At 73.1% G+C, this 230,686-nt stretch carries 188 protein-coding genes, 7 tRNA genes, 3 pseudogenes and 1 riboswitch (1 of these 199 running past the window's edge); of the genes and pseudogenes, 97 read left to right on the forward strand and 101 right to left on the reverse strand.

Annotated elements, in window-relative coordinates; translation table 11 throughout:
- The 7 genes from trxA to OG823_RS16875 form a co-directional block, all read right to left on the reverse strand.
- Positions 1 to 316 carry the 5' portion of a thioredoxin gene (gene trxA / locus OG823_RS16845; protein ID WP_371480386.1) on the reverse strand. It extends 11 nt beyond the left edge of the window, so only the first 316 of its 327 coding nucleotides appear in the window; its start codon is at positions 314 to 316; its stop codon lies off the left edge, out of view.
- A gap of 145 nt (positions 317 to 461) precedes the next feature.
- Positions 462 to 1,427, reverse strand: coding sequence for a thioredoxin-disulfide reductase (gene trxB, locus OG823_RS16850; protein ID WP_371480387.1), 966 nt, complete (start codon positions 1,425 to 1,427; stop codon positions 462 to 464).
- A 296-nt stretch (positions 1,428 to 1,723) separates the two neighbouring features.
- Positions 1,724 to 2,692 (reverse strand): hypothetical protein, encoded by a 969-nt coding sequence (locus OG823_RS16855; RefSeq protein ID WP_371480388.1) that lies wholly within the window; start codon positions 2,690 to 2,692, stop codon positions 1,724 to 1,726.
- The gene (gene sigM / locus OG823_RS16860; protein WP_371480389.1) at positions 2,689 to 3,399 is read right to left on the reverse strand and encodes an RNA polymerase sigma factor SigM; all 711 of its coding nucleotides are present in this window, start codon (positions 3,397 to 3,399) and stop codon (positions 2,689 to 2,691) included. The genes OG823_RS16855 and sigM overlap by 4 nt, the downstream gene beginning before the upstream one ends.
- 73 nt (positions 3,400 to 3,472) lie before the next feature.
- Positions 3,473 to 5,659, reverse strand: coding sequence for a serine/threonine protein kinase (locus OG823_RS16865; protein ID WP_371480391.1), 2,187 nt, complete (start codon positions 5,657 to 5,659; stop codon positions 3,473 to 3,475).
- A gap of 268 nt (positions 5,660 to 5,927) precedes the next feature.
- Positions 5,928 to 8,516, reverse strand: coding sequence for a murein biosynthesis integral membrane protein MurJ (murJ, locus tag OG823_RS16870; RefSeq protein ID WP_371480392.1), 2,589 nt, complete (start codon positions 8,514 to 8,516; stop codon positions 5,928 to 5,930).
- 47 nt (positions 8,517 to 8,563) lie between these two features.
- Positions 8,564 to 11,119: a DUF6049 family protein gene (locus OG823_RS16875; protein WP_371480393.1), complete on the reverse strand. Its 2,556-nt coding sequence runs from the start codon at positions 11,117 to 11,119 to the stop codon at positions 8,564 to 8,566.
- Between the two features lie 334 nt (positions 11,120 to 11,453).
- Here OG823_RS16875 and OG823_RS16880 point away from each other — a divergent pair, with 334 nt between their 5' ends.
- The gene (locus OG823_RS16880; protein ID WP_371484511.1) at positions 11,454 to 12,875 is read left to right on the forward strand and encodes a CCA tRNA nucleotidyltransferase; all 1,422 of its coding nucleotides are present in this window, start codon (positions 11,454 to 11,456) and stop codon (positions 12,873 to 12,875) included.
- A gap of 85 nt (positions 12,876 to 12,960) precedes the next feature.
- On the opposite strand, the gene OG823_RS16885 is transcribed toward OG823_RS16880, so the two are convergent.
- The 4 genes from OG823_RS16885 to OG823_RS16900 all read right to left on the reverse strand — a co-directional run bounded on the left by OG823_RS16885 (position 12,961) and on the right by OG823_RS16900 (position 17,495).
- Positions 12,961 to 13,938 (reverse strand): hypothetical protein, encoded by a 978-nt coding sequence (locus OG823_RS16885; protein ID WP_371480394.1) that lies wholly within the window; start codon positions 13,936 to 13,938, stop codon positions 12,961 to 12,963.
- Positions 13,939 to 14,043: 105 nt separating this feature from the next.
- A complete protein-coding gene (locus OG823_RS16890) occupies positions 14,044 to 15,441 on the reverse strand; it encodes an MFS transporter (protein ID WP_371480395.1) in 1,398 nt (465 codons plus the stop codon).
- Between the two features lie 134 nt (positions 15,442 to 15,575).
- Positions 15,576 to 16,658: an inositol-3-phosphate synthase gene (locus tag OG823_RS16895; RefSeq protein ID WP_371480396.1), complete on the reverse strand. Its 1,083-nt coding sequence runs from the start codon at positions 16,656 to 16,658 to the stop codon at positions 15,576 to 15,578.
- A gap of 144 nt (positions 16,659 to 16,802) precedes the next feature.
- The gene (locus OG823_RS16900) at positions 16,803 to 17,495 is read right to left on the reverse strand and encodes a PadR family transcriptional regulator (RefSeq protein WP_371480397.1); all 693 of its coding nucleotides are present in this window, start codon (positions 17,493 to 17,495) and stop codon (positions 16,803 to 16,805) included.
- Between the two features lie 340 nt (positions 17,496 to 17,835).
- Between OG823_RS16900 and OG823_RS16905 the strand changes: the two genes are divergently transcribed.
- Positions 17,836 to 20,436, forward strand: coding sequence for a transglycosylase domain-containing protein (locus tag OG823_RS16905; RefSeq protein ID WP_371480398.1), 2,601 nt, complete (start codon positions 17,836 to 17,838; stop codon positions 20,434 to 20,436).
- A gap of 210 nt (positions 20,437 to 20,646) precedes the next feature.
- Positions 20,647 to 22,278 carry a glycosyltransferase family 87 protein gene (locus tag OG823_RS16910; protein WP_371480399.1) on the forward strand — a complete coding sequence of 544 codons (1,632 nt, stop codon included), beginning with the start codon at positions 20,647 to 20,649 and terminating at the stop codon, positions 22,276 to 22,278.
- 79 nt (positions 22,279 to 22,357) lie between these two features.
- On the opposite strand, the gene OG823_RS16915 is transcribed toward OG823_RS16910, so the two are convergent.
- The 3 genes from OG823_RS16915 to OG823_RS16925 all read right to left on the reverse strand — a co-directional run bounded on the left by OG823_RS16915 (position 22,358) and on the right by OG823_RS16925 (position 25,041).
- Positions 22,358 to 23,392, reverse strand: coding sequence for an alanine racemase (locus OG823_RS16915; RefSeq protein WP_371480400.1), 1,035 nt, complete (start codon positions 23,390 to 23,392; stop codon positions 22,358 to 22,360).
- Positions 23,393 to 23,435: 43 nt separating this feature from the next.
- Positions 23,436 to 24,554 (reverse strand): lipid II:glycine glycyltransferase FemX, encoded by a 1,119-nt coding sequence (locus OG823_RS16920; RefSeq protein WP_371480401.1) that lies wholly within the window; start codon positions 24,552 to 24,554, stop codon positions 23,436 to 23,438.
- A 190-nt stretch (positions 24,555 to 24,744) separates the two neighbouring features.
- Positions 24,745 to 25,041, reverse strand: a complete 297-nt coding sequence (locus OG823_RS16925; protein ID WP_371480402.1) for a hypothetical protein — start codon at positions 25,039 to 25,041, stop codon at positions 24,745 to 24,747.
- A 310-nt stretch (positions 25,042 to 25,351) separates the two neighbouring features.
- Here OG823_RS16925 and rpsF point away from each other — a divergent pair, with 310 nt between their 5' ends.
- The 4 genes from rpsF (at position 25,352) to rplI (ending at position 27,142) form a co-directional block, all read left to right on the forward strand.
- Positions 25,352 to 25,642, forward strand: a complete 291-nt coding sequence (gene rpsF, locus OG823_RS16930) for a 30S ribosomal protein S6 (protein WP_371480403.1) — start codon at positions 25,352 to 25,354, stop codon at positions 25,640 to 25,642.
- A 104-nt stretch (positions 25,643 to 25,746) separates the two neighbouring features.
- The gene (locus tag OG823_RS16935) at positions 25,747 to 26,364 is read left to right on the forward strand and encodes a single-stranded DNA-binding protein (protein ID WP_371480404.1); all 618 of its coding nucleotides are present in this window, start codon (positions 25,747 to 25,749) and stop codon (positions 26,362 to 26,364) included.
- A 77-nt stretch (positions 26,365 to 26,441) separates the two neighbouring features.
- Positions 26,442 to 26,678 carry a 30S ribosomal protein S18 gene (gene rpsR, locus OG823_RS16940; RefSeq protein WP_030304537.1) on the forward strand — a complete coding sequence of 79 codons (237 nt, stop codon included), beginning with the start codon at positions 26,442 to 26,444 and terminating at the stop codon, positions 26,676 to 26,678.
- A gap of 17 nt (positions 26,679 to 26,695) precedes the next feature.
- Positions 26,696 to 27,142, forward strand: coding sequence for a 50S ribosomal protein L9 (gene rplI / locus OG823_RS16945; RefSeq protein ID WP_371480405.1), 447 nt, complete (start codon positions 26,696 to 26,698; stop codon positions 27,140 to 27,142).
- 79 nt (positions 27,143 to 27,221) lie between these two features.
- Here the strand turns inward: rplI and OG823_RS16950 are convergent, their stop codons facing one another.
- Positions 27,222 to 28,577 (reverse strand): MATE family efflux transporter, encoded by a 1,356-nt coding sequence (locus OG823_RS16950; protein WP_371480406.1) that lies wholly within the window; start codon positions 28,575 to 28,577, stop codon positions 27,222 to 27,224.
- A 456-nt stretch (positions 28,578 to 29,033) separates the two neighbouring features.
- Between OG823_RS16950 and dnaB the strand changes: the two genes are divergently transcribed.
- On the forward strand, positions 29,034 to 30,662 hold the full coding sequence (dnaB, locus tag OG823_RS16955; protein WP_371480407.1) for a replicative DNA helicase: 1,629 nt from the start codon (positions 29,034 to 29,036) through the stop codon (positions 30,660 to 30,662).
- A gap of 179 nt (positions 30,663 to 30,841) precedes the next feature.
- Positions 30,842 to 31,141, forward strand: a complete 300-nt coding sequence (locus OG823_RS16960) for a hypothetical protein (protein ID WP_371484512.1) — start codon at positions 30,842 to 30,844, stop codon at positions 31,139 to 31,141.
- 200 nt (positions 31,142 to 31,341) lie between these two features.
- Here OG823_RS16960 and istB read toward each other — a convergent pair whose 3' ends face one another.
- The 4 genes from istB to istA are packed head-to-tail and all read right to left on the reverse strand — an operon-like array spanning position 31,342 to position 35,209.
- The gene (gene istB / locus OG823_RS16965; RefSeq protein WP_371480408.1) at positions 31,342 to 31,857 is read right to left on the reverse strand and encodes an IS21-like element helper ATPase IstB; all 516 of its coding nucleotides are present in this window, start codon (positions 31,855 to 31,857) and stop codon (positions 31,342 to 31,344) included.
- Positions 31,854 to 33,539, reverse strand: coding sequence for an ISAzo13 family transposase (locus OG823_RS16970; RefSeq protein WP_371480409.1), 1,686 nt, complete (start codon positions 33,537 to 33,539; stop codon positions 31,854 to 31,856). Before OG823_RS16970 ends, istB begins: the two co-directional genes overlap by 4 nt.
- A 6-nt stretch (positions 33,540 to 33,545) precedes the next feature.
- Positions 33,546 to 33,941, reverse strand: coding sequence for an ATP-binding protein (locus OG823_RS16975; RefSeq protein WP_371480410.1), 396 nt, complete (start codon positions 33,939 to 33,941; stop codon positions 33,546 to 33,548).
- Positions 33,941 to 35,209: an IS21 family transposase gene (istA, locus tag OG823_RS16980; protein ID WP_371480411.1), complete on the reverse strand. Its 1,269-nt coding sequence runs from the start codon at positions 35,207 to 35,209 to the stop codon at positions 33,941 to 33,943. The genes OG823_RS16975 and istA overlap by 1 nt, the downstream gene beginning before the upstream one ends.
- A 1,038-nt stretch (positions 35,210 to 36,247) precedes the next feature.
- Between istA and OG823_RS16985 the strand changes: the two genes are divergently transcribed.
- Positions 36,248 to 37,573: an MFS transporter gene (locus OG823_RS16985; protein ID WP_371480412.1), complete on the forward strand. Its 1,326-nt coding sequence runs from the start codon at positions 36,248 to 36,250 to the stop codon at positions 37,571 to 37,573.
- A 1,396-nt stretch (positions 37,574 to 38,969) separates the two neighbouring features.
- On the forward strand, positions 38,970 to 40,598 hold the full coding sequence (locus OG823_RS16990; RefSeq protein WP_371480413.1) for a PKD domain-containing protein: 1,629 nt from the start codon (positions 38,970 to 38,972) through the stop codon (positions 40,596 to 40,598).
- Between the two features lie 116 nt (positions 40,599 to 40,714).
- On the opposite strand, the gene manA is transcribed toward OG823_RS16990, so the two are convergent.
- Positions 40,715 to 41,914, reverse strand: a complete 1,200-nt coding sequence (gene manA / locus OG823_RS16995; RefSeq protein ID WP_371480415.1) for a mannose-6-phosphate isomerase, class I — start codon at positions 41,912 to 41,914, stop codon at positions 40,715 to 40,717.
- Between the two features lie 330 nt (positions 41,915 to 42,244).
- Here manA and OG823_RS17000 point away from each other — a divergent pair, with 330 nt between their 5' ends.
- On the forward strand, positions 42,245 to 43,003 hold the full coding sequence (locus OG823_RS17000; protein ID WP_371480416.1) for a polyprenol monophosphomannose synthase: 759 nt from the start codon (positions 42,245 to 42,247) through the stop codon (positions 43,001 to 43,003).
- A 159-nt stretch (positions 43,004 to 43,162) separates the two neighbouring features.
- Here OG823_RS17000 and OG823_RS17005 read toward each other — a convergent pair whose 3' ends face one another.
- The gene (locus tag OG823_RS17005; protein ID WP_371480417.1) at positions 43,163 to 43,528 is read right to left on the reverse strand and encodes a winged helix-turn-helix transcriptional regulator; all 366 of its coding nucleotides are present in this window, start codon (positions 43,526 to 43,528) and stop codon (positions 43,163 to 43,165) included.
- Positions 43,529 to 43,634: 106 nt separating this feature from the next.
- Here OG823_RS17005 and OG823_RS17010 point away from each other — a divergent pair, with 106 nt between their 5' ends.
- The 4 genes and pseudogenes from OG823_RS17010 (at position 43,635) to OG823_RS17025 (ending at position 47,771) form a co-directional block, all read left to right on the forward strand.
- A complete protein-coding gene (locus tag OG823_RS17010; RefSeq protein ID WP_371480418.1) occupies positions 43,635 to 44,270 on the forward strand; it encodes an FMN-dependent NADH-azoreductase in 636 nt (211 codons plus the stop codon).
- A 187-nt stretch (positions 44,271 to 44,457) separates the two neighbouring features.
- Positions 44,458 to 45,429: an MBL fold metallo-hydrolase gene (locus OG823_RS17015; protein ID WP_371480419.1), complete on the forward strand. Its 972-nt coding sequence runs from the start codon at positions 44,458 to 44,460 to the stop codon at positions 45,427 to 45,429.
- Positions 45,430 to 45,463: 34 nt separating this feature from the next.
- A pseudogene (locus OG823_RS17020) lies at positions 45,464 to 46,497 on the forward strand (NTP transferase domain-containing protein); the annotation flags it as partial.
- Positions 46,498 to 46,613: 116 nt separating this feature from the next.
- The gene (locus tag OG823_RS17025) at positions 46,614 to 47,771 is read left to right on the forward strand and encodes a molybdopterin molybdotransferase MoeA (RefSeq protein ID WP_371484513.1); all 1,158 of its coding nucleotides are present in this window, start codon (positions 46,614 to 46,616) and stop codon (positions 47,769 to 47,771) included.
- Positions 47,772 to 47,777: 6 nt separating this feature from the next.
- Here OG823_RS17025 and OG823_RS17030 read toward each other — a convergent pair whose 3' ends face one another.
- Complete coding sequence (locus OG823_RS17030; RefSeq protein WP_371480420.1) at positions 47,778 to 48,890, reverse strand: TrkA family potassium uptake protein; 1,113 nt, start codon at positions 48,888 to 48,890, stop codon at positions 47,778 to 47,780.
- A gap of 137 nt (positions 48,891 to 49,027) precedes the next feature.
- Between OG823_RS17030 and OG823_RS17035 the strand changes: the two genes are divergently transcribed.
- The 5 genes from OG823_RS17035 to OG823_RS17055 all read left to right on the forward strand — a co-directional run bounded on the left by OG823_RS17035 (position 49,028) and on the right by OG823_RS17055 (position 55,879).
- A complete protein-coding gene (locus tag OG823_RS17035) occupies positions 49,028 to 50,005 on the forward strand; it encodes an NAD(P)H-quinone oxidoreductase (RefSeq protein WP_371480421.1) in 978 nt (325 codons plus the stop codon).
- Positions 50,006 to 50,190: 185 nt separating this feature from the next.
- Positions 50,191 to 51,429: a hypothetical protein gene (locus tag OG823_RS17040; RefSeq protein ID WP_371480422.1), complete on the forward strand. Its 1,239-nt coding sequence runs from the start codon at positions 50,191 to 50,193 to the stop codon at positions 51,427 to 51,429.
- A 284-nt stretch (positions 51,430 to 51,713) separates the two neighbouring features.
- A complete protein-coding gene (locus tag OG823_RS17045) occupies positions 51,714 to 52,319 on the forward strand; it encodes a bacterial proteasome activator family protein (RefSeq protein ID WP_371480423.1) in 606 nt (201 codons plus the stop codon).
- Between the two features lie 218 nt (positions 52,320 to 52,537).
- Positions 52,538 to 54,025, forward strand: a complete 1,488-nt coding sequence (locus tag OG823_RS17050) for a protein kinase (protein ID WP_371480424.1) — start codon at positions 52,538 to 52,540, stop codon at positions 54,023 to 54,025.
- A 114-nt stretch (positions 54,026 to 54,139) separates the two neighbouring features.
- Entirely contained in the window at positions 54,140 to 55,879 is a 1,740-nt protein-coding gene (locus OG823_RS17055; protein WP_371480426.1) for a protein kinase, read from the forward strand.
- 9 nt (positions 55,880 to 55,888) lie between these two features.
- Here the strand turns inward: OG823_RS17055 and OG823_RS17060 are convergent, their stop codons facing one another.
- Both OG823_RS17060 and OG823_RS17065 read right to left on the reverse strand, forming a co-directional pair.
- Positions 55,889 to 56,914 (reverse strand): phosphotransferase enzyme family protein, encoded by a 1,026-nt coding sequence (locus tag OG823_RS17060; RefSeq protein WP_371484514.1) that lies wholly within the window; start codon positions 56,912 to 56,914, stop codon positions 55,889 to 55,891.
- A gap of 225 nt (positions 56,915 to 57,139) precedes the next feature.
- The gene (locus OG823_RS17065; RefSeq protein ID WP_371480427.1) at positions 57,140 to 57,799 is read right to left on the reverse strand and encodes a response regulator; all 660 of its coding nucleotides are present in this window, start codon (positions 57,797 to 57,799) and stop codon (positions 57,140 to 57,142) included.
- 381 nt (positions 57,800 to 58,180) lie between these two features.
- Between OG823_RS17065 and pdhA the strand changes: the two genes are divergently transcribed.
- Genes pdhA through OG823_RS17080 form a run of 3 tightly spaced genes read left to right on the forward strand, consistent with a single transcriptional unit; the run spans position 58,181 to position 61,793 of the window.
- Positions 58,181 to 59,350 (forward strand): pyruvate dehydrogenase (acetyl-transferring) E1 component subunit alpha, encoded by a 1,170-nt coding sequence (gene pdhA, locus OG823_RS17070; protein ID WP_371480428.1) that lies wholly within the window; start codon positions 58,181 to 58,183, stop codon positions 59,348 to 59,350.
- A complete protein-coding gene (locus OG823_RS17075; RefSeq protein WP_371480429.1) occupies positions 59,350 to 60,324 on the forward strand; it encodes an alpha-ketoacid dehydrogenase subunit beta in 975 nt (324 codons plus the stop codon). Before pdhA ends, OG823_RS17075 begins: the two co-directional genes overlap by 1 nt.
- A gap of 11 nt (positions 60,325 to 60,335) precedes the next feature.
- The gene (locus tag OG823_RS17080; RefSeq protein ID WP_371480430.1) at positions 60,336 to 61,793 is read left to right on the forward strand and encodes a dihydrolipoamide acetyltransferase family protein; all 1,458 of its coding nucleotides are present in this window, start codon (positions 60,336 to 60,338) and stop codon (positions 61,791 to 61,793) included.
- An 85-nt stretch (positions 61,794 to 61,878) separates the two neighbouring features.
- Here the strand turns inward: OG823_RS17080 and OG823_RS17085 are convergent, their stop codons facing one another.
- Positions 61,879 to 62,820 (reverse strand): hypothetical protein, encoded by a 942-nt coding sequence (locus tag OG823_RS17085; protein ID WP_371480431.1) that lies wholly within the window; start codon positions 62,818 to 62,820, stop codon positions 61,879 to 61,881.
- Between the two features lie 209 nt (positions 62,821 to 63,029).
- Here OG823_RS17085 and OG823_RS17090 point away from each other — a divergent pair, with 209 nt between their 5' ends.
- The 3 genes from OG823_RS17090 to OG823_RS17100 all read left to right on the forward strand — a co-directional run bounded on the left by OG823_RS17090 (position 63,030) and on the right by OG823_RS17100 (position 67,124).
- Positions 63,030 to 64,268, forward strand: coding sequence for a benzoate/H(+) symporter BenE family transporter (locus tag OG823_RS17090; protein ID WP_371480432.1), 1,239 nt, complete (start codon positions 63,030 to 63,032; stop codon positions 64,266 to 64,268).
- A gap of 188 nt (positions 64,269 to 64,456) precedes the next feature.
- Positions 64,457 to 65,683, forward strand: a complete 1,227-nt coding sequence (locus tag OG823_RS17095) for a M64 family metallopeptidase (protein ID WP_371480433.1) — start codon at positions 64,457 to 64,459, stop codon at positions 65,681 to 65,683.
- Positions 65,684 to 65,780: 97 nt separating this feature from the next.
- Positions 65,781 to 67,124: a nitrate/nitrite transporter gene (locus OG823_RS17100; protein ID WP_371480434.1), complete on the forward strand. Its 1,344-nt coding sequence runs from the start codon at positions 65,781 to 65,783 to the stop codon at positions 67,122 to 67,124.
- A gap of 41 nt (positions 67,125 to 67,165) precedes the next feature.
- Here OG823_RS17100 and OG823_RS17105 read toward each other — a convergent pair whose 3' ends face one another.
- Positions 67,166 to 68,047, reverse strand: coding sequence for a Bro-N domain-containing protein (locus OG823_RS17105; RefSeq protein ID WP_371480435.1), 882 nt, complete (start codon positions 68,045 to 68,047; stop codon positions 67,166 to 67,168).
- A 174-nt stretch (positions 68,048 to 68,221) separates the two neighbouring features.
- Entirely contained in the window at positions 68,222 to 69,043 is an 822-nt protein-coding gene (locus OG823_RS17110) for a maleylpyruvate isomerase family mycothiol-dependent enzyme (RefSeq protein ID WP_371480436.1), read from the reverse strand.
- 170 nt (positions 69,044 to 69,213) lie between these two features.
- Between OG823_RS17110 and OG823_RS17115 the strand changes: the two genes are divergently transcribed.
- From OG823_RS17115 to OG823_RS17125, 3 genes are all read left to right on the forward strand, one after another.
- On the forward strand, positions 69,214 to 70,011 hold the full coding sequence (locus OG823_RS17115; RefSeq protein WP_371480438.1) for a carbon-nitrogen family hydrolase: 798 nt from the start codon (positions 69,214 to 69,216) through the stop codon (positions 70,009 to 70,011).
- A 189-nt stretch (positions 70,012 to 70,200) separates the two neighbouring features.
- Positions 70,201 to 71,118 (forward strand): GntR family transcriptional regulator, encoded by a 918-nt coding sequence (locus tag OG823_RS17120; RefSeq protein WP_371480439.1) that lies wholly within the window; start codon positions 70,201 to 70,203, stop codon positions 71,116 to 71,118.
- Positions 71,119 to 71,202: 84 nt separating this feature from the next.
- The gene (locus OG823_RS17125; protein ID WP_371480440.1) at positions 71,203 to 71,850 is read left to right on the forward strand and encodes a hypothetical protein; all 648 of its coding nucleotides are present in this window, start codon (positions 71,203 to 71,205) and stop codon (positions 71,848 to 71,850) included.
- Positions 71,851 to 71,971: 121 nt separating this feature from the next.
- Here OG823_RS17125 and OG823_RS17130 read toward each other — a convergent pair whose 3' ends face one another.
- Positions 71,972 to 72,766: an SLATT domain-containing protein gene (locus OG823_RS17130; protein WP_371480441.1), complete on the reverse strand. Its 795-nt coding sequence runs from the start codon at positions 72,764 to 72,766 to the stop codon at positions 71,972 to 71,974.
- Between the two features lie 562 nt (positions 72,767 to 73,328).
- Between OG823_RS17130 and purD the strand changes: the two genes are divergently transcribed.
- The 4 genes from purD to OG823_RS17150 all read left to right on the forward strand — a co-directional run bounded on the left by purD (position 73,329) and on the right by OG823_RS17150 (position 79,668).
- Positions 73,329 to 74,576, forward strand: a complete 1,248-nt coding sequence (gene purD / locus OG823_RS17135; protein ID WP_371480443.1) for a phosphoribosylamine--glycine ligase — start codon at positions 73,329 to 73,331, stop codon at positions 74,574 to 74,576.
- Between the two features lie 561 nt (positions 74,577 to 75,137).
- On the forward strand, positions 75,138 to 76,856 hold the full coding sequence (locus OG823_RS17140) for a hypothetical protein (RefSeq protein WP_371480444.1): 1,719 nt from the start codon (positions 75,138 to 75,140) through the stop codon (positions 76,854 to 76,856).
- 263 nt (positions 76,857 to 77,119) lie between these two features.
- Positions 77,120 to 78,655 (forward strand): N,N-dimethylformamidase beta subunit family domain-containing protein, encoded by a 1,536-nt coding sequence (locus OG823_RS17145; RefSeq protein ID WP_371480445.1) that lies wholly within the window; start codon positions 77,120 to 77,122, stop codon positions 78,653 to 78,655.
- 113 nt (positions 78,656 to 78,768) lie between these two features.
- The gene (locus OG823_RS17150; protein ID WP_371480446.1) at positions 78,769 to 79,668 is read left to right on the forward strand and encodes a phosphoribosylaminoimidazolesuccinocarboxamide synthase; all 900 of its coding nucleotides are present in this window, start codon (positions 78,769 to 78,771) and stop codon (positions 79,666 to 79,668) included.
- Positions 79,669 to 79,692: 24 nt separating this feature from the next.
- Here the strand turns inward: OG823_RS17150 and OG823_RS17155 are convergent, their stop codons facing one another.
- The 7 genes from OG823_RS17155 to OG823_RS17185 all read right to left on the reverse strand — a co-directional run bounded on the left by OG823_RS17155 (position 79,693) and on the right by OG823_RS17185 (position 84,443).
- Entirely contained in the window at positions 79,693 to 80,313 is a 621-nt protein-coding gene (locus OG823_RS17155; RefSeq protein WP_371480447.1) for a response regulator, read from the reverse strand.
- Positions 80,310 to 81,623, reverse strand: a complete 1,314-nt coding sequence (locus OG823_RS17160) for a sensor histidine kinase (RefSeq protein ID WP_371480448.1) — start codon at positions 81,621 to 81,623, stop codon at positions 80,310 to 80,312. The genes OG823_RS17155 and OG823_RS17160 overlap by 4 nt, the downstream gene beginning before the upstream one ends.
- A gap of 50 nt (positions 81,624 to 81,673) precedes the next feature.
- A complete protein-coding gene (locus OG823_RS17165) occupies positions 81,674 to 82,513 on the reverse strand; it encodes an ABC transporter permease (protein ID WP_371480450.1) in 840 nt (279 codons plus the stop codon).
- A complete protein-coding gene (locus OG823_RS17170) occupies positions 82,510 to 83,589 on the reverse strand; it encodes an ABC transporter ATP-binding protein (protein ID WP_371480451.1) in 1,080 nt (359 codons plus the stop codon). The genes OG823_RS17165 and OG823_RS17170 overlap by 4 nt, the downstream gene beginning before the upstream one ends.
- Before the next feature lie 193 nt (positions 83,590 to 83,782).
- Positions 83,783 to 83,858, reverse strand: a tRNA-Gly gene (locus OG823_RS17175).
- A 60-nt stretch (positions 83,859 to 83,918) separates the two neighbouring features.
- A tRNA-Gly gene (locus OG823_RS17180) sits at positions 83,919 to 83,991 on the reverse strand.
- Positions 83,992 to 84,125: 134 nt separating this feature from the next.
- Complete coding sequence (locus tag OG823_RS17185; protein ID WP_073929152.1) at positions 84,126 to 84,443, reverse strand: Lsr2 family protein; 318 nt, start codon at positions 84,441 to 84,443, stop codon at positions 84,126 to 84,128.
- 452 nt (positions 84,444 to 84,895) lie between these two features.
- Between OG823_RS17185 and purS the strand changes: the two genes are divergently transcribed.
- From purS to OG823_RS17210, 5 genes are all read left to right on the forward strand, one after another.
- Entirely contained in the window at positions 84,896 to 85,147 is a 252-nt protein-coding gene (purS, locus tag OG823_RS17190; RefSeq protein ID WP_073929151.1) for a phosphoribosylformylglycinamidine synthase subunit PurS, read from the forward strand.
- Positions 85,144 to 85,821 (forward strand): phosphoribosylformylglycinamidine synthase subunit PurQ, encoded by a 678-nt coding sequence (gene purQ / locus OG823_RS17195; RefSeq protein WP_371480452.1) that lies wholly within the window; start codon positions 85,144 to 85,146, stop codon positions 85,819 to 85,821. The genes purS and purQ overlap by 4 nt, the downstream gene beginning before the upstream one ends.
- Complete coding sequence (purL, locus tag OG823_RS17200; RefSeq protein ID WP_371480453.1) at positions 85,821 to 88,076, forward strand: phosphoribosylformylglycinamidine synthase subunit PurL; 2,256 nt, start codon at positions 85,821 to 85,823, stop codon at positions 88,074 to 88,076. The genes purQ and purL overlap by 1 nt, the downstream gene beginning before the upstream one ends.
- Before the next feature lie 111 nt (positions 88,077 to 88,187).
- On the forward strand, positions 88,188 to 89,042 hold the full coding sequence (locus tag OG823_RS17205; RefSeq protein ID WP_371480455.1) for a sterol carrier family protein: 855 nt from the start codon (positions 88,188 to 88,190) through the stop codon (positions 89,040 to 89,042).
- A 488-nt stretch (positions 89,043 to 89,530) separates the two neighbouring features.
- Positions 89,531 to 91,393, forward strand: coding sequence for a hypothetical protein (locus tag OG823_RS17210; protein WP_371480456.1), 1,863 nt, complete (start codon positions 89,531 to 89,533; stop codon positions 91,391 to 91,393).
- Positions 91,394 to 91,409: 16 nt separating this feature from the next.
- Here the strand turns inward: OG823_RS17210 and OG823_RS17215 are convergent, their stop codons facing one another.
- From OG823_RS17215 to fbaA, 3 genes are all read right to left on the reverse strand, one after another.
- The gene (locus OG823_RS17215) at positions 91,410 to 92,354 is read right to left on the reverse strand and encodes a DUF3152 domain-containing protein (RefSeq protein WP_371480457.1); all 945 of its coding nucleotides are present in this window, start codon (positions 92,352 to 92,354) and stop codon (positions 91,410 to 91,412) included.
- A 227-nt stretch (positions 92,355 to 92,581) separates the two neighbouring features.
- Positions 92,582 to 93,013 carry a DUF3151 domain-containing protein gene (locus OG823_RS17220; protein WP_371480458.1) on the reverse strand — a complete coding sequence of 144 codons (432 nt, stop codon included), beginning with the start codon at positions 93,011 to 93,013 and terminating at the stop codon, positions 92,582 to 92,584.
- A 174-nt stretch (positions 93,014 to 93,187) separates the two neighbouring features.
- Positions 93,188 to 94,210 carry a class II fructose-bisphosphate aldolase gene (gene fbaA, locus OG823_RS17225; RefSeq protein ID WP_371480459.1) on the reverse strand — a complete coding sequence of 341 codons (1,023 nt, stop codon included), beginning with the start codon at positions 94,208 to 94,210 and terminating at the stop codon, positions 93,188 to 93,190.
- A gap of 319 nt (positions 94,211 to 94,529) precedes the next feature.
- Between fbaA and OG823_RS17230 the strand changes: the two genes are divergently transcribed.
- Positions 94,530 to 95,255, forward strand: coding sequence for a DedA family protein (locus OG823_RS17230; protein WP_371480460.1), 726 nt, complete (start codon positions 94,530 to 94,532; stop codon positions 95,253 to 95,255).
- Positions 95,256 to 95,417: 162 nt separating this feature from the next.
- Here the strand turns inward: OG823_RS17230 and pyrE are convergent, their stop codons facing one another.
- The 10 genes and pseudogenes from pyrE to OG823_RS17280 all read right to left on the reverse strand — a co-directional run bounded on the left by pyrE (position 95,418) and on the right by OG823_RS17280 (position 107,548).
- Positions 95,418 to 95,969, reverse strand: a complete 552-nt coding sequence (pyrE, locus tag OG823_RS17235) for an orotate phosphoribosyltransferase (protein WP_371480461.1) — start codon at positions 95,967 to 95,969, stop codon at positions 95,418 to 95,420.
- 97 nt (positions 95,970 to 96,066) lie between these two features.
- The gene (locus tag OG823_RS17240; RefSeq protein WP_371480462.1) at positions 96,067 to 97,083 is read right to left on the reverse strand and encodes an SRPBCC domain-containing protein; all 1,017 of its coding nucleotides are present in this window, start codon (positions 97,081 to 97,083) and stop codon (positions 96,067 to 96,069) included.
- Positions 97,084 to 97,242: 159 nt separating this feature from the next.
- Positions 97,243 to 98,943 carry a polyamine aminopropyltransferase gene (locus tag OG823_RS17245; protein WP_371480463.1) on the reverse strand — a complete coding sequence of 567 codons (1,701 nt, stop codon included), beginning with the start codon at positions 98,941 to 98,943 and terminating at the stop codon, positions 97,243 to 97,245.
- 110 nt (positions 98,944 to 99,053) lie between these two features.
- Positions 99,054 to 99,584: a DUF2617 family protein gene (locus OG823_RS17250; RefSeq protein ID WP_371480464.1), complete on the reverse strand. Its 531-nt coding sequence runs from the start codon at positions 99,582 to 99,584 to the stop codon at positions 99,054 to 99,056.
- Between the two features lie 480 nt (positions 99,585 to 100,064).
- A pseudogene (locus OG823_RS17255) lies at positions 100,065 to 100,394 on the reverse strand (aminotransferase class I/II-fold pyridoxal phosphate-dependent enzyme); the annotation flags it as partial.
- 68 nt (positions 100,395 to 100,462) lie between these two features.
- Positions 100,463 to 101,638 carry a Fic family protein gene (locus OG823_RS17260; protein WP_371480465.1) on the reverse strand — a complete coding sequence of 392 codons (1,176 nt, stop codon included), beginning with the start codon at positions 101,636 to 101,638 and terminating at the stop codon, positions 100,463 to 100,465.
- Positions 101,639 to 101,820: 182 nt separating this feature from the next.
- Positions 101,821 to 102,987: a pyridoxal phosphate-dependent aminotransferase gene (locus tag OG823_RS17265; protein WP_371480466.1), complete on the reverse strand. Its 1,167-nt coding sequence runs from the start codon at positions 102,985 to 102,987 to the stop codon at positions 101,821 to 101,823.
- A gap of 131 nt (positions 102,988 to 103,118) precedes the next feature.
- Positions 103,119 to 103,688 carry a YbjN domain-containing protein gene (locus tag OG823_RS17270; RefSeq protein ID WP_371480467.1) on the reverse strand — a complete coding sequence of 190 codons (570 nt, stop codon included), beginning with the start codon at positions 103,686 to 103,688 and terminating at the stop codon, positions 103,119 to 103,121.
- 218 nt (positions 103,689 to 103,906) lie between these two features.
- Positions 103,907 to 106,528, reverse strand: coding sequence for an ATP-dependent chaperone ClpB (gene clpB / locus OG823_RS17275; RefSeq protein ID WP_371480468.1), 2,622 nt, complete (start codon positions 106,526 to 106,528; stop codon positions 103,907 to 103,909).
- A 111-nt stretch (positions 106,529 to 106,639) separates the two neighbouring features.
- Positions 106,640 to 107,548 carry a LysR family transcriptional regulator gene (locus OG823_RS17280; RefSeq protein ID WP_371480469.1) on the reverse strand — a complete coding sequence of 303 codons (909 nt, stop codon included), beginning with the start codon at positions 107,546 to 107,548 and terminating at the stop codon, positions 106,640 to 106,642.
- A gap of 70 nt (positions 107,549 to 107,618) precedes the next feature.
- Between OG823_RS17280 and OG823_RS17285 the strand changes: the two genes are divergently transcribed.
- Positions 107,619 to 108,746 carry a C4-dicarboxylate ABC transporter gene (locus OG823_RS17285; protein ID WP_371480470.1) on the forward strand — a complete coding sequence of 376 codons (1,128 nt, stop codon included), beginning with the start codon at positions 107,619 to 107,621 and terminating at the stop codon, positions 108,744 to 108,746.
- Between the two features lie 53 nt (positions 108,747 to 108,799).
- Here the strand turns inward: OG823_RS17285 and OG823_RS17290 are convergent, their stop codons facing one another.
- From OG823_RS17290 to OG823_RS17305, 4 genes are read right to left on the reverse strand one after another with little or no spacing between them, the layout of a single operon-like run.
- Complete coding sequence (locus OG823_RS17290) at positions 108,800 to 109,663, reverse strand: oxidoreductase (protein ID WP_371480471.1); 864 nt, start codon at positions 109,661 to 109,663, stop codon at positions 108,800 to 108,802.
- Between the two features lie 34 nt (positions 109,664 to 109,697).
- The gene (locus OG823_RS17295; protein WP_371480472.1) at positions 109,698 to 111,107 is read right to left on the reverse strand and encodes a wax ester/triacylglycerol synthase domain-containing protein; all 1,410 of its coding nucleotides are present in this window, start codon (positions 111,105 to 111,107) and stop codon (positions 109,698 to 109,700) included.
- A complete protein-coding gene (locus tag OG823_RS17300) occupies positions 111,104 to 112,315 on the reverse strand; it encodes a beta-ketoacyl synthase (RefSeq protein WP_371480473.1) in 1,212 nt (403 codons plus the stop codon). The genes OG823_RS17295 and OG823_RS17300 overlap by 4 nt, the downstream gene beginning before the upstream one ends.
- The gene (locus tag OG823_RS17305; RefSeq protein WP_371480474.1) at positions 112,312 to 112,545 is read right to left on the reverse strand and encodes an acyl carrier protein; all 234 of its coding nucleotides are present in this window, start codon (positions 112,543 to 112,545) and stop codon (positions 112,312 to 112,314) included. The genes OG823_RS17300 and OG823_RS17305 overlap by 4 nt, the downstream gene beginning before the upstream one ends.
- Before the next feature lie 226 nt (positions 112,546 to 112,771).
- Here OG823_RS17305 and OG823_RS17310 point away from each other — a divergent pair, with 226 nt between their 5' ends.
- The 5 genes from OG823_RS17310 (at position 112,772) to OG823_RS17330 (ending at position 118,994) form a co-directional block, all read left to right on the forward strand.
- Positions 112,772 to 113,290 carry an NUDIX domain-containing protein gene (locus tag OG823_RS17310; RefSeq protein ID WP_371480475.1) on the forward strand — a complete coding sequence of 173 codons (519 nt, stop codon included), beginning with the start codon at positions 112,772 to 112,774 and terminating at the stop codon, positions 113,288 to 113,290.
- 277 nt (positions 113,291 to 113,567) lie between these two features.
- A complete protein-coding gene (locus OG823_RS17315) occupies positions 113,568 to 115,151 on the forward strand; it encodes a prenyltransferase/squalene oxidase repeat-containing protein (RefSeq protein WP_371480476.1) in 1,584 nt (527 codons plus the stop codon).
- A gap of 39 nt (positions 115,152 to 115,190) precedes the next feature.
- A complete protein-coding gene (locus tag OG823_RS17320; protein ID WP_371480477.1) occupies positions 115,191 to 116,663 on the forward strand; it encodes a cytochrome P450 in 1,473 nt (490 codons plus the stop codon).
- Between the two features lie 341 nt (positions 116,664 to 117,004).
- The gene (locus OG823_RS17325) at positions 117,005 to 117,868 is read left to right on the forward strand and encodes a PP2C family protein-serine/threonine phosphatase (RefSeq protein ID WP_371480478.1); all 864 of its coding nucleotides are present in this window, start codon (positions 117,005 to 117,007) and stop codon (positions 117,866 to 117,868) included.
- Positions 117,869 to 117,986: 118 nt separating this feature from the next.
- Complete coding sequence (locus OG823_RS17330; RefSeq protein WP_371480479.1) at positions 117,987 to 118,994, forward strand: MASE1 domain-containing protein; 1,008 nt, start codon at positions 117,987 to 117,989, stop codon at positions 118,992 to 118,994.
- A gap of 45 nt (positions 118,995 to 119,039) precedes the next feature.
- Here OG823_RS17330 and OG823_RS17335 read toward each other — a convergent pair whose 3' ends face one another.
- The gene (locus OG823_RS17335) at positions 119,040 to 120,377 is read right to left on the reverse strand and encodes an MFS transporter (RefSeq protein WP_371480480.1); all 1,338 of its coding nucleotides are present in this window, start codon (positions 120,375 to 120,377) and stop codon (positions 119,040 to 119,042) included.
- Between the two features lie 54 nt (positions 120,378 to 120,431).
- On the opposite strand from OG823_RS17335, the gene OG823_RS17340 reads away from it, so the two are divergent.
- Positions 120,432 to 121,226: a helix-turn-helix transcriptional regulator gene (locus tag OG823_RS17340; RefSeq protein WP_371480482.1), complete on the forward strand. Its 795-nt coding sequence runs from the start codon at positions 120,432 to 120,434 to the stop codon at positions 121,224 to 121,226.
- A 71-nt stretch (positions 121,227 to 121,297) separates the two neighbouring features.
- A complete protein-coding gene (locus OG823_RS17345) occupies positions 121,298 to 121,939 on the forward strand; it encodes a DUF2461 domain-containing protein (RefSeq protein WP_371480483.1) in 642 nt (213 codons plus the stop codon).
- A gap of 78 nt (positions 121,940 to 122,017) precedes the next feature.
- On the opposite strand, the gene OG823_RS17350 is transcribed toward OG823_RS17345, so the two are convergent.
- Both OG823_RS17350 and OG823_RS17355 read right to left on the reverse strand, forming a co-directional pair.
- Positions 122,018 to 123,259 carry an acyl-CoA dehydrogenase family protein gene (locus OG823_RS17350; RefSeq protein ID WP_371480484.1) on the reverse strand — a complete coding sequence of 414 codons (1,242 nt, stop codon included), beginning with the start codon at positions 123,257 to 123,259 and terminating at the stop codon, positions 122,018 to 122,020.
- Entirely contained in the window at positions 123,259 to 124,437 is a 1,179-nt protein-coding gene (locus OG823_RS17355; protein ID WP_371480485.1) for an acyl-CoA dehydrogenase family protein, read from the reverse strand. The genes OG823_RS17350 and OG823_RS17355 overlap by 1 nt, the downstream gene beginning before the upstream one ends.
- A gap of 434 nt (positions 124,438 to 124,871) precedes the next feature.
- Between OG823_RS17355 and OG823_RS17360 the strand changes: the two genes are divergently transcribed.
- The 10 genes from OG823_RS17360 (at position 124,872) to OG823_RS17405 (ending at position 134,929) form a co-directional block, all read left to right on the forward strand.
- Positions 124,872 to 126,026 carry an isopropylmalate synthase gene (locus OG823_RS17360; protein ID WP_371480486.1) on the forward strand — a complete coding sequence of 385 codons (1,155 nt, stop codon included), beginning with the start codon at positions 124,872 to 124,874 and terminating at the stop codon, positions 126,024 to 126,026.
- A gap of 31 nt (positions 126,027 to 126,057) precedes the next feature.
- A complete protein-coding gene (locus OG823_RS17365; RefSeq protein ID WP_371480487.1) occupies positions 126,058 to 126,243 on the forward strand; it encodes a lysine biosynthesis protein LysW in 186 nt (61 codons plus the stop codon).
- Positions 126,244 to 126,264: 21 nt separating this feature from the next.
- Entirely contained in the window at positions 126,265 to 127,116 is an 852-nt protein-coding gene (locus tag OG823_RS17370; protein ID WP_371480488.1) for a RimK family alpha-L-glutamate ligase, read from the forward strand.
- Positions 127,113 to 128,168: an N-acetyl-gamma-glutamyl-phosphate reductase gene (gene argC / locus OG823_RS17375; RefSeq protein WP_371480489.1), complete on the forward strand. Its 1,056-nt coding sequence runs from the start codon at positions 127,113 to 127,115 to the stop codon at positions 128,166 to 128,168. Before OG823_RS17370 ends, argC begins: the two co-directional genes overlap by 4 nt.
- Positions 128,165 to 128,968, forward strand: coding sequence for an acetylglutamate kinase (locus OG823_RS17380; RefSeq protein WP_371480490.1), 804 nt, complete (start codon positions 128,165 to 128,167; stop codon positions 128,966 to 128,968). The genes argC and OG823_RS17380 overlap by 4 nt, the downstream gene beginning before the upstream one ends.
- 11 nt (positions 128,969 to 128,979) lie before the next feature.
- The gene (locus OG823_RS17385; protein ID WP_371480491.1) at positions 128,980 to 129,543 is read left to right on the forward strand and encodes a type 1 glutamine amidotransferase; all 564 of its coding nucleotides are present in this window, start codon (positions 128,980 to 128,982) and stop codon (positions 129,541 to 129,543) included.
- Positions 129,544 to 129,611: 68 nt separating this feature from the next.
- Positions 129,612 to 130,730 carry a Glu/Leu/Phe/Val dehydrogenase dimerization domain-containing protein gene (locus tag OG823_RS17390; protein WP_371480492.1) on the forward strand — a complete coding sequence of 373 codons (1,119 nt, stop codon included), beginning with the start codon at positions 129,612 to 129,614 and terminating at the stop codon, positions 130,728 to 130,730.
- On the forward strand, positions 130,727 to 132,382 hold the full coding sequence (locus OG823_RS17395; RefSeq protein ID WP_371480494.1) for an AMP-binding protein: 1,656 nt from the start codon (positions 130,727 to 130,729) through the stop codon (positions 132,380 to 132,382). The genes OG823_RS17390 and OG823_RS17395 overlap by 4 nt, the downstream gene beginning before the upstream one ends.
- 219 nt (positions 132,383 to 132,601) lie before the next feature.
- Complete coding sequence (locus OG823_RS17400) at positions 132,602 to 133,870, forward strand: pyridoxal phosphate-dependent aminotransferase (protein ID WP_371480495.1); 1,269 nt, start codon at positions 132,602 to 132,604, stop codon at positions 133,868 to 133,870.
- 159 nt (positions 133,871 to 134,029) lie between these two features.
- Entirely contained in the window at positions 134,030 to 134,929 is a 900-nt protein-coding gene (locus tag OG823_RS17405; protein ID WP_371480496.1) for a fumarylacetoacetate (FAA) hydrolase, read from the forward strand.
- Here OG823_RS17405 and OG823_RS17410 read toward each other — a convergent pair.
- On the reverse strand, positions 134,905 to 135,333 hold the full coding sequence (locus OG823_RS17410; RefSeq protein WP_371480497.1) for a MerR family transcriptional regulator: 429 nt from the start codon (positions 135,331 to 135,333) through the stop codon (positions 134,905 to 134,907). The genes OG823_RS17405 and OG823_RS17410 overlap by 25 nt on opposite strands.
- Positions 135,334 to 135,396: 63 nt before the next feature.
- On the opposite strand from OG823_RS17410, the gene OG823_RS17415 reads away from it, so the two are divergent.
- Positions 135,397 to 136,605, forward strand: coding sequence for an MFS transporter (locus OG823_RS17415; RefSeq protein ID WP_371480498.1), 1,209 nt, complete (start codon positions 135,397 to 135,399; stop codon positions 136,603 to 136,605).
- A gap of 313 nt (positions 136,606 to 136,918) precedes the next feature.
- Here the strand turns inward: OG823_RS17415 and OG823_RS17420 are convergent, their stop codons facing one another.
- Complete coding sequence (locus tag OG823_RS17420) at positions 136,919 to 137,572, reverse strand: winged helix-turn-helix domain-containing protein (RefSeq protein ID WP_371480499.1); 654 nt, start codon at positions 137,570 to 137,572, stop codon at positions 136,919 to 136,921.
- 272 nt (positions 137,573 to 137,844) lie between these two features.
- Here OG823_RS17420 and OG823_RS17425 point away from each other — a divergent pair, with 272 nt between their 5' ends.
- Entirely contained in the window at positions 137,845 to 138,444 is a 600-nt protein-coding gene (locus tag OG823_RS17425) for a TetR family transcriptional regulator (RefSeq protein ID WP_371480500.1), read from the forward strand.
- A 79-nt stretch (positions 138,445 to 138,523) separates the two neighbouring features.
- Here the strand turns inward: OG823_RS17425 and OG823_RS17430 are convergent, their stop codons facing one another.
- Together OG823_RS17430 and OG823_RS17435 are read right to left on the reverse strand one after the other, a co-directional pair.
- The gene (locus OG823_RS17430; RefSeq protein ID WP_371480501.1) at positions 138,524 to 139,297 is read right to left on the reverse strand and encodes an SDR family NAD(P)-dependent oxidoreductase; all 774 of its coding nucleotides are present in this window, start codon (positions 139,295 to 139,297) and stop codon (positions 138,524 to 138,526) included.
- A 549-nt stretch (positions 139,298 to 139,846) separates the two neighbouring features.
- Positions 139,847 to 140,476, reverse strand: a complete 630-nt coding sequence (locus OG823_RS17435; RefSeq protein WP_371480502.1) for a ScbR family autoregulator-binding transcription factor — start codon at positions 140,474 to 140,476, stop codon at positions 139,847 to 139,849.
- 116 nt (positions 140,477 to 140,592) lie between these two features.
- Here OG823_RS17435 and OG823_RS17440 point away from each other — a divergent pair, with 116 nt between their 5' ends.
- From OG823_RS17440 to OG823_RS17450, 3 genes are all read left to right on the forward strand, one after another.
- A complete protein-coding gene (locus OG823_RS17440) occupies positions 140,593 to 141,531 on the forward strand; it encodes a ScbA/BarX family gamma-butyrolactone biosynthesis protein (RefSeq protein WP_371480503.1) in 939 nt (312 codons plus the stop codon).
- A gap of 474 nt (positions 141,532 to 142,005) precedes the next feature.
- Positions 142,006 to 143,172 (forward strand): damage-control phosphatase ARMT1 family protein, encoded by a 1,167-nt coding sequence (locus OG823_RS17445; RefSeq protein WP_371480504.1) that lies wholly within the window; start codon positions 142,006 to 142,008, stop codon positions 143,170 to 143,172.
- Between the two features lie 47 nt (positions 143,173 to 143,219).
- On the forward strand, positions 143,220 to 143,780 hold the full coding sequence (locus OG823_RS17450) for a tyrosine-type recombinase/integrase (RefSeq protein WP_371480505.1): 561 nt from the start codon (positions 143,220 to 143,222) through the stop codon (positions 143,778 to 143,780).
- Positions 143,781 to 144,089: 309 nt separating this feature from the next.
- On the opposite strand, the gene OG823_RS17455 is transcribed toward OG823_RS17450, so the two are convergent.
- The gene (locus OG823_RS17455; RefSeq protein WP_371480506.1) at positions 144,090 to 145,202 is read right to left on the reverse strand and encodes an EcsC family protein; all 1,113 of its coding nucleotides are present in this window, start codon (positions 145,200 to 145,202) and stop codon (positions 144,090 to 144,092) included.
- Positions 145,203 to 145,612: 410 nt separating this feature from the next.
- Here OG823_RS17455 and OG823_RS17460 point away from each other — a divergent pair, with 410 nt between their 5' ends.
- Entirely contained in the window at positions 145,613 to 147,439 is a 1,827-nt protein-coding gene (locus OG823_RS17460) for a DUF262 domain-containing protein (protein ID WP_371480507.1), read from the forward strand.
- A gap of 959 nt (positions 147,440 to 148,398) precedes the next feature.
- Here the strand turns inward: OG823_RS17460 and OG823_RS17465 are convergent.
- Positions 148,399 to 148,469, reverse strand: a tRNA-Gly gene (locus OG823_RS17465).
- 380 nt (positions 148,470 to 148,849) lie between these two features.
- Here OG823_RS17465 and OG823_RS17470 point away from each other — a divergent pair.
- Positions 148,850 to 149,071 (forward strand): hypothetical protein, encoded by a 222-nt coding sequence (locus OG823_RS17470; RefSeq protein WP_371480508.1) that lies wholly within the window; start codon positions 148,850 to 148,852, stop codon positions 149,069 to 149,071.
- 71 nt (positions 149,072 to 149,142) lie between these two features.
- Positions 149,143 to 149,718 (forward strand): dCTP deaminase, encoded by a 576-nt coding sequence (dcd, locus tag OG823_RS17475; RefSeq protein WP_371480509.1) that lies wholly within the window; start codon positions 149,143 to 149,145, stop codon positions 149,716 to 149,718.
- A 79-nt stretch (positions 149,719 to 149,797) separates the two neighbouring features.
- On the opposite strand, the gene OG823_RS17480 is transcribed toward dcd, so the two are convergent.
- From OG823_RS17480 to OG823_RS17495, 4 genes and pseudogenes are all read right to left on the reverse strand, one after another.
- Positions 149,798 to 150,688 (reverse strand): metal-dependent hydrolase, encoded by an 891-nt coding sequence (locus OG823_RS17480; RefSeq protein WP_371480510.1) that lies wholly within the window; start codon positions 150,686 to 150,688, stop codon positions 149,798 to 149,800.
- Positions 150,689 to 150,780: 92 nt separating this feature from the next.
- Positions 150,781 to 151,836 (reverse strand): YIP1 family protein, encoded by a 1,056-nt coding sequence (locus tag OG823_RS17485; RefSeq protein ID WP_371480511.1) that lies wholly within the window; start codon positions 151,834 to 151,836, stop codon positions 150,781 to 150,783.
- A 209-nt stretch (positions 151,837 to 152,045) separates the two neighbouring features.
- Positions 152,046 to 153,110: pseudogene (locus tag OG823_RS17490) on the reverse strand (sugar phosphate nucleotidyltransferase); the annotation flags it as partial.
- A 319-nt stretch (positions 153,111 to 153,429) separates the two neighbouring features.
- Entirely contained in the window at positions 153,430 to 155,670 is a 2,241-nt protein-coding gene (locus tag OG823_RS17495; protein WP_371480512.1) for a (Fe-S)-binding protein, read from the reverse strand.
- 628 nt (positions 155,671 to 156,298) lie between these two features.
- On the opposite strand from OG823_RS17495, the gene dnaK reads away from it, so the two are divergent.
- The 5 genes from dnaK to OG823_RS17520 all read left to right on the forward strand — a co-directional run bounded on the left by dnaK (position 156,299) and on the right by OG823_RS17520 (position 161,854).
- Positions 156,299 to 158,146: a molecular chaperone DnaK gene (dnaK, locus tag OG823_RS17500; protein ID WP_371480514.1), complete on the forward strand. Its 1,848-nt coding sequence runs from the start codon at positions 156,299 to 156,301 to the stop codon at positions 158,144 to 158,146.
- Entirely contained in the window at positions 158,143 to 158,763 is a 621-nt protein-coding gene (gene grpE, locus OG823_RS17505) for a nucleotide exchange factor GrpE (RefSeq protein WP_371480515.1), read from the forward strand. Before dnaK ends, grpE begins: the two co-directional genes overlap by 4 nt.
- 138 nt (positions 158,764 to 158,901) lie before the next feature.
- Positions 158,902 to 160,059, forward strand: coding sequence for a molecular chaperone DnaJ (gene dnaJ, locus OG823_RS17510; protein ID WP_371480516.1), 1,158 nt, complete (start codon positions 158,902 to 158,904; stop codon positions 160,057 to 160,059).
- 6 nt (positions 160,060 to 160,065) lie between these two features.
- Positions 160,066 to 160,575, forward strand: a complete 510-nt coding sequence (locus tag OG823_RS17515) for a heat shock protein transcriptional repressor HspR (RefSeq protein WP_371480517.1) — start codon at positions 160,066 to 160,068, stop codon at positions 160,573 to 160,575.
- Positions 160,576 to 160,828: 253 nt separating this feature from the next.
- Positions 160,829 to 161,854: a hypothetical protein gene (locus tag OG823_RS17520; RefSeq protein WP_371480518.1), complete on the forward strand. Its 1,026-nt coding sequence runs from the start codon at positions 160,829 to 160,831 to the stop codon at positions 161,852 to 161,854.
- A gap of 8 nt (positions 161,855 to 161,862) precedes the next feature.
- Here OG823_RS17520 and OG823_RS17525 read toward each other — a convergent pair whose 3' ends face one another.
- Complete coding sequence (locus OG823_RS17525) at positions 161,863 to 162,060, reverse strand: hypothetical protein (RefSeq protein ID WP_371480519.1); 198 nt, start codon at positions 162,058 to 162,060, stop codon at positions 161,863 to 161,865.
- A 407-nt stretch (positions 162,061 to 162,467) separates the two neighbouring features.
- Here OG823_RS17525 and OG823_RS17530 point away from each other — a divergent pair, with 407 nt between their 5' ends.
- On the forward strand, positions 162,468 to 163,094 hold the full coding sequence (locus OG823_RS17530; RefSeq protein WP_371480520.1) for a hypothetical protein: 627 nt from the start codon (positions 162,468 to 162,470) through the stop codon (positions 163,092 to 163,094).
- A gap of 282 nt (positions 163,095 to 163,376) precedes the next feature.
- Here OG823_RS17530 and OG823_RS17535 read toward each other — a convergent pair whose 3' ends face one another.
- Positions 163,377 to 164,354 carry a LuxR family transcriptional regulator gene (locus tag OG823_RS17535; protein WP_371480521.1) on the reverse strand — a complete coding sequence of 326 codons (978 nt, stop codon included), beginning with the start codon at positions 164,352 to 164,354 and terminating at the stop codon, positions 163,377 to 163,379.
- Positions 164,355 to 165,849: 1,495 nt separating this feature from the next.
- Here OG823_RS17535 and OG823_RS17540 point away from each other — a divergent pair.
- Both OG823_RS17540 and OG823_RS17545 read left to right on the forward strand, forming a co-directional pair.
- Positions 165,850 to 166,278: a YciI family protein gene (locus tag OG823_RS17540; RefSeq protein WP_371480522.1), complete on the forward strand. Its 429-nt coding sequence runs from the start codon at positions 165,850 to 165,852 to the stop codon at positions 166,276 to 166,278.
- Between the two features lie 91 nt (positions 166,279 to 166,369).
- Positions 166,370 to 167,899: an RNA polymerase sigma factor gene (locus OG823_RS17545; RefSeq protein ID WP_371480523.1), complete on the forward strand. Its 1,530-nt coding sequence runs from the start codon at positions 166,370 to 166,372 to the stop codon at positions 167,897 to 167,899.
- Positions 167,900 to 168,072: 173 nt separating this feature from the next.
- Here OG823_RS17545 and OG823_RS17550 read toward each other — a convergent pair whose 3' ends face one another.
- Positions 168,073 to 168,726, reverse strand: coding sequence for a response regulator (locus tag OG823_RS17550; RefSeq protein ID WP_371480524.1), 654 nt, complete (start codon positions 168,724 to 168,726; stop codon positions 168,073 to 168,075).
- Positions 168,723 to 169,943, reverse strand: a complete 1,221-nt coding sequence (locus tag OG823_RS17555) for a sensor histidine kinase (protein WP_371480525.1) — start codon at positions 169,941 to 169,943, stop codon at positions 168,723 to 168,725. The genes OG823_RS17550 and OG823_RS17555 overlap by 4 nt, the downstream gene beginning before the upstream one ends.
- A 374-nt stretch (positions 169,944 to 170,317) precedes the next feature.
- On the opposite strand from OG823_RS17555, the gene OG823_RS17560 reads away from it, so the two are divergent.
- From OG823_RS17560 to OG823_RS17580, 5 genes are all read left to right on the forward strand, one after another.
- Entirely contained in the window at positions 170,318 to 170,878 is a 561-nt protein-coding gene (locus tag OG823_RS17560) for a heme-binding protein (protein WP_371480526.1), read from the forward strand.
- A 159-nt stretch (positions 170,879 to 171,037) separates the two neighbouring features.
- Entirely contained in the window at positions 171,038 to 171,448 is a 411-nt protein-coding gene (locus OG823_RS17565; RefSeq protein WP_371480527.1) for a hypothetical protein, read from the forward strand.
- A 67-nt stretch (positions 171,449 to 171,515) separates the two neighbouring features.
- Entirely contained in the window at positions 171,516 to 172,400 is an 885-nt protein-coding gene (locus tag OG823_RS17570; protein WP_371480528.1) for an NAD(P)-dependent oxidoreductase, read from the forward strand.
- A gap of 374 nt (positions 172,401 to 172,774) precedes the next feature.
- A complete protein-coding gene (locus OG823_RS17575) occupies positions 172,775 to 173,926 on the forward strand; it encodes an LPXTG cell wall anchor domain-containing protein (RefSeq protein WP_371480529.1) in 1,152 nt (383 codons plus the stop codon).
- A gap of 229 nt (positions 173,927 to 174,155) precedes the next feature.
- Positions 174,156 to 175,430: a hypothetical protein gene (locus tag OG823_RS17580; protein ID WP_371480530.1), complete on the forward strand. Its 1,275-nt coding sequence runs from the start codon at positions 174,156 to 174,158 to the stop codon at positions 175,428 to 175,430.
- Between the two features lie 37 nt (positions 175,431 to 175,467).
- Here OG823_RS17580 and OG823_RS17585 read toward each other — a convergent pair whose 3' ends face one another.
- Positions 175,468 to 176,202: an aquaporin gene (locus OG823_RS17585; RefSeq protein ID WP_371480531.1), complete on the reverse strand. Its 735-nt coding sequence runs from the start codon at positions 176,200 to 176,202 to the stop codon at positions 175,468 to 175,470.
- 195 nt (positions 176,203 to 176,397) lie between these two features.
- Here OG823_RS17585 and OG823_RS17590 point away from each other — a divergent pair, with 195 nt between their 5' ends.
- Positions 176,398 to 177,177 carry a MerR family transcriptional regulator gene (locus OG823_RS17590; RefSeq protein ID WP_371480532.1) on the forward strand — a complete coding sequence of 260 codons (780 nt, stop codon included), beginning with the start codon at positions 176,398 to 176,400 and terminating at the stop codon, positions 177,175 to 177,177.
- A gap of 99 nt (positions 177,178 to 177,276) precedes the next feature.
- Here OG823_RS17590 and OG823_RS17595 read toward each other — a convergent pair whose 3' ends face one another.
- The gene (locus OG823_RS17595) at positions 177,277 to 178,338 is read right to left on the reverse strand and encodes a helix-turn-helix domain-containing protein (RefSeq protein WP_371480533.1); all 1,062 of its coding nucleotides are present in this window, start codon (positions 178,336 to 178,338) and stop codon (positions 177,277 to 177,279) included.
- Between the two features lie 348 nt (positions 178,339 to 178,686).
- On the opposite strand from OG823_RS17595, the gene OG823_RS17600 reads away from it, so the two are divergent.
- Positions 178,687 to 179,379, forward strand: coding sequence for an RNA polymerase sigma factor (locus OG823_RS17600; RefSeq protein ID WP_371480534.1), 693 nt, complete (start codon positions 178,687 to 178,689; stop codon positions 179,377 to 179,379).
- Positions 179,376 to 180,821 (forward strand): hypothetical protein, encoded by a 1,446-nt coding sequence (locus tag OG823_RS17605; protein WP_371480535.1) that lies wholly within the window; start codon positions 179,376 to 179,378, stop codon positions 180,819 to 180,821. Before OG823_RS17600 ends, OG823_RS17605 begins: the two co-directional genes overlap by 4 nt.
- A gap of 170 nt (positions 180,822 to 180,991) precedes the next feature.
- Here the strand turns inward: OG823_RS17605 and OG823_RS17610 are convergent, their stop codons facing one another.
- Both OG823_RS17610 and OG823_RS17615 read right to left on the reverse strand, forming a co-directional pair.
- A complete protein-coding gene (locus OG823_RS17610; protein ID WP_371484515.1) occupies positions 180,992 to 182,461 on the reverse strand; it encodes an aminopeptidase P family protein in 1,470 nt (489 codons plus the stop codon).
- A gap of 189 nt (positions 182,462 to 182,650) precedes the next feature.
- A complete protein-coding gene (locus OG823_RS17615; protein ID WP_371480536.1) occupies positions 182,651 to 184,189 on the reverse strand; it encodes a PP2C family protein-serine/threonine phosphatase in 1,539 nt (512 codons plus the stop codon).
- A 562-nt stretch (positions 184,190 to 184,751) separates the two neighbouring features.
- On the opposite strand from OG823_RS17615, the gene OG823_RS17620 reads away from it, so the two are divergent.
- Positions 184,752 to 185,387, forward strand: coding sequence for a bifunctional DNA primase/polymerase (locus OG823_RS17620; protein ID WP_371480537.1), 636 nt, complete (start codon positions 184,752 to 184,754; stop codon positions 185,385 to 185,387).
- Positions 185,388 to 185,596: 209 nt separating this feature from the next.
- On the opposite strand, the gene OG823_RS17625 is transcribed toward OG823_RS17620, so the two are convergent.
- From OG823_RS17625 to OG823_RS17640, 4 genes are all read right to left on the reverse strand, one after another.
- Positions 185,597 to 186,592: a DUF5926 family protein gene (locus tag OG823_RS17625; protein ID WP_371480538.1), complete on the reverse strand. Its 996-nt coding sequence runs from the start codon at positions 186,590 to 186,592 to the stop codon at positions 185,597 to 185,599.
- 57 nt (positions 186,593 to 186,649) lie between these two features.
- A complete protein-coding gene (locus OG823_RS17630) occupies positions 186,650 to 187,138 on the reverse strand; it encodes an ATP-binding protein (protein WP_371480539.1) in 489 nt (162 codons plus the stop codon).
- Positions 187,139 to 187,449: 311 nt separating this feature from the next.
- The gene (locus OG823_RS17635) at positions 187,450 to 188,256 is read right to left on the reverse strand and encodes a glycerophosphodiester phosphodiesterase family protein (protein ID WP_371480540.1); all 807 of its coding nucleotides are present in this window, start codon (positions 188,254 to 188,256) and stop codon (positions 187,450 to 187,452) included.
- A gap of 78 nt (positions 188,257 to 188,334) precedes the next feature.
- Complete coding sequence (locus OG823_RS17640) at positions 188,335 to 189,726, reverse strand: cytosine permease (RefSeq protein WP_371480541.1); 1,392 nt, start codon at positions 189,724 to 189,726, stop codon at positions 188,335 to 188,337.
- Between the two features lie 43 nt (positions 189,727 to 189,769).
- A riboswitch (TPP riboswitch) is annotated at positions 189,770 to 189,921 on the reverse strand.
- A 288-nt stretch (positions 189,922 to 190,209) separates the two neighbouring features.
- Here OG823_RS17640 and OG823_RS17645 point away from each other — a divergent pair.
- Both OG823_RS17645 and OG823_RS17650 read left to right on the forward strand, forming a co-directional pair.
- The gene (locus OG823_RS17645) at positions 190,210 to 191,922 is read left to right on the forward strand and encodes a S1C family serine protease (RefSeq protein WP_371480542.1); all 1,713 of its coding nucleotides are present in this window, start codon (positions 190,210 to 190,212) and stop codon (positions 191,920 to 191,922) included.
- A gap of 105 nt (positions 191,923 to 192,027) precedes the next feature.
- Positions 192,028 to 192,115 (forward strand) — tRNA-Ser (locus tag OG823_RS17650).
- Between the two features lie 138 nt (positions 192,116 to 192,253).
- Here OG823_RS17650 and OG823_RS17655 read toward each other — a convergent pair.
- From OG823_RS17655 to OG823_RS17725, 15 genes are all read right to left on the reverse strand, one after another.
- Entirely contained in the window at positions 192,254 to 193,621 is a 1,368-nt protein-coding gene (locus OG823_RS17655) for a tyrosine-type recombinase/integrase (RefSeq protein ID WP_371480543.1), read from the reverse strand.
- Positions 193,622 to 193,680: 59 nt separating this feature from the next.
- Complete coding sequence (locus OG823_RS17660; protein ID WP_371480544.1) at positions 193,681 to 193,869, reverse strand: helix-turn-helix transcriptional regulator; 189 nt, start codon at positions 193,867 to 193,869, stop codon at positions 193,681 to 193,683.
- A 181-nt stretch (positions 193,870 to 194,050) separates the two neighbouring features.
- On the reverse strand, positions 194,051 to 195,313 hold the full coding sequence (locus OG823_RS17665; RefSeq protein WP_371480545.1) for a DUF3631 domain-containing protein: 1,263 nt from the start codon (positions 195,311 to 195,313) through the stop codon (positions 194,051 to 194,053).
- Positions 195,310 to 196,242: a bifunctional DNA primase/polymerase gene (locus OG823_RS17670; RefSeq protein WP_371480546.1), complete on the reverse strand. Its 933-nt coding sequence runs from the start codon at positions 196,240 to 196,242 to the stop codon at positions 195,310 to 195,312. Before OG823_RS17670 ends, OG823_RS17665 begins: the two co-directional genes overlap by 4 nt.
- Positions 196,239 to 196,826, reverse strand: a complete 588-nt coding sequence (locus OG823_RS17675; RefSeq protein ID WP_371480547.1) for a hypothetical protein — start codon at positions 196,824 to 196,826, stop codon at positions 196,239 to 196,241. The genes OG823_RS17670 and OG823_RS17675 overlap by 4 nt, the downstream gene beginning before the upstream one ends.
- A 99-nt stretch (positions 196,827 to 196,925) precedes the next feature.
- On the reverse strand, positions 196,926 to 197,354 hold the full coding sequence (locus tag OG823_RS17680) for a hypothetical protein (protein WP_371480548.1): 429 nt from the start codon (positions 197,352 to 197,354) through the stop codon (positions 196,926 to 196,928).
- Positions 197,355 to 197,388: 34 nt separating this feature from the next.
- Positions 197,389 to 197,580, reverse strand: a complete 192-nt coding sequence (locus OG823_RS17685; RefSeq protein ID WP_371480549.1) for a hypothetical protein — start codon at positions 197,578 to 197,580, stop codon at positions 197,389 to 197,391.
- A gap of 189 nt (positions 197,581 to 197,769) precedes the next feature.
- On the reverse strand, positions 197,770 to 199,851 hold the full coding sequence (gene traB / locus OG823_RS17690) for a plasmid transfer protein TraB (RefSeq protein WP_371480550.1): 2,082 nt from the start codon (positions 199,849 to 199,851) through the stop codon (positions 197,770 to 197,772).
- Positions 199,852 to 199,882: 31 nt separating this feature from the next.
- A complete protein-coding gene (gene traA, locus OG823_RS17695) occupies positions 199,883 to 200,539 on the reverse strand; it encodes a plasmid transfer protein TraA (RefSeq protein ID WP_371480551.1) in 657 nt (218 codons plus the stop codon).
- Positions 200,536 to 201,090 (reverse strand): hypothetical protein, encoded by a 555-nt coding sequence (locus tag OG823_RS17700; RefSeq protein ID WP_371480552.1) that lies wholly within the window; start codon positions 201,088 to 201,090, stop codon positions 200,536 to 200,538. Before OG823_RS17700 ends, traA begins: the two co-directional genes overlap by 4 nt.
- A gap of 46 nt (positions 201,091 to 201,136) precedes the next feature.
- Entirely contained in the window at positions 201,137 to 201,586 is a 450-nt protein-coding gene (locus tag OG823_RS17705; protein WP_371480553.1) for a hypothetical protein, read from the reverse strand.
- A 54-nt stretch (positions 201,587 to 201,640) separates the two neighbouring features.
- Positions 201,641 to 202,015 carry an RRQRL motif-containing zinc-binding protein gene (locus OG823_RS17710; RefSeq protein WP_371480554.1) on the reverse strand — a complete coding sequence of 125 codons (375 nt, stop codon included), beginning with the start codon at positions 202,013 to 202,015 and terminating at the stop codon, positions 201,641 to 201,643.
- The gene (locus OG823_RS17715) at positions 202,012 to 202,827 is read right to left on the reverse strand and encodes a hypothetical protein (RefSeq protein ID WP_371480555.1); all 816 of its coding nucleotides are present in this window, start codon (positions 202,825 to 202,827) and stop codon (positions 202,012 to 202,014) included. Before OG823_RS17715 ends, OG823_RS17710 begins: the two co-directional genes overlap by 4 nt.
- A gap of 8 nt (positions 202,828 to 202,835) precedes the next feature.
- Positions 202,836 to 203,282: a WhiB family transcriptional regulator gene (locus tag OG823_RS17720; protein WP_371480556.1), complete on the reverse strand. Its 447-nt coding sequence runs from the start codon at positions 203,280 to 203,282 to the stop codon at positions 202,836 to 202,838.
- Positions 203,282 to 203,524, reverse strand: coding sequence for a hypothetical protein (locus OG823_RS17725; RefSeq protein ID WP_371480557.1), 243 nt, complete (start codon positions 203,522 to 203,524; stop codon positions 203,282 to 203,284). The genes OG823_RS17720 and OG823_RS17725 overlap by 1 nt, the downstream gene beginning before the upstream one ends.
- 524 nt (positions 203,525 to 204,048) lie before the next feature.
- On the opposite strand from OG823_RS17725, the gene OG823_RS17730 reads away from it, so the two are divergent.
- Positions 204,049 to 204,897, forward strand: coding sequence for a GntR family transcriptional regulator (locus tag OG823_RS17730; protein ID WP_371480558.1), 849 nt, complete (start codon positions 204,049 to 204,051; stop codon positions 204,895 to 204,897).
- Positions 204,894 to 205,580 carry an HAD family hydrolase gene (locus OG823_RS17735; protein WP_371480559.1) on the forward strand — a complete coding sequence of 229 codons (687 nt, stop codon included), beginning with the start codon at positions 204,894 to 204,896 and terminating at the stop codon, positions 205,578 to 205,580. Before OG823_RS17730 ends, OG823_RS17735 begins: the two co-directional genes overlap by 4 nt.
- 1,006 nt (positions 205,581 to 206,586) lie before the next feature.
- Here OG823_RS17735 and OG823_RS17740 read toward each other — a convergent pair.
- The 4 genes from OG823_RS17740 to OG823_RS17755 all read right to left on the reverse strand — a co-directional run bounded on the left by OG823_RS17740 (position 206,587) and on the right by OG823_RS17755 (position 210,777).
- Positions 206,587 to 207,159, reverse strand: coding sequence for a hypothetical protein (locus OG823_RS17740; RefSeq protein ID WP_371480560.1), 573 nt, complete (start codon positions 207,157 to 207,159; stop codon positions 206,587 to 206,589).
- 259 nt (positions 207,160 to 207,418) lie between these two features.
- Positions 207,419 to 208,408, reverse strand: a complete 990-nt coding sequence (locus OG823_RS17745) for an HNH endonuclease (RefSeq protein ID WP_371480561.1) — start codon at positions 208,406 to 208,408, stop codon at positions 207,419 to 207,421.
- Between the two features lie 629 nt (positions 208,409 to 209,037).
- On the reverse strand, positions 209,038 to 209,922 hold the full coding sequence (locus OG823_RS17750) for a prohibitin family protein (RefSeq protein WP_371484516.1): 885 nt from the start codon (positions 209,920 to 209,922) through the stop codon (positions 209,038 to 209,040).
- 195 nt (positions 209,923 to 210,117) lie between these two features.
- On the reverse strand, positions 210,118 to 210,777 hold the full coding sequence (locus OG823_RS17755; protein ID WP_371480562.1) for an HAD family hydrolase: 660 nt from the start codon (positions 210,775 to 210,777) through the stop codon (positions 210,118 to 210,120).
- Positions 210,778 to 211,125: 348 nt separating this feature from the next.
- On the opposite strand from OG823_RS17755, the gene OG823_RS17760 reads away from it, so the two are divergent.
- Positions 211,126 to 212,241, forward strand: a complete 1,116-nt coding sequence (locus OG823_RS17760) for a peptidoglycan-binding protein (protein WP_371480563.1) — start codon at positions 211,126 to 211,128, stop codon at positions 212,239 to 212,241.
- Positions 212,242 to 212,298: 57 nt separating this feature from the next.
- Here the strand turns inward: OG823_RS17760 and OG823_RS17765 are convergent, their stop codons facing one another.
- Positions 212,299 to 213,078, reverse strand: a complete 780-nt coding sequence (locus OG823_RS17765; RefSeq protein ID WP_371480564.1) for a dienelactone hydrolase family protein — start codon at positions 213,076 to 213,078, stop codon at positions 212,299 to 212,301.
- 223 nt (positions 213,079 to 213,301) lie between these two features.
- Here OG823_RS17765 and OG823_RS17770 point away from each other — a divergent pair, with 223 nt between their 5' ends.
- The 3 genes from OG823_RS17770 to OG823_RS17780 all read left to right on the forward strand — a co-directional run bounded on the left by OG823_RS17770 (position 213,302) and on the right by OG823_RS17780 (position 216,604).
- Positions 213,302 to 214,666: an FAD-binding oxidoreductase gene (locus OG823_RS17770; protein ID WP_371480565.1), complete on the forward strand. Its 1,365-nt coding sequence runs from the start codon at positions 213,302 to 213,304 to the stop codon at positions 214,664 to 214,666.
- A gap of 502 nt (positions 214,667 to 215,168) precedes the next feature.
- Positions 215,169 to 215,498, forward strand: coding sequence for a hypothetical protein (locus tag OG823_RS17775; protein WP_371480566.1), 330 nt, complete (start codon positions 215,169 to 215,171; stop codon positions 215,496 to 215,498).
- Positions 215,499 to 215,890: 392 nt separating this feature from the next.
- Positions 215,891 to 216,604, forward strand: a complete 714-nt coding sequence (locus tag OG823_RS17780; RefSeq protein WP_371480567.1) for a pyridoxal 5'-phosphate synthase — start codon at positions 215,891 to 215,893, stop codon at positions 216,602 to 216,604.
- Between the two features lie 117 nt (positions 216,605 to 216,721).
- On the opposite strand, the gene OG823_RS17785 is transcribed toward OG823_RS17780, so the two are convergent.
- Positions 216,722 to 217,933 (reverse strand): DMT family transporter, encoded by a 1,212-nt coding sequence (locus OG823_RS17785; RefSeq protein WP_371480568.1) that lies wholly within the window; start codon positions 217,931 to 217,933, stop codon positions 216,722 to 216,724.
- Between the two features lie 151 nt (positions 217,934 to 218,084).
- Here OG823_RS17785 and OG823_RS17790 point away from each other — a divergent pair, with 151 nt between their 5' ends.
- A complete protein-coding gene (locus tag OG823_RS17790) occupies positions 218,085 to 219,023 on the forward strand; it encodes a DUF1906 domain-containing protein (RefSeq protein ID WP_371480569.1) in 939 nt (312 codons plus the stop codon).
- 177 nt (positions 219,024 to 219,200) lie between these two features.
- Positions 219,201 to 220,862, forward strand: coding sequence for a long-chain fatty acid--CoA ligase (locus OG823_RS17795; RefSeq protein ID WP_371480570.1), 1,662 nt, complete (start codon positions 219,201 to 219,203; stop codon positions 220,860 to 220,862).
- A 104-nt stretch (positions 220,863 to 220,966) separates the two neighbouring features.
- Here OG823_RS17795 and OG823_RS17800 read toward each other — a convergent pair whose 3' ends face one another.
- Positions 220,967 to 224,722 carry a PAS domain-containing protein gene (locus OG823_RS17800; RefSeq protein WP_371480571.1) on the reverse strand — a complete coding sequence of 1,252 codons (3,756 nt, stop codon included), beginning with the start codon at positions 224,720 to 224,722 and terminating at the stop codon, positions 220,967 to 220,969.
- A 179-nt stretch (positions 224,723 to 224,901) separates the two neighbouring features.
- On the opposite strand from OG823_RS17800, the gene OG823_RS17805 reads away from it, so the two are divergent.
- The 3 genes from OG823_RS17805 (at position 224,902) to OG823_RS17815 (ending at position 225,440) form a co-directional block, all read left to right on the forward strand.
- Positions 224,902 to 224,992, forward strand: a tRNA-Ser gene (locus OG823_RS17805).
- Positions 224,993 to 225,157: 165 nt separating this feature from the next.
- A tRNA-Arg gene (locus OG823_RS17810) sits at positions 225,158 to 225,230 on the forward strand.
- A 134-nt stretch (positions 225,231 to 225,364) separates the two neighbouring features.
- A tRNA-Arg gene (locus OG823_RS17815) sits at positions 225,365 to 225,440 on the forward strand.
- Positions 225,441 to 225,501: 61 nt separating this feature from the next.
- Here the strand turns inward: OG823_RS17815 and OG823_RS17820 are convergent.
- Both OG823_RS17820 and OG823_RS17825 read right to left on the reverse strand, forming a co-directional pair.
- The gene (locus OG823_RS17820; RefSeq protein WP_371480572.1) at positions 225,502 to 226,740 is read right to left on the reverse strand and encodes a globin domain-containing protein; all 1,239 of its coding nucleotides are present in this window, start codon (positions 226,738 to 226,740) and stop codon (positions 225,502 to 225,504) included.
- A gap of 10 nt (positions 226,741 to 226,750) precedes the next feature.
- On the reverse strand, positions 226,751 to 227,173 hold the full coding sequence (locus OG823_RS17825; protein WP_371480573.1) for a globin family protein: 423 nt from the start codon (positions 227,171 to 227,173) through the stop codon (positions 226,751 to 226,753).
- A gap of 289 nt (positions 227,174 to 227,462) precedes the next feature.
- On the opposite strand from OG823_RS17825, the gene OG823_RS17830 reads away from it, so the two are divergent.
- Complete coding sequence (locus OG823_RS17830) at positions 227,463 to 230,642, forward strand: Ig-like domain-containing protein (protein WP_371480574.1); 3,180 nt, start codon at positions 227,463 to 227,465, stop codon at positions 230,640 to 230,642.
- Positions 230,643 to 230,686 lie beyond the last annotated feature (44 nt).

The following is a 230,686-nucleotide window of genomic DNA, read 5'->3' on the forward strand; positions in this document are numbered from 1 at the left end:
CGGCCAGCTCGCGCAGCAGCGCGGCCTTCGGACGGGCACCGGTGATGGACTTCACCGGCTCGCCGTTCTGGTAGACGATCATCGTCGGGATCGAGATGACGTTGTAGGCCGCGGTCGTCTGCTGGTTGGCGTCGACGTCCAGCTTGGCGATGGTGAGCTTGTCGCCGTGCTCGCCGGCGATCTCCTCCAGGATCGGGGCGATCTGACGGCACGGGCCGCACCAGGTCGCCCAGAAGTCGACCAGGACGGGCTTGTCACTCTTGAGGACGTCGGCCTCGAAGGACGCGTCGGTCACGATGTTGGTGGCGCCGGCCACGGGAGCTCCTCAGGGTCACGGACGGGGATTACTACCGGGACAACAACGGCGGGTGCCGATATGTTTCTGCCCCGGCCCGGGGAGGGTGTGTTCCACGTCTGTGCCACGTGAAACCCGCCCGCCCGGATCGATCGGTGGGTGGGGGTCAGACCGCGACGGCGGCGGCCTGGTTCTCCAGGTCGTCCAGCGCGGCGAGGTAGCGCTCGGCGTCCAGCGCGGCGGAGCAGCCGGTGCCGGAGGCGGTGATCGCCTGACGGTAGGTGTGGTCGACCACGTCGCCGGCGCCGAAGACGCCGGGGATGTTGGTGCGGGTGGAGGGCGCCTCGACCTTGAGGTAGCCCTCGGCGTCCAGGTCGAGCTGACCGGTGAACAGCTCGGTGCGCGGGTCGTGGCCGATGGCGATGAACAGGCCGGTGACGGCCAGCTCGCGGGTCTCGCCGGTGGTGGTGTCCCGCAGGGTGACGCCGGTCAGCTTGGGGTCGCCGTGGATGGCCTCGACGGCGCTGTCCCAGGCGAAGCCGATCTTCGGGTCGGCGAAGGCGCGCTCCTGCATGGCCTTGGAGGCGCGAAGGCTGTCCCGGCGGTGGATGACGGTGACGCTGCGGGCGAAGCGGGAGAGGAAGGTGGCCTCCTCCAGCGCGGTGTCGCCGCCGCCGACCACGGCGATGTCCTGGTCGCGGAAGAAGAATCCGTCGCAGGTGGCGCACCAGGAGACACCGCGACCGGAGAGCGCGTCCTCGCGGGCGAGGCCGAGCTTGCGGTGCTGGGAGCCGGTGGTGACGATCACGGCGCGGGCCCGGTGGACGGTGCCCTCGGAGTCGGTGACGGTCTTGACGTCACCGGTGAGGTCGACCGCGACGATGTCGTCCGGGACGAGCTCGGCGCCGAAGCGCTCGGCCTGCGCCCGCATGTTGTCCATCAGCTCGGGGCCCATGATCCCGTCCCGGAAGCCGGGGAAGTTCTCCACCTCGGTGGTGTTCATCAGGGCGCCACCGGCGGTGACGGCTCCCTCGAAGACCAGCGGCTTGAGCGAGGCTCGGGCGGTGTACAGCGCGGCCGTGTACCCGGCCGGGCCGGAACCGATGATGATGACATTACGGACGTCGCTCACTGCATCTCCTGGTTCGCATCGCGACCCGCGCTAGTGCGGGGAGGGCGGTCCTGCTCCGCCGCCCGGGACAACGACTGACCAGTCTCCCGCATTCCCCGGCGGATCAGTACCAGCTGCCCGCACTGTGGGCCGGCTCGGGCGCACCCGGGCCCTGAATCGGAGGCCGCCGGAGCCGTGCGCCGGTGGTTCGCCGGGTCGGCCGTCGGTGTGGGCAGCTGCGGGCTGCGGGCAGGGCTGCGGGCAGGGGGCAGAGCTTCAAGACGCCGACCGGTGCCGCGGTCCGCCGTACGCGGAGGTCAGTGGGCCGCGACGGTGCGGTGCAGCAGGACGGGGGAGGGGCTCGCCGGGCAGGCGGAGTCCACCAGGTACACGTCGAGCCGGTCGGTGTCGCCCGGCACGGCGTACACCAGGACGTCGACGGGAGTGCCCTCGAAACTGCCGTGGTCGGTGGCCAGCAGCGCCGCGGCCACCGACGGCGCGCAGGGCGGCGCCGTCGCGGTGGCGCTCACCGAGCCCTGGCCGGGCCGGACCGGTCCGCCGGCGGCCCCGACCAGCTGCTGGATCTGGGCCGGCAGGGTGGCCTCGCGGTAGTCCGGGCCGGCCGCGCCGAGGGCAGGCTGAGCGCCGGCGGCGCTCCGGGGCCGATCGGATTTGGGGGCGGTCGCACCGGGCGTGCCGGCGAACGGCGCGGCGGGGGAGGCGGCCGAGGCACCGGCGGCGGTGCTGTCGGCGGTGCCCGATCCGGGCGTGCGCAGCAGCAGCGCCCCGAAGGTGACGGCGACCAGGGCGGCGGCCGTCCCGAGCAGGATCCGGCGGCTGCGGTGCGACCGGCCGGGCCCCCTGGGCGGTGCCCCGGCGGCGGGACCGGCCGGTGGCGGCCCGGCGGTGCGGGGGCCGGTGGTGTGCGGGCCGCCGGTCGGGGTGCGGCCGGCCGGAGCGCCGCCGGGCCGAGGGGCGGCGCCCGGGGCCGCGACGGGCCCGGGCGCGGGGTCCGGGTGGTCGGCCTCGGTGGTGAGTGCGGCGAGTGCGGCGTCCAGGCGGTCCGCCACGTCCGCCGGCATGGCCGGGGTTTCCAGCTCGCCCAGCAACTGCTGCACCTCGGCGAGGTCGGCCAGGGTGTCGTGGCACGTAGTGCAGTCGGCGAGGTGAGCCCGAAGGGTCCCGGCCGCGGCCGGATCCTCGACCAGGCCCTCGGCGAGGTCGGCCAGTTCGTCGACCGAGGGGTGCGGTCCGGCCGGCTGCGGGGAGGAGGTGGGGAGCGTCATCGCGCGGTCGCATCTCCTTCCAGGATCGGCTGGGTGTCCGTCCCTGTGACGGGCCGGGACCCGGACGGGTTCCCGGTGGGTGCTGTTTCACGTGAAACATCACCCACCGGGGCGGCGGTCGGGGCCCCGGGCGCGGTGCCGCTCTCGCGCAGGTGGCGCACCAGCGGGAGCAGCCGGGCCCGGCCCCGGGCACAGCGGCTCTTGACGGTGCCCACCGGCACACCGAGCAGTTCGGCGGCCTCCGCGACGGGGTAGCCCTGCATGTCGACCAGGACGAGGGCCGCGCGCTGCTCCGCCGGCAGGGCGTCCAGCGCGGTCGTCAGCTCGCGCCGGACCTCGGCCCGGACGACCGGGTGGTCGGCCGCCTCGGAGCTGCCCACGAGCGCGTCCAGCCGTTGCGGGTCGTCGCCGAGCGGACCGGTGCGGCGGGTCGCGGTGCGGCGGGCGCGGTCCAGGCAGGCGTTCACCACGATCCGGTGCAGCCAGGTGGTGACGGCCGACCGGCCCTGGAAGGAGTGGGCGGATCGGAAGGCGGAGACCAGCGCGTCCTGGAGGGCGTCGGCGGCTTCCTCGCGGTCGCCGAGGGTGCGCAGCGCGACGGCCCAGAGCCGGTCGCGGTGACGCTGTACCAGCAGCCCGAAGGCGTCCCGGTCACCGGCCACGTGCCGGGCCAGCAGCTCGGCGTCGCCGACGTCGGGGCCCGCCATCCCCACCTGTTCCTCCCCCTCGTCGGTGACGGCAGCCGGCCGCGGTCCGCCGGTATCGGCAGCGCGGCCGCCGTCAGCTGGTGATCTTGATCTCGGCGACCTGACCCCGGAACTGGCCGTCCGCCCCATCCTTGGGGAGGGCGGTGAGCCAGAGCAAGAGGTAGCGGGTGGTCACCGGGGTGCCGGGTTTGAGCTCGGCCCGGTCGCCGGTGCCCTCCGCGACGGCGGTGTAGTCGCCGGGCCTGGTGGGGGCGGAGCCGGACTGGGCACCGGGGACCCGCAGCTCCACCCGGGTGCTGCCGACGAACTGGACGCTCACCGAGCCGACCTGCTGGGGCGAACCGAGGTCCACCAGCAGCCCGGTGCCCTCCTTGAGCTTGGGGAACTGCTCGTTGTACCCCTGGGTGGTCCAGACCGTGCCGGGGTTGCCGTCATGGGTGTTCGGCAGCTGCGAGACGTGCTCGGGCGAGTCGCCCAGCGGGTTGAAGGACTGGACGTCGGCGATGGCGACCTGGGTGCCGCCGGCGGCGGCCACCGGCCGGGCGGACGGGGAGTGCGTGGAGTCGGGCTGGACGACCGCGGGCCCGTTTGCGCCCTGGCCGCTGTCCCGCAGCTGGCCGACCAGTTGCCAGGAGGAGAAACCGACGGCGGCCAGCGCGACCGTCCAGGCGGTGACCTTGAGCGTGCTGCGCAGCCGGCGGCGACGCGGCCGGGGCGGGTAGGGGAGCTGTGGCGCGGGCCGGTGGAAGGCCGGGCCGGCCGGCCGTGCGCCCACCGTGGTCGGCCCCGGTGCGGGCGGCGTACGGCGGGGCGGGGCGAAGGCCGGCAGCTCGGGCTCGGGCTGCCGGATGCGCGGCATCAGCGCGATCGCCTTGGCGAGCTCCTCGGGCGTGCCGATCGGGGGCGCGTGGTGCGGCGGGTTCGCGCAGAAGGCGCGCGCGGCGAGCTCCGAGAGCCCCTTGTGGACGTTGGCCCTGATCTGGTCGGGCGCCACGCAGCCGAGGTTCCTGGGCAGGCCCTGAAGGTCGTACCGGTCCTCGGGGAAGGGCCAACGGTGGGTCAGCGCGGCGTAGAGCAGGGCGCCGATGGCCCGGGTGTCGGTGAGTTCGGCGTCCGTGCCGTCGGCGTCGTCGGTCAGGCCGCGCAGGGCGGCGTCCACGGCGATGCCGTTGATCCGGTACTGCCCGCCCTCGGTACGCAGCACGCAGCGCGGGGTGAGTCGCAGGTGGGCCTGGCCCCGCCGGTGGGCGGTGGCGATGGCGTCGGTGACCTGGCGGACCATCTGGTACGCGTCGTAGGGCTCCATCGGGCCGGTGGCGAGCAGCTTGGCCAGGTCGGAGGCATCGGGCAGCCACTCCCGGACGACGTACACCAACTCGCCCTCCTGCACCGCGTCCAGGACCTGGACGAAGCGCGGGTCGCCGAGCAGCGCGGCCGACTTGGCGGCGGCCAGCACGGCGCGGGAGCGCTGGTGCCCGGCGGCCAGCAGGTGGACGCCGACGGCGCGGCGCAGCTTCTCGTCGACCGCGCGCCAGCTGCTGAAGGTCTCGGTCTGGGAGATGCACTCCTCCAGCCGGTAGCGGCCGCCGATCATGTCGCCGCTGTGCCGCAGGGGGGCCGGCAGGGTGCGCGGGAGGGTGCCGGTGTCCCGGGCATCGGCGGCGGCGTCGGACGCGCCCTCAGCAGCCGTCCTGGCCGCCCTGGGACGCGGCTGTGCGGTGCCGCCGCGGGGCATCCTCGCGGTGACCGCCGCGGCGGCCGCGGCGGCCGCCGCGAGGGCGGCTCCGGCCGCCAGCTCGACGGCGATCTCGTCGGCCGAGAGCGGGGCGGTGGTCTCGGCGCCCTCCTCCCGCCCGGCGGCGGGTTCGGCCGCCTCGGCGACGGCCGGGGCCTCGGCCGCGGGCTTCTCCACGGGCTTGGCCGCGGGCTTGGTCCCGGGCTGGGCCGGGCTCTTGGCCGGAGCCACGGCCGTGGGCTTCTCCGCAGGTTTCTGCGCAGGCTTCTCCACGGGCTTGGCCGGTGCCTTGGCCACGGGCTTGGCCGGCTTCCTGGGCCCCTTCTCCTCGGGCTCGGCCGGGGCCTGCTCACGGGGTGCCTGCGGGTCCCGCCCGGTGGCGTCGGCCGTGCCGTCGGCCGGGGTCTCGTCCGGGATGCCGCCTGCCAGGCCGTCGATCGCCATGGCCAGTGCAGCCTCGTCCGCCGCCTCGTCCGCCTCCGACGTTTCGACGACCGCCTTGGTGCCATCAGCCACCGTGGTCATGCCTCCCCTTGTGTCGCCCCGGTCCCGAGAAATGCGCCGGCCAGCTCCTGGCCGAGGGCCGGGCGCGTGCCAGGTCAATTGTGCCCACTCTTACTCCTCCGGTACGACCGCTGGGAAGGTCAACAGGTTGTTCGATGTGAAGAGATCCCGTGCAGACAGGCCGCTGGGCCGGGTCCGGCACCCCCGGGGGTCACCCGATCGCCGATCCCGGCCCAGCGGCCGCCGGCCGAGCCGGCGGGGTCTGCCCGTGTGTACGGTTGACGCGTGGTCAGCGGCCGAGCCGGCCGCGGACCATTCCGAGGATCGAGTTCAGCTCCTCGATCTTCAGCCGCTTGGCGACCAGGACGAAGACCGCCAGCTGCGCGGTACCGGCCACGGCCACCGTCAGGACGCTCCCGAACCAGCCGCCGACCAGCGAGCCGATCAGCAGGCTGAGACCGATGCCGACCGCCGCGGCCGGGACGCAGGCGGCGGCCAGCCGGCTGTACGTCCGGCCGATCCGCTTGGTGTCCAGCCCGCCGATCTTGCGCTTGAGCTTCGGGATGGCCACCGCGACCCCGACCGCGTACGCGGCGCCGTACCCGAACGCCATGCCGGTGACGACCCACTGAGGCGGCAGCAGAAGGTAGCAGACGGCCGAGAAGGCGGCCTGGCAGCCGGCCACCCAGACGGTGTTGGAGAACGGCGTGCGGGTGTCCTCGTACGCGTAGAAGCCGCGCAGCATCACGTACTGCATCGAGTACGGGATCAGGCCGAGCGCGAACGCGGAGAGCATCAGGCCGATCGCGGTGCCCGAGTCGAGGGCCTGCTGCTGTCCGCCCACGGAGTAGATCGAGCGGCCGATGGCCGGGCCGAGGGCGAGGAAGAAGAAGGCGCCGGGGATGATCGCGACGGCGGTCGTGCGCAGGCCGTACGAGATGTCGTCGCGGACCGCGCCGGCGTCCTCGTCGGCGGCCGAACGCGACAGTCGGGGGAGCACCGCGCTCATGATCGACACCGCGATCACCGCGTGCGGGAGCTGCCAGATCAGCAGTGCGTTGGAGAACGCGGACAGGCCCGCGCCGTGGTCACCGGCCTTGACGCCGGCGGCCACCGCGAGCTGGGTGATCACCAGGTAGCCGGCCTGGTTGGCGAGGACGAAGAAGAACGTCCACTTGGCGAGGCGGGCGGCCTTGCCCAGGCCGTGGCCGCGCCAGTCGAAGCGCGGCCGGAACCCGAACCCGGCGGCCCGCAGGTAGGGGATCATCGCCAGCGCCTGGACGGTGAGGCCGAGCAGGGTGCCCAGGCCCAGCAGGCGCACGCCCTCGGGCGAGATGGTGGCGGGGTTGACCCCGGTGCTGCCGAAGCCGCCGTAGACCCAGATGTACGCGCTGAAGGTGAAGATCACCACGATGTTGTTGAGGACCGGCGTCCACATCATCGCGCCGAACCGCCCGCGCGCGTTGAGGATCTGGCCCATCACCACGTGGATGCCCATGAAGAAGATGGTCGGCAGGCAGTAGCGCGCCAGCGCCACCGTGGTGTCGGCACTGGCCTGGTCCGTGGTCAGCGCGTGGGCGATCAGCTGGACCAGCACCGGGGCGCCGAGCACGGCCACGAAGGAGACACCGGCCAGACCGACGATCACCAGGGTGAGCAGCCGGTTGGCGTACGCGGCCCCGCCGTCCTCGTCGTGCTTCATGCTGCGGACCAGCTGCGGCACGAAGACGGCGTTCAGGGCGCCGCCGCCGATCAGGATGTAGAGCAGGGTCGGCAGCGTGTTGGCGGCGTTGTAGGAGTCGCCCATCCGGACCGCGCCGATCGCGGCGACGATCACCATGGTGCGGACGAAGCCGGTGCCCCGGGAGACCAGGGTGCCGGCCGCCATGATGGCGCTGGAGTTCAGCAGGTTGGCTACCTTGCCGCCACCACCGCCGCCACCGGTGGCCCGGGCCTCCCGCTCCTCCTCCAGGATCTCCTCGCGCGGCTCCACCGCGGGCGGCAGCTGGACCGCGGCCACCTGCATGGTGGCCTCCGCCTCGGAGAGCGGCGGGTCGAACTCGATCGGCGGGACGAACTCCTGGCCCTGGCCGTAGCCGGGCTCCTGCCCGTGTCCGTGATCCGGTCCCTGCCCGGGGCCGTACGGAGGCGGGCCGGCCGCGTAGGGCTGTGCACCGGGCGGGTAGGCAGCGGGCGGGTAGGGGCCGGGCTGCCCCGGGTACGGGCCGGGCTGGAGCGGCTGCTGAACCTGCTGCTGATACTGCTGCTGCGGCGCCTGCTGCGGTGCCTGCTGCGGTGCCTGCGGTGCCGACTCCGGCTGCGGTGCCCCCCGGGTGCCGCCGAACAGGGCGTCCACGCCGACGTACTCGGTGGTCTCGGAGTTCCACGGGGAGGGCGCCGGAGCGGGCTCCTGCCACTGCGGCCGGCCCCACTGGGCGCCGGGTCCGCCGCCGGGGGCCCCGGTGTCGGGCGCGCCGGGCACGGGCGGCAGCGGGTTGCTCGGGGCGGCGGGGCTCTGCGGGGGCCGACCGGTGTTCGCCGCGGGCTCCTCCCAGGCCGGCCTGGCGGGGGTGTCCCAGCCCGGCTGGACCGGCGGTACGGGCGGTGCCATCGGCGTAGGGCCGGCCGCCACGGGCGTGGGGTAGCCGTTGCCCTGCGGGGGGAGCTGCGGCGGCACGTCGTACGCCGTCGGCTGGGCGCTCTCCCGGGCGGCCTGCACACCGTACGGGTCCTGCTCGGACGGGTACCCGGTGTAGGCGTCGGCCGCGTACGGGTCCTGGGCGTAGGTGTCGGCCACGTACCAGTCGCCCGAAGGCGTCTCGGCCGGCTGCTGTCCGTCGGCCGGGCTCTGTGCTCGCTCCTCGCGGGGCCCGCTCATGCCACCTCTTCGCTGTTCGGGGAGGGCGCCCTGGGGGTCGGGCGGTATCAAGGACCAACCTTCTCATCACCGGTGGCCCGATCCCGGCCATCGGCGCCGGTAGCGCGAGGTGTCTGCGCCGGCGGCCGGGCGCCGCCACCGGACGGAGCACCGGCGCCGCCCCCGGCCCCGGACGTCCCGGTCACCTCACCGGTTTCACCGGCTGAAGCGTCGTCGCCGGTCCCGTCGCCCGTACCGCCGTCGGCGGGGTCGTCGGTCCCGTCGGCATCGGCCACGGGGGCGTCCGGACCGCCGCCGTTCCCGGCGGGAGCGTCGCCGTCGCCGCCGTCCTCCTCCGGATCCAGCGCGCGCTTCTTGCGCTGCAGGTAGATCCGCAGCGCCGCCAGCACGATCAGCACCAGCCCGCCGCCGATGACGTACAGCACGCCGTCGGTCACCGAGGTCACCATGACGTTGAACCGGACCGGCTCGCCGTACTTCTGCGGGTCGGGCCCGGTGGTCCACAGCTGGGCGGTCATGGTGGCCTGGCCGTTGTTGTGGGCCTCCGCCGGGAACTGCAGGGTGGCGCTGCGCGAGGCGCCCAGGACGATGTCCGCCGCCTCGCCCACCTTGAGGCGGTTGGGCTGGCTGGAGGTGAGGACCAGCCGGAGGTTCGTGACGGTCTGGGTGAGGTCGTTGCGCACGCTCACCTGCAGCACACCGGTGTCACCCGCGAACGTGATGACACCCTTCTGCGGGACCCGGACCGCCTTGGACAGCTCCTTCAGGTAGTCCCGGACCCCTTCGCGGTAGGCGTCGCCGGCCGGGCCCTGGGTGCGCCACTCGGTGGAGACCGAGCGCGCCATGGCGGCGCTGAACGGTCCGCGCACCCGCTGCGGCAGGGTGAGGACGCGCATCAGCAGGTCCAGGTCGTGCTGGATGCCCATGGTGTCGGTGAGCGCCTTGGCGGACAGCTCCGAGGCGCGGGCCTCGGCGGGGTAGTCGGTCGCCGGCGGGACCGCGCCGTTCGCCTTCGGGTCGGCGGGGGCCTGCGCGACGGTGTCGAGCTTCACCGGGCCGGTCCACTGGCCGGCCTGGGCGGTCTGCAACGCGCTCGCCAGCGCCTTGGCGCTGTTGACGGTGAGCGAGCGCGGCGGCATCACCAGCAGTCCGCGGGGGTTGTGCGGCTCCTGCCGGGTGATCACGAAGGTCTCGGCCAGGAACCGCTGCACGGCCGCGCTCTGGGCCTGCGGGGTGTTCAGGTCACTCTGGAAGAGCGCCGAGACGGTGGGGTCGGCGACCACCCCGGTCTGGCCGTTGCCGATCGGGCGGGCCGCGCCGGGCGTGTGGTTCAGCGCGTCCGGCTCCGGCAGGCTCGCCCCGTTCACCAGCACCAGGTTGTCCCCGGCGCGCTGCGCGGTACCGGCGATCTGCTGGTCCAGGTAGCCCTCGTACGGCCAGGCCACGTCGCCCCGGACGTCCACCGAGAGCCGGCCCTCGGCCGTCACCTGCCCGGCCGTGCCGGAACGGCGCAGCGCGGTGTCGATGCCGGCCAGGTCCGCGCCGTTGTGGGCGATCGAGGCGATGTCGGGGTCGGCGTAGGGCAGCGAGACGACCTCGTCGTCCTTCTTGGCCACCGCCGCCCGCAGCTTCTCCAGCCAGGCGCTCGCGGCGGCCGTGCCGGCGCCCTGGGTGGTGTTGTCGTCCTTCGCGGCCTTGCCCTCGGTCCCGGGCTTCTGCACCCGGTAGGGCTTGGTCATCGCGTACGCGGTGTCCAGCAGGTCCGGGTCGACCACCCAGGTCAGAGCGGGCAGACCGGCGCCGATCTCGACCAGTTCGTAGAGCCGCCCGCCCGGGGCGAACTCGGTGGCCAGGCTGTCGTCCCGCAGGACGGGGATGCTCTGGTCGTTGTCGGCGACGGTCTGGGCCACCAGCTCCGGGGTGTGGGTGATCGGCCAGAGCGTGGCGACCGGCGTCGGCTGGGCGTCGGTCGGGGTGGGGTTGTACGGGAGGAAGGTCCGGGCGATGCCCAGCGGGCGCTCGCGCTGGTTGTCAGCCGTCGAGCCGCGCACGTCGACCGCGAGCTCGTACGCGCCCTCCTTCTCCAGCCCGAGGTCGGCCACCGCGACCTGGAGGGTGAACGGCTGGCTCTGGCCGGGGCCGAGCTCGTTCAGCGCGGCCTGCGGGCTGGTCAGGTCGACGCCGTCGGTGCCGGACGGGTCGCTGCGGCCGGCCACCGAGGCGAGGTCGCTGCGGAAGGTCAGCGGCTTGCCGCCGAGCGGTGCGCGCACCGCCGCGTGCGGCGACTTCAGGGCGGTCCGGCCACCGTTGGTGACCTTGCCGGTGATCGTCACGGCGCCGTTCGGGGTGGCCACCGTCGGGCTGACCGTGTCCACGGTCACGACCACCGGGTACTCGGCGGACACGGCGGCCATCAGGCCGGGGTGCGCCGGGGCGGCGGCCGCGCCGAGTGCGCCGGCCGGTGTACCGGCGCCCAGTACCAGGGCGCAGCCGGCCCCGAGCGCCGCCAGCCGTCCGGCCAGGCGCCGGGCCCGTCCGGTCCGCCCGTCGCGTCCGGGGTGTCCGTACGCCTCCAGGCCCGAGTGCCGTGCCGGCTCGCCCACGCGCTTCGCCCTCGCCGTTCTCGATCGCTGATCGTCGGATGACCGGATGTCCGGTCGTGCGGTCGGGCCGTCCGCCCCGCCGCACCGTCTTGGTGGCACCGCGGCGCGGCCCACGTACGGCCTTGGCCGGGACTCGCTCCCACCGGCATGGTAACGACGCTGCCGGGCCCGCAGTGTTGGGGGTCTGCGGGTGAGACGGTGCCCGGGTCCGCGGGTGGACGGCAGAAAGGCGCGGGCGTCCCGGAGGCCGGGACCCGTACCCTTGTGAGCCGTGTCCACTGTCAATGACTCCAGCGCCCATCATTCCAGTTCCCATGCCGCCGCGGTTCCAGGCCTGAGCGAGGCGCAGACCCTGGGGCTCCAGGAGCTGCTGAGGGTCTCACCCGTCGCCGACGAGATCGCCCGGCGCTTCCAGGAGGCCGGCTTCCGGCTGGCCCTGGTCGGCGGTTCGGTGCGTGACGCCCTGCTGGGACGGCTCGGCAACGACCTGGACTTCACCACGGACGCCCGCCCCCAGCAGATCCTCGGACTGGTGCGCGGCTGGGCGGACGCCGTCTGGGACGTCGGTATCGCCTTCGGCACGGTCGGTGCGCGCAAGGACACCGCCGAGGGGTCCTTCCTGATCGAGATCACCACCTACCGCTCGGAGGCGTACGACCGCACCTCGCGCAAGCCCGAGGTGACGTACGGCGACACCATCGAGGAGGATCTGGTCCGCCGCGACTTCACCGTCAACGCGATGGCCGTCGACCTGCCCGGGCGCGGCTTCGTCGACCCGCACCGGGGCCTGGACGATCTGGAGGCGCGGCTGCTGCGCACGCCCGCGACGCCCGAGGAGTCCTTCTCGGACGACCCGCTGCGGATGATGAGGGCCGCCCGGTTCGCCGCCCAGCTCGACTTCACCCCCGCGCCCGAGGTGGTCGTGGCGATGACCGCGATGGCGGAGCGGATCACCATCGTCTCCGCCGAGCGGGTGCAGGCCGAGCTGAACAAGCTGCTGCTCTCCGAGCACCCGGTCAAGGGGCTGCGGCTGCTGGTCGACACCGGCCTCGCCGCACACGTGCTGCCCGAGCTGCCGGCCCTGAGCCTGGAGAGCGACGAGCACCACCGGCACAAGGACGTCTACGAGCACTCGCTCACCGTGCTGGAGCAGGCCGTCGCCCTGGAGCAGGACGGCCCGGACCTGGTGCTGCGCCTCGCCGCGCTGCTGCACGACATCGGCAAGCCGCGTACCCGCCGGTTCGAGCCGGACGGCCGGGTGTCCTTCCACCACCACGAGATGGTGGGGTCCAAGATGACCCGCAAGCGGATGCGCGAGCTGAAGTACTCCAAGGAGCTCACCGAGGACGTCTCGCGCCTGGTCGAGCTGCACCTGCGCTTCCACGGCTACGGCGGGGGCGAGTGGACGGACTCCGCGGTGCGCCGCTACGTCGCCGACGCCGGTCCGCTGCTGGAGCGGCTGCACAAGCTGACCCGCTCGGACTGCACCACGCGCAACCGCAAGAAGGCCGCCGCGCTGTCGCGCACCTACGACGGGCTGGAGGAGCGGATCGTCGAGCTGCGGGCGCGCGAGGAGCTGGACGCCGTGCGCCCCGCGCTGGACGGCAACCAGATCATGGAGCTGCTCGACCTGGCGCCCGGTCCGCAGGTGGGCAAGGCGTACAGGCACATGCTGGAGCTGCGGCTGGAGCACGGGCCGATGGAGCACGACGCGGCGGTGGCCGCTCTGCGGGCCTGGTGGGCCGAGCAGGGCTGACGCCCGCGGCCGGCACGGGCCGGTCGTGCGAGGGGGGAGCCCGTGGGTACGGGCTCCCCCCTCGCACGACCGGGGGACGACGGGCCTAGCGGTTCACGTCCGCGAGGCAGAGCACGAAGCTGCTGACGCCGTTGTCCTGGTAGTACGAGCTGTTCGCGTCGGGGTAGCTGGCGCAGGCCGTGTCGCCGTCCGTGGTGCCCGGCACCTTGGCGACCACCTTGTAGGTGGCCCGGGGATCGCTGCAGGGCAGCATGGTGATGTCCGGGGCGGTGTCGTTGGTGGCGTTGGTGCTGGTCTCGTGGTCGTTGCGCAGGCAGTCGCCGGCCTTGGCCCGGTCCACGTCGGTGGGCACCTTCTGGGCCGGCGTCGAGGTCTTGGCGGACGGCTTGGCACTGCTGCCCGGCGAGGCCGAGGAGGTGGCACCCGGCGTGGCGCCGAGCAGCGGGCCGAGGCACAGGACGTACTTCTTCTGGCTGGTACGCCGGCCGCTCTTGCCCCAGACCGTGGCGGTGGTGCCCGGGGTGCCGTCGCAGCGGGAGGTGTCGGTGGTGCCGGTGTACTTGCCGACCACCCGGTACTCGGCCTTGGGATCGCTGCACTTGACGATCGAGACGTCGGAGACGCCGCCCTTGTGCACGCAGTCGCCGATCGAGGCGCTGCTGACGCTCGGGCCCACGATCAGGTAGCCGACGATCAGCACGATGACGCCGACCACCAGGCCCGCGATCCGGAACGCGATCCGGGTGCCTATCCGCTTGGCGGCGGACGGCGGCGGGATCGGGGGCTGCTGACCCCAGCCGCCGGCGGGACCGGTGGGCGGCGGACCGGCCGGCGGGTAGCCGGGGGCTCCGTACCCGGGGGCGGCCGGCTGGCCGTAGGCCGGCGGCGGGGGCGCGGCGGGGTACCCGTATCCGGCGGCGGGCGGCTGGCCGTAGCCGGGCGCGGGCGCGGCGGGCGGGCCGTATCCGGGAGTGGCGGGCGGCCCGTATCCGGGGGCGGGCTGCGGTGCCGGTGGCGGGTAGCCGTACTGGGGCTGACCGTACGGATTGGGCGGTGTGCTCATATGAGTCCCCCGTGACAGAGTGCTGCCGGCGTGGCAGATGCTGACGTACCTTAGCGAGTTGCCGTTCCGTCAGTGACGCCGAGGGGCAGGGGGTGTCACCGGGTGTCACCGGATCAGGGGCCGCCCGGCGCCGTGTCCCGCGGTGCGCCCGGGGGCGCGGTCGCACGCGCGGGCCGCCTTCCGGGCCGCCTCCCGCGCGGTGCGGCGCGCGGCTCGTGCGTACAGGCCCGCCGCCGCCGCGTAGACCAGCGCCACACCGCCGACCACCGCCGCCGAACGGCCGGAGAGCGGCAGCACCAGGGCGGTGGCCGCCGCCGCCACGACGAACGCGACGTTGAACAGCACGTCGTAGATGGCGAAGACCCGGCCGCGGTACTCGTCCTCCACCGACTCCTGCACCACGGTGTCGGCGCAGATCTTGGTGCCCTGGGTGACCACACCGAGCAGCAGTGCCGCGATCAGGCCCGGGACCAGCGAGAAGGCCAGTCCGAGCGCGGGCACGAACACCACCGGGGCGGCCAGGCAGGCCGTCATCCACCCGGCGAGGCCGAGTCGGCGGGTGCACCAGGGGCTGATCACGGCGGCCAGGAAGAACCCGGCGGCCGAGAGTCCGACCGCCTGGCCGAGCGTGGCCAGACCGGCGGCGCTGTCCGCCGGATCGTTGAAGGTGTAGCGGGAGAGCATCACGACGACCACGATCAGCACGCCGTAGCAGAACCGTGCGGCGGTGACGGCGGCCAGCGCGTGAGCGGCCGGCCGGCAGTCGCGCACCAGGTGCCGGACACCGGCCCGGAGCGCTCCGGCGGCCTCGCGCAGCGCCTGCCGCAGGGCGGGACGGTCGGCGTGCTGGGCCGGGCCGAGCAGGTCCGGCGCCATCCGCCGGGCGGCCAGGGCCGCGCAGAGGTAGAGCAGGGCGGCGACGGTGACCAGCGCGGCGTCGGCCCGGGCGCCCGGCGGCAGCACCTGGTGCAGCAGGAACCCGAGACCGCCGCCCACGGCGGCCGCGACGGTGCCGAGCGTGGGGGAGACGGCGTTCGCGGTCACGAGTTGGTCCGGTACGACGACCCGGGGGAGGGCGGCCGAGAGCCCGGCCAGGATGAACCGGTTGAGAGCGGTGACCAGGAGCGCGGCCACGAAGAACAGCCACTCCGGGGCCCGGGCCAGCAGCAGCCCTCCGGTGACCAGGCCCAGACCGAACCGGGCGAGGTTGCCCAGGTAGAGCACCTGTCTGCGGCGCCAGCGGTCCAGCAGCACGCCGGCGAAGGGACCGATCACCGAGAACGGGAGCAGCATCACCGCCAGCACCGAGGCGATGTCGGCGGGGGAGGACTGCTTCTCCGGCGAGAACACCACATAGGCGGCCAACGAGACCTGGAAGACCCCGTCGGAGAGCTGCGACAGCACCCGGGCGGTCAGCAGGCGGCGAAAGTCCCGTTGGCGAAGCAGCCCGGTGAGGGTGGCACGGGTGGGAGCCCTGGTGCTGCCGTTCGCTGTGATGGCCACCCGCCAAGAGTGCCACGAGGCCGGGCGTTGTTTCACGTGAAACAACGCCCGGGGAGAACGGAGGTGGGGGCCCCGGCAGTGCCGGGACCCCCACCGGAGTCCATGAGCCGTCAGTTCGGCCCGTCGGGCTCAGCTCAGCGCTCGACCTCGCCGCGGATGAACTTCTCCACGTTGTCGCGGGCCTCGTCGTCGAAGTACTGCACCGGCGGGGACTTCATGAAGTACGAGGACGCCGACAGGATCGGGCCACCGATGCCGCGGTCCAGGGCGATCTTCGCGGCGCGCACGGCGTCGATGATGACACCGGCCGAGTTCGGGGAGTCCCAGACCTCGAGCTTGTACTCGAGGTTCAGCGGGACGTCGCCGAAGGCACGACCCTCGAGGCGGACGTACGCCCACTTGCGGTCGTCGAGCCACGCCACGTAGTCGGACGGGCCGATGTGGACGTTCTTGGCGCCCAGGTCCCGGTCACGGACCTGGGACGTGACGGCCTGCGTCTTGGAGATCTTCTTCGACTCCAGGCGGTCGCGCTCCAACATGTTCTTGAAGTCCATGTTGCCGCCGACGTTCAGCTGCATGGTGCGCTCCAGCAGGACACCGCGGTCCTCGAAGAGCTTCGCCATCACGCGGTGCGTGATGGTGGCACCGACCTGCGACTTGATGTCGTCGCCGACGATCGGGACGCCGGCCTCGGTGAACTTGTCCGCCCACTCCTTGGTGCCCGCGATGAACACCGGGAGGGCGTTCACGAAGCCGACCTTGGCGTCGATGGCGCACTGGGCGTAGAACTTGGCGGCGGCCTCGGAGCCCACCGGCAGGTAGCAGACCAGAACGTCGACCCGCTGGTCCTTGAGGACCTGGACGACGTCGACCGGCTCCTCGTCGGACTGCTCGATGGTCTCCAGGTAGTACTTGCCGAGGCCGTCGAGCGTGTGACCGCGCTGCACGGTGACGCCGGTCGGCGGCACGTCGCAGATCTTGATGGTGTTGTTCTCGCTGGCGCCGATGGCGTGCGCGAGGTCCTGGCCGACCTTCTTGGCGTCGACGTCGAACGCGGCGACGAACTCCACGTCACCGACGTGGTAGTCGCCGAACGTGACGTGCATCAGCCCGGGGACCTTGCCGGCCGGGTCGGCGTCCTTGTAGTACTCGACACCCTGCACCAGCGACGCGGCGCAGTTGCCGACGCCCACGATGGCTACGCGAACCGAACCCATTCCGGTTGCTCCCTCTGATCTCATTGAGATCCGCCGAAGTCGGCGGGTCTCGTCCTGCTGATTTCTCAATGACTGAATGACTGAATGACTGTCTGACCGGGCGCGAACGCCCGCTCCTGCTGCGCATCCCGGGGGAGCGCGGCTTCAGCGCTCCTGTGCGGAGCGCCCCGGGCGGTCGTACGGTGGCCCGGGCGGGTCCGGGGACCCGTCCTCCTGACCACGGCCGTCCGAAGTCCTGTCGTGCTGCGTCGAGGCGGGTGAGGGCCCGCCCCGGACCGTACGGTTGGCGCGCTCGGTCTCGATCAGCTCGTTGAGCCACCGGACCTCGCGCTCCACCGACTCCAACCCGTGCCGCTGCAGTTCGAGCGTGTAGTCGTCGAACCGCTCGCGGGTGCGGGCGATGGAACTGCGCATCCGCTCCAGCCGTTCCTCCAGCCGGCTGCGGCGGCCTTCCAGGACGCGCATCCGCACGGCCCGGTCGGTCTGGCCGAAGAAGGCGAAGTGGACGCCGAAGTGCTCGTCCTCCCAGGCGTCCGGACCCGAGTCGGCGAGCAGCTCCTCGAAGCGCTCCTTGCCCTCGGGGGAGAGCCGGTAGACGATCTTCGACCGCTTGCCGTTGAGCGCGGTGGCCGGGACGTACTCGACGTCCGGGTTGTCCTCCACGAGGAAGCCCTGGGCCACCAGGCTCTTCAGGCACGGATAGAGCGTGCCGTAGGAGAAGGCACGGAACGATCCGAGCAGGACGTTGAGCCGCTTGCGCAGCTCGTAGCCGTGCATCGGGGCATCGTGGAGCAGGCCGAGTACGGCGAACTCCAGCACTCCCGACCGCCTGCTCACGCCGGCCGCCTCCCTCTCCTGGGCTGTCGTATGTCGCGCCGATGTATCGACTCGATATATCGAGAACAGTAAACCGGGGTCACCGAAGGAGCAAGGGGGGCACGCGTGGTTGTGATCACAGGATGGCGATCGGGCCGCCGCGAGCCCCGATCGCAACGGGCATGTAATGATCTGCCGCCGATATGGGGCGGTTGGTGACTGATGCCCGATTAGCAACGATTCGTAGGTGCGTACGCTGTCGCGTGTGCACGAGGACCGCCTCCGGGGATGGGGGGTCAGCGGCATCGGACGTGAACCCCGCCTGCGGGCCCGACCCGGCCTGACGAGGAGTTGCTGGAAGATGAGCGAACGACGGCGAAGGTCGGCCAACCCGGGCGGCGGTGAGCAGCGCCCCGGCGGCGGCCGCCCGTACGCCCATGGCAGCCCGGCCGAGGGTGTGCCCTCGTACGGCCAAGGGACCGGGGGCGACGAACTGCGCTCCGACGGCATCGGCCGGCGTCGGCCCGGCGGCGCCCGGGACACCGCCCAGCAGCCGCGGATGACCCGTGCCGAGATGCGCAAGGCCGGCCAGAAGGGCGGCGGCGGTGAACCGCCGACCGGGAGGGCCGCCGCGCAGGCGGGCCCCGGCAAGAAGCGCTTCATCGACTACCCGCGGTTCGGCAAGTCGGGCGTGCGTCGCTGGCTGCCGTCCTGGCGGATCTGGCTCTCCGGCTTCCTGCTGGTCTTCGGCGGCGGCGTCGCCGCGGTCGGCATCGCGTACGCCAACACGACGATCCCCCAGGTCCACGACCTGGTGAACGACCAGAACAACATCTACTACTGGGCCGACGGTTCGGAGATGACCCGCACCGGTGACACCAACCGGCAGGTCGTCCCGCTCAGCCAGATCAACACGAACGCCCAGAACGCGGTCATCGCCGCGGAGAACGAGACGTTCAGGACCGACAGCGGCATCGACCCCAAGGGCATACTCCGCGCCCTCTACAACATGGCGAAGGGCGGCGAGACGCAGGGCGCCTCGACCATCACCCAGCAGTACGTCAAGAACGCCTATCTGACGCAGGAACAGACCCTGGACCGGAAGGTCAAGGAGTTCTTCATCACTCTGAAGATCAATCAGAAGCTGGAGAAGAACGACATCCTCGAGGGGTACCTGAACACCAGCTGGTTCGGCCGGGGCTCCACCGGTATCCAGGCCGCCGCGCAGTCGTACTACGGGGTCAACGCCAAGGACCTCGACCTCTGCCAGAGCGCCATGCTGGCCAACCTGCTCAAGGGCGCGGCCGTCCAGGACCCCACCCTCAGCGCCGCCAACCACGCCCGTGCGGAGGGCCGCTGGAAGTGGATCCTGGACCGGATGGTCATCACCAAGGCGATCACCGCCGAGGACCGCGCCAAGTGCACGACCTTCCCCGAGCCGATCGCCAAGAAGCCCGCGGCGAACATGAACGGTGAGGTCAGCTACCTGGTCGACATCGCGTCCAACTACGTGATGAACACCGACAAGACCATCATCCAGGCGAAGCTCGACCGCGGTGGCTACAAGATCTACACCACCTTCCAGAAGGACAAGGTCGACGCGCTCAAGAAGGCCGTGGACGACGTCCAGAGCGAGACGCTGAACCCGGCCAAGCGCCCCGACAAGGACAAGTTCGTCCAGGTCGGCGCGGCCTCGGTGGTCCCGGGTGACGGCGCGATCGTGGCGATCTACGGCGGGCCCGGCGTGGAGAACAACCACTACACCAACAACGCCGACGCCAAGGGCATCCAGGTCGGCTCGACCTTCAAGCCCTTCGTCCTGGCGACCGCCATGCAGAACGGTGTGCTGACCGCCACCGACAAGCAGGGCAAGCCCGAGCGGATCAACGCGGACAGCCGCTACCTCGCCGACGACCTGAGCGAGATCCGCAAGCCGGACGGCTCGCTGGTCATCGGCGACGACGGCAAGCCCTACCGGCAGAAGAACGAGGACTCCGGCAAGCGGGGCTACGTCTCGCTCCGGCAGGCCATGCAGTGGTCGTACAACGTGCCCTTCGTCCAGCTCAACCAGGACGTGGGCGGCCAGAACGTGGCCGACATGGCGGAGAAGCTGGGCCTGCGCAAGGACACCTTCACCGACCCGAAGACGCCCACCTTCGCGATCGGCACCTCCGCGCAGAGCGCGATCCGGATGGCCACCGGCTACGCCACCTTCGCCGCCAGCGGCAAGGAGGCCGACCCGTACTCGGTGACCAAGGTCGAGTTCAGCGGCAAGGAGCAGCCGGGCTTCACCAAGCCGGCGCCCAAGCAGGTGCTGGACGCGGCCGTCGCCGACAACATCACCGACGTCCTGGTGAACGTCGCCAAGAACGGTACGGGTAGCAAGAGCAACGCGCTCGGCCGCCCGGTGGCCGGCAAGACCGGTACCACCGACGAGAACAAGTCGGCCTGGTGGGTCGGCTACACGCCGCAGCTCTCCACCGCCGTCTCGATGTGGCGCGAGGACCCGAGCAACCCGGGTCTGCTCACGCTGAACGGCACCGGCGGCAAGGACTCCAACCACGGTGGTGACACCCCGACGGAGATCTTCACCCGGTACATGAAGGCCGCCCTGGCGGGTCAGGACAAGCTGAGCTTCCCGACCCCGCAGCCGGTCGGCACCCAGCTCGACTCCTCGGGTGCCCCCGTCTCGGCCTCTCCGTCCGCCTCCGCCTCGCCCAGCGAGACGGTGCCGGTGGCCCCCGACCCGGGCATCCCGGCCCCGCAGCCCAGCGCGACGGTGCCGACCTGCGCGCCCGGTCAGGACTGCTCGGGCACCTCGCCGAGCCCGACCGCGACCAGGACCCGCCCCGGCGGCGGCTCGACCTGTCTGCTCGGGCTTCCCTGCGCCTCGCCGAGCGCCAGCTCCACGGACACCACCAAGCCGAGCGGAAAGCCGAGCTCCTCGGGCGCCCCGGGCTGAGGCGCTCCGGACGGCGCCCGGCGGCCGGGTGAGGCGTCCGGTGCCCCGGTGGGGCAGCGGTGAACAGCGGTGGCGGTCCTCTTCGGAGGGCCGCCACCGCTGTTTCGTCCGGTGGCCGTCGCCCGCTCCGCCCGGCCCCGCCGCCGACCCGGGACGCCGGTGACGGGGGCCTCCTCGTCCATCCGGAACAGGTGCGGCAGGATGTCCGCCATGACGTCGAGCGCGCGTGACGAATCCGCCGGGCCGCAGCGGCCCGAAGAGGCCGGTGCGGCCGCCCACGCCCCGGTGGCGCAGGCCGGTGACCCGTCGGGGGCATCCGCCGGCCCGGCCGGCCCGCTGCCGGACACGGTCGTCGTCCCGGCGGACGAGGACCCGGTCGCGGCGGCCGGCAGCGAGGTGATCGGCGGCCCGCCCGGGCGCCGGGCCCTGCTCGGGGTCTCCTGGTGGATCCCGGTGCGGTTCCTGGCACTGGCGGTCATCGTGACCTCGGTGCTCGGCATGCTGCAGAAGGCCTCCTGCTACGAGAGCGGCTGGTTCCAGGCGGGCTCGCCGCAGTACATCCACGCCTGCTACAGCGACATCCCGCACCTGTTCACCGGCCGGGGCTTCGCCGAGGGGCTGCACCCCTACGTCGACAAGATCCCGCAGGGGTCGCCGGACATGCAGTACCTGGAGTACCCGGTGCTGACCGGTCTGTTCATGCAGATCGCGGCCTGGCTCACCCCCGGCGGCGGCAGCGGACAGCAGCAGGAGCAGTGGTTCTGGCTGATCAACGCCGGTCTGCTGATGGCCTGCGCCGTGGTCGCCGTGGTGGCCGTCTCCCGCACCCACCGCCGCCGCCCGTGGGACGCCCTGCTGTTCGCCCTCGCCCCCACCCTGGCGCTCAACTCGACCGTCAACTGGGACCTGCTGGCGGTCGCGCTGGCGGCGGTCGCGATGGCCTGCTGGTCCCGGTCGAAGACCGTCCTGGCCGGCGTCTTCATCGGTCTGGCCACCGCCGCCAAGCTCTACCCGGTGCTGCTGCTGGCCCCGCTGCTGTTCCTCTGCTGGCGGGCCGGCCGATGGCGGGCCTTCTGGCAGGCCGTCGGCGGCGCGCTCGGGGCCTGGCTGCTGGTCAACGTCCCGATCATGGCGGCGAACTGGGACGGCTGGGCGACCTTCTACACCTTCAGCAAGCACCGCAAGGAGGACTACGGATCCTTCTGGGTGATCCTCATGCAGGATCGCGGCGTCGGCCTGGAGAACCTCGACAGCTACATCGCCGGCCTGATGGTCCTCTGCTTCCTCGGCATCGGCTGGCTGGCGCTCACCGCCCCGCGCCGCCCGCGCTTCGCGCAGCTGGCGTTCCTGATCGTGGCCGCGTTCATCCTGACCAACAAGGTGTACTCGCCGCAGTACGTGCTCTGGCTGATCCCGCTCGCGGTGCTGGCCCGGCCGCGCTGGCGCGACTTCCTGATCTGGCAGGCCTGCGAGGTGCTGTACACCCTCGGCATCTGGTCCCACCTGGGCTTCGTCACCAGCCCCAAGCAGCACGGGATCGGCGACTCCTGGTACCACTTCGCGGTGGTGCTGCACCTGCTGGGCACGCTGTACCTCTGCGGCGTGATCATCCGCGACATCCTGCTGCCGGACCGCGACCCGGTCCGCTGGGACGGCAGTGACGACCCCTCCGGCGGTGTGCTCGACCTCGCCCCGGACGTCTTCGTGCTGGGCGCGGCCCGCCGGATCGAGGAGGAGGAGAGTTACGCGCAGTACGCCCCCGCCGGCGCCGAGGGCTGGCTGACCGCCCCCGACCCGGCGCAGCAGGACGACGACGCCCTGGCGTGGCCTGCGGAGCACTGAGCGGGCCGCGCGTACGACGGGCCGGTGGCCGGTACCCCCTGGGTACCGGCCACCGGCCCGTTCGTGGTGTCCGGCCGGGTCAGCGGTCCACCACGCGGTCGAAGTGCGTGGTGGTGTGCCGCACCTGGAGGGTGAGCTCGTCGCCGATCACCGGGGGCCGCGCCTCGGAGGACAGGAACAGCAGCGACACCTGCATGTGCGGGGGCTCGGCGAACCAGAGCTGGCGGCCCTCCCAGTTGTAGGGGGAGCGGGTCTTGTTGACGGTCGCCAGGCCGGCGCGGGCGATGCCCTTGGCGCGGGAGGAGACGCCCTGCACGTACTTCGGCGCCTCCAGCCCGATGCCGTGCGCCGTACCGCCGGTGACCACCACCAGGTGGCCGTCCGAGGGGGCCGGGTGCTGGCGGTAGCCGTACCGGTCGCCCTTGACCACCGGGGTCACGTCGAGGACGGTCGCCCGGACCTCCAGCGCGCCGGCCTCGCCCAGCCAGAGCCGGGTGCCGATCCGGGCCCGGAACACCGTGCCCGGGTAGCGCTCGGAGAGCCTGGCCATGCCGGCCGAGCCGAGGTGGCTGACGAAGACGGTGCGGACCGGCAGGCCGGCCGCGGTGGCCGCGTCCACCCAGTGGGCGACCTCGTCCACCGGGTCGGAGCCGTCCGGGCGGTCCATCGGCAGGTGCAGGGCCAGGCCCTCGAAGGAGATGCTGTCGACCAGTTCGGCCACCGCGGCGAGGTCGCCCGCGCCGATGCCGTGCCGGCGCATGCTGGTCATGCACTCCACGACCACCCGCGCCCCCGGCACGGCGCGCAGCGCCGGCAGGCTCGCCACCGTCCGGATCACCCGGGCGTGCGGCAGCGCCAGTACCTCCTCACCGATCCGGTAGGGGGTCAGCACCAGCAGCTCGCCGCCGTACCAGGTGGCCGCGTCGGCCGCCTCGTACGCGGTGCCGACCGCCAGGATGCCCGTCCCCAGCTGGGTCGCCTCTTCGGCGAGCCGCTGGTTGCCCAGCCCGTAGCCGTTGCCCTTGGCCACGGGCACCAGACCGGGGAACTCGGCCAGCACGGAGCGCTGGTGAGTACGCCAGCGGTCGGTGTCGAGGTAGAGCGACAGCGTCATCGGGTCATCTCCCGGAGGAATGGGGGCAGGGGGCGGTGGGGGCTCAGCGCCGCGACATGTAGATGTCGAGGGCCTTGTGCAGCAGCTTGTTGAGCGGGAAGTCCCACTCGCCGAGGTACTCGGCGGCCTGGCCGCCGGTGCCGACCTTGAACTGGATCAGGCCGAACAGGTGGTCGTTCTCGTCCAGGGTGTCACTGATGCCCCGCAGGTCGTAGACGCCCCCGCCGAGCGCGTACGAGTCGCGCATCATCCGCCACTGGATGGCGTTGGACGGCTTCACCTCGCGCTTGTGGTTGGCCGAGGCGCCGTAGGAGTACCAGACGTGCTCGCCGACCACCAGCATGGTGGTCGCGGCCAGCGGCTCGCCCTCGTGGTAGGCGATGTAGAGCCGCATCCGGTTCGGGTCCTCGGCCGTCAGCGCGTTCCACATCCGCTGGAAGTACGAGAGCGGACGCGGCGTGAAGCGGTCGCGCTCGGCCGTCACCAGGTACAGCTGGTGGAAGACCGCCAGCTCCTCGTAGCCGCCCTGGACGACCTCGACGCCGCTCTTCTCGGCCTTCTTGATGTTGCGCCGCCAGAGCTGGTTGAAGCCCTTCTGGATGTCGTCCAGCGAGCGGTTGGCCAGCGGCACCTGGAAGACGTACCGAGGCTGGACGTCGCCGAAGCCGGCGCCGCCGTCGTCGCCCTGCAGCCAGCCCGACTTGCGCAGCCGGTCGGCGACCTCGAAGGCGCGGGCCTCGTACCAGTCGGCCTCGACGTCGCGCAGGCGCTTGGCCTGCTTGGCGGCGATCGCCTCCTTGATGGTCGGCGCGTCCCAGCGCCGGATCACCACCGGCGGGCCCATCTTCACCGAGAACGCGCCCTGCGCCTTCAGGTGCGCCAGCATCGGCTCCAGCCAGCGGTCCAGGTCGCGGTCGAACCAGTCGATCACCGGGCCCTCGGGCAGGTAGGCCAGGTAGCGCTTGATCTTGGGCAGCTGGCGGTACAGCACCAGACCGGCGCCGACGATCGCGCCCGACTCGTCGATCCAGCCGATCGACTCGGTGCGCCACTCCGCCTTCACGTCGCCCCAGGAGGGCACCTGCATGTGGCTCGCCGAGGCGCGGGTGCGGATGAAGGCGAGGTGCTCCTCGCGGGTGATCGTCCTCAGGCGCAGACTCATGCTCGGTGCTCCTTGTTGGTCGGGCTGGCTGCCCAGGGTCTGGCTGTGACCCTATCGTCCGGATGCCGGACCGCCACGGGGGCGGGCAGTGCGACGCCCCCGTCCCGGTGGCCTGTGCTCGGACAGTACGGGGCGGGGGCGCCGAGGGGTCCGCCGTCGGCGGCCGCGGTGGCGCGTCAGCGCGCGGGGCTCACCAGAGTCCGCCGTGGGCGATGCCCAGGTAGAAGCCCCATGCGGACATGCCCGTCGCGATGACCAGCACGAACCGCTCGGCCGTGGTGACCGAGATGAACTGGCCCCACATCCCGGCGATCACGCCGAAGAGGCCGGCCAACGCGGTCAGCAGATGGAGGTCGTAGAAGAACGAGGTCGTGAAGGCCAGGACCCCGAGCAGGGCGGTGACGCCCACCAGGGTGTTCTCGCGGGGGTGCCGGTGACCGTCGGTGTTGAGGGTGAGCGCGGGGAACCGGTTCGTGGACAGTGCCATGGATCCCACCTCCTGAGGAGGAACGAGCAGGCGGTCGCGTCCATCGCGGCCGTTCCGTCCAGATTGCGGCGGTTGGGGCATGGATCACAACCCCTATGCGTTTTGTTCGTCCGACCGGGTGCGGGTAGGCTGTGCGGTCTGCACTGGTGTAGTTGTGCCCCTTCGTGCCCACTTCCGGGTTCGGGCGGGCCGAGTGTCGGAGCCGGCCGCTACGGTGAGCCGGTGTCGTCACTACTCCGGTGCCGACGCTGCACAACCCTCCTGCCACGGAGAGACCGTGGCCGTTGAGTCCAAAGGAGGTGGGTTACCCATGCGTCACTACGAGCTGATGGTCATCCTCGACCCGTCGGTCGAGGAGCGCGCTGTCTCCCCCCTGATCGAGAACTTCCTCAACGTCGTCCGCACCGGTGGCGGCAACGTGGAGAAGGTCGACACCTGGGGCCGTCGCCGTCTGGCCTACGAGATCAACAAGCAGTCCGAGGGCATCTACTCGGTCATCGACCTCAAGGCCACGCCTGAGATCGTCAAGGAGCTCGACCGCCAGCTCAGCCTGAGCGAGTCGGTCCTCCGGACCAAGGTCCTGCGCCCGGACACCCACTGAGTCACCTCTGACGCCTCCGGGCGTCGGGTGACTCGCGTCGTGTGTTTCACGTGAAACACACGGCGAGCATTGAACGCGGACTCCACCGAGAGGTCACCACCACCATGGCAGGCGAGACCGTCATCACCCTCGTCGGCAATCTCGTCGACGATCCCGAGCTGCGCTTCACCCCGTCGGGTGCGGCGGTCGCGAAGTTCCGCATCGCGTCCACCCCCCGCACCTTCGACCGCCAGACGAACGAGTGGAAGGACGGCGAGAGCCTCTTCCTCACGTGCAACGTCTGGCGGCAGCCGGCGGAGAACGTGGCCGAGTCGCTGCAGCGCGGCATGCGCGTCATCGTGCAGGGCCGACTGCGCCAGCGGTCTTACGAGACCAAGGAAGGCGAGAAGCGGACGGTCTTCGAGGTCGAGGTCGACGAGGTCGGCCCGAGCCTGCGCTCGGCGACCGCCAAGGTCACCCGGGCCAACCGGTCCGGTGCGCCGGGCGGTTCCGGCGGCCCCGGTGGTGGCAGCGGCTTCGGCGGCGGCCAGCAGGGCGGCGGCGGGTACGGCGGCGGGCAGCAGGGCGGCGGTGGCTGGGGTGGAAACTCCGGCGGCGGCCAGTCCGGCCCGTCCGACGACCCGTGGGCGTCCAGTGCCCCTTCCACTGGTGGAAACCAGGGCGGCGGCGGCAGCTGGGGCGCCCCGGCCGGTGGCGGCTTCTCGGAAGAGCCCCCGTTCTAGAGCTGACAGATTTCGTGCGGTCCGGTCACCCGCGTTGACCCGCGGGCCCGGTCCGTGAAACCCAAATGGAGCACACGATGGCGAAGCCGCCTGCTCGCAAGCCTAAGAAGAAGGTTTGCGTCTTCTGCAAGGACAAGGTCAACTACGTTGACTACAAGGACACGAACTTGCTCCGCAAGTTCATCTCCGACCGCGGGAAGATCCGCGCCCGCCGGGTCACCGGCAACTGCACCCAGCACCAGCGCGACGTCGCCACGGCCGTGAAGAACAGCCGTGAGATGGCGCTGCTGCCCTACACCAGCACCGCGCGCTAAGAGAGGGTGACCGAATAATGAAGATCATCCTCACTCACGAGGTGCCGGGTCTCGGTGGCGCCGGCGAGGTCGTCGAGGTCAAGGACGGCTACGCCCGCAACTACCTGGTCCCGCGTGGCTACGCCATCCGCTGGACCAAGGGCGGCCAGAAGGACGTCGACGCCATCCGTCGCGCCCGCAAGGTTCACGCCATCCAGACGCTCGAGGCCGCCAACGAGGTCAAGGGCAAGCTGGAGGGCCTCCAGGTCAAGCTGGCCGTTCGCTCCGGCGAGGCCGGCCGCCTGTTCGGCTCGGTGACCCAGGCCGACGTCGTGGAGGCCGTCAAGGCCGCCGGCGGCCCGGTCGTGGACAAGCGCGCCGTCGCGATCGCCTCGCCGATCAAGACCGTGGGCACCCACAAGGTCTCGGTCAAGCTGCACTCCGACGTCCAGGCCAACCTCGACGTCGCCGTCGTCGCTGCCTGATCTCCGTCCGAAGTGGCATGAGGGCCGGGCTCCGTTCACGGAGCCCGGCCCTCGGTCGTTCCTCGCCCGCCGGGCCCGCTCAGGCCCGGACGGCGCCGGTCACCAGCCAGTCGCCGCCGCGCGCCCGTCCGTACAGGAACGCGCCGCGGACCAGCATGAACAGGTTCATCGCCCACCACAGGCCGCTCAGCCCGAGGCCCAGGGACGGTACCGCGAGGGCCGCCGGGACGAACGCGACCAACGTGCCGAGCATCGCCAGGGCGAGATAGCCGCCGTCTCCGGCGCCCATCAGCACACCGTCCAGGACGAACACCGGCCCGGCCACCGGCTGGGTCAGCGCGACCAGCAGCATCACCTGGCCGAGCTGTTCCTGGACGGCCGGATCCGGGGTGAACAGCGGGATGTACAGCGGCCGGGCGACCACCAGCAGCACCCCGAAGAGCACGCCCGCGCCGACGCCCCACTCGACCATCCGCCGGGTGGCCGCCCTCGTGCCCGGCACGTCCCCGGCGCCGAGGTGGCGTCCGACGATGGCCTGGCCGGCGATCGCGATGGCGTCCAGGGCGAAGGCCAGGAAGCTCCAGAGCGTCATGGCGATCTGGTGGGCCGCGATCTGGTCGTTGCCGAGCCGGGCCGCGACCGCGGTCGCGATCATGAGGACGGCCCGCAGGCTCAGGGTGCGGACCATCAAGGGGCCGCCGGCCCGCGCGCAGGCGCGGATGCCGGGCAGGTCGGGCCGTAGGCCCGCGCCCTCCCGGCGGGCGCCGCGCACCACCACGACCAGGTACGCGACGGCCATCGCGCTCTGGGCGAGCACGGTGCCCCAGGCCGAACCGGCCACGCCGAGGCCGGCGCCGTACACCAGGGCGAGGTTCAGCCCCAGGTTGGCGGTGAAGCCGGCGACGGCGACCACCAGGGGCGTACGGGTGTCCTGGAATCCACGCAGCACGCCGGTGGCGGCCATCACCACCAGCATCGCGGGCAGACCCAGCGAGCTGATCCGCAGGTACGTGACGGCGTACGGCGCCGCCGTCGGGGAGGCGCCCAGCGCGGACACCGCCCAGGGTGCCAGCAGCAGGGCCAGCGCGACCACGCCGAGCGACAGCAGCAGGGCCAGCCAGATGCCGTCGATGCCCTGTTGGACGGCGGCCCGCCGGTCGCCCGCGCCGATCCGGCGGGCGACCGCGGCCGTCGTGGCGTAGGCGAGGAAGACGAACAGGCCGGCTGCCGTGGCGAGCACGGCGGAGGCGACGCCGACGCCCGCCAGCTGGGCGGTGCCCAGGTGGCCGACGATCGCGGAGTCGGCCAGCAGGAAGAGCGGCTCGGCGACGAGCGCGCCGAAGGCGGGGACCGCGAGCGCGAGGATCTCGCGGTCGTGCCGCCGCCGGTCGTGCCGCCGCCGGTCCGGGCGGAGGCGGTCTGGGGTGGGCGTCATGGGGATCAGGCTACTCATCCACAGGTAATGGTCACAAGGTGATCCTGGTCATTACTGGCCCAGGGGATCCGGGCGGGATGCGGAGTAGCGCAGCGGGGACCTCGGCACGCGTGTGAAGTATTTCTCATGCACAGCCATTGGAGGGAGTAGATGCAGGTCAGCAGGTTGACGGTGGACAGATGGTGTGGTTATCCACAGCCCTGTCCACAGGGGTGTCCACAGGTTTGGCGCAGTTCTCCACAGGAGTGGGGCCTTCATCCACACGGCCTGTGGATAACCGCCTTGGCCCCAGGGCGTCCGGAGCCTTAGCGTGGGTCGCTCACCCGACACTCCCGCCACCACCCGCCGTCCGGTTCGACCGGCCCGGTGGCGTAGAAAGAGGAGCGCACGACCGCTCCACCGAGCCCACCGGCAAGCCCGCTCCAACTCGCACCAATCGCTGATCGGGGAACACGCGTGACCGGCCCCCAGTACGACGACCACGACGCTCCGCCACCGCCGGAGGACGACTGGCAGCCGTCCGACGACGCCTTCGCGGCGGGTCCGTTCACCGACGGCGCCTTCCCCGAGGGGCCGGGGGACCGGCTGCCGGTCTCGCGCACCCGTACGGGCGGGAGCCAGGGTGGCAGCGGGGGTGGCAGCGGTGGCGCAGGCGGTGGCGGTGGCGGCGGCGGGAAGGGACGCGAGGGCGGCTTCCAGCGCGGCGGAGGCAAGGGCAGGCGGGACGAGGACGAGCCCGAGCGCTCTTCGCCCGCGGAGGGCTTCGAGCGGGTGCCCCCGCAGGACCTCGCGGCCGAGCAGTCCGTCCTCGGCGGCATGCTGCTCTCCAAGGACGCCATCGCCGACGTGGTGGAGGTCCTCAAGCCGCAGGACTACTACCGCCCGGCCCACGAGCTGGTCCACAGCGCGATCCTGGATCTCTACGCGCGCGGCGAGCCGGCCGACCCGATCACCGTGGCCAGCGAGCTCACCAAGCGCGGCGAGCTGGTCAGGGTCGGTGGCCCCGGCTACCTGCACACCCTGGTCAACTCCGTCCCGACGGCCGCCAACGCCGAGTACTACGCGGAGATCGTCCACGAGCGGGCGGTGCTGCGGCGCCTGGTGGAGGCCGGCACCCGGATCGCCGGCATGGGCTACGCGGCCGAGGGAGACGTCGACGAGATCGTCAACGCCGCCCAGGCGGAGATCTACGCGGTCACCGAGCAGCGCACCAGCGAGGACTACGCCCCGCTCGCCGACATCATGGAGGGCGCCCTCGACGAGATCGAGGCGATCGGCTCCCGGCAGGGCCAGATGTCCGGCGTCCCGACCGGCTTCGCGGACCTGGACGCCCTCACCAACGGCCTGCACCCCGGGCAGATGATCGTGATCGCGGCCCGTCCCGCGATGGGAAAGTCGACCCTCGCCCTGGACTTCTCCCGGGCGTGCTCGATCACCAACGGCCTGCCGAGCGTGATCTTCTCGCTCGAAATGGGCCGCAACGAGATCGCCATGCGCCTGCTCTCCGCGGAGGCCCGGGTCGCCCTGCACCACATGCGCTCCGGCAACATGACCGACGACGACTGGACGCGGGTCGCCCGCCGGATGCCCGACGTCACCAGCGCCCCGCTCTACATCGACGACTCGCCGAACCTGTCGATGATGGAGATCCGCGCCAAGTGCCGTCGCCTGAAGCAGCGCCAGGATCTCAAGCTGGTCGTCATCGACTACCTCCAGCTGATGCAGTCCGGCGGCTCCCGGCGGGCGGAGAGCCGCCAGCAGGAGGTCTCCGACATGTCGCGAAACCTGAAGCTGCTGGCCAAGGAGCTCGAAGTCCCGGTCATCGCGCTCTCCCAGCTGAACCGTGGCCCCGAGCAGCGAACCGACAAGAAGCCGATGGTCTCCGACCTCCGTGAGTCGGGCTCGATCGAGCAGGACGCCGACATGGTCATCCTGCTGCACCGCGAGGACGCCTACGAGAAGGAGTCCCCCCGCGCCGGCGAGGCCGACCTGATCGTCGCCAAGCACCGTAACGGCCCCACCGCCACCATCACCGTGGCCTTCCAGGGCCACTACTCGCGCTTCGTCGACATGACGCGGGAGTAGTGGCGGCCGCTGTAGGGTCTCGGATTTGACGTCGGAATCTCAGGACGGACGTCGGGTCAGAGTCGGATGCGACACCGGTCTTGAGACTCGCATGATCGGCCGGGTTCATCGCCCCGCCACGACACAAGCGCAGGAGGGCGGTGCGTCTGGCTCGGCATCATGGTCTGGTGACGACATGGATGCGCTGCTATTGGGACGAGGAAGACACCTGGTTCTACTTCGAGGTGGACGGCGAAGGCTGGGTGATTCGGCAGGTCGAACTCGAAGGGCCTGAGCTGATTCCGGGCGTAGCTGCCTCCCTTGCCGAGTGGCAGCTGGCCTTCGACGCTGGTCGCCTCGATGAGATCAGCAGGTTCGGGATCACTGCCGAGCTGCCCGTCTCGGAATGGGCAGGCCACGTACCCGAACAACTCGCCTTCGAGGAGTTCGAGGAAGTCTGGGGGACTGCCCGTCGGCAGATCGCATCCCGGCCCAGCTGACTTCTCGGCCCCGGGGACTTCTTGGCATCATCGCGACATGACCCCGAGCCTTCCCCGCACTGTCCGAGCCGTCGACACCGCTCAGCTCCTGGACCTGGCCCAGGAAGCCGCCATGTACAGCTTCAGCCAGCGGCTTGTCGGCAACGGCTGAAAACGGGCCGTTCTGATCGGTTCAATCGGGAGCCGTTGTGCGGTCGTGTTCAGTCGTTGTTGGTGGTCGGGGTGCGGCCGAGTTCGCGGCCGCGCATGCGGTAGGACTCGCCTTTGAGGGAGTGGACCTCGGCGTGGTGGACGAGTCGGTCGATCATGGCGGCTGCGACGGTCTCGTCGCCGAAGGTCTCGCCCCAGCGTCCGAAGGGCTTGTTCGAGGTGACGATCACGCTGGCCCTCTCGTATCGGTTCGAGATCAGCTGGAAGAACAGGTTCGCTGCCTCGGCCTCGAAGGGGATGTAGCCGACCTCGTCGATCACGATCAGCGAATAGCGGCTGAGCTTGACGAGTTCGTCCTGAAGGCGGCCGGTGTGGTGGGCGGCGGCGAGGCGGTCGACCCACTGGGTGGCGGTGGCGAAGGCGACGCGGTGCCCGGCCTGGCAGGCCCGGACGGCGAGGCCGGTGGCCAGGTGCGTCTTGCCGGTGCCCGGGGGACCCAGAAAGACGGCGTTCTCCTTGGCCGCTATGAAGTCCAATGTTCCCAGATGGGACGCGCAGATAATCAACTCGCCATCTTGATCTCCTGATTGGCGGCGTTATCGCTGCGCGCTACGAGTGCGCGGAGGTCGGCGACGGTGGTCAGCCGGGCGGGGGCGGGTTGTGGCTGTTTGCCGAGGAGTTCGAGGAGTTCACGGGCCTGACGGATGCGTAATCCGATGGTCTCGTACCGGACGTGGAAGAGCTCGGCGAGCGTGGTCAGGGTCATCCCGAGCCGGTCGCGCAGGAGCACCGCCAGGACCCGGTCGACCAGGGTGAGCGTGGGAGGGCGGCCTGAACCAGGCAACTTCTTGCGCTCGTGCCCCCGACGTCGCTGCAGTCGCGCCTCGCGTTGGTCCTCGTGCAGGGCGCCCAGCGCCCGGACCAACGCAGCCCACTCGACGGGCCGCATCCCGGTGACCGATGGGTGGCACAGCCAGGCATGCTCCTGGCTGGCCTGGTCGAAGGGCTTCGCCGCAGGCGCCGTGACCTGCTCGAACGCCTGCGGCAGCAGGGTGTAGTTCCAGTTGCCGTGCCAGTCGTGGCTACGAAGAGGCAGGGCGTCCAGTTGGGCGTCGCTGACCTGCACGCCGATGGGGTAGGAGCCGCTGTCCAGCTCGGCCCGGACCTTCAGCCCGGTGCGCGTGGTGGTGGCGGCGATGGTGTTCACCACGACCTCGTGGCTGGTCAGCGGGCGGCCGCGCCAGGTCATGGTGATGTGCGAGAACAGGCGGTGCTCGATCCGGTTCCACTTCGATGTTCCCGGCGGGAAGTGACACACCGTGATCTCCAGACCGGTGTCGCTGGCCAGTCGCGCGAGCTCGACCTTCCATGCGCGGGTGCGGTAGCCGTTGGAGCCGCCCGCGTCCGCCGTGATCAACAGGCGGCGCGCGTGCGGGTACGTGTCCTGGCCGACGGCTTGCCACCAGCGGCGAATCGAGGCGACCGCGAACTGCGCGGTGCTGTGGTCGGTGCCGACGCTGACCCATCCGGTGTTCATGGCCAGGTCGTAGACCCCGTAGGGGATGACCTGGCCGGCACCGCCGTACTCGAGGAAGTCGTGCGACCGGACTTTGACGGGCTCGCCCCTGCGCTGCCACTCCCGGCCCGCCTGGTGGTACTGGCCGACCTGCTCCTTCTTCTTCGCGTCCACCGACACCACCGGGTCCCCGCTCGCCTGGTGAGCCTTGACCTGGTCGTTGATGTAGCGGAACTGCGCGTCGCGGTCCGGGTGGTCAGTTCCTTCCAGGACCCGGGAGTTGCCCTGCAGACTGAAGCCCTCTTCCCGCAGCAAGTCACCGACTGTGTCCGCGCCCACGCGGTGGCCCTGCAAGGTCAGCTCCGCGGCCAGATGCCGGGTCGACTTGGTCGTCCAGCGCAGCGGCGACGTCGGATCGCCCCGCAGGTCCGGCTCGACCAGCGCGAGCAGCGCCGGACGAAGGCCGGGATCCATATCGGCGACACGCTTGCGTCCGCCGCCCGGACGGCGCGCGCGTCCCAACGGCGGCTCGCCGCCTTCCAGTTCGGACACGCCCCGCGAGACCGTGCCTTCGCGAACCCCGGCAGCCCGGGCCACCGCCCGGATCCCGCCGTGGCCGAGCGACCGCGCCTCCGCGGCCATCACCAACCGGCGTTGGCGCTCGTCCAGGTGAGGAAGCACCGCCTGGAACTTCGCCGTCAGCAACTCATGTGTGCCCTCGGGTATGCCCATAGCACATCAACGAGACAGGATCACGGAAGCAACGGATTGTTCCTCTGCGCGTCCATGGGAGAGTTGTTGGCGCGTCATGCCCCGCAGGTGGGCGACATCGAGTTCCTCGATGGTCTTGACCGCGGGGAAGCGGGCGGCGCGGATGCGGCCCTCGCCGCCGTGGCTGTCGCGGGCGGAGACCTCGCGCTGCAGGCAGGCGACCAGGTACTCGGTGTGGGTCCACGACTCGGTGCGGGCGCGCTCCGCCAGGCGTTCGGCGGCGTCCAGCAGGGCTGGGGCCTTCATGGCGCGGGCGAGGAAGGCCAGGTCGGCGGCGGTCTGCCGGCCGGTTCGGGATGTCTGTCCGTCCGGCTTCGCGGTGCCGGTCGTGGGGCGTGAAGCCTGGGATGCGGTGCGGGCCATCAGGTGTCCTCCTTGCCGGCGCCGCCCTCGATGAGGGTGAACATGCGGTCGTAGGTGCCCAGTTCGCGTTGCTCGACCTCGATGCCGAGGCTGTCCGGGGCCAGCAGGGCGGCCCGGGCGGCGTGGGCGCGGGCGGCGTGCTGGTGGATGACCTCGCCGCGCATGATGTCGGCCGCGGCGGCGTGCTCGGGGTCGGTGAGGGTCTGGTGTCTGGCCCAGCAGCGGGTGTGCCGGGCCACGATGTCGTTGCCGCAGGTCACGGTGATCTCCTCGGTGTCCGTGCGGACCATGACCGTCCTGCCGATGGCGCGGGGGTGGACGGAGTAGTCGTTCGTGTCGACGCGGATGTAGTGGTCGCGGCCGATGCGGGTGTGGAAGCGCCACCAGTTGGGCGGGCCGACGGGCGGGACGGTGAGCATCGCGGCCCGGTCGGCCTCCCAGCGGTCGACGGGCCGGGCATCGATGGAGCGGTGCTGTCTGCGGTTGGCGATCTGCAGCCAGGCGCCCAGCTGGTTGTTGAAGTCGTCGGGGCCGGTGAAGGTGCGGCCGGGCAGGAAGCTGGTCTCCAGGTAACCGTTGGCGCGCTCGACCAGGCCCTTCGCCTCCGGGTCGCGGGGCCGGCAGAGGTGGACCCTGACCGCCAGCAGTCCGGCGAACGCGGCGAACTCGCTGGTCAGCCTGCCTTTGCCGACGCCCGCCTCGTTGTCCCAGACCAGCATCTTCGGGACCGCCTGCCAGCCGTCGGCGAGCAGGCGCCAGTGGCCGTCGATCAGGTCGCCGCTCTGCCGGGAGGGCAGCATCCGGGCCGTGATGACCCGCGAGTAGCCGGAGACAATGACCAGCACCGGTGGGCGTCCGGCCTGGCCGTAGCCGAGCGGGATGTCCACCGGCGGGAACCACAGGTCGCACTGCGCGAGCTCGCCGGGCCGGTAGACGGTTCGCGAGACCGGGTCGACGGGCAGGTAGGCCGGCCGCAGCTCACGGACCCGCTCGCGCAGGATCGTCAGCCCGCGCTCCCAGCCGATGCGCTCCGCGATCACCGTGACCGGCATCGTCGGCGTCTGCTTCAGCAGCTCCCGGATCGCCGGCTCCACCACGTCGACTGCCGAGCCCTTCAGAGGCCGCTGGTACTTCGGTGGCCGGTCCGAGGCCAGCGCCCGCAACACGGTGCCACGGGAGATCCCCAGCTGCCGGGCCACGGCCCGGGCGGACAGTCCCTCCGCCCGGTGCAACCGACGAATCTCGGCCCAGTCCTCCACGCGAATCACCCTCTCTTCCTCCTGACCTCAGATCATTGAAGTCAGGATGATCAAGAGATCGCAGAGCGGCCCGCTTTTGATCCGCCGTTCGTGGTCCTCGTTTCACCCGTTGCCGACACGGCTCCCGGTTGACTGGCTCCGGGAGCATCTCGCCGCAGAGGCGACGCAGATCATTTCCTCTTCACGCTCCCGTTCCATCCACGCATGTTCCGGCTGATCAGGCTTCGGACCCGTGACGAGCGCGCTGCCATGCAGCCTCGAAGTCATCATGGACGATCTCCATGGACACATAGTGCGGAGCACGAAGATCGAAAGGCGCGTTGAACGGCCAATCCTCGGCACTTGTCCTGACCGCACCACCGTCGGAGCCGATCACAACCTGCCGCAACCGCCTTCCGTCCGGCCCAAGCGCCATCAAGTAGACGTTTCCTCCGCCACTGTGGTGAGACAGACCTGAGAGCCGCAGGTCACAGCGGTGGTCTCCGACACGAGCCGCGAGACCCTACAGCCGCCCAGGGTCTCAGACCGGTGCACGGCTGACACCGACCCGGAGCAGTCGGGGCCCGGGGCCTCGGCGGACGCCACGAGATGCACCTGATACCGGTTGACATCGGTTGCAGAACTGAGAGGCCTGCTGCGAGCCCGGTCGGAAGGACACCGTCACCGGCCGCTGCGCGAGGGCCCGTCGAGCGGGGTTCCCCGCGCCGGGGACGGGCGTGCCGGGTGGTCCGCGCCGGACGGCACTGCATCGGAATGCACTGCGTCGGACGGCACTGCGTCGGACGGGCCGACGCACGGGGGGCCTTCTCCTCGCCCGCCGTCGCCGCTAAAGTCTTTGTCCGCCGGGTCCGCTCGTCGATCCGGTTGCCTCGACAACAGCACTAGACGTTTCTGCCGGCGCTGGAGCCGACGCCGACGCGGACCTCGATCCGGTCCCGTCCGCGTCACCTGGACGACTCCTGGCGGCGGGGGCGGCGCCCACGAAGGGCGTCGTGCTCCCGGACCGTCCCACCGCGCAGCGGAAGGTTCGCCGTGACACCACGGCACTTGCTCCGTCGTACCGCGCGGGATCCCGGCCGGGCCGCACGGCTGGCTCGCCGTCGCGTAGCGGCCCGGCCGGGCACCGCCTCCTACCGTTCGGCCCTGCTGACTCCCGGGGCCGCCGCCTTCTTCCTGGCCGCGGCTCCCGCTCGGCTCGGGGTCGCCATGGCTGGTCTCGGCATCGTCCGGCTGGTCCATGCCGAGACCGGGTCCTTCGGGGCCGCCGGCCTGGTCACCGGCGCGTTCGCCGTGGCGGAGACCCTGGCGGGCCCGCGGACGGCCCGTCTGATGGACCGGCTCGGACAATCGCGCGTCCTGGTCCCCCTCCTGTACGCCCACGCCGGAGCGATCGCCGCGCTGGTGGCGCTGGCCCTGACGGGGGCGCCCGTCACGGCGTTGACGGCGGCCGGCGCCGCCGCCGGGGCGACCGTCCCGCAGTTCGGTGCGCTCTGCGCTGCGCGCTGGTCGGCTCTGCTGCGCGGCAGGGCCGAGCTCACCGCGGCTTTCGCACTCGAAACGATCAGCAACGACATGGCCTTCCTCCTCGGACCCGCCCTCGCGGTGCCGGCGGCGACCCAGGTGCATCCGGCCGCCGGCACGGTGCTGGCGGGGGTGCTCGTCGTCGGTGCCGGACTCGCCTTCGCCGCCCTGCGTGGTACGGCCCCGGGGCCCACCGCGACCTCCACTCCGGACCGTCCGGCCACCCGGCGCCGGGGGACGCTGCTGACCCGGAACTTCGCCACCCTGCTGGCGGTCGGTCTGGCGCTGGGCGTCTTCTTCGGCTCGATGCAGGTCTCGGTGAGCGCCTTCGCCGAGGTTCACCACGCCGCCGCGGCAGCCGGGTTGCTCTACGGACTGATGAGCGCGGCGAGCCTGCCGGCCGGTCTGGCCTACGGGCGACTGCGCCGGCACACCCAGGCCGCGGCCCAACTGCCCCGCATTCTGACCTTTCTGGCCTGCGCGTCGCTGCTGCCGCTGCTGGCCGACGCCCCCTGGCAGCTCGGTCTCGCCCTGTTGCTTCCCGGTGCGGGCGTCGCTCCCTGCATCGTCGTCTGCTCGACGCTCGTCGAGTCGGTCGTGGACCGGTCCGTCCTGACCGAGGCCTTCACCTGGACGAACTCCGCGAGCGCGGCGGGCATCGCCGTCTCCGCCGCCGCGGTCGGCCGCCTCGTCGACGGCCCGGGCGGCGTGCGGGCCGGGTTCACCGTCCCCCTGCTCGCCCTGAGCGCGGCGGCGGTCCTGGCCTGGTCCGGCCGGCACTCTCTCACCGCGGACGGCGCGGCAGCCGAGCGGCCACTGCCGGAGGCCGGTTCGGCGGGCGCCGCCCCCTGACCGGCGGAGGCGCCCGCCGGTGCGGAGGGCGGCCGTCGCGCCCGCCGGGACTCCGCCGGACGCCGCGGCCCGAGCACCGGACCGTGCTCGGGCCGACCGGCGACGGTGCCGGTGAAGCCCAGGAGGGGGAGTGCGTCGGAGCCGTCGCGGAGCTGCCCGCCGAGGAGGGCGGTCGGCTGCCCGGCTCCCCCGAGCGGGTGAGTGCGAGCTGTTCCTGTCCCTGCTCCCGTTCGCTCCGAGCCCCGGCTCGCCCGCGAATCCGCGCGATCATCCTCCCCGGCTTCACTTCTGTCACTTCGGATATCTCCGCCCCAAACGGGCAATGCGGCCGGTAAGGGCGGGGGAATCGCCCCGTCTTCCTCCGGTCGAATGGGATCGGAGCATTGCCGGGGCCGGTGTTCCGTTCCGGGCGGGGAAGGCGGCGGGTCTTCGGATCCCGAGCGTTCGCACGCGCGGCCAGGAGCAGCCCTGGTTTTTCGGAGGCAACGTCATACTCCCTGCAGTCAGCTCCTGTTCGCCCGCGACAGGGGTCGGAGTCGACGGGGGACGATCCGGTTCACGGCCGGTTTTCACAGGCGGCGTTCGAGGTGGCTGTTCAGGGTGGCTGTTCAGGGTGGCTGTTCAGGGTGGCTGTTCACGGCGGGTGTTCACGGCGGGTGTTCACGGCGGGTGTTCGTGGACGGGGGATGGGGGTGTGCGGATTCCGGTCCAAATCGTCGGACGAGCGGATGCTCCGCGCCGGTGGACACCGTCTGCGCCGCGTAGTTCCCGGTCGGCGCCGGGCCGTCGGGCCTCCTCCCGGCCGATGGGTGTCACCAGGCACCTTGCCGTCGGCCATGGATGCGGACGCGGTGCCTGGCCGGGTGTGTGGCCGGGTGCGGACCCGGGTGCGTGGCAGGGTGCGCGGGCGTGCGTCCCGCGATCCGGCAATGTCGATATACCGATCGGACCAGGGTGTTCCACCGACCGAAGCCGAGGGTTCCGGGTCGATACCGAGGCCATTGGGCCGATGCCGAGGGGCATTTCCGGCTTTTCGTCGGCCGTACGGTCGACTAAGGGACCGTCCGATCTCCGAGGGTGAATTTCCGACTACCCGCAGTCGTCCCTGAGACGTCGCCACTTCGTCCACGGAGTCGCGACGTTCACCGGCATGTCCGATGCGTCGGAAATGCCGTGCGGGAAGGAAGGCGGCCGGTCCTCGGTGGTCCGGACGGCGAGCGTCGCGCCGCTTGCCGAACCATGACGAAGGCGTGACGAATTGACGTTGTTGAGTTCGTCCTGGATCTGTACTGTGTGCCTTCTGCCTGTCTGATCATTATTCAATAGAACTGGGGGGCCGGTGCTCAACCGCCGTCTCGTTGCCACGGCTGCCGTCATCGCAGCCGGCATTACCCTCATGCCGACGCTGGCCTTCGCCGCCGACGCGCCTTCCGCCGCCGCCACCAAGCGTGTCGATGCCGGCCTGGACCCGGTCACCTCCGGGTCGTCGAACTTCACCACCTTCAGCAGCCCGGCCAAGAAGTCGGTCCAGTCCCGGGTCGCGGCCGCGCCCGCCGCGGCCGCGCCCGCCGCGGGCGCGGCCGCCGCGCCCGCCGCGCAGAGCGCCAACCCGACTCTCGCGGTGGCGCTCAACGGCCAGTACACCAGCGCCTACGGCCTCTCGCTCGACACCATCGTGACCAGCGACGCCGTCGCGCTCACCACGGTCATCAGCTGGGGCGACGGCACGACCAGCACGGTGAACTCCTTCGGCGCCGGGACGAGCACCACCGCTCACACCTACGCCCAGCTGGGTCCGTACCAGATCTCGGTCACCGTCTCGGACGCCTCGGGCAACAAGGCGGCCAACACCGCCTCGGTGACGACCGCTGGTTCGGACTACACGGCGTTCGGGCCGACCCGTCTGCTCGACACCCGTGACGGCACCGGCGCGGCCAAGGCGCCGGTCCAGCCCTACACGGGGACCCGCCTCAAGGTCGGCGGCAGCAACGGCATCCCGTCCGGCGTGACCGCGGTCGCCATCAACGTCACCGTCACCAACGCCGCCGCCGGCGGCCACATCACGGTGTACGGCGAGGGTGACACCAAGCCGACCACCTCGAACGTCAACTTCTCGGCCGGTCAGACCGTGCCGAACATGGTCATCGTGCCGGTCGGCTCCAACGGCTACATCGACCTGTACAACGACGGCTGGGGCACGGTCGACCTGATCGGCGACGTCGCCGGCTACTTCACCCGGAGCGCGTCCAGCGGGTACACCTCGCTGGCCTCGACCCGCCTGGTCGACACCCGCAACGGCACCGGCACGACTCAGGGCCAGGTCGCCCCGGGCACGTCGTTCCCCGTGCAGATCGCCGGCGCCGCGGGCGGCCAGCTGCCCGCCGGCGTCACCGCCGTCGCGCTGAACGTCACGGTCACCAACCCGCGGAGCGCCGGTTACCTCACGGTCTACCCCTCGGGCCAGAACGCCCCGTCGGCGTCCAACGTGAACTTCAGCGAGGGTCAGACCATCGCCAACTCGGTGATCGCGCCGGTCGGTTCCGACGGCAAGATCCGGGTCAAGAACGGCGCCTGGACGGCCGCCGACGTCATCGTCGACGTGGTGGGCTACTACAGCACCGCCAGCCACAGCGCCTACCTGCCGGTCGTTCCGGAGCGAGTGATCGACTCCCGGACCGCGGCCGACGGTCCGTCGATCCCGGGCGGGTACTACTACCCCGTGGTGATGTTCCCGGACGCCGCGGACGTCACGGGCTACGTGTTCAACGCCACCGTGACCAACACGGCGGGTACCGGCTTCCTGGCCACCACCCCGGACCCGAACACCCTGGACACGTACAAGAACGGCACGCCCGTGTGGCCGACCCGGGCTCCCGGCTCGACGCTGAACTGGCTTCGCGGGCAGACCGTCCCGAACCTGGTGCAGGCGACCGGCGGCTCCACCGGCATCGTCGACTTCTGGAACATCAGCGACGGCGACGCCGACCTGGTGGTCGACTGGTTCGGCTTCTACCAGAACGACTGAGTCATCCGTAGGTGACCCGACGGACCCGGGGCCCCGGGCGCGACGATCCACGTCGCGTCCGGGGCCCCGGGCTTTTCACGTCCGGGCCGTTCGGCCGGGGGCCCTGATGTCCGGTCTCAGAGCGAGACGGTGGCGCGGAACACGGTGGCTCCGGGGCCGGCGAGCGCGGTGTCCGTACCGGTCGCCGGGAGGAACGCGGACTCGCCCCTGGCCAGGGTGAGCACCTCTCCGTCGGCGCCGGTGAGCTCGGCGGCGCCGGCGGTGCAGAGCAGGATCTGCGGGGCCGCTCCGTCGATCAGCCGGGGCTCGGCGCCCAGGACGAACCGGGAGAGCCGGAACTCGTCGATCGGTACGGGGTACAGCTCCTCGCCGGGCGTGCCGGGCACCGGGACGGGGCGCAGCACGTCGGGGTCGGCGGCGGTGAAGACGACGACCTCGAGCAGCTCGGGGACGTCGATGTGCTTGGGCGTCAGGCCGGCCCGCAGCACGTTGTCCGAGTTCGCCATCAACTCCACGGCGGTGCCGTGCAGGTAGCCGTGCGGGACACCGGCGCCGAGGTACAGCGCCTCACCGGGCTGCAGCCTGACGTGGTTGAGCAGCAGGCCGGCGAGCAGCCCGATGTCACCGGGGAAGGTCCGGCTGATCAGCGCGTACGGGGCGTAGGGCCCCTGCGGGTCGGCGGCGGCGGCCAGTTCGACGGCCCGCGCGGTCTCCCGCACCAGGCCGGCGGCGGCGTCCGGTGCCATCGACAGGACGTCGCCGAGCACCTCGCGCAGCGCCTCGGACTCGGGCTTGCGGTGCAGGACGTCGATGAGCGGGGTGAGCGCGGGCACCTTCAGCGCGGTCATCAGGGCAGCCGCGTCGGCGGGTCGCCGGAAGCCGCAGAGCCCGTCGAACTCGTCCAGTGCGCAGATCAGTTCGGGCTTGTGGTTGGGGTCGCGGTAGTTGCGCTCCGGGGCGTCCGGCGGGATGCCCCGGGCCTGCTCGTCGGCGAAGCCGGCCCGGGCCTGGTCGAGCGTCGGGTGGGCCTGGATCGACAGCGGGATGCCGGCGGCCAGCACCTTGAAGAGGAAGGGCAGTCCGGTGCCGAACCTGGCCACCGCGGCGGCGCCGAGTTCGCCCTGCGGGTCGGCGGCGATCAACTCGTCGAGGGGGACGGGACCGCCGCCGCGGTCGGTACGGGAGGGGGCGCCGGGGTGGGCGCCCATCCAGAGTTCGGCCTGCGGGCTGCCGGTCGGCTGCTGCCCGAGCAGTTCGGGGATCGCGGTGACCGAACCCCAGGCGTACGGGCGTACGGTGTTGACGAGCCTGTCCATGCGCGCGGTCCTACTCCTCTGCTGCACTGGCGTGGTCGCCGGATCGCCGGGACGGGAGGGTTCCTGCGGGCGCGGGCAATCCTGGCAAAGGCTGGGAGTCGACCCTAGCCGACTGACCGTACGGCTGGGTAAACAGCGGGTGCCCGGATCAGCGGGCGGGCGGGCCACCGCCGCGGGCCGTTCGTGAACGGGGCCCACCGGACGCGGTATAGGATGCCGGTTCTCAGGATCTTCTGTCTCCTGCGGGCCGCCCGGCACAGTTCCGCATCGTCGATGCGGATGCGGGTGGTGCAGTCCCGCCCCCATCGTTCGAGAGGCTTGCACGTGACCGTGAACCAGCAGAGTTTTGCTGATCTCGGCAAGGTGCTGGTGATCATCCCGACGTTCAACGAGGCCGAGAACGTAGAGCTGATCGTCGGTCGAGTGCGGGCCGCCGTGCCCGAGGTCCACGTACTGGTGGCCGACGACAACAGCCCGGACGGCACCGGTGACATCGCCGACAAGCTCGCCGCCGAGGACCCGAACGTGCAGGTACTGCACCGCAAGGGCAAGGAAGGGCTGGGCGCGGCGTACCTCGCGGGGTTCCGCTGGGGCATCGACAACGGCTACGACGTGCTGGTGGAGATGGACGCCGACGGCTCCCACCGGCCCGAGGAGCTGGACCGGCTGCTGACCGCGCTGCGCGGCGCCGACCTGGTGCTCGGATCGCGCTGGGTGCCGGGCGGCCGGGTGGTCAACTGGCCGAAGTCGCGTCTGGTGCTCTCCCGGGCGGGCTCCCTGCACTCGCGGCTGATGCTGGGTGTGCCGATCCGCGACGTCACCGGCGGTTACCGGGCGTTCCGCAAGGAGACGCTGCTGGGGCTGGGCATGGACGAGGTGGCCTCGGCCGGGTACTGCTTCCAGATCGACCTGGCCTGGCGCACGGTGAAGGCCGGCTTCAAGGTCGCGGAGGTGCCGATCACCTTCGTCGAGCGTGAGCTCGGCGCTTCCAAGATGAGCCGCAGCATCGTCCTGGAGGCGATGTGGCGCGTCACGTCCTGGGGCATCGCCGACCGCGTCGGCCGGCTCACCGGCAAGAACCGGAAGTAGCCCGGGCGGAGCCGGTCCGCCCGACCGCAGCCGTCCGGAGCACCGCAGCACCCCCGCCGTCAGGCGCGGGTGCTGTTTTCCGTTTCCGCTGCCACCGCCGATGTGTGTCCGTCCGCGCTGCTCCTGCCGGGGCAGCGGTCCGGCGGGCAGGTCGGCAGGTCAGCAGGTCGGCGGGCCGGGCGGCAGGTGGTTCTCGGCCCACCGGGCGAGTTCGCCGAGGGCCGGGCCGAGGGCGGCGCCCGCCTCGGTGAGGCGGTAGCTGACCCGCAGCGGCGGCCCCTCGTCCACCTGCCGCACCACCAGTCCGGCGTCCGCGAGTTCGGTGAGGCGGTCGGAGACCATCCGCTCGCTGATCCCGGGGACGGCGCGGCGCAGTTCGGAGAAGTACACCGGGCCGTGCTGGCTCAGCACGGCCATGATCAGCCCGGTCCAGCGCTTGCCGAGTACGTCGAACGCCCGGGTGATGGCGAGACCCACGCCGGCACACGGCTCGGTGATGCCCGTCGGAACCTCTTGCTGCGCCATGCCTACAGCGTACCGGCCCTCCGCCAGTGACTGAAGAAAAGTAAGCTGCTACGGTAATTGAAGCTGCCTGCGAAAAGGTCAGCACCTTACCTATTGGAGGCACGCCATGCCCACCCTGCTGCACATCGACTCGTCCGCCTTCGTGGACGGATCCGTCTCCCGTGAGGTCTCCGCCGCGTTCCGTGACGCCTGGCTCGAGCAGCACCCGGAGGGCACCGTGATCTACCGCGACGTGGCCGTGAACCCCGTGCCGCACCTCGGCGCCGACGGCATCGGCGGCGGTTTCGTCCCCGAGGACCAGCGCACGCCGGAGCAGATCGCGGCGCTCGCGCTGCGCGAGGAGCTGGCCGCCGAACTGGAGCTGGCCGACGCCGTCGTCATCGGCACGCCGATGTACAACTTCTCCATCCCGTCCAGCCTCAAGGCCTGGCTCGACCAGGTGATCATCGTCGGTCGCACCGGCGGGGAGAGCCCCTCGGCCGCCGGTACGCCGGTCACCGTGGTCTCGGCGCGCGGCGGCTCCTACGGTCCGGGCAGCCCGCGTGAGAGCTTCGAGTTCGTCACCACCTACCTGGAGAAGGTGCTCACCGGGATGCTCGGCCTCCAGGTCGACTTCATCGTCCCGGAGTTCACGCTGGCGCCGGTCAACCCGGCGCTGGCCGAGTTCATCGAGCACGCCCGGACCTCCAAGGCGCAGGCCCTGGAGGCGGCCGTGACCAAGGCCAAGGCGCTCACCGTCTGAGGCCGGCCGGGGCCCGGACGGGCGGGCCGGGGCCCTTCGGCGCGCGGGGGCGCCCGGGCGCCGGGCTCCGCCCCGTCCGGGCGCGCCTACCCGGCAAACCCCGGCGACTGCTCCCATGCTGGGGTCCAGACACGGCGGAGCGGGCGTCCAGGCCCGGCCCGGCAGCGGACCGCACCAGGGAGCAGAAGTGACGTCGTCCCCGCCCGAGGAGAGTGCCGGACCGGACGACCCGACGGCCCGCCGCGCCGGGGCACCGGACGTCCGTCCGCTGGAGACCGCGGTCTTCACCGGGCCCGAGTCGGCCTTCTTCGCGACCTCCACGCTGATCCTCGGCGAGCGGACCGCGATCCTGGTGGACGCCCAGCTCACCCGCAGCGCCGGACGGGAGCTCGCCGAGTGGGTGGCCGGCAAGGGGCGCCGCCTGCTGGCGATCGTCATCACCCACGAGCACCCCGACCACTACTTCGGCGCCGAGGAGGTGCTGCGGCTCTTCCCCGAGGCGCAGCTGCTGGCCGCGCCGCCGGTGGTGGAGGGCATCCTGCGCACGGCCGCCGCCAAGGTGGCCCAGTGGAAGCCGGTCTACGGGGACGACATCCCCGACCACCCGCTGGTGCCCGCGCAGCTGCTCCCGCAGCCCCTGATGATCGACCGGCAGCTGATCCCCGTGCTGCTGCTCGGCCAGGCCGACTGCGGCGGATCGACCGTGGTGCACGTCCCCAGCGTCGGCACCGTGGTCGCCGGGGACTTCGCGTACAACGGCACCCACGTCTGGACCGCCGACACCACGCCGGAGCAGCGCGCGCAGTGGGCGCACAACCTCGACCGGATCGCGGGCCTGGGCGCCGAGCACGTCATCGCCGGTCACCGGGCCCCCGACCGGGGCGACGACGCGGCCGGGGTGCTCGGGTTCACGGCGCAGTACCTGCGGGACTTCGACGCCCGGCTGCGTGAACACCCCTCGGACGCGGAGGCACTGGTCACCGCCATGAACGAGCGGTACGCCGAGCTGACGCTGCCCGCCTTCCTGGAGCTCGGCGCGGCCGCGAACGTGGCCCGGCGGCAGGTGGCCGACGTCGCACTGCGGCCGCGCGAGGCGGTGGAGGAGGACGAGATCGTCGAAGGCGAGATCGTCGAGGACGAGGACCCCGGCGGCCGCTGACCGGGGCGCCGGCGCCCCGGGCGGATACTGAGGCATGACACCGTACGACGTGATCGTGCCGGCGGGCGGCGCCGCCCGCCGCCTCGGCGGCGCGGACAAGCCGGGCCTGCGGGTCGGCGCCGACACCCTGCTCGACCGGGTCCTGGCCGCCTGCGCCGGGGCCGGCGCGACCGTGGTGGTCGGGCCGCGGCGGCCGACCGGCCGGGGCACGGTGAGCTGGACCAGGGAGGAGCCGCCCGGCGGTGGCCCGGTCGCGGCCGTCGCCGCGGGTCTGCCCCTGGTGACCCGGGACGTGGTGCTGCTGCTCGCCGCCGACCTGCCGTTCCTCGACGAGCGGACGGTCCACCGCCTGGTGGCCGCACTGGGCGACGAGCGGGGCGCACCCGAGGCGGCCCTGCTGGTGGACGCCACGGGCCGGGACCAGCCGCTCGCCGCCGCCTACCGGACCGGCGCGCTGCGCGCCGCGCTCGCGTCCCTCGGCGATCCGGCCGGGCTCCCGCTGCGCCGGCTCACCGCCGGGCTTCGCACGGTGCGCCTGGCGGACGACGAGGACGTCGCGTACGACTGCGACACCTGGGAGGAGCTGGCCGACGCCCGGGAGCGGGATCGGGCCGCCTCGCGGGACCGGGCCGCCTCACCGGGCCGCGGTTCGGCGGGACCGGCCGACGGCTGAACGGCCGTCGCCCGGCGGCTCACGGCGGCCACGGGCCGGTTGTGAGCGAAACGACGCGCGCTGCTCACGGCCGCAACGTCCCGGGTGGACGTTCGATCGGGCAGCATGGGGCCATGGATCGCACGCTGGACGACTGGATCGCCGAGGTCGGCGCCGAGCTGGGCATCGACCTCGATGTCGACGTACCCGGGCTGCTCGACCTGGCCAGGGTGGTCGCGCACGGGGTGGCGCGCCCGGCCGCCCCGCTGACCGCCTTCCTGATCGGGTACGCGGCCGCCCAGCAGGGCGGCGGGGCGCAGGCCGTGGCGCGGGCCCGGCTGCGCACGGCGGCGCTCGCCGAGCGCTGGGCGGCCGCCGAGTCCGAGCAGGGCCCGGAGGAAGGCGCGGAGCAGGGCCCGGAGGAAAGCGCTGAGCAGGGCGCGGAGCGGGAACCGGGGCGCGGGTGAGCGCCCCGGTCGCCGCCCCCGTGACCGCGTCCGCGAACCCGGGCGGCTCCGGCGCCGTCCGCGAGCTGTCCTGGCCGCGGGCCCGCGACGCGGCCCGCCGCGCCGGCCACCGGAGCCCGGCGCCCGCTGCGCTGCACCTGGAGCTCGCCGAGGCGTACGGTCACGTCCTGGCCGAGCCGCTCACCGCGCTCACCGACCTGCCCGCCTTCGACACCGCCGCGATGGACGGCTGGGCCGTCGCCGGCCCCGGTCCCTGGCGCCCGACGGGCCGGCTGCTCGCCGGGGAGCCGGCCGCGCCGCTCGCCGACGGCGCCGCCGTGGAGATCGCCACCGGCGCCCAGCTGCCGCCCGGTGCCACCGCCGTCCTGCGGCGCGAGCACGGCCGCGGCGACGGAGTCCTGTTGCATGAGCGCACTCCCGGCGCGCTGACCCCCGGACAGGACGTCCGCCCGCGCGGCCAGGAGTGCCACCGGGGCGACCAGCTGCTCGCCGTCGGCACCCCGGTCGGGCCGTCCGTGCTCGGCCTGGCCGCCGCCAGCGGCCACGACCGGCTGGCGGTCCACCGGCGACCCACCGTCGAACTTCTGGTGCTCGGCGACGAACTGCTCGACCAGGGCCTGCCGCAGCCCGGCAGGGTCCGCGACGCGCTCGGTCCGCTGCTGCTGCCCTGGCTGCGCGCGGCCGGCGCCGAGGTGCTCGGCCGGCGTCCGGTGCGGGACGACTTCGGACTGCTGCGGGACGCCGTGCGGCACTCGCCCGCCGACGTGGTGGTCACCACGGGGGGCACCGCGGCCGGGCCGGTCGACTTCCTGCACCAGGCCCTGACGGCGGCCGGCGCCCGCCTCCTGGTGGACGGCGTGGCGGTCCGGCCGGGGCACCCGATGGTGCTCGCCGAACTGCCCGACGGCCGGCACCTGGTGGGTCTGCCCGGCAATCCGCTGGCCGCCGTGGCCGGCGCCGTCACGCTCGCCCTGCCGTTGCTGCACCGGCTGGGCGGCCGGGCCGCCGGCGCTCCCCGGACCCTGCCGGCCGCCACCGACCTGCCCGGCCACCCGCACGACACCCGCCTCGTGCCCGTCCGCCGGACCGAGCACGGCGTGCTGCCGCTGGCCTTCGACGGTCCCGCGATGCTGCGTGGTCTGGTGCTGGCCGATGCCCTCGCCGTGGTGGCGCCGGGCGGTGTCCGGGCCGGGGCCGTGGTCGAGCTGCTCCCCGTGCCGTGAGGCCGGTCAGTCGGCCAGGGGGGACGCCTGCCGGATGGTGATCACCCGGTCGGTCAGCTGGAGGGTGCCGGCCTCCGGGTCGGTGTAGTTCAACAGCCGCCGCCCCCGCAGTACGGCGACCACCAGGTCGGCGCACTCGCGCGGACTGCGGCCCGCCTCGGCCCGGGTGACCGGCCGCTCGACCACGTCGAGCCCGGTGCCGTAGGTGAGCAGGTCCTCCATCACGGCGCCCGCGCGGGGGCTGAGCATCGACATGCCGAGCAGCCGCCCGGCCGAGCTGGAGCTGGTGACCACCACGTCGGCGCCGCTCTGTCGCAGCAGCGGCGCGTTCTCGTCCTCCCGCACCGCCGCGACCACGGTGGCGGCCTTGTTGAGCTGGCGGGCGGTCAGGGTGACCAGGACGGCGGTGTCGTCCCGCTGCGGGGCGATCACGACCTGGGCGGCGCGCGGCAGTTCGGCCCGCAGCAGGGTGTCCGTCCGGGTGGCGTCGCCGACCACGCCGACCAGACCGTCCCGGGCGGCCTGGTCGACCACCTTCTGCTGGGGGTCCACCACGACGATGGAGTCCTTGGGCACGCCCTGGCCGAGCAGGGTGTGCACGGCGCTGCGGCCCTTGGTGCCGTAGCCGATCACGACGGTGTGCTCGCGCACGGTGGACCTCCATCGTCCGATGCGCCATTGCTGGCGGGTGCGTTCGGTGAGCACCTCCAGGGTGGTGCCGACCAGGATGATCAGGAAGACCACGCGAAGCGGCGTGATCACCAGGATGTTGACGAGCCTGGCGCTGTCGCTGACCGGGGTGATGTCGCCGTACCCGGTGGTCGAGAGGGTGACGGTGGCGTAGTAGGCGGCGTCCAGCAGGTCGACGGAGCCGTCGGCGTTGTCGTTGTAGCCTGCGCTGTCGGCCCAGACGATCAGCGTGGTGAGGGCCAGCACGCCGAACGCGAGCAGCAGACGCTTCATCACCTGCCGCAGCGGCGGCGTCGCGGTCCGGGTGGGCAGCGTGATCCGACGGTCGGCCTCCGAGCCGCCGCGCGCGACGTTCCTGGCTCCGCGGCCGGCGAGCCACAGCCGCGACGGCCTGGCACCGGAGCGCGGTGGGGGGTTCTCGTGGGTCATACGAGGAATCATGCGGTGCACGGCCACCCGGGGCGGCCCCGCCGCGCGGCGGGGCGCGGCCGCGGACGACGGGCCCGCTCCGGCAGGTCGCCGCCGGAAACGACGCGTCCCGTCGCCGCTCGCAGTAGCTTCGGGGCATGCGAGCCATCACGATTCCCAAGCCCGGCGGCCCCGACGCGCTGACCTGGGCCGAAGTTCCCGATCCGGTGCCCGGGCCGGGCGAGGTGCTGGTCGAGGTCGCGGCGACCGCCGTCAACCGGGCCGACCTGCTGCAGCGTCAGGGCTTCTACGACCCGCCGCCGGGTGCCTCGCCCTACCCGGGACTGGAGTGCTCCGGCCGGATCGCCGGGCTCGGTCCGGGCGTGGCCGGCTGGGGCATCGGCGACGAGGTGTGCGCCCTGCTGGCCGGCGGCGGCTACGCGCAACGGGTGGCGGTGCCGGTCGGGCAGCTGCTGCCGGTGCCCGAGGGGCTGAGCCCGGAGGAGGCCGCCGCGCTGCCGGAGGTGGCCTCGACGGTCTGGTCGAACCTGTTCATGGTGGCGCATCTGCGCCCCGCCGAGACGGTGCTGCTGCACGGTGGGGCGAGCGGCATCGGCACCATGGCGATCCAGCTCGCCAAGGCGGTCGGCGCCCGGGTGCTGGTGACCGCCGGCAGCGCGCGGAAGCTGGAGCGCTGCGCCGAGCTCGGCGCGGACGTGGGCATCGACTACCGCGAGCAGGACTTCGTGCAGGCCGTCCGGGAGGCCACCGGCGGCGCCGGTGCGGACGTGGTGCTGGACATCATGGGCGCCAAGTACCTGCAGCGGAACGTGGACGCCCTGGCCCTGAACGGGCGGCTGGTGATCATCGGGCTCCAGGGCGGGGCGAGCGCCGAGCTCGACCTCGGCACGCTGCTCGCCAAGCGGGCCGCCGTGGTCGCGACCTCGCTGCGGGGCCGTCCGCTGGCGGAGAAGGCGGCGATCGTGGCGGGCGTGCGGGAGCACGTGTGGCCGCTGATCGAGTCGGGCGTGGTGAAACCGGTGGTCGACCGGGTGCTGCCGCTGGCCGAGGCGGCCCGGGCGCACCGGGTGCTGGAGGAGGGGGAGCAGGTGGGCAAGGTGGTCCTGCGGGTGTGACGGGGGCGGCCGGGCACGGGCTCCGGGCGGTGCGGTACGGGCTCCGGCCGGTGCGGTACGGGCTCCGGCCGGTGCGGTACGGCTGTTCGAAATGCCCCGATTGTCCGACTGTGTGAGGCTGGTTCGGAGCTGTCCCGCCGCCGGCCGCGCCGAAGCGCGGTCGGCCGTCGGAAGGACCTCCGTCCGTGGCCGCACTTCCGTACGTGATCTCCGAGCTCCTTCCCACCGCCCCGCGCCGTGTCCGCACCGGTGCCACCGGCGGCGCGCCCGCCGCGTCCGGGGCCGGCCGCCGTCGGCCGGTGGCCGGCTGGGCCGGTGTCACGGCCGCCGGGCTGGCCCTGCCGCTGCTGCTGGCCGGCCCCGTCGCCGCTCTCACGGTGCACGGCGACGGCGGGGCGGTGGTCCAGCGCGCCGCTGACCCACCGCCGGCCGCGGACCCGGCGCCGGAGGTGGCCCCGGGCGTGGGCGCGGCGGACGACGCCCTCCAGGCGGCCGCCGGGGCCGCCGGGGCCGCCGCGCAGGCGGTCCAGCAGGCACTGGAGCAGGCCCAGGCCGTGGCCGCCCTCGTCGGGGCGCCGGCCGAGCTGCCGGGGCTGTTCCCGGCGACCGCCGCCGCTCTCGCCCCCTCCGCTCTCGCCCCCGTCGCGACGGACGCGCCGATCCCGGACGCAGCCGACACGCCGTCCGCCGGGGGGCCCGCGGCCTCCCCGGCCGCGGACGCGCCGTCGGCCCCGCCCGCGCCTTCGCCGCCCGCCACGCCCCGGCCCAGCTCGACCCGCTCGGTGACGCCGACCGCCGGGCCGAGCCCGGAGCCGTCCGCCGGGGCGGGGAGTTCCGCGGCGCCGGAGCCGTCCGGGTCCCCGTCGGCCGCGCCCTCGGCCGGACCGGCGGCCGGACCGGCGGTCCCGTCCGCAGCCCCGTCCGGCGCCCCGTCCGCGGTGCCGTCCGCAGCGCCGTCCGACGCCGCCGAGTGGGCGGGCGCCGCTCCCGGGTGGACGGGCGAGGGCCCGCCGTCCGCGTCCCCCGAGCCCGGCGCGGACCCGGCGCCCTCGGCCTCCCCGCTCCACCGGCGCCGTCCCGCCTCGGGCCAGGACTGGGGGGACGGTCGTCTCCCGGCCCCCGTGCAGGCCCCAGCGGCGGGCCGTGGCCAGGGGCAGGAACAGGGGCAGCAACAGGCCCCGGACGCCGGTCGGGGCCGGATCCGGCAGAGCCCGGCTCCGGCGGCCCCGGACGCGCAGTCCCCCGCCGCGCAGGCCCCGGACGCGGACGCCGTGCCGGCCGAGGAGGGCGTCACCGTGGCCGGCCCGGTCGCCGCCGCCCCGCGCTGGAGCGATCCGTCCACGCTCCAGCTGCCGCTCGGGGCGGGGCTGGCCCTGATCGGCAGCGGCCTGGCCCTGGTGGGCCTGCGGATGCGCCGGGGATGATCCCGGCGCGGCCCGGCGGCCGCGCCGGATACGCCCCCCCGCGCGCCGTCACACTTGACCGCGTCTGACGGCCCAGCAGATCATCGTCCCGATGGGGGCCACCACGGGGACGGCCGCACCGCCGGCGAACGCGCGGGGGCGCGCCCGGACGCCGTCCGGAGCCCGGCCGCAGCGTCCCGGGAGCGCGGCGAACCGCAGCCGACCGCGACGAACCGCATCGAACCGCGTCCGGCACGTGCCGGGGCCTTCCGCCCCCCGAAGCCCGGTGAGAGAGAATGGGATTCATGACGAAGCCGATGAACGAGCGCTCGCAGCAGGAGTCGTACCAGGCGTCCGGCGGCCAGTCGCAGGACGGCCCGAAGGTGCTGATCGTCGGGCCGGACGGGCTGCCCGTGGGCCAGGGATTCGCCCGGTTCGGCGATGACGAGGGGTTCGAGCCGCGCGAACTCCCGGTGACGGAGATGGTCGAACAGCCGGCGAAGGTCATGCGGATCGGCAGCATGATCAAGCAGCTGCTGGAGGAGGTCAGGGCGGCGCCTCTGGACGAGGCCAGCCGGGTGCGGCTGAAGGACATCCACGCCAGTTCGATCAAGGAGCTGGAGCTCGGCCTGGCGCCCGAGCTGGTCGCCGAGCTGGAGCGGCTGTCGCTGCCGTTCACCGAGGACACCATCCCCACCGAGGCCGAGCTGCGGATCGCGCAGGCCCAGCTGGTGGGCTGGCTGGAGGGCCTCTTCCACGGCATCCAGACCGCGCTGTTCGCCCAGCAGATGGCCGCCAGGGCCCAGTTGGAGCAGATGCGCCGGGCGCTGCCGCCCGGACTGCACGGCGCCGAGCCCGAGCCGGAGGAGTTCGGCGAGGGCCGGGGAATGCGTTCCGGTCCCTACCTCTAGCCACATCGCCCCGGCCGTCCGCACCGGGGTGTCGCAGCCGGGTCACAGTGTCGGCCCTGCACAGAGCGCTGACGCCCCCAGCCGGTACCCTGACCCCTGTCGCAGGCCCCCCGAGGCCGCGGCGGGGGTCGGGCAGGCCGGTGACGGCGCCCGGTCCGCACGGGACGACAACGAAGTCACGGCCGCGGTGGCACCGGGCCGAGGGGGAGCAGAGGACCATGAGCGAGGACGGCAGTACGGCCGGGGGCCACTCCCTGGGCAACGGCAGGTACCAGCTGCAGCACCTGCTCGGTGAGGGCGGCATGGCCTCCGTCCACCTCGCGTACGACAACGTGCTGGACCGCCAGGTCGCGGTGAAGACGCTGCACACCGAACTGGGCCGTGAGCAGTCCTTCCGGGAGCGGTTCCGCCGCGAGGCGCAGGCCGTCGCCCGGCTCGAACACACCAACATCGTCACGGTCTACGACTCCGGCGAGGACGTCGCCGCCGACGGCGCCACCACGCCGTACATCGTGATGCAGCTGGTCGAGGGCCAGCCGCTGCGCGACGCGCTCAACGAGGCCATCGCCCAGCACGGCGCCATGCCCACCGAGCGGGCGCTGAAGATCACCGCCGGTGTGCTGTCCGCGCTGGAGGCCTCGCACGACGCGGGCCTGGTGCACCGCGACATCAAGCCCGGCAACGTGATGTTCGACCGCAAGGGCGTCGTCAAGGTGATGGACTTCGGCATCGCCCGCGCGCTGCAGTCCGGTGTCACCTCGATGACCCAGACCGGCATGGTCGTCGGCACCCCGCAGTACCTCTCCCCCGAGCAGGCGCTCGGCAAGAGCGTGGACGCCCGCTCCGACCTCTACTCGGTCGGCTGCATGCTGTTCGAGCTGCTCACCGGCCGGTTGCCGTTCGACGGCGACTCCCCCTTCTCGATCGCCTACAAGCACGTCCAGGAGGAGCCGCCGGTGCCCTCCTCGCTGAACCGGGCGCTCCCCCCGGCGGTGGACGCGCTGGTGGCCCGCGCGCTGCGCAAGGACCCGGCGCACCGGTTCCCGACCGCCGAGGCCATGCGCGAGGAGGTCGAGCGGGTGCTCGGCGGCGCCGGCACCGGCAGCCCGCTCCGGGCCGGCACCCCGCTGGTGATCGGCGAGGGCCCCCGGTCCGCGCACGCCTCGACCTCGCTCACCAACATGCCGCAGGTGCCGGGCGACCTGCGCACGCCCGCGCCGCAGGTGCAGCAGCCGTACCAGCCGCAGCACACCGCCCCGCAGTACGGCCCGCAGACGCCCCCGCCGCCGTACCGGACGCCGGCGCCGCAGGCCCCGCACACGCCGCAGCCCTTCGCGCAGTCACAGCCCTTCGCGCAGTCGCAGCCGTACGGGACGCCGCCGCCGCACGGGTTCCAGCAGACGCCGGCGCCCTTCCCGCAGCAGGCGCACACCCCCGTGCCGATGCCGATGCCCCAGCCCGTCCAGCAGCCGGTGTTCGCGCCGCGGCCGGCGAACAGCAACAACGGCTGCGCCACCGCGCTGGTGGTGGTCGGCATCATCGTCGGTGTGATCGTCCTGGTGCTCATCATCATCGGGATCGTGGCGACCAAGGCCGACTCCACGGCCGCCCCGGCCGGTCGGACCGTGCACAGCCTCGCGCTCGCCCCGCAGTCGGTGACTCCGCACCCGAAGGACCTCGCCGCCACCGGCGTCGGCCCTCGGTGAGCTCGTCCCGCCCGGTCGGCCGTGCCACGGCGGGCGGTCCGAGGCGGTAGCGTTCTAGGGATTACGTAGCGACAGGGCGACCGCGATCCGAGCGAAGGCCCGGGGCGAGGAGCGATGGCAAAGACGCAGCAGCCGGGCGACGGCGAGGGTGACCGGACCGTCGGCCGGGAGAACGCCGAGCGGCCCGCCCCCGGCGGGTCCGAGCGCGCGGGCGAGGCCACCGCTCCGACCGCGGCCCTCCCGGCGTCCGCCGCCGTGCCCGGTCCGCAGACCCCGGGTCGCGGCAGCGCGGCCCCGCTCGGCACCGTGGGCGACGGCCGCTACCGCCTGACCCACCGGCTCGGCCGGGGCGGCATGGCGGAGGTGCTCGCCGCCCAGGACGTCCGGCTCGGGCGGACGGTCGCCGTCAAGCTGCTGCGCCCCGAACTGGCCCAGGACGACATCGCGCGGCTGCGCTTCGGCCGCGAGGCGCAGTCGGTGGCCGGCCTCAACCACCACTCGATCGTCGCGGTGTACGACACCGGCGAGGAGCACCACGGCGAGGAGTCCACGCCGTACATCGTGATGGAGCTGGTCGAGGGCCGCACCGTCCGCGAGCTGCTGGTGGACGAGGAGGCGCCGCCGGTCGACCAGGCGCTGATCATCATCGCCGGGGTCCTGGAGGCGCTCGCCTACAGTCACCGGCACGGCATCGTGCACCGGGACATCAAGCCCGCCAACGTGATCATCACGACCGGCGGCGCGGTCAAGGTGATGGACTTCGGCATCGCCCGGGCGCTGACCGGGGCCGCCAGCACGATGACCCAGACCGGCATGGTCATGGGCACCCCGCAGTACCTCTCGCCCGAGCAGGCGCTCGGCAAGCCGGTCGACCACCGCTCCGACCTGTACGCGGCCGGCTGCATGCTGTACGAACTGCTGACGCTGCGCCCGCCGTTCACCGGTGACACGCCGCTGTCGGTGGTCTACCAGCACGTCCAGGACGCGCCCGTACCGCCGTCGCAGGCCAACCCGCGGGTGCCGGCCGGGCTGGACGCCCTGGTGCTCCGCTCGCTGGCGAAGAACCCCGACGACCGCTTCCAGGACGCGGACGAGTTCCGCGCCCACCTCCAGCACGCGCTGCGCATGCTGCACGGCGGCGAGGGGGCCGGCTACCCGGGCGGGGCGGCCGCGGCCGCCGCCGCGGGCCTGGCCGCCGCCGGGCAGGGCCTGGGCGGCGGGTACCCGGGCCAGGGCGCGGGCGGCGCCACCGGCGGCTACGGCTCGCAGGGCGGCACCGCCGTCACCGAGGCGTTCGGCGCGTCCCGCCCGAGCGATCCGACGGCACTGCTCCCGTACCAGAACTCGGCGCCCGCGCACACGCCCCCGACCCCCTACCCGGTGGTCGGCGGGCCGCACGGCGGCGGCCACGGCGGCGGCGACGACGGCGATCAGGGCCGCGGGCGCGGGCCGTGGGGGTGGGTGGCCGGTGTGCTGGCGGTGCTGCTCGCGGCCGGTGTCGGCATCGGGCTCGCGGTGAGCGGCGCCTTCGACCAGAAGAGCCGGGATCCGATCACCACGCCGCCGGCGAGCGTCAGTTCCCAGCCCTCGCCGACGGATCAGGAGTCGTCCTCGCTGCCCTCCCCGACCTCCGCCAAGCCGACCCAGCAGCAGAGCGACGCCCAGACCTTCGTGCCCACGACGTCCCCGAGCAAGCACTTCACCCCGTCGGCGTCGCCGTCGGCGAGCGCGAGTGCCTCGAAGTCGCCGACCGCCTCGGCCTCGCCGACCAGCACGGGCAGCGCGAGCGCGAGCGCCAAGCCGTCCACCGCCAACCCGTCACCCTCGCAGCCGGCCGAGAGCGCCTCGCCCTGACCCGGTGGGTCAGTTGGTGAAGGCGTCCAGGATCTGTTCGTACTCCTGGCACCACCACGCCAACTGGCCCGCCGTGGCGGCGAACAGCGGGTCGGCCCGGTGGTCGCCGCGCTGGTAGTGCCACTGCAGGATCCAGAAGTCGTTCAGCCGCTCCCACCAGACCCGGTGCACGGCCGCCGCGAGCTCGTCCGACCCGGCCGCGCCGACGGCCCGGTAGGCCTGCGAGTAGTGGCGGACCCGGACCAGGTCGAGCACGCCGGTCAGCCGGTCGTTGAAGAGCAGGGTGGCGCCGCGGACGGCCTCCTCGGCGCGCGGCTGCGGCCCGAGCTTGTCCCAGTCGAGGACGGCGCGGATCTCGCCGCCCCCGTACAGCAGGTTGAGGCCGTGGAAGTCCCCGTGGGTCCAGCCGGTGGGCGGGGCCGCGTCCGGGGCGGGCCGCCGGTGGGCGAGGGCGGTCAGCAGTTCCAGCCGTTCGCCCAGCCGCTGCTCGGCCAGCGCGTCGAACGACCCGTAGGGCTGGTGCTCGCGGGCCCGGCGGCGCAGCCGGGCGGCCAGCAGGGTGCTGTCCCGGGGGTCGGCGCTGCGGTATCCGGCGGGTTGCGGGACGGGAGCGCAGACCTCGTCGAGTGCGCCGTGCAGCCGGCCGAGCAGCGCGCCCAGGGCGTCGCACTGCGACAGGTCCAGCTCCGTGCCGTGCCGGTGACCGCCCTCGGTCCAGGGGAACAGCGCGAACAGCCGGCCGCCGAGGGCGGTCACGGTGCGGCCGTCGGCGGCCGCCAGCGGTGGGGGGACGGGCAGGCCCCGCGCCCGCAGGCCGGCGGTGGCCCGGTGCTGGGCGGTGATCGTCGGGCGGCTCGCGGTGGCCGCGTCGACGTAGCACTTGAGGAAGTAGGGGCCGGCCTCGGTGGTGACCCGGTAGCCCCGGTTGAGCAGTCCCTCGGTGACGGGCACGGCGGTCAGCAGGCGGCCCACCCGGTGGCCCCGCAGGACGGCGGCCAGCGCGGCGTGCGGGACGGGCGGGCTGAGCGTCCCCATCGGCGGTGCCTGGAGGTCGGGCCGGGCGGGTGCGCGGGCGAGGGCCCCGGCGGGCGGGCGGGCGGCGGTGGCCGGGGGAGCGGCGGGACGGGGAACGGTGGCGCGGGGAGCGGCGGGCCGGTGCGCGGTGATGGTGCCCGGCGGCGGGTGTGGTGTCACGGCCAGAGCGTAGGGCCCCCGGCCGGGGGCCCTTGACAAAGTGTCAGTGCTGTGCCTGTTGTGCCGTCAGTGCTGCTGGTCGGCCTGATGGCGGGCCACGAAGGCGGCGGCCTGGGTGCGGCGCTCCATGCCCATCTTGGCGAGCAGGCTGGAGACGTAGTTCTTCACCGTCTTCTCGGCCAGGTGCAGCTCGTTGCCGATCTGCCGGTTGGTCATCCCCTCGCCGATCAGGTCGAGGATGCGGCGCTCCTGCTTGGTCAGCTGGGCGAGCCGCTCGTCCTGCTTCTCGCCGCCGTCGCGCAGCCGCTCCAGCACCCGGCTGGTCGCGACCGGGTCGAGCAGCGACTTGCCGGCCGCGACGTCCCGGACGGCGCTGATCAGGTCGCTGCCGCGGATCGCCTTCAGCACGTACCCGGAGGCCCCGGCCATGATCGAGTCGAAGAGCGCCTCGTCGTCGGAGAACGAGGTGAGCATCAGGCACCGGATGTCCGGCAGCCGGGAGCGGACCTCGCGGCAGACCTCCACGCCGTTGCCGTCCGGCAGCCGGACGTCCAGGACGGCGACGTCGGGGTGCACGGCGGGGATCCGGGCCAGCGCCTCGGCGGCGGTGCCGGCCTCGCCGACCACCTCGATGTCGCCCTCGACGGACAGCAGATCGTGGACGCCCCGCCGGACCACCTCGTGATCGTCGAGAAGAAATACTCTGATATGTCCGTTTGTCGTCACGTCCAAAGAATCCCATATCACGCGGGGAATCGGCCATCGCCCGCCTCGGCGCGCTGCTCCGGCGCCGCCGGGGCGGACAAAACCGATCCCCATTACCCCCTTACGCGGAGCCCGCTGCCCGGATAGCGTGCGCAGGTGTCCTGACGGCCACCGTCGTGAGAGCTGCACCACAGCCGCCGCTCTCGGGTGCGGGAACAACTAGGACGTCCTAGCGCAAGCGCGCCAAGGGCTGTCGCTGGGTAACGTTCTCGTGAGGTACGTCGTCGGAAGAGGATCACCACCTGCCCCGCAGCCGGCGCGCACACCCACGCGCGCCACGCGAGGCGGTGACCGGACCGGTCACCGGCGACCCCGGGCGGCCGGACAGACCGAGGAGTGAACGTGACCGTCAAAAGCACGACGAGGGCGCGCAAGAAGGCAGCCCCCGCCGTACCTGACACCCTCCCCACGGGCTCGGGAGCCCCGCTCGACGAGGGAGGCCGGCCGGATCTCGTCCAGCTGCTGACCCCGGAGGGCGAGCGGGTCGAGCACCCGGACTACCCGCTGAGCACCACCCCCGAGGAGCTCCGCGACCTCTACCGCGACCTGGTCCTCGTCCGCCGTTTCGACGCCGAGGCCACCTCCCTGCAGCGCCAGGGCGAGCTCGGCCTCTGGGCCTCGCTGCTCGGCCAGGAGGCCGCCCAGGTCGGCTCCGGCCGCGCCATGCGCCCCGGTGACTACGCCTTCCCCACCTACCGCGAGCACGGCGTCGCCTGGTGCCGGGACGTGGACCCGCTGAACCTGCTCGGCATGTTCCGCGGCGTGAACCACGGCGGCTGGGACCCGAACGAGAAGAACTTCCACCTCTACACCATCGTGATCGGCTCGCAGACCCTGCACGCCACCGGGTACGCGATGGGCATCACCAAGGACGGCACGGACGACGCGGTGATCGCGTACTTCGGTGACGGCGCCTCCAGCCAGGGCGACGTCAGTGAGGCCTTCACCTTCGCCTCGGTCTACAACGCGCCGGTGGTCTTCTTCTGCCAGAACAACCAGTGGGCGATCTCCGAGCCGACCACCAACCAGACCAAGATCCCGCTCTACCGCCGTGCCTCCGGCTTCGGCTTCCCGGGCGTGCGGGTCGACGGCAACGACGTGCTGGCCTGTCTGGCGGTGACCCGCTGGGCGCTCGACCACGCCCGCAGCGGCAACGGTCCGGTGCTGATCGAGGCCTTCACCTACCGGATGGGCGCGCACACCACCTCCGACGACCCGACCCGCTACCGGCTCGCCGAGGAGACCGAGGCCTGGCGTGCCAAGGACCCGATCTCCCGGCTGAAGGCCCACCTGGAGCGCGAGGGCCTGGCCGACGAGGAGTTCTTCGCCTCGGTCGAGGCGAAGAGCGAGGAGCTGGGCCTGCGGGTGCGCGAGGGCGTACGGTCCATGCCCGACCCGGATCCGACGCTGATCTTCGACCACGTCTATGCGGAGCCGCACACGCTGGTCGACGAGGAACGGGCCGAGTACATCGCGTACGCGGCCTCCTTCGAGGGCGGGGAGAACCTCTGATGGCCGGTCAGCTCAGCATCGCCAAGGCGCTCAACGAGGCCCTGCGCAAGTCGCTGGAGGAGGACCCCAAGACGCTGCTGATGGGCGAGGACATCGGCAAGCTCGGGGGCGTCTTCCGGATCACCGACGGGCTGCAGAAGGACTTCGGCGACAACCGGGTGATCGACACCCCGCTCGCCGAGTCCGGCATCGTCGGCACCGCGATCGGGCTCGCGCTGCGCGGTTACCGGCCGGTGGTGGAGATCCAGTTCGACGGCTTCGTCTACCCGGCGTTCGACCAGATCGTCTCCCAGCTCGCCAAGATGCACGCCCGCGCGCTGGGGCACGTCAAGCTCCCCGTCACCATCCGCATCCCCTACGCGGGCGGCATCGGTGCGGTCGAGCACCACAGCGAGTCGCACGAGGCGTACTTCGCGCACACCGCCGGCCTGCGGGTGGTGACCCCCTCCAACGCGCACGACGCGCACTGGATGCTCCGCCAGGCGATCGCCTCGGACGACCCGGTGATCTTCCTGGAGCCCAAGCGGCGCTACTGGGACAAGGCCGAGGTGGGCGACACCGCCGACCTCCCGCTGCACGACGCCCGGATCGCCCGGCACGGCACCGACGCGACGCTGATCGCGTACGGCCCGATGGTCAAGGTCTGCCTGGACGCGGCCGCGGCCGCCGAGGAGGACGGCCGCCGCCTGGAGGTCGTCGACCTGCGCTCGCTCTCCCCGGTGGACTTCGCCACCCTGGAGGCGTCGGTCAGGCGCACCGGGCGGGCCATCGTCGTGCACGAGGCACCGGTGTTCCTGGGCATGGGCGCCGAGCTGGCCGCCCGGCTCACCGAGCGGTGCTTCTACCACCTGGAGGCGCCCGTCCTCCGGGTCGGCGGCTACCACGCGCCGTACCCGCCCTCCCGGGTGGAAGAGGCGTTCCTGCCCGACCTCGACCGTGTGCTCGACGCCGTCGACCGCTCGTTCGCCTTCTGAGCACGGGAGCGATGATGACCACCGAAGTTCGCTCGCTGCGCGAGTTCAGGATGCCGGACGTCGGCGAGGGCCTCACCGAGGCCGAGATCCTCACCTGGTACGTCAAGCCCGGTGACACCGTCACCGACGGTCAGATCGTCTGCGAGGTGGAGACGGCCAAGGCCGCGGTCGAGCTGCCGATCCCCTACAACGGGACGGTCGACCAACTGTTCTTCCCCGCCGGTGCCACGGTCGACGTCGGTACGGCGATCATCACCGTCGCGGTGGCCGGGGCACCCGCCGCGGCGGCTCCGGCGGCGGCTCCGGCGGCCGCTCCCGCCGCCGCCGCCGTGCCGGAGCGCCGTGAGGTGCTGGTCGGCTACGGCCCGCGCACCGGCGCCGACCGCCGCCGGGTCCGCAAGACGGCGGCCGCCCCGGCCGTCGTGGTTCCGGTCGCGGTACCGGTCCCCGCTCCGGTCGCGGTGCCGGTACCCGTACCGGCGCTGCCGCAGCAGGCCGACGGCGGCACGGGCGAGCGGCCGCTCGCGAAGCCGCCGGTGCGCAAGCTGGCCAAGGATCTCGGCATCGACCTGCGGACGGTCGTCCCGACCGGCCCGGACGGTGTGATCACCCGGGAGGACGTGCACGCCGCCGCCGTGCCGGCCGGAGTCCCGTCGCCGGCCGCCGTTACCGCCACCGCCACCGCCACCGCCACCGTTGCCGCCACCGCCACCGCCACCGCGGCCGGCACGGAGCCGGTCGTCGCGGCAGCGGCCCCGGCCGGTGCCGGCGACGTGCGGATCCCGATCAAGGGCGTCCGCAGGGCCGTCGCGCAGGCGATGGTGGCCTCGGCCTTCACCGCCCCGCACGTCACCGAGTTCGTCCAGGTCGACGTCACCCGCACGATGAAGTTCGTCCGCCGCCTCAAGGAGACCGGCGAGCTGGGCCGGGACGTCCGGGTCAGCCCGCTGCTGCTGGTGGCCAAGGCCCTGCTGACCGCGATCAAGCGGCACCCCGAGATCAACGCGCAGTGGGACGAAGCGGCGCAGGAGATCGTCATCAAGGGGCAGGTGAACCTCGGCATCGCCGCGGCCACCCCGCGCGGCCTGATCGTGCCCAACATCAAGGACGCCGGCGCCCGGACCCTCTCCGGCCTCGCGACGGCGCTCGGCGAGCTGGTCGACACCGCCCGTCAGGGCAAGACCTCGCCGGCCGAGATGCAGGGCGGCACCGTCACCATCACCAACGTCGGCGTCTTCGGCGTCGACACCGGAACCCCGATCCTCAACCCCGGTGAGGCGGCCATCCTCGCCTTCGGCGCGGTCCGGGAGCTGCCCTGGGTGCACAAGGGCAAGGTCGTGCCGCGCCAGGTGACCACTCTGGCGCTCTCCTTCGACCACCGCCTGGTGGACGGGGAGCTGGGCTCCAGGGTCCTGGCGGACGTCGCCGCCCTGCTGGAGCGTCCGAAGCGTCTGATCACCTGGGGCTGACCCGCGCGAACAGCAGGACGAGCAGAGAGCAGGGCCGTACCCCCACCGCCGTGGGGGTACGGCCCTGTGGTTGCCGTGCGGTCGCTCAGCCCTGGTTTCGCAGGCGGCGCACGGCGATCAGGGTGCCCGCGCCGAGGACGACGAACGAGGCGGCCGAACCGAGCAGGAAGCCGTTCGGGCTGCTGCCGCCGGTGTGCGCGAGCTCGGACGCGGCGGCGGTGGCCGGGGCCGTCGGGGATGCGGTCGGGGCGGTGCCGACGACCCCGGCGGGCACGGCCGACGCCGTGGCGGCGGGGGTCGGGGCGGTGGTGGTGGGAGTGCTGGTCGGCGTGGCGGGTGCCGTCGACGGGGCCTGGGTGGGACCGGGCCGAAGGACCTTCATCGTGAAGGAGGCGGACTTGCCCTGGTCGGTGATGCCGCCGAAGAGATCGAGGGAGTCGACGTCCCGGGCGGTGCCGGCGGCCAGCCCGACCCGGAAGTGGAACTCCAGCCGGTCGCCCGGGTCCATCGGCTGCGCGAACTCGGAGGTGTCCGCCCGGTTGCCCGGGTCGCAGTACCGGACGACCGCCAGCTTCTGCCACGCGCCGCCGTGCCTGACCTCGACGGAGAGGTCCTGCGGGCGGACCTCGCCGCCGAACCGGTCGGTGTGGGCCGTGGCGTTGATGGAGAGCATCGGGGCGACCTTCTCCAGCCGGACGTCGGCGAGGTTCCTCAGCGTCAGGTCGAATTCCACCGGGGCGCCGCCCGTCGTGATCTCGTGCGGGAGCGGCGTGCCGAAGTCGGCCGCCGGGTCGGGCCGGTAGTCGTTCGAGCCGCTGCGCTTCGCCGTGCCGTTCGCGGTGGCGGTGGCGGTGGGCCGGTCGGTGGCGGCGGCCTCCGGAGCGCCGCAGGCCGACGCGGAGAACGCCCCCGGCAGCAGCGGGAGACCCGCGCTGATGACCAGGGCGGCGGCGCCGGCGCCGAGAGCGGAGCGACGGGAGAGCGAGGTGACATTCTTCGTGAATACGGAGATACCGGACGCGCGCATGACGTGTTCCCCCTGGAACCTGGTGATGACGGTGTGATGGCTGAAGAAGACCGGCCCGCTCCTGCTGAGCGGTAGTGCGCCCCCCGGCTGCGCCGGTCTCGCTCCCGTGCCCTTCCTTCCTAAAGACGTCCATCCCCGCGGGGGGTTGCAGGCGGGGGCAGAAGTTTTTTCCGAAGACCCCGGCGCGGGTGCTCCGCGATACTGCCGGGGTGGCGAAACAGCAGCTGACAGTCCAGGCAGCCGGACAGCTCCCGGCCGACGACCGGCCCTCACTGCGCCGGGACGTCTCCCTCCCGGCCCTGCTGGCCGGGCTGATCTGCATCGTGGTCTCGTTCTCCGGCCCGCTGGTGGTGGTCCTGGCGGCCGCGGCCGCCGGCCGGCTCGACCCGGCGCACACGGCCTCCTGGATCTGGGCGGTGGCCGTCGGCAGCGGTCTGACCTGCCTGCTGCTCAGCTGGTGGACCCGGACCCCGGTGATCACCGCCTGGTCCACGCCGGGCGCCGCCCTGCTGGTGACCAGCCTGGGGGCGTACCCGTACCGGGAGGCGGTGGGGGCGTTCCTGGTGAGCGCGCTGGCGGTCACGCTGCTCGGGGTCACCGGGTTGTTCGGCCGGCTGATCAGAGCCGTCCCGACGGGGATCGTGAACGCGATGCTGGCGGGCATCCTGTTCTCCTTCGGCGCCGGCGTCTTCACCGCCCTGCACAGCGCGCCCGTCCTGGTGCTCGGCACCTTCGCGGCCTTCGTGCTCGCCAAGCGGCTGGCGCCCCGGTACGCCGTGCCGGTCGCGCTGCTGGCGGGCGGGGTGCTGGCGGCGGCCACCGTCGGACTGCCCCTGCACCTCGGAGCGCAGGAGGGACCGACCCGGCCGCTGTTCACCTGGCCGGCGTTCTCCTGGCCGGCCCTGGTCGGTCTGGCGCTGCCGCTCACCATCGTGGCGCTGGGCTCGCAGAACGCGCCCGGGCTGGGCGTCCTGCGGGCCTTCGGCTACCGGCCGGACGACCGGCTGCTGATCGGCGCGACCGGCGCCGTCTCCGTCCTGCTGGCACCGTTCGGCTCGCCCGGCATCAACATCGCCGCCATCACCGCGGCGATCTGCGCCGGGCCGCAGAGCCACCCGGACCGGCGCCGCCGGTACGTGGCGGGAATGGCCGCCGGTGTGCTCTACCTGGTGGTGGGCAGCTTCGGCGGGGTGCTGGTCGCGCTGTTCACCGGTCTGCCGAAGGAGCTGGTCGCGGTGGTCGCCGGGGTCGCGCTGCTGGCCTCGCTGCAGGGCAGCCTGGCCGCCGCCCTCGCGGAAGAGCAGGGCCGGGACGCGGCCGTGGTGACCTTCCTGGCGACGGCCTCCGGGATGTCCCTGTTCGGGATCGGCTCGGCCTTCTGGGGCCTGCTGCTGGGCGTCGGCACGCACCTGCTGCTGCACGGGGGCAGGCCGGCGCGGAGCGTCTGAGCGCCGCTCCGCCGGGGGTTCGCCCGGGCGTCGGCCAGTGATTGGTACCTACCGGACGATACGAATCGTTGGGCCACACCGGTGATGTTCGAGCGTGTCGGTAGTGGGCCCGTGCGCCGACGGGGTACGTCTTCGCGACCCCCACCCGAGCGCCCGCCGGGTGACCGGATCACCGAGGACGCACCCGTATGCCGCCTGGCAACCCTGGCCGGCTCGTCCGGAGTCTGGCCGCTCTCGTGCTGCTGTCCACCGCCGTGCTCCCGGCCGCCCTGGAGCTCGTCGGTCCCTCACCGTTCGGCGCGATAGGCGCGCCCGCCGACCGGGCGGTACCGCCGCACGCGGTGGCCCGCGCCGATCTGCGGACGCTCGGCGCCGCCCCGACCGTCGACATACGACGCACGGGTGATCCGGCCGACCGGATCACCCTGGTCCTGCTCGGCGACGGCTACACGGCCGACCAGCAGGGCCTCTTCCGGGAGCAGGCGGACCGGGCCTGGAAGGCGCTGATGGAGATCGAGCCGTTCCGCAGCTACCAGGGGTTCTTCAACATACGCCGGGTCGAGGTGGTCTCCCCGGTCGCCGGGATCGCCGAGAACGAGAGCCACGACGACACCGGCGCCACCCCGCTCGGCATGCACTTCTGGTGCGACGGCACCGCCCGCCTGCTCTGCGCGGACGAGGCCGCCGCCGCACGCTACGCCGGTGACGGCGAGGGCCCGCAGTACCTGATCGCGCTGGCGAACTCCACCGAGTACGGCGGCGCCGGAGGCACCGGCGTCACCACCCTGGCGGGCGGCAGCCCTGACGCCGGACGGATCATCCAGCACGAGATAGGTCACACCGTCGGCGATCTCGGCGACGAGTACGACAGCGCGCCCGACGACGCCGACTACCCCAATCTGGCCACCGAGAACGCCGACGAGATGCGCCGCAGGCAGGACAAGTGGTGGCGCTGGCTCGGCGCCCAGTCACCGGACGGCGGCGGGACGATCGGGGCGTACCGCAGCGCCAACGGCGTCTACCGGCCGACCGCCGACTCCGTGATGCGCACCCTGGGCGGCGCGTACAACCTGCCCTCCCGGGAGGCGATCATCGAGCAGATCTACCGCCGGGTCGGGCCCACCGACAGCCCGGTGCCCCCGGCGGGCGAGGTCACCGGCCGGCCCCGGCTGCAGGTGCGCCCGCTGCCGCTGGCCGGCAGCCGGCAGCTGCAGGTCGAATGGCGGGTGGACGGCGTACCGGTGGACCCGCTGACGGTGGAGGGCGGCTCGCTGGACACCTCCCGGCTGGATCTGCCGCCCGGGCACGGCGCCACGGTCACCGCCGTCGTACGGGACACCACCGACTGGGTGCGCGACGAGGCCTTCCGGGACCGCTACATGACCCGCACGGTCACCTGGACGCTCAAGGACTGAGCCGGGCTCCGGAGGTACGGGCCAGGTGTCCGGGAGATGCTTCGTGTCCGACCCCGGGGTCGAATAAGAATGATGGGATGACTAACCTGGGCCCACTATGACCGTGGACCCCGCCAGAACAGTTCGTCCCGTCCCCGTACCTGGTCCCCGACTCACCCCCGACCCCGTCGCCCCGGCCCTCGCGAGCGTGCTCCCGCCCGGCGGACGGGCCGCCTGGGCCGCGTGGTCGATCGGTGTCAGCGCCTACTTCCTCGCGGTGATCCACCGGACCAGCCTCGGCGTGGCCGGACTCGACGCCGCCGACCGCTTCAGCATCGGTGCCTCGGCGCTGTCCACCTTCTCGATCCTCCAGGTCCTGGTCTACGCGGCCATGCAGATCCCGGTCGGGCTGCTGGTCGACCGCCACGGGCCGCGCAAGGTGCTGCTGCTCGGGATCCTGCTGCTCAGCGCCGGGCAGCTGGCCTTCGCCTTCAGCTCCTCCTTCGGCCCCGCGCTGGCCTCCCGGGCCGTCCTCGGCTGCGGCGACGCGATGACCTTCATCAGCGTGCTGCGGATCGCGGCCCGCTGGTTCCCCGCCGCCAAGAACCCGCTGCTCGCCCAGCTCACCGGCCTGGCCGGGATGGGCGGCAACCTGGTCACCACCGTCGTCCTGGCGCAGGCCCTGCACAGCGAGGGATGGACGGCCACCTTCGCGTCCATCGCGCTGCTCGGTGTCGGCGTGTTCGCCCTGGTCGCGCTGCTCCTGCGGGACACCCCCGCGGACGCGGTCACCGTCCTCCCCGCTCCCGTGGCGCCACGGCCCGCCGTACGGTCGCAGATCCGGGAGTCCTGGCGGGAGCCGGGCACCCGGCTCGGGCTCTGGGTCCACTTCACCACCCAGTTCCCCGGCAACGCCTTCGGCCTGCTCTGGGGCCTGCCCTACCTGGTGGAGGGCCAGGGCATGACCCGCGCCCAGGCGGGCGGGATGCTCACCCTGCTGGTCTTCAGCAACATGGCCTTCGGCCTGTTCTTCGGCAAGCTGCTCTCCCGCACCTCCGGAGCCAGGATCCCGGTCACCCTCACGGCGATCGCCGCCACCGCCGTCGTCTGGGCGGCCGCCCTCGCCTGGCCCGGTGCCCACCCCCCGGTCTGGCTGCTGGTCGTCCTCATCCTGGTGATGGGCAGCAACGGCCCGGCCTCGCTGGTCGGCCTCGACTACGCCCGTGCGTACAACCCCGGGCACCGGCTCGGCACCGCCTCCGGGATCGCCAACATGGGCGGTTTCATCGGCACGATGATCACCCTGTTCGGCATCGGCGTCCTGCTCGACGCGCTCTCCCCGGCGGGCGCCGGCACCTACTCGGCCGACGCCTACCGCTGGGCCTTCTGCTGGATGTACGCACCGATGGCCCTGGGCACCGTGATGATCCTCCGGCTGCGCCGCAGGGTCGGGGCGGCCTAGGGACGCCGCTCGCCGGGGCCGCCCCCGGCGAGCGGCGGCGGTCATTCGTCGAGCGCCCGCATCAACTCCGCGATCTGCCGGGCCGTGCCGTGGGCGCGGGCCCGGTGCGCCTCGATCTCGACCACCATCACACCGGTGCCGGTGCCGGTGCCGGTGCCGCTGCCGGTACCGCTGCCGGTGCCGGTGCCGGTGTCGGTGTCGTCGGCCGCCGGACCGGGAGCAGCGGGGGCCGGCGCCAGGAGCCGGATGAGGTCGACCAGCTTGAGCTTCGCGCACCGGGGGATGGCCCGGCCACCGCGGATCCCGACCCGCTCCACGCTCGGGCAGGAGAAGTACGCGCCGAACGGCGGACCGCTGTCCTCCTCCCGGCTCGGCACCCGGAACACCATCTCCCCGTGCCGGCAGTGCACCGTCCCGTCCGAGCGGACGTGGATGCCGGGCCCGCCGTCCCGGTCGATCTCCGCGACGATCTCCACCTGCTGCCCGACGGCCTCGGCGAGGGTCCGCGCCATCCGCCGCCGCTGCCCGGGGACGTCGGTGTCGCCCCGCCGGACCGAGGGGAGGAGCTCGGCGGTGACCCACTCCTGGAACGGCTTCGCCGCCTGTTTGTTGGAGCGCATGATCAGTGTGTACAACCCGGATTCGCTGATCAGGTTGAGCATCGGGTTGCCTCGCCCGTAGCTATTCCCACCTGCGGAGACGTCATTACCCGTACTGAAAGTGAGGGTAATCAGGCGTGAATTCACGACACGGGCGTCGGCCGGTGCGACGAGCCGGTTCGCCCGGCTCGGGTTCTCCCGGCCCAGCACCCTGCACACGTCCGCCGTGACGAACCACGGCTCGCCGTCGATCATCACGACCCTGATCGGCTGCCCCGTCACGGGGAAGCTCGACCGCACCAGCACCATCTCTTCTTCGTCCACGACACCCCTCCTCGTTCCGGTCGGTGGACCGACCGGAACAACGAGGCCGAACGGGTGAGGTACTGGTGCCCGGGCGTCGTACGGGAGCGCGAGGTGCGCCACCCCGCGCGCGGTGCGGCCGCGTGCCCCGAGCACGCGGCCGCCCCGGGCGGTCGGGGCCGGGGCCCCGGGCGGTCAGGGTGTCAGCGTGAAGTTGCCGAGGATCCTGGCGGCCAGCTCCCCGTCGCCCTCGATCTTGACCGGGCCCGGGCGGCCCCGGCCGCAGGCGAGCCGCAGGTAGGTCTCCCAGCCGAGGGTGAACTGCACGTCGGGGGCGAGGCTGATGCTCTCGTCCGCCGTGCCGTGGCCGGCCGCGTCGACGCGCACGGTGCGCAGGAACTCCACCGGGCCCGTCACGTCGAACGCGACGGTGCTCCCGGCGGGGGCGCCGGCCTGCTTGGCGACGGCCTTGGGAAGGCCCTCCAGCAGCTGGTCCCGGGTGATCAGGGCGGCCGCCGAGTCGAGGTTGCCGGGCTCGTCGAGGGCCCGGCGCAGATCCTGCTCGTGCACCCAGACGTCGAGGACCCGCCTGCGCAGCAGCTCGTGGTACGGGATGTCACGGCTGAACGGACCGGCCGGCCAGCGGACCGTGTCGCCGGGCTCCTGGCGGGCGTTGCGCAGGGCGCGGGAGCGACGGATGATCGTGTACTCCAGCTCGCCGGTCATCTCCGGCGAGGTGTGGCACCGGCGCTTGTCGACCGGCAGCTCCATGTAGCGGGTGAACTCGTCGGTGACGTGCCGCAGGTCGCCCGGCAGCGAATGGATCGGCCGGGGGTCGCCGAGGAGTTCGGACTCGACCGCGATGACGTGCGAGACGACGTCCCGGACGGACCAGCCGGGGCACTCGGTCGCCCGGTTCCAGGCGTCGGCGGGCAGGGGGGCCACCAGTTCCGATATCGACTCGATGGACTGCGTCCACGCGTCGGTGTACGCCTGCACGGTCTGGTTGTCCGTCACGGGAATCTCCGGCCCTCCGTCAGCTGCCCATCGCGCGTGCCCGGGAATGGTGGAAGACGGGTACGGCGGCTTCCGGGCGCACGCGCTAACCGCACGTTACGCTGCCTGGAGAGAGCAGGGCAGCGCTTTCGGGTGACGATCGTAGGACTCTTGCCGTGGACGGTGGTACTGTGCGCGCTTCATTGATCCAACTCTCGGTCTCCGACACCGAGCCGCCCGACGAGCGACGGGCCCGGGCCGCCGCCCTGGTACGCGCCCAGGAGGGTGCCGACCTGGTGGTCCTGCCGGAGCTCTGGCCGCTCGGGGGCTTCGCCTACGACGCGTGGTCGACCGGTGCGGAGCCGCTCGACGGCCCGACCTCCGACGCGATGTCGGCGGCCGCCAGGGCGGCCCGGGTGTGGCTGCACGCGGGGTCCGTCGTCGAGCGGGATCCGGACGGCCCGATCTACAACACCTCGCTGCTCTTCGCACCGGACGGCGAACTGGTGCACACGTACCGGAAGATCCACCGGTTCGGCTTCGACAGCGGCGAGGCGGTGGTGATGGGTGCCGGTCAGGAGATCGTCACCGCGGCCACCGACTTCGGCGTGCTGGGTCTGGCCACCTGCTACGACCTGCGGTTCCCCGAGCTGTTCCGCGCTCTGCTGGACGCCGGGGCCGAGCTGCTGGTCGTCCCCGCGGCCTGGCCGGCCCGGCGGCGCGACCACTGGACGCTGCTGTCCCGGGCCCGCGCGGTCGAGGAACAGGCGTACGTCCTGGCCTGCAACACCGCGGGGACGCACGGCGGGGTCGAGCAGGCGGGTCACAGCATCGTGGTGGACCCGTGGGGCCGGGTGCTGGCGGAGGCGGGGGCGGGCGAGGAGGTGCTCACCGTCGAGTTCGACCCGGCCGAGGTGGCGAAGGCGAGGGCCGACTTCCCGGTGCTGCGCGACCGCCTGCTGGGCATCCCGGCGCCGGTCCAGCGCTGACTGCGCCGGTCCGGTGTCCCCGGACCGGTGGCATCGGCCCCGCTACGCCGTCCGGGCCCGCCGGTCGGCCGTCCGGGCCCGGGCGCGGCGTCCGGGAACGTCGTGCGCGGCGCGCGTGTACGCGAACAGGCCGGGTTTGAGAGGATGAGCGGCCGTCGTGTTCCATCCGCCCGGGAGGAGGTCGTATCCATGCCGGACACAGGCGCGGACGACCGCCGGTCCGCGATCCGGCGCAACAGCCTGCGCGAGCAGATCGCCGGCGCCCTCCGGGAGGAGATGATGGCCGGCCGGCTGGCCGCCGGCCGGAACTTCACCGTGCGGGAGATCGCCGAGCTGTACGGGGTGTCCGCGACCCCGGCCCGGGAGGCCCTGGTGGACCTCGCGGCCCAGGGCCTGCTCCGGGCCGAGCACCACCGCGGCTTCACCGTCCCGGAGTTCGGCTGGGACGACTTCCTGGAGATCTTCGAGACCCGCACGCTGCTCACCGACGGTGCGATCCGGCGGATGTCCGGCTGGGCCGCTCCGCCCGACGGGAGCCGGCTGCCCTCGCTGCGCCGGCGGGCGGACGCCGCGGCGCGGTCCGCCCGGGCCGGGCAGCTGGACGTGATGGTGGGGTGCGACCGCCGGTTCTGGCAGGAGGCGGGCACGCTGTTGGGCAACCGCCGGATCGCCGACTACCTGGACTGGCTGCGGGTGCAGTCCTGGATGTTCGCCGCTCCCTACCTGCGCGCCCTGCCGGAGCCGGCGGGGGTCTGCTGGGACGGGCACGCCGGGTTCGTCGACGCGGTCGAGGCCGGGGACGTGACCGGCGCGCGCCGCGCCGTCGGCGAGTACAACGCGGCCACCCTGCGCCTGATGGCCACGCTCACCGGACACGATCCGGCAACGGTGGCCGTGTCGGGCCTGCCGGCCGACCCGGTCGAGCCGCGGCCGCAGGCCGACCCGACGGCAGAGCCCCCCGGGGACGCCGGAGCCGGCCTCGCGGCGGGCCTGCCGTGCGATGTCGGGCTCGGCCTGGTGCCGCAGCCCCGGTCGGTGCCGTACGGCAGGCTCGGGCACACGCTGCCCCCGGCGGAGCCGGATCCGCACCGCACCCCGGGCCGGTAGGGTGGGCGGTCGCCGAACCGACCGCACCCGTCCGCCCGTCGCCCCCGTGGCCGACGACACCGCTCCGAGAGGATGAGCCGGCTCATGGCCTGCGACCTCTGGCTCGTCCCGCTCGTGGACGTCCTGAGCCACAGCCCCGAGAACCCGTTCCGGGACGACCTCGTGGTCTACAACACCGCCCTGGCCGCCCACGGGCTGCCCGAGGTCCCCGTGTACCAGTACGTCCCGGGGCTCAGCGGGGCCGTCGAGCCGATAGCCGCTTTCGACTACGACTCGCTGCACTTCCTGCGCCGGGCCTACCTGCTCGGGCTCACCGGCTTCGCGATCACCCCGGTGGACGCGCTCGGCGGTGACTACGAGCAGCTGCTGGAGATGTTCGAGAGCACGGCCGAGCAGTCCCACCTGGTCTGGCACTTCGACCACGCCGGCGCGTACGTGCCGATCGAGTTCGCCGCACCGCTGGTGGACGAGGCGCTGCTGGCCTCCGGCGGACCGCTGGGCTCCACCCACGGACTGCTGCGCGAACTGCAGGCGGTCGCGCCCGTCCTCGGCATCGACCCGCTGAACCCGCCCGACCCGACCCGACCGCTCGGGCCCACCGGGCTGGAGCAGCCCTTCGGACCGCCGCTGGACGACGTGCACCCGTTCGCGCGGGAGCGGCACGCCTGGGCCGGTCTGTACGCGGCGGCGACCCGGAGCCTCAGTCAGGGCTCGATGATCGTCTTCGCCTGAGCCCTGAGCCCTGAGCCCTGAGCCCTGAGCCCTGAGCCCCAGGAGTCCGGAGCTTCAAGCGCCCGGGAGGCCGCGTCCAGGCGGGCCCCGACCGACGGGACCGGCCCGGTGCGGGGTTCCGTCAGCGGAGCGGCCCCTCCGGCGGGCGCTGGCGCGGCATGGTGGGACGGGTCCCCGGCGGCGGCAGGACGCGGACCTGCGCGCCGCTGCCGGATTCGCTCCGTCCGCCCCAGGCTCCCGCGCCCTGGGTGGGGAGCTGGGTCATGGACGCGCGGAACTCCAGCATCCACTCGGAGGTCTCGCTGCGGACCATGTCCGACACGTCCTCGCAGAACCGCCGCAGCACGCCGAGACAGCGCTCGGCCGCCTCGCCGGCCGTGCCCTCGGTGGGGCCGAGCACCTCGCGCACGCACTCGGAGGCCCAGTCGAACTGGAAGGCCTCCAGCCGGCGCTGCAGGGCCTGCGAGGTGCTGACGTCCCGCATCCAGCCGGTGGTGAGGCCGAAGACCCGGTCGGCGCCGACGCAGGCGGCGCAGAGCGCCAGGCTCACGTAGCCCCAGCCGGCGAGCCGGTCGGTGACCCCGGTCAGCGCCACCAGCGGCAGCGTCGCGCCGCCGACCGCGAAGCTCGCCGCGCCGAACCGCAGCAGTCGCGCCCAGCGCCGCTTCCAGAGCCGGTCCCGCCGGTACCAGTCGATCGCCTCGACGGCCCGCTCCTCGGACCAGCGGTAGAGCTCCTCCAGCCGCTCGGCGGGCTCGCCCCAGTCGCCCAAGGGGAACTGGCGGGCGCTCAGATCGGTACGGCGGCGGGTGGAGGCACGGCCCGGGACGGCGCTCGCGGCCGTCGCCGGCGGGTCCTCCTCGCCGACGTCCTTGCCCCAGGCACTCTCCTCGGGCTGCATTTCCGGCTGGCTCACCTGTGGGGCTCCCTGTGGCGGGCTGACTGCTGGGGTCTGACCGCGGTGCTGACCGCGGTGGTCTGGCTGGTGCTGGTCCTGCCGGCGCCGGCCCTGCTGGTGGGTCCGAACCGCCCGGAGGCATGCGGCCTCCCGACGGTTCATCCCCTGACGGCGTATGAGGTTCTCGTGTGCGCAGGACGTGCGAGGCGCCCGGAGCGGTGCGGTTCACCCGTAGGTTCGCGCACCCGGCGCCCTGCTCGTGGTTCTCCAACAGCACTTCTTACCGCCAAATGGCTGACCGTGGGGGCGCTTCTCCAATGATCGTTATCGGAAATGACATCAGGAAGCCGAGGTCGGGGGGTTGCGGGGGCCGGCGAGATTTCACCCTTCCGAGCGAGTCGCCGGTGACCCCTCGTCCTGACCCGGGCACCCGGTGCGACCCGCCGTCCCGAGCGGCGGACGCCCCGTCGGCGGCCCTGGAGGTTCCTCCAGGCGGCGACCCTCCGCGCGGTGGTGCCGTCGGAGCCAACGATGAGACCGGAGAGCGGCCCGAACGCGCCACCGACTACCCTTGCCAACCGTGAAGGTCCTCGTCATCGGCGGCGGCGCCCGCGAACACGCCCTGTGCCGCTCTCTGTCCCAAGATCCCGCCGTCACCGAGCTGCACTGCGCCCCGGGTAACGCCGGGATCACGCAGGTGGCGACGGTCCACCAGGTCGACCAGCTGGACGGTGCGGCAGTCGCCGCGCTCGCCCGGCGGCTGACCGCCGACCTGGTCGTGGTCGGCCCGGAGGCCCCGCTCGTCGCGGGCGTCTCCGACGCCGTGCGTGCGATCGGCGTTCCCGTCTTCGGTCCGTCCGGAGAGGCCGCCCAGCTGGAGGGCTCCAAGGCCTTCGCGAAGGACGTGATGGCGGGCGCCAACGTGCCCACCGCCCGGTCCTACGTCTGCACCACCCCGGCCGAGGCCGCCGAGGCGCTGGACGCCTTCGGCGCCCCGTACGTGGTCAAGGACGACGGCCTGGCCGCCGGCAAGGGCGTGGTGGTCACCTCCGACCGCGCCGAGGCGCTGGCGCACGCCGCCTCCTGCGAGCGCGTGGTGATCGAGGAGTACCTCGACGGCCCGGAGGTCTCGCTGTTCGCCGTCACCGACGGCACCACCGTGCTGCCCCTGGTGCCCGCGCAGGACTTCAAGCGCGCGCTGGACGGCGACGAGGGCCCCAACACCGGCGGCATGGGCGCGTACTCGCCGCTGCCCTGGGCCCCCGAGGGCCTGGTGGCGGAGGTCCTGGAGAGCGTGCTGCAGCCGACCGTGGACGAGCTGCGCCGCCGGGGCACCCCGTTCTCCGGCCTGCTCTACGCCGGTCTCGCGCTGACCTCGCGCGGTACCCGGGTGATCGAGTTCAACGCGCGCTTCGGCGACCCGGAGACCCAGGTCGTCCTGGCCCGGCTGAGGACCCCGCTGGCCGGCGTGCTGCTGGCCGCCGCGAACGGGACGCTCGGTGAGCTGGAGCCGCTGCGCTGGGACGACGGCGCCGCCGTCACCGTGGTCATCGCCTCCGAGGGCTACCCGGCCGACCCGCGCACCGGGGACCCGATCGAGGGCCTGGCCGAGGCGGAGGCCGCCGACGGCACCGCGTACGTGCTGCACGCCGGTACCCGGGCGGACGGCAGCGGCCAGGTGCTCAGCGCCGGCGGCCGGGTGCTGTCGGTCACCGCGACCGGTGCGGACCTCGCCGAGGCCCGCACCCGGGCCTATGACGCGCTGGCGTCGATCCGCCTCAAGGGCGGCCAACACCGCACCGACATCGCGCTGAAGGCGGCGCGCTGACCGCTCACCGCGAGCAGCTTCCCGAGGGCGCTGCGTCCGGTGGTCCGCCCGGCTCCGGCCGGGGGACCCCCATGGACGCAGCGCCCTCGGCGTTCGCCCGCCCGGCGGGCGGTCGTGGCGGCCGCACCGGCCGGCGGCAGGATTCCATCAGTTCGAGTGATAGCAACGGAGTCCGGCTGACGTGATCCGTCCGTCGGCCTTATGGTGCGCTGGATCGCCGTGCCACGAGTCGTGTCCCGGTGATCGCCGCCGGGTGGCGGGGGCCGTGCGGGGGGATGCTGGGGGCAGTGCGTGGCCCGGTGTGCCGATCCGGTCCGGGCCCGCCACGCGCCGGAGCCGGACGTCGGCGCCGACCCGCGTGCGCCGTCACTGGGACGAATGGAGACCAGGACGGTCCGGAACACCCACCGGTACGCGGGCGTCGGACCTGTCGGAAGCACCGGGCAGGATGCACAGCCGGGGTCGGACACCGCCGCTCCCGGTCGGACACTGATCGTTTTCGAGTCGGCTCGGGTGCCCCGACCAGGGCGCGCGAGGACTCCGAAGGGGGTGCCGCACCGTATGGCCGCTGTCGAGAGCGCTCGGGCCCGTGCCCAGGCGGTGCTGCGGATCCGGAGCCGGGCCCTGGCCCTGGCCGTGCTGCCCGCCGCGGTCGCGGTGGTGCTGCTCGCCGGGCGGGTCACCGGCCGGATCGGTGCGCCGGGTTCGTCCGACGCCGGGGCCTGGGACGCCGCCCGCTGGGCGGTCTGCGCGGTCGCCGCGGTCACCCTCGCGGTGGCCGCCCTGGTCGCCAGGGCCCACCGCACGGCCACCCCGCCCCAGACCCCGGCCGTCCCGCTGGCCCGGGGCGACGCCCCCGAGCTGTACCGACTGATAGCCGAGCTCGCGGAACGGCTGGACACACCCGTGCCGTCCGCGATCGCGCTCACCCCGGACTGCGACAGCTGGCTGGAGGAGGTGCCCGTGCACCGGCCCCGCGGTCGCTCCGGCGGCGGCCGGGCGCAGGCGGGCGAGCCCCGCGAACCCCTGGCCCGCCCCGGGCGCCACGGCGAGTCCCCGGCGCCCGTCCTGGTGATCGGCTCGCCGTTCCTGTGGTGGATGCGGGCCGACGAGCTGCGTGCCCTGCTGGCCCCGGTGGTGGCCGGTACCGCCGCCGCGGCCGATCCGGACATCGCGGCCGCCCGCCGTTTCATCCGCGGCCTGGACGCCGATCTGGACGCCGGACCGGCGGTCGGGCCCGGGCCGGCCACCGCCCCAGGTGCGGCCCGGCCGTCCCGCCGGGGCGTGAAGGTGCTGACCGACGTGATCACCCGGCGCCTGCTCGCGGCCTGCCGCGAACACTCCGCCGAGCTGGAGCGGGCCGTCGCCGGCTGGGCCTCCGAGCAGGCCAAAGCCGTCGACTACGGGCTGCGGATCGCCGCCCAGGAGCAGGTCGGCCTCGCGTACGCCGGGTGGGACCGCCTGCTCACCCGGGTGGCCCTGCCGGCCTGGAAGCTCGGCCGGCACCCCTGTCACCTGAACGCCGGGGTGGTCGCCGCCCTCACCGAGCTCTCCCGGCGGGACCGGCTCGCCGACGGGTACGGCACCCGGCTCGGCGACCGGCCGGCCTGCGACCTGCTGGAGCGGCCGGGCGAGGTCGACGCGGCCGTCTCGCTGCTGGCGGCCGAGTTGTTCTTCGGGCGGCCTGCGGCCGCGCCGGGGCCGGCCGGGGACCAGGACGGCCCGCCCCGCCCGGTGAGCGCCGTCGATCCGCTGCCCGCCGCGGCAGCCGTACCGGCCGCCTCGGGCGCCGGGAGCGGGTGGCGGGAGCTGGACTGGGCCGACTACCCGGCCGCGGTGGTCGACGCCGGCTGGCGGGCCCGGGCGGTGGCCCTGCAGGCCGCGCTGGACCGCCTGGCGCCGCTGTCCCGTCCGGGCGCGCCCACCCTCACCCGGCTGCTCGCCCGCCTGTCGGACGGCGACGGCGAACCGCTGGCCGCCGCCCTGGCCGCGCAGCTGGCCAGGGCGGGCCTGCCGCAGTCCCCGCTGGAGCCCGTCCGCAGCGGGCGTGACCTGCTGGTCGACCACGTCACCGCGATGGTGTGCTGCGCCGCGGTGGACACCGCCGGCGCCACCCCGGGCCTGGACTGGCTGGACGGCCCGGTGCTGCTCATCGGCGGGGTGCGCCGCACCGATCTCGCCGAGCCGGTGGCCCAGGCCGTCGAGCAGGGCCGGGACGGCCCGCTGCGGGCCTGGCTGGACGCGGTGGGCGTGCGGCTGGAGAAGCCCGTCCGGCTCTGACCGCCGGTCGGGAGGCCAGCCGCGGAAGCCCGTCCGGCGTCCCGACCGGCGCGACGCGCGACGGCGCACGGCGGCGGGCTTCGCGCCCCCGGTGATTCGCGGTTCCCGCAGGACAGCGGCCCGCGCGGGCTCGTCCGGGGGATTGACCGCCACTAGTTGCTACGGTGGGGCTACGCAGCGCCAGCACTCTGTGGTGTGCTGGACCGCACGCACATCCGTTTGGCACATGCCCGGCGGTGGAGGTGCACCTGTGGGAGGGGCGCGTGGGGACCGAGGTCAACCGTCGCTGGGAGTCCGGGACGCATGCGCACGGCGTCGGCGACCCCTTCGGCCAGGGTCCGCTGCCCTGGCTGCGCAGCCCCGACCAGTACGTGGCGGGCACCGGGGGAGCGGTGCCCTGGTACGTCTCGCTGGACGCGCCGGGCCAGCGGCAGCTCACCGGCCCGCGTCCCGGGGCGGTGGTCGGCGGCCCGGCCAACGCCGATGACGTCGTCCAGCAGATCAAGGGCTTCGCCTCGGCCGGAGTGGTCCGCCCGGGCGGGTCGGTGGACTTCCGGGTCACCGTCCACCCGCCGCGCGAGTTCACCGTCGACGTCTACCGGATCGGCCACTACGCGGGCGACGGCGCCCACCACATGACCTCCAGCCCGCTGATCCCCGGTCTCGCGCAGCCCGCGCCGCTGGTGGCCGGCCGTACGGTCTCCTGCCACCACTGGTGGCAGTCCTGGCGGTTGCAGGTCCCCGTGCACTGGCGGCCGGGTGCGTACGTCGCGGTCCTCACCACCAGTGACAACCTGCACCGCAGTCACATCCCGTTCACCGTGCGCGACTTCGACCCGGTGCACACCGCCGACCTGCTGCTGGTGCTTCCGGACGTGACCTGGCAGGCCTACAACCTCTTCCCGGAGGACGGCCGGGCGGGCGCCAGCCTCTACCACGCCTGGGACGAGGGCGGTCGGCTGCTCGGGGAGCAGGAGGCGGCCGTCACCGTCTCCTTCGACCGCCCGCACGCCGGGGCGGGCCTGCCGCTGCACGTCGGCCACGCCTACGACTTCGTCCGCTGGGCCGAGCGCTACGGCTACGACCTCGCCTACGCCACCGCCACCGACCTGCACGCCGGCCTGGTCGACCCGGCCCGGCACCGCGCCCTGATCTTCCCCGGGCACGACGAGTACTGGTCCGAGCCGATGCGCCGGGCGGCCGAGCGGGCCAGGGACGGCGGCACCTCGCTGGTCTTCCTCTCGGCCAACACCATGTACTGGCGGGTCGAGCTCTCGGCCGCGGCCTCCGGCGAGCCCCACCGGCTGCTCAACTGCCGCAAGCGGCAGAAGGTCCCGGCGGGCAGCGCGGCGGTCGGCGTCCCCGGCAGCCAGAGCGCGCTGTGGCGGGACGCGGCCGAGCCGGAGCAGCACCTGCTGGGCATCCAGTACGCCGGCCGGGTCGCCGCGCCCGTCCCGCTGGTCGCCCGCAACACCGCGCACTGGCTCTGGGACGGCACCGGTCTGCGCGAGGGGGACGAGCTGCCCGGCCTGGTGGCCGGGGAGGCGGACCGCTACTTCCCGAAGGTCGCGCTCCCCGAGCACACCGAGCGGGTGCTGCTCGCCCACTCGCCGTACCGGGACTCGGCCGGACGGGTGCGCCACCAGGAGACCTCGCTCTACCGGGCGCCGAGCGGCGCGTACGTGTTCGCCGCCGGAACGTTCGCCTGGTCGCCGGCCCTGGACCGGCCCGGCCACACCGACGAGCGGGTGCAGCGCGCGACCGCAAATCTGTTGGATCGTCTGTGCAAGGAGGGCTGAGGGGCCGGTCCCCTCGGGTGAACGCACAACGGGTCGCGTGAAAGACTCGGCCTCACCGACCTGCCCTTTCGTGCCCGCGTTACCGCGAACCACCCTTGAGGACTGAGACGACCGTGAGCGGATTTGTCACCAAGCCCGAGCCCGTCCAGGTGCCCGGCCTGATCCACCTGCACACCGGCAAGGTGCGTGATCTCTACCGCGCCGAGAACGGCGACCTGGTGATGGTCGCCAGCGACCGGACGTCGGCCTACGACTGGGTGCTCCCCAACGAGATCCCCGACAAGGGCCGGATCCTCACCCAGCTCTCGATGTGGTGGTTCGAGCGGATCGCCGACATCGTCCCCAACCACGTGATCTCCACCGAGGTCCCGGCCGGTGCCCCGGCCGACTGGGCCGGCCGCACGATGATCTGCCGCAGCCTGGAGATGGCCCCGATCGAGTGCGTGGCGCGCGGCTACCTGACCGGCTCCGGCCTGCTGGAGTACCGCGCCGACCGGACGGTCTGCGGCATCGCGCTCCCCGAGGGCCTGGAGGACGGCTCCGAGCTGCCCGCCCCGATCTACACCCCCGCGCTCAAGGCCGAGGTCGGCGAGCACGACGAGAACGTCCCCTACGAGGAGACCGCCCGCCGGGTCGGCGCCGAGCTGGCGTCGCAGCTGCGCCGGACCACGCTGGACGTCTACTCCCGGGCCCGGGACATCGCCCGTGCACGCGGCATCATCCTCGCGGACACGAAGTTCGAGTTCGGCCTGGCCGACGGCGAGCTGGTGATCGGCGACGAGGTGCTGACCCCGGACTCCTCCCGCTTCTGGCCGGCCGACGCGTGGGAGCCGGGCCGCGCGCAGCCGTCCTTCGACAAGCAGATCATCCGCGACTGGCTGACCTCCCCGGCCTCCGGCTGGGACCGTCACGGGGAACTCCCGCCGCCGGCGCTGCCCGCCGAGGTCGTCGACCGGGTCCGGGGCCGGTACATCGAGGCGTACGAGCGGCTGACCGGTCTCGACTGGTCCTAGGCGGCCGGGCCCGCGGCCGGCCGGTCAGATCCAGCCGTGCTCGCGGGCGATCCGCACCGCCGCGTGGCGGTTCTCCGCGCCGAGCTTGGTGGCCGCGGCCGAGAGGTAGTTGCGGACGGTGCCCTGGGAGAGTGCCGCGCGCTCCGCGATCCCGGCGATCGAGGTGCCGTCCGCGGCCAGCTCCAGCACGTCCGTCTCGCGGGGCGTCAGCGGGCTCTCCCCGGCCGCGATCGCGTCGGCCGCCAGCTCGGGGTCGACGTAGCGGCCGCCGGCCCGGACGGTCCGGATCAGGCCCGCCAGGTCGGCGGCCGAGACGGTCTTCGACAGGAAGCCCCGGACGCCGACCTCCAGGGCCCGCTTGAGGTAGCCGGGCCTGCCGTGACCGGTGACGATCATGGTTCGGCACTCCGGCAGCAGCCGGCGCAGCTCGGTGGCGACCTCGATACCGTCCAGCCCGGGCATCTGGAGGTCCAGGACGGCCACGTCGGGCCGGTGCGCCCGGGCCATCGCCAGCGCCTCCGGGCCGGAGGCGGCCTCGGCGACCACCACGAGGTCGTCCTCCAGGGCGAGCAGCGCGGCCAGCGCGCCCCGGATCAGGTGCTCGTCGTCGGCCAGCAGGACGCGGATGGGGCTGGGACCGGTCATCGGGGCGTGTTCTCCAGAGGGCTCGGGTCGGTGGCGCCGGCCGGGCCGGCGGTGAGCGGGACGCTCGCGCGCAGCCGGAAGCCGCCGGGGGCCGCGGGCGGCAGGTCGAGTTCACCGCCGTGGGCGGCGAGTCGCTCGCGCAGCCCGTACAGGCCGGTGCCGGTGCTCTGCGCGGGGAGGGCGCCCGGGGCGGGGACGCCGTCGTTCTCCAGCTCCAGCACGGCTCTGCCGGCCGCGACCCGCAGCCGGACCGAGCAGTGCCCGGCCTCGCTGTGCCGCAGCACGTTGGTGGTGGCCTCCCGCAGGACCCAGCCGAGCACCGCCTGCACGGGCCCGGGGAGAGCGGCGGCCGCATCCTCGCCGAGGTCGATCCGGCACTCCACGCCGGCCGCCCGCAGCACCGCGCGGGCGCCGATCACCTCGGCCTTCAGATCGGCGGTGCGGTAGCCGCGGACCAGGTCGCGGACCTCGCGGTGGGACTCCTGGGCGATCCGCTGGACCTCGGTCATCTGGTCGGCGGCCTCGGGGCGGCCCCGCCGGGCGAGCTGGACGGCCAGCTCGCTCTTCAGCGCGATGGTGGTGAGGTTGCGGCCCATCACGTCGTGCAGGTCACGGGAGAACCGCAGCCGCTCCTCGGCCACCGCCAGCCGGGACTGGGTCTCGCGGGCGGCGTCCAGCTCCCAGACCACCGAGAGCAGCCAGGCGAAGCTGCGGCAGCTCGCCCCGAGCAGCGGCAGGGCGACGGCGAGGCCGACGACCACTCCGGCGGTGGTGCCCGGGCCGGTGCCGGCCACCAGCAGCGGGAGGGCGAGCAGGGCGAGCCCGGCCAGGGCCTGCCGGACGGCGGTACGCACGGGACGCGCCACGCTCAGCGGCCCGAACCAGAGCACGAGCAGGCTGCCGGCCAGCGTGGCGCCGAGGGGCCCCCGCTCCCCGGCCGCGATCCCCCCGACGTACGCGCAGGTCAGAACGGAGGCCCAGCCGGCGATCAGGGCGGCGGCGCCGGTGACGGCGAGCCGGCGGTCGACGGCGCAGGGACGTCCGAGGTAGCGGTCCAGGGCGGCGCGGTGGCTCCGGACCGACAGCCCGGTCACGACGCAGTTCAGCAGGAACAGCGCGACCGCGACCGCGCCGGACGGCCCGTGGCCCGCCGTGCCGGCCAGGGCGAGCAGGACGGCGAAGGGCTGGAGGAGGGACATCAGGTAGAGCGACCAGCGCAGGTACAGCTCGCTGCGGTGCGGCTTGCCGAAGGCCCTCCACCGGCGTACCGGCGCCATGACGTCCACGTCCCGTGCTCCCCTCGCAGTCATGACCGTGCCCTCGGCCTTCCTATCAGCGGGGGAGCGCGGCGGGCCAGCCGTCAGCGCCGGGGCTCCCAGCGGAAGCGGCGGCGGGCGGCGGACACGGCGGCGGCGGTCCACAGGGCGCCCACCAGGAGGTGCGGCAGGGCCGCGCTCCAGCTGCCGGCGAAGTCCGTCGCGGCGGCCCGGCCGTCGGTGCCGAACCAGCCGAGGCGGATCAGCTCGAACGCCGGGGTGGTGGGCAGCAGCCGGCAGAGATCGGCGAGCCGGTCGGGCATCGCCGCGAGGGGGATGAGCAGGCCGGAGCCGACCTGGGTCAGCAGCAGCACCGGCAGGGTGGTGATCCCCGAGGTCTCGACGGTCCTGGTGAAGGCGCTGGAGAGCGCGGCGAGCGCGATCAGCAGCACGAGCGCGGAGGCCAGGCCGGCGAGCATCAGCACCGGGTTGACGGGAGCCGGCAGGTGCAGCAGGACCGCTCCGGCGCCCACCACCAGCGCCGTCATCAGCAGTGCGAGCGCGACCGAGGGGGCGGCGGTGCCGGCCAGGATCTCCAGATCCGTGGCCTCACCGGTGCGCAGCCGTTTGAGCACCAGTTCGTTGCGGCGGGCGACGTAGGCGCTGGTCAGGTTGTAGTAGAGGACGAACATCAGCACGAAGCCGATCACCCCCATGACCAGGGCGGCGTCCAGGTCGAGCCCGGGGACGCGTTCGGCGGCGGCCTGCAGCGCCCCGCGCAGCGCGCCGACCATCAGCAGCGGCAGGGCGAGGGCGATGAACACCGCCGAGCGGTTGCGCAGCAGCAGGGTGGTCTCGGTCCGGCCGAGGGCCAGCACGCGGCCGGCCGCGGTGGTGGTGACGGTGGCTCCGGCGGGGCGAGTGGGGCCGGCGGCGGCGGTCATCGGGCACTTCCGATCAGCTTGCGGAGCGGGCCGCGGCGGGCGGATCCGGTGGGGTCGGTGGCGCCCGGACCGGCGGGGTCGGCCGGCGAGGAGGGCTCCTCGTCCTCGCCCGCCTCGGCCGCGATGGCGAGGAAGGCCTCCTCCAGGGAGGCGCTGCGGGCGTCGAGGCCGCCGAGCGTGATCTCGTGGTGGGCGGCCCAGAGGAGCAGATCGGTCAGTGCGGCCTGGAGCCGGGTGGTCCGTACGGTGATCCGCCGGCCCTCGACGCGGACCTCGGAGTCGGCCGGCTGCGGCACCGTGAGCGTCGCCAACCCGCCCTCCCGTTCGGGGAGCTCGAAGGAGATCCGGGAGGGGCGGCCGGCGATCACCTCGGCGACGGTGCCGGTGGTGACGATCCGGCCGCGGTGCATGATCGCCAGCCGGTCGGCCAGTTCCTCGGCCTCCTCCAGGTAGTGCGTGGTCAGCAGCACCGTGGTGCCGGCGGCCCGCAGCTCGCGGACCAGCCGCCAGGTCGCCGCCCGGGCCTGCGGGTCCAGGCCGGTGCTCGGCTCGTCCAGGAAGAGCACCTCGGGGCGGCCGAGCAGGGCCACCGCGAGGTCCAGCCGGCGCCGCTCGCCGCCGGACAGCTGCTTGACCCGCACCCCGCGCCGGCCGGCCAGCCCCACCAGCTCCAGCGCCTCGTCCGCGGTCCGGCCGCCGGCACCGGGCCGCGCCCCGCTGGTCAGTGCGGCCCAGCCGTGGCCGGTCTCGGCGACGGTGAGATCGCCGGGGAAGCCGCCCTCCTGGAGCATGATCCCGATCCGGGGGCGGAGCGCGGCCCGCTCGCGGCCGGGGTCGTACCCGAGCACCCGGACCCGCCCGGCGGCCGGGACGGCCAGGCCCTCGATCAGCTCCATGGTGGAGGTCTTGCCGGCCCCGTTGGTGCCCAGCAGCGCGAACAGCTCGCCGCGGCGGACGGTGAGGTCGACACCCCGGACGGCGTCGAAGCCGGCGCCGCCGGCCGGGCCGTAGCGCCGGTGCAGGCCGGACACCTCGATCACGTGGTCCCCGGGCGTCCCGGGCGGGCTGGTTTCCATACTCCGAGCCTTCCGTGATCCGGGCCGCCCGGACAGTGCGGGCACTCACCGAAGACCGGTGCGGATCCACGGGCCGGCGATGACAAGTGTCATGGGTGGGCCCGGGGAGGGAGCGGACCGGAGCGAGGAGGGAGCCGGCGCGCGAAAGGGGGGAACGCCGAAGGGCTCCCTCGTCGAGGGAGCCCTTCGTGCATGGAGCGGACGACGAGATTCGAACTCGCGACCCTCACCTTGGCAAGGTGATGCTCTACCAACTGAGCCACGTCCGCATGCGCTGCTATTCGATTGTCACCACCGTGGTGCCGCGCACTCCGGTGATGCTTACTACGAGCGGACGACGAGATTCGAACTCGCGACCCTCACCTTGGCAAGGTGATGCTCTACCAACTGAGCCACGTCCGCACGGTGCCCTGTGAGGCGCCGATCGCCTTGGCCGGTGCTCCGGTTGCGGCGACGAGGAATACATTACCCCATCGGCCGGGGTGGTCGCCCCACCCTTTCGGGCGGGCGGGGCGACCGGGCTCCGGGGCTCTGGGTCAGTTGGCCTCGGCGAAGGACTCGTAGACGTGCTTGGGGATGCGGCCGCGGGCCGGCAGCTCCATGCCGCGGGACTGGGCCCAGGCGCGCACGGCGGCCGGGTCCGGGGTGAGGGCGGTCCGGCGGAAGGACTTTCCGGTGCGGCTCTGACGCCGGCCGGCGGCGACGAAGGGTGCGAGCGCCTCCCGCAGCTTTTCCGCGTTGTCCAGGGACAGGTCGATCTCGTACGACTTCCCGTCGACGCCGAAGTGGACGGTTTCCGCTGCCGCGCCGCCGTCCAGGTCGTCGGAGAGCGTGACGACTACACGCTGAGCCATGGGTGTCAATCCTCTCGGGCAATTCGGCCGCAGGGCACGGGGTGCGCTCCTGAGGCCCGATGTGCACCAGTCGCGCAAGCGCATACGGGCAGGCGGGATGCCATGCCGGATACGCAGCACTTGCCGCAGCAGGTGGCCCTATTCTGCACCCGAAGCGGCCCGAAATCGAAGAGTCCCGCTTTCTTTTCCGGATATTCACGCGATTCACGGAGGTTTGGATACCGGCGGCGGAGGATGGTCGATCTGTCCGGAGTGCCGTATTCGGGTGTTCTCCGGAACGCACTCGAATCCGGTGAAAAGGGACAGCGGCCGGGGGTCTCCGGGGTACCGGACACCCCTGTCGTAAGGGGTGGGAGTCTACGCGCGTCGCGGTGGCCGGGCCGCAATCCGGCCCCAAACCCCCGGTAGTCTGGAGTTCCCCCGCCTTCACGAAGACACCACCGGGAGTGCCAGTGGCACGCGTCGTAGTCGACGTCATGCTCAAGCCGGAGATCCTCGACCCCCAGGGACAGGCGGTGCAACGCGCACTGCCCCGTCTCGGTTTCGCCGGGATCGCCGACGTCCGCCAGGGCAAGCGTTTCGAGCTGGAGCTGGAGGGCCCGGTCGACGACGCCGCGCTCGCCCGCATCCGCGAAGCCGCCGAAACCTTTCTCGCCAACACCGTGATCGAGGACTTCACCGTTCGAGTGGAGGAGTCCTCGTGACCACCCGCGTCGGCGTCGTCACTTTCCCGGGCTCGCTCGACGACCGTGACGCCCAGCGCGCGGTCCGCCTGGCCGGCGCCGAGCCGGTCGCCCTCTGGCACCGTGACAAGGATCTCCACCAGGTCGACGCGGTCGTCCTGCCGGGCGGATTCAGTTACGGCGACTATCTGCGCTGCGGTGCCATCTCGCGCTTCTCGCCGGTGATGGACACCATCATCGAGCAGGCCAGGCTCGGAATGCCCGTCCTCGGTATCTGCAACGGGTTCCAGGTGCTCTGCGAATCGCACCTGCTGCCCGGTGCGCTCACCCGCAACGACTCGCTGCACTTCGTCTGCCGCGACCAGAAGCTGCGGATCGAGAACGTGAACACCTCCTGGACGGGCGATTACTCGGCCGGCCAGGAAATCGTGGTGCCGCTGAAGAACGGCGAGGGCCGCTTCGTCGCCGACGCGCACGTCCTCGACGCGCTCGAGGCCGAGGGCCGGGTCGTCGCCCGTTACCTGGACGTCAACCCGAACGGTTCGTACCGCGACATTGCCGGTATCACCAATGCCGCCGGAAACGTCGTCGGCCTGATGCCGCACCCGGAGCACGCCGTGGAGCCGCTCACCGGCCCGACCACCGAGGGCCTGGGCTTCTTCACCTCCGTACTGAAGCAGCTGGTGAACGCCTGATGACTCTCGACACCGTCAAGAACGCCGAGCAGACCCCGGACGCCGGCCAGCCCTGGGCCGAACTCGGCCTCAAGGAGGACGAGTACGCCCGGATCCGCGAGATCCTCGGCCGCCGCCCCACGGGCGCCGAGCTCGCGATGTACTCGGTCATGTGGTCGGAGCACTGCTCGTACAAGAGCTCCAAGGTGCACCTCAAGCAGTTCGGCGAGAAGGCGCCCGCCTCGGACGCCATGCTCGTCGGCATCGGCGAGAACGCCGGTGTGGTCGACGTCGGCCAGGGCTACGCGGTCACCTTCAAGATCGAGTCGCACAACCACCCGTCGTACATCGAGCCCTACCAGGGCGCGGCCACCGGCATCGGCGGCATCGTGCGCGACATCCTCGCGATGGGCGCCCGCCCGGTCGCCGTGATGGACCCGCTGCGCTTCGGCGCGGCCGGCCACCCCGACACCCGGCGCGTGCTGCCCGGGATCGTCGCGGGCATCGGCGGCTACGGCAACTGCCTGGGCCTGCCCAACATCGGCGGCGAGGTCGTCTTCGACCCCTGCTACCAGGGCAACCCGCTGGTCAACGCGCTCTGCATCGGCGTCATGAAGCACGAGGACATCCACCTCGCGCAGGCCTCCGGCGCCGGCAACAAGGTCATCCTGTACGGAGCCCGTACCGGCGGCGACGGCATCGGCGGTGTCTCCGTGCTCGCCTCGGAGACCTTCGACGCCACCGGCCCGGCCAAGCGCCCGGCCGTCCAGGTCGGCGACCCGTTCCAGGAGAAACTCCTCATCGAGTGCACCCTGGAGATCTTCGCCGAGAAGCTCGTCCTGGGCATCCAGGACCTCGGCGGCGCCGGCCTGTCCTGCGCCACCAGCGAGCTGGCCTCGGCCGGCTCCGGCGGCATGCGGGTCGAGCTCGACACCGTCCCGCTGCGCGACTCCTCGCTCTCCCCCGAGGAGATCCTGATGAGCGAGTCGCAGGAGCGCATGTGCGCGATCGTGGAGCCGGGCAAGGTCGAGCGCTTCCTGGAGATCTGCGAGAAGTGGGACGTCATCGCCACCGTCATCGGTGAGGTGACCGAGGGCGAGCGCCTGGAGATCTTCTGGCACGGCGAGCAGGTCGTCGACGTGCCGCCGCGCACCGTCGCCCACGACGGCCCGGTCTACCAGCGCCCCTTCGCCCGCCCGAGCTGGCAGGACGCGCTGCAGGCGGACGCCCCGACCGCCGAGCGCCTGCTGCGCCCGGCCACCGGCGAGGCCCTCAAGGAGGCCCTGCTGCAGGTTGCCGGTTCGCCGAACCAGGCCTCCAAGGCGTGGATCACCGACCAGTACGACCGGTACGTGATCGGCAACACCGTGCTGGCCACCCCCGAGGACTCCGGCATGGTCCGGATCGACGAGGAGACCAACCTCGGCGTCTCGGTCGCCACCGACGGCAACGGCCGCTACACCAAGCTCGACCCGTACACCGGCGCGCAGCTGGCCCTGGCCGAGTCCTACCGCAACGTCGCGGCCGGCGGAGCCAAGCCGCTCGCCGTCTCCGACTGCCTCAACTTCGGCTCCCCTGAGGACCCGGACGTTATGTGGCAGTTCGCTGAGGCGACCCGCGGCCTGGCCGACGCCTGCCAGATCCTCGGCACCCCGGTCACCGGCGGCAACGTCTCGCTCTACAACCAGACCGGCGACACCGCCATCCACCCGACCCCCGTGGTCGCGGTGCTCGGCGTGATCGACGACGTCACCCGCCGCACCCCGATCGGCTTCGCCGAGGAGGGCCAGCACCTCTACCTGCTCGGCGACACCGCCGACGAGCTGGGCGGCTCGGCCTGGTCCCAGGTCGTCCACGACCACCTCGGCGGCCTGCCGCCGAAGGTGGACCTGGAGCGCGAGCGGCTGCTCGCGGAGATCCTGATCGCCGCCTCCCGCGACGGCATGATCGACGCCGCGCACGACCTCTCCGACGGCGGCCTGGCCCAGGCCCTGGTGGAGAGCTGCCTCAAGGGCGGCAACGGCGCCCGGATCGTGGTGCCGGCCGAGCTGGATCCGTTCGTGTTCCTGTTCTCCGAGTCCGCCGGTCGCGCCGTCGTGTCGATCCCGCGCAGCGAGGAGCTCCGGTTCAACGACATGTGCGGTGCGCGTGGCCTGCCGGCCACCCGGATCGGCGTGGTGGACGGCGACGTCCTGGAGGTCCAGGGCCAGTTCACGGTCTCGCTGGCGGAGCTGAAGGACGCCCACACCGGCGTCATCGAGGCGCTGCTCGCCTGATCACCGGGCAGGCGACCCGAGGGGCGGTCCGCGCAGTCGCGCGGGCCGCCCCTCGGGCGTTCACGGACATTGCCGCTGCGCCGCCGGCCGCATCGGCGGTAGCCTGCCGCCATGCCGCCCAAGCCCCGCAGTTACGACCCCGTCAAGGTGCGCGCCGCGCTGGCCGCCGAGGTGGAGGCGCTCCGCGCCGCCGTCCACGCACTGTGCGAGCGCCCGGACGCCGAGAGACTTCTCGCTCGGCCGACCGCGCTCGGCGACTGGCGGATCCGGGAGTTGGTCGCGCACCTGGCCCGGCAGATCGGCTGGGTGCCCTGGCACATCGACGATCCGCTGACGGGTGCGGCCCCGCTCGGCCTGACGCAGTGGGTGGCGGGCGTGGGCACCCTGGCGGCGGATCTGGACGCCGGCACCCGCGCGTACGCGGCGGACGCCTTCGACGGCCCGCCCGTCGAGGTCGCGGCGGAGTTCGACCGCGCGGCGCAGGCGCTGTTCGCCCTGCTGAGCGGGCCGGAGGTGACCGATCCGGCCCGGCGGTTCGAGATCGGACTCGGCTCGATGCTGCTCTCCGACATGCTGGTCACCCGGCTGGTGGAGACGGTCGTGCACGCGGACGACCTGGTGGCGGCGGTGCGGTCCGACGGCTCGGTGGCGGACCCGGTGGCGGACGGCTTCCGCCACGACCGGCAGGCCCTGGCGGCGGTGGTGCGACTGCTGGCCGACTCGCTGGCGGCCCAGGCGCCGGGCGGGGCCGTGGAGTTGAGGGTGCCGCCGTACGCGGTCGTGCAGGCCGTGGAGGGGCCTCGTCACACCCGGGGCACCCCGCCGAACGTCGTCGAGACCGACCCGCTGACCTGGATCCGGCTCGCCACCGGCCGGCTCGCCTGGGCGGCCGCCGTGGACGGCGCCGAGGTGAGCGCCAGTGGGGAGCGCAGCGACCTGAGCGCCCACCTGCCGGTCCTGCGCTGAACCGGCTGCCCGGTTCGGCCGAGTCGGCTCCCGCCGAACGGTCCTGGGCGCCGGGGTGGCGCGCCGGTGAACGCGCGGAGCCGCTGCCCGGTCGGCGGGCGAGGGTCCGGTCGGAGGCGGCGGCGGGGGCGCGCCCATCCACCGGGAGTGCTGCGTGGCCACCGGCCGGGTCTCCGGCGGCCGGCGGTGGCTAAGACCGACCGGCAATTGGGGGGCGGCGTCGCGGCGCCCGGGCTGTCGCCTGGACTGCGTTGTCGTCAGTCGCCGCAGCTGCTCTCCCCCAGCCTTCGGCCGGGGGGACCCCCATCCTCCGCCTTGCCAGACTCGGCCCGAACACCGCTCCTTCACCCACCCCCCAATTGCCGGTCGGTCTAAGGTGATCACGCCGGGCGAGGGGGCGGGTGCGATCCGACGTCATGCCTCGGCGGGACAGCGGTCGATGACGACACGGACCGACGACGGCACGGACTGAAGGACAGGGGCAGGTCATGACGGAGGAAGGGCAGCGGATCCCGCCCCTTCGCGCGGGCCGCCGGCCCGCGGGGCTGGCACTTCTCGGCTGGCTGGCGGACGAGCGGGCCCCCCGGCTGTGCCGGGTGTCCGGCGGACCGGGCAGCGGCAAGAGCCACCTGCTGGGCTGGCTGGAGGCCGCCTGCGCGGGCGAGCGGGCGCCGGCCGGCCGACGGTTGCGGGTGGTCCTGCCGGCCGCGGGCCACTCGCCGCGCTCCGCCCTCTGGTCGATCGCGGCCCAACTCGGCCTGGTGGCAGGCACGGTGTCGGAGCTGCTGGCCGTGCTGGCCGGGGATCCCAGGCCGGTCGTGCTCTGCGTGCCCGGGCTGAACCGGGCCGCCGACCCGGCCCGGCTGGTCGAGCGGCTCCTTCAGCCGCTGCTGGAGCTGCCGCAGGTCCGGATGGTGGTGGAGGCGCCCACCGGCAGCCCGGAGGCGACGGCCTTCGCGGCCGGGCCGGGCCCGGCCGCCGATCAGGCGGTGCTGGAGCTGGACGATCCGCGGTGGACCGACCGGGAGCGGTTCGGGCGCTGGTGCCTGGCGGTCGGGGGCGATGACGAGACCTATCCCAACCCCGGTGCCGCACTGGGACGTTCGGCGGAGGCCGAGCCGCCGGGGCTGGCGGAGCTGGCGGCCCGGATCCCGGCCGGCCCCGGCGGTGGGCCCGATCTGCTGGGCGCGGGCGAGGAGGTGCTCTCGGAGTTCTGGACGGCCGCGGCCAGGGAGGGCGCGGCCGGCCGGCTCCAGGCGGACCCGCTGCTGCTGGTGCTGGCGGGCCCGGTCGCGGTCACGGCCGCGCTGGAGGGCGAGGACGGGACGGTCGCGCGGGCCTGGCAGGAGGCCGGCCCCGCGCTGATCGCGCTGGCCGATCCGGCCGAGCGGGCGGCCGCCCTGCGGATCCGGCTGCTGGGCGTCGACCCCGCCGCCGCCGACCGGCTCGCCACCCTGCCGGCCGGTTGGGCCGGCGCGTGGGCGCTCTGGCAGTCGGCCGGGGAGGCCTGGCCCGGCCCGGTGGCGGCGCTGGTCACCGGGCACGGCCCGTACGCCGGGCAGCTCCTGGTGGCCGATCCCTCGGGCATCGTGCGCAGCCTGGAGACGGCCGTCGGCCGCCCCTACGGCCTGCTGCCGGTGCGCGGCCAGTTGCGACTGCGCGCCATGGCGGCCCTCCCGGGCGGGGGCGTGGTCCTGTTGGACGCCTTCGGCGGCACCGTGCTGATCCCGCCGCCGGCCCAGGCCGCGCCCCCGGCGGCCCGGTCCGTCGCGGACCGCTACTCGGCCGATCCGCAGGCGCTGGAGGCGGTGCTCGCCGCGCTGCGCGGTGCGGCCGGAGCGGAGCTGAGCACGCTGGCCGCGGTGCCGACGCTGCCGGGCGCGGCGCCCGCGGTGGGCGACGAGAGCGGCGCGGTGCACTGGGCGGCGCAGGACGGCACGGTGCTCACCGAGCGGCTGCACACCGGCCCGGTCACCGCGCTCGCCGCGGCCGCGCTCGGTGGCGAGGGTGCGGCCGGTGCCGGTCATCCGGCGTTGGTCAGCGGGGGCGCCGACGGCGCCGTACGGCTCTGGGGGCCCGGCTCGGAGCCGCTGGCGGAGCCGGCCTACCGGCGGGAGTGCCCGGTCACGGCGGTGGCGGTGGGCCCCGGCCCGGCCGGTCCGGTGGTGGCCGCCGCCTGGACGGACGGGCTGGTGCGGGTGCGGTACCTGGCCGATCCGGACGCGCTCTGGGAGCTGCGGCTCGGCGCACCGGTCGAGGCGCTCGCCCTGGCGGGGGATTCGCTGCTGCTGCTCGGGATGTCCGACGGCCTCGCCGCGGTGCGGTTCGGCCGCGGGCCGGTGCGGCCGTGAGCTCTCGCCCGGCCGGCTAGGGCACCGCCGGGCCGCCGAGGTACCCGCCCGTGGGGCTGTAGGGCCAGGCGTTGGCCACGCAGCCCTTGAGGCCGTAGATCTGCTGCATCATGGCGGGCGCGGGCTTGCCCCGGCCGGGGCAGGTCTCGTGCCCGTGGCCGATCCGGTGCCCGACCTCGTGGTTGACGATCAGTGCCCGGTACTCGTCGATCGGACCGTCGAACTGGGGTGATCCGGTGTTCCAGCGCTTGAGGTTGACGACGACCTGGGGGCCCACGTCGCAGTTGACCTCGCCGTGGGTGTCCAGCCCGCCGGCGCCGCAGATCGAGTCGACGGTGTCGGGCGTGGCGATCTTCACGGTGAAGTCGTAGGCGCCGGAGGAGACCAGCTGGAAGCCGTTGTGCCGGTCGCTGGTCCATCCGCGCGGGTCGGCCAGGATGGCCTGGATCTGGGCGGCCGCGGCGGCCGGGTCCACCCCGCTGCCGTCCTCCACCTCGACCCGGTAGCGACGGATGGTGCCCCTGCCGACCGGTTCGGCGGCGCCGGGCGCGACGGTGAAGGTGCCGGGTCCGTGGGTCGGATCGGCGGTCGGGGCGGCGGTGGGCGTCCCCCCGGGGCTCGGGGTGGCGGTCGGGGCGGTGGCCGGACGGCCGGGCGCGGTGGCGCTCGGTGCCGGGGAGTGACCCGCGGTGGCCCGGCCCGTGGCGGCCTGGCCAGTGGCGGCCTGGTCGGCCGTGGCCGCCGCGTCCTGGTCGGAGAGCCGCTGGGCGGCCGGTGCCGGTGCGGACGGTCCCGCGGGCCGGTCGAGCGCCCACACCGCGGCGCCGAGGACGGTGACCGAGGCGGCCAGTGCGAGGACCAGGGCTGCTCCCCTCCGTCGCGCCGCGCTCCGGTGGCCTGGACGCGAGCTGCGACGGCGGCCTCGTCGGGCGGAACTCTCGGTGGGGCGGGCTGCTCGCACGTCGTACGCTTCCTGGTCGGACCGGCAGGGTCGACGAGCATACGAACAACTGTGCGCGCCCCCGTCGCGCTCTCACCTTGGCACGCGGACCGTGTCCGTGTCCACGCACGCGGTGGGCGACGACGGCCCCCGCCGCCCGGCCTGACGACGGCCGGAGAGCGGGGGCGCGGGTGCCACGGGCGGGCCGGTCGGACGGGCCGCCCGGGTGGTGCGGGAGGGGCCGGTCCTCAGCCCAGGGTGTCGGCGGCGGTCGGCGAGCTGTCGCGCAGGAACTGCGCGCAGCGTTCCGCCTCCTGCTTCTCGTCGATCGCGGCGGCCGCCCGGCCGAGCGCGTGCAGGGCGCGCAGGAAGCCGCGGTTCGGCTCGTGGTCCCACGGCACCGGCCCGTGGCCCTTCCAGCCGGCCCGTCGCAGCGAGTCCAGGCCGCGGTGGTAACCGGTGCGGGCGTAGGCGTACGACTCGACGACCCGGCCGGCGACGAAGGCGTCGTCGGCGAGCTGGGCCCAGGCCAGCGAGGAGGTCGGGTACTTCGCCGCGACCTCGGCGGGGGAGGCGCCGCCGGCCAGCAGTTCCAGCGGGGCGGGCTCGACGGGCAGGTGGGTCGGGGGCGGACCCCCGAGGAGGTTCTGGCCTCCGAGAGGGTTCTCGTGTGCGCTCATGCCCCCAGTGAACCACCAGGAGCGGGCGCTCCGGTGACGCCGGCCGGTCCGCCGGGAGCGGTGGCGGGCCGGGCGCCGGTCCGCCGGGCCCGGACGACGGTGGCCCCGGGCCCGGAACACGTGTCCGGGCCGGGGCCACCGGGTGGTGCGGTCGGCCGTCCTCCGGCCGGGCGCCTACTTCAGGCGGGTGCCGGCCGAGCGCAGGCTCTGGGCGGCCTCGGCGACGCGGGCGGCCATGCCGGCCTCACCGAGCTTGCCCCAGGTGCGCGGGTCGTAGGTGTTCTTCTTGCCGACCTCGCCGTCGACCTTCAGCACACCGTCGTAGTTGCGGAACATGTGGTCCGCGATCGGGCGGGTGAAGGCGTACTGGGTGTCGGTGTCGAGGTTCATCTTCACGACGCCGTTCTCCAGCGCGGTGGCGATCTCCTCGGGGGTGGAGCCCGAGCCGCCGTGGAAGACGAAGTCGAACGGGTCCTGCTTGCCGTACTGACCGCCGATGGCGGCCTGGAGCTCGGCGAGCAGCTCCGGCTTCAGGACGACGTTGCCCGGCTTGTACACGCCGTGCACGTTGCCGAAGGAGGCGGCCAGCAGGTAGCGGCCCTTCTCGCCCAGGCCGAGCGCCTCGGCGGTGCGGACGGCGTCGTTGACGGTGGTGTACAGCTCGTCGTTGATCTCGTGCGTGACACCGTCCTCCTCGCCGCCGGTCGGGGTGATCTCGACCTCAAGGATGATCTTGGCGGCGGCGGCCTGGGCCAGCAGCTCCTGCGCGATGGCGAGGTTGTCGGCCAGGGTCTCGGCGGAGCCGTCCCACATGTGCGACTGGAACAGCGGGTTCAGACCCTTGGCGACGCGCTCGGCGGAGATCGCGAGCAGCGGGCGGACGTAGCCGTCCAGCTTGTCCTTGGGGCAGTGGTCGGTGTGCAGCGCGACGGTGATGTCGTACTTCGCCGCCACGATGTGGGCGAACTCGGCGAGCGCCACGGCGCCCGTCACCATGTCCTTGTTGTGCTGGCCACCCAGGAACTCCGCACCACCGGTGGAGATCTGGATGATGCCGTCGCTCTCCGCCTCGGCGAAGCCGCGCAGGGCCGCGTGAAGGGTCTGCGTCGAGGTGACGTTGATGGCCGGGTAGGCGAACTTGCCCGCCTTGGCCCGGTCCAGCATCTCGTTGTAGACCTCGGGAGTTGCGATGGGCATGCGAATCCGCTCCTGTCGGGTTGCGGCGTACGGACGGGGATGTCCGACGCTGTGTACGCCTTCGGTACGACCTGAGGTACCGGGGGGCCGACGCGGCTCTGCGACTCGGCTTTCGGGTACCGGGCTTCGGGGGCGCCCCCGCCGGTCGCAAAGAGGGTGATCGCGACCACGGACCGGACGCCTGTGCCATCTTCCCAGACTCGTGCCGCTGGTCCATCAATGGCCCGCCAGTCGGGACGGGCAGCCCCGGTATGCGACCACGGCATGACTCCCGACAGGCCATCGGGGCGAGTTAAGGCGGGACCGCTATCCTGCGGCCGTGGACTACAACCAGCTCGCCGTCAACCTGCTCGACGCCAAATCGCTGATCTCCTCACTCGGCGCCATCGGGCTGATGGCGATCATCTTCGCGGAGACCGGCCTGCTGGTCGGCTTCTTCTTCCCGGGTGACTCCCTGTTGATCCTCGCCGGGGTGGCCGCCTCCGGCGCGGCCTCCTCGGTGCTCGGGGAGGGGGCCCGGCTGCCGATCGTCGCGCTGCTGATCGGCACCCCGATCGCGGCGGTCGCCGGTGCGCAGCTCGGGCACCTGATCGGCGCCAAGGTGGGGCCCCGGCTCTTCGACAAGCCGGAGTCGAAGATCTTCCGCCGGGAGTACGTGGTCAAGGCCGAGGAGTACTTCGCGAAGTTCGGTCCGGGCAAGGCCGTCGTGCTGGCCCGCTTCATGCCGATCGTCCGGACCTTCCTCAACCCGGTCGCGGGCACCCTGGAGATGCCGGCCCGGACGTTCTTCGTCTGGAACCTCGTCGGCGGCGTGCTGTGGACCGAGTCGATGCTGCTCATCGGCTACTTCTTCGGTGACGCGCTGGCGCCGGTCATCGACAAGTACCTGATCCCGGCGATGCTGCTGATCATCCTGATCTCGGTCTCGCCGATCCTCGTCGAGGTGCTGCGCGAGCGGAAGAAGAAGCGGGCCGGTGGAGGCGCCGTCACCGCCCCGCAGGACGCCGAGGCGGCCCAGGCGGGCGGCCGGCACCGCCGGGGCTGACCACCCGGGCCCCCGGACACCAGGACGCCCCGCACTGTTTCACGTGAAACAGTGCGGGGCGTCCTGGTGTCCGGGGAGGTGCACCCGTGCACCCGTGCACCCGTGCACCCGTGCACCCGTGCACCCGTGGACGGGGCGCGGGCGCGCCCGGTGCGGAGCCGCTCAGCCGAGGTCGAGATCGTCCAGCGTGTACGCGGTGTAGTACGGCAGGCCGGTCGCCCGGACCGCCTGCTCGCCGCCGCGCTCCACGATCACCGCGACGCCGACCACCTCGGCACCGGCCTCCCGGAGCGCCTCGACGGCCGTCAGCACCGAGCCGCCGGTGGTGGAGGTGTCCTCGACGGCCAGCACCCGGCGGCCCTTCACGTCCGGGCCCTCGATCCGGCGCTGGAGGCCGTGCGCCTTGCCCGCCTTGCGGACCACGAAGGCGTCCAGCTCACGGCCGCGCGCGGCGGCGGCGTGCAGCATCGAGGCGGCCACCGGGTCGGCGCCCAGGGTCAGGCCGCCCACCGCGTCGTACTCCAGGTCGGCGGTGAGGTCCAGCATGACCGTGCCGACCAGCGGGGCGGCCTGGCCGTCCAGCGTGATGCGGCGCAGGTCCACGTAGTAGTCCGCCTCCAGCCCGGAGGAGAGGGTGACCTTGCCGTGCACGACGGCCTTGTCCTTGATCTGTGCCAGCAGGGCGTCGCGGTCGTTGCTCAGGTCGGTGCTCATGAGCAGCCAGTCTAGAGCCCGTCGCAGCGGCGGTCCGCCCGCCGGCCCGGCCGGGGCGCGTCGCACCACCCGGCGGTGGCCGGGGCCCGGCGGCGACTCAGCGCCGGCGCAGGACGCGGACCAGCACCACCGCGCCGCCCAGCAGCGCCACGCCGCCGCCGATCACCCAGGGCACCGTCGGCCGGCCGCCCGCGACCGCGCCGAGCGGCGACACGCCGCTCTCCCCGCCCCAGCGGGACGCGGCCCGCGCCCGGGCGCTGCGGGCGGGCAGCGCCGGGGCGTACCGGCCGCGCGGCGGTGCGTGGTCGACCTCCTCGGCCGAGCGGCCGACGATGCTGCGCCGCACCGGGCCGGAGAGCACGGGTTCGTCGTCGTAGTCGTGGGGGAGTTCGCCCGAGGCGCCCGCCGGCACGCCGGTCTCCTCCTCGGAGCCGTTTCCGGTGGGGAGGCCGAAGCGTTCGGCGTCGGCGTCGGAGAAGGCGATCAGATCGGAGAGGTCGTCGTCCAGGGAGTCGTCGCCGAAGGCCTCCTCGAAGCCCTCACCGAGCGGGCCGGCCTCCTCACCGGTCGGCGCGCGGTCCTCCAGGAACAGCACCGTGGCCTCCGGCCCGTCGGCGCCCTCCTCGTCCGGGCCGTCCTCGTCCTCCTCGCCCGGATCGGCGCCCTCGGAGGCCAGCGCCGCGGCGAAGCGGTCCAGCAGGCGGCGTCCGGCGGCGGCCAGCACCTCGGCGTCGAACTCGGTCAGCCGCCCGGTCGCGGTGAGGTCGGCGGTGAAGCGCACGGTCGCGTGCTCCTCGCCGGGCGTGGTGGAGCCCTCGGTGACGGCGATCCGGACGGTGGCGGTCGCCTCGCCGCTGCCCCGGGCCTCCTGGCCCTCGGCGAACGCGGTGAGCACGCCCTCGCGGCCCTCGATCAGTGAGAGCACCCCCCGGTACGTGATCGTCGAGGTGCCGATCCGCAGCCTGAGACGCCCGCTGATCTCCTCGGCCTGCCCGCTGCCGGCCGCGGCCGGCTCGGTGCTCAGGCCGGGGACGCAGCGCGCCAGCAGCGCCGGATCCTGCAGGGCCTGCCGGACCGTCGCGGCCGGCATCGGGACGACAACCTCATGCTCCATGCTGCGAGCCTACCGACCGGCCCGGGCTGTCGGCGGTGTTCGGGCGGCCTGCCGCCGTACCGGCTGCTCCCGTCGGCCGAGCGGCCGGCCGCGCCGGCTGGCCGCACGACTGCCGTCCGGCCGCCGCGCACCGCAGGGCCGGCGCGCCCGGCCGCCCGCTCAGCGGGGGCCGAGCAGGGTCAGCGCGTCCGGCAGCCGGGCGGGCCGGTCGGCCGCCAGCCGGTCGGCGGAGCCCAGCAGGCCGGCCGCGGTCAGTGAGCGGGGGAGCGGGGCGTCGTCGGCGAGGCCGAGCCGGGGGCGCCCGGCGGCAGCCAGCACGAAGGTCTGCGGGCCGGCCGGGCCGCAGGCCGTGGCGGGCCCCGCCGGGATGGCGTACGGGAGGGTCTGCAGGGCCGCCGCGCGGATGCCCGCCTCCACCGGCCACAGTCCGCTCTCCCCGGCGCCGGTACGGACCGCCAGCCGCCCGTCCGGGGCGAGCGTCCGGGCGGCCAGGCCGAAGAACTCCTCGGACCTGAACTTGGCGGTCCGCCCGTTCGGCGGCGCGGGCAGCCCGGACAGGACGACGTCGTACGGCCCGCCGCCCGCCGGGCCCTTCGCCTGGCCCCGCAGCCACTCCAGGGGATCGGCCTGGGTGACGGTGACCCTGGGGTCGTCGAGCGAGTGACCGGCCAGGGCGGAGAGCGCGGGATCGGTGCGGGCGAGGCCGGTCAGGGCCGGGTCCAGCTCGACCAGCCGCACGCTGCGCACCCCGGTGTGCCGCAGCACCTCGCGCAGCGCCAGCCCGTCGCCGCCGCCCAGCAGCAGCACCCGGGCGTCGGGGCCGGCCGCCATGGCGGGGTGGACCAGCGCCTCGTTGCCCCGGTACTCGTCCGCGCCGCAGACGCTCGCACGGCCGTCCAGGAAGAGCCGCAGCGGCTGCGCCCCCGCGCCCTGCGCTCCGGCCGTCCGCCCGTCCGGGCCGGTCAGCACGATCTCCTGGTAGCGGCTCTGCGCGGCGAAGCGGATCTGTGCGCCGTACAGCGCGTGCCGGGCGGCCCGTTCGATCGCCCCGGAGAACGCGGCGGCGCCGGCCAGGGTGAGCAGCACCAGGCCGCAGCCGGTCCACAGCAGGGTGCGCACGCGCGGCGCCGGCTCGTCGCGGAACAGCCAGAGCACCACGGCCGCGCCCGCGACGGCGTTCACCGCGCCGGTCACCAGCGCGCCGGTGGCCTGGCCGAAGACGGGCAGGATGAGGAACGGGAAGGCGAGCCCGCCGACCAGCGCGCCCACGTAGTCGGCGGCGAAGAGATCCGCGACGGCGCGGCCGGCGGCCTCCCGGCGGATCCGCTGGATCAGCGTCATCAGCAGCGGGATCTCGGCGCCGATCAGCACGCCGATCACCCCGGTCAGCGCGATGATCGCGGCCCGGTAGCCGCCGAGCCAGGCCCAGCAGGCGTAGAGGGTCAGCACCGACAGGCCGCCGACCAGTGCGAGTGCGCACTCGACCAGGGCGAAGGCGGTCGCCGGGCGGCGGGTGAAGTGCTTGGCGAGCAGCGACCCGATGCCCATCGCGAACACCATGACCGAGAGCACGACCGAGGTCTGGGTGACCGAGTCGCCGATCAGGTAGTTGCCGAGCGCGACGAGCTCCAGCTCGTAGACCAGTCCGCAGGCCGCACAGACGAACGCGGCCAGCAGGACGGCCGGCCGGGCGACCCCGGGTCGGGCCCGTGGCCGCGAGCGTGGCCGTGGCCGCCCGCGGGCGGCCAGCGCGGTCAGGCGCCGCCCGGGCCGCGGGGCTCGCCCGACGGCATCCGCGGCGGCGTAGGGGTCGCGGTCGAGAACCGGCTGAGCGGGCGGACCCGCCGGATGGTTGATCACGAACGAAACGCTAGGGGACGGCCGCGCCGGATAGCTGCGTCCATTCGGTGGACAGGGCGATGTGCCGGGTTGACGGATCGTTCCTGCGTGCGAATCACGGCTGCCCCGGGTCATCCCTTGCGGACCACCAGCGAGGAGCGGGTGCAGACCAGGCGCCCCTCCTGCGGGTAGGCGTGCCAGGTGCGCCAGAGCAGGCGGTCCGCGTCGCCCTGGGTCATCAGGGCGGTGAAGGCGCTCGGATCGCCGGGGAAGACCCCGGCCAGGCCGCGCGGGTGGCCCTCCACCAGTGCCAGCAGCTCCTGGGCCCGGGCCGCGAAGTCGTGCGGCGGCATCGCCTCGATCCTGGCCGCGAACTCGTACTCCCAGCCCGCGACCTGCTTGGCCACCCGGGCCGGCAGCGGGGTGCGCCGGCCCGGCAGGCAGGCGACGGTCTCCAGGCACTCGCCGGGACCTGCCGCGATCAGCACCTGGTGGGAGGCGCCGAGCAGGCGTAGCTGCAGCGTTCCGGCCGGACCTGGCCGACCCGCGCCGCCCAGTCTCAGGTCGCGGACGGCGAGCGCGGGCAGCGGTTCGCCACCCAGGCACCAGGCCAGGTCACCGGCTCGGGTGTCGGTGTAGGAGGTCTGCAGTGTGGTGAGCATGCTCGGCTCCGCGTTTCAGCTCCGTGCGCGCCCGCCGTGCAGCGTCCGACGAGAGCCGTTGACGAGGCTGTTCGAGGCTGTGCGGACCAGGGCGCGGCCGACCGTGGAAGGAAGGATTCCGGCTGGAGATTCAGCAGCAGAGAAGCATGAATGAGCCGGGTCCGTCGGTGATTTACCCAACTTTGTCAAGCATTCACCGTTTCGGGCACGGGCGCTTCCCGAGTCCGATCACTCCGGTGCGTGACTCTGTTCGGCGTGCGCCCTTTTTGCCGGGGCGCACGCCCTTCTCACGGCGCATGCGCCCCCGGAATGCGCCGGACATATGACCATACTCACTGACGGATCTCCCTCGCGCCGACCGGGGCCCGCCGCAGGGTCGGCGGCGGCCCGGGGGCCGGGCCGCCCGGCCGCCCGGCGTGAGGAACCCGGCCGCGCCCCGGGGTGGGTTCCGGTCGGCGCGGTCGGCGGCGCGGGCCGCCGTCAGAGCCGCCGGAGGCGGGTGACGGCTTCCCGCAGGACGGAGTCCTGCTTGCAGAAGGTGAAGCGGACGAAGGGCCGGCCGGCGTCGGCGTCGTCGTAGAAGACGACGTTGGGGATGGCGACGACGCCGCAGCGTTCGGGTAGGGAACGGCAGAACTCCAGGCCGTCCTTCTCGCCCAGAGGGGTGATGTCGGCGGTGATGAAGTAGGTGCCCTCGGGGCGGAAGACCCCGAAGCCGGCCGCGCCCAGTCCCTCGGCGAGCAGGTGGCGCTTGCGGAGCAGGGCGCTGCGCAGGCCGGCGAAGTACTCGTCCGGCAGGCGCAGGGCCTCGGTCCGTCTGCTCGTCGTCCGATCTTCGGGCGTCCGGCCGGCGCTGCCCTCACGGTCGGCTGCGCAGATCAGCCGACCAGCACGCGCATCGTGTCGTCATTGACGAAGATCCGGCCGTACTTCCCCTCCGAGAACTGGCGCAGCAGGCCGAGGCTGACGAGCTTGTTCACCGCATTGCTCGCAGCCGGGTAGCTGACGCCGTGGCGCTCGGCCGCCCAGGTGATCGTGAGCATGGGGAAGCCGATCAGGTCATCGACGATTCGTTGTGTGACGCCCTTGGAGCCTGCACGGTGCAGTGTGTCGAGCATCTTCTTCTTCAGGCTGACGAGCGTCCCGATACGCTCGACGGCCTCCTGGGCCTGTGCGGTCACCGCATCGCAGAAGAACCGGACCCATGGCTCGAAGTCGCCAGTGGCACTCACCTCGAACAGATGGTCCTGGTATTCGCGGCGTCGTGCCTCAAGCCACGGGGACAGAGCGATGACGTGCAGTGCCAGCTCTTTGGCGGACATCAGCTGGAGCATCGCCACCAGCCGGCCCAGGCGGCCGTTCCCGTCGTTGAACGGGTGCAGGGTCTCGAACTGGTAGTGGCCGATCGCCATACGCACCAGCAGGGGCATGTCCTCGCTGGCCTTGTTGATCCAGCCCTCCCATTCGAGCAGGCCGTCTCGTAGGTAGTGGCCGTGTGGGCAGGGAACGAAACGGGCCTTCTCGACATCGGCACTCTTGAGGCCGATGAAGACATCCGTATCGCGAACACGGCCCGATTGAACGGTGTCGCTGGAGGTTCCGCGTACGAGGATGCCCTGCAGGTGCTCCAGTAGGGCGACCGTGATCGGTCGGTCCTTGATCCACTCGGTCGCCGTCTCTGCGGCGGTGACGTAGTTCTGGACCTCGGCCACCTCGGGGCTGATGTTGGAGGCGTCCTCGAAGTCGGCCTTGAGGACGTCCTCCATCGCTGCGTAGGTACCTTCGATCGCCGAGGTGCTGAGAGCTTCCCGCCGGATCGCAAGCCGGGCCAGCAGATCCGGATTCGGGAGCTGGGTGACTGCCTGGTCGGCGCGGGCGACCATGCTCGTGGCCCGCGTGACGGCCGTGTAGGTCCGTGCGCCCAGCATGACCTCTTCCGGTGGCGGTGCGGGCAGGAAGCCGTGGGTGCTGTACGCACGCTGGTTGCGCGGGTCGAATCCGCTGATCGGGATGAGCGAGCCGACGGGTGACATCGCGAGGCGAGAGATGTCCATGAAATTAAACTATATCGGCAAAAACTTGAAAAGCTTGCCCGGGTTTTCAAGTTGCCTTGAGTGCGCCAGGAGCGCCTCCGAACCCCGAACCCTTGTCCGAGAGGCTGGCCTGATCCTGTCAGGCATGTAGGACGCCTTGAAACCAGGGCTGCAAACTAAAGTCCAGGGGAAGGTCGCGTGGCTCAGGTTCCCAGCCGCCGGAGGCGGGTGACGGCTTCCTGCAGGACGGAGTCCTGCTTGCAGAAGGTGAAGCGGACGAAGGGCCGGCCGGCGTCGGCGTCGTCGTAGAAGACGACGTTGGGGATGGCGACGACGCCGCAGCGTTCGGGCAGGGACCGGCAGAACTCCAGGCCGTCCTTCTCGCCCAGAGGGGTGATGTCGGCGGTGATGAAGTAGGTGCCCTCGGGGCGGAAGACCCCGAAGCCGGCCGCGCCCAGTCCCTCGGCGAGCAGGTCGCGCTTGCGGAGCAGGTCGCTGCGCAGGCCGGCGAAGTACTCGTCCGGCAGGCGCAGGGCCTCGGCCACCGCGTACTGGAAGGGGCCGGCGCTGACGTACGTGAGGTACTGCTTGGCGGTGCGGACGGCGGCGACCAGCGGCGCCGAGGCCGTCACCCAGCCGACCTTCCAGCCGGTGAAGGAGAAGGTCTTGCCGGCCGAGGAGATCGAGACGGTCCGCTCGCGCATGCCGGGCAGGGCGGCGATCGGGTGGTGGCCGCCGCTGAAGACCAGGTGCTCGTAGACCTCGTCGGTGACGACCAGCAGGTCGTGCTCCACCGCGAGCGCGGCGACGGCGGCGAGTTCGTCGGCGGTGAGGACGATGCCGGTGGGGTTGTGCGGGGTGTTGATCAGCAGCAGCCGGGTGCGCGGGGTGATCAGGGTCCGGAGTTCGTCGAGGTCCGGGCGGAAGGACGGCGCCCGCAGGGTGAGCGGCACCCTCACCGCGCCCGCCATGGCGATGCAGGCGGCGTACGAGTCGTAGAACGGCTCGAGGGCGATGACCTCGTCGCCGGGCTCCAGCAGGGCGAGCAGGGCGGCGGCGATGGCCTCGGTGGCGCCGGCGGTGACCAGGACCTCGGTGTCGGGGTCGTAGGAGAGGCCGTGGAACCGCTGCTGGTGCTCGGCGATCGCGGTGCGGAGCTCGGGGACGCCGGGGCCGGGCGGGTACTGGTTGCCCTTCCCGGTCAGCACGGCGTCCGCGGCGGCCCGGGCGATCTCGCGGGGCCCGTCGGTGTCCGGGAAGCCCTGCCCGAGGTTGATCGAGCCGGTGGCGGTGGCCAGCGCCGACATCTCCGCGAAGATCGTCGTGCCCAGGCCCGCCAGCCTGCGGTTGAGCAGCGGCCGCGCGTCCATGCCAGGTCCTCACTCTCGGTGGTCGGCCCATCTTCCGGCGCGGGAGGGAGCGGGCACAAGCCCGCCCGGACGCCGGTACGGCCCGCTCCCCGTGGTGGGAGCGGGCCGTACCGGTGGCGTGGCGGGGTGGCTCAACCCTCGTCGGAGGCGTCGCCCTCGCCCTCGTCCTCGCTCTTCTCGTTCTCGATGTCCTTCTGGAGGCCGAGGCGCTCGACGATCCACTGCTCGAAGCCGACGGCGGCCTGCGTCCAGTTGGCGGTCGTGGTCACGAAGTACTCCAGGTTCACGCCGGTGCCGACGATCATCTGGGACTCGCCGATCAGGCGGACCACGCCGTCCTCGTGGGTGTGGGTGTAGACCTTCGGCCAGAGGGTCTCCCGGTTCCACTCGTCGATCAGGTCGAGGATCTCGCCCTTGTCCTCCAGCGGGTACGACCGGTCGTAGAAGGCGCGGACGGCGAAGAGCTCCTTCTGCTCGCCGCGGAACATGTAGTAGACCCGGAAGCCGTCCCACGGCGCGGTGAGGTCACCCTCCTCGTCGACCACGTGCTTGAGCTGCATCTGGTCGAGCAGCTGGGCGACCAGGGCCTGGTCGGGCACCACCACGGGCGGCGGGCCCTCGGGCCGGCCCTGGCCGGGCTGGCCGCCCTGCGGGCCCTGCGGGACGCCGAACGACGGGATGGACGAGGGGTCGATGCTCATGGGAGGTCCTCTTCTCAGTGCACACGGGTGGTCGGCAATGAGAGGCCGCCCTTTCCATGTCCCATCCTGCCTCATCGGGGCCGTCGGACACAGAGCTGCCGGGTGAGTACCACGGCCCTGGCAGGGGCGGACACGATCTTCGGCGGCCCCCGGTGCGACGGGCGGCGCCGGGCGGGCGGGCCGCCCCGGGGGAGCGGCCCGCCCGCCGGTGCGGGCGGCTACTTCTCCAGCGGCCCGCGGGCCCGGACGGTCAGCCCGTCGGCGTTCTCGCCGCGTTCGACCAGGACGGTGTCCCCGTCGTGCACCTGGCCGGAGAGGATCGCCCTCGCCAGCTGGTCGCCGATCGCGGACTGCACCAGACGGCGCAGCGGCCGGGCGCCGTACGCGGGGTCGTAGCCGGTCAGGGACAGCCAGTCCCGGGCGGCGGCGGAGACCTCCAGGGTGAGCCGGCGGTCGCGCAGCCGCTCGCCCAGCCTGGCCACCTGGAGGTCGACGATCCTGCTGAGCTCGGCGGTGCCCAGCGGCTCGAAGACCACGATGTCGTCCAGCCGGTTGAGGAACTCGGGCTTGAAGGTCGCCCGGACGGTGTCCAGGACGAGGTCCTTCTTGCGGTCCTCCGGCGTGGTCGGGTCCACCAGGTACTGCGAGCCGAGGTTGGAGGTCAGGATCAGGATGGCGTTGCGGAAGTCCACCGTCCGGCCCTGGCCGTCGGTGAGCCGCCCGTCGTCCAGCACCTGGAGCAGCACGTCGAAGACCTCCGGATGGGCCTTCTCGACCTCGTCCAGCAGGACGACGCTGTACGGGCGGCGGCGGACCGCCTCGGTGAGCTGGCCGCCCTCCTCGTACCCGACGTAGCCGGGCGGGGCGCCGACCAGGCGCGAGACGGAGTGCTTCTCGCCGTACTCGCTCATGTCGATCCGGACCATCGCCCGCTCGTCGTCGAAGAGGAAGTCGGCCAGGGCCTTGGCGAGTTCGGTCTTGCCGACGCCGGTGGGGCCGAGGAAGAGGAAGGAGCCGGTCGGGCGGTCCGGGTCGGCGACGCCCGAGCGGGTGCGGCGCACCGCGTCCGAGACGGCCTGGACGGCCTCGCGCTGGCCGATCAGCCGGCGGCCGAGCTCGTCCTCCATCCGCAGCAGTTTGGCGCTCTCGCCCTCCAGCAGGCGGCCGGCGGGGATGCCCGTCCAGGAGGAGACCACGTCGGCGACGTCGTCCGGGCCGACCTCCTCCTTGACCATCGACGGGCTCGCGGACCCGGAGGAGTCGGCCGGAGCCGCGGCGCGCTCCTGGGCCTCGGAGAGCTCCTGCTCGGCGGCCGGGATCTCGGCGTACATCAGCTTCGACGCACGCTCGAAGTCGCCGTCACGCTGGGCGCGTTCGAGCAGGCCGCGGAGGTCGTCCAGGCGCTCCTTGAGCGCGCCGACCCGGTTGAGGCTCTTCTTCTCCTGCTCCCAGCGCGCGGTGAGCACGCTCAACTGCTCGTTCCGGTCGGCCAGATCGCGGCGCAGCCGGGCCAGGCGGTCGACCGACGCCGGGTCGGACTCCTTCTCCAGGGCCAGCTCCTCCATCCGCAACCGGTCGACCGAGCGCTGGAGTTCGTCGATCTCCACCGGGGAGGAGTCGATCTCCATCCGGAGCCGGGAGGCGGCCTCGTCGACCAGGTCGATCGCCTTGTCGGGCAGGAAACGGGAGGTGATGTAGCGGTTGGACAGGGTGGCGGCGGCGACCAGTGCGGCGTCCGAGATCTGCACCTTGTGGTGCGCCTCGTACCGGCTCTTCAGGCCGCGCAGGATCGCGATCGAGTCCTCCACCGAGGGCTCGCCGACGATGACCTGCTGGAAGCGGCGCTCCAGCGCCGGGTCCTTCTCGATCCGTTCGCGGTACTCGTCGAGCGTGGTGGCGCCGACCATCCGCAGCTCGCCGCGGGCCAGCATCGGCTTGAGCATGTTGCCGGCGTCCATCGCCGAATCCCCGCCGGCGCCCGCGCCGACCATGGTGTGCAGCTCGTCGATGAAGGTGATGACCTGGCCGTCGCTCTGCTTGATGTCGCTCAGGACGGCCTTCAGCCGCTCCTCGAACTCGCCGCGGTACTTCGCCCCGGCGACCATCGCGCTGAGATCCAGCGAGACCAGCCGCTTGCCGCGCAGCGACTCGGGCACGTCGCCCGCGACGATGCGCTGGGCCAGGCCCTCGACCACGGCGGTCTTGCCGACGCCGGGCTCGCCGATCAGCACCGGGTTGTTCTTGGTGCGCCGGGAGAGCACCTGCACGACCCGGCGGATCTCCTGGTCGCGGCCGATCACCGGGTCGAGCTTGCCGTCCCGGGCGGCCTGGGTGAGGTCGGCGCCGTACTTCTCCAGTGCCTTGTAGGTGCCCTCGGGATCCTGCGAGGTGACCTTGCCGCTGCCCCGGACGTCCTTGAACGCGGCCAGCAGCGCCTTGGGGGTCGCGCCGTGGCGGCCGAGCAGCTCGGCGACCGCGCCGCCCTCGGCGGCCAGGCCGACCAGCAGGTGCTCGGTGGAGAGGTACTGGTCGTCCAGGTCGTCGGCGCGCTTGCCGGCCTCGGTCAGTACGGCCAGGGTGTCGCGGGCGAGCTGGGGGGCGGCCACGGTCGAGCCGCTCGCGCTGGGCAGCGCGGTCAGCTGGCGGCGCGCCTCGGCGGTGACCTGGCCGGCGTCGGCGCCGACCGCTTCGAGCAGCGGCCCGGCGATGCCCTCGGGCTGTTCCAGCAGGGCGAGCAGGATGTGCACCGGCTTGACGTCCGGGTTTCCCGCTGCGCCCGCCTGCCGGATCGCGGCGGACAGGGCGTCCTGCGTCTTGGTGGTGAACTTGCTGGCGTCCACTGCTGGGTCGTCCTCCTCGTGGTCGGCGGTGCCATCGAACTGCTTGGTACAGCATGCACTAAGTTGAGTCTATTCCACTCAACTTTCGAGTGAACAGCGGAAGCGCCCCCGTCAGCCGGTCCGCCTGGTCAGTCCCAGCAGCTCCCTGGCCGGACCGGAGGGCCGCTGCCCGGCCGGCCAGACGGCCCGCAGCGGGCGCCGCAGGTCCAGTCCGGGAGCCAGCGGTACGGCGACCAGGCGCCGAGTCGCCAGCTCCTCCACCACGGCCAGCTCGCTCAGGCAGACCGGCCCGGCGCCGGTCATGGCCGCCGCCTTCAGCGCGGTCGACGAGGCCAGCTCCATCAGCGGCCGGGCCGCGCCGCCGTACGGCTCCAACGCCATCTCCAGCACCTCCCGGGTGCCGGAGCCGGGCTCGCGCAGCACCAGGGCCGTCGCGGCCAGCTCCGGCCCGGTCAGCGGCGTGCGCCGGCGCCCCCAGGCGTGGTCGGGGGAGACCACCACGACCAGCCGGTCGGCCGCCACCACGGTGCCGGAGAGTCCGGCGGCGGTGGTCGGGCCCTCGACGAAACCGAGATCCGCGTCGCCGGCCAGCACGTGCCCGGCCACGTCCGCGGAGTTCGCCGTGCGCAGTGTCACGGACGTGCGCGGGCTGACCTGGTGCAGGGCCAGCAGCCAGCCCGGCATCAGGTACTCGGCGACGGTCAGGCTCGCCACCACCCGCAGCCGCGCGTCCCGGTGCTCGCGCAGCGCGTCGATCCCGGCGTCCAGCGCCCGCGCCGCCTCGACCACGTTCCGGGCCCACTCGACCACCAGCCGGCCGGCCTCGGTGGGGGTCGAGCCGCGCGGGGAGCGGTCCAGCAGCGCCACCCCGATCTGCCGCTCCATCCCCTTGATCCGGGCGCTCGCGGTCGGCTGGCTGACGCCGAGTTCGGCGGCGGCCCGTCCGACACTGCCGAGCCGCGCGACGGCGAGCAGCAGCTCCAGTGCGCCGAGCTCGGGAACGTGCGAGGAGAGGGGCATAGGGCCAGGCTATGCGCTCATAGCCCGGCGGGCGCTACCGGCGCCGGAGCGCGACCGGCACGGTGGGGCCATGGCCACCCCCGCCCTCGCCCTCACCCCCGCCCGGCCGCCTGACGTCCGGATGCCGACCGGCCCCCGCCGCCCGTGGCTCGCCGGCCTCGGTCCGAACTGGTACGCCGCCGTCATGGGCACCGCCATCGTGGCGAACGCGGCCGCCGCGCTCCCGATCCGGCCGGCCGGTCTGATCGGCCTCGGGGAGCTGTTCTGGGCGCTCTCCGCCGTCGCCCTCGTCGTCCTGGTCGGCGCCCGCGCCGTGCACCTCACCCGGTACCGCGCCGAGGCCCGCTCCCAGCTGCTCGACAACCCGGCGACGGCGGTCTTCTACGGCTGCCCGCCGATGGCCCTGCTCGCGGTCGGGGGCGCCACCCTGACGCTCGGCGCGCGGGTGATCGGCACCGGCCCGGCCGTGCCGGCGGCCGCCGTGCTGTGGACGGCCGGCACGGTGTACGCGCTGGCCGTCGCCGTGGGCATCCCCTACCTGATGATCACCAGGCACCGGGTCCGCGCGCACCGGGCCGACCCCACCTGGCTGCTGCCGGTGGTCGCCCCGGTGGTCGCCGCCGCCGTCGGCCCGGCGCTCGTCGCACACCTGCCGGCGGGCGGCAGCCGCAGGGCGATGCTCTACGCCTGCTACGGGCTGCTCGGCGCCGGCCTGGCCGCCACCCTGGTGCTGCTGCCGGTGGTCGCCACCGGCCTGTTGCACGGCAGGCCGCTCGCGCCGGTCCTCACCCCGTCGCTGTTCCTGGTGCTCGGTCCGCTCGGCCAGTCGGTCACCGCCACCGGGCAGCTCGCCGACGCCGCCCGGTCGGCCGCTCCCGGGCTCGCGCCGGCCGCCCTCGCGCTGTCCGAGCTGTACGGCGTCGCGGTGCTGGGTGCGGCGATGCTGTGGCTGCCGGCGGCGCTCGCCGCCAACCTGCGGGCCCGCCGGGCCGGCATGCCGTTCGCGATGACCTGGTGGGCCTTCACCTTCCCGGTCGGGACGTGTGTCACCGGCGCCGCCGGCCTGGCCCGGCACACCGGCTTCGCGGGTTTCACCGTGCTGGCCGCCGGGCTCTTCCTCCTGCTGCTCGCGGCCTGGGCGGTGGCCGCCGCGGGCACGGTGCGCGGGCCGGTCGCCGGACGGCTGCACCGGGCCTGAGCGGCCGCCGGTCAGTCGCCGGTGGCCGGTCCCGACGGCCCGCCCGTCGCCGGTCAGTCGAAGTCGGTGCCCCGGCTCACGGACTCCCAGGCCAGCGCCTCGGCCCGGGCCGCGTCCAGGTTGCCGAGGATCGCGTCGGTGGCGTCGTTGCCGAGGGCGAGGCGCAGCGGCGTCCGGTCGGCGTCCAGGGCGGCCACGATCGCCGCCGCCGCCTTCGCCGGGTCACCGGGCTGCTTGCCGTCGCTGCTCGGCAGGACGGCGCGGACCGGGCCCACCGTCTCCTCGTACGCGTCGATCGGGGCCGACTGCAGGAGCGCGCCCCCGCCGGCGAAGCCGGTGCGGAACGAGCCGGGCTCGACGATCAGCACCTTCACGCCGAACGGGGCGACCTCCAGGGCCAGCGCCTCCGACAGCCCCTCCAGGGCGAACTTGGTGGCCGAGTAGGCGCCGACGCCGGGGAACGAGAAGCGGCCGCCCATGCTGCTCATCTGCACGACCGCGCCCGAGCCACGGCGCCGCATCTGCGGCAGCAGCGCCCGGGTGAGCGCGGCGGGGCCGAAGAAGTGCAGGTCCATCAGCTCGCGCAACTCCTGCTCGGTGGTCTCCTCCACCGCGCCGACGAGGCCGCGTCCGGCGTTGTTGACCAGGACGTCGACCCGGCCGAACCGCTCCAGCACCTCGGCCGCCACCTCGGTGATCCGCGCGGGGTCGGTGACGTCCAGGGCGACGGGAGAGACCCGCTCGGGGTGGGCGGCGGCGAACTCCGCCAGGGCCTCCGGGCGGCGGACGGCCGCCACCACGGTGTCGCCGGCCGCGAGGGCGGCCTCGGCGATGGCCAGTCCGAATCCGGAGGAGGCGCCCGTGATCAGCCAGACCCGGCCGGCCGGTCCGTGCGCACCGAGGTGATCAGTCGTCATGTGGGGCTCCCCTGTCGTTGGTTGAGGAGCCAAGTCAACCCAGTGGCGGCCGCTCCCGTCCACCGGGAATGTGTGCGCGGGCCGGGCCGGCCGTGGACTCCAGCTCCTCGACGGCCCGGTGCCACAGGGCGGGCAGCTCGGCGGCGCCGGTCAGCGCGTCGTCCGCCAGGAACGTCACGTGCAGCCGCCGCCGGTCGGCCGTCCAGGCGATGAACAGCGGCTGGCCGGGCACCGAGACCGGCAGCGGGTAGGTGCTGTGCACGGGTGCGGCGCCGAACGCCAGCGGCCGGCGCAGCCGAACGTCCGCGAGGCTCAGGGCCGTGTGGCGCGGGTCCAGGCTGTGCCGCAGGCCGAGCCTCGCGTACCGGTAGGGCGTGCGCTGGAACAGCGTGCGGTGCAGCCGGCCGATCTCGGCGATCCGGCCGGGGGCCACCTCCCGCCGGAGGGCTTCGAGGCGGTCCGGCGCGTGCGGCTCGCCGCAGGGCAGCGGGATCCGCAGCACCCCGGCCCGGTTGCCCAGCAGGCGCAGGGCGTCGTCCGAGTCGCGCAGGCCGATCCCGAGGTTGGCGTGCAGCACGGGACCGGGGCGACCGGCGGCGGCGTCCCAGTCGAGCGGGTGCCGGGCCCGGAGCGTGCCGGTGGCCGCGGCCAGGCAGAGCTGGGCGACGCTCGCACCGGTGGCCCGGCCGAGCGCGTGCAGCCGGGACAGCTCCAGCGAGGTGGTGACGGCCGTGCGGCTGCCGGTGAGCGGGCGCTCCAGCCCGGACCACCGGGCGGGCTCGCGCCGTCGGGGCAGCAGCGCCCGCAGGGTGGTGGCGTCGAGCCAGGCGAGCGGGGCGGGCCGGTCGGCGCGGGCGTCGGCGGGGGGCGGCGTCGGCCACGGGCCCTGCCGGGGGAGGCCCGGCCCGAACAGTTCCTCGACCGTCCCCATCGCGGCCGTGCCGTCCTGGAAGGCGTGGTGCGCCCGGTAGCAGAGCCCGTAGCCGTCGCCCTCGGCCGGCCGGACCAGCCACAGGCCCCAGCGCGGCCGGTCGGCGGGCAGCGGCAGGTCGAGCACCGCGGCGATCACCTGGTCCGGGCCGGGCGGTGCACCGGGGGCCAGCACCAGCTCGTGGACGTGCCGCCCGGGGTCGAAGGCGGGATCGACCACCCAGCGCGGCCGGGCCCGCGGACCGCCGATCAGCAGCGTCAGTTCGGGCGCCGCGGCCAGCCGTCCCCGGACGTGCGCGAGGAGTTCCCGGCGCGTCGGCGGTGGGCCGTCCAGCAGCATCACCAACCCCAGGTGCATGGCGCTGTCGGCGCCGCGGCCGGCGAGGTCGAGGGTGATCCGGTCCTGGACGGACAGCGCGGGCGGCTCGCCGGGCAGCGGAGGCCGCCGGGTGCGGGCCGCCGGGACGAGGGCGGCGGGCGGGACGAGACCGGCGGCGGTACCGGGGCGGTTCACGGGACGGCCACCACGAGGACGGCGTTGTGCCCGCCGAACCCCACCGAGGTGGAGAGGGCCAGGGCCGGCGCGGCCGGCCGGCACTCGGTGACCACGTCCAGGTCGATCCCCGGTCCGAGCCGACGCAGGTTCGCGGTCGGCGGGAGCAGGCCGCGTTCCACCGTCAGCGCGGTGAGGGCCGCCTCCACCGCGCCGGCCGCGCCCAGCAGATGCCCGGTGACCCCTTTGGTCGACGTCACGGGGGGCCGGTGCGGCAGCAGGGTCGCGAGCACCGCCGCCTCGATGGAGTCGCCGCGCCTGGTGCCCGTCCCATGGGCGTTCACGTGCGCCACGTCGGCCGCGCCCGCACCCGCGTCGGCCAGCGCGGCCCGGACGGCGGCGGTGATCCCGACGCCCCCGGGATGCGGGGAGACCACGTGGTGCGCGTCCGAGGAGGCTCCGTAGCCGACGATCCTGGCCCGCACCCGGACACGACGGGCCCGGGCGTCGGCCGGGCGCTCCAGGACGAGGATCCCGGCGCCCTCCCCCATCACGAAGCCGTCCCGGTCGACGTCGAACGGCCGCAGCGCACCGGTCGGGTCCTCGAACCGTTCGGACAGCGCGCCGAGTTGGCTGAACCCGGCGAAGTAGTACGGCGTCAGGCTGGCCTCGGCCCCGCCGACCAGGGCGATGTCGCAGCGGTCCAGGGCCAGCAGATCCCGGGCGGTGCCGACCGCGGTCGCGCCGGACGCGCACGCGGTGTTCACGGTGAGGCCGGGACCGCTCGCGCCGAACTCGATCGCGAGTTGTGCGGCCACCGAGTTGGCCAGCGAACTCGGTACGGCGAACGGGGACACGTACGCGGGCCCGCGCTCCAGCAGCGCGCGGTGTTCGGCCTCCAGCGTTCCGGCGCCGCCGCTGCCGGTGCCGACGACCACCGCGACCCGTGCGCCGTCCCAGCGCCCCGGTTCCAGACCCGCGTCGGCGACCGCCTCGCTCGCGGCCAGCAGGGCGAGCTGGGCACACCGGTCGGGCTTGCGGGCCCGGGCCCGGCCGACCCGGCCGGGGTCGAACGGCGGGACCCGGCAAGCCAGTCGGAGCGCGTCGCCCTCCCGTTCGAGCGTACTGGCGGGCAGGCCCTTGCAGACGCGTTCCCACCCCGCCTCCCGGCCGTCGCCGGCCGGTGTCACCAGGCCGATGCCGGTGACGCAGACCTCCGCGCCGCTCACGGGGCCGCGACCTTGCCGCCGCGCACCGCGGCCGCCACCTCGCCGAGGGTGGCGGCGGCGTGGATCTCGTCCTCCTCGACCGCGAGGCCGCCGTCGCGCCGGAGCACCAGGGCGAGTTCGGCGATCGCCAGCGAGTCGAGGCCGGCCTCCTCGCGTCCCGTCTCCGGGGTGAGCTCCTCCTCCGGGAGGCCGATCGAGATCAGCACGGTCTTGAGCTCGTCGAACAGCATCGCAGTCCTTGCGGGTGAGGCCGGGGGCCGAGCGGTGGGGCGCCTGCGCCCGGCGGCGGGTTCGTGCGGACGGGGCGGGCGGCCCGGTGTCACCGGACCGGCGGGGCGGGGAGGTTGAGCCCGACCGGGGCGGACGCACCCCGGCTGTTCATCACCCAGAGTATGTCATGCGCTACGATCCGTGAGAGCGGATCTTGGTCGAGCTGAGCCGGGGGTGATGCGGGGCATGGCGGACGAGTTGGTCGACTACGTGGACGCCGACGACCGGCCGGTGGCCCGGGGCCCGCGCGGCCGGGCCGTCGACCAGGGCCTGTACTACCGGGTGGCCGCCACGGTTTGCGGTGACCGGTACGGGCGCGTGCTGGTCTACCGCCGCCCGCAGTGGGCGCCGCTCTTCCCCGGCCACCACGACGTGCTGGTCGGCGGGTCCGTCCGGGCCGGTGAGAGCTACCTCCAGGCCGCGGTACGCGAGTTGGAGGAGGAGATCGGCGTCACGGCGACGCCGCGGGAGATATTCCGGAGCAGGCAGACCTCCCCGGCCGGCCCGTGCTGGCTGACGGTCCACCTGGCCGGCTTCGACAGCTCGCTGAGGGTCGACCGGCGGGAGATCGCCTGGTGCGCGTTCCTGCCGCCCGAACGGGTCCTCGACGGCACGCTGCACCCCTTCGTGCCCGCCGGCCGGGCCGTCCTGGAGCGCCTCACGCCACTGCTCCGGGATCAGGCCCGGGTGGCCCGCCGGGCCTGAACGGCCCACCCCGACAACCCGGTTCGGCCGCCCGCGCGGCGACCGGACCGCACCCGGCGCCGTCCCGCGTCGAGAGCCGGCCGCCACCGGCCACCCGGTCCCGATCCGCGGCCGGACCTGCCCGCACCCCGCCCTCGCCGGCCCCTACGCACTCCGCCTCCCCGGCCCCCACGCACCCCGCCTCCCCGGCCCCAACGCACCCCGCCCCCCAGGCCCCCGCGTACCCCGCCCCCGCGGCCGGTACCGGCCGCGCCGCCCCCACGGAAAGCCCTGACCAATGACGTCTGCCCTGCTGCCGTCCCCCGGCCGGGCCGAAGCGCCGGACACCGAGCTCCGGCGCCGCCTGCTGCACTGCCGCGACCGCCTCGCCCGGCGCGTCACCGAACGGGTCGGCCCCGACGGCCTGTTGCGGGCGCCCTGCGAGAGCAGGGTGCTGGAGTCCGCGCTGGCGCTGCGGCTGTTCACCGAGGAGCAGGCCGATCCCGACGCCCGCGGCCGTCTCACCGCTTATCTGCGCACCACGCTCGCCACCTGCCCGCCGGATGCCCTCCAGCAGGCGCTGGGCCGGGCGGCGCTCGGTCTGACCACCCCCGGGGACACCTCGGCCGCCCGGGCGGTCGACGCCATCGACCACTTCACCGCCGACCGCAAGCGGCTGATGTTCAAGGTGATGCTGGCCGAGCTCGGCGCGGCGGAGTTCCCCCGCGTCGCGTCCGGTGCCTTCGACGGCAGCGGTCAACAGAGCTGGCTGCACGTGGAGATGACGGCACTCAAGGTGCTGGCCGCGGACGGGGCCGGCGACCTGGGCCGGATCACCGGGCGGGACTGGGCCGCACTGGCCCCCGCCGTCCGCCCGGGGCCCGCCTGGGAGGGCAACAACCTGGCCCGCCTGCTCGGACTGCTCGCGCTGCGCAAGCACCCCGGCCACCGCCGGGCCGTCCGGCGCGTCCTGCCGGATCTGGCCGCCGCCCTGCGCCCGGACGGCGGGATCCCGTTCATCACCGGGATGGACGTCTTCGCCACCGCCACCGCCGGGCTGGCCCTCACCGTCTTCGGCCACCGGGGCCCGGTCGTCCGGCGGATGGCCGACGCGCTGGCCGCCCGGCAGAACCAGGACGGCGGTTTCGGCTTCCACCCGGGCGTGCGGCAGAGCGACGTCGACGACACCTCGTACGCCGTCGAGTTCCTGCGCGCCGCCGATGCCGCCCGGCACCGCCGGACCGTCGCGGCGGCCGCCGCCTATCTGCTCGACCGGCGCAACCCCGACGGCGGCTTCCCCACCTTCGTGCGCGGCGCCGCCTCCGAGATCGCGATGACCGCCGCCGCCGTCAACGCCCTCGCCCCCGATCCCGCGCACGCCGGCGTCGTCGAGCAGGGCGTCCGCTTCATCACGGCCCACCAGCAGGAGGACGGCAGTTTCGAGCGCGGCTGGAGCCGCAACGCGACCAACGCGGTGTTCCGGGCCGTGCTCGCCTGCGACACCCTCCGGCGGCCCTGCGGCGGCCCGGCCGAGGACCACGCGGCCGTCGAGCGCCGGCGCCTCGCCAAGGAGCGGGCCCTGCGCCACCTGGCCGAGGCGCGCAACGAGGACGGCGGCTGGGGCCACCTGCCCGGCGACCCCAGCGATCCGATCAGCACGGCGTACGCGGTGATCGCCCTCAGCCGCACCGCCGAGCGGTCGGCGATGTACCGCGACGCCCTCGCCCACCTCGCCGACCGCGGGCAGCCGGACGGCGGCTACCTCAGCCGCCCCGACCAGGCCGGCCCCCGACCGCTGCTCTACGACGTGCCGGCCCTCGCCGACGTCAGCGTCCTGCTCGGCCTGGCCCACGCCACGGCCGGCCCGCCCGCCCGGGACTGAGCGGCCGAGGCCGCCGCCCACCAGGAAGGAACCACCCCCATGCCCGCCCTCACCGCGCCCCCGCTCGCCCCCGGCGGCCTCCCCGTCATCGGCCACGCCCGCCGCCTGCTCAGGCAGCGGCTCGACCTTCTGGAGGAGCTGCGCGACCACGGTGACGTCGTCACCGTCGGGGTCGGCCCGCTCCGGCTCCACCTGGTCAACGACCCCGCGCTGGTGCGGGACGTCCTCGGCCGGCGGGCGGCGGAGTTCGGCACCAGCGACCAGTACCGGCTGATGGCCCGGATCTCCGGCAACGGCCTGCTGCTCTCCGAGGGGGCCTTCCACCGCCGGCAGCGCCGGCTGATCCTGCCCGCGTTCAACCACGCCAGGGTGCGCGGCTACGCCGACGTCATGAGCGCACTGGTGGAGTCCTGGAGCGACTCCTGGCAGGAGGGGCGGCAGCTCGCGGTGGCCGACGAGTTCGGCTCGCTGGCCACCGAGATCGTGGTCCGCTGCCTGTTCTCGCAGGGGATCGGCCGGGCCGACATGGCCGAGGTGGTGCACGGCATGCCGCACCTGATGGCCTGGGTCGGCAGCCGGGGCCTGGACCCGACCGGGCTCCTGGCCAGGCTGCCCACCCGGGTCAACCGCCGGTTCCGGAGCAGCCTGGACGCGCTGCGCGCGATCACCCGGCAGGTGATCGCGGAGCGGCGGGCCGGCGGCCAGGAGGCGGACGACCTGCTTGCGATGCTGCTCGGTGCCCGGGACGCCGAGACCGGCGAGCCGATGGCGGAGCAGCAGATCCACGACGAGGTGATGACCTTCCTGACCGCCGGGGCCGAGACCACCTCGCGCGGCCTGGCCTGGAGCGTCCACCTGCTCGGCCGCCACCCGGAGGCGCTCGGGCGGCTGCGGGCCGAGGTGGACGCGGTGCTGGCCGGCCGCACCGCGACCTTCGACGACCTGCCCGCCCTCCCGTACACCCGCAGGGTCCTCACCGAGGCGCTCCGGCTCTACCCGCCGGGCTACCTGCTCTCGCGGGGCGCCCTGGCCGACACCGTCCTCGGCGGACACCTCGTCCCGGCCGGCGCCACCGTGCTGCTCTCCCCCTACGCGCTGCACCGCGATCCCGCCCTGTTCGCCGACCCCCGGCGGTTCGACCCCGACCGCTGGACACCCGAGCGGGCGGCGGACGTCACGCCCGACGCCTACCTGCCGTTCGGGCTCGGCCCGCACGGGTGCCTGGGCGAGAGCTTCGCCTGGACCGAGATGACCATCGCCCTCGCCACCCTCGCCGCCCGCTGGGAGCTGCGCCCGCTCTCCACCGCGCCGGTCCGGCCGATCCCGGCGTTCTCGCTCGCCTGCGGTCCCATGCCGATGACCCCGTACCGCCGCGCCGTACCGACGGGCTCCACCACCGCCGCCGCTGCCACCGCTGCCACCGCGATCGGCGCTGTCAGTGCGGGTGCGGGTGCGGGTGCGGGCGGCGGCTCCGGCTCCGGCTCCGGCGGGGCGGTCGGGCGCCGCCCGTGAGGCCCTCGGCGCCGTCCGGCCCGGCCGGGGAGCCGCCCGCACCCGCACCCGGCGGGCCACCGCCGATCGGCCACGTCCTGCCGCCGATCCGGGACCTCCCGGCCGGCCGGAGCGCCGGCGGCAGCGGCGGCTCACCCTCCGCCCGCGGGGCCCGCTGTCCGCCAAGCGGGGTAACGGCCGCGCAAATAGGATGGGCACGGCAGCCCCACCCGGCACTCCGGCCGGAGCGGGCGCCCGCCGGACGCCCCCCAGCAGGCGCTGGGCCGGGCGGCAGACCCGAGGCACCGGCCGCACGCGCAGCGTCGCGCGGTGGGCCCTGCCCGAAGCACCTCGGAGGGGCGATGACCCGACGCCGCCCCGTCCGGCCCGCGAGCGCCGACGATCTGCTGACCGAGCTCGGGCGGCTCACCGCCCAGGCACTGGAGCGGGCCGAGCTGCAGCAGGCCCGGGTGGAGCTGGCCGAGGCGCTGCAACGCGAGCTGCTCCCCGGCGCGCTGCCCGAACTGCCCGGTCTTCGTCCGGCGGCCCGCTACGCACCCGCCCGGCACGGCCTGGACATCGGCGGCGACTGGTACGACGGCTTCCGGCTGCCGGACGGCTCGCTGGCGTTCTCGGTCGGCGACGTACAGGGCCACGACGTGGAGGCGGCGGCCTTCATGGGGCAGGTCCGGGTGGGGCTGCGGGCCGTGGCCGGAGCCGTCACCGACCCGGGAGAGGTGCTGGGGCGGGCCAACGACCTGTTGCTCTCGATGGACTGCACGCTCTTCGCGACCTGCACGTTCCTCCGATACGACCCGGTGACGGGGGAGCTCGCCGCCGCCCGGGCCGGCCACGTCCCGGCGATCTGGGCCACCGCCGACGGGCGCTTCGGCACCGCGGAGGACGAAGGCGGCCTGCCGCTGGGCCTGCTGCCCGGCGAGGTCTACCCGGTGACCCGGCGCCGCCTGCCGGTGGCGGGCGCCTTCGTCCTGCTGACGGACGGCGTGGTCGAGGGACCGTCCTTCCCGATCGAGGCCGGGCTGAAGCAGGTGACCCGGGTGCTCCGGGCCGAGGTGGCCGCCGGGATCGGCACCGGACGGCCGATGGACCCCGGCGAGCTGGCCGCCGAGATCATCAAGGTGGCGGACCTCACCGGCCACGCGGACGACGCCGCCGTCCTGGTGCTCTGCCACGACACCCCGCCCGCCCGAGGAGGCGGACGGTGAGTGGCACCGCCGGGTGGCCCCCGGGCGGCGACCGGGGCCGGCGGCGGACGCGTGCCCGGGTGACCCGGCGGCCCGCCCGAGCGTGTCACGCCGGGCACCTGACGGCGGGCGTTGTCTGATGGCCGGTGTGGTGCGAAACGAGGAACTCCGGCGGTTCACCGGAACAGGTCTCCGGATCCTCGCCGTCGCCGCCGCCTACCTGCTGGTCGGCCGGCTGGGACTGCTGGAGCAGGTGGTGCTCGGGAGCGTGCGGGTCGCCCCGCTCTGGCCGCCCACCGGCATCGCCGTCAGCTGCCTGCTCCTCATGGGGCTCCGGGTCTGGCCGGGGATCGCCCTCGGAGCCCTGCTCGTCATCGCGACGATCGGCCCGGTGACCGCGGCCTCGGCCGGCGTCGTCGCCGGGAACACCCTGGCCCCGATCTGTGCCGTGTTGCTGCTGCGGCGGGTGGACTTCCGGGTGGAGCTGGACCGGTTCAGGGACGGAGCGGCCCTGGTCTTCCTCGGCGCGCTGATCGCGATGCTGCTCAGCGCGACGATGGGCAGCGGCGCGCTCCTGATCTCCGGATCGCTGTCGGCGGACAACTTCTGGGGAACGTGGGCGGCCTGGTGGACCGGCGACGCGATGGGGGTGCTCGTGATCACCCCGGTGCTGCTCGCCGCGCGTACGATCCGGCTGCCCCTGGAGATCAGGCCGGCCCGGTGGCTCGAAGCGACCGCGCTGCTGCTCAGCACCATCGCGGTGGCGCTGATCGGCAGCCTGAGCACCCTCCACCTGCTGTTCCTGGTCTTCCCGCTGCTGATCTGGGCCGCCCTGCGGTTCGAACTTGCCGGGGCGGCGCCCTGCGTCCTGCTGGTGTCGGTGATCTCGGTCATGGCGGCCGGCCGGCAGGTCGGGCCGTTCGCCGACCACGACCTGTTCGCGCTGATGGTGACCCTGCAGGCGCTCAACGGGGCGGCCGCGCTGACCACCCTGCTGCTGGTGGCGGTGGTCGCCGAGCGGCGGAGCACCTACCTGCAGATCGAACGGGCGTGCGTCGCACTGGCCGAGGTGGTGGCCCGGCTCGCCCCGGGCGACGGTACGTCCGGCCGTCCGCCGAGCGACGGCGGGCGGGGCCACGGCTCCTGACCGGCCGGCCGGGCCGCCGCGGCCGGGCCCGGCGCCGCCCGGCCGCTACCAGGCGGCCGGCTCCGGACGGGGCTCCGGCAGGAACAGCCCCAGCAGCAGTGCCACCGGCGGGACGGCGCAGAGCACCACCAGCACGCCGCGCGGCCCCTGGGCGTCCGCCACCAGGCCGAGCAGCGGGGCGATCAGGCCGCCGACGCTGACGGCCAGGCCGAGGGTGACCCCGGCGGCGGTGCCGGGGCGGGTGGGCAGGTAGTCCTGGCCGAGTTTGACCAGGACCGCGAACGGCAGGTTCAGCGCGACGCCGGTGAGCACGGCGAACACCAGGGGCAGGCGGGCGCCGGGCATCAGCAGCAGGCCGGCCAGCATCGGCAGCGCCAGCGCCCCGCCGAGCTGCACGGTACGGACCATCCCGATCCGGTCGGCGATCCGCCCGCCGAGCAGGGTGCCGGCCACGCCACCCGCCAGGAAGCAGGTCAGGGCGGCGCCGGCCAGGCCCCGGGAGGCGTGCAGCTGCCGGATCCAGTACAGCTCGATGAAGGTGTTCAGGCCGAAGAAGGCCATCGAGCGCACCACCTCCACACAGGTCAGCACCGCGAACGGCCGCCACCGGTCGCGTCCCGTCCGTGCCCCGGCCCCGGCGGCGGCCGGATCCTGGCGGCGCCGGTGCCGCAGCAGGACGAAGGCCATCAGCACGGCCGGCGGCACGAACAGCACGGTGGCGCCCACGCCCCAGGCGATCAGCGCGGGGGTGGCCAGCACCGGGGCGAGGAAGAACCCGACCGAGCCGCCCGCCGCGAAGACGCTCATCGCCGCCGTGCTGTCGCCCACCGCCTCCCGGGCCGCCCGGCCGGCGGCCGGGTGGAACATGGCCACCCCGAGCCCGGAGAGCAGGATCAGGCACCACACGGCGGCGTACGAGGGGACCAGTCCCGACAGTCCGAGCCCGATCCCCGCGATCCCCACACCGGCGCCGGCGAGCCAGCCCACCCGGAGCCGGTCCACCGCGATGCCGATGAACGGCTGCGGGATCGAGCTGCCCAGCGTGGCGGCCAGGGTGAGCCCGGAGGCGGCGACGTAGCCGTAGTGCCGGTCCAGCACGAAGTACGGGACGGTCGCCGGCACCAGCCCCTGGTAGAGGTCGTCGACGGCATGGGCGATGCCCCACAGGCGCATCCGCTGCCAGGACGAGGCCGGGACGGGGACGCTGACGGGGGCGGCGGGCAGGACCGGGGCGGCGGCGCGCGGTGCGGTGCCCGGTCGGCCGGGATCGGGTCGGCCGGGATCGGGTCGTCCGGGATCGGGTCGAGTGGGATCGGGTCGAGTGGGACCGGGGCGGGGCGGATCGGGGCGTGCGGGATCGGCTGGATCGAGCGTCTGGGTCATGGCTTCAGCCTGGCGAGCGCCCGGACCTGCGGGCTACCGGTACTCTGCCAAGTTATGCCGCAGACCCGCCAACCTGCCGCCGTCCGGCGCCACCACCTGGACGGCCCCACCAACGTGGAGCTGGCCCACCGGGAGTGCATCGACTGGCACGACCACACGGTGCACCAGCTGATCCACCCCAGCCGGGGCGTGCTCCAGGTGTCCACCGCGATGGGTGCCTGGGCGGTCCCTCCGCACCGCGCGGTCTGGATCCCGGCCGGCGTCCCGCACTCCCACCGCGCGCACGGCGTCACCCGGATGCGCACGCTCGTCTTCAACCGGTCGGTCGACCCACTGAGCGTCGACCGGCCCACCGTCCTCGCCGTGACGCCCCTGCTGCGCGAGGTGATCGTCGCTCTGACCGACGAGGGGCCGGGGCCGGCCCTGACGCCGCAGCAGTGCCGCAACCTCGAAGCCGTCGCCCTCGACCAGCTCCGCCGGGTGGACGCCCTGCCGCTGCACCTGCCGGCCCCGGCCGACGACCGGCTGCGCGCCCTCGCCGCGCTGCTGCACGCCGACCCCGCCGACCCGCGCACCCTGGCCGGGTTCGGCGTGGCCGTCGGTGCGAGCGAGCGCACCCTCAGCCGGTTGTTCCGCCGGGAGACCGGTATGGGATTCCCGCAGTGGCGCACCCAGTTGCGCCTGCACCACTCGCTGACGCTGCTGGCCGCCGGAGCCTCGGTCACCACCGTCTCCACCGCCTGCGGCTACGGCAATCCGAGCGCCTTCATCGAGGCCTTCCGGCACGCCTTCGGCACCACACCCGGCCGTTACCGCAACGGCACCGGCCCCGCGCCGGACGCCACCTGAGCCGGCGCCGCCGCGTGCCGCACGGCCCGCCGCGCCCGGCGGGCCGGCCGTCCGGCCGATAGCCTGGAGCGGTGACTTTCGAAGGCTGGCAGGACGAGGCGCTGGAGTTCTACGAGCGCCTGGAGGCCGACAACTCCAAGGCCTTCTGGGCCGAACACAAGGAGCTGTACGAGCGCGCGGTGCGTGAGCCGATGGCACTGCTGCTGGACCGGCTGGAGCCGGAGTTCGGGCCCGGCAGGATCTTCCGTCCGAACCGGGACGTCCGGTTCAGCGCCGACAAGGCCCCGTACAAGACCCACGTCGGCGGTTACCTGGAGAGTGGCGGCTACATCCAGCTGTCCGCCGACGGGCTCGCCTGCGGGCAGGGCATGTACCACCTCGCCGCGGACCAGCTGGAGCGCTACCGCGCCGCGGTGGCCGAGGACGTCACGGGGGCCGAGCTGGAGCGGGTGGTCGACCGGGTCGGCCGGGCCGGGCGGGTGGTCTCCGGCCGGGACCGGCTGAAGACCACTCCGCGCGGCTACCCCAGGGACCACCCGCGGATCGAGCTGTTGCGCAACAAGGGCCTGGTCGCCTGGCAGGAGTGGGAGCCCGCCGACTGGCTCGGGACGGCAGCGGCCCTCGGGCGGATCACCACCTTCCTGCGCGCCGCGCAGCCCCTGAAGGACTGGCTGGACGGCCACGTCGGGCCCAGCGCGCTCCCGTCGCGCTGAACCGCTCCCGCCGGGTGCGGCGGGCGGCGCGGGGCCGCCCGCCGCGGTCGTCGGGCGGCGGTTGTCAGGCGGCGGTCGTCACCCGGCGGCCGCCGGGTGCGGGTGGCCGTCCAGACCGGCCGGATCCTGGCCCAGACCGGTCGGCGCCAGCCAGTCGAAGGGCTGGTAGACCGCCGCTCCCAGGCCCAGGCCCTCGGCGACCTGTTCCCGCAGCCGGTTGGTGGTGAAGCCGCCGATGACGTTCATCTGCGCGTCCCGGTACAGCCGCTCCACCTCGTGGCCGCTGGTCACGCCGGCCGCGCCGTGGATCTGCACCGCACGCGCGACGACCTCGACGGCCATCTCGGTGGCGTAGATCTTCAGCATGGCGATCAGCGCGCGGGCCGAGCGGCCCGCGGCGCGCTCCCGCGCCGCCCGTTGGGCCAGCAGCCTGGTCGCGTCGATCTGGGCCCTGGACTCGGCGAGTTGGGCCTGCACGCCCTCCATGTGCGCCAGCGGGCGGCCGAAGGAGATCCGCTCCTGGGCGTGCCGTACCGCGGCGGCCAGGGCGGCCTCGGCGACGCCGATGCCGGCGAACGAGTTCTTCAGCCAGCCCCACGCCATGCTCTCGCTGAGTTCCTCGATCGGCACGGGGACCACGTCGTCCTCGCCGAGGGGGGTGTCCGAGAAGACGATGCCGCCCCAGGGCATGCCCCGCAGTCCCATGTGCGGGACCTCGTAGCGGCGGACGGTGCTCTGGAGCAGGTCCACGAAGGCGAGGCACCACTCGGGGCCGTCGTCCCCCGGGCCCCGCTCCCGCCGGGCGAGCACCACGGCCAGGTCGGCGTCGGGCGCGTTGGTGATCCTCGCCTTCTCGCCGCGGATGACGAAGCCGCCGCCGGGCGCGCCGGCGGGGCGCACCGTGGCGCGCAGGGTGCCGGAGTCGCTGCCCGCGGTGGTCTCGGCCACGGCGAAGCAGGCCAGTCGCTCCCCGGAGAGCAGCGGCTCCAGCAGGCGTTCGCGCGCGGACGGCGAGCCGTAGGTGGCGATCACCTTGGCGCACAGCAGCGCTGACACGGTCACCGACCAGTACGTGCCCGGGCAGGCCCGGGCCAGGGCCTCCATCGCCTCGCTCTGGGTGAGCGGGTCGGCGCCGGTGCCGCCCAGCTCCGGCGGGTGGAACAGCCGCAGGTAGCCGCTGTCGACGATCTCCTGCCAGTTCTCGCGCGGTATCCGGCCGGTTGCGTCGGTCTCGGCCGCCCGGGCGGCGATGCCCGGGAAGGTCAGGGGGGTTCGGGAGTCGAGTCGGTCGCCGTTCATGTCGGTCTGCGTCCTCACCATCAGCCGAGTTCCAACAGGGAAGCCGCGATCACCGGTCGCAGCACGTCGGTGCCGCCGCCGGTCCCGGAGAAGAACAGCGCGTCGCGGTGCGCCCGTTCGATCAGGTGGTCACCGGTCAGGGCGAGCGGCCCGGACAGGCGCGCGGCGCCCGCGGTGACCGTCCGCGCGGCGGCCGCGACGAACAGCCGCGCGGCGGCGGCGTCCTGGTGCCGGGGCGTGTTGCCGGTGTCGAACTGCCCGGCCGCCCGGTACAGCAGCCCGGCGGCCAGCTCGCACTGCGTGGTCAGGTCCGCGAGGGTGAAGCGGGCGGACTGGTCGTGGGTCACGGGCCGGCCGAAGCGGTGCTGCGCCCGGGCGTCGTCGAGGGCGTCCCTGGTCAGCGCGCGGATCAGGCCCAGCCAGGGCGCGCTGGAGAAGACCCAGTCCAGTGCCGTCAACAGCGGCTCCACCTCGGTCGCGGCGCCGGCCACGGAGCCCAGCACGTCCTGCGCCGGGACCTGGCAGTCGCTCAGCACCAGCCGGCCCCAGGGGCAGGTGCGCATCGCCGCCGGGCCGGCCTCGCGGACCAGCAGCCCCGGGGTGGCGCGGTCCAGTACGAACGCCGTCCGGTCGCCGTTCCCGTGTGCGGCGACGACCAGGAAGTGATGGGCGACGGGAGCCCCGGCGACCAGGTCCAGTTCGCCGTCGAGCACCCAGCCGCCCCGGCCGCCCGCCGCCGGGCGGGCCGTGACGGTGGGCGCGAGGGCCACGCCCTGGGTCTGGCGCAGTGACACCGCGCCGATCCAGTCGCCGGAGGCCATCCGGGGCAGGTAGTGCTGCTGCTGCCGGGGGGTGCCGAAGGCCCGCAGGGGCACGGTGGCGAGCACCGCGTGCACGCCGACCGCGAGCGCGAGGCCCGGGTCGCGGGCGCCCTCGCCGAGCCCTTCCAGCAGGGCGAAGGTCCGGGTGGCGGACAGGCCGCCGCCGCCCAGCTCACGGGGCACCAGCGGCCCGGCCAGGCTCGGCCCGAGCAGGCCGCGGGCCAGCTCGCCGAAGAGGGCCGGATCCCAGCGGCCCTCCCGGTCGCGCTCGGCGGCGCTCGGCCGGGCCAGCCGGTCTGCGAGTTTCCGTGCCTGCTCGGTCGGGCCCGGCCCGCTGCCGTCGTCACCGAGCTGGCCGAAGGAATTGAAGATATCCATGCAGATCCCCTCTCTCTCCTCTTTCCACGGGTTTTCCGGCGGGTAGTGGAACGCGCCTGCGCGGAATAGCCCTCTTGATATCGGAGTGTGCGAAGAACTCTTGGAAAACCGGGCCGGAACTCCCCGGGAAGGCGGCCCCGGTCACCGTATCCGCCGATCAGGTGCTCCTGGTGGGGGCGCCGGACAACTTGTCGGCAGTGGCACAGAGAATTTGAAATCCCCATCCGTCATAACGCCCCGTGACAGTCCTTGACAAAGCTCTGACACGGGATTCATTGCCCCTGTGCGGCCGGATCGACCACCATATTCATCAACGCGCCCCACATCGCCCAGCCTTCGCCGGGATCACTCCTTCCGCGTCGGCCGGCGAGAAATCAGTGAGAGCCCGGGTCGGCCAAAAGGTGAATCCGGCTCCGGAACTAGGAGGGAACGCAATGGCAGTAGCAGAGCAGGAGGACGGCACCCCTTCGGGGCTGCCGCACCTGTCCGACGCGACCCTGCGGGACTCGGCCCACATGGCCGGCGTGGAGTTCGGCCCCGAGGACGCCGCCCGCATCGCCGACCTGTTGGTGCGCACCGGCATCGACCTGGTCGAGGTGGGGATGATCTCCGGCCCCTCGTCCAAGGACGCCGATCTCATCCTCGCCACCCACGAGCAGGTGAGCCCCGAACGCAGCATGAGCCTGGTCATGGTGCGCGACCGCCAGCAGGTGGCGAAGGCGCTGGCGGAGGCCGCGAGACTGGGCGTCCGGCACGTGATGTTCTCGATCCCGACCTCCGAGCAGCACGCCGTCCTGAAGCTGGGCACGCCCAGCCTCAAGTACCTCAACACGCTCGCCCGGTCGGCGATCGCCCAGGCCAAGGAGCTCGGCTTCCACGTCACGTTCAGCGGCGAGGACGGCGCCCGCACCCCGAAGGAGCGGCTCGTCCCCTACGTCGAGGCGGGCTTCGAGGCCGGCGCGGACCGGTTCCGGCTCGCCGAGACGGTCGCCTACCTGTCGCCGTGGCAGATGGAGAAGGTGATCGGCGACCTCACCGCGATCGACGGCTCCGAGATCGAGATCCACTCGCACAACATGCTGGGCATGGCGGTGGCCAACTCGCTCGCCGCCGTCCGGGCGGGGGCGCAGTGGATCTCCGCCACGGTGGGCGGCATCGGCGAGCGTGGCGGCAACGCCCCGCTGGCGGAGCTGCTGACCTCGCTGCGCGTCATCCACGGCGACACCCGCTTCGACCTGACCCACCTCACCGAGCTGAGCCGGCTCGCCCTGCGCGGTTCGCAGCTCGGTGAGGCCTTCCAGTCCGGGCCGACCGGCCCGCACGCCTTCGCCTACGAGCTGCCCGGCCAGCTCATCCACCCCGAGGCCTACGAGACGCTGCCCGCGGAGCTGGTCGGCAACACCCGCGAGCTGCGGGTGCGGACCCGCCTGACGCCGGCCCTGGTCTCCTGGGCGCTCGAGGAGTCCGGCGTCGTCGTCGACGCCGAGGCCTTCACCCCCTGGCTCGTCGAGGAGCAGGAGCGCACCGGGCGCCCGCTGCTCGACCGGGACGCGATCCGCAAGGCCGCCGTCGATTTCCGCTCGCTCTGACCACCGACCCACACGACTTCGGAGGACGACCATGTCCGTCAGCACGCTCACCGGTATCTGCCCCGAATGCGAGACCGACCTGACCACCCCGCCGATGCTCCAGGGCGAGACCCTCTCCTGCCCCGAGTGCATGTTGACGCTGCGGGTGGAGGACGTCCAGGGCGGCGAGATCTCCCTGCAGATGGTCGAGGTCCAGCTTCGCGACTGGGGTCAGTAACCCCGGATAGGAATTGCTCTCATGGACCGCAGAATCGCCATTGTCGCGGACCGGATCGGCTGGGAGGAACGGCGGCTCATCGACGCCGCCCCCGGTCTCGGTCTGAGAATCGAATGGGTCAACGACGAGTCCCTCTGCCTCGGCCATCCGGATCCGGAGCCGCTCAAGGACTACGACGCCATTCTCGTACGGAGCCGCAGCTACACCCGGGGCGGCCTGGTCGCCACCCTCGCCGAGGCGTCCCGGATACCGACGTTGAACTCCGCAGCCGCCATCCACGCCTGCGAGAACAAGTTGTCCCTGCGCGCCCTGCTCCGGGCCACCGACATACCGGTGACCGACTTCCGCCTCGTGCTGTCCCGCAAGGACTTCGAGAAGGCGCTGGTCGAGCTGCCGCCACCGGTGGTGCTGAAGCCCGTCTTCGGCGGCATGGGCAAGCGGGTCACCCTGCTGCGCGACGCGGACACCGCCGCGTCGGTCTACGACTACGTCGAGGACCTCGGGCACGGCTTCGAACAGGCCTCCCTGGTCGAGCCCTACCTGAGCGGGGGTTCCTCGATCCGCTGCTTCGTCATCGGCCGTGACCTGGTCTCCGCCGCGGAGTTCAGCAGCGCCGGTACCGACTGGCGCAGCAACGCCGCGCTGGGCAACCAGCACCGCGCGGTGCGCCACGATCCCGAGGTGCTGAAGATCGTCGACAGCGTGGTGGACGCGCTCGGCGAGGGCATCTACGGCATCGATCTGTTCAAGACGCCCGACGGGTACGTCGTCAACGAGGTCAACCACGCGCCGGCCTTCCGGGCGGTGGCCTCCGCGACCGGGGCGGACATCGCGACGGCCGTCGGCCGCTACGTTCGGGAGGTCGTCGGATGATCCGGGTCGGATTGGTCGGAGCCTCCGGGCTCGCCGGCGGCGAACTGATCAGACTGGTGACCCAGCACCCCGAGCTGCGGCTGACCTACCTCGGCGGCTCCTCCAGCGTCGGGCGGCGCCCGTCCGAGCTCCACCCGAACCTGCGGCTGGACCTCGGGCTGGTCGTCGAACCGCTCACCGCGGACCTGTCCGACCGCTGTGACGTCGTCCTGCTGTCCACCCCGGCAGCCGTCTCGGCGGAGCTCGCGGCCCGGCTGGCCGACCAGGTGCCCTGTGTCATCGACCTCAGCGGAGCCTTCCGGATCCGTACGCCGGAGCTGCACGAGCGCTGGTACCCCGGCGTGCACCGGCCGGAGGGACTGGCCGACCGGTTCGTCTACGGCGTCCCGGAGCTGATCGGCGACCAGCTGGTCGACGCCCCGCTGATCTCGCTGCCGGGCTGCTACGCCACCGCGATCACCCTCGGGCTCGCCCCGCTGGTGCTCTCGCTCGGTCTGGACCTCAAGACCGTGGTGGTCGACGGCAAGAGCGGTTCCAGCGGCGGCGGCCTGCAGCTGCGGACCGCCGACCTGCACCCGCTGCGCAACGGCGCCATCGCGCCGTACGCGCCGGTGGGGCACCGCCACGCGGCGGAGGTCGGCGACTTCCTGGCGCAGGGCAAGCCCGGCCGGATCGGTTCGCTGAGCATGTCCGCGTACGGGGTGTCGCACGTCCGCGGGCTGATGGCCAGCTCGTACGTGTTCACCGACGACGAGGTGGACGCACGGATGTTGCAGCGGGCCTACCTGCGGTTCTACAAGGACCACCCGTTCGTGCGGGTCCGCCGGCACAACGAGACGCTCATCCCCGTCCCCGACCCGCAGGCGGTGCTCGGGTCCAACTACTGCGACGTGACCGTGCTGCACGACCCGGACGGCGGCCGCATCGTCGTGCTGGCCGCGCTGGACAACCTGGTCAAGGGCGCGGCGGGACAGGCCGTACAGGTCATCAACAAGCGGTTCTCGCTCCCGGAGGAGACCGGGCTGACGATGCAGCCGGTGATGCCGGCATGAGCGCCGCCGCGTCCGAGGGCGCCCCCGCGGTCGTCAAGCTCGGCGGTTCCACCCTGGACGCGATGTCCGAGGCCTGGTGGGACGATCTGGCCGAGCACGGCCGGAGCCACCCGCTCGTCCTGGTGCACGGCTGGTCCAAGCCACTGCGGGAGCTGCGGCCCGAGTACGCCGAGCCCTCGGCGGTGCTGCGCGACCGGTACGGCAACCAGAGCCGGTGGACGACGCCCGCGGTCATCGCCGACATCAAGAAGGTCAGCGCCGAGATCGCCGGGCAGGTCGCCGGCCTGCTCGGGGCCCGGGGCATCACCACCGAGCACCTGATCGGCAGCGACGGCCTGGTCCGGGCGGGCGAGGGCGAACGCTGGTGGTGGCAGGGCAAGCAGCTGGTCGAGCTGGACAACCTGGTCGGGCCCATCACCGGGGTCGAGCCGGCCCTGTTGAAGGACCTGCGGCCGGGGCACTGCCTGCTCGTCACTCCGCTCGCCCGCAACGGCGCCGGAGCCGAGGTCAACACCGACGCCGACCGGGCCGCGGCCGCCGTCGCCGGGGCCTGCGGTGCGAGGGACCTGGTCCTGGTCACCGACGTCACACACCTGCTGATCGACGGGGAACCGGTGCGCCGGATCTCCGCGAAGGCCGCGGCCGAGTTCCGCGACAAGGGCGCCACCGGCGGCATGCGCAAGAAACTGCGCGCCGCCGGCGAGGCACTGGACCACGGCGTGGAGCGGGTCGTCATCGGCAGCGCGCCCGTCACGGACCTGCTCGCCGCCCGCACCGGCACCGTCATCACGCGAACGTGAGGAGCGAGGACGTGACGCAACCCCGTGTACTGGTCGTCAACAACGGAACCCTGTCACTGAAACAGCTCCGCTCCCGCTTCGAGGAACTGGGCTCCGCCACCGACGTGGTGGACGCGGCCTCGGTGCCCGCCGGGCTCGACGGCCGCTACCAGGCGATCGTCCTCAGCGGTACCAAGGTGCGGGCCTACGACCGCGAGTTCTACAAACCGCTCGTCGACCTCGTCACGAGCGCCGGCGTCCCCGTGTTCGGGATCTGCGGCGGGATGCAGATCCTCGCCGTCTCGGCCGGCGGCCGGCTGGCCGAGGGCCCCCAGCGGGTCGGGGGCTTCACGGTGCAGGTCGACAAGGAGGACCCGCTCTTCACCCACGTGAAGCCCTCGGTGACGGTCTTCCACCGCCACACCCTCTATCTCCAGGAGGCCCCGGAGGGCTACCGCTCCATCGGCCGCTCCGAGCACGCACCCGTGGAGTTCCTGCGCTCCGAGGACGGCCGGATCTACGGCGCGCAGGCCCACCTGGAGTTCCGGCAGGACGGTCTGGAGATCCTGCGGGGATTCACGCAGCTCTACCGGTGACCGGCGGTGCGTCCGGGCCGCACCGGACGCACTTCACTGAACCCCTCTACGTGACAAAGGACTTGGCAATGACTGCTCTGGAAGAAACGCAGCAGCCCGCGTTCACCGTCCATCTCAACGGCAGCGGCGGCAGCATCAGGGGCTGGGTGGTCGCCGACACGCTCGTCGACGGCCTCGCCATGGGTGGCACCCGGATGACCACCGGGGTCACCGAGGAGGAGGTGCGCGGCCTGGCCCGCGACATGACCGACAAGTTCACCCTGGCCGGCCTGCGCATCGGCGGCGCCAAGGCCGGCATCGTCTCCGACGGCACCGACCGCGAGGCGACCTTCCGTACCTTCGGCCGCACCGTGAAGCCGCTGCTGCACGGCGGCATCCACCTCGGCATCGACATGGGCGTCACCCCCGCCGACCGGGCGGTCTTCTTCGACGAGGCCGGCTACGACCCGCGCTTTCGCCAGGGCGCCCCGGACATGCCGATCGACTGGCGCACCTACTACGAGCCGCTGATCGACTGCACCGGCCACGGGGTGGGAGTGGCCGCGGTCACCGCCCTGGAGGCGAGCGGTCGCACCGGGCCGGCCCGGGTCGTGGTGCAGGGCTTCGGCGCGGTGGGCCGCGCGGTCGCCGCCTTCCTGGAGGACCGCGGCCACGTTGTGGTCGGCGTCGCCGACGTGCAGGGCACCATCAGCGCGGACCGGCTGCCGGTGGCCGACCTGGTCGCCGTCACCGACGAGTTCGGACGGATCGACCGCTCCCGCCTGCCGCAGGGGGTCACCGTCTCCGGCGAGCCGGACGCCTGGCTCGACCTCGACGCCGACCTGCTGGTCCTCGCGGCGCAGAAGTACGCGATCAACGCCGAGAACGTGCACCGGCTGCGGCCGGGCCTGGTGGTCGAGGGCGCCAACCTCGCCTCGACCGCGCAGGCGCGGGAGAAGGTGTCGGCCGCGGGCGCGGTCCTGGTCCCCGGGGTGATCGCCAACATCGGCGGCGCCGCCTCCGCGGCCCTGGCCGTCACCCGGGTCGTCCCGTTCGACCTCGCGGCGGACGCCCGCAAGGCCTGGGTCTTCGACTGGGTCGGCGACCGGGTCCGGGAGAACACCCGGGACCTCCTGGAGATCGCCGCGGCCAAGGCCGGGGACCCGCTCCCCGAGCTGCTCGCCGCCCGTCGTCAGGCCCGCCGATGAGCACCGTGACGAGCCCCGCCGCGGCCGGCCTCGCCGGCACCGACCGGAGCGCGGAGTACCGCCGGCGCGGCTGGTGGCGGGACGAGACCTTCCTCGACGACCTGTACCGGCAGGCGCGCGAGCGGCCGCACAAGCTCGCCATCGCCGGCCGCCGGCTGGCCGAGGCCAGGACCGACACGCTCGACTACGCCGACCTGGCCCGGCTGACCGACCGCTTCGCCGGCGCCCTGCTGGAACTCGGCGTGCAGCGCGGCGACTTCGTCGCGGTCCAGCTCCCCAACCGGTGGGAGATGGTGCCGCTGATGTTCGCCTGCATGCGGGTCGGCGCGGCCATCTGCCCGATCACCCCGGCCTGCCGCGAGGACGAGCTGCGCTACCGTCTCGCGCTCACCGAGGCCAAGGTGTGCATCACCGTGGCGCAGTGGGAGGGCTACCCGCTGGCCCGCGCCGTGGTCGACAACCTGAAGGCGGAACTGCCCCTGGAGCACGTGGTGGTGGTGGGCGGTCACACCCCCGAGGGCGCGATCGACTTCCACGACCACTTCGTGGCGATCCCCCGGGAGGAGAGCGCCGGCGCGCTCGACGGCCTGGCGCTCACCGCCGACGACCCGTTCGTGGTGCTGTTCACCTCCGGCACCACCGGCGAGTCCAAGGGCGTCCTGCACAGCCAGAACACCGTCCACTCGGCCATCCGCGGCTACGTCGACACCTTCCTGCTCCGTGACGACCTCGTCGTCGCCGTCACCACCCCGCTGATCCACTACTCCGGTTTCGGACAGGGCGTGCTCGCCAGCGTGATGCTCGGCGGCACCGCCGCCTTCCAGGACATCCAGCACAACGCCGGTCTCCTGGACCTGGTCGAACGCTACGGCGCCACCATGCTGTACGGGCCGCCGCCCACCCTCACGGACGTGGCCCAGACCCAGCGCGCCGACCCGCACGACGTCTCCACCCTGCGCCACGTGGTCACCGGCGCCGCGCCGGTGCTCCAGCAACTGGTGGACGAGCTGCGGGACGCGCTCGGCGCGCGGACGTACTCGGTGTGGGGCATGTCCGAGTTCGGACCGGTCACCATCAGCCGGCTCGACTACAACCAGGACTGGGCTGCGCACAGTCACGGCCGGCCGATCGACTCCATGGAGATCCGCATCGATGCCTGCCACGACCCCAGCCAGCGAGCCTCGGTCGGCCGGCTGCGGGTCCGCGGCGGATCGCGGGCGCTCGGCTACTACAAGCGCGAGGACGTCTTCGACGCCGAGGTCACCGGTGACGGGTGGTTCGACACCGGCGACGTGGCCCGTGACGACGGTCGCGGTGGTATCCGCATCCTGGGCCGCGCCAAGGACACCATCCTGCGCGACGGCATCGTGGTGCCGATGGCCGAGCTGGAGGCGATCATCGCCCGGCACCCCGGTGTGGCCGACGCCGCGCTGGTCGGTCCCACCGGCCAGGTCGACGACCCGATCCTGGCGGTCGTCGTCCCGCGCGGCGACCGTCACCCCACCCTGGACGACCTCCGCGCCCACCTGAGCGCGGCGGGCCAGGACGCGCGGTTCCTCCCCGAACGGCTGGAGCTCGTCGAGTCGTTGCCCAAGACCCTCACCGGGAAGGTCCGCAAGATCGAACTCCGGCAGCGGTACGCCGGATCCTGATCCCGGTGCGGGCACGGCATCCCCCGGCCGTGCCCGCACCGCCGCCCGTCCGCTCCGGCGCGCTCCGTCCACGCTGCCACGCCGCTGCGTCGTCCGCGTCGTCCGTGAGTCCGCGGTCGATCGGAGGTACGGCGGCCCCATCCGCCGCCGCCCGAACGCCGTCGCCCGAACGCCGTAGCCCCGTCCCCGCACGCCGAGCCCTATCCGTTGGAGAGAGCCATGTCCAAGCCCGCGCCGGTCATCATGTCGGCGACCCTCGCCGCCGACGAGGCGCTGGAAGCCCGGCGTCTGGCCGGGGAGCAGGTGCTCTCCCTGGCCGGTGGCGAGATCGGCCTCCCGGTCGCGCCGGGGCTGGCGGAGCAGCTCGGCAGGGCGGCGGGCCGCAACGCCTACGGCCCCGTCGCCGGCAGTCCGGAGCTGCGTGCCGCCGCCGCCGGGTACTGGGGGCGGCGGGGCCTGGCCACCGACCCCGGTCTGGTGGTCGCCGGTCCGGGCAGCAAGGCCCTGCTCTTCGCCCTGTTGCTGGCGATCGGCGGCGACGTGGTGGTGCCGGTGCCGAGCTGGGTGAGCTACACGGCGCAGGCCGAACTCGCCGGCGCCCGGCCGATTCCGGTGCCCACCCCGGTGGGGGAGGGCGGCGTGCCCGATCCGGCGGCGCTGTTCGAGGCCGTCACCCGCGCCCGCGCCACCGGGCTGAACCCCCGCATCGTCATCGTCACCCTTCCCGACAACCCGACCGGCACCATGGCGGCGACCGGGACCGTCCGCAGGCTGGCCAGGCTGGCCCGGGAGCTCGATCTGGTCCTCGTCTCGGACGAGATCTACGGCGACCTGGTCTTCGACCCGGCCCACCAGCCGGTCTCCCCGGCGGTGTTCGCGCCGGAGCGAACGGTGATCACCACCGGGCTGAGCAAGAACCTGGCGCTCGGCGGCTGGCGCACCGGCGTGGCCAGGCTTCCCGAGGGCCCGTCGGGCCGGCTGTTGCACACCCGGCTGGTGAACATCGCCAGCCAGCTCTGGTCCAGCGCGGCCGCGCCGGTGCAGGCCGCCGCGGCGTACGCCTTCGAGGAGCCGGAGGAGATCGTCGCGCACGTCGCCGCGTCCCGGCGGCTGCACGAGCTCGTCGTCCGGGCGGCGGCGGAGTCGTTCAACGCGGTCGGCGCCGAGCTGGCGCCGGTCCGGGCGACCTGTTACCTCTACCCCGACTTCGAGCCGCTCCGGGAGCACCTCGCCCGGGCGCACGGGGTGCGGGGCGGCGACGAACTCGCCGCACTGCTCGCGCAGCGGTACGGCGTGGGCGTGGTGGCGGGCACCGCCTTCGGCGAGGGCCCGGGCGCGCTGCGGATCCGGGCCGCCACCAGCCGGCTCTACGGCGGGACCGACGCCGAGCGCACCGCCGCCCTGGCCGCCGGCGACCCGCTCGGACTGCCGTGGATCAGGGCCTCCCTGGACCGGATCGGCGAGGTCCTCGCGGACCTGGCCGGATAGCCGGCCGCCCTGCCCACCCCGGTCCGCCCCGCCCTGCCCACTCCGCCCCGCCCGCCCCGCCGGCCCCACTCCGGCGCTCTCCCGCCCCGCCCACCTCGCCCCGGCCGCGGCCGACGGGCCCGACCCACACGACCAGTCCCACCCCGAAGGAGATCCCACATGTCCGTCATCTTCGAGTGCGAGTACAACGGCCGGCGGTACGCGGGCCTCGGTGTCCCCGTCCCCGGCGAACGGCACACCCTGTACGAGGTGGCCGAGGGCCGGCTGCGCGAGGCGGTGATCGCGGGCGGCGGCCCGGCGGCCGTGGCGGCGGCGGTCACCGAGGGCGCCGGCACGGTCTCGGTGACCCTCGGCGATCCCGGGCTCCGGTTCCTCCCTCCGCTGCTGCCGACCGGGTCCAACAACGCCCTGGTCAACGGCTTCATGGGGACGCACCGGTCCAAGTTCGACCGCGCCCCGGAGCCGGACGAGGAGTTCACCCCGCCGAACTACTACCTCAAGGGCTTCGGCTCCTGGCTGCGGATGCCGGGCGAGCCGCTGGTCACCCCGGCCGATCCGGTCTGGCTGCTGGAGGAGCCGGAGATCGGCCTGGTCTACGTCAACGACGAGGACGGCACCCCGCACTACGCCGGCTACACCTTCGGCAACGACCTCAACGACATCGGTCTCCACCTCAAGAACAAGTGGGCCTGGACGCCGTACGCCAAGCTCTGCGAGACCTCCGTGACGCCGTGGCTGTTCCTGGAGGAGCCGCCGCAGACGGTGACCGGGCGGATGACCATCGAGCGCGAGGGCGCCACCGCCTGGGGCGGCGACTTCTCCTGCGGGCTCGACTCGCTGTACCACCGCGTGGAGGACATGACCCAGTACCTGTTCTCCTACCCGCTGCTGCGCCGGCCGGGGCTGGTCAACTACCTGCTCCTGGGCGCCGACAAGGCCAGCTACCACGACGGCTTCCGGATCGAGGACGGTGACCGGCTTGTCATCGACGTCACCAGCCACGGCGTCGAGCTGGCGAACGTCGTCCAGTACGGTCAGGCCGTCGCTGCCAGGTCGTAGGGGACCAGGACGACGGACTCGACCGCCTGCGGGGCGGCGGGCGCCTGGGCGCGGCGGACGGCTTCGAGGTACTCGAAGATGGCGTCCCTGCTGTGGGTCAGGCACTCGACCCGCTCGGCCAGCCGGTCGTGCTCACGCTCCAGAGTGGCGATCGTCTCCGGAGTGGCACCGGAGAAGTGGATCGCCCGGGGCGTGTTGAGGCAGGGAAGGATCTGCTTGATCACCCGGGTCGGAAGCCCGGAGTCGAGCAGCCCCCTGATCTGGACCACCCGGTCGACGCAGCGCTCGTCGTACTCGCGGTAGCCGTTCGCGGAGCGGCCGGCGACGACCAGGCCCTGTTCCTCGTAGTAGCGCAGCAACCGGCGGGGGGTGCCGGTGCGCTCGGACAGTTCACCGATGCGCATGTGACGCACCTCATTTCAACCGTCTTGACATTCACACCTATGTGAGGGTTCGAGGATATACCCATGTCAACTTCCCAGACAGAGCTGCTGACTGATTCACCCTCAGCTGCGGAAAACCGGAAACTCCCCTGGTCCCCGCTGCTGGCCCTGGCCACCGCGGCCTTCATGGGGATCCTGACCGAGGCACTGCCCGCGGGCGTGCTCCCCGAGATGGCCCGGGACCTCTCCGTCAGCGAGTCCGCGATGGGGCAGGCCCTGACGATCTACGCGATCGCCACCGGCCTCTCGGCGATCCCGGTGGCCATCGCCACCGCGGCCTGGAACCGCAAGAACCTGCTGCTGATCGCCGTCGCGGCGTTCGCCGTCGCGAACACGGTCACCGCCCTCTCGTCCAACTACCCCCTGACCATGGTGTTCCGGATGATCGCCGGTGTGGCCGCGGCGGTCGTGTGGGCGGAACTGGTCGGGTACGCGCGCCGGCTGGCACCACCGCACCTGCAGGGCCGGGCGATCGCGATCACGATGGCCGGTATCCCCCTGGCCCTGTCCATGGGCATCCCGGTGGGTACCTTCCTCGGCGGGCTGTTCGGCTGGCGGCTGACCTTCGGCCTGGTGACCGTGGTCTCCATCGGCCTGGTGGTGTGGATCCTCGCCTCGGTCCCGTCCTACCCCGGGCAGCGCGCCGGGAGCCGGGAGCCGATCCTGGCGGCGCTTCGCCTGCCGGGCGTGGTGTCCGTGCTGTTCGTGGTCGCGGCCTACGTGCTGGCCCACAACATCCTCTACACCTACATCGCCACGTTCCTCGACAAGTACGACATGGGCGGCAGCCGCGACGTGGTGCTGCTGGTCTTCGGCATCGCCTCGATGGCCAGCATCTGGGTCACCGGCGCGCTGGTCGACCGCCGGCTGAGGGCGCTGACGATCGCCAGTACCGCCCTGTTCATCGTGGCGGCCGTCCTGCTGTGGCTGATGGCCGACAGCGCGGTCGTGGTCTACCTCGCGATGGTGCTGTGGGGATTCGGCTGGGGCGGCGTCGCCACCCTGCTGCAGACCGCGGTCACCGACGCGGGCGGCGACCGCGGCCAGGCACTGCTGGTCACCACGTGGAACTCGTTCATGGCGGCCGGCGGAGCCGTCGGCGGCATCCTGCTCGGCAACCTCGGCCCGACCTCCTTCCCGTGGAGCGTGCTGATCCTGCTGGTGCCGGTGCTGGCCGTCGTGGTCGGCGCCCGCTCCCACGGCTTCCCGGGCAAGCGCCCGGAAGCGGGCTGAGAACCGTCCCGTACGGCGGTGGGTCCGGTCCGAGGTCCGGTCCGGAACCCACCTAGGAGCGGGCCCCCGGGCCCGCCGCACCGAGGAGCGACCCCTGACGATCGAGGCGTCCGAAGCCGCCGATCGCAGGGGTCGTCCTCGTTCCCCGCGGCGGCCGGGCGGGGTGCGCCGGCGGCCTCGGGGCCGTCCCGCGCGCCCCGTCGCGACCGGCGCCCCGGCGCCCGCAGCGGCCCCGGGAAGCCGGACGGTCCCCCGGCACGAGTGGACGGCGGCGCGTGGGTCGCGCTCGCCGTCCGCCGTGCTTGCCGCAGGGTCAGCCGTGGCCGATCCGGTAGCCGACACCGCGGATCGTGATGATCCAGGTGCTGGCGCCGAGCTTGGCGCGCAGACTGCTCACGTGGGTGTCGATGGTTCGGCTGGAATCCGACCAACTGGTCTCCCAGACCTGGGCCATCAGCTTCTTGCGGGACAGCACCGCCTCGGGGTTGGCGGCCAGGATGTGCAGCAGCTCGAACTCCTTGGCGGTGAGGCTCACCGGCTCTCCGCGCAGCCGGACCTCACGGGTGCGGCCGTCGATGCGGAGCGGATCGAGGACGATGCTGCGGGTGGGCTCCGGCTGTGGATTGGTCCGGCGCAGGACGGCCTTGATACGCGCCGTCATCTCGCGCGAGCTGCACGAGGTGACGACGCAGTCGTCCGCTCCGGCCTGAAGGGCGAGGATGCGGTCCAGCTCGGCGTCGCGGGCCGTGAAGGAGATGATCGGCTTGTCCCCGGCCTCCCGGATCAGCCGGCACACCTCCAGGCCGTCGATGTCGGGAAGGTCCAGGTCGAGCAGGACCAGATCGGAGTGCTGGTGAGCCCTGAGCGCCTCCGCCCCGCTGTCGACACTGCTCGCGGAGTACCCCTGCCGGCGCAGGTCTCGCACGCGCGTCTCGGCCGCGGCGGTGTCGTCCTCGACGACGAGCACGCGGATAGAGAGCGCCCTTGCGGCCTGGCCCGCCTGTGGGCGCGAGGCCGTCGGCAAGAGCTGAAGCCCGCCGGAGTCCTCAGTCCGCGAGGTGTCTCTGTGAGTCATCGTTCCCCCCTCGTAAGCCAGTTGAGGTGAGAGTGCGTCGCTTGCGCGCTCCCTCACAGCAGGAAAATAAATAATAGTGTCTTTTTTTTTGAAGTTACAGCGGTGCGGACTAACGTCGGATGTACAACTGGCCACACCGGGCGAGCGACAGGAAGGATCACCCGATGCAGGAGAGGGCCGCGAGGACACGAGAGGGCCTGGTCTGTTCGGCCGCAGGTGAGTTCGACCGGCATGGGTACGCGGGGTCGTCCCTGGCCGGGATCACCAGATCGGCCGGAATCTCCATGGGGGCGCTGACCTTCCATTTCGCGACGAAGGAGGAGCTGGCCGCGGCGGTGCGGGAGGAGGGGCACGCCGCGACCCTGGCGGTGGTGGGACAGGTCGCGGCGCGACGGGAGGGCCCGGTCCAGTCGGTGGTGTCGCTGACCCTGGCGCTCGCCGAACTGCTGGAGACGGAGGCCGCCGTGCGGGCCGCCGCCCGGTTGACCCGGGAACAGCAGGGCGGCGGCCCGGACTGGACCTCCGCCTGGGCCCCGGTGGTCCGGGACCGCCTGCTGCACCCGCGACGCGGGGGCGCCCAGCGGAGCGCCGACTGGACGACGGTCGCCGCGCTGGCCTCCCACCTGGTGGTGGGTGTGGAGGCCGACGTACGGGAGCGGGCCGGCCGCGACGACGAGCTCGACGGCCGGTCCGTCGAGCAGCTCAGCCGTATCTGGGACCTCGTCCTTCGCGGGGTCGCCGCCGCCCCCGGCGCCGACGGCTGATGAGAGCCGCCGGCGCCGTACGCAGACGTGCCGGGCCGGGGCTCGCCTTTCCCGGCCCGGACGACCCCCGCCGGCTGCGTCAGACGGCGCTGCAGCCGCCGTCGACCGGTACCGCGCCGCCGGTGACGAAGGAGGCCTGGTCACTGAGCAGCCAGGCCGCGGCCCGCGCCACCTCGACCGGATCCGCCAGCCGGGGCTGGATGGCTCTGGCCGCTGCGGCCTGTTCCACCTGCGGTACCGCCCGGATGGCGCTCTCCAGCAACTCGGTACGGGTCGCTCCGACCATCAGGGCGTTGACTCTGATGCCGCGTCTGCCGTACTCGGCCGCCGCGGCCCGCGTCAGGCCGAGCACCGCGTGCTTGGCCGCCACGTAGGGGGAGGAGGCGCCGGTGGCGAACAGGCCCGCCGTACTGGACGTGTTCACGATGGATCCGCCGGACTCCCGCCGAAGCATGGCCGGAACCTGCTGCTTCAGGCAGTTCCACACGCCGCGCACGTTGACGTCCATGATCTGGTCGAAGACGGCGTCGTCCGTCTCGTGGATGTCGGCTCCCACCGATCCCCAACCGGCGTTGTTGAACGCCGCGTCCAGACCGCCGAAGGTCTCCACGGTGTGATTGACGACCCGTTCGACGTCCACCCGTGACGTGACGTCTCCCGCGGCCGCCTCCGCCCGGCCTCCCCCCGCTCGGATCTCGGTGACGATCTCGGCCAACCGGTCCTTGCGGCGGGCCATCAGCACCACGACCGCCCCTTCGGCGCTGAACAGCCTGGCGGCTGCGGCGCCGATACCGCTGGAGGCCCCGGTGATCATGATCGTCTTTCCCTGCAGCAGACCTCGGTCGTTCCCCATTGCTTCCCCTCCCTGGTCCTTCGTGCCGGCCATGCCCGTCGGCACGATCCGCGGCCGCACGGTCGCGGATCCCGTGCGCCCCCCGCGCCGCCCCGCGGCCGGAGCGGCCGGCGGGGTCGCCGACCGCTCCGGCCGCCAACGCGCCGGGCGCCCGTCAGCGGGCCGTGGCCCCGGTCGCTCCGACCGGGGCCACGGCCCGTGTTGCCCTGCGTCGGGCTCCCGGGCAGGGCGACGCCCGACCCGCTCCGCGGATGCGGGCCGCCCTCCTACGGAAAGCCTGACAGTGCGTCAACTACCTTACGTTCAAGGTTCTTCCCGCTCCAGAGATGCGACGGCCCCGGCTGTTCCGGCGGCCCTGCCCTGCCCTGCCCTGCCCGGGCAGGGCAGGGCGCCGAGCGGGGTTGGCCCGGCGCCCCCGTCCTGCCCGTCCTGGCCTGCCCCGCCCTGCCCCGTCCTGCCCCGGGCCGGCCCGGTGTGCGACGATCCCCGTCCGCTGATCCCGCCTGTCCCTCATCGGACTGCGGGGGTCCGGGCGGCCGCAGGTCGCTCCTACGTCGTCCGCGCGCGGGCCTTGCCCATCTCGATCCGCTTGGCCACGCTCGGCACGGCGACGGCCGGCAGCAGGCAGGCCCAGATCTCCTCGACGCGCCGGGGCAGGTCGGCGTGCGCCGCCTCGACGTAGGAGTGCATCTGGGCCCCGGTACAGGCGTTGACCAGGACGCGGGCCAGTGCTTCGACGTCGGTGCCGGCCCGCAGCTCGCGCTTGCGCTGGGCGGTACGGAGGTCGTCCAGCAGTATCGTGGACCACTGCTGGTGGGAGTTGGCCTCGGGGGCGATGAAGTACTCCTGCTCCCAGACCAGTCGGGCGCCCGCCCGCAGCAACGGGTCGTCGACGAGCTGGTAGGCCCAGGTGAGCGTCAGGTCGACCGCTCGCTGCAGCCCCTGCGAGGGGTGCGGGGGGACCACGAGATCGGGCTGGCCGGAGACGATCTGGCGGGCCAGCTCCTCCTTGTTCCTGAAGTGGAAGTAGACCGCGCCCAGCGTGACCCCCGCCCGGTCAGCGATCTTCATCACGCTGGCGCCGGAGAAGCCGAACTCCCCGAAGACCTCCGCCGCCGCCTGGATCAGGGCGGCCCGCGTCCGCTCCGCCCGCTCCTGCTTCACAGCTCGCCCGACCATACGCTCCCTGCCCTCTTTACCAAAAGAAAAGTGTTCTTTATTTTATACGCCTAGGGGGCGGCGGGCTACACACACGTGCCCCAGTCGAGCGCGTACTTCATGGGAGGCAACTCGCTATGGCACCAAGTACCGTCAGCACCTGCACCGATACGGACGTCGACCCGCCGGCCCTCCTGGACATGCGGTCCCTGGTGCGCAAGTCCGCGCCCGAGGAGGCCCTGGTCACCGGGTGGAGCGCCGTCTCCGCGAGCATGCAGCGCGTCACCGTCCGATTGCCGATCGAGCACGCCTTCTACAGTGAGGGCGGCCGCTACAGCCCCATGTTGTTCGTCGAGAGCCTGCGCCAGGCGCTGGCCATGCTGACCCACAGTCTTCACGACGTACCAATCAGTCACCGCCTCGGCCTTGAGAATATTCGATTTTCCGTCAAGCAACACGCCCTGTACGCCACTTCGCACCCGGCGACCCTGACGCTGCTGGTCACCCACCCCTCGATCAGGCGCCGGCGGTTCGGCTCGGCCCACTTCACCTCCCGGCTCGACGTGCTCCGCTCCGGACTGCCCATCGGTTCGGCCGAACTGCGCTACACCACCCACCCGCCGGCCGTCTACGACCGGCTGCGCGGCAGGTACGCCGACGCGGCCCGGGCCTTCGCCGGGGCCCTGCCGCTCACCCCGCCGGTCCCCGCCGCGCTCGTGGGCCGCCGACACGAGCGGGACGTCGTCCTCTCGCCCACGGCCGCCGCGCACGAGTGGCTGCTGCGGATCGACGTCGGCCACCGCGTCCTGTTCGACCACCCGCACGACCACGTGCCGGGCATGGTGCTGCTCGAAGCCGCCTCGCAGGCGACCCAGGCCGTGCTGAGAGGTCCCGTGGTGCCCGTGGTCTTCGACACCACCTTCGTCCGCTACACGGAGTACGACCGGCCCTGCCGGGTGACGGCCGAGTTCGTGGCCCCCGATCCCAGGGGCCGGCCGCGGGTGAAGGTCAGCGCGTTCCAGGAGGGCGATCCCGTCTTCACCTCGACCGTCACCGCGGTCCCGCGGCCCCACTGACGCCCGCGACCGCGCCGCAGCCGCCACCCACCCGGCGCGGCCGGGCGGCGGACGCCCAATCGGGGCGTCCGCCGCCAGCGCTGCGGGCGCCCGCCTCACGGTTGGCTCGGGCACCGGCGAGATCTACGTCCGCGACGTCCGGACCGAGCAGTTCATCGGACACCTGCCCGGCCACGCGGGGCGGGTGCTCATGGTGGCGTTCTCCGAGGATACTGATCATCCAGTACCGGCGGCAGCCGACGGGACGGTCGGGGTTCGGTCGCTCAGCCGACACCGCCGGCTCGCCGAGGTCCGCGTCGACGCGACGTGGAACTGCGTCGCCGCCGATCCTGTTACGGGTCGTGTGCTCGTCGGGAGCGCAGCCGGCCCGGTGTCGCTGCGGTTGAGCCATGGCAGCCTCACCGTTGACGAACCCGTCGCTGTCCCGCTCGCGGATCCCGGTGACGGCCGATGATGAGAAGGACGAGCCTGAACGTGCCCACCGCACCCACGATTCTGAGTGATGTCCCCGGATCCTTCGCCTGGGGCGTCTTCCACGAGCGGCACCCGAAGCTCATCCAGCAGGTGCTCGGCGCTCTGCCGTACGGGCCGGCTGAGCGGGCAGCGGTCGAGCAACTGCTCGCCGAGAGCACCAGCGGTGTGCTGGAGCCGCTGAGCGGAAGCGCCCACGATCACCAGCAGTGGCTGGAGTGGGGCGAGGGCCTGTTCGGGCGGCCGTGGGGCGAGGCTCCGTTCCTATGGGCCGAGAGCTACTTCTACCGCAGGCTGCTCGAATCCACCGGCTACTTCCGGCCCGGGGCTTGGCAGGGCATCGACCCGTTCGCCCCCTTCAAGAACGCCGAACTGGCCAGCCCGGCGGTGGACGACGAGCTGGCGGCTCTCCGCGATCTGCCTTCCTTGTCCGCCGAGAAGCGGGCCGAGGTACTGCTGTCCTCAGCGCTCTGGGGCAACCGGGCGGACCTCGGCTTCCAGATCACCGCCACGGCCGGGGACGCCCAGTCCTCCGCCCTGATCGCGGACGACAGTCCGCTCCTCTGGTCCACGCTCACCGCGACGAACAACCCGAGGGTCTGCGTCATCGCGGACAACGCGGGACGGGAGCTGCTGCCCGACCTCGTCCTGGTCGACCACCTCCTCACGAGCGGGTTGGCCTCCGAGGTCGTCCTGTACGTCAAGCCCTTCCCCTACTACGTGTCGGACGCAACCACCGCCGATGTCCTCGCGACCGTCGAGCGCCTTCGCTCCGCAGCGGAGCAGGAGGCGGAACTGATCGGCCGTCGGCTCTGGCAGGCGATGAACAGCGGCACGCTCGTCGTCCGCACGCACCAGTTCTTCTGCGCACCGCTGCCGTTCCACGACCTGCCCGCCGACATGAGGGCCGAGCTCTCCGGCGCCACGATCACGATCCTCAAGGGCGACCTCAACTACCGCCGCCTCGTCGGGGACCGGCTCTGGGACGCCACGACACCATTCGCAGAGACGGCCCGCCACTTTCCGTCTGCGGTGGCGGCCCTGCGTACGTTGAAGTCGGACGTCATCGTCGGTCTCGACGGACTGGTGGTCGCCGGGCTGGACGCCACTGGGGAGCCGTGGCGCACCAGCGGCAAGTACGGCCTCGTTCAGGTTCACACCCGGGCGTAGGCCGATACAGGTCTGCGGCAGCCCAGCCCTCTTCGTCCAGCACCCTGGTGGCTTGGTCGGCGGGCAGGGCCTGGCGGGTAGCTGCGGTCTGTGGGTTCGGGGCGGGCTGGGGCAGGCGCCGGCCGTGCCGGTGCAGGACCAATGCCGGTGATTTTGTCCTGGGCGACCTGAAGTTCCAGGCCGGCCGGCGCCCGGTCGGCATCCCGCCCGAGATCGTCCCCGACTTCGAGCTGCGCCTGCGCCGGCACGCCGCGAAGGATGACGCCGGCCTGCTGTTCATCGGCGAACGCGGCGCCCCCTTCCGCCGCTCGACCTTCGGGCGCAAGTGGCGCAAGGCCCGCACGAAGCTCGGCATGGACGGCTTCCGCTTCTACGACCTCCGCCACACCGGCAACGTCCTCGCCGCCGGCACCGGCGCCAGCCTCAAGGACCTCATGGCCCACATGGGCCACTCCGCCGTCCGCGCCGCCCTGATCTACCAGCACGCCACCGCCGAACAGCAGACCAAGATCCCCAACGGCATCAGCGCCGCCGTCGTCGACATCCGCACCCGCCGCCGACAACCGACCCCCACGGATACGACCGCAGATGTGCCTCGTCGGGCATAGCGTTCCCCGACACGCTTGTCCCTGGATCGGCCACCCGGGCCAGGGACAAACGTGTATCGATACCGAGTCGACGCAGTGCGCCGGCCCCTCGGGAAGAGCGGAGGCAGGCGCCGACCGTGCGTGGGGTGCGGCTTACTCGGAAACGGGAGTGCCCGGGTAAGTCATGCCTGGTGGCCTTGGAGGTGCGTGAGGCCGTTGCCCGAGAGCAAGTGGATCGTCAGGCACGTGGCATCCCCAACACCGTTGCCTTAAGCGTCGTGGGCGGGACGTCAAGCCCTGCTGAACAGCGCGGCGGGACCTCCTGGTAGATCAGGGAAGGTCGGGTCCGCCTGCCTTCGCGAGTTCGGCGAGGACGCTGATCGGCTTGTCAGCGGAGTCCACGTCGTCCTCGTCGGTGTCGAGGAACGAACCGGAAGTCTCCTCGTCGCTGAGGTGCGGGTACTTCTCGATGAGGAACCGGCGCCGGTAGGCCATGTCAGCGGTGTCGACGATCCGCTCCAGCATGGACCAATTGAGGGTGCTGCCCACGAGGATCCCGACTCCGGGAACGACCTTGCCGAGGCCCTTCTTGGTGAGGCGTATGCCGAATGCCCGGGCGAACTGCACGGAGACCCTGGTGACCACGGACTCGCTCAGGACATCCCACGTCTTGCCTCGCACGAGTGCCTGGGTGAGCCGGGATATGTCGCCCATCGCGGCGGTCTTGGCGGAGGCCGACACCGCCGTACCGGCGTTGACCACGGACATCACGAACAGCTTCTCGGCGGGCGATTCGGGGTCGTAGCCGTAGAACAGCGACACATGGCCGACCACCCGGGACGCCAGTCCGAGGACGATCGCGGCGTCGCCGGCGAGGGCGCCCACGATCATGCCTCCCGAGGGCGCTGCCGCAGCCCCTGCGGATGCGGCGACGACCAGCTCCCCGCCCGAGATCACCAGCCCCGCCGTCGCTCCCGACAGCGCTGCGGCGGCCGGGTAGTACCAACTGGCCGCGCGTCCCCGCGCCGCGTCAATCTGCTCCAGGTCGAGTCGGCGAAGGTCGACCAGCGACGACACGTCGTGACCGCGCTTCTGATGGTGCTTCACCACCCGTGCGGGCGTCAGCCCCGCTCGCGACAGCCGCCCCACTGTCTGCCGGGTGGACTGGACGACCGTGCCGCTCCAGTCGGGCAGTGCGTCGGTGGCACCGCGCGCGGCGGTGCCCGCCTTCTGGGCGCCCTTGGCGACGATCTCCTGTCCGCGCGTCACTGCGGAGAGGGCCCGGGGGTAGCTCTCCAGCCGTTTGACCGCGCGCCTGCCGAGTTTCGCTGCGCCGACGGCCAGTTGCTCACCGGCCTCGCCCATCCTCCGGGATAGCGGGCGGCCCTTGAAACGCTGGATGTCACTCCACGCTTCGAGCTCGTAGTCCGAGGGTTCAGTCACACCGGGATCGTAGGCTCTGCCGCAGAACCGCGCGGGGGGTTGGGGAAGTTGTCCCGGGAATCGGTAAAAGTACAGGGCAGAATGGGAGCCATGGCGCACACGGAACAGCACCTGCACCAGCAGATCGACGCACTGGTGGCCGCGGGCGAGCGGCGCAACGGTGTTGGTGGCATCCACTGATGTCGATCACGATGCTGACCTCCGACGCGACTGACGTGGCTCAGCGGGGATCACGAGTCGGCGCTCCGAGGTAGCCGGTCAGTCGCGTTTGGCTTTTCTCAACCCGCCTGACCAAAGGGCAAATTGCGGGGATCACTGCCAAGTCGTGTTCAGTTTCAGAACCGACCTCGTGTTCACTCGGCCACCCGATAACCTCTCGGCAGCGTTCGGTGTCGAGGAGGGGACGGGCCGTGACGGAGCAAGCATTCGGGATCGACAAGATCCAGCTGGTCAAACTGCTGCGGCGGGTGGCCGAGGGCGAAGCGCAGCTGCCGGAGTTCCAACGCGGCTGGGTGTGGCCGGACCACAACATCATCGGCCTGCTCGCCTCGATCTCTCGCGGATACCCGGTCGGCACCCTCATGTTGCTGCAGACCGGCGGTGACGTCCGTTTCAAGTGCCGCCCGGTTGAGGGCGCCACCCCGCCCCCGGGCGCCGAACCGGACACCCTGATCCTCGATGGCCAGCAGCGGATGACCTCGCTCTTCCAGTCGCTCATGCTCGGCAAGCCGGTCGAGACACAGAACCAGCGCAAGCAGCGGATCTCCGGCTGGTTCTACGTCGACATGGTCAAGGCCCTCGACCCCCAGCTGGACCGCGAGGACGCCATCCGCCTGCTGCCGGCGGACCGGGTGGTGCGCACCTTCCGGGGCGATCCCGTCGAGGACTGCTCGACTCCGGAGAAGGAGTACGCGGCCAGGCTCTTCCCGCTCTCCCAGCTCTTCGCCAACCGCGACTGGAGCTACGGCTACGAGGACTACTGGAAGGCGCGGGGCGAGGACGGCCGCAAGTGGTGGCGGGACTTCGAGGAGGCCTTCGTCCGCCCCTTCGAGCTCTACCAGGTACCGGTGATCGAACTCGGGAAGCAGACCGAGCGTCAGGCCGTCTGCCAGGTCTTCGAGAAGGTCAACACCGGCGGCGTCACACTCACTGTCTTCGAGCTGCTCACCGCCACCTACGCCGCCGACGAGTTCGACCTGCGCAGCCACTGGGACAACGTGGTCCGGGCCGCGTGGAAAGCGCCGGAGTACCGCGTCCTCAAGGAGGTTTCCAACACCGACTTCCTGCAGGCCGTCACGCTGATGGCGACGGCCGCCCGGCGGGTCGAGGCGGCTACCGTCGGGGTCGACGAGGAACGGATGCCCCGGATCGGCTGCAAGCGCAAGGACATGCTGGAACTGGGTCTCGACGACTACCGCCGCTTCGCGCCACTGGTCGTCCAGGGCTTCAAGGACGCCGCCAAGTTCCTTCGCCAGCAGTACCTCTTCGACACCAAGTTCCTGCCCTACGGCACCCAGCTGATCCCGCTCGCCGCGATCCTCAGCATGCTCGGCGAGCATGCCGAGCCGGCGGGTGCACAGCTGAAGCTGGCCCGTTGGTACTGGTGCGGTGTCTTCGGCGAGTTGTACGGCGGCTCGACGGAGACCAGGTTCAGCCACGACCTCCCCGAGACCGTGGGCTGGGTGCGCGGCACGGGAGCCGAACCTCGCACCATCCGCGACGCCCGGTTCAGTGAGAGCCGCCTGCTGACATTGCGTACCCGCAACAGCGCCGCCTACAAGGGGATCTACGCCCTGCTGATGAAGGAAGGCGCCGTCGACTGGCGGACCGGTGAGAAGACCGAGATCACCGAGTACTTCGCAGAGGCCGTGGACATCCACCACATCTTCCCGCAGGCGTGGTGCGAGCGGGAGAACATCCCCAGGGGCAGCTACAACTCGATCGTCAACAAGACCCCTCTGACCGGACGCACCAACCGGATCATCGGCGGGGCAGCGCCCTCCTCCTACCTCCCCAGGCTCGCCAAGAATGCCGAGGTAGAGGCGGACACCGTGGCCGACCACATCCGTACCCACCTGGCTGATCCCGCGCTGCTCGCCAAGGATGACTTCGCGGGCTTCTTCAACGCTCGACAGCGGGCCCTGGTCGAGGCGATCGAGAAGGCCACAGGCAAGGCGGTCGTTGCCGAGGACGGGTACCCCACCACCGATCCGGTGGACGAGGGCGACGAAGACTGACCGTCGGCCAAGCGCCTTGGCGGCATCCCGCCCGAGCCCGGCCAGCTACTCGCCGGCCGGGCTCCTTGCCGTTCAGCCGCGGCCGATGTGCGGACAAAGCCGGCGCTGCTGGTAGGCCCCGTTGACGCCAGCGCCGACAACAGTCCAGAAGCCCCGCGATTCGGCGAAATGGCCTCCCAGCGTGTGCCACGCGATGCCTGGGTACTCAGCACGCAGCGCGGCCAGGCCCGCGGCGGCCAACCCACAACGCTGATACTGGGGGCCACGTGTGCGGTTGCTCGACCCAGCCGAGACCGCAGCGGTGGCATACCTGGTAATCGACGGAGAGCGCGAACTTCCCGTCCAGATTGGCGGCGCGCTGACACCACCCGACCCGGTCACCCGAGACCGTGTCCTGCCACGGCGTCCCAGCTCGGGGACTACTGGTAGGCCGTACTGTCGGCCGAGCCTCCCGCGGCTGATCCACTGCAGCGCTTCGCGCCAAGGTTCCCGCCCAGATACGCGCCCGACCTCGTGCGCACGCTGAGCAAGGGTCCGAGCCGCACGCTCTCGCTCATCTGCGATGGCCATACCGCCATGGTGCCCGAGTCATCGCGCGCCAGGGCAGGGCTTCGCACCGGCGTCGATCGCCGGACCGCACCCGGGGTTGGCCCCCTGTGCGGCCCCCACCGGCGAACAACTTGTCCGGCCACTACAAACAGGTGGGCTGTCGGGTCGTGCGCCGACAACTGACTCCCCGGCTTACGGGTGACCCGCACAGGGGCACTACAAGTGACCTAGATCACCAAAAGTTGATCTCGCGATTTGGGACACTCGGCGCGCACCGCCCCTGGAGGACACGCCCCGCGACCGAAATCCGACGAATCTAACGCCGTGCCAGCGACCATCTGGCACGACGACCCAAAATTGGTCCAGACAACAAGAAAGCCCCAGGCCGTTGACCTGGGGCTTTCCTTCCGAGCGGGCGACGAGAATCGAACTCGCGCTATAAGCTTGGGAAGCTCATGTTCTACCATTAAACTACGCCCGCCTGATCGGCCGTCAGGAGACTGGTCGATCAGCACTCACTCTACCCCATCGCCGCAGACGCCCCTACCGATCTTCCTGGGCGGGCCGGGCGAGGTCACGGGCCTGTGGTGGTCTCGTGCGGGGGTGGTGGCTCGGGCGTGGCGCGTGGGTGCGGGGGCGTACTGTGTGGGCCGCGCGGGATGCCCGGCGGTGCTCCGGTGGGCAGTGCGGAGGCGGTCCGGCTCCGACGCTCCGGGTGTTCTCCGGTCGGCCTCGCGCGGGTCTTCGGGGCGGCGAGCCGCTGTGCGGAATGTCTGGAAGATCCCCTAATGTGACGGCTGTCCCGCGATGCAAGTCCCGTCGGGGCGCTATGAGTACGGGGAAAGAATGGGAAGGGGATCGATGGACCAGCGCGCCGTCGTTCGTTGTGCCGAGGGGCACCTGTTCAGCACCAGCACGTTCCCGATGCAGAATCTCGGGCCGGCCCGGCTCGGCCCCGGCCGACTGATCCGGTGTCCGCAGTGCGGACGGATGCGCAGCTCGGTGCTCGCCGATGTGCGGGCGCTGTCGGCGCCGCAACTGGCGCGGGCGATGCGGCTGGAGGCCGCGGAGTTCCTGGCCTGAGTGCTCGGGGTGTGACGGGGCGGGCGTCGGCCGATTGGGCCGGGGCCCGCCCCTGCACGTAACCTCGAAGCGTGCTGCTCTCTGACAAGGACATTCGTGCCGAGATCGACAAGGGCCGGGTCGTCATCGACCCCTTCGACCCTTCGATGGTCCAGCCTTCAAGCATCGACGTTCGCTTGGACCGCTTCTTCCGGGTGTTCGAGAACCACCGCTACCCGCACATCGACCCCTCGGAGGAGCAGCCGGATCTGACCCGGCTGGTCGAGCCCGAGGGCGACGAGGCGTTCATCCTGCACCCGGGTGAGTTCGTGCTGGCGTCGACGTACGAGGTCATCACGCTGCCCGACGACGTCGCCTCCCGGCTGGAGGGCAAGTCGAGCCTCGGCCGGCTCGGGCTGCTCACGCACTCCACGGCCGGATTCATCGACCCCGGGTTCAGCGGGCACGTCACGTTGGAGCTGTCCAACGTCGCGACCCTGCCGATCAAGCTCTACCCGGGCATGAAGATCGGCCAGCTCTGCCTGGTCCGGCTCTCCTCGCCGTCCGAGCACCCGTACGGCTCCGAGCGCTACGGCTCGCGCTACCAGGGCCAGCGCGGCCCGACGGCCTCGCGCTCGCACCTGAACTTCCACCGCTCCCAGGTCTGACCCGGTCCGGTCGGAGAACGCAGCAACGGGCGGCCGCTCCCAGCACGGTAGCGGCCGCCCGTCGGCGTGTCCGGGGGTGTCAGGCGCGCTTGGGACGGGTGATCGCGGTCAGCTCGCCGCCGTCCTCGGTCAGGCGCAGCTCGGTGCGGAGCTCCGCCAGTTCGCCGAGGTGGCCCAGGTGGGTGCCGCCGCAGAAGATCGTGGCGGGGCCCTCGGGCAGCTCGCAGTGCCACTGGCGGCGGGCGGTCAGCTCGGGGCCGGGGGCCTCGATGCGGACGGCGGCGTCGGCGGCGACCCAGGCGGCGAGCAGGTCGTTGACGGCCGCGGTGAGGGCGGGCAGCGCATCGGCGAGGGCGGGCAGCTCGTCGGTGGCCTCGGCCGTGAAGCCCTTCTTCCGCAGCGACTTGCCGAGCCGGTAGGTGTCGGTGCTCGCCTCGGTGTCCATCACCGAGGACGCCATCGCGAGGCTGTCGAAGTCCGGGTTGCCGAAGGCGTCGGCGCGGCCCGGATCCTTGCGCCAGCGCGGGGCGAGGGCGGCGTTGAGGGCCAGGGCGAGCAGGTGGCAGCCGCTGTGCGAGGCGCTGAGTGCGGCCCGGCGCCGGGTGTCGACGGCGAGTGCGGCCGGACGGCCGGTGATGTCGCCCGGGTCGCCGGCGAGCACGTGCAGGACCAGCCAGGCCCACTCCTCGTCGCCGCGCCGCACCGGGATGTCCGCGCCGACCAGCAGGTCGCCGCCGTCCGGGCCGACGGCGCCGGTGAGGCAGTCCACGACCGGCAGCTCGATCCCGTCGACGGTGAGCGTGCCGGTGTCGGCGGGCTGGTCGGGCCAGGTGTGGTCGAGCGGGTGGAACGGGGTGGCGCCGGTGACGACGGCGTACCGGCCGTCCGTCAGCGGGTGGACCGCGAGCACGGGTGACTCGCCGGACACCGCCCCGGACGGGAAGGTGACATGGGTGGTGGAGAGGGTCATTCGCTGGCTCCGAGCGGGTGGTACGAGGGTGGGTGGTGCGGCAGGTGGTGCGAGGACGTGGGTGGTACGAGGGCGGCACGCGGGTGGGCGGCTCAGCCCAGCGTCGGCAGCTTGATGAGGACGAGCAGGGCCAGCAGCTGCAGCGAGGCGGCCCCGGCGGCCTTGCCCCAGGGCAGGTCGTGGACCCGGCGGACCATGGTGGTCAGCAGGACGGCGCAGAGCACCCAGGTGGCCCAGCCGACCGCCTGGACGACCACGTTGTCGGCCGGCAGGAACAGGGCGAGCAGCAGGCGGGGCGCGTCGGTGGTCCAGCCGATCAGGACGGCCAGGCCGACCGTCGACTGCCAGGGGCCGTCGCCGCCGAACTGCCGGGCCAGCCCGTAGGTGACGGCGCCCAGCATCGCGCCGGCGACGCTGAAGACGACGGCCGCGGCGGCGAGGGCGGTCAGCGCGACGGTGAAGGTCGAGTCGAGCACGTCGTCGCGGGTCAGGCCGAGGCCGAGCACGGCGAGTACGCCGTAGACCGCCGAGACCGTGAGCGCCGGCAGCCAGACCTGGTGGTCCCGGGCGCGGTCGAAGGTGGCGGACGGCGAGCGGTAGATGCCGGTCAGCAGCTCGCGCCAGCGCGGCCGGGGCCCCGAGACGTGCGGGGCGGACTGGCCGCCGGCCCGGTAGACGGCGACGTTGTCCTGGCCGTACTCGGGCGCGTAGCCGTCCTGGCCGTAGCCGCTCGGGTCGTAGCCGTCCTGGCCGTGGCCCTGCTGTGGGTACCCCTGCTGGGGGTAGCCGTCGCCGTACGGGGCGCCCTCCCCGGTCGGGAAGGCCCGGGTGTGGCCGGGCTGGTCCGAGGCGTACGGGTCGAAAGCGCCCTGCGGGGGCCCGGGCGCAGGGGTGTACGGGGCCCGGGGGTCGTACGGTCCCTGCGGCGGCCCGTAGCCGTCCGTCCCGGACGCGGCCGCACCGGCCGCGCCGTTCCCGGACGCGCCAGATCCACCGGGCGTCCCCGCGGCGGGGCCGGGGCGTTGGGGCGCCGTGAAGTACTCGGGTCCGCCCGTCTGCCCGTACTGCTGCTGCGGGTGCCCCCCAGGGGGAGCCGTCCACCCCCGGGGGTCGGCGCCCGGACCGTTGTCGTATCGATTGCCAGCCACGTTCCGAAGGTACCGGTACCGCCGCCCGGACGGCGGTCGATCATGGGGCCCGGACCGGATTGCAGCGAGCCTGTGACGGGCGGGCGGCGCCGGCCGGTCTCCCGGAGCCGCCCGCCCCGCCGCTCTCAGCGCTCGGCGCCGACCCTCGGCGCGTGGATGGCGGCCGCCGCCGAGGCGCCGGCCGGGCAGCCGCCGGGGCCGGCGGTGGTCCGTACCGCGCCGACCGGCAGCAGCGTGCCGCAGGCGATCCGGATGCCGCTGGGCAGCTCGTTGTCGGCCTCCACCGTCGCGCCGTCGCCGATCACGGCGCCGTCGAGCGAGGTGCGGGCGCCGATCACCGCGTACGCGCCCACGATGGAGTCCTTCACCAGGGTGTCGGGGCCGATCGAGGCGCCCGGCAGGATCACACTGCCCTCGACGATGGCGCCGGCCTCGACGACCGAGCCCTCGGAGACCACCGTCCCGGCGCCGAGTACGGCGCCGGGGTGGACGGTGGCGCCCGGCAGCAGCAGGGCGTCACCGGTGGGGCCGGGGACGGCCGGGGAGTCGACCTTGCCGAGCACCAGGTCGGCGGAGCCGCGCACGAAGGCGGCGGGTGTGCCGAGGTCCAGCCAGTACGAGGTGTCGACCACGCCGCGCAGCAGGGCGCCGGTGGCCAGCAGCTCGGGGAAGGTCTCGCGCTCGACCGACACCTCCCGGCCGGCCGGGATGCGGTCGATCACCGAACGGGTGAAGACGTAGCAGCCGGCGTTGATCTGGTCCGTGACGATCTGCTCGGGCGTCTCGGGCTTCTCCAGGAACTCCAGCACCCGGCCGTCCTTCGCGGTCGGCACCAGGCCGAAGGCGCGCGGGTCCTCGACCCGGGTGAGGTGCAGGGTGACGTCCGCGCCGGCGGCCACGTGGCCGTCGCGCAGCGCGGCGATGTCGACGCCGGACAGGATGTCACCGTTGAAGACCAGCACCGGGTCGTCGGGCCCGCAGGTCAGGCCCGAGGCCGCGTTGCGGATGGCGCCGCCGGTGCCGAGCGGTTCGCGCTCGGTCAGGTAGACCAGTTCGATGCCGTACGGGGTGCCGTCCTGGAAGTGGTCCTCGAACACCTCTGCCAGGTACGAGGTGGCCAGGACCACCCGGGTGACCCCGGCGGCCGCCGCGCGGGCCAGCTGGTGCGCGATGAAGGGGACGCCCGCCACGGGGAGCATGGGCTTGGGGGTGTGGGTCGTCAACGGGCGCAGTCGCGTGCCCTTGCCGCCGACCAGCATGATCGCCTCGGTCATGGTCTGCGCTGTTCCCCTTGTGCTCCGGTGCGGCGCCGCCGCGGTGCGGCCACAGCGCCTCCGCTGTTCGGTGTGACCCTCCCGGTCGGTCTCCGGGTGCGGGCCGGACCCGCACGGCGCGGGTCAGGCGCCTACTGTATTTCCTTCCCGTGAGAGCAGGTCCAGTCGGCTGCCCGTTCGGCGGGAGGTACGGGCCCGGTGGCCCGTCGTACGACCGGGCCCGGCCCACGCCGAGTGGCGTGGGCCGGGCCCGGGTTGTAGCAGAACTGTCGCGTGGCGCCGCGCGGGCGGTGCCGGGGACGAATGACCCGAACGGGGGTCAGGCGTCGACGGTCTCGCTCTGCGCCTCGGCGCCCGGCAGGGCCTTGACGGAGTCCAGCAGCAGCTGGGCGACGTCGACGACCTTCAGGTGCTCCTTCACGGCGCCCTCGCCCGTGGCGCCGCCGTTCGACGCCTTCTTGCCGTTCACCGAGTCGGAGAGCATCACGAGGCAGAACGGGCAGGCGGTGGAGACGATGTCGGGGTTGAGGGAGAGCGCCTCGTCCACCCGCTCGTTGTTGATGCGCTTGCCGATCCGCTCCTCCATCCACATCCGCGCGCCGCCCGCGCCGCAGCAGAAGCCGCGCTCCTTGTGACGGTGCATCTCCTGCTGGCGCAGACCGGGGACCTTGTCCATGATCTCGCGCGGCGGGCTGTAGACCTTGTTGTGCCGGCCCAGGTAGCAGGGGTCGTGGTAGGTGATCAGGCCCTCGACCGGGTTGACCGGCAGCAGTCGGCCCTCGTCGATCAGGTGCTGCAGCAGCTGGGTGTGGTGGATGACCTCGAAGTGGCCGCCCAGCTGCGGGTACTCGTTGGCGATGGTGTTGAAGCAGTGCGGGCAGGTGGCCACGATCCGCTTGGTCGGGGCGTCCTCCAGCGCGGCGTTCAGCGTCTCGACGTTCTGCGCGCCGAGCATCTGGAACAGGAACTCGTTGCCGAGGCGGCGGGGGGAGTCGCCGGAGCAGGTCTCCTCCTTGCCGAGGATCGCGAACTTGACGCCCGCGGTGTGCAGCAGCTCGGCGAAGGCCTTGGTGGTCTTCTTCGCGCGGTCCTCCAGGGCGCCGGCGCAGCCGACCCAGTAGAGGTACTCGACCTCGGCGGGGTCGATGTCCTCACCGATCACCGGCACCTCGATGCCGGTCTCCTTCTTGAGCTCCTTCACCCAGTCGAGGCGGGCCTTGGTGGCCATGCCCCACGGGTTGCCCTTGTTCTCCAGGTTCTTGAGCATCGTCCCGGCCTCGGTCGGGAAGGAGCTCTCGATCATCACCTGGTACCGGCGCATGTCGACGATGTGGTCGATGTGCTCGATGTCCACCGGGCACTGCTCGACGCAGGCGCCGCAGCTGGTGCAGGACCAGAGCACGTCCGGGTCGATGACGCCGTTCTCCTCGGCGGTGCCGACCAGCGGGCGCTCGGCCTCGGCCAGCGCGGCCGCGGGGACGTCCTTGAGCTGCTCGGCCGTGGCGATCTCGTTGCCCTCGGCGTCCTTGCCGCCGCCGGCCAGCAGGTACGGCGCCTTGGCGAAGGCGTGCTCGCGCAGGCTCATGATCAGCAGCTTGGGGGACAGCGGCTTGCCGGTGTTCCAGGCGGGGCACTGCGACTGGCAACGGCCGCACTCGGTGCAGGTGGAGAAGTCGAGGATGCCCTTCCAGGAGAAGTGCTCGACCTGGGAGACGCCGAAGACGGCGTCGTCGGCCGGGTCCTCGAAGTCGATCGGGGCGCCCCCGCTGGTCATCGGGCGCAGCGCGCCCAGCGCCACGTCGCCGTCCTCCTCGCGCTTGAAGAAGATGTTGAAGAAGGCGAGGAAGCGGTGCCAGGCCACGCCCATCGACGGGTTGACGCCGATGGTGATCGCCCACGCGAAGGAGATGCAGATCTTCAGCATCGCGAACAGGTAGATCAGGTTCTCCAACGTCCCGCGCGACAGGCCCCGGAAGGCCACCACCAGCGGGTAGGAGATCAGGTAGGCGGCCTCGTACGACTGGACGCCCGCGAGGGCGCCCTCCAGACCGCGCAGCACCATGATGCAGATGCCGATGCCGAGGATCGTGTACTCGACGTAGAAGGCCTGCCAGGCGATCGAGCCGGCGAAGCGCGACTTGCGGCCGGCCCGGCCGGGCAGGCTGAGCAGGCGGATCACGATCAGGGTGGCGATGCCCAGCGTGGTGAGGGCGCCGACCAGCTCGGTGAAGATCTCGAACGGCAGCCAGTGGCCGATCACCGGGATGACCCACTCGGCGTCGAAGAGCTGGCCGAAGGCGGTCACCAGGGTGCTGATCAGGGTGAAGAAGCCGACCGCGACGAACCAGTGGGCGACGCCGACGACGCCCCACCGGTTCATCCGGGTGTGGCCGAGGAACTCGACCGCCACCGTCCTGGTCCGGGCGACCGGGTTGCCGGTGCGGGTGGAGTCCGGTTGGCCGGTCTTCACCACCTGGTAGATGTACGCGGCCGCACGGGCGGCGAGCGCGGTGCCGATCACAGTGGTGACCAGCGAGATGACGATCGCTGCTAGCTGCATCGGCTCTCCGTCTCCTGCGGCTGGGTGTGCACGGGTAGTAAGGTCCGGACCGATTGTACTCATCGGTAACTTGCTGGGTGGACCTCGGCGGAGATTACCGCGCGTTAACCTCCGGTCAGAAGACGTGGCAGGTATGGCGGCAGTCACTTAGGGCCTGCTCACCCGCATGGCCCCTCTGTTGGGTGGGCTCGGCTCGCCTCCGGGGCGCTTCGGTCCGGCGCCGACGGTCGTCGCTCCCGCGGTCGCTTCGCTCCCTTCCTCGCTCTCTCCCTTTCGGCACCGGCGCGCCCCTTCGGCTCGCTCGCGGGCTGTGGGGGCTCGGCTCACCTCCGGGGCGCTCTGGTCCGGTGCCGACGGTCGTCGCTCCCGCGGTCGCTTCGCTCCCTTCCTCGCTCTCTCCCTTTCGGCACCGGCGCGCCCCTTCGGCTCGCTCGCGGGCTGTGGGGGCTCGGCTGGTCCGGGGTTGGGGTCGGGGTCGGGGTCGGGGGCTGGGGCGCTGGTCGGGGGGCTTCGGGGAGGAGGCGGCGCAGCAAAGTTGAGTGGTGTCCACTCAACGCTGTTGACGGTGAGCATCTCGTCATGCATGCTTGAGCCTGTAAAGCTCAACTCTTCCGTGGAGGTATTTACGATGGCACGCGCGGTCGGTATCGACCTCGGCACGACGAACTCGGTCGTCAGCGTTCTGGAGGGTGGCGAGCCCACCGTCATCACGAACGCCGAGGGCGCTCGGACCACGCCGTCCGTCGTCGCCTTCGCCAAGAACGGCGAGGTGCTCGTCGGCGAGGTCGCCAAGCGCCAGGCGGTCACCAACGTCGACCGGACCATCCGTTCGGTCAAGCGTCACATGGGGACCGGGTGGAAGGTCAACCTGGACGGCAAGGACTTCAACCCCCAGCAGATCAGCGCCTTCATCCTGCAGAAGCTCAAGCGGGATGCCGAGGCCTACCTGGGCGAGACGGTCACCGACGCCGTCATCACCGTCCCGGCGTACTTCTCCGACTCGGAGCGCCAGGCCACCAAGGAGGCCGGTGAGATCGCGGGCCTCAACGTCCTGCGCATCGTCAACGAGCCCACCGCGGCCGCCCTGGCCTACGGCCTGGACAAGGACGACCAGACCATCCTGGTCTTCGACCTCGGCGGCGGCACCTTCGACGTCTCCCTGCTGGAGATCGGCGACGGGGTCGTCGAGGTGAAGGCCACCAACGGTGACAACCACCTCGGTGGTGACGACTGGGACCAGAAGGTCGTCGACCACCTGGTGAAGGTCTTCCAGTCCGGTCACGGCGTCGACCTCTCCAAGGACAAGATGGCGCTCCAGCGCCTGCGCGAGGCCGCCGAGAAGGCGAAGATCGAGCTGTCCTCGTCCTCCGAGACGTCGATCAACCTGCCCTACATCACGGCCTCCGCCGAGGGCCCGCTGCACCTGGACGAGAAGCTCACCCGGGCCCAGTTCCAGCAGCTGACCGCCGACCTGCTGGAGCGCTGCAAGACGCCGTTCCACAACGTCATCAAGGACGCGGGCATCTCGCTCTCCGAGATCGACCACGTCGTCCTGGTCGGTGGCTCGACCCGTATGCCGGCCGTCGCCGAGCTCGTCAAGGAGATGACCGGCGGTCAGGACGCCAACAAGGGCGTGAACCCGGACGAGGTCGTCGCCATCGGCGCCGCCCTGCAGGCCGGTGTCCTGAAGGGCGAGGTCAAGGACGTCCTGCTGCTCGACGTCACCCCGCTGTCCCTGGGTATCGAGACCAAGGGCGGCATCATGACCAAGCTGATCGAGCGCAACACCACGATCCCGACCAAGCGCTCCGAGATCTTCACCACGGCCGAGGACAACCAGCCGTCCGTGCAGATCCAGGTCTACCAGGGCGAGCGCGAGATCGCCTCGTACAACAAGAAGCTCGGCATGTTCGAGCTGACCGGCCTGCCCCCGGCCCCCCGTGGCCTGCCGCAGATCGAGGTCACCTTCGACATCGACGCCAACGGCATCATGCACGTCGGCGCGAAGGACCTCGGCACCGGCAAGGAGCAGCGGATGACCGTCACCGGTGGCTCCGCGCTGCCGAAGGACGACATCGAGCGCATGATGCGCGAGGCCGAGCAGTACGCCGAGGAGGACCACAAGCGTCGCGAGTCGGTCGAGACCCGCAACCAGGCCGAGCAGCTCGTCTACTCGACCGAGAAGTTCATCGCGGACAACGCCGACAAGCTCCCGGCCGACGTCAAGACCGAGGTCGAGACCGCCATCGGCGAGCTCAAGGACGCCCTCAAGGGTGAGGACATCGCGGCCATCCGCGAGGCCACCGAGAAGGTCTCCACCACCGCCCAGAAGCTCGGCACGGCGCTCTACGCCAACGCCGACGCCTCCGGTGCCGCCGCTGCCGGTGACGGCGCGTCGGCCGGTGCGGCCCCCGAGGACGACGTGGTCGACGCCGAGATCGTCGACGACGAGAAGCCCAAGGGTGGTGCGGCATGACGGAGAAGCCGCAGGGCGCTGAGCCCGGCGACGACTCCACCGCCGAGGAGGCTGTCCTGAAGGCCGCCGAAGAGGCTGTCTCGGGCGACAACACCTCGGAGGAGCTCGCCGCTGCCAAGCGTGAGCTGGCCGAGCGCACTGGTGACCTCCAGCGCCTCCAGGCCGAGTACCAGAACTACCGCAAGCGGGTCGAGCGGGATCGGATGACGGTCCGTGAGATCGCGGTCTCCAACATCCTGGAAAGCCTGATCCCGGTCCTGGACGACATCGGCCGGGCCCGCGAGCACGGCGAGGTGACGGGTGGCTTCAAGTCCGTCTCCGACAGCCTGGAGACGGTCGTCGCCAAGCTGGGCCTGCAGCAGTTCGGCAAGGAGGGCGAGCCCTTCGACCCGACGATCCACGAGGCGCTGATGCACAGCTACTCGTCGGACGTCACGGAGGACACCTGCGTGCAGATCCTCCAGCCGGGCTACCGGATCGGCGAGCGGATCATCCGCCCGGCGATGGTCGCGGTGGCGGAGCCCCAGCCGGGCACCCAGACCACGGCCGCCCCGGACGACGCCGACAAGGCGGAGGACGGCGACGCCGACAAGGCTGACGGTGGCGCGGAAAGCTGACACCCTGTGCGCTGCGGGGTCGTACGTCGTCCAGTACGGCGAACGGCTCCGCAGCGCCGTATCCGCCGACGGTTCCGATACCGTCGGCAGCGGATCCACTGAGCACGGATCTATTGACTCTGGGAGGTGGCGGCAGCCATGAGCGGCAAGGACTACGTGGAAAAGGACTACTACAAGGTCCTCGGCGTGCCCAAGGACGCCACCTCGGCGGAGATCAAGAAGACCTACCGCAAGCTGGCCCGCGAGTTCCACCCCGACGCCAACAAGGGCGACGTCAAGGCCGAGGACCGCTTCAAGGACATCTCCGAGGCCTATGACGTCCTGTCGGACGACAAGCGCCGCAAGGAGTACGACGAGGCCCGCACCCTCTTCGCCAACGGCGGCTACCGCTCCGGCGGCCCCGGCGGCGGCAACTACAGCTTCGACTTCGGCGACCTCTTCACCGGCACCCAGGGCCCCCAGGGCGGCGGTGGCGGCGGGATCGGCGACGTGTTCGGCGGCCTCTTCGGCCGGGGCGGCCGGCAGGCCCAGCCGCGCCGGGGTGCCGACGTCGAGACCGAGGTCACCCTCAGTTTCGAGGAGGCGGTGGACGGCGCGACCGTGCCGCTGCGGATGACCAGTCAGGCCCCCTGCCGTAGCTGCAGCGGTACCGGTGCCCGGGCCGGCACCACCCCGCGGGTCTGTCCGACCTGTGTCGGGGCCGGCACCGTCAGCCGTGGCCAGGGCGCCTTCGCGCTCTCCGAGCCCTGCCGGGACTGCCGGGGCCGAGGCATGATCGTCGACGACCCGTGCGCCGACTGCCACGGCAGCGGACGCGCCAGCTCCGCCCGCACCATGCAGGTCCGGATCCCGGCCGGCGTCCAGGACGCGCAGCGGATCCGGCTCAAGGGCAAGGGCGCGCAGGGCGAACGCGGCGGCCAGCCGGGCGACCTCTTCGTCCTCGTGCACGTCGACCCGCACCCGGTCTTCGGGCGCAAGGGCGACAACCTGACGGTGGCGGTGCCGGTGTCCTTCCCCGAAGCGGCGCTGGGCGGCACCATCGAGGTGCCGACACTCAAGGGCCCGTCGGTGAAGCTCAGACTGCCCGCGGGGAGTGCCAACGGCCTCACGCTGCGGGCTCGTGGAAAGGGCGCCACCCGCAAGGACGGCACCCGCGGGGACCTGCTGGTCACCGTGGAGGTCGTGGTACCGCAGCACGTCACCGGCGACGCGCTGTCGGCCCTGGAGCAGTACCGCGAGGCCACCGCCTCGGACGACCCGCGAGCCGACCTCTTCCGGGCGGCGGAGGGAGCGTGACCCGACATGAACCGTGACTCGATCGGTGTCGGCCTCGGCGACGGCCTCCCCGGAGGCCCCCGCCCCGGCCGTGCCACCCGCAACCCGGCGGGCGTGCCCGCGTACGTGCTGACCGAGGACACCCCGGTCTACGTCATCTCGGTCGCCGCCGAGCTGTCCGGGCTGCACCCGCAGACCCTGCGCCAGTACGACCGCCTCGGCCTGGTCTGCCCCGACCGTACGGCCGGCCGTGGCCGCCGCTACTCGGCCCGGGACATCCAGCAGCTGCGCGAGGTCCAGCGGCTCTCCCAGGACGAGGGCATCAACCTGGCGGGAATCAAGCGGATCATCGAGTTGGAGAACCAGGTCGCCGCGCTGCAGTCGCGCATCACCGAACTGGCCGACTCCCTGGAGGGCGCCGCCAGCGCGCTCCAGCAGCGGGAGGCCGCCGTGCACGCCTCCTACCGGCGTGACCTGGTGCCCTACCAGCAGGTCACGCAGTCGAGCGCGCTGGTGGTGTGGCGCCCGAAGCGCTAGTTCCCGTTTTTCGTATGACGACGCCGTGCGGCCCGGGATCCTTCCGGCCGCACGGCGTCGTCACGGAAAAAGCCTGCCCCCCGGACAGGGGGTGTCCATCGGCCCGCCGACGTGGCAGTCTGCCTCCCGCACCATCTCCCGCCGGATCCCTGTGCGATGCTCGGTCCCCCTGTGCCACAGTTGCGGCTTAGGATCGTGCAGGACTCGCTACCGGACCGGGAGCAAAGGTTCGGTCAGAGGCAAGGAGCCGCGCATGGGTGGGGCTGAGGAGCCGGGTCTCACAGCCAGCGGCCTCGGCCGCCTGTCGCCCGAAGCCCGCGCTCTGTACAAGGCCGCCGTGCAGGCACACGGTCGGCTGATTCCCGCCGAGGGCGATGTCAACGAGGACGGCCATCTGCGCGAACTGGTCGACATCGGCCTGCTCGTGCCCGACGTGGAGGATCCCGGCACGCTGATCGCCGTCGATCCGAAACTGCTCTCCGCCGGGCTCAGCGCGGCCTGGCAGCGCAGGGCCCTGGAGCTGCTGAGCCGGGCGGTCGCGCTGCCGGCGGACTTCCAGGAGCTCAGCCAGGCGTACGGCCAGGTAGGCAGGGGTTCCGAGGCCGGTGGGCCGGTGGAGCACCTGCACGGCAAGACCGAGATCAACCAGCGGCTGGCCGAGCTGATGGAGAGCAGCGCCAAGGAGGTGCTGAGCGCCCAGCCCGGAGGCGGTGCCCGTTCCTTCCCGACCGCGGCGGCGATCGCGCTCGACGTCGGCATGCTCCGGCGCGGTGTGTCCCGGCGGACGATCTACCAGCCGAGCACCCGTTACTCGGCGCCGACCCGTGAATACGTCGCCGCGATGACCGAGGCGGGCGGTGAGGTCCGCACTCTTGCCGAGCCCTTTACCCGCATGATCGTCGTCGACCGCGCCACGGCGATCATCCCGATCAGCGGGGACACCGAGCGGGCGGCGTTCATCCGGGACGAAGCCGTGATCGGCTTCTTCGTCAGCCTCTTCGAGAGCTGCTGGGAGCGGGCCATCCCATTTCAGGGGGGTCACGAGGTGCCGCCCGAGGTGCTCTCCAGATTGCGGGAGAACATTCTCCGAATGATGTTGCAGGGCGTCGGGCACCGTGTGATCGCGCGCAACCTCGGGCTCAGTGAGCGCACGCTGGCGAGGCACATCGCGGACCTGCGTGAGGAGTACGCCGCAGAGACGCTCTTCCAGCTCGGCTGGAAGCTGTCGGAGAGTCATCGTGCGCTGCCGTTGTTCGGCAGCGACGACGACTCCGAATAATCCGGGCCTCAGGTCCAGATCACGTCGGCCATCGTGGTGACGGTGGCCTTGCCTGCCACAGGGGGCGCTGCCGGTGCGGTTGCCGGCTGGGCCTGGGAGCCTTCGGCGCGGGTCCAGATCACATCAGCGTGAACCGGACCCGAACTCAAGAGGACCGCCGCGCCGGCGAGTATGACCGATGCCACGAAACGGCGCGCGTTGCGCACGAGGACCACTTCCCATCAGACGAAGCTGCTCTCGGCTCGTTCGACCTTGTTCGAGCCACTGGGCCGATTATGGTGCACAACCACGGGCATGTCAGTGACGCACTCGTCTCACCTGTTCGAGGGCGTGCTCACTCTTCCAGGATCGGGGTATCGATCGGGCGTGTTCGGCGTGTCATCTAACTGCCTGGCAGTGAGATGACACCACGTGCCAGTGGACTCGTCACCGCGCCCGGGGACACGATCAGTGCACCGACCGATCGTTGAGCGACGAAGCGTCAGCAATCGTCATGCGCACTTCATCTTTTCCATGTTAAACCATGCCCTGTCAACCCCTGAGCATGTTCCGAACAGCCGCTTCGCCCACTGGGATATGGCACTCACCCGGTCGGCCTTTCGACGGAGTCGACATGAATGAGCCCTACCAGCGCGACCACGCCGGCCATGCCCCCGAGGGCCGGCGAGCACGCGTGTTCCTCGCCGCGCCGCTGATGCGACTGACCGGGCCGGCGGACAGCGTGGTGACCCTGGCCAGCCGCACCCGCCTCACGACGCTCCGCTCCACGCTCCTGCGCAGCGGCGCCGCCGTCTACAGCGCGCACCACAGCGACGCCTGGACGGTGGCCGGCCGGGTGCCGGAGCCCCGGGTCCCGTCGGACTTCCGCGCGCTGCAGACCGCCGACCTCGTCTTCGCGTACGTCGGTGCCCCGCTCAGCGCCGGCGTCAGCCTGGAGCTCGGCTGGGCCTCGGCGCTGCGCAAGCCGGTCGTCCTGCTGGTGGACGAGGCGATCACGCACAACCCGCTGATCGCCACCATCGAGCAGGTCGCCCCGGTGCTGCCGCTCGTCTTCGACGACACCTGGTCGCAGGAGGCCCTGCGGCACACCGTCGAGACGGCACTCGACTGGGCCGGCATGGCGCTGTCGCTGCGTGAGGGCTTCTGGACCGCGCCCGGCGAGCAGTTCACCATTCCGCGCCAGCAGCCGCCGGCCGTCGGCCCGTTCGACTTCTGGACCACCGGCGCCGCGACCGGCTGACGCCCGCACCGGCCGTTCGCCGGGCTCCCCCCGGGCTCCCCGCACCCGACCGTCCCCCTGCCGCTCCCGTTCGGCCGGCGTACCGCCCGGGCCCCGGCCCCCGCCGCGCCCGCCACGAACGCCGTACCGCCCTCGCCCGCACCCCCGGGCGTCGCCGTGGTCCCTCGGCCGCCGGTGACGGCCGGTCCGGCGAGCAGCTCGCACCGGACGGGGACACGGCGTGTCCACCCGCGAGAGCGGAGCAGGAAGCCCGCCGCCCCGTGGCTGCCGGGGTGGTGGCGTTCAGTCACCGCGGCCCCCGCGCATCTGCCAGCCCAGCTGGAAGAGGGTCTGGGCGCCGTGGCGCTCGCGCAGGCGGGAGATGTGGCCGGCCACGGTGCGCTCGCTGAGGCCCATCCGGGTGGCGACGGCGCGCTGGGTGAGGCCGGAGGCCAGCAGGCGGCCGACGCGATCGGCGGCGTGGTGGGCGGAGCCCTTCACCCCGGCCGTGTCCCATTCGACGGTCTCGGCGCGGGTCCAGTCGCGTTCGAACACGCCGACCAGGAAGGCGACCGCGGCGGGATCGGTCACGAAGGACGCCCGGGTGTGGTCGTCGGCCGCCGGGATGACCGCCACCGTACGGTCGAAGATGATCATCCGGTGGAACGCCTCGTCCAGGACGCGGACCTGAGCCCCCTGTGCGGTGACGCGCGAGGCGTAGGCCACCACCGCGGGCTCGGCGAGCACCGAGGGCTGGTAGAGCGTGCGCAGGGCCCGTCCGCGGCCGAGCAGGGCGAGATCCTGCCGGGTGGCGATCTCCATGGCCGCCGCCGGCCGGTGGCCGGGCTGGACGGTGAGCACTTCCTCGGTGCAGTCCGACAGCAGCTGGGTGATCCGGTGGCGGATGTGGGTGTGCCCCTCGATGAGTTCGGAGCTGCCCGGCTGGTCGAGCCGGCGCGGCACCGCGTCATAGGCCCGGGTGAGGCCGTCCAGGGCGCTGGGGAGGCTCTCGGCGCGGACCAGGAGGCGGGTGGCCTCCGTGCGGAGTTCGGCGCCCAGACGGTCGCTGACGGCCCGCGGGCTGACGGCCGTGTAGGAGGCGTCCATCGAGTTCGGCATCACCAGGCCGACGTCCACCAGCTGGCGCAGTGCCGCCTCGTCGGACTCCGTCACCGCCGTGGCCGGCAGTCGCCCGCCCTCGGCCAGGATCGCCAGGTACAGCTGCCGGGCCGTTTCGTCGGGCGTGTCGGTGCCCGGATCGGCGGTCGGATCCGCAGTCACCTCGAACACTCCCTGCCGGATGTACCTCAACGTTCGATCATGATCGCAGCAGTGGCGCCGGGGCGCGATCGCGGTCGCTGCGCCGGCGGCCCCCGAGCGCCCGGGACATGCGGTCGCACGTCCCGCACCCGGGAGCCCGCCGGTGCACACCAGTGCCACAGGCGCTTCCGGTGAGGCGGAGCAGCAACGCCTCACCGGCTCCGGTTCGGTCGGCCATCACCACACATGGCCTCCCGCCGGCGCTCTCCCCCCTGTGCGCCGGCACGGACGTACCGGGCGCACCCACGTGAAGAGCAAGTCGCCGGCTTCAGGCTGCGGTTGCCTGGACGACCTGGCGTGAACCCAGCCTCACAGTGTGTCGGCCGGTGAACAAGTGGCGTCCGATTGCATGTTTCCGCAAGTGCAGGAACTTGCAGGCGGCCGACGCGGCTTCCAGGTGCGCAATTCGCCGAATTTCAGCCCATTCCGTTGGTGGGTCCCCGGGGAGTGTCCGCCGACCAAACGGTCATTCGGTGCGGCGGGGCACGACCGACATCATCACCCCCCCTGTCGGAAATCCGCTCCGATCCGGTGTTCCGGCATCCGATTTCCCGCCGTCCGCCGACCGGGCGGGAGGGGCCGGTGCGAGTGGGCCGGGGAGGGCGGCGGCGCCGCGGTCCGGAGTGTCGCCGACCGACGGCGGCCGGGATATTCGGTCGCCCGGCCGGATATCCCGGCGGAAAGGGCGGAGGGCGAAAAGCCGTGGCGGCGCCCAGGGGCCGCCACGGCCCCCGGGCGGGGCGGGAGCAGGGCGCCGGCGCCCCGCGCGGCCGCCGGGCCGGGTCGGGGGCGGCCGGGCCCGGCGGAAGTCCGGCGGCCGGAAGGACTCCCATGGGGCGCCCGGCTCCGAGGGTGCGGAGGAAAAGCGAGAATGTATCGGCGATGTGCAGAAATGGTGTCCGCCCAAGACTTCGAGGGTCCGCCCGGGCATTCACCACGAGGCTGTGCGGACCGGTCGCCCGCAGCGTTTCGGGTGCTGTCGAATATCGTTCGACCGAAGGCTCTCCGAGCCCCTGCCGGAGAACGGCTCCCTCGAATCGGCCGTGCGCCGATTCGAGGGAGCCGGCGCGCCCGCTCGGAACGGGTTCGGTGATGACGGACTTCCCATACCGGGCCGCTGCCGTCGACGGATTCGGTACCGCGGACCGTTCCGGGGCCGGTGGCCGGTTTCCGACGGACCGTTTCCGACGGACCGCCCGCGGGCCCCGCGGGCCCGCCGGTGTTCCGGGCCCGCCCGCCCGCGCTCCCGCCCGTGCTCCCGTCCGCGCTCCCGGCCCGTGACCCGGCTCGACCCCGTCACCCGTTCGGGGGAGGCCGGGGGCGACCGTCGCAACGGACGCCCCGGTGGTGTCGATGTCGCCGGCCCCCGTTCGACGTTCCGGGTAGAGGCCGGCAACGGCCGGACGCGCCGTCCGGACGCCCCGGCGGCGGACCCGGAGACCTACGGAGACACGTCATGCGATTCATGGTGCTGGTCAGGGCGGACGAGCGGAGCGAGGCGGGCGTGCTCCCGGCCGAGGACATGACCGACGCGATGGACAGGTACAACGACGAACTGGTCAGGGCGGGCGTCCTGCTCGCCGGCGAGGGGCTCCGACCGAGCACCGAGGGCGCCCGGGTCACCTTCTCGGGCGGCCGGGCCACCGTCACCGAAGGTCCGTTCGCCGAGGCCGGGGAGCTGATCGCGGGCTACTGGCTGATCGAGGTGTCGTCGAAGGCGGAGGCCGTCCAGTGGGCCACCCGGATCCCGTTCGAGGACGGCGCGGTGGAGTTGCGCAGGGTCTTCGACGCGACGGACCACCCGGCCGGGACCGTCCTGCCCGGGACAGCCGGGAAGGAGCGGACACCGCGCGAGGAGCGGCCGCGGAACGCGCCGCAGGCGTAGCGGTCCACGCCGCCGCGGTGGCGGGCGGGCCGGGGAGGCGGGCGCGTCGGTGGTTGTCCCCGGCCGGGCCGAGCTGCTCTGATGGGTGGCCGTGACATCCTCCGAGGACAGCCCGCCAGGCCCGCCCCCGACCGCCGGCGCCGGGCACGCGGACGCGGACGCGGACGCGGACGCCGGGCAAGGGGACGCGGACGGGGCCGCCGGGCAAGGGGACGCGGCCGCCGACGCCGGACGCGCGATCGACGCGGTCTGGCGGATCGAGTCGGCACGGCTGATCGCCGGTCTGGCCCGGATCGTGCGCGACGTCGGCCTGGCCGAGGAACTGGCCCAGGACGCACTGGTCGCCGCACTGGAGCAGTGGCCGCACTCGGGTGTGCCGCGCAACCCCGGTGCCTGGCTGATGGCCACCGCGAAGCACCGGGCGGTGGACAGCCTGCGGCGCAAGGACGTGCTCCGCCGCAAGATCGACGAACTCGGCCACCGGCTCACGGTCGAGGGGGAGGGCGCGGGGACCGGATCGGAGCTCGACGAGGCTCTCGACCGGATGGAGGACGACATCGGGGACGACCTGCTGCGGCTGGTGTTCACCGCCTGTCACCCCGTGCTGTCCACCGAGGCCAGGGTGGCGCTCACTCTGCGCCTGCTCGGCGGCCTGACCACCAAGGAGATCGCCCGCGCCTTCCTCACCCCCGAGTCGACCGTGGCGCAGCGGATCGTCCGGGCCAAGCGGACCCTGGCCGACGCGAAGGTCCCGTTCGAGGTTCCGAAGGGCGACGAACTCGCGGTCCGGCTGGCCTCGGTGCTCGAGGTGCTCTACCTGATCTTCAACGAGGGGTACGCCGCGACGACCGGGGACGACTGGATGCGGCCGGCGCTCTGCGCGGAGGCACTGCGGCTCGGCCGCGTGCTGGCCGAACTCGCCCCGGGGGAGCCGGAGGTGCACGGGCTGGTCGCTCTGATGGAGATCCAGGCGTCGCGTACGGGCGCGCGGACCGGCCCGTCCGGTGAGCCCGTACTGCTGCTCGACCAGGACCGCGGTCACTGGGACCACGTCCTGATCAGGCGTGGCCTCGCGGCTCTTGAGCGCGCCGAACGGGCCGCCGCGGAGCCGGCCACCGGCTCGGAGCCGGCCACGGGTTCGGGCGGGGCGCCGGACGTAGGGCCGGACGTAGGGCCGGACGAGGGCGCGGGCGGCCCTCCGCGCCCGCCGGGGCCCTACCGGCTGCAGGCCGGGATCGCGGCCTGTCACGCCCGGGCGCGCACCGCACAGGAGACGGACTGGGTGCGCATCGCGGCGCTCTACGCGGCTCTCGCGCGGGTCGTGCCGTCCCCGGTCGTGGAGCTGAACCGGGCGGTCGCGCTGTCGATGGCGTTCGGCCCGGCCGCCGGGCTGGCGCTGGTGGACGAGCTGGTCTCCGAGCCGGTGCTCAAGGACTACCACCTGTTGCCGAGCGTGCGCGGTGACCTGCTGGCCAAGCTGGGCCGCCACGCGGAGGCGTACGCGGAGCTCTCCCGCGCGGCCGGGCTGACCCGTAACGAGCGCGAGCGCGCACTGCTGCTGGCGCGTGCGGAGGCGAGTGCGGCAGCGGCACGCGGCGGCGCCGTGCCGGGAGGGGGTTGACCGGCGCGCGGAGCGGTCCCCCCGCGCCCGCTCCGCGCGTTCCCGCCGGGAACGCACCGGAGCGGTTCCCGCCGCCAACCTAACAAACCGCATGGTTGGTATGTCAACGGGGGCAGGTGAGGCGCCGTGTGCCCGCGTACGCCCACGCGGCGCGCGTCGGTGGTCGGTCGTGTTCAGCGGATCAGTCGGCGCTCCTTGGCCGCGGCGACCGCGCCGGCCCGGGTGTCGACGCCCAACTTCTCGTAGATCCGCCCCAGATGGGTCTTCACGGTGGCCTCGCTGATGAACAGGGCCCGGGCGATCTCCCGGTTGCCGAGGCCCTGGGCGAGCTGTCCGAGGATCTCCCCCTCGCGTTCGGTGAGCTGCGGCGCCGGGGTGCGCATCTGCGCCATCACCCGGGAGGCGACCGGTGGCGACAGCGTGGTGCGGCCCGCGGCGGCGGCGTGCACGGCGGCGAACAGCTCCTCCGGCCGCTCGGCCTTGAGCAGGTAGCCGGTCGCGCCGGCGCCGATGGCACGGGTGATGTCGGCGTCCGTGTCGTAGGTGGTGAGCACGAGGACGTACGGCGCGCCGGGAGCGCCGCTGATCCGTCGGGTCGCCTCCACCCCGTCGATCCCGTCACCCAGTTGAAGGTCCATCAGGACGACCTGCGGCCGCAGTCGGGCGGCCAGCGCGACGGCCTCCTCGCCGCTGCCCGCCTCGCCGACCACCTCGATGTCGCCGGCGCTGGCGAGCAGGGCGAGCAGACCGGCACGCACCACGGCGTGGTCGTCGCAGACCAGCAGGCGTACCGGCGTCGGCGCGGGCGGGCGGACGGGCGGGGTCACGGTGCCTCCACGGGGATCGCGGCGGAGACGACGCTGCCCTCGCCGGGGGTGCTCTCGATGGTCAGGGTGCCGCCGAGCTGACGCAGCCGGGCTCGCATCGCCGGGAGTCCGTGGCCCCGGCCGGTCTCCGGCGCGGATCCTCCCGCGATGTCCGGACCGGCGGCGCGGCCGGTCTCCGAACCGGTGGGTCCGCCGGCCGGGAACCCCCGTCCGTCGTCGGCGATGTCGAGCACGACCTGGTCGCCGAGGAAGGAGAGGGTCAGCGCCGCCGTGGTCGCACCGGAGTGTTCCCGGACGTTCGCGAGCGCGCCCTGGGCGATCCGCAGCAGGGCCGACCGGACGGGGGCCCCGAGCGGTACGGGCGCGCCGTCCAGGTGGAAGCGGACGGCCAGCCCGCTCTCGGCGCACTCGCGGGCGGCCAGCGCGTCCAGGGCCTGGTCGAGGCTGCTGCCGTCGGCGAGTTCGGCGGGGGCGAGGTCGTGCACGAAGCGGCGCGCCTCGGCGAGATTGCGGGCGGCCACCGCGCCGGCGGTGCGGACGTGCGCGCGGGCCGTCGCGGGGTCGGTTTCCCAGGTGCGGTCGGCGGCCTGGAGCAGCATCCGCTGACTGGAGAGGCCCTGCGCGAGGGTGTCGTGGATCTCCATGGCGAGCCGGCCGCGCTCGGCGAGCATGCCCTCGCGCCGTTCGGTGGCGGCGAGTTCGCGCCGGGTGCGGACCAGGTCGTCGATCAGCGCCTGCTGCCGGGCGGTCTGCCGTTCCATGTACAGGAAGACGGCGGTGGCCAGCGCGGCCACGGCGGGTGGCAGCAGGACCAGGCCGGGATCCACGTCGTCGGCGAGTCTGGCCTGCGCCAGCACCACGAGCGCGGTGAGCGCGGCGACCAGCGGGATCGCCGCCCGGGCGGGCAGCACCCGCAGCGCGGTGTAGACGAGCGGGACGGCGCACCAGGCGAAGCTCGGTGCCAGCAGCACCAGGACCACCCAGAGCACCGTCACCGCAGCCAGCGGGGCCCGCGCGGTGCGCCCGGCGATCCGCGGGCCGACCAGTTGGACGAGGGCGAGCGTGGCGCTCAGGCCGAGCACCCACGGCGCCCTCGGGCTGCCGGGGTGATGGGAGAGGTAGCGGGTCAGCGAGACGGCGAGCAGCACCACCAGGACGGTGTCGAGCACGGCCGCCAGCCGGCCCGCGTCCGGGTCGGGGCGGCGGGGCTGCTGCACCGGATCCTCCTCGTGCTCGGTCGGTTCGTGGGCCGGGTCTGCGAGCCGGCTTCGTGGGCCGGCTGTGCGCGCCGGCTCTGTGGTCGTTCGCGCGCCTTTGTCCGAGAGGGCCGCGGGCGTCGCCCGGGGGAGCGGGGGCCCGCTCTTCGGCGGTCCGGGCGCCCTCGCCGGCACCCTGCCCGACCTGCGGCGACACCACGATCCTGACGCGCGGGGCCCGGTTGCGCATCAACCGATCGGCTGACCCGGCCGTCCTCCATCATGCCTGCGCCGACGGGCCGGACCGCCGACCCGGCCCGCCCGGATCCGGGCCGAGGATCGAAGCAGGGCAGGGGCCGCAGCGGCTCCGCCACCGATCCACCAGGAGTGGGACCATGAAGAAGACCAGCGTGCGCACCCGGGTACTGACCGGCGCCGTCGCCGTCGCCGCCCTCGGAGCGGCCGGCCTCGGTGCCGTCTCCGCCAGTGCGGCCCCGAGCCCCTCCCCGGCGGCGCCCGCCGCGGTCGACGCCGAGCCCCAGAACAAGAGCCTCGTCCAGTCCACCGGCCTCAGCATCGAGGCCGCCACCAGGGCCGCTCAGGCCGCCCTGGACGCTGCCGGGAAGGACGGCCGGCACGTCTCGGTCGCGGTGGTCGACCGGGACGGCGTCACCCGGGTGCTGCTCAAGGGGGACGGCGCGGGCCCGCAGTCCCCGGAGTCCGCCGAGCGCAAGGCGTTCACCGCCGTCTCCTGGAACGCCCCTACCTCCGAGCTGGCGAAGCGCCTCGCGCAGGCCCCCGCCCTGAAGGACATCCCCGGCACGCTGTTCCTCGCGGGCGGCGCCCCGGTGCAGTCCAAGGGGGCCCCGATCGCGGCGATCGGCGTCGCGGGGGCCCCGAGCGGTGACCTGGACGAGCAGTTCGCCCAGGCGGGCGTGGCGGCGCTCGGCCGCTGACCCGGGCCGGCCGCGATCCGGCTCCGGCCGAGTGGCCCGGGAGCGGGGCCCGGCCGAGAGGCACCCGGGAGAGCGGGCCCCGGGGAACACCCGTCGGGCAGCGCGGCGCACGGGGCCGGCGGCCGTCGGTTGTCGGTGCCGCGTGGCAGGCTTCCCGGTATGACCCCGTGGACCCTCATCGACATCGAACGTGCGATCCGCTCCTCCTGGGGAGTCGACACCTGCGCGCCGGAGGATCTGGGCCGGTGGCACCCGGGCAATCCGGCGCGCGGCCAGTGCGGTGTGGTGGCGCTGGTGCTCAACGACCTCCTCGGCGGCGAACTGATGATGGGCGAGGTGCACGTCGACGGCGTGCGGACGGACCTGCACTGGTGGAACCGCTTCGCGCCCGGCGTCGAGATCGACCTCACCCGGGAGCAGTTCGACGCCTCGGAGGAGGTCGGCCCGGGCCGGCCGGTGGCCAGGCCGGCGCGGCCCGGCCGACTGCAGGCGGAGTACGAGCTGCTCCGCGGGCGGGTCCTCGCCGCGCTCACGGCCGGGGTGCCGGTCCGGCGGCCGCTCGGCGTCTAGAGTCGGACGGGCCGGTCGCCGCAGCGGTGGACAGCCGGTTGCCGCAGCGGTGGACAGGGAGCACGTGATGTCGGGGATGAGCGTCGGGTTCGTCGGCCTCGGGGCGATGGGCCGGGGAATGGCCGGGAGCCTGGTCCGGGCCGGCCACCGGGTGCGGGTGTGGAACCGCTCGCCCGAACCGGTCCGGGAGCTGGTGGCCGGGGGCGCTACGGCGGCCGACGGCCCGGCGGACGTCTTCGCCTGCGACGTCGTGGTCTCCATGCTCGCCAACGACGACGCCGTGGAGGGGCTGCTGCTCGACCCCGAACTGCTCGCGGCCGCCCGCGCGTCCGTGCACGTCAACATGGCGACGATCTCCGTCGAGCTCGCGGAGCGGGCTGCCGCGCTGCACGCCGAACACGGCGTCGGGTACGTCGCCGCGCCCGTCCTCGGCCGTCCGGAGGTGGCGGCGGCGGGTGAGCTGAACATCCTCGTCGCCGGCGAGGCGGCGCTGCTGGAGCGGGTCTCACCGCTGCTCACCGCGATGGGCCGGCGCACCTGGCACTTCGGTGACCGGCCGGTCCTGGCGAACACCGCGAAGATCAGTGCCAACTTCCTGCTGGCGTGCGCCATCGAGTCGCTCGCCGAGGCGTGCAGCCTGGCGGAGGCCAACGGGGTGCGGCCCACCGATCTGGTCGAGATGCTGGTGGGCACGCTCTTCCCCGGCCCGGTCTACTCGGGCTACGGCTCGATGGTGGCCGAACGCCGCTACGAACCGGCGGGCTTCCGCCTGCCGCTCGGTCTGAAGGACGTGAACCTCGCGCTGACGGCGGGAGCCGCCGCGAACGTCCCGCTGCCGTTCGGGAGCGTGCTGCGGGACGCCTTCCTGGACGCGCTCGCCCACGGCGACGGCGACAAGGACTGGGCCGCGGTGGCGGCGGTCTCCCGCCGCCGGGCCGGCCTGCCGGCCTGAGCCCGACGGGCGGCCCGACCCGGGGCGGCTCTTGACGGGAGCACGTCGGTCGCTGCTACCGTCCGGTGGAGGCCCCGGCCCCCGCCGCCGGTGAAAAAGCGTCCGTGTGCGGTGTGCTGAGATCCCGGTCAATGCGATGCGGCGTGATTTCGCCCTCCGGAATGGTGGCGACAAAAGCCGCTAATGGTGACCGAATTGACGGAACCGGACGCGAAAACCGGCCCGCAAGGACACAAGATGGTGACCGGCTACCGATCAGCCCGGGCGATTCGGTAATGTCCGTCGGACCTTCAGCTTCGCGGGGGCTCTCCTGTCACACGGCGGAGCCGTGCCGCGCTTCCGGGGCCACACCCGGACTTCTCCGTGAGGTTCCCTTGACGATTCGTCGTAGCTTTGCCCTCGCGGGTGCCGTCGCGCTCGCGTCCTCCGTCGTTCTGGGCAGTGCCCAGAGCGCGCTCGCCGCGGTGAGCAGCCCGTCGGCCTCCGCCTCCGCCTCCGCCTCCGCGATCGCCAAGGCCAAGGGCGACAAGGCGGCGCACGGGGAGCTCGGCCTGTCGGTGAAGGGCGTTCCGAACGAGTTCTTCGCCGGCGCCGACGCCAGCGAGTTCACTTTCAAGATCGACAATTCGACCGGCAACGACTTCGTCCTGATTCCGCTGCTCAAGTTCAAGGACGCCAAGGGAAAGCTGACCCGCGCCGACTTCACCGCGGAGTACCAGCTCCCCGGCGGCGCCTGGACCCCGGTCGTCGCCCCGCCCGGCACCGGCGCGGACGACGCGGCCCTGGTCGCGCTCGCCAAGCTGGACGACCGCGGTGAGCTGACCGACGACAGCATCCAGTACCTGAGCAAGGGCAAGAGCCTGACCATCAAGGTCCGGGTCGCCTTCGGCAAGGACGCGCCGCTCGGCAAGGCCGGCGTGGTGCCGGTCGTCTTCTCCGCCCCGATCGACGAGAAGACGCACGAGCCGGTCGGCGAGGGCGAGTTCTCCTGCGACAAGGTCAAGGGCGCGCCCTTCGTCATCCGCGCCCCGAAGCCGGCGCCGAGCCCCACGCCCACCAGGACGGGCAAGCCGAGCCCGAGCGCGAGCCCCAGCGTGACGGCCTCGCCGTCCCCGTCCGTCACCGCTTCGCCCTCGGCCACCGCTTCGCCCTCGGCCACGGCGTCCCCGTCCGCGAGCGCCACCACCAAGCCCTCCGAGACGCCGAGCGCCCCGGAGACCAGCCCGGCCGCCCCGACGAGCTCCGCGCCCGCGCCGACCGGCTCCACCGCCCCGGTGCCGACCACGAGCACCACCGACACCACCCAGGCGCCGATCGACTTCCCGGTGAACACCCCGACGGCCACCCCGCCGACCATCACGGACACCGCCGTCGCCAAGGCGAAGGCGGCCTCCGACGCGGCGCTGGCGCAGACCGGTGGCGGCAGCGACAGCACCCCGATCGCCATCGCGGGCGGCGCCGTCCTGGCCGCCGGCATCGGCACCCTCGTGGTGCTGCGTCGCCGCAAGGGCGCCCAGCACAGCTGAGTGGCCGAGATGCCGGTGCGGCCGCCGCGAGGCCAGGCCGCACCGGCGTTGCGGACGCTTGAGTGAAGCTTTGCCGAAGCTTCAAGAACCCCTCGGAGACCGGTCAACTCGCCGGTGTCCGAGGGGTTTTCCGTGCTCTGCGGGCGTCCGCGGCGGTCATCGGGCGTCCCTGGGCCTCACCTAGGATGAGCCGCCGGGAGGGACGGCGGCGGTCCGGGAAGAGGCACAGGTGCGAGCAGCGGTTTCGGGCAGGTCCACCACCGACTACGGCGCCGCGACGGGACGGGTCGCCGGTCTGCCGATCCGCAGACACCATCTGCTGCTGGTGGCCTGGACGGTGCTCTGGTTCCTGCTGGTCGAGCCCAGCGGCGGTGTCTCCTGGCACTACCTGCGCCAGGGCGAGCAACTGCTCTTCGACCAGCAGCCCGGGGGCGGGCTCTCGCTCTACGCCCACCACCCCGAACTCCAGATCGGTCCGGTCAGCCTGGCCGCCGCCCGCCTGTTCGCGCCCTTCTCCGACCGTACGGGTCAGGTGCTGGCGGAGGCGACGATGTCCGCGCTGGGCCTGGTGATGCTGGTGCTGGTCGGTCGCACCGCCGCCTGGCACTACCTGGGCACCGGCACCAACCACCGGCGACTGCAACAGCGCCTGCTGGTGGCCGGATCGGCCTTCATCCCGATGTGGGTCGAGGTCTCCGTCAGGTTCGCCCACCTGGACGACGTGCTGGCCCTGTTCTTCACCACGCTCGCCGCGCACGCGCTCAGCCGGGGCCGGGCGACCGCCGTCGCCGTCTACCTGGCGCTGGCGGTGGACTCCAAGCCCTGGGCCCTGTCGTTCCTGCCGCTCGTCCTCGCACTGCCCCGCCCGGCCTGGCGGCGGACGCTGCTGTGGCTGGGCGCCCTGGTGGCCGTCGCCTGGCTGCCGTTCTACGCCGGCACCTCCGGCTCCTTCGCCGCCGCGCGGTTCACCATCCCCAACCAGGCCGCCTCCTCGCTGCGCTGGCTCGGTGTCTCGGATCCGGCGACGCCCTGGTGGGACCGCCCCGCGCAGGCGGCGCTCGGTCTCGGCCTGGGCTGTCTGGCGGTTCTGCGCGGCCGCTGGCCGGCCGTCGTGCTGGTCGGCGCCGACGCCCGGATCCTGTTCGACCCCAGCGTCTACACCTACTACACCGCGTCGATCATGCTCGGCACGCTGCTCTGGGACGCGGTCGGGCAGAAGCGACTGGTGCCCTGGTGGAGCTGGATCGCGCTGGCCGCGCTGTACGGAGGCACCCTGCTGATCCCGTCGGACTCGGCCCGGGGGCTCGTCAGGCTCGCCTTCGTGGTGCTCTCCACCGCGTACGTGCTGCTCCGGCCGGCCAGGCAGCAGCGGCGAGGCCGGAGCCCGGACGACGGCGCGGGTGCCCGGCGGGCGGGCGAGCGGCGGGCGCGCCGGGCCGACGGCGTGGCGCCCGGGCAGCACCGGCACCGCCCCGGCCGCGTCCTGGCGGGCACCCGCGGCTGACCGCGCGCCAGGGCCCCGTCCGCCGGGCGGCCGCCGGTCAGCCCGCGATCAGCTCCCGCGCGTCGTCCGGCAGCACGGCCGTCCGGGCCGGACGGCCGAACAGGGCCGTGACCAGCGCCGACCCGGCCACCGCGCCGACCAGCTGGGCGAGGACGAAGCCGGGTACCGAGCCGGGCGCGATCCCGCCGGCGCTGTCGGTGAACATCCGTCCCAGCGTCACGGCCGGGTTCGCGAAGCCCCCCGACGAGGTGGCCCAGCAGGCCGCGCCGGTCCAGCCGCCGACCGCCGGCGGGACGAGTGCGCCGCGCCCGCCCCTGAGCAGGCCGAACACCAGCAGGATCAGTACCCCGGTGGCCACCGCCTCGGCCAGCCGGAGCGGGAGGCCGTCCCGCCGCTGCCCGGAGAGCTCCAGCACCGGGTGCTCGAACATGGCGTTCGCCAGCCCCGTCCCGGCGACCGCTCCGGCCAGCTGGGCGGCCGCGTACGCCAGCAGGCCGCGCAGTGTCGGGCCGCCGGGGTCGCGCCGCCCGCTCCACCAGGCGGCGGCCGAGACCAGCGGGTTGAAGTGTCCGCCGGAGACCGGGCCCAGGACGGTGATCAGCACCACCAGGGCCAGTGCGGAGGCCGTCGCGCCGGCCAGCAGCCGGACCCCGCCGTCCGCATTGAGCGCGGTGGCCCGGATGCCGGTGCCGACCACGACGGCCGTCAGCACGGCGGTACCGATCGCTTCGGCGGCCAGTCGGCGCGGCAGAGCAGGTGCGGTCGGGGTCATGGCCCCATGCTCGTGGGTGGTCCTCGGCGGGACAATTGGCTGCTTCGTCCAAGCGACGGCCGCTGCCCGGCCCCGCGCTCGGAGACTCGCACGGCGCCGCGCACCCGGGAGGCGCCCGGTGCCGCCCGAAACCGGGGTTGACCCTGACGCGGCGTGAGGCCGCAGGGTGGGAGCAGCACGAAGGGAGCAACCCGGATGAGCACCGACTACACGGTGGGGCAGGTCGCGAAGGTCGCCGGAGTGACCGTCCGCACCCTGCACCACTACGACGGGATCGGGCTGCTGTCCCCGGGCGGCCGTACCCCGTCCGGCTACCGCCGCTACGAGGACGCCGATCTGGACCGGCTGCAGCAGATCCTGTTCTACCGCGAGCTCGGGTTCCCCCTGGAGGAGATCGCGGCCATTCTGGACGACGGCTCGGTGAGCCCGACCGAACACCTCCGCCGGCAGCACGAGCTGCTGACGGCGCGGATCGGTCACCTCCAGGAGCTGGCCGCGGCGGTCGAACGAGCCATGGAGGCGAACACGATGGGTGTCCGGCTGACCCCCGAGGAGAAGTTCGAGATGTTCGGGAGCGACTACGACGAGAACTGGGAGGGCGAGGCGGAGCGCCGGTGGGGCGGCTCCGAGGAGTGGAAGGACGCCCAACGGCGGACCGGCGGCTACCGCAAGGCGGACTGGGAGCGGATCAAGGCCGAGGCGGACGCGATCAACGAGCGCCTCGTGCGGGCGCTCGGGGCCGGTCTGGCTGCCGACGGCGGCGAGGCGATGGATCTCGCCGAGGTCCACCGGCAGCACATCAGCGAGCACTTCTACGCCTGCGGCTACGAGATCCACCGCGGGTTGGCCGCGATGTACCTCGCCGATCCCCGCTTCACCGCCACCTACGAGAAGCTCGCCCCCGGGCTGGCCCGGTGGCTGCACGACGCGATGATCGCCAACGCCGACCGGGCGGCCCGGACCGGTCGGCCCTGAGCACCTCCGGCGCCCGTCCGCACGCCCGCCGGTCCGCACGCCCGCCGGTCCGCACGCCCGCCGGGCCGGCGCCGGCGGGCGGGGCGGTCGACGGGTTGGTCAGGCCACGCCCCGGCCGAAGGAGCGCCGGTAGGCGGTCGGCGAGCTGCGCATGGTCCGGCCGAAGTGGTGGCGGAAGGTCGCCGCGCTCTCGAAGCCGACGGCGGTGGCGATCTCCTCGACCGTGCCGGCCGGGGCTTCGAGCAGCGGGAGGCTGGCGGCGATGCGCTGGGTGATGACCCAGCGCATCGGCGTGGTGCCGTTGCGGGCGGTGAAGTGCCGTAGATAGGAGCGGTCGGACATCCGGGCGGCGCGGGCGAGCAGGGAGACCGTGAGCGGGGTGGAGAGGTGCTCCATCGCCCACCGCATGCTGCGGGCGACGCCGTCGTCCTCCTCCTCGACCGGTCCGACCGCCGCCTCGATGAACTGGGCCTGACCGCCGTCGCGGTGCGGCGGGACGACGAACCGGCGGGCGACGCTGTTGGCCACCTTGGCACCGTGGTCGCGTCGGACGATGTGCAGGCACAGGTCGATGCCGGCCGCGCTGCCGGCGCTGGTCAGCACGTCGCCGCCGTCCACGTACAGGACGTCCGGGTTGACGTCGACCAGGGGGTGGCGCCGCTGGAGCAGTTCGGCGTACCGCCAGTGGGTGGTGGCCTCCCGGCCGTCCAGCAGGCCGGCGGCGGCGAGGGCGAACGCGCCCGAGCAGATCGAGACGATCCGGGCGCCGCGCTCGTGCGCCGTGCGCAGGGCGTCGACCAGGGCGGGGGACACCTCGCCGTTGAACGCGTTGGCCACGCCGGTGACGATGACGGTGTCGGCCGCGGCGAGTTCGTCCAGGCCGTGCGGGGCGGTGAGGGAGAAGCCCCCGACGGCGGCGAGCGCGGTGCCGGGCCGGTCGGCGCAGACCTTCAGGCCGTACCAGGGGGCGGCCAGCAGGCCGCCGACCTCCGGCCGGGCCAGCGCGAACACCTCCACCACCACGCCGAGTTCGAACGGCGCCATGCCGTCGAAGGCGTACACGGCGACGTCGTGCACCGGCTCCGGACGCCGCCCGATGGTGACCGCCACCGGCCCGGACGAGGCGGTGGCCGGGATCCCGGACTGCTGCTGCTCGGCCACGGGACCCCCTGATCGGCTGCCTGGCGCACTGTCGGCGAGTGTAGTTGCCCGTACCGGGCCGCCGGTCCGCCGACCGTTCGTAGGCGTCCGCCCGCCTCGTTCTGTTCCACTTCCGTCCCAGTTCTGTCCTGGTTCGGCCGGATCCGTTGCGCGATGAGCGAGGGCGTGAAAAAGAAACGCCGATCCGCCTGCAACCTCCGGGGGAGATGGACGTCCATAAGGGTGAGGGGACAGGCGGAGGCGGTGTCGACGCCGCTGGCACAATCGCCTGCGATCACGAACTTGATCAACTGTCCTGACCACGGCGGTGGGCCCACCGCCGTGGTCCCGGGGGAAAGCGGAACCTTCATGTCCATGGCCATCGGCCCGGCGCCGGCACCCGTCGGGGGACGGGGATTCACCCTCCGGAGGCTGCTGACGCTGCTCTTCGGAGCTCAGGAGGCGACGGGGGGCGACATCGGCCGCCCGGCGTCGCCACCGGTCGCGGAGCAGGAGGCCGCGCAGCGCCGGTCGGGCTTCCGGCTGCTGCGCGGGGGGCGCAAGCCGGTCGAGGACAAGCCCACCCTCACCGACCTCTACCACGCGCACCGGCTCGGCCTGGTCCGGATGGCCGTCCTCCTGGTGGACCACCAGGACCTGGCCGAGGACGTCGTGCAGGAGGCGTTCACCGCCCTCTACCAGCGGCACGGCGAGCAGCTGGACGACCTCGACAACGCGCTGGGCTACCTGCGCACCTCGGTGGTCAACGGCGCGCGCTCGATGCTCCGCCGCCGCAAGACGGCCCGCGAGTACGTACCGCCGCACGAGGCCGACGCGCCGTCGGCCGAGGACCACGCGGTCCTCAACGACGAGCACCGCAGGGTGCTCGTCGCACTGCAGGAACTCACCTCGCGTCAGCGTGAGGTGCTGGTGCTGCGGTACTGGTCAGACATGTCGGAGGCGCAGATAGCCGAGACCCTGGGGCTGTCCCGGGGTGCCGTGAAGTCCACCGCGAGCCGAGCCCTGGACGCGCTGGAGAAGCAGCTGGAGAAGGTTCGATGACCAAGAAGCATCCCTCCCTCGGCGACGTCCGCGGTACCGGAGGTGCCGGCGGCACCGGTGGAGTCGACGGCACGGGCGGTGGGGAGAGCCCCACCGAGCGCCTGCTCCGCGAGGCGCTTGCCGCCCGGGCCGACCGGATCACCGTCCACGACCTGCGTCCGGCCGCCCCGCCGTCCCGCCGGGTCCGCCGGCTGCGGCCGGTGTACGTCGCGGCGGTGCCGCTGTTCGGGCTCGCCGCCGCGCTGGCCTTCGGCGTTCTCGGCCTGCGCGGGGACAACGTGGCCAGGCACGACCAGGTCCCGCCGGCGGCCACGCTCACCTCCACCCCGACGCCGAGCGCGACGCCGAGCGTCAGCCCCAGCGCGACCGCCCCGGTGGCCGGGGTCACCGAGAGCCTGGCGGCCCCGGGTTCGAGCGGCTCGACCTCCCCGACCGCGGCGACGCCGTACACCTTCCGCGGGGTGAAGTTCCAGCTCCCCGCGGGCTGGCGGGTGCCCGTCCAGGACCCGAACTCCACCACCCTGTGCGTGCTCAGCCCGGGGGCGCCGCAGACGCAGTCGGGTTCGTTCGAGGGCGCCTGCGGCCCGTACGGGATCGTGCTGGCGGTGTACAACACCCCCGAGGAGGTCGGCGGGGCGACCTGGCCGACGTCGGGCGCGCTCGATGCGCCCGACGGCTGGGCGCACCAGCCGTACTGCTCGGCGTGGGGGAACCCGCACGAGATCGGCCCCTCGGACACCTACAGGCAGGTCGGGAGCCCCGTCCGGACCCGCGACATCGTGGCGAGCCGGGCCGTCTACAAGACCCAGTGGCAGGTCTCCTGCAACACCCGGGAGAACTACACGGTCCAGATGTGGGGCCTGAAGGGCGATCAGGTCTTCGTCGTGGCGAGCGGCCTCAAGCCCGACTACCAGGCCGGACTGGTGTCGATCCTGGACACGCTGGACCTGACCGGTCGCCAGGCCCCCCTGCTCATGCCGCACACCCGGGACATCGAGGTCACCACGGAGGGTCTCGGCGTCGGCCAGCAGGTGTCGAACGACGGGACGGCCGTCACGTTCTCGGTCACCTACCGCAACACCAGCCAGACCAGCTACCCCGGCGTGCAGCCGCTGCTCTTCGCCGAGCAGTACGCGGGTTCGCCGGGCCAGGTCGTCGTGGGGACCGAGGGCACGCTGGAGCGCCAGGACGGCACCACGTGGACCCAGACGGACACCTTCGGGACGGGCAGTGGGATGGACTACGCCACCCAGGGCCGGGACGCGGTGTTCCCGCTGGCCCCGGGCCAGAGTCGGACGGTGAAGTACCGGATGAAGCTGACCGCCCGGGACGGCGCCGGGGTGCTGCCGGTGACCGCCCAGGCGGTACTGCCGTACAGCGGGTCCGGCGAACTGTCCGTGCTGGGGGAGAAGAGCGTCCCGGTCCGGGTCGTCACGAAGTAGCACCACGACCGGCCGGTGGCCGGTGCTCCGGGCGGGTGACCCGGACGCGGCGCGGGCCGGCCCCCACCGAGGGGGCCGGCCCGCGCTGTGCTGTGCTGTGCTGTGCGCAGTCGGGCACGGCACGCGCCGTGCTGTGCGCAGGTGCCGAGTGGCGCCGGTCCGGGGAGCGGTCAGTGCGCCAGCGAGGCCATCCACGCCTCGACGTCCTCGGCGCGCCGGGGCAGCGCGGCCGAGAGGTTCTCGTTGCCGTCCTCGGTGACCAGGATGTCGTCCTCGATCCGGACGCCGATGCCGCGGTACTCCTGCGGCACCGTCAGGTCGTCCTGCTGGAAGTACAGGCCGGGCTCGACGGTCAGCACCATGCCCGGCTCCAGCGTGGCGTCGACGTACGCCTCGCGCCGCGCCTGCGCGCAGTCGTGGACGTCCAGGCCCAGCATATGGCCGGTGCCGTGCAGGGTCCAGCGGCGCTGCAGGCCGAGCTCCAGGACCTTCTCGACGTCGTACACGGCGGCGTCCAGCAGGCCCCAGGCGAGCAGCCGCTCGGCGAGCACCCGCTGCGAGGCGTCGTGGAAGTCGCGGAACCGGGCACCGGGGCGCACCGCCGCGATACCGGCCTCCTGGGCGTCGTGGACGGCCTGGTAGATCTTGCGCTGCAGGTCGTCGAACCGCCCGTTGATCGGCAGCGTGCGCGTGACGTCGGCCGTGTAGAGGGTGTCGGTCTCCACGCCGGCGTCGAGCAGCAGCAGCTCCCCGGGGCGGACGTCGCCGTCGTTGCGCACCCAGTGCAGGGTGGTCGCGTGCGGCCCGGCCGCGCAGATCGAGCCGTAGCCGACGTCGTTGCCCTCGACCCGGGCGCGGCGCCAGAAGGTGCCCTCGATCCAGCGCTCGGAGGTCGCCACCGCCTGGCCGAGCTCCCGGACCACGTCGGTGAAGCCCTTGACGGTGGCGGTGCAGGCGGCCCGCAGCTCGCCGATCTCCCAGGCGTCCTTGACCAGGCGCAGCCCGCTCAGGAACACCTTGAGCTCGGCGTCCTTCTCCTCGTCCACGACGCCGGCGAGCGCGGCCTCCAGGCCGGCGTCGTAGCCGCGGACGATCCGGGTCGGTGCGGGGGCGGCGGCGCCGAGCTCCTCGGCGGCCTTGCGGACGTCCCGGGCCGGCAGGCCGAGCAGCTGCTCGGCCTCGTCCAGGCTGTGCCGGCGGCCGACCCAGAGCTCGCCGTTGCCGTCCAGCCAGAACTCGCCGTTCGCGCGGTTCGAGCGGGGCCGCAGGTAGAGCCGGAACGTGTGGCCGGTGGTACCGGTCGGTTCGGCGACCAGCACCGCGTCCTCGGTCCGGTCACCGGTGAGGTGCACGTACTCGCTGGCGGCCCGGAAGGCGTACTCGGTGTCGTTGGCCCGGACCCGCAGGTTACCGGCCGGGACGACCAGCCGCTCGCCCGGGAAGGCGGCGGAGAGCCTGGCACGGCGCTCGGCGGTGAACGGGGCCTGGGCGACCGGGGCGAGGCCGTGCAGCTCGGTGTCGGCCCAGCCGGTCTTCATCGAGGTGGCGAGTTCGTCGGAGACCTCGTCGTAGAGCCCGTTCTTGCGGCCCTTCGGGAGCTCTTCCTCATCGGTACCGGCGGCTTCGGGGTTCTCAGCCACTGCCGGGGTACGGTCCTCGGTCACGTACGTCGCCTCCTTGCGAGTAGGCCGGCCACGAAGGTCCCCCCGGCCGGAGGCCGGAGGCGCGTCGGATCGCGACACGCGTGGGCGGCCGTCGGTCCCATGGTACGGACGGCCGCCCGTTCACCCGTTCGGGGGAAGTCGCCCCTGATCCGCGGGGGCGGCCTCCTACTCGAAGCGGGCGGCGAGCAGCACCAGGTCGTCCGTCCCGGCCGGGGCGCACCCGCCGGCCGTCGCGGCGCGGGCCAGCAGGTGGGTGCAGAGCCGGTCCGGATCGGCCCGGACCTCGCGCGGGGCGTCCGCCGCCGCCCGCCGCAGCGCGGCCTGCCCGGCGTGCAGGGTCGGCCCGAACCGGCGGGCCAGGCCCTCGGTGTAGAGCACCAGCAGATCGCCGCGGTCCGCGTCCAGCTCGACGCCGGGGGCCTCCCAGCAGCTGAGCATGCCGAGTGGCGCGGACAGCGAGGTCTCCACGAAGTTCGCGCCGTACCCGGTGACCAGCACCGGCGGGCAGTGCCCGGCACCGGCCAGCGTGATCCGGCGCTCGGCCGGTTCCACCCAGGCGTAGGCGGCGGTGGCGCTGCGGGCGGGCTCGGTGGTCTTGAGCAGCAGCTCCAGATCGCCGAGGACGGAGACCGGGTCCTCGCCCTCCAGCACGGCGTACGCCCGCAGCGCCGCCCGGATCCTGCCCATCGCCGCGGCGGCGCCGGGGGCGGAGGCGGGCCCCGCGCCCGGGCCGTCCCCCGAGACGCTGCCGACGCTCAGCCCGAGGGTGCCGTCCGGCAGGGCGATCGCGTCGTACCAGTCGCTGCCGGACGAGCGCTCCAGGTCGGCGGGGACGCAGCGCCCGGCCAGCCGGACCCCCGGCACCCGGGGGAGGTGGCCCGGCAGCAGGCCCCGGCGCAGCGCCTCGGCGGTGCGCCGGGAGCGCTCCGCCGCCAGCTGCCCGGCCAGCAGCGGGGCCGCGAACTCGCAGTACGCCTCGGCGAGCCGCAGCCGGCGACCGTCCGGCACGGTGGGCTCGTCGAAGAACCAGACGGCGGCGGCCAGCGGGCCGTCCTCCTCGGTGGCGAGCGGCAGGCCCACACAGGCGCCGAGGCCGAGCTGGGCCGCCACCTCCCGCAGCCGGGGCCCGGTCGCGGGGCTGCCGACCAGGTCGGTGTGGACCAGCCGGCGGGGGCGGCCGTGGCCGCGCAGCAGCCCGCCGACCGGGCCCTCCCCGGTCGGGACGGTCTCCAGCGCGCCGAGCCCGGGCCGGTCCAGGCCCAGGCCGACGGGCCGGCCGGGGCCGCCCGGAGCGGCGGTGACCGTGAAGCCGCGACGGGCGCGCAGCAGGGCGGCCCCCGAGCCGAGCACCGCGGCCAGGGTGGCGTCCAGACCACGGGCGCGGCCGAGCAGCGCGGTGTGCTCGTACAGCTCGGTGAGGTCGTCGAGCTCGGTGGGGCCGCCGGGCCCCGCGGCCCGGGAGGCCCGGCCGCCGTCCGCGCTCGGGCCGCCCGGCGGGCCGCACAGGGCGGTCGCCCCGGCGGTGGGCAGTCCGAGCACCGGCGGCCGGGTGGCCCGGACGGCCGCCGGGCGGATCCCGGCCGGCGCGCCCGGGTCGGTGCTCGTCGTGGTGGGGGTCGTCGCGCGGAGCTGCGCCGCGGACGGGTGCGTCGTGGACAGCTGCGCCGTCGGCAGCTGCGCCGCGGACGGATGGGGCTCGGTCATGCCGCTACTCCCAGCACGGTGGTTAGGGTGATGTCTGCTCGGTGCTTCCCGGTGCTTCCCGGCGCTGTCCGTCGCCGCTGTGCGGCTCAGTACTTCCTGTCATTGATCGTCATCAACGGCACCACTTCTGGACAGGCCATTCGGGGCATTTCCGGGGCCGGGGCGCCCGCCGTGCGGCCCGGCCCGCCACGGCTGCCGGCCGCGGGGCATGGAAAGCCGGAGAGCGGGCAGAGTGCCAGGGACGGGGCTCCGCCACGGGTCGAGCCGAAGGCCGGACCGATGGCCGTCCGGATCGTATGCGTAAGCCGCCCGTAGCCCGGGCCGGTCGCGGGCCACTCACTCGTACGGTGGAACCAGCAGCGTCTGAGCGGCGTCCATTCGGTCGCATGAGGGATTCTCGTTCCAGGGGCCGACCTGTCAGGGGCCCTTTCAAGTCCTGTTCCATGTCGTGTTCCACGTCGCGTGCGGTCCGGCGCGGCTGCGGTGATGGCCGGCCCATGAGGCCGTAACGGCTCCGGTGGGGTCGGCAAGCCCCAGCGGTCACGGAAAGGAACGAGCGCCCATGCGTGAGACCAGGCGAGACCGACGAGAGGCCCGTTCGGCACGACTGGAGGCGGCCCTGGCGGCCGCCGTCGAGTACGGCTGGCCGGTGGTGCCCGGTGCCCGGGCCACCGGCGACCGCTGCTCCTGCCGGAACACCGAGTGTCCCGTTCCCGGAGCACACCCGGACGACCCGGAGCTGCTGGCGGCCACCACCGAGCCCCGGATGGTGCGCTGGTGGTGGGAGCGTCGCAGCCCCGACGCGCCCGTCCTGCTGGCCACCGGCCGGGCGGTCTCCGGGGTCAGCCTGCCCGCGGTGGCGGCGGCCCGGGCCCTCGCCTACTTCGCGGCGCTGCGGATGCCGCTCGGCCCGGTGCTGACCTCGCCCGGGCGGTACACGCTGCTGGTCGCCCCGTACTCGATGGACGCGTTGGCCGAGCTGCTGGCGCAGCAGCCCTGGGTGCCGGGATCGATGCGCTACCACGGCCCCGGCGGGTACCTGGTGCTGCCGCCGGGATCGGGCCAGGGCCGGGTGCGGTGGGTGCTGCCGCCGCGGCGGGCCGAGGGCGGTGGGGTCTGGCTGCCGGAGGTGGGCCCGCTGCTGGAGGAGCTGGTCACCGCCACCGCGAAGCAGGACAGCGGTCGGCCCCGGTTCTGACGCCGCCCGGTCGCGGCCGGGCCGGTGCGACTCCGGTCACGGACAGTGATGTCCGGACATGAGAAATCCGGCCGCTGGCGACGGGGGATGCACCAGCGACCGGACTGATTGAAACAGTAACAAGAATCTGCTGCCGCGCCAATTTCCAAGACCCGGCCGCCGCCCGGAAATTGCGGGCGGCGGCCGGAATGTGACGCGTATCACAGTGCTCAGTTGAGCGTGACCTGACGGTTCACCAGGTTGGCACGGGCCCGACGCTCCTCGGCGGTCAGCGGGGCGTCGTCCTTCAGCGTCTCGGCGAGCCGCTCGGCGAACTCGGCGGCCGGCTTCTCGCAGTCGGCGGCGGTCATCCCGACCGGCAGGTCCCAGACCGGGACGGTCAGCCCGTGGGCCCGGAACGACCCGACCAGGCGGGTGTCCGCGCCGATGGAGGAGCGGTCGGCGGCGGTCAGCTTCGCCAGCGCGTCCAGCAGCTGCTCCTCGGGCACGGTCATCACCCAGCGCAGGTGGTTCTTGTCCGGCGTGGCGCACCAGTACGCGGCGTCCACGCCGGCCAGCTTCTCGGTCGGGATGGCCGAGGCGTTGGCCCGCTCCAGCGAGGCGGCGACCTCGCCGGTGGCGGCCTCGGCGTCCTCCAGCCAGAACTCGAAGCCGGTGTGCACGGCCGGGGTGAACGCGGCGGCCGGGTCGAGCAGGTCCTGCAGACGGCGCCCGCCCGGGACGGTCCGGCGGGACGGCACCGGGGCACCGGGCTCGACGGACAGCGCCAGCTCCAGGGCGTCCGCCAGGTCGCGGCTCAGGTCGCCGGAGGAGGACTGGGTCTGCAGGCCCAGCAGGATGGAGCCGTCCGCGCGGCGCAGCGCGGGCCACGCCAGCGGCAGCACGGTCGCCAGGGTCACCGAGGGGACGTCACCCGTCGCGCCGTCGGCCACCCCGGCGGCCAGCGTCAGCGGTACCGTCGCGGCCGGCACCAGCTCACGCAACGCGACCCAGTCGGCCTCGCCGGCCAGCTCTTCGAACGGACGGTGCACCAGCTCCTGGACCGCGTGCGAGGCCTCCCGGCCGTGACACGCCTTGTACCGGCGGCCCGACCCGCAGGGGCAGTCCTCCCGGGCTCCGACCACGGGGATCTCACCCGTGCCGGCGGTGGCGGTGGCGGACTGGCTGCGCTGCGGCGCCTTCTTGGCGGCGGCCTTCTTGCCCATGGTGCGGCTCTCCCGGAAACGGTGACGGCTTGCTCCGGGCAGCCTACTGAGGTTTCCTCACGCGCTTCGCGCGTCGCTCCCGCCCCGCCGGGCGTGCCGGGCCCGGGTCGGCAGACAGGCCCACACCGTGACCTCGCCGGGGGCGTCCCGTACCCCCCAGTCGTCGGACAGCCGGCCGACGATGCTCAGGCCGCGCCCGCCGCGCGAGGTCAGCGAGGGGCTGGAGGGCAGTGGCCGGGTCGGTGCGCCGCCGTCGGTGACCTCCAGGGTCAGCATCCCGTCCGGGCGCAGCTGCCAGCGGATCAGGACACCGCCGTCCTGCTCGGCGAGGACCGGTCGCCGGTCGCCGTCGCGGCCGTCCGGGCCGCCGTGGACCGGGCGGGCGCTCTCGCCCGTCGGGTAGCCGGAGGGCAGGCCGACCAGCACGTTGTCCACCACCTCGGCCTCGCTCCGCTCGCCCAGGTCGAGCAGCCGGCCGAGCGGTCTCGCGTAGCGGCAGGCATTGCTGAGCAGTTCGGACAGGATCAGAACCGCGTCGTCGACCACCGTCTCCGGTACTTGTCGGTCGCCCAGATCTCGACGAAGACGACGCCGCGCGACCCCGACGCTGGACGGGCCGTGCGGCACCGCCATGGTCGATGAAGTAGGCACTTCGCGCGCCACCATCAACGCCACCCCCGGACCTCCTTCAGCGTATGCCGAGGGATGAATGCCCCTTGGGAATGCGCCGGAAACGGTTCTGGGGCGATCCTGCGCGGACATTTCAAGCCGTCCGGTGGTCACGGTGCGAAAGGTGATTCCGCGCTCGTACCGGTGGATTCCGGAGATCGGAGCCGGCCCCGTCGAGGCGCCCGCCGCTACCGCCCGAGCCGGGCGAGCACCTGGGCCGGGCGGTTGGTGATGATCGCCGACACCCCGAGATCCAGGCAGAGCTCGACGTCGGCCGGTTCGTCCACGGTCCACACGTGCACCTGGTGGCCGGCCGCAAGCAGGGCCGGCACCAGCTCGGGGCGGGAGCGCACCAGGTCGATCCCCGGCCCGGCGATGCCCGCGCCGCCCGGCAGCGAGCCGCCGGGCGAAAGCCGCAGCGGCAGCATCCGGTCGAACAGGAACACCCGGGAGTACTCCGGCGCCGCCCGCCGTACCCGGCCGAGTGCCAGCGAGGAGAAGCTCATGATCCTGGCCTGCGCCCGTCCCTCGGGTCCGCCGGGGCCCTCGATGCCGAACCGCGCCAGCGCCTTCAGCAGCTCGGCCTCGACCCGGCCCCGGTACCGGACCGGGTGCTTGGTCTCGATCGCCAGGTCGACCCGGCGGCCGCAGTCGACGACCAGCTCCAGCAGGCTGTCCAGCCGCAGCACCGGGCGGGCCGTGTCGCCGTTCTTCCAGGAGCCGAAGTCGTACGCCTCCAGCTGGGCCAGCGTCATCGCGGAGACCGCGCCGCGGCCGTTCGAGACCCGCGAGATCGTCCGGTCGTGCACGCAGACCAGCCGTCCGTCCGCGGTCAGCCGTACGTCGCACTCGAAGCCGTCCGCGCCCTCGGCGAGTGCTCGCTCGTACGCGGCCAGTGTGTGCTCCGGCAGGGCGTCCGAGGAGCCGCGGTGCGCGACCACCTGGACGGCGCAGGCGCGGCGGGCGGCGGCGGGGGAGAGGTCGGGGCTGGTCACAGGGCCAACGATAGGCCCGGTACGTGAAGCGGGGGCGACGGCGGTCCCAACGTGCGGGGCCGCCGTCGCCGCTCCGGCTCAGTCGGTCGTCGCGTCGCTCCGGTCCCGGGTCAGCGGGGTGAGGGCCCAGGTGACCAGGGCGGGCACCAGGAAGCTGAGGAGCGAGGCCGAGGTCCACGACTGCGGGGTGAAGTGCAGCCTGGTCTGTGCGGCCGTCCAGAAGTCCACCCACCAGCCGGCGACGGCGGTCGGCGCGATGAACTGGTAGGTGGCGAAGCCCAGCGCCCACGGCAGCAGCATCAGCGGTCGCGACGGCGCCCGCTCGGAGAGGTTCCAGCCGCGGCGGCCCGCGCCGAGGAAGTAGTCGACGGCGAGCACCGCGAACAGCGGGACGAAGACCGAGCCGATCAGGTAGAGGAAGTTGTTGTACGTGTCGGTGAACTGCTTGATCTGCAGTGCCAGCACGGTGATCAGCAGGCCGATCCCGCCGGTCAGCAGCCGGCGGTCGACCCGCGGGAAGAGGTTGTGGATCGACATGGCGGTCGAGTAGACGTTGGCGAACGACTGGTCGGTCTCCCGCAGCACCAGCACCAGCAGGAACGCCCAGCCCGCCCAGACGCCGGTGAACGAGGAGAAGATCTTCTCGGTGTCACCGCCGGACTGCAGCAGCGCGATCAGGCCCAGCACGTAGCACCAGACCTGGGCGAGGGTGTAGCCGGAGAAGGTGCCCCAGAAGGAGGCCGACGGCGTCCGGGAGTGCCGTGTGTAGTCGGCGGCCAGCGGCACGAAGGAGATCGACACCGCGACGACCGCGTCGGTCGAGTGCAGGAAGCCGTGCCAGTTGCCCGCCCCCGGGTCGGGGAAGCCCTGCCGGCCCAGCTGGACGGTGAAGTACACCATCGCGATGCCCACCGCCACGGCCACGTACTTGCGCAGCACGGCGATCGCGCCGAGCGGCCAGATGGTCAGCACGGTGGTCAGCGCGCCCGCCAGGACCACGAACAGCCAGCGGTACCCGTCGGTGCCGGCCACCGTCTGGGCGCCCCCCGCGATCACGATCAGTTCGAAGACGCCCCAGCCGACGCACTGCGCGATGTTCAGCACGGTCGGGACGTAGCTCAGCCGGGTGCCGAACAGCCCGCGCAGGTTCGCCATCGCCGGCGCCCCCGTCCGGGCGCCGATCAGCGCGGCGACGGCGAGCATCGCCGTACCGATCGCCGTGCCCGCGACGATCGCGACGACGGCTGCGGCGAAGGACAGCTCCTGGCCCGCCGTGCCCAGCACGGTCGCGGCGCTGGTGAAGCCGATCAGGCTGACGCCCAGGTTCAGCCAGAGCGCGAACTGGTCCCTGAAGGACAGCGTGCGCGGCGGCTCGGTGTCGAGGACGAGCGGGGCCTCCGCGTGCCCGCTCGGTCCGGGGCGCTCCAGCACGGCGACGGACGGGTGAAGTCCGTCCTGCGGCTCGGGCAATTGCGTGGACGCGGACGCGTCCGGAGAAGAGGATGACGAAGCGGACGGCACGGCCGATACTCCCTACGCCGGCATTACCCGGACAGGTTCCTGCGGTCAGCGCTCCCTCGCCCGCCCGGCCACGACTACCGTGGCGTACGGTCGACCAGCGCACTCTCAGCCCGGAATGAGGTCCAAGCTCCCGCGTGTGTCAGTTTGAAGCGACAGGCTAGCGGGGGCCGCGACGTTCGCCAAGGCCAGGGGGTCCGGCCGTCCGCATCGCGGGATGCCGGGGGGACGGTGGGGCGGGGCCCGGGCGGGCCGGGTCCCGGCGGGGCCGGGGCCGCGATCGGGTGTCCGGTCGGTGTCCGGTCGGTGTCCGGTCCGGTCGGTGTTCGGTCCGGCTAAGGATTCTTATGAGTTCTTCAGAGGGCCCCTTACGGCAATCGAATCCCGCGTAGGAAAAACTATGCTTCTTGGTTCTGTCAGCTATGGAGGTCGTCAGTGAGCACCGAGCGCGAGAGTGGGTCCACCGGGCCGCAGGGGGAGCAGACCTCCGGCGGTCACGGGGTGGTGGGTCCGGCGCCTGACGGTCCGGCCCAGCCGCCGCAGTCCGCTCCGGCGGGCGTCGGTACGCCGGCCGTCGCGGACTCCCCGCAGACGCTGGCCTTCGGCAAGCTGAGCGCCCCGGAGCCGGCTCCGGCGGCTCCCCCCGCCCCGCCGGCTCCGGCCGCGCCCGCCCCGCCCGCGTACCTGGACGCGCCGCCGCCGGTCCTCCCCCCGGCCCCCGCCGCGCCCGGCTACCAGGACGCGCCGCCGCCGGCCAACCCGTACGCCGCGCCCGTCGCGGCACCGGTCCACGCCGCCCACGACCCGTACGCCCCGGCGCCCGGCGCCCAGCCGGCGCCCGCCGACCCCTACGCCGCTCCGGCGCAGGCTCCCGCCGAGCACGCCCACCACCCCTTCGGGGCCGGCCAGCCGCTCGGCGGCTGGGGCGCCCAGGACCACGCCGGCGGCACCTTCGCCGGCTCCGGCGGACCGGGCCTGCCCGGTTACCCGGGCGAGTACCCGGGTGCCGCGCCCGGTGGCCCGCGCAAGAAGCGCGGCGGTCTGATCGCGCTGATCGCCGCCGTCGCCCTGGTCGCCGGTGTGGCCGGTGGGGTGGTGGGCGCCGCGGTCAACGACGGCGGCGACACGGTCAGCTCCGCCAGTGACAACCGCAGCACCACCGTCCAGGCCGGCAACACGCAGAAGAACGAGGCCGCCCCCGGCTCGGTCGCCGGGATCGCCCAGAAGGCGCTGCCCAGCACGGTCACCATCAAGGCCGAGAACAGCACCGAGTCCGGCACCGGCACCGGCTTCGTCTTCGACACCGAGGGCCACATCCTCACCAACAACCACGTGGTCGCGCCGGCCGCCAGTGGCGGCAAGCTGACCGTCAAGTTCGCCGACGGCTCGTCCTACTCGGCCTCCGTGATCGGCCGCGCCGAGGGCTACGACGTCGCGGTGGTCAAGCTCGACAACCCGCCGAAGGACAAGCTCAGCCCCCTCCCGCTCGGCGACTCGGACAAGGTCAACGTCGGCGACGCGACCATCGCGATCGGTGCTCCGTACGGCCTGGAGTCCACCGTCACCACCGGCATCATCAGCGCCAAGGACCGCCCGGTCGCCTCCGGCGACGAGACCGGCGCGCAGGCCTCGTACATGAACGCCCTGCAGACCGACGCCTCGATCAACCCGGGCAACTCCGGCGGCCCGCTGCTCGACTCCGGCGGCGCGGTGATCGGCATCAACTCGGCGATCCAGTCCAACACCTCGGGCAGCGGCCGGGCCGGCAGCATCGGCCTCGGCTTCGCCATCCCGATCAACCAGGCCAAGTGGGTCGCCTCGACCCTGATCGAGACCAAGACCCCCGTCTACGCGATCCTCGGCGTGCTCCGCAACGACGACTACAAGGGCGACGGCGCCCAGATCCAGACCGCCGCCGTCCAGGGCACCCCGGCCGTCACCCCCGGCGGCCCCGCCGACAAGGCCGGCCTCAAGGCGGGCGATGTCATCACCAAGCTCGGTGGCAGCCCGATCGAGAACGGTCCCGCCCTGGTCAGCAAGATCTGGACGCACAAGCCCGGCGACACCGTCGACGTCGAGTACACCCGCGACGGCAAGACCGCCACGACCAAGGTCACCCTCGGCGAGCGCAAGGGCGACAGCAGCTGATCCCACCGCCGTCCGCACACCGCGGGCCCCCACCCGGGGACGCACCCCGCCCGCGGAATCCCTGTGCACCGAACCCCGCCGGACCCGTTAGGCTGACCTCCGCCTGGAGAGCTGCCCGAGCGGCCTAAGGGAACAGTCTTGAAAACTGTCGTGGGGTGACCCCTCACCGTGGGTTCGAATCCCACGCTCTCCGCTGGTGGGGAAAACCCTGATCAGAGGGGGTATCGGCCAACTGCCGATACCCCCTCTTTTCGATTGCGTCCCGGGGTGTCCCACCTGGATCCCGCCACAGGTCACCGTGTGTGGGCCAACTGTGGGCCAGAGTCGCCGCCTACTTCTCCAGGTCAGCGCCACCAAGAAACCGCTCGATCAGGGCATTCGCGTGATCCTCCCGCCCGGCGACGATCTTCGCGTAGAACCGGAGAAGGACGGCCACGCTGTGCCCGGCCCGACGGGCAACCTCCACCGGGTCGACGCCGGCGACCAGCCATCCCGACACCGCGGTGGCGCGGCACGAGTACGGCACGCCGGCGATCGGCGTCTCCGCCTCCTCCGGGGTGAGCGCGAGCCTCCGGGCCTCCTTCCAGACGGCCGACCACTCCTTGCTCAGCAGCCGACCGCCCTCTGTCGCCCGGAACAGCCGGCCGTCAGTGGCCACCCCGAACTCGGCGATGTGCTCCTGGAGCAACCGAACGAGCGCCGGCGGAATCGGCACCGGTCGGGTGGCCTTGCGCGCCCGCCGCTTCAGGCCGCGCTCCTCGTGCGCCTCTCCGTCGTCGGTCCAGCGCGACCCGACCCCGGGGGAGCTTCCGGCTAGCAGCAGGGACCCCCATCCCTCATCGGGAAGCGTGCAGTTCGACAGCCGGATGTCCAGTGCCTCAGACGGCCGGGTGGCGGCATAGAGGATGCACCCGAAGAACGCCTTCAGGTGCCGTCCCCGGGGAGAGACCTTCCCCACGGCGTCGATCAGGGCACGTCCCTGCTGGGGGCTGGGCACCCAACGGAAGTCGATTTCGTCGTCCGTCTCCGGTGGCGTCCAGTCCACGAACTGGAGAGGATTCGCCGGGAGCTTCCGGCGCTCAACCGCGTACTGGAGAGCGTTGTTGTAGACCATCCGCTTCCGGGTGATGGTGTTGTCCGCCGCGACGCTGCCGTCCAGGAGGTGGGACAGCGCCTCCAGCCCCAATCGGACGGTGTCGGAGTCCGCCAACTGACCGATCTTGACGGACTTCCTGGCGATCCATGCCAGCGCGGCTTCGACCTCCTCCGGCGGATCCGGTCGGTGATCGGAGAAGTTGAATGCCCAGCAGCTCAGAGCCTGGCGGAGCACGCGAGGGTTAGGGGCTCCCCGATGGTCCGTCACCAACCCGGGCGTGACGGTCGCCAGAGCATCGGCCCGAGCAGCACGGGCCTTGGCCGACGACCGCGACCATTTCATCTTTGCGTGCGCCACTGCGTGGTCGTACCAGGTGCCTTCCGTCTGCTTCCGCAGCTCGGAGACCGGCAGGCCGCTCTCTTGGTCGAACTCCTCGCCGTTCTTCATCGCTGTGCGGATCTCGGCGAGCCGACCGGTCGCGAGGGTCTTGGTCGCGTAGCTCTTTGAGTGGGGCTTCGACCCGACCTTCCACCGCAACTCGAACGGGAGCCGGCGGCCGGGGCGTTGGCGAATCGTGTAAAGCCGAACGTCGTATGTCAGCAAGTGCGCTCCCAACGGAGAGGGCCCCGGCGATTGCCGGGGCCCTGCGGGTCTGTGTCGTCCTAAGCGGCGTCCTGCTCCAGCCCGGCCCACCAGGCGTCCAGGTCGATTCGACGCACCCGGATATGACCGTTGGGGAGCTTGAGGAGCTTCGGACCCTGGCCCCGGGAGACCATCCGGTAGAAGGCGGACCGGGACATGGCGAGCTCCTCCAGGATCGCGGGGAGCTTCAGGTGTTCCTGCTTGGGCATCTGCCACTCCGATCAGGAAAGCGACTGGGCCGGGGGCAGCCTTCGCCCCCTTCTTCTCTGGCATCCGCTACTGCCGCTACTGCCGCTACCTCCCTGGTCAGGGGCATGTTTTTGGTAGCGGATTGGGTAGCGGTAGCGGATCGGTGCCGATCCCGTCAGGTTGGCGGGAGCGGCAGTCGGCCTACGGCAGGCTCGTTGCCGTGAGGGCCGGTTCGGGTGCGGGTAGCGGATGCGTATCCGCTACTGGGGGCGTATCCGCTACCGGAAACAGGGCTCTGACCTGCGCGGTAGCGGCAGTAGCGGGAGTAGCGGATTCCTGGGAGCGGGGCGGGCAGTAGCGCAGCCAGGCGTCGGCGAGGTCGGCGGCGTAGTAGCCCTTGGCGCTGCTCTTGGGGCCGGTTTTGATGTTGCGGGGCTTGATGGGGTCGTTGTCGGCGGTGACGTAGTCGCCGAGCATCCGGGCGAGGGCGCGGGCGGTGATGGGCTTGCCGTCGAGGTCGGCCCACGGCGCGTCGTCCAGCTCGGCGAGCTTGCTCAGCAGTTCGGCGCTGAGCAGTCGTTCGGCGCCGGCGAAGACGTCCCGCAGGTCGGCGAGGAGGCGGATGCCGATGGAGCCCTTGTCGTTGGCCTTGGAGGCGGTGACGAGCTGGACGCAGGCCGCGCGGGCCCGCTCGGGCCAGTGGCCGCCGGCGGCGTCGGCGACCGCGATGAGCGGTTCCCACACGTCGGCCGGGCGGTCGCTGATGCCGTCGGGAAGCTCGGGCCATGCGTCGTGGAGCTGGTCGCGGACCGTGCTGGCCCAGGCTGCCAGGCGGTCACGTAGGACGTGCCCTTCAGGCTTGTGGATGCGCTCCCGGTACGGCTGGACCTTCTCGTTGGGGGCGCGACGGCGCATCCGGACAATGACTGAGCGGCTCATGATGGTGTCGGGCAGGTCGCCGAGTCCGCCCATGGCGAGGGCGGCGTAGACGGGGAAGGGCTGGACGGTCTGGGTGGAGCCGTCGCCGACGCACCGCAGGACGACGCCGCTGCGGCGGTGACCGGAGTTGATGAGCCCGCGCAGGTCTTCGTTCCCGGCGGCCTTGGGACCGAAGGTGGTGTCGATCTCGTCGAACAGCATGGTGGGCCGGGCCTCGGGGTCGGACACGGAGCGGAACAGCGCGGCCGGGCTGACGTCGGTGGTGAGCATCGGCCTCGGGGTGAGCGTTTCGATGATCTCCAGGGCGCGGGTCTTGCCGCTGCCGGGTTCCGGGGAGAGGAACGCGATGCGCGGCGTGGACTCGAAGCAGTCGAGCAGGTGGGTGTGGGCGTCCCACAGGGTCACGGCCACGTAGGCGGCTTCCGACGGGAAGACGTTGAAGCGCCGGTGGTGGGCCTCGACCGCGTCCAGCACGGCGGCGCCCTCCTGCGGGGTGGGGCTGTTCGGGCTGGGAGCTTCGGTCATGCGGCCCGTCCTACGTTGGTGTTGGCGAGGCCCCAGTCGAGGCCGGAGCGGATGGTGCGCGCGGCTTCGGCGTCACCGATCCCGGCGGCGTTGGCGGCGGCGGTGAGCCGGTCCTCGACCTCGGTGCGGCTGAGGTGGCTGGTGGCGACCATCCGGGCCAGGGACCGGGCCGCGCCGACCAGTGCGTGGTTGCGTCCGCCCTCGCGGGTGGTGGCGACCTTGTCGCACTCCCGGTCCAGCGCCGTGTTCGCCCACGCGGCGGGGTCGGAGATCCGCCCCGACGTGCGCGCGGGTGCGGGCCGGGCGGTGATGGTCTTTTCGCTGATCAGCAAAAGAGCGGGAAGTGGCAGGGGCGGCAGGTCGAGTTCCACGCGGTAGGTGGCGCCGTCCACGACCGAACCGGCGGCGACGACGTACCCGCCGGCGGACCGGCTGTCGATCAGCCAACCCAGCCTGCCGACCGTGTTCGGCTGCACCGGCCCGCCGGGCGCCGCGAAGTACAGGTGACGCCCGTCCCGGCAGGTCCGCACTCGGAACGTCTGGTCCGGTACCGGCAGCCCGGCCCGGTGGAACAGTTCGGCCAACACGTCAGTGCCGTCCGTGATCCCCGGCTCCGCCCACTCCGCCGGCGGGTGGGCACCGTTCTTCGGGGTGTCGAGGTCGATCACGACCAGCCCCGATGGGCCGCACGCGATACCGACGTTGAACGGCCCGGCGCCCCAGCACCGCCGGATCCGCACCGGATCGGTGGTGGCTCGCTGCTCCCAGCTGGAGACGGCGGGGCGCTTGGTGTTCGGGGTGAGCGGGAAGACGTGCCATCCGCGTGCGGCCGCGCCGAGGGCGGCGGCGAGCAGGGCGGGCTGTGCACTCGGCCGCGCGGGCAACCGTGCGGCTGCGGCGCGGGTACCGGGCAGCGCGCGGGCGTTCACCGACCGCTCCCGATCAGCTCGGCGACCAGGTGGGCGCTGGCGTTGGCGTGCTCCGCGACGGCCCTGACCACCTGCTTGGCCTGGCGGGTCATCGCCGGACCGGGTCGGGCGACTGAGGGTGCGGTGAGGGCGTGCCCGGGGAGGGGCACCAGGAGGGTGGCGGTCAGCAGCAGGGCCGGACGGTGCAGGCCCGGTTCGATCGCGGCGGCCCATTCGTTGCTGCTGGACCACGGGTCGCGCTCCCAGTCCTCCGGTTGTCCGGCGGGGCGGCGGGCGAGGACCCGGTGGCGCAGGGCGACGTCGATCCGGAGCGCGACCTGGTCGTAGTCGATGCCGGTCGTAACGAGGGTGACGCCCGCCAGGTCGGGGCGGATACGAACGTAGCCGGGGGACATGACGGGGCTGGTGGCGATCCGCCACACCGCGTGGGCGAAGTCGACGGCGGTGAGCGGGGCGCCGTGCTCGTGGAGGCGGCTGGCGTTGACGGCGAGGTAGGAGTGGAAGCGGGACGACCCGGCGGAGGCGTTGGCCTTGTCGTGCTCGTCGTCGATGAGGGCGAGCGTCTGGCTGGTGAACTGGGGCATGCTTGGTCCGATCTCGTCTTGTACGGGGTCGAGGACCCGCAGCGGCTGGGGTTTCCCGGCAAGGTGTTCCGGCTGCTGCGGGTTTCGTGCTGTCCGGGTTCAGCGGTTGCGGTTGGTCATGCGGTTGGAGACGTTGAGGCTGACGTTCACCGCACCTCCCCGCCCGCCCCCACCACCGGTGTTGCTGTTCTTGAGCAGCCAGGCGAGGGCGAGGACGGCGGCCAGGCAGCCGAGTCCGGTGGTCGCGGCGGCGACGGCCTGGAGCAGGAACGCGGTGCCGACGCCGGCGGCGCCGATGCCGATGCCGCCGCAGAGCAGGCGGGCGGGCCACGGGTCGCCGGTCGGGGCCGGGGTGAACTGCTGGGGCTGTGCGGGAAGGTAGGCCGGGCCGGGGTGGTGGACGACGACCGGCGCCGGGGTGGGCTGGTAGGGGACGAGCGGTGCCGTGGTGGGGGTGGTGGCGTAGAGGGGGTGGCCGTCGGCGGTGTAGAGCACCGCGGCGGTGGGCTGCTGCTGGTAGTGGTTCACGGTGCTCTCCTGTCGGGGCCGTGCGCGGGAGGGGTCAGTTGAAGGAGGCGAGGAAGTGCGCGAGGGCGGTGAGTCCCTGGTTCACGGGCCCGGCCAGGCCCGTGCTCGCGGCGGTGAACCCGGACAACCAGATGGGCAGGGCGGTCAGGGTGGTGGTGCGCTGGGTGCGGATGAGGATGATCGTGATGACGCCGAACACGAGGGCGGTGGAGGCGGTGATGAGCACGGCGGAGCGGTCCCTTCCGGGGGTGTCAGAAGCTGAGCGGGGTGGGGTGTCAGGGCCGTCAGAAGACGCGTCAGGAGGGGTGTCAGACGCGTCTGACACCCCTCGCGCTCGCACGTCACCTGTAGAAACGGGCCGTTTGGCGTCAGACGCGTCTGACGCGTCAGGCCCGTCAGAAAACGGCCGGGAGGTTCAGGCGGCGTACTGGTTGGCGGGCACGATCTCGTACCGGCCGGCCTCTTCGGTCTCCCGCAGACGCCCGGCGAGGACCATCGCGGAGACCTCCCCGGAGACCCAGCTCCGGGAGCGGCCGAAGCGGTCGCAGTGTTCCATGAAGTCCGCCGGGGCGACCTCGGTGCGGCCCTCGTCCTCGAACTCCGCCAGCAGGTCCGTCATCGCCTGCTGGGCCTCGCCCTTGGACAGCTTGCGGGCCGGCGGCCCGGCCGGCCGGGCGCCAAGGGGCAGGATCGTGCGGACCTCCGGGAGGGCCTGCTCCGGGTCGATCCACTCCTGACCGTCGTCGTCCAGCACATCGCTGTCGTCGTCCACGTCGTCCTCCTCGGTGAGGTAGAGCGGCCCGTCCTCCTCGTCCCACCCCTCCAGACCCGGCTGCCCGGTCTGGACCGGGGCCGCGGGTGCGGTGGGGAGGGGGTGGCGGGTGCGCTTGGTGAACGCGGGCCCGGCGGCCTTGGCGGCGGCGCCGGCGGTGACCGGGTCGCAGGCGGAGCGGACGTCGGCGAAGGTGACGGCGGCCCAGTGCAGGTAGTCGGTGGGGGTGAGGTAGGAGCGGGCGGGGGTGGCCCAGAACGTCTCCGGGACGCCGTTGGCGACCAGGTAGGAGTAGCCGGGCTTCTTGTCCTTCCAGGTGTGCGGCGCGGCGCCTGCGTCGAGGGCTTCGTCGGGGAGGGCGAATCCGGCGTCCCGCTCGTCGCGGACTCCGAACACCCAGCTGGAGCCGAACGAGGCGCGGGAGTCGGTGGAGACCTGGGTGCCGGAGGCGCGTTGGAGGGAGATAACCAGGGAGATTCCGGCGGAGCGAGCTTCCTGGGCGATGCCGGTGAACACGTCGTCGTCGGTCTCGCGGATGGTCTTGGCGGCCTCCTCGAACCACGCGACCAGGTACGGCATCCCCGGGGAGCCGTCGGCCTGCGTCTCGGCGCAGGCGGGTTCCCACTGTTTGTAGCCGTACTTCGCGAGCCACGCCGTGCGGGCGGGGATGGAGGCGCGCAGGGCCTCGATCATGGCCTTGGTGGAGTTCATGTCGAGTGCCGCCCAATCCAGGGAGGGCAGCAGCGGGCCGAGGGTCTGTTCGGCCTTGGCGGGGTCGGACGCCCACACGATGACGTCGCGGCGGGTGACGACCTCGCCGAGGACGGTGATCCCGCCCTCGGACTTTCCCGACCCGGTCATCCCCATGACGATCAGGTGCATCGCGTTGCGCCCGGCCTGCGGGTCGCCGGGGAACCACAGCATCGCCGGGGTGCCGTCCTCGTAGATCCCGACCACGATCGGGTCCGCGATCGACCCGCCCGCGTGGGACGGCCCGGGGAAGGCGACGGTGTTCTTGAGCAGGTCGTTGGGGACGACGGTGATCGACGCCCGGGAGGAGTCGTCCGGGTCGGTGGTCATCCGCACCGCGTTCTTGGCGACCTTGAACGCCCCGGCCAGGCGGGGCAGGGCCTTGGCCACGTCGTCGGGGGTGAGTTCCCCGGGTGGGAGCTGGAGGTCGAACGTCGCCTTGTTCGGTGCGACCTTGGCACTGGTGACCATGGTCTTGGCGAGCCCGACCTTCTCCAGCAGGCCCTTGTCCGCGCTGGCGGTCTGGCCGTCGGCGTTGACCCGCAGGATCTGGCGGATGTTCCAGGTGGCGGCGAGCGCGGGGGCGCCGATCAGGTAGAGGCTGCCGAGGGGGCCGGCGGCCGGGCCGGCGAGGGCCGCCGCCGTGAACCACGAGGTCCCGGCGGCGACCGTGATCGCCGAGTGCAACCGCCGCTGCTGGGTGGTCGACTTCCCCGCCCACCACGTCGCGACGGTGAGGCCGACGGAGGCGAGGGTGAGTCCAGCGGACGCCGCCGCCGACCCGCCCCACATGCCGTAGGCGGGCAGGGAGAGGACACCGGTTCCGCCGGCGAGCAGCCACGGCGGCAGGTAGGGCTTGGCGCGGTCGAGCAGGTACTCACCCACCCCACCGCCGCCCCGGCCGTAAGCGCCCTGCTGGCCGGGCTGGTTGGGGTCGAGGTGGAGCGGGTGGGCCATGTTGTTGCTGCCGGACACGTGCGACCTCCTTCAGGTCGAGGCGGGCGGGTCAGCCGCCGAAGTCGAAGGACCGGCGCTGCGGGCGGGGGCGGCCGGAGCGGTTCAGCTCCGGGTCGAACTCGCGTTGGAACGAGGCGTAGGTGCGGGCCGCGTTCTTCGCGGCGTCCTTGGCGTCGTCGGCGGTCTTCTTCAGGTGCTTGGCGACCCTGCGGGCCCGCATCTGGCCGCTGAACGGGCGCCCGTCCGGGTCGGGGACCTCCTTCAGGACCGCCTGCAGCACCTCCGCGGCCATGGCCAGTTCGAAGGAGAGCTGCAGGAACGCCGCGCGGGCGTTCTCGCAGTAGTTGCGGATGTCCGCGTTCGTGAAGAACTCCGGGTCCCCCAGCGGCGAGTGCGTGCGGCCGCCGCCGCGCTGCCCGCCGCCCTGCGCACCGGGGTTGGCCTGCCCGATGCCGCCCGGCCCGGCCGCCCGGCCGCCGCCGTCGTAGCCGCGCGGGCCGCCGGCCTTCCCGTCGCCGGAGTTGTAGTGGAAGTGGTACTGATTCCCGCTCTGCCCGCCGCCCGGCTGACGGCCACGGGAACCCTGGCCTCCGCCCTGGCCGGGGCTGGGCTGCTGCGGGGCCTGCGGCGGGCGGGCGTAGTTCTGGCCGGCCTGGAACCACTGGTCCTGCTGGTCGAACGGGTTGCTCTGCGGAGGAACACTCACGTCAGATCTCCTTCAGGTGCGGTCAGGGGCTTGGCGGCGACGGTCCGGCGCGAGCGCCACCACGCGGCCTGACCGGCGGCGGTGGCAGCGGCCCAGAGGCCGAACAGCGGCCAGTTGACGGGGCCGAACAGGCACGCGGCGCCCGTCCAGAGCGCGACCGCGCCAGCGAGCAGGACCGGCAGGCGCAGGGCGCGGGCCCGGCGGCGCACCGCGGAACGCGGGTGCCAACGGCGGACGATCGCCCATCCGGCGGGGACGAGCAGGGCAGGGACGGCGAGGACGACCCCGGCGGCCGGCGCCGCGACGGACAACAGCCCGGCGGCGGCGAACAGGCCCAGCGCAACCCAGGACGGTGCCCAAGCGGCGCGGTGACGCCACAGTGCGCTGCCGGTCGCGTAGGCCAACTGCCGTGTGAGGGTCGGTCGGTCGGGGATCATGACGACCAGCGGAGTCGTGCCCCGGCCGAGGTCGATCACGTGGGCGGCCGGCGCACCGTGCCGTCCACGCTGACGGGGTATCTGTACCTTGGTGGTACGGACACGCGAACGCATCGGGAACTCCAAGTCGGCTGTTGGGGTGTGGTGTTGGCGCTGTTCGTCAGGCGGAGGCGATGACGGCGGCGGCGGTCTCGAACGCGTGGTGCCACGCCTGATCGAGGCAGTAGGCGCCGTTCATGCCGTGGTCGGCGAGGCGGACGAACGCACTCTTGCCGGTCGCGTCGGCGAGGCGCCGCAGGGGCTCGCGCCGATCCGCGACGTAGTGCGTGACGGCGGAAACGGCCAGGGCCGCCACGACCGGGCCGGGCTTCAGCCGGATGCCGAGCACGTGGGAGCCGAGCAGCAGAGCGCCGGCCTGCGTGGCGGTGTAGGCGGCGACGTGGGCGGCGCAGGCCCGGCGCCCAGCGGCGCTGGACTGGCCGTCGGTGTGGTAGTGCTGGCCCTTGACGGTGGCCTGGTGGTCGCTCTGGATCCAGTGGTCCGCCACGTCGGCGGCGGCGCGGAACAGAGCGTAGGAGGCGGCGAACCGGGCCGCGCGGGAAGTGGTCACGGTGTGCTCCAACCGGTCTGCAGTGAGGTGGAGTTGTCGGATTTGCGCCGTTCGTCAGGCTGCGGTCGGGAGGCCGTCCGCGCACGGGAGGCAGGTGCCGTACCGGGTGGGCAGGACATATCCGGCGTCGCGCCGGCAGTCGGGGCAGGTCCGCCGGGCCCGCATCGCCAGCGCGAGGGCGGCGGCCTTGGCGGGGGTCATCGGCCGGACCGGTTGGGCCAGTCCGCGGCGGTAGAGGTAGGCGGCGCGGACGCCGAGACGCCGGCTTTGCCAGAGGATCTGTGCGGCGACCGGCTGCCCGCCGGGGCGCAGGCCGACCGCGCGGAGCTGGCGGCGGGTCATGTATCCGTCCGGGGCCATCTGCCACGGGTACGTGGGGATACCCCCGTACCTCGTGCCGTCCGGGTCCCAGAAGCGCGGCAGGCTCACACCGTCACCTGCCCGCTCTCGGCGAGGGCCCGCAGGGCGTCGCGTACCCGCTGTGCGCGGGGCTGGCCGATGCCGTACTCGGAGCGCAGGGTACGCACGGCGGGCAGGCGTCCGGCGGCGAGTACATCGGCGTACTTCTCGGCAGCGGCTGGTGTCAGCTCGTCCGGCTCCCCGGCGTCTTCCTGCTGGTCAGGGTCGGGGTACTCGGCGTATCCGGGGTCGTCGGGTACGTACTCGCCGGCCGTGCCTGGGCGGGTGGGCTCCGGTTCGGCGGCGGGTACGGGGCGCTGGGGGAGCGGCCAGAACTCCAGCTCCGGCAGCGCCGCCGGGGCCGTCTCGGCGGGCTCGTCCACTGTCGCCGGGTACGTCTCGGGTACAGCGGATACGGCGGGTACCGGGTCCGGGTACGTCCCGGGTACAGCGGGTGCGGGGTCGGCCCACATCAGCGGGAAGTCGTCCTCCAGCAACGGTTCCGGCAGCGCTGCCGGGGCGGTGGGGGTGGTGGCGTGGAGTACGTGTACCCGCCACAGCACCAACGGCGCGATAGCGGATACGGCGACGATCAGCGGCCATCCCTGGTGGATGACGCCGGCGCCGAGCAGGTGCGCGGCGGCGTTCGTGGCGATCATTCCGAGCACCGGCGGGAACACCTCCCGTCCCGCGCGAAGCGCCCGCAGGGCGTAGGTGTCCAGCGCCAGCGGCAGGCCGGCGGCGACCGCCGACCCGAAACCGCAGTCGACCGCGAGACGCCACTCGCCATGGGCGGAGACCGTCACGGCCGCCCCCATCGCCAGCCACGCCAACAGATCCATCCGCCGCTTCACCGGCCACCCCCGGCGGCGGAGTGCAGCCGGCGGGCCTGCTGGGTGAGGTCCGCGACGAACGTGCGAAGCGCGTCGGTGACCGCCTCCGGCACCCGGACCACGGGGGCGGGGCGGTCACTCTCGCGGATTTCCCTCCAGCGGGGCATGCCGCGCTCCGTCTCGGTCAGGCCACCGAAGATGCCGACCGGCTCGCCGCGGTCGATCGCGCCAGTCAGGCAGGCGGTGCGGACGGGGCAGGCGGCGCAGATGGCCTTGGCGCGGCGCTCGGCAAAGGTGTCGCCGTCCTCGGGGAAGAACAGGTCCGGGTCGGCGGTCGTGCACGCGGCGCCGCTCAGGCCCTGGTCGGGGGCGGTGCGCAGGTCGGCGATCGTGAGGACGGCCGGGCGGCCGGTCAGGTGCGGGGTGATGGTGCCGGCGAGCCGGCGGACCGGGACAACGCTCATCAGGCGGCCCTCCAGGTGAGGACCCGGCGGCGCTCGGCCGCGTTGCGCATCAGGGCCTTGGCGTAGCGGGCGGCCTCCGGGGCCAGGTCCCGCAGAACCTCGGTGGCGACCGCGAGCCGGGTCCGCCGGTCGAGGTCGTCCTCCTCGTCGGTGCCGGCGAACAGCTCCACGTCGATGCCGAGGGCCAACTCGGCGAACTCGGAAGCCGTAGCGGCTTCCTGGCCTGCGACAATCAGTTTCACGGGTCTACCTCTTCTAGGGGTGTGTGGGCCCGCAGGGGCTGTCGCGCTCCGGCCAAGGAAGGCGCGGCGGCCCCGACTCATGGGCCCGGGGCAACACGTCGGATGACGAGAAGCCATGGACCGCGACTCGCCCGAGCAGGGCGGATCGAGGGTCAAAGTCACTCGTCAAGCAGTGCGGGCCCCGCACCGCCGGGAAATCGGCCGGTGCGGGGCCCGCGTGTGTCGTCACGTTGGGGAGCGAGCTCCCGGTGAGGTATGACGACGTGATCTTTCGATCTCGAACCCTCCGGACTGACCAGGCGCCGGGTGCCTCAGCCCCATCTGTCCGGGGCTCCTTCATCCCGTGAGCTGCATTTCAGCTGCTCGCGGGACGCATTTATGCAGGTCAGAGCAGCCTTAAGAAGGCCCCTCTTATCGCTTCCGCTTCTCTCGGTGGCGACATGCTCAACATAGACAACCTGCCTAGGCAGGTCAAGAGAGTTGGGTCTCTCGCCTCTGTTGGGCATGCCGACTACGATGGGCACATGAGCCTTGACCCGGATGACCCCCGCCCCCCGTATCAGCAGGTCAGCAGCTCACTTCGGGCTGCGATCCTCACCAAGAAGGAGGGGTTCGAGGCGGGCGACAAACTCCCCTCCGGCCCCGAGTTGGCCAAGCACTACGGCGTGGCGCGAGGCACCGTGGACAAGGCCCTTGACCTGCTCAGGGGGGAAGGGCTGATCGTGACCCGGCAGGGAAGCGGGTCCTTCGTCCGGGAGCGGACCGAACGGCCTGTCGGCCTTCGGCCCCACATCGAAACGGCCTTCGCGCAGCCGCACGTGACCATCGACTTCGCGGGGTTCTCCAGCGAGACCCTGTACAACGCGATGCAAGAGCCGCTGGACAAGATCCGGTCCGGGCGACTTGCCCCGGAGAGCATCGCGGTCCGCCTGTTGCTGCCGGACACCTCAGCGCCGATGGCTGTACCCGTGCTGGTCGACGGCCTGCGGGATGAGGTCGCGCTGCGGGACCGCGCGCGGAACATCGCACTCACCAACGCCGGCGGCATCGCGCACTCCGTGGGGGTGCTCGCCGAACTCGGGCTCGTCCAGTCCGCCACGGTCGAGGTGAAGGTGCACCGGGCGTCGAGCCTCTTCAAGCTCTACATCTTGAACCGCTCCGAAGCGTTTTTCGGGTTCTACCCGCTACGCGAGCGGTCCGTGACGGTCGAGGGCGACTCTCACACCTTCTACGACGTGACGGGGAAAGACACCACCCTGTTCCACCACTCCGCCGGCCCGGACGATGCCTCACTGGGATCGCAGTACGTGCAGCAGTCGCAGACGTGGTTCGACAGCGTGTGGTCCACCATCGCGTACGAGCGTCAGCCATGAGCGCGGCGCCGCAGTCGCTCGCGGACGTGCTCCGGCCGGTGAAGCACGTCCTACTCGACTTCGACGGTCCGGTGTGCTCCGTTTTCGCGGGGCTGCCAGCCCATGAGGTGGCGCAACGACTCCGTGAGGGCCTGCTCGCTACTGGTGAGCAGGCCCTTCCGGGAGGCGAGGACGAGGTGGATCCGCTTGCACTGCTTCGTTTGATCTCGGACGCCCGACCGGATCTCACCGGCATTTCGGACAGCATGCTGGCAGCGCTGGAGAGCGAAGCGGTCCGTGTCGGTCGGCCGACCCCGGGAGGAGAATCGGTCCTGCTTGCCTGCGCACACTCGGGCCGGACGGTATCGGTGGTCAGCAACAACGCGGGCGTGGCAATCGAGACTTACCTAGCCGATCACGGTCTGAGCGGCTACGTGAGTGGAGTCTTCGGCCGTGCCCCGGGCGACCCGTCATCCATGAAACCGAACCCGCGTCTCCTGCTGGAAGCCATGGAAGCCGCGGGCACCCGGCCGGAGGAGTGCGTATTCATCGGTGACGCGGCTCGGGACGTGGAAGCCGGAGACGCCGCCAGCGTCCCCACCATCGGCTACGCGAACAAGCCGGGGAAGGACGCCAGGCTAGCCGCCGCTGGTGCCATTGCCATCGTGGACTCAATGCAGGTGATTGCAGATGCCCTGCTCTGAGTTACTTGGGCCAGCGGCACAGGCGTTGGGACGGGCAACGTTGGACGCGTAAAAGTCTTCCCTACGGGTTCAAGGCTCGCTGCGCTCGCGGCGCTGGCCCGCCGCTCGCCGTCGCTCCTGTCTGCGCCCCGCTTCGGCGGCGCCTGGCCGCGCCACGGAAGTGGACGGGAACGGGTGACCGGCCGAGGGGGCGGTGAGCGCAAGAACCATGGGGCTCCGCCCCAGACCCCGGCCCTCCTCAGAGGGGACCAGAGGTAGGTGCACGGGTGCACCAGCGTCGTGGTGATCGTGATGGGTCGCGGGACGGCCCCCTCCTCGATCGGACACCCAAGGGCGTACCCGGAACCTCCAGGGGCCGCCAAGGCCAGGCGCAAGCGTCACGATTTGAGCCTTGGCGGCCCCTGGAGAACCCGGGTGGCGGCGAAGCTGCCCGATCGAGGAGGGAACCGACCCGCTCAGCCCGAAGTCTTGCTGAAGCCAGCAACTCCCCCCTTGCGTGCGCTTGAAGGCATAGCCTGACCGGATGGACCTCAAGATTGCCTACGTTGACGCGATCAGAGCCGAAGGTGGAGACCTCCAACCAGCCGGCGTGATGCACGCATGGACCGACCGATCAGCACCCAAAACGCTCTGCGGCGTGAAGACTCTGGTCGCCACCGCCAAGCAGTTCAACATCACGCACCCGAGCGTCTGCCAGGTGTGCGCGACCCGGGCCAGTGGTGGCACTACCCCCAGGGCGCCGTGGGAGTAGCGAACTTACTCCGACTGCCGTGCCCCATGCGTGCCCCAACGGACGGAATCGAGCGGTAAACCACGGGCATTACCGGGCGGCAGTCGGACCCCGGGTGGGCAGCGCGCGAGAGCATATTGCCTGCTCAGAGCTACTTTGGCGCAGTGGACTTGGCGAAGATTCCCAAGCTCAGAGCGCACTCGCACACTCGACCTCGGCCATTGAGACACCACCACCCGCGCGTGAGTCCGGCGATGCAGGTGTTTACCGGCCCAGCTACGGCGTCCCGTTTAGTCGGCGCTGAACAAGCGCCAGTAGCTCCTCTGGCGGGAGAGAGCGCAGGTAGTCCTCCCAGCGCAGTTGCACCTCATTGCTGCTGGCCTCGGGCGGCAAGGCGTTCATCACCCAGAGGTGAAGACTGGTGGTGAGCGTCAGCATCTCTGACGCAAGCTCCTGAAGCCCGGTTAGGGTCACTGGTGTCTTCTCCCAGTGGATACGCCGGTAACGGCTCGTGTGGGAGACGACTGAGCCATCGGAATCTGTGCCCCAGACGCCGTGGGCAAGGCGATTCCTTCCCTCCAGTGCTTTCTTGATCCGGGTCGAGACGCCCTGCAGCTCCAAGAGACTCTGTTCACTGACGCGATCGTGGACCTTCGCAACAGCCTGAATCGTGTCGAGCAGCCAGTTGGCCGGCTGGCCAGCAACCACAACCGCCGCGTACTTGGTGTCGAGAAGTGCTGCGGCCACAGTGCGGAGCTCGCTCTCCAGAGAGGAAGCGGCCTGAACCACGCGACCGAGTGCTCCACTCAGCATGCGAGACAGCTCGATCTCATCAGCGGTGTCGTCCATGTCTCCGAGGGTTCCGCACAGGCTGACGCCTATCAAGCGGATTTGGCCACTGGTGGCGTAACTCCCGGCCTGCAAGGTGCCAACCAACGCAGACGGGCCCGGGTGGTGAGGCCCGGGGCCGTCTTTGGGTCGTATGAGGCCAACCAGCGCTAACCAACGTTGACAGCTACCGACCAGGTAGAGGCTGGTCAGCGCACCGGAGGCGTCTCCGGCCGCTGACCAGCCCGCTACCCGATCAGAACTTGTTCTTCGGGGCGTCCTATGCCTTCGCCTGCGCCATGAGGACCCGTAGTTCCTCCGGTGTTGGCCACGGAGCGCGACGGTGAACCATCCGATGGCAGTTCGCGCAGATCAAGGCAAGGTCCGAGAGCTTGGTTCGACTCTCGCCTGCTTCGTGGAGCGGGACCACGTGGTGACACTCGATGTACCCCGCGCCTCGCTCACCGTATGCCCGTTGGAAGTCGAAGTCGCAAACTTCGCAGGCGAGGCGCTGGCCGCGGCTCAACACTGAGTCGATCTTCCGTCGGCGCAGGGCACGGTTCCGCTCACGGGCGAGGTGCTTGCGGAGCAGAAGTCGACCCTCCGGCGCATCGAAGTCGTCCAGGTCTTCATCAGCCAGCGGCGCCGTCTGCAGGTCACCCGCCAGGATGCCGGCTCGGATCAGTTGCGCCGCCGCAGCCATCTCTAGTGGGCTGTCCAGGAAGGCTTGCAGGACAGCGAGGTCCATGGCGCCGCCGTTGGTGGGCTTGCCCTGGTAGTCCGGATGACGAGTGGCGATGTCGAAGGTCTTGCGAGCGACCCCGTTGGCGTTGCGAAAGGTGTCGTTTCGAGACGAGAGCCCGTGAATCGGGAGGATCTGCAGCAGGCTGGACAGCTCCGCCACGCGAGGGTCGGTGGCGCTCAGCCCCTTCCAGTGATTGTCCGCCGTGACGGCGCAAGCGAGGACGATCTCATCCCAGGCCCAGTCCGGGTTACGGACGGACTTGACTGCGAAGCCGAGCCGTTCGAGCCAAGCGACGGCTTCCGCGGTGCCACCGTGGAACTCCGTGGGCAGCAACGCCGTGCCGTACTCGTACCGGTGTGCCACGCCGGCGATCGCCTTGGAGTCGTACTCCCGGTCCTCGTGAACCAGCAGGTAGTTGCGAGCCTGGCCGAACCCGTAGGTGGAGAGGAAGGCATCCTGGCCCAAGCGGTCGTACTCATCGACCGCCTTGAGCACTGACTCGCGAGTAATCGCTCCCTTAACCATGGCGCTTAGCATAGGACTTGGCACAGACATGTGGTTCGCCATGAGCGACCGGAACCAGTCCGCGCACTCGGGTAGTGAGTGTCTAACCGCGCTACAACGGCCACACACTCTGGCGTACAACCACGGACGCCCAGGTACCGTCCTTGCAGGTCGGCGAGGCTCCTACTCCGCGTCGGGCGAATGCCCAGGTTGCTTCGGGATGAAGAGGCCATGAGTTCATGTCTCGGCATCGTGGGCTGACTGTGGGCCATGGGTACGCAGCGGGACGCTGGCTCACTGCCTCTGCGCAGGTCAATGCTGGTGCATGACTTGCTTCAGTGATTGATCTTGAAAACTGTCGTGGGGTGACCCCTCACCGTGGGTTCGAATCCCACGCTCTCCGCTGGTGGGAGAAACACCTTCGAAGGGCGGGTGCCGGAAGCTTCCGGCACCCGCCCTTCGCGTTTCTGTCCCGGGGTGTCCCAAGGTGCCGTTGTCGGCGCGTCGGATAGCCAGTATCGGTCCGACCGGCCGAAGCCCGGCCGGACCCCTGACCGGCGCGTCGGCCGAGGTGCGGTCCTCCGCCGCCCGGCGGCCCGCGTCCGACCACGGTGGTCGGGGGCCGTCGGCGTTCCCGGGGCGGCGCGGCCTCAGCGCTTGGTGCCGTCCACGATCACCGGGGTGCCGGTGCTGCCGCAGGGGCTGGCGTAGACGGGGTTCTTCTCGGCGGCGGCCTTGAAGGCCTCGATGCACTGGCTCATCAGGATCTTGTCGGTCAGTGAGTTGGCGATCGCGGTGTTGGCCGCCGCGGTGCTGTCGGCGTCGATCTTCCGCTTCTCGGCCTCGGCCTTGGCGGTGAGCACGGCGGCCTCGGCCTGGGCGGTGCTCTGGTCCTGGGTGATCTTCGCGTCGATCGCCTTCTGCAGGCCGTCGCTCGGCCGGACGTTGCGCAGGTTGACGCCGTTGACGTGGATCCCGCGCGGGCCGAGCCGTTCGGTGACCAGCTTGTCGATCTCGGCGCTGATCGCCTCGCGCTGCGAGGTGTAGCCCTCGACGCCGGTGTGGCGGGCGAAGACGTTGCGGACGATCTCCCGGCTGTCCGGGAGGACCAGGCGCTGCTGCACGGCGTCCGAACTGCCGGCCAGCTTGTAGAGCGAGAGGGCGTGCTCGGGGTCGACCGACCACTTCACGGTGAGGTCGGCGTAGAGGACGCCGCCCTCGGAGGAACGGACCTCCACGGTGTCGTCGCCGGTGAGGTCGAGGTCGGCCGGGCGGGTGGTGAAGGTGGTCACGTCGGTCAGCGGGGTCTTCAGGTGCAGGCCGGGCTGCCAGACGCCGTCGATCCTGCCCAGCGTGGTCGGCACGCCCACCTCGTACGGTTCGACGACGTACGTGAAGGTGCTGAGCCCGAGGACGAGCCCGAGGGCGCCGGTCAGGAAACCGCCGAGGCCGGCGGCGCGGGAGATCGTCCGGCGTCGTCTGAGGACGATCAGGGTGATGCCGAGTATGAGCAGCAGGGTGGACAGGTAGAGCATCGTCACGTCTCTCGGTCTGCGGTGCCAGGACGGCCGCAGCCTAGGGACGCCGGGGAGCCCGGGCGGGTGGTTCGGCCGAAGTTCACCGGTGCCCCGCCCGCTGTTCACGCGGGGCGTTCACGCCCGCTGCTCACGCCCGCTGCTCACGCCCGCTGCTCACGCCCGCTGCTCACGCCCGCTGCTCACGCGGGGCGCTCAGGCCGGGGCGGCGCCCAGGGTGAGCAGGTGGTCGGCGGCCGAGGCGACGTCGGGCGCGCAGTGGTCGGGGGCCGGCTGCGGGCCCGGCCAGGGGCGGCCGGCGGAGATCCAGAGCGAGCGGATGCCGGCCGCGGCGGCGCCGGTGATGTCGGTGGCCGGGTTGTTGCCGACCATCCAGGTCTCGGGGGAGAGGCTCTGGCCGCAGCGTTCGGCCGCGATCCGGAAGATCTCGGGGTCGGGCTTGCGCGCCCCGGCCTCCTCGGAGATGCAGACGGCGTCGACGTGGTGGTGGATCCCGGCCGTGGTGATCTTGGCACGCTGCACGTCCGTGACGCCGTTGCTGAGGATGCCGACCGTCCAGCCGGCGGCCCTGAGCCGGTCCAGGCCGGTGAGCGTCTCGGGCCGGTGGACGGCGGCGGAGCCCAGGGCGGCGACGTAGCCGGCCCACAGCTCGTCGGCGTCCTCGGCCAGGCCGAGTTCCTCGCGCAGGTCGGCGAAGGTCTGCCGTCCGGCGGAGCGCTTCAGCGCGTCCGCGACCCGTCGGGTGGCGTTCTCGTCGAGTCCGCGGGCGGCGCAGAACTCCGCGGTCGAGGCCGCCACCGGGATCCGGCGCTCGATCAGGGTGTGGTCGAGGTCGATCAGGACGAGCTTGGGCATGCGGCCGACCCTACGGGCCCCGGGCCGCCACCCCGGGGGCCGACACGGCGTCACCACCCGTTCCGGCGCGGGCCGGTCGGGCGGCGGCCCGGGTGGCGTGCCGGGCGGTCGGCCGGCCGGCCGCCTCACGGGGCCCGGACCGCATGGCGATCGTCCGTACGAGAACGGAGCCGGCATTCGACTCCCTCTCATCAGGCGTTTCGTCGCTCACCCGTACGAGCGGTTTGAGTGCGTTCCGGTCTTCCGGATTCCACTTGTGCCCTTAGCTGGTTGATCGCGGGCGAACTGTCCCGCGAGCCCCTCCCGGGTCTCCGGGCAGGGCTCTTCAGCACATCCAGGAGGCACGTCATGGCCTGGTACCCCGGCGCTGAGCGCATGGAACTCCAACCCGAGTCGGACGCTCAGCCGGCCATCGTCCCGACCCAGTTCATCCTCCACAGCATCGCGGCCCCGTGGACGCCCCAGCGGATCTACGAGTACTGGCGCGACAGCACGAACCTCGAATCGCACTTCGGCCTGGGGTACGACGGCAGCCTCGCCCAGTTCGTCGGGACGCAGACGCGCGCCGACGCCAACATGTACGCCAACCGCAGGCCGGACGGCACCGGCGCGGTCAGCGTCGAGACCGCCAGCAGGCTCGACAGCTCGGATCCGTGGACGGCGCAGCAGGTCGAGCGGCTGATCGCGCTCGGTGTCTGGCTGCACCAGCAGCACGGCCTCCCGCTGCGGATCTGCCGCACCTGGGACGACCCCGGCTACGGCTACCACCGGCTCTTCCCGCAGTGGTCGGACGGCGGGACGGACTGCCCCGGCGATGCACGGGTGAAGCAGTTCGGCGACACCGTCTTCCCGGGCATCGTCGCCCGCGCGTCCGGCGGCTCCACGTCGGCGCCCCCGTCCGCCCCGGCGTCGGGGGCCGCCCGCCGCCAGGTCACGATCGGCGGCCTGCCGTACGGCTACGGCGCCCACGGCCCCCAGGTGCGGGAGGTCGGTGCGGCCCTGGTCGCCGCCGGGTACGGCTCGCACTACCGCAGCGGGCCGGACGAGGACTGGCGCGATCCGGACACCCTCAACTACGCCGACTACCAGCGCTCGCTCGGCTTCACCGGTGCGGACGCGGACGGCGTGCCGGGCGAGGAGTCGTTGCGCCGCCTGCTGGGGCGGGTGCCCGGGCCGCGTACCGTCTCGCTCGCGCACGTGGTCGCCGCCGCCCGTACGGACCCGGGCGCGGAGCAGGGACACCTGACCTACGGTGACGAGGTGTGGATCGTCGAACAGGCACTGGTCGACGAGGGGCTGCTCGACCCGGCCAGGGCGGACGGCTCGCTCGGCACCACGACCGTCGAGGCGTACGCCGGATTCCAGCGCCGGCTGGGCTACCAGGGGGCGGACGCCAACGGCATCCCCGGTCAGCGCAGCCTGCGCGAGCTGGGCGCCCGGCACGGCTTCACCGTCACGGACTGAGACCGGGTGCCGGCCCCCTGACACCGGGCCGGCACCCGCGGTGGTCCTCCCCCGCCGTCAGCCGCGGGCGCCGTCCGGCCGGCCGCGCCCTACGTGCAGGGCCAGCGCGTCGAGGGTGCGTCCCCAGGCGTCGTGGGCCGTCTTCTCCTCGTACGTCGCCGGGCGTTCGTCGTTGAAGAACCCGTGTCCGACGCCTTCGTACGTCACGAGGTCGCAGGCGACGCCGGCGCCCCGCAGCCGGGTTCCGATCCGGTGCCACTCGTCCAGGGACATCACGAAGTCGTCCGCGCCGAAGAAGGCCAGCAGGAAACCGGTGTTCGCGGCGATCCGCTCGCTGTTGGCGACCGGCGGCACCGGGTCGGCCAGTGGCAGGCCGCCGTCCAGCAGCCAGCCGCCGTAGTAGCTGACCACCAGGTCGAAGCGCAGCTCGCTCGCGCCCAGCACGGCGATGTGGCCGCCGAGACTGAAGCCGAGCAGGGCCGTCCCGCCGTCGGGGGCCGCGTCCGAGCCGTACGCCCGGGCCGCGGCCAGATCGGCCAGGACCTCCTCGCGCCGAAGGCCCTGCATCAGGCCGAACGCCTCGGGGCGCACCTCGTCGCCGTAGCCCAGCCCGGCGCGGCGGGTGCTGCGCCAGTAGAAGTCCGGGGCGATGGCGGTGTAGCCGGCCGCGGCCAGTCGGTGGCAGACGTCGCGCAGATGCGCGTTCACGCCGAACATCTCGCCGCCGACGATCACCGCCCCGGCACTCTCCCGCCCCTCGGGCCCGGCCACGTACGCCTCCGGGCCGTCCGGGCCTCCGAGCGGCACCCACTGCCCGCTGATCGTGTGGTCCGCCATTGGACACCTCTTCCGGTGAACGTTGTCGCGCTGTGTCGCGAGGAGTGTAGCGAGCAAAGATCAGGACGAAAGCACTGAGGCGATGTCAGATGTGTTTCCGGGCAAGGGATTCACCGCCTCCTCCCGTCCGGTTCGTCGCAAGGGTGCTTGCCGGGGCACCCGTGGCGGGGCAGAGTGCGCAGGGCGCTGGGACAGCCCGGGCGGCGACCGATCGGAGAGAGCTGTGAGTGACCTGATGGACCGGCTGTTGGCGGGTCTCCCGGCAGAAGCGCTGGCGGTGGACCCGGACGTCACGGCCGCCTACCGCTACGACATGGCCGGGTTCTGCGAGGCCGGAGCCCCTGCCGTGGTGGTGTTCCCGGAGACGGTCGAGCAGGTGCAGCACGTCATGCGGACCGCCACCGAGCTGCACGTACCGGTGGTGCCGCAGGGCGCCAGGACCGGGCTCTCCGGCGGTGCCAACGCGGTGGACGGCTGCATCGTGCTGTCGATGGTCAAGATGAACCGGATCCTGGAGCTGGACCAGGTGAACCGGATCGCGGTCGTCGAGCCGGGTGTGGTGAACGCCGAGCTCTCCCGGGCCGCCGCCGGCGCGGGGCTGGCCTACCCGCCGGATCCGTCGAGCTGGGAGTCCTGCACGATCGGCGGCAACATCGGAACCGGTGCGGGCGGCCTCTGCTGCGTGAAGTACGGGGTCACCAGCGAGTACGTGCTCGGCCTCGACGTCGTGCTGGCGGACGGCCGGCTGCTGTCGACCGGGCGCCGGACCGCCAAGGGTGTCGCGGGTTACGACCTGACCCGGTTGCTGGTCGGATCGGAGGGCACGCTGGGCGTGGTGGTCCGCGCGGTGGTGGCGCTGCGCCCGGCGCCCGCACCGCAGTTGGCGATGGTCGCGGAGTTCCCGAGCACGGACGCGGCCTGCGCGGCGGTGTGCGAGGTGATGGCGCGGGGCTTCACCCCCTCGCTGATGGAGTTGATGGACGCGGTCACCGTACGGGCCGTCAACGACCTGGCCCGGATGGGGCTGCCGGAGTCGACCAGGGCCCTGCTGCTGGTGGCCTTCGACGGCTCCGAGCCGGCCGCCGAACTGGCGGCGGTGGGCGAGCTGTGCCTGGCGGCGGGAGCGACCCAGGTGGTGCCGGCCGAGGACCGGGCGGAGTCGGAGCTGCTGCTGGAGGCGCGGCGGCTCGCGCTGCCGGCCCTGGAGCGCCTCGGCACCACGATGATCGACGACGTCGCCGTGCCACGGTCGCGGATGGCCGAGATGCTCCGGGGGGTGGCCGCGATCGCCGACCGGTGCGGGCTGACCATCGGCATGGTCTGCCACGCCGGCGACGGCAACACCCACCCGATCGTCATCTTCGACGCGCAGGACCCCACGCAGGTGGCCCGGGCCAAGGAGACCTTCGACGAGATCATGGGACTGGGGCTGGAGCTGGGTGGGACGATCACCGGCGAGCACGGGATCGGTCTGCTGAAGCGGGACTGGCTGGAGCGTGAGCTCGGCCCGGTGGCGATGGAGCTCCAGCGACAGCTGAAGGCGGTGTTCGACCCGCTGGGCATCCTCAACCCGGGCAAGGCGATCTAGGCCGTTCCCAGCGTTGCTCCGGTCCGGCGGCGCACCCGGTCGCCGTAGCCGGCCACCCGATGTCCGCTGATATCCAGATGCGATCGTCGGCCGATGGATTGTGATGATGATTTATTCATCGGTCAATGGCGTGACATATCGACTTGGAAGGCTGATTGCCCCTCCGGGGGCGCATGGGTAAACGGCTCGCGCCGGGGTGGCGCGGGCCGTTTCTTTTGCGCGCCCCTCGCGCTGCCGCCAGGCAGGCGGCGAAGGGGGCGACCGGATGCCGCCGTTCGGTGGAGATGCCAGCTCGGAGGCGGTGTGTCGGTCCGGTGCCGGACCCTCGGCAGGTTATTCGCCCGGGCTGCAATGTCACGCGAATGGGCGAAATAGCGAGAGGGAGGTGGTGCTTTGTCGATTTGTTGCGGAAGTCTGGGTCTCGGCGTCGCAGCCCGCAGGAGTTCGTCTGGCCGCGAACTTCGGCACTTATGACACGACATACAGATTGATGGAGGATTTCATGGCTCGTACTCGTACCACTCGCCTGGTGGGCCTTCTCGCCGCCGTCCCGTTCGCGGCGGCCCTGCTGATCGGCGGCGCCGGAGCGGCGGCCGCCGACAACGGCGCCCTGGCCGGCGGCGGATCCAACAGCAGCGCGGTGTCGAACGTCGGCAGCGGCAACATCTTCGGCTCCGTCGACGGCAACTACGGCGCGACGCAGCAGACGGCGACCGGCTCCGGCGCCTCGAACCAGAACAACACCCTCGGGGTGAAGGACAACGCCGGTCCCGTCCTCGCCGACCAGTCCAACGCCAACCTCCACGTGATCTTCGCCCCGGTCTTCCCCTGACGGCGCGTCGGGCGGCGTACCGGGCAGCACACCGACGGCGGGGGCGCCGTGGGTGTGCACGGCCCGAGCGGTGCGGCCGGACCGACGAGCACCAGGGCGGCTCCCCGTACCGAACGGGAGCCCGCGCAGTCGACGAGTTCTGGCCACGGGTGAACTGAGCACCCGCGGCGGACGCTCGAAGACCGTACGGCCCCGCGCGGCAGCGCCACGCGGGGCGCATCACCGGGCAGCGGAAAGGGTCACCGCGAACCGGCCCGTGGGCGGCGTCGATCACCGGCGTCGCCCACCGGCACGTCCGACTCCCGGCCGTACCCGCCCGCACCCTCGCCCGTGCCGGTAGCGTTGCGCTCCGCAGCCGCGTGCGCATCAGGACCGAAAAAAAGAGATACAGGGTGAGCGACCAGGTGAACGATCAGGCCTACCCCCCGATGGCCGACGGCGCCCCGCAGACGGTGGCCGAGTTGCTCTTCGGCCGCCCGCCGATGGTCCGTGAGCTCCCGTCCTTCGATCCGGACGGCACGCCCTCGACCCCGGGGCCGCTCTTCGCCGAATGGCTCGCCCTCGCCCTGCGGGACGGTGTCCTCGACCCGCAGGTGGTCACGCTCTCCACGGTCGGCACCGACGGTGTGCCGGACGCCAGGATGCTGGTCCTGCGGGACGTCGACGCCGCCGGAGCCGACTGGGTGTTCGCGATCGACGCGGACAGCCCCAAGGGCCGTCAGCTGGCCGCCCACCCGGTCGCCGCGATGACGGCCTACTGGCCGCTGCAGGGCCGGCAGGTCCGGGTCCGGGGCACGGTCCGCCCGGCCGCGCCGGAGGTCTCGGCGGCGGAGTTCGCCACCCGTTCGCCCGGCGCCCGGGTGGCCGCCCTGGTCGGGCACCAGAGCGAGCCGCTGTCATCGCTCGGGGAGTACGAGGACGCGGCGGTGTCGGCCCGCCGGCTTCTCGGCGACGCGTCGGCCTCGCTGGTCCCGACCCACACCGTCTACACGCTGAGGGCGTGCGAGGTGGAGTTCTGGCAGGGCGATGCGAGCCGCCGGCACGTCCGGCTCTGCTACACCCGTACCGGCCCCGGTGAGTGGGCCCGGACCCTGCTCTGGCCCTGACCGGCCCCGCGTCGACGCCCGCCCCGGCAGCCACGCCCGCTCCCGGGGCCCGGCCGCGGCTCCTGCCGGCCCGGCCCCGGGCCCGCAGGGGGCAGCCGGGGGGCAGCCGGGGAGAGCTCAGCGTCGCCCGCTGAGCGTGGCGCCCACGCTGGCCGCGACCACGCAGCCGATTCCCACCAGCTGCGGCCACCCCAGCATCTGGTGCAGCACCAGCAGCCCGACCAGCGCGCTCACCGCCGGCTCCAGGCTGACCAGGACGCTGAACACCCGCTGGGGCATCCGCCGCAGGGCGGTCATCTCCAGTGCGTAGGGGATCACCGGTAGCAGCAGCGAGATCCCGGCCACCGCGAGCAGCAGCAGGACGGGCGAGGCGCCGGGTGCGGTCAGGCCGTGCCGGGCCTCGCCGATCCCGAAGGGCGCCAGCGCCACGGCTGCGACGGTCATCGAGACGGCCAGGCCCTGGAAGCCCTGGAAGGCCGCGCCGACCTTGTCGGTGAAGAGGATGTACACGCCGTAGCAGGCCGCGGCGCCGAACGCGCAGGCCAGGCCGACCGGGTCGGCCGAGGAGCCGCCGGCACCCGTGCCGGAGCCGGTGAACAGGGTGAGCAGCACGACGCCGCCGCCGGCCAGCAGTGCCCAGAGCAGGTGCGCGGCGCGGCGGGCGAAGACCAGCGCGACGGCCAGCGGGCCGAGGAACTCGATGGTCGCGGCGGTGCCCATCGGCAGTCGGTCGACCGCGCCGGCGAACAGCAGGGTCATCCCGCCGGAGGCCACCCCGAGCAGCGCCGCGGCGCCGAGGTCGCGCGGGCTGCGGCCGCGCAGCCGGGGCCGGGTGAGGACGAGCAGCAGCACCGCGGCGAAGCCGATCCGCAGGAACACCGTGCCGCCCACGCCGAGCGGGCCGAACAGTGGCTTGGAGAGGGCGATACCGCTCTGCACCGTGAACATGGCCAGGACGCAGAGCAGCGGCGCCGGGATTCCCGCCGGGCGCCGCAGCGGCTTCGGGCTCCACCGGCCGGAGGGTGCGGCCGCCGGTGTGCCCGACGGGGCAGGTGCGTCCGACGGGGCCGAGGGGCCGGGCGCCGCCGTGGACGATCCGTACGCCGTACCGCCGTCGCTGCCGCGCTCACCGCCGCGCTCACCGCCGCGCTCACCGCCGCGCCCGCCTTCGCTGCCGCGCTCACCGCCGCGCTCACCGCCGCGCTCACCGCCGCGCCCGCCTTCGCTGCCGACCCGGAGGACGGACGGCATGGCCAGGGCCTCGGCGGAGGCGGTGACGCCGCCTGGTCCTGCCGGGGCGGTGGTCGCGCTGGAGTGGGGAGCGGGCATGTCAGCGAGTGTGCCGTAAGGAGTCAAGGGCGGGCAAGCTCGTTACCGCGAGAAGGATGTACCAGGACAGTACGGCTGAAAGGGTGAGTCGAGGAGGCCGGAGCGGCACTGTCGCCCCGGGCGCCCGACGGGTCGTCAGTACCAATGGTCTGTGCGCTATCTTCGTCCGGCGTCGCTGGCCGCCGCCTCCCTCGTCCTGCTCCTGGCCACCGACGGTGGGGCCGGTACCGAGGCGCAGGCGCTCAGCGCCGCCGCCTCCGCCGCAGGGGCGCCCGGGTCCCGGGCGGCCGCGCCGCGCGCCGCCACCCCACTCGCCCCACGGATCCGGCGCACCGTCCTGCGGGATTCCGCCTGGTCGCCGACGGGCCGGAGCGGGGAGGTCTTCACCGGCGCCGGATTCGACGTCTGCACCGCGCCCGCGCTCGACACCATGAAGACCTGGCGCGCCTCCTCGCCGTACGGGGTGATCGGTGTCTACACCAGCGGATCCCAGCGCGGCTGCGCTCAGCCCCGCCTGACCGCCGACTGGGTCCGGCAGGCCCGGGCGATGGGGTGGCGGTTCCTGCCCACCCATGTCGGCCTCCAGGCCCCCTGCCGCACGCTGAGCGGCAAGCCCCAGCACATCGACCCCGCGAACGCCGTCCAGCAGGGCCGGGACGAGGCGGCGGTCGCGGTGCGCGGCCTGAAGGCCGTGGGCCTCGGCAAGGGCAGCCCGGTGTACCTGGACATCGAGTCCTACCCCCGGCAGGACGCCGCCTGCGGTCAGGCCGTGGTCGACTTCACCCTCGGCTGGACCCAGGCCCTGCACGCGGCCGGTTACCGCTCCGGCTTCTACTCCAGCCTCGACTCCGGCGTCGCCGACCTGGCCGCCGCGGCCCGGGCCGGCAGCTCCCCGCTCCCGGACGCCCTCTGGTACGCCCAGTGGGACGACCACCCGACGACCGACACCGCCGCCCCGGGCGGCCCGGGTGCCGAACTCTGGGCCGGCCACCAGCGCGTCCACCAGTACCGGGGCAACGTCGAGGAGACCTACGGCGGGGCCTCCCTCACCATCGACCGTGACCAGCTGGACGCGCCGGTCGCCGCCTGACCGCGCCCGCGCCCGGCCGCTCGCCGCCCGGGCGCCGGCCACCGTGGCCCAGCCGTGACCGGCGCAACGGTCGGCGGATACTGACAGCGGGGCCCGTGAGCGGCACAATCGGCCTCGGACGCCCCTCGTTACCGTCGGGTAGCCAAGCCAGGAGCCGCCAGGTCAAGGAGGACCCGCGTGTTCAGCACCATGCAGGACGTACCGCTCACCGTCGCCCGGATCCTCACCCACGGAGCCACCGTCCACGGCCGCTCCACCGTCACCACCTGGGACGGCACCGGCCCGGTCACCCGTACGTACGCCGAGGTCGGCGCCCGCGCGGCGCGGCTGGCGCACGCGCTGCGCGACGAACTCGGGGTGACCGGGGACGACCGGGTGGCGACCCTGATGTGGAACAACGCGGAGCACCTGGAGGCCTACCTGGCCATCCCCTCGATGGGCGCGGTGCTGCACACCCTGAACCTCCGGCTCCCGGCGCACCAGCTGTCCTTCATCGTCAACCACGCCGCCGACCGCGTGATCATCCTGGACGCCAGCCTGCTGCCGCTGCTGGCCTCGGTGCTGCCGCAGCTGAACCCGACGCTGCGGCACGTCGTGGTCAGCGGTGAGGGCGACCGCTCGGTGCTGGACGGCTTCGCCGGAACGGTGCACGACTACGAGGCGCTGATCGAGGGCCGCCCGGACGCCTTCCCCTGGGCGACCGAGATCGACGAGCGTCAGGCCGCCGCCCTCTGCTACACCTCCGGCACCACCGGGGAGCCCAAGGGCGTGCTCTACAGCCACCGCTCGGTCTACCTGCACTGCCTGCAGGTCATCGCGGCCGACAGCTTCGGGCTGACCTCGCGCGACACCGCGCTGCCGGTCGTCCCGATGTTCCACGTGAACGCCTGGGGCATCCCGCACGCCGCGTTCATGTCCGGCGCCGACCTGCTGATGCCGGACCGCTTCCTGCAGCCGAAGCCGCTGGCCGCGATGATCGACCTGGTGAAGCCGACCGTCAGCGCCGCCGTCCCGACGATCTGGAGCGGCCTGCTGGACGAGCTGGACGCCGGTGACTACGACACCTCCGCCCTGCGGATGGTCGTCATCGGGGGCTCGGCCTGCCCGCCGGCCTTGATGAAGGCCTTCGCCGACCGTCACGGGATCAGCGTGGTGCACGCCTGGGGCATGACCGAGACCTCGCCGCTCGGCTCCTTCGCCCTGCCGCCGGGCGGCCTGACGCCCGAGCAGGAGTGGCCCTACCGCCTCACCCAGGGCCTGTTCCCGGCCTCGGTCGAGGCCCGGCTGAGCGGTCCGGCCGGTGAGCCGATGCCGCACGACGGCGTCGCGGCGGGCGAGCTGGAGGTGCGCGGTCCGTGGATCGCGGGCGCCTACTACGGCGGTGCGGGCAACGACCCGGTGCGCCCGGACGACAAGTTCAGCGAGGACGGCTGGCTGCGGACCGGTGACGTCGGCACCATCACGCCGGACGGCTACCTGACACTGACCGACCGGGCCAAGGACGTCATCAAGTCCGGCGGTGAGTGGATCTCCTCGGTGGAGCTGGAGAACGCGCTGATGGCGCACCCGGAGGTGGCCGAGGCGGCGGTGGTGGCGGTGCCCGACGAGAAGTGGGGCGAGCGGCCGCTGGCCACCGTCGTGCTCCGCCCGGGCGCCGTCGCCGGCCTGCGAGAGCTGCGGGCCTTCCTGGCCGAGCGGATCGCCTCCTGGCAGCTGCCCGAGCGCTGGTCGGTCATCGAGGCGGTGCCGAAGACCTCGGTCGGCAAGTTCGACAAGAAGGTCATCCGGGCCTCGTACGCGGCCGAGGAACTGGACGTCACCGTGCTCGGCAAGGACTAGCGGCCGACATCGCGGTGGGGCCGCTCGTCCGTCCGGACTAGCGGCCCCACCGCGTTCCCGGCCGGGAACGCCGCTCCCCCGGCCGTCCGCCGGCGGGGGAGCCGTCAGCGGTCGGCCATCCGCATCACACCGCCCGGCGCGGCCGTCCCCGGTTCGCCGAGCGAGCCGATCCGGCCCAGCAGGTCGACGATCCTGGACTGCACGTCCTCGCTGGTCGAGCGCTCGGCGAGGAAGAGCACCGTCTCGCCGGTCCGCAGCCGGGGCAGCTCGCGCGGGTCGAGGTCGACCGAGGTGTAGACGACCAGCGGAGTGCGGTGCAGCCGGTCGTTGGCACGCAGCCAGTCCAGCAGACCGACCCGGCGGCGGCGGATCCGGAGCAGGTCCATCACCACCAGGTTGGGCTGGACGCTGCTGGCCCGGGCGACCGCGTCGTTCTCGTCCACCGCGTGCTCGACGTGCATGCCGCGCCGCTCCAGCGAGCTGATCATCGCGGCGGCGATGTCCGGGTCGCCCTCCACCAGCAGCACCCGGGGGGCGTGGTTCTCGCCGTCGCGCGGTGCGAGGGCGCGCAGCAGGACGGCCGGGTCGGCGCCGTACGCGGCGTCCCGGGTGGCCTGGCCGAGGCCGGCCGTGACCAGCACCGGCACCCGGCTGTTCAGCGCGGCCGTCCGCAGCGACTGCAGCGCGGTCCGGGTGATCGGCCCGGTCAGCGGGTCGACGAAGAGCGCCGCCGGGAACGCGGTGGCCTGCGCGTCGACCTCCTCGCGGGAGCGGACGATCACCGGGTGGTAGCCCCGGTCCTGGAGGGCCTGCTTGGTGGACGGGTCGGGCTCCGGCCAGACCAGCAGCCGGCGCGGGTTGCCGTCCACGGCCGGGGTGATCATCGTCGGCGGGTCGGGGACCGGAGCCGTCGCGTCCTCGGCACTGCCGGCCGGGGCCAGCTCGGCCATCGGCCGCGGGGGCGTGCGGCCCTCCGGCGGGGCGACGGCCTCCGCCGGTGCGGTCGGCGGCGCCGGCGGCGCGCTCGGGAAGGCGGCCGGGAAGGCACCGGCGAACGCGCCGCCACCCGCACCCATCGGCCGCGGCGGGGTCAGCTCGCCCAGCCCGCTGCCGACCGGACGCGGCGGCGTCGGCTCGGCGTCGCCGGCCTCGGCCGACGGTGTCTGCTGCGGCTCGCCGCGGGTGGTGGCGGGCAGGGCGGGCCTGGCGGCGATCTCCAGCGCGGCGGAGGCGACGGGGGTCGCCTCCTCGGCCGGTGCCTGCGGCGGCTCGACCGGCTCCGCCGACGAGGTCTCGGCCTCGCCGCCGGGCGGCACGGCCAGCCGGCGACGCCGCCCGGTGGGCGGCACCGCTCCGGGCTCGGGGCGGGCGGGCGCCGGACCGGCCGGCAGCGCGTGCTCCAGGCCCGGATAGAGGGGTGTCCCGGGGTCGGGGACGCCGGGCAGCGAGAAACCGGCCGGCTGCTCCTCCTCGGCGGGCAGGGCGCGCCGACGGCGGGACGGCTGGCCCTGGCCCGTGCTCCGGGCCGGCTCGGCGGCCGGCTCCGGAGCGGGTACGACGGTGCTCTCCCCGGGGCCCGCGGCCGCCGGAGTCCCGGGGCCGAGCGCGATCGGCCCGCTCGTCCGGCCGGTGGCCGGACCGGCCGGCTCCGCCCCGATCGGGGTTCCGGCCGGCGGAGTGGCCGGGGGAGGGGTCGGCGCAGTGGCCGACGGAGGGGTCGGCGGAGGGGTCGGGGCGGACGGGCCGGGGCCGAGCGCGATCGGTCCGGGAGAGGGCAGCGCGCCGCCGCTCCCGTCCTGCTGCCGCTCCCGCTCCGGGGCCCGGTCCCGGCCGTCGGCCTCCACGGGCGGCAACGCGTAGGCCGTTCCGCTGCCGTCGCTGCCGTGCCAGGGGTCGTTCTCGGCCTGCTGCGGCCCGGTGCCACCGGGCCTGCCGTAGCCGGGGTCGGTGCCGTCGCCGTTCCACTGGCCGGGCACGGAGCGCGCGAGCGCCACCCCGGTGCCGGCGCCGCCGCGACCGGGACGCGCGGCGGGAGGCTCGTGCCACTGCTCGGAGTCGGCGGGCGGGCCGGCGTGGGCCCGGGCCTCGTCCCGGCCGTGCCGGTCCTCGTCCTGCGCGGCCGGGACGCCGCCGTCCGGCGCGGCGGGAGCGTCCGGATCGGGAGCCGGCCCCTCCTCCGGCGGCAGCTCGGTGGGCAGCAGCAGCGGGATGCCCGGGAGGTCGGGGATGACCGCGGTGTCGGACTCCTTGCGTCCGTCCTCGCGTCCACCGGCCGCCGCCCGCTCGGCGGCGGCCTTCGCCGCCACCGGGTCCAGCGGCAGCTCGACCACATAGGTGGTGCCGGCCCGGTTCGGCAGCTCGTGGGGCTGGAGCACGCCGCCGTGCCGCTCGACCACGCTGCGCGCTATCGGCAGGTGGACGGGGCTGCCGCCGAGGCCGGGGCCCCGGATCTCGACCCGTGCGACCTCGCCGCGCTGAGCGGCGGCCAGCACCACGGTCGGAGCCTCCCCGCCGGACTGCGGCAGGGCCGGGACACCGAGGCCGGCCGGCTCACCGCGCCCGGTCGGTACGGCGTCCAGGGAGAGCGCGACGCCGCTGACGTCCGCGACCAGGTGGGCCAGCGCCTGGGCCAGTCGTTCCTCGTCCGCGATCACCTCGACGGCCGCCGCGTGCACGGAGAACCGCACCCGGCCCGCGCCGACCAGCTCGCCGGCGATCTCCACGGCCTGTCGGACGACCGCGTCCAGGCCGATCGGCTCGCGCTTGAGCGTGGCCGGGCCGTTCTCGACGTCGTCCTCGAAGCGCTGGTAGGACAGCACGCCGTCGATCAGCTTGCCGAAGCGCCGGCACTCGTCCGCCAGCCGGCGCAGCGTCCAGTTGGCCTCCGGCCAGAGCTGGCCGGCCGGGTCGCCGGCGAGGGCGTCGATCCGCCGGTGAAGGGCTGTCAGCGCGCCGCCGAGCTCGCTCTCCAGCACCGCGGTGAGGTGCTCGTTGCGGGCGACCAGGGCCAGCTCGCGGCTGCGGTCGGTGAACGTCATCACCGCGCCGACCAGCTGGTCGCCGTCCCGGACGGGGGCGGTGGTGAGGTCGACGGTGACCGGCCGGCCGTCCTTGCGCCACAGCACGGCGCCGCGCACCCGGTGCTTGCGGCCGGAGGTGAGGGTGTCGAGGAGGGCGGACTCCTCCAGCGTGAGCGGGCTGCCGTCGGCCTTGGAGTGCTGGATCAGCGGGTGCAGCTCGCGGCCGCCCAGCTCGCTCGCCCGGTACTCCAGGATGTGCGCGGCGGCCGGGTTGACCAGCACGCAGCGGCCCTCCAGGTCCACGCCGAGCACGCCCTCGGCGGCGGCCCGCAGGATCATCTCGGTCTGCTTGTGCTGGCGGCGCAGCTCCGCCTCGACCCCCAGCCTGCTGGAGAGGTCGCGCACCAGCAGGAGCAGCAGGTCGCTGCCGGAGGACTGGCGCTGCCCGCCGCCGTCGCGGTACGGGTCGTACGCCGGCGCCGACAGGGTGTACCCGCGTCCCTCGCTCGCGCCGTCGTCCGCGAAGTCGTTGCCGGAGACCTCGACCGGGAAGGACGTGCCGTCCGTGCGCCGGGCGGTCATCCGTACGGGTCGGTCGAGCTCGTCGTCCTGGCGGGGTGCGGGGCGCATCGAGCCGGGGATGCGGCTCGGGTCGAACTCGGGCAGCAGGTCCAGCACCCCCCGGCCGACCAGCGAGGTGCCGGGGGCCTGAAGGCTCTGGACGGCCGCGTTGTTGGCGTCCACGACGGTGCCGTTGCTGTTCACCAGCAGCAGCGCGTCGGGCAGGGCATCGAGTATGGCGGCGAGGCGAGCAGCGCCTCGGATCGGCCTGCTGCTCACGTCGACAGGTCTCCTCGGCTTGGGGCAGCTCCTCCGGAGACTGGAGTATCTCATTCTTCTTTGCGGTGGGGACGACCCGGCTAGTAACGTAAGCGGTGGTTGGTGCCGGGCCGGTAGGTTGTGGCATCATCACAGGCACACGGAACGGGTCCGCCATGCGGGAACGCTCCTTGTGTGGAGGAGGCTTCGCCTAGTCCGGTCTATGGCGCCGCACTGCTAATGCGGTTTGGGCCTTCAAGCCCATCGAGGGTTCAAATCCCTCAGCCTCCGCCTCCGAAGCCCCGCCGCCCGAACCGGGCCGGCGGGGCTTCTGCGTAGGCGGTCACGGCCGTGCACGGACCCGGCGTCGGGTGGCGGATCAAACGATTTCGCCCCACGTCGCAGGTCATGTAATGTTGTTCCCGCACCGCCCCGGTGGCACGAAGGCCAGGGCGAGCGCTCATAGCTCAACGGATAGAGCACTTGACTACGGATCAAGAGGTTGCAGGTTCGAATCCTGCTGAGCGCACCGCAATCGCGAGGCCCCGGGCTGCGGCCCGGGGCCTCGCCGCTTGCCGCACACGCCGGGCCGGGTGTGCGGGGAGGGCTCCCGGATCGGGTAGGCTTTCCCGAGTACCGCAGGGCGTCGCAAGACCTCTGAGGGCGCTCATAGCTCAACGGATAGAGCACTTGACTACGGATCAAGAGGTTGCAGGTTCGAATCCTGCTGAGCGCACCAGCTGAACAGGAGCCCCACCGGCCATCGGGCCGGTGGGGCTCCTGCGTTCTGCGCCCGCGCCTCACTCCTCGGTCCGGCCCAGATCGGTGCGGTTGATCCAGGGGACGTCCCGTTGGTCCAGGAACCAGTCGCAGGCGCTCAGCGGCCGGGCCCGGTTGAAGGTCTCCGGCACCGGGTCGTGGCGGATCAGGGCCGGGTCCGCGCCCAGCGCGGTGAGCAGGGCGGTGACGGACGGGGCGAGGCCGGGCGGGCCGCTGAGGTGGACGTCCCAGCCGCCCCAGCCGTCCGGGCCCTGCCGGTCGCCGTACTCGCGCAGACCCTCCGCGACCAGCCGCACCGCCGCCTCGTGGTCCGCGCCGTCGGCCGGGGCCGCCAGCAGGACCTCCAGCGGGCCGTACCGCTCGACCAGATCGTGCACGGCGGGGAGGTCGTACTGGTCGGCGTCGCTGCGGGCGGCGAGCAGGACGACGGCCCGGCGTCGCCGGGGCGCCCGCGCCAGCTCTTCGAGCAGGGCCTTCACCTGGCTCCAGCCGGTGCCGCCGGCCACCGCGAGCAGCGGCCGCCGGGAGTCCGGCACCAGGCCCGCGTCGCCGAGGGCGGCGCCGAGCCGCAGGTGCTCGCCGGGCATCACGTCGTCGACCAGGGCGGTACTGAGCAGTCCGTCGCGCACCCGGCGCACGTGCAGGTCGAGGCTGCCGTCCGGGCGGGGCGCGTTGGCGATCGAGTACGGGCGCCAGACCCGGGGCACCCGGGGGGAGCAGACGCTGAGGTACTGGCCGGCGGTGAAGGTGTACGGGCGGTCCGGTGCGAGGGTGAGCACCACGACGTCGGGGGCGCCCCGGCGGCGGCGGGTCACCTCGGCCTCCCACCAGGCCGGGGAGCCGGACCGGGCCGCGTCCCGGTCGGCGGCGCCGGTCATCACCTCGGCGACCACGGTGTACGCCTCGGTCCAGGACTTCTCGATCTCGGCGGTCCAGGAATGGCCGGAGAAGTGCCGAAGCGCGGCGATCAGACTGGCGCCGACGGCGGGGTAGTGCTCGAACGCAGCCCCGAACTTCCGGTGGTCGCGTCCGAGCGCCTCCAGGTAGCCGGTGAGCTGCCCCGGGCTCTCCAGGCGCAGAACGAGCTGGGTCAGCGCGGCGAACAGCCGGTCGCGCTGCTCGTCCATCTGTTCGGGGAAGAAGTCGCGGACGCCGGGGTTGTGCGTGAACAGGTGGGCGTAGAAGTACTTGGCCATGTGGTCGGCGCGGCGCTCGACGACGGCGAAGCTGGCGCGGATCACCGCGGGGTCGAAGGGCACCGCGACGACCTCAGCTGCTGGGCCCGGCGGCGGTCAGCGCCTGGCCCATGGTGTCGGCCACGACGGCGTAGACGGCCGTCCAGGAGGCCTCGACCTCCGGCGTCCAGGCCTCGGGGCCCGCGAAGTGGCTCAGGGTGGCCAGCAGGCTGGCACCGACCGCGGGGAAGTGCTCCGGCAGGGCGCCGTAGGCCGCGTGGCGGGCACCGAGGCCCTGAAGGATGCCGACCAGCGTGTCGGTGTCCTCCAGGTGGGTGACCAGCGCGCCCAGTGCGGCCCAGAGCCGGTCCTGCTGGTCCGCCAGATGTTCGGCGAAAAGCCCCCGGACGCTCGGGTTGTGCTCGAACAGGTGCTGGTAGAAGTACCCGGCGACATCGGCGCCGTGGGGTTCGACGATCGCGAAACTGCTCTTGACGAGAGCGGGGTCTATGGTCACGGGCGCCGACTCTACTGACCAATCGTCCAATTCGAACAGAGATGACCGACCAATGGTCAGATACTGGTCAGTAACCGTTGGTTGCCCCGGGATGGCCGTGGCCGGAACACGCCACTCCGGTTGTCACCGTGCGCCGTTTCGGCGCTCCGCCGGGAGGGGGGCACCCATTCGGGTATGACATGGACAATGCCGCCGGTGTCGCAGTATGACCGGGTCGGGGTCGTGATTCCTTTTTGTCAGATCTTGTGCGCTGACTGCCCGAGGACAGCCGACCCCGAAGGAGAGCCGGATGAGCCGACAGTATTCCCGCGACGCCGCCCGGTCCGCCCTCGGTCCGCGGCGCGGTGGGCGGCCGGACGGCCGTCGGCGCGGGTGGGCGGCGGGCGCCGCCACCGTCCTGGCGACCGGGCTGCTGCTCGGCTGGAACCCGCCGCTCTCGCTGGCCCGGCAGTCCCCCGACAGCTGGTCGGGGCAGCGCGGCGCCGAACTCCCCTCCGGGCTCACCGTCCTACTGGACTTCTCCGCCCAGCCCGGCGTCGGCGTCGTCGCCGAACCGGGCCGGCTCGCCGACCGGGCGGGCGGTGGCACCGCGGCCGCGTACGCCGACGGCCGTCGGCCCGGCGATGCCGCCGAGACCTTCCGGATCGCCGAGGACCGCCCGCAGGCGGACGGATCCTGGCGCACCCTGGGCACCCTGCGGATCGCCTTCTCCCGGGCCGTGCGCAATCCCGGACTGCACGTCAGCGGCCTGGCCGGGCTCGCCACCGGCAAGGGCGGCTCGACCGGTACGGCGACCCGGCTCACCGTCATCGGCGGCTCGCCGGCCGCCCCGGCGCTGGTCGCCCGGACGGACTGGGCGGGCTGGACGGTGGACGGCAACGCGCTCGCCCCCGCCGGTGCGGACGGCGCCGCCGACGGCGCACCGGGAACGGCCGCCGAGGGGAGTCTGGAACTCACCGGCACCTTCAGCACCGCCACCCTGCGGATCGAGCAGCGCTCCACCGCACGGGCGGGCAGCACCACCGCCCCGGCACCGCTGAAACGGGCCTTCACCGTCACGCTCGACGAGCAGGTCGGCAGCGCGCCCGCCGGGTACACCAACGCCTCGCACCTGGTCTCGGACCTGTTCCTCGGCGCGGACGCGGGTCGCGGCGGGCCCGCCCCGGAGGCGCGGCGGCAGCGGTCCGGCGATTCGGGATCCGGCGATTCGGGTTCCGGTGATCCGGAGTCCGGCGATTCGGCGGCCGGTGGCCCGATGGTCGAGCTCGACGGCGGCGCCGCCCGGCGCAGTGTCTTCAGCAGCCGGGCTTCGTCCACGGCAGCTCCCCAGGCCCGGCCCGGCCGCGTCGACCGCCCGGGCGCCGACCCGGCCGTCGACTATCCGGGCGAGGCCGCCATCGGCCGCTACTACCGGTTGAGCGTGCCCGTCGCGACCGGCGGCGCTCCCGCGACCCTGGCCGGCTGGATCGACTTCGACCACAACGGACGCTTCGACGCCACCGAGCGCGTCCAGGCCGAGATCCCGGCCGGAGCCGCCGCCGCGGGCCTGGAGTGGACCGTCCCCGCCAGGGCCTCGGCCGGGGACACCTGGGCCCGGCTGCGGCTCGGCCGCGACGCCTCCCAGTTGGTCGAGCCCGGCGGCTTCGCCGACTCGGGCGGTGTCGAGGACCAGCGCATCCGGCTCACCGTCGGCGCGGCCAGGCCCGAGATCGCCGTCCCCGTCGCGGGTGCCACGGTGGCCGACGCCCGCCCGCAGATCAGCGGGGAGGGCGTGGTGGCCGGTGCGTCCGTCGAGGTACGGGAGGGTGACGGCACGCTCTGCCGGGCCCAGGCCGACCGGGCCGGCGGCTGGGCCTGCCGGCCTGACGCACCGTTGGCCCAGGGCGCGCACAGTCTCACCCCCGTGGAGACCACCCCCGGCGCGGTGGTGCTGACCGGCGATGCCGTGAGGATCACGGTGAAGACCACGCCGCCGGCCCCGCCGGCGATCACCCTGCCCGAGTACACCAACGACCCCGGGCTGCTGCTGACCGGCACCGCCGACCCCGGCAGCACCGTCTCCGTCACCGATCGGCCGGACGGTGCGCCGGCGGCCGAGCTCTGCAGCACGTCCGTGGGCCCTGACGGCGCCTGGTCCTGCCTGCCGGTGGAGAACCTCGCGGACGGTACCCACCACCTCACCCCGGCCGCCGTGGACGCGGCGGGGAACCACGCGTCCGGCACGGTCCGGCCGCTGATCGTCGACACCGCCGCCCCGGCCCGCCCGTCGCTGACCGCCCCGGCGACGGGGGCCACCGTGCAGAGCCTCCGGCCCCGGTTCGAGGGCCGGGCCGAACCGGGGGCGACCGTGATGGTCACGCGTCCGGGCCCGGGAGCGGGCGAGCGGGTGGTGGTGTGCAGCGCGGTGGCCGCCGTGGACGGCAGCTGGAGCTGCACCGCGCAGCGCGATCTCGCGAGCGGTGACCAGGCGCTGGTGGTCACCGCCACCGACCGGGCGGGCAACGGGACCTCCGCGGACCGGACGACGATCCACGTGGCGCCGCCCGTGGCCTCGCCGTCGCCGTCGCCGTCCGCTGCCGCTGCCGCTGCCGCTGCTTCTGCGTTGCCGTCGCCCTCGTCCTCGCCGTCGTCCTCGGTGGCAGCCTCGCCGTCGTTGTCGCCAACGGTCCGGCCTTCGGCCTCCGCCGGGGCCGGTGCGGGTGTCACCGCCGGTGGCGGGGGACCGTCCGCGGAGCCGGCACGGTCCCCGTCGCCGTCGCCGTCCGTGTCGCCGTCCTCGGCTCCGTCCCCGACCTCGATCCCTGCTCCGGCGGAGGCGCTGGCGCCGGTGGCTCCGGGGCTTCTGCCGGTGGACGTCCCGGCGGTTTCCCCGGTCCCGGATGCTTCGCCCGGCCCCTCCAGGCCCTCCTCCTCGCCGTCCCCGGCCCCCTCGCCGTCGGCCGCCGCCGGGGGAGCGACTGGCGACCCGTCAGCCGGTCCAGCAGTCGCCCCGTTCTCCCTGTCCTTCCCATCTGCCCCGTCCGCCTCCTCCGCCTCGCGAAGTGCCGCGCCGGGCAGTCCGGCCGCCGCACCGGGCGAGGCCGCCCCGCTCACCTCGGGCCCGGCAGCCGTGCCCGGGGCGACCGTCCCGCCGACCTCCCCGTCTGCCCCGGGCTCGCCGACCGCCGCCCGGGCGCCGGCCCCGGTGTCCCCGACCGCCGGACCGGCCGGGCGCTCCGGCGCGGGCGCGACCGGTGGCACCGATGCGACCGAGGCCGCCGACGAGGCGGGGCCGGCCTTCGCGGAGGCCGCCCACGCCATGCCGGCACCGCCCACGGATGCCGGGCCGCCTCCCGCCCACCCCGCCCCGGGGCGCCGGCGGACCCTGCTGAGTGGCGTCCTGCTGCTGCTCGCCGCGGCGGGGCTGATCACCCGCCGGGTGTTCGGCCGGGGGAGCGGCCGCCGCAGGCGGGTGACATACGAGGGCTGAGCAGGTGGACCGAGCGCGTACCGAGCGCGAGGACTCACCGCGAA

The sequence above is a fragment of the Kitasatospora sp. NBC_00315 genome, from assembly GCF_041435095.1.
In the GTDB taxonomy this organism is placed as follows: Bacteria; Actinomycetota; Actinomycetes; order Streptomycetales; family Streptomycetaceae; genus Kitasatospora.

Coding starts and splice junctions, on each gene's coding strand:
- OG823_RS17170 (WP_371480451.1), bottom strand. CDS start 83,589: ATGGAAACCAGCCCGCCCGGGACGCCCGGGGACCACGTGATCGAGGTG.
- OG823_RS16895 (WP_371480396.1), bottom strand. CDS start 16,658: ATGGGTTCGGTTCGCGTAGCCATCGTGGGCGTCGGCAACTGCGCCGCG.
- OG823_RS17785 (WP_371480568.1), bottom strand. CDS start 217,933: ATGCCCGCTCCCCACTCCAGCGCGACCACCGCCCCGGCAGGACCAGGC.
- OG823_RS17730 (WP_371480558.1), top strand. CDS start 204,049: ATGAGCCTTGACCCGGATGACCCCCGCCCCCCGTATCAGCAGGTCAGC.
- OG823_RS17400 (WP_371480495.1), top strand. CDS start 132,602: ATGTCCAAGCCCGCGCCGGTCATCATGTCGGCGACCCTCGCCGCCGAC.
- OG823_RS17370 (WP_371480488.1), top strand. CDS start 126,265: ATGGACCGCAGAATCGCCATTGTCGCGGACCGGATCGGCTGGGAGGAA.
- OG823_RS17280 (WP_371480469.1), bottom strand. CDS start 107,548: ATGCCCCTCTCCTCGCACGTTCCCGAGCTCGGCGCACTGGAGCTGCTG.
- OG823_RS17520 (WP_371480518.1), top strand. CDS start 160,829: ATGGGTGGGGCTGAGGAGCCGGGTCTCACAGCCAGCGGCCTCGGCCGC.
- OG823_RS16885 (WP_371480394.1), bottom strand. CDS start 13,938: ATGAGCACACCGCCCAATCCGTACGGTCAGCCCCAGTACGGCTACCCG.
- OG823_RS17425 (WP_371480500.1), top strand. CDS start 137,845: ATGCAGGAGAGGGCCGCGAGGACACGAGAGGGCCTGGTCTGTTCGGCC.
- OG823_RS17005 (WP_371480417.1), bottom strand. CDS start 43,528: ATGGCGCAGCAAGAGGTTCCGACGGGCATCACCGAGCCGTGTGCCGGC.
- OG823_RS17830 (WP_371480574.1), top strand. CDS start 227,463: ATGAGCCGACAGTATTCCCGCGACGCCGCCCGGTCCGCCCTCGGTCCG.
- OG823_RS17285 (WP_371480470.1), top strand. CDS start 107,619: ATGGCCACCCCCGCCCTCGCCCTCACCCCCGCCCGGCCGCCTGACGTC.
- manA (WP_371480415.1), bottom strand. CDS start 41,914: ATGGACAGGCTCGTCAACACCGTACGCCCGTACGCCTGGGGTTCGGTC.
- OG823_RS17380 (WP_371480490.1), top strand. CDS start 128,165: ATGAGCGCCGCCGCGTCCGAGGGCGCCCCCGCGGTCGTCAAGCTCGGC.
- OG823_RS17205 (WP_371480455.1), top strand. CDS start 88,188: ATGCCGCCCAAGCCCCGCAGTTACGACCCCGTCAAGGTGCGCGCCGCG.
- OG823_RS17470 (WP_371480508.1), top strand. CDS start 148,850: ATGGACCAGCGCGCCGTCGTTCGTTGTGCCGAGGGGCACCTGTTCAGC.
- grpE (WP_371480515.1), top strand. CDS start 158,143: ATGACGGAGAAGCCGCAGGGCGCTGAGCCCGGCGACGACTCCACCGCC.
- OG823_RS17075 (WP_371480429.1), top strand. CDS start 59,350: ATGGCCGGTCAGCTCAGCATCGCCAAGGCGCTCAACGAGGCCCTGCGC.
- OG823_RS17080 (WP_371480430.1), top strand. CDS start 60,336: ATGATGACCACCGAAGTTCGCTCGCTGCGCGAGTTCAGGATGCCGGAC.
- rpsF (WP_371480403.1), top strand. CDS start 25,352: ATGCGTCACTACGAGCTGATGGTCATCCTCGACCCGTCGGTCGAGGAG.
- OG823_RS17140 (WP_371480444.1), top strand. CDS start 75,138: ATGGCCGCTGTCGAGAGCGCTCGGGCCCGTGCCCAGGCGGTGCTGCGG.
- OG823_RS17050 (WP_371480424.1), top strand. CDS start 52,538: ATGAGCGAGGACGGCAGTACGGCCGGGGGCCACTCCCTGGGCAACGGC.
- OG823_RS17615 (WP_371480536.1), bottom strand. CDS start 184,189: ATGACCGAGCCCCATCCGTCCGCGGCGCAGCTGCCGACGGCGCAGCTG.
- OG823_RS17320 (WP_371480477.1), top strand. CDS start 115,191: ATGCCCGCCCTCACCGCGCCCCCGCTCGCCCCCGGCGGCCTCCCCGTC.
- OG823_RS17365 (WP_371480487.1), top strand. CDS start 126,058: ATGTCCGTCAGCACGCTCACCGGTATCTGCCCCGAATGCGAGACCGAC.
- pyrE (WP_371480461.1), bottom strand. CDS start 95,969: ATGAGCACCGACCTGAGCAACGACCGCGACGCCCTGCTGGCACAGATC.
- OG823_RS17540 (WP_371480522.1), top strand. CDS start 165,850: ATGCGATTCATGGTGCTGGTCAGGGCGGACGAGCGGAGCGAGGCGGGC.
- OG823_RS17480 (WP_371480510.1), bottom strand. CDS start 150,688: ATGACCCTCTCCACCACCCATGTCACCTTCCCGTCCGGGGCGGTGTCC.
- OG823_RS16950 (WP_371480406.1), bottom strand. CDS start 28,577: ATGACGCCCACCCCAGACCGCCTCCGCCCGGACCGGCGGCGGCACGAC.
- OG823_RS17600 (WP_371480534.1), top strand. CDS start 178,687: ATGTCCATGGCCATCGGCCCGGCGCCGGCACCCGTCGGGGGACGGGGA.
- OG823_RS17585 (WP_371480531.1), bottom strand. CDS start 176,202: ATGACCCCGACCGCACCTGCTCTGCCGCGCCGACTGGCCGCCGAAGCG.
- OG823_RS17155 (WP_371480447.1), bottom strand. CDS start 80,313: ATGACCGGTCCCAGCCCCATCCGCGTCCTGCTGGCCGACGACGAGCAC.
- OG823_RS17045 (WP_371480423.1), top strand. CDS start 51,714: ATGACGAAGCCGATGAACGAGCGCTCGCAGCAGGAGTCGTACCAGGCG.
- OG823_RS17665 (WP_371480545.1), bottom strand. CDS start 195,313: ATGACCGAAGCTCCCAGCCCGAACAGCCCCACCCCGCAGGAGGGCGCC.
- OG823_RS17700 (WP_371480552.1), bottom strand. CDS start 201,090: ATGCGTTCGCGTGTCCGTACCACCAAGGTACAGATACCCCGTCAGCGT.
- OG823_RS17440 (WP_371480503.1), top strand. CDS start 140,593: ATGGCACCAAGTACCGTCAGCACCTGCACCGATACGGACGTCGACCCG.
- sigM (WP_371480389.1), bottom strand. CDS start 3,399: ATGGCGGGCCCCGACGTCGGCGACGCCGAGCTGCTGGCCCGGCACGTG.
- OG823_RS17030 (WP_371480420.1), bottom strand. CDS start 48,890: ATGACCCACGAGAACCCCCCACCGCGCTCCGGTGCCAGGCCGTCGCGG.
- dnaJ (WP_371480516.1), top strand. CDS start 158,902: ATGAGCGGCAAGGACTACGTGGAAAAGGACTACTACAAGGTCCTCGGC.
- OG823_RS17165 (WP_371480450.1), bottom strand. CDS start 82,513: ATGACCGCCGCCGCCGGCCCCACTCGCCCCGCCGGAGCCACCGTCACC.
- OG823_RS17240 (WP_371480462.1), bottom strand. CDS start 97,083: ATGGAGCATGAGGTTGTCGTCCCGATGCCGGCCGCGACGGTCCGGCAG.
- OG823_RS17350 (WP_371480484.1), bottom strand. CDS start 123,259: ATGGTGAGGACGCAGACCGACATGAACGGCGACCGACTCGACTCCCGA.
- argC (WP_371480489.1), top strand. CDS start 127,113: ATGATCCGGGTCGGATTGGTCGGAGCCTCCGGGCTCGCCGGCGGCGAA.
- OG823_RS17570 (WP_371480528.1), top strand. CDS start 171,516: ATGTCGGGGATGAGCGTCGGGTTCGTCGGCCTCGGGGCGATGGGCCGG.
- OG823_RS17185 (WP_073929152.1), bottom strand. CDS start 84,443: ATGGCTCAGCGTGTAGTCGTCACGCTCTCCGACGACCTGGACGGCGGC.
- OG823_RS17410 (WP_371480497.1), bottom strand. CDS start 135,333: ATGCGCATCGGTGAACTGTCCGAGCGCACCGGCACCCCCCGCCGGTTG.
- OG823_RS16975 (WP_371480410.1), bottom strand. CDS start 33,941: ATGGCCCGCACCGCATCCCAGGCTTCACGCCCCACGACCGGCACCGCG.
- OG823_RS17325 (WP_371480478.1), top strand. CDS start 117,005: ATGACCCGACGCCGCCCCGTCCGGCCCGCGAGCGCCGACGATCTGCTG.
- OG823_RS17675 (WP_371480547.1), bottom strand. CDS start 196,826: ATGCCCCAGTTCACCAGCCAGACGCTCGCCCTCATCGACGACGAGCAC.
- OG823_RS17120 (WP_371480439.1), top strand. CDS start 70,201: ATGCCGGACACAGGCGCGGACGACCGCCGGTCCGCGATCCGGCGCAAC.
- OG823_RS17775 (WP_371480566.1), top strand. CDS start 215,169: ATGGCTCGTACTCGTACCACTCGCCTGGTGGGCCTTCTCGCCGCCGTC.
- OG823_RS17270 (WP_371480467.1), bottom strand. CDS start 103,688: ATGAGCATCGACCCCTCGTCCATCCCGTCGTTCGGCGTCCCGCAGGGC.
- OG823_RS17340 (WP_371480482.1), top strand. CDS start 120,432: ATGCCGCAGACCCGCCAACCTGCCGCCGTCCGGCGCCACCACCTGGAC.
- OG823_RS16970 (WP_371480409.1), bottom strand. CDS start 33,539: ATGGGCATACCCGAGGGCACACATGAGTTGCTGACGGCGAAGTTCCAG.
- OG823_RS16960 (WP_371484512.1), top strand. CDS start 30,842: ATGCGCTGCTATTGGGACGAGGAAGACACCTGGTTCTACTTCGAGGTG.
- OG823_RS17620 (WP_371480537.1), top strand. CDS start 184,752: ATGCGTGAGACCAGGCGAGACCGACGAGAGGCCCGTTCGGCACGACTG.
- OG823_RS16910 (WP_371480399.1), top strand. CDS start 20,647: ATGACGTCGAGCGCGCGTGACGAATCCGCCGGGCCGCAGCGGCCCGAA.
- OG823_RS16915 (WP_371480400.1), bottom strand. CDS start 23,392: ATGACGCTGTCGCTCTACCTCGACACCGACCGCTGGCGTACTCACCAG.
- OG823_RS17095 (WP_371480433.1), top strand. CDS start 64,457: ATGCCGCCTGGCAACCCTGGCCGGCTCGTCCGGAGTCTGGCCGCTCTC.
- OG823_RS17590 (WP_371480532.1), top strand. CDS start 176,398: ATGAGCACCGACTACACGGTGGGGCAGGTCGCGAAGGTCGCCGGAGTG.
- OG823_RS16925 (WP_371480402.1), bottom strand. CDS start 25,041: ATGGCACTGTCCACGAACCGGTTCCCCGCGCTCACCCTCAACACCGAC.
- OG823_RS16990 (WP_371480413.1), top strand. CDS start 38,970: ATGCCGACGCTGGCCTTCGCCGCCGACGCGCCTTCCGCCGCCGCCACC.
- OG823_RS17315 (WP_371480476.1), top strand. CDS start 113,568: ATGACGTCTGCCCTGCTGCCGTCCCCCGGCCGGGCCGAAGCGCCGGAC.
- OG823_RS17390 (WP_371480492.1), top strand. CDS start 129,612: ATGACTGCTCTGGAAGAAACGCAGCAGCCCGCGTTCACCGTCCATCTC.
- OG823_RS17755 (WP_371480562.1), bottom strand. CDS start 210,777: ATGCCCAAGCTCGTCCTGATCGACCTCGACCACACCCTGATCGAGCGC.
- rpsR (WP_030304537.1), top strand. CDS start 26,442: ATGGCGAAGCCGCCTGCTCGCAAGCCTAAGAAGAAGGTTTGCGTCTTC.
- OG823_RS17010 (WP_371480418.1), top strand. CDS start 43,635: ATGCCCACCCTGCTGCACATCGACTCGTCCGCCTTCGTGGACGGATCC.
- OG823_RS17745 (WP_371480561.1), bottom strand. CDS start 208,408: ATGGTTAAGGGAGCGATTACTCGCGAGTCAGTGCTCAAGGCGGTCGAT.
- OG823_RS17530 (WP_371480520.1), top strand. CDS start 162,468: ATGAATGAGCCCTACCAGCGCGACCACGCCGGCCATGCCCCCGAGGGC.
- OG823_RS17220 (WP_371480458.1), bottom strand. CDS start 93,013: ATGAGCGCACACGAGAACCCTCTCGGAGGCCAGAACCTCCTCGGGGGT.
- OG823_RS16920 (WP_371480401.1), bottom strand. CDS start 24,554: ATGAGTCTGCGCCTGAGGACGATCACCCGCGAGGAGCACCTCGCCTTC.
- OG823_RS17560 (WP_371480526.1), top strand. CDS start 170,318: ATGAAGAAGACCAGCGTGCGCACCCGGGTACTGACCGGCGCCGTCGCC.
- OG823_RS17405 (WP_371480496.1), top strand. CDS start 134,030: ATGTCCGTCATCTTCGAGTGCGAGTACAACGGCCGGCGGTACGCGGGC.
- OG823_RS17335 (WP_371480480.1), bottom strand. CDS start 120,377: ATGACCCAGACGCTCGATCCAGCCGATCCCGCACGCCCCGATCCGCCC.
- OG823_RS17495 (WP_371480512.1), bottom strand. CDS start 155,670: ATGCAGCTAGCAGCGATCGTCATCTCGCTGGTCACCACTGTGATCGGC.
- OG823_RS17265 (WP_371480466.1), bottom strand. CDS start 102,987: ATGGACGCGCGGCCGCTGCTCAACCGCAGGCTGGCGGGCCTGGGCACG.
- OG823_RS17435 (WP_371480502.1), bottom strand. CDS start 140,476: ATGGTCGGGCGAGCTGTGAAGCAGGAGCGGGCGGAGCGGACGCGGGCC.
- OG823_RS17125 (WP_371480440.1), top strand. CDS start 71,203: ATGGCCTGCGACCTCTGGCTCGTCCCGCTCGTGGACGTCCTGAGCCAC.
- OG823_RS16865 (WP_371480391.1), bottom strand. CDS start 5,659: ATGACCACGGTGGCTGATGGCACCAAGGCGGTCGTCGAAACGTCGGAG.
- OG823_RS17660 (WP_371480544.1), bottom strand. CDS start 193,869: ATGCCCAAGCAGGAACACCTGAAGCTCCCCGCGATCCTGGAGGAGCTC.
- fbaA (WP_371480459.1), bottom strand. CDS start 94,210: ATGCCCATCGCAACTCCCGAGGTCTACAACGAGATGCTGGACCGGGCC.
- OG823_RS17100 (WP_371480434.1), top strand. CDS start 65,781: ATGACCGTGGACCCCGCCAGAACAGTTCGTCCCGTCCCCGTACCTGGT.
- OG823_RS17605 (WP_371480535.1), top strand. CDS start 179,376: ATGACCAAGAAGCATCCCTCCCTCGGCGACGTCCGCGGTACCGGAGGT.
- dnaK (WP_371480514.1), top strand. CDS start 156,299: ATGGCACGCGCGGTCGGTATCGACCTCGGCACGACGAACTCGGTCGTC.
- OG823_RS17160 (WP_371480448.1), bottom strand. CDS start 81,623: ATGACTGCGAGGGGAGCACGGGACGTGGACGTCATGGCGCCGGTACGC.
- OG823_RS17760 (WP_371480563.1), top strand. CDS start 211,126: ATGGCCTGGTACCCCGGCGCTGAGCGCATGGAACTCCAACCCGAGTCG.
- OG823_RS17395 (WP_371480494.1), top strand. CDS start 130,727: ATGAGCACCGTGACGAGCCCCGCCGCGGCCGGCCTCGCCGGCACCGAC.
- OG823_RS17305 (WP_371480474.1), bottom strand. CDS start 112,545: ATGCTGTTCGACGAGCTCAAGACCGTGCTGATCTCGATCGGCCTCCCG.
- OG823_RS16905 (WP_371480398.1), top strand. CDS start 17,836: ATGAGCGAACGACGGCGAAGGTCGGCCAACCCGGGCGGCGGTGAGCAG.
- rplI (WP_371480405.1), top strand. CDS start 26,696: ATGAAGATCATCCTCACTCACGAGGTGCCGGGTCTCGGTGGCGCCGGC.
- OG823_RS17720 (WP_371480556.1), bottom strand. CDS start 203,282: ATGAGCGTTGTCCCGGTCCGCCGGCTCGCCGGCACCATCACCCCGCAC.
- OG823_RS17735 (WP_371480559.1), top strand. CDS start 204,894: ATGAGCGCGGCGCCGCAGTCGCTCGCGGACGTGCTCCGGCCGGTGAAG.
- OG823_RS17565 (WP_371480527.1), top strand. CDS start 171,038: ATGACCCCGTGGACCCTCATCGACATCGAACGTGCGATCCGCTCCTCC.
- OG823_RS17415 (WP_371480498.1), top strand. CDS start 135,397: ATGTCAACTTCCCAGACAGAGCTGCTGACTGATTCACCCTCAGCTGCG.
- OG823_RS17765 (WP_371480564.1), bottom strand. CDS start 213,078: ATGGCGGACCACACGATCAGCGGGCAGTGGGTGCCGCTCGGAGGCCCG.
- OG823_RS17750 (WP_371484516.1), bottom strand. CDS start 209,922: ATGCTCTACCTGTCCACCCTGCTGCTCATACTCGGCATCACCCTGATC.
- OG823_RS17055 (WP_371480426.1), top strand. CDS start 54,140: ATGGCAAAGACGCAGCAGCCGGGCGACGGCGAGGGTGACCGGACCGTC.
- OG823_RS17210 (WP_371480456.1), top strand. CDS start 89,531: ATGACGGAGGAAGGGCAGCGGATCCCGCCCCTTCGCGCGGGCCGCCGG.
- OG823_RS17035 (WP_371480421.1), top strand. CDS start 49,028: ATGCGAGCCATCACGATTCCCAAGCCCGGCGGCCCCGACGCGCTGACC.
- purL (WP_371480453.1), top strand. CDS start 85,821: ATGACTCTCGACACCGTCAAGAACGCCGAGCAGACCCCGGACGCCGGC.
- OG823_RS17715 (WP_371480555.1), bottom strand. CDS start 202,827: ATGGATCTGTTGGCGTGGCTGGCGATGGGGGCGGCCGTGACGGTCTCC.
- OG823_RS17250 (WP_371480464.1), bottom strand. CDS start 99,584: ATGCTCACCACACTGCAGACCTCCTACACCGACACCCGAGCCGGTGAC.
- murJ (WP_371480392.1), bottom strand. CDS start 8,516: ATGAGCGGGCCCCGCGAGGAGCGAGCACAGAGCCCGGCCGACGGACAG.
- OG823_RS17085 (WP_371480431.1), bottom strand. CDS start 62,820: ATGCGCGCGTCCGGTATCTCCGTATTCACGAAGAATGTCACCTCGCTC.
- OG823_RS17355 (WP_371480485.1), bottom strand. CDS start 124,437: ATGGATATCTTCAATTCCTTCGGCCAGCTCGGTGACGACGGCAGCGGG.
- OG823_RS17625 (WP_371480538.1), bottom strand. CDS start 186,592: ATGGGCAAGAAGGCCGCCGCCAAGAAGGCGCCGCAGCGCAGCCAGTCC.
- OG823_RS17515 (WP_371480517.1), top strand. CDS start 160,066: ATGAACCGTGACTCGATCGGTGTCGGCCTCGGCGACGGCCTCCCCGGA.
- OG823_RS17290 (WP_371480471.1), bottom strand. CDS start 109,663: ATGACGACTGATCACCTCGGTGCGCACGGACCGGCCGGCCGGGTCTGG.
- OG823_RS17360 (WP_371480486.1), top strand. CDS start 124,872: ATGGCAGTAGCAGAGCAGGAGGACGGCACCCCTTCGGGGCTGCCGCAC.
- OG823_RS17740 (WP_371480560.1), bottom strand. CDS start 207,159: ATGGACGACACCGCTGATGAGATCGAGCTGTCTCGCATGCTGAGTGGA.
- OG823_RS16855 (WP_371480388.1), bottom strand. CDS start 2,692: ATGACGCTCCCCACCTCCTCCCCGCAGCCGGCCGGACCGCACCCCTCG.
- OG823_RS16935 (WP_371480404.1), top strand. CDS start 25,747: ATGGCAGGCGAGACCGTCATCACCCTCGTCGGCAATCTCGTCGACGAT.
- OG823_RS17430 (WP_371480501.1), bottom strand. CDS start 139,297: ATGGGGAACGACCGAGGTCTGCTGCAGGGAAAGACGATCATGATCACC.
- OG823_RS17330 (WP_371480479.1), top strand. CDS start 117,987: ATGGCCGGTGTGGTGCGAAACGAGGAACTCCGGCGGTTCACCGGAACA.
- OG823_RS17060 (WP_371484514.1), bottom strand. CDS start 56,914: ATGGGGACGCTCAGCCCGCCCGTCCCGCACGCCGCGCTGGCCGCCGTC.
- OG823_RS17260 (WP_371480465.1), bottom strand. CDS start 101,638: ATGGACATCTCTCGCCTCGCGATGTCACCCGTCGGCTCGCTCATCCCG.
- OG823_RS17310 (WP_371480475.1), top strand. CDS start 112,772: ATGGCGGACGAGTTGGTCGACTACGTGGACGCCGACGACCGGCCGGTG.